The organism is Kineothrix alysoides (genome assembly GCF_000732725.1).
Lineage (GTDB): Bacteria > Bacillota > Clostridia > Lachnospirales > Lachnospiraceae > Kineothrix > Kineothrix alysoides.
The window spans coordinates 749,730-980,415 of sequence record NZ_JPNB01000002.1 but is presented as its reverse complement, the minus strand read 5'-3'; the positions used below and the strand labels follow the sequence as shown (position 1 = coordinate 980,415).

The window sequence follows — 230,686 nt, the reverse complement described above, 5'->3', positions numbered from 1 at the left end:
ATATTATTTCCTGCGGCTTCATCAGGAGCGCAGCTACGTAGTTGCGCTTAAAAATACAAAGCAGATGGATCATGTCTATATCGGCATCGACATGGAAGGATTCTCTTTTCGTAAAAGCGGAGATTATCTTCTATTAGGCGGCGGCGGACATAGAACCGGAGAGAATACAGGCGGAGGAAGCTACCAGAAACTGCGTAAGGCGGCAGAGAAATGGTTTCCCGAATGTAAGGAAATCACTCATTTTTCCGCGCAGGATTGCATGCCTCTCGACGATATTCCTTATATTGGGCAATTTTCGTCCTCCACTCCCGATTGGTTCGTGGCTACAGGATTTAGAAAGTGGGGCATGACAAGCTCTATGGTCTCGGCAATGCTGCTTAGCGATCTGATTGCGAAAGGGCAGAGCCCCTATGAGGAGCTTTTTACTCCCCAGAGATTTCATGTTCAGGCATCAGCGGCTAATCTCGCGCAGGATGGTGCCCAGTCGGTAAAAGGCCTGAGCAAAGGGGTTTTTACAGCAACGCCTAAGTGTACCCATATGGGCTGCGCGCTGGAATGGAACCCGGATGAGCTAAGCTGGGACTGTCCCTGCCATGGCTCCCGTTTTGACGGTGACGGCAAGGTAATAGATAATCCGGCAATCGAGGACTTGGCGAATGAATAATTTCCGCGGAGGACATAGAAAAAAGGCTTACTTTGAGGGCTGGTATTTAAAGCATCAAAAGGATAATACTTCCATCGCCTTTATTCCGGCATTCCATGTGAGCGAGAATGGAAAGCGTACTGCCTCTGTCCAAGTAGTAACGGAGGAAGGTGCTTATTGCTTTTCTTTTGAAGAGAAAGAATTCTATGCTTCAAAAAAGCAATTTTATGTTAAAATAAATCATAATGTATTTTCTGAAGGTGGAATTAGCGTAAATTTAAGAAATGAGAATGTAACGATAACGGGAACCTTGTATTACTCGCCGTTTACCGGGCTTTTGTCGGATATTATGGGTCCTTTCCGCTTTCTGCCCTTCATGCAGTGCCGCCACGGGATTCTGAGCATGCTTCACAGCATAAGCGGAAGGATTTTAATAAACGGCAGGGAATATGATTTTTCCAATGGAACGGGATATGTGGAGAAGGATTGCGGCAGCTCTTTCCCTCGATTTTATACGTGGATTCAGTGCAGCGGATGGACCGGAAAGAGAGATTGCTCCCTGGTAGTCTCCGCAGCGCATATTCCGTTTGGCTGCTTTACATTTACCGGTTGCATCTGTGCCATCTTGTATCAGGGGAGAGAGTACCGCCTGGCCACATATACGGGCGCACGTATTGCAAAAAATACGGAAAATACACTAATCATAAATCAGGGAAAATATAAACTGGAAATATATAAGGTATGGGAAGAAGCCAAAGAGAATGGGAAAAGCGCTGGAGCCAAAGAAAAAAGGCTTTTGTTATATGCTCCTCAAAAAGGCAGTATGTGCAGAAAAATAGAGGAAAATATTGCTTGTGCGGTGCGCTGCCGCTTTACTGCTTCCGGCAAGAAGATCTTTGACTTTACCGACGATAGAGCGAGCTTCGAATATGTGGGGAAGCAGGACGGATATTAGAAAGGGAGTACGGACACGAAATGATAAAGGTGCAAATGAAGGATTTCGATTTGGAGAAGATAAGCAAATCGGGACAATGCTTTCGGATGAATGCCTTGGCAGGACAAGAAAATAAATATGCTCTCATTGCCTACGGAGAGTATTTGGAGATGGAAGAGACGGAGGATGGCGTTTGTTTTTCCTGCACGCAGGAGGAATGGGATAAGCTGTGGACAAACTATTTCGATTGTGGAAGAGATTACCGGAAAATATACAAGTCGGTGGATAAAACGGACGAGTATATGCTGCGGGCAGTAAGCTGCGGAAGCGGCATCCGCATATTGAGACAGGAAATCTTTGAAACTGTTATCAGCTTCATTATTTCCCAGCAGAACAATATCCGGCGGATTAAGAAGTGCGTGGAATCGCTGTGCAGCAGCTTCGGTGAAGAGAAATATAATATCCGGGGAGAGAAATACTATGCCTTTCCCACGCCGGAGAGGCTGGCTGGGCTGACCTTAGAGGATTTGCAGGGATGCAATCTGGGCTATAGAAGCCGATACATATTGAAATCTTCCAGAATGATTGTGGAAGGAGAGATAGATTTTGCCGGGATTGCGGATATGGCCTATGAGGAAGCGAAGGCGGAACTGATGAAACTATGCGGCGTTGGTATCAAGGTAGCGGAATGCATCTGTCTGTTCGCACTTCGCCATGTGGAGGCATTCCCTGTGGACACTCATATTAAAACAGTGCTCTTAAAATATTATCCTGAGGGTTTTCCCTTTGAAAAATATGAGGGATATGCAGGAATTTTGCAGCAATATGCATTTTATTATGATATTTACGGAGAAATATGATAGAATTTGATTAAATATAATTTAGTTGGAAATTTATGGAAGGGTGTGGTTTATTTTATGGATAAAGAACTGAAGTTTGCGGTACTAATCGATGCGGATAATATTTCGGATAAGTATGTAAAGATTATTTTGGATGAAACGGCGAAAAACGGAATAGCGACATATAAGCGAATATACGGCGACTGGACCAATACGAGGCTGGTATCGTGGAAGAATGTGCTGCTTGACAACTCCATTACGCCAATTCAGCAATATGGTTATACTACGGGAAAAAATGCCACTGATTCGGCGATGATCATCGATGCCATGGATATTCTTTATTCCGGCACTGTTGGAGGCTTCTGCATCGTTTCTTCGGACAGCGACTTCACCAGACTGGCAATGCGTCTTCGGGAATCGGGCATGTATGTGGTAGGTATGGGAGAGAGCAAGACTCCCAAGCCTTTTATTTCGGCATGTAATCAGTTCAAATATTTGGATATTCTGCTTTCTAAGGAGCAGGGGGAGGAAAGTGCCTCCAAGAAGGAGGAACCTGCTGCGCTGAAAGCAGCCTCCAAAAATATCCGTTCGAAAAAGGCGGCAAAAGGAAATGATTCTAAAAAAGAAAAAGAAGAATTAAGGCCGCAGACCGACCTGATCATGATAAAAAAAGCGATTATTTCTTTGGTAGAGGAAGGATCCGACGATGACGAGTGGATCCATTCCTCCGAACTTAGAAACCAGTTGGGGAAACGGTTCCCGGATTTTGACGTGCGCAACTTCGGACATTCCAAATTCAGCTCCTTTGTCAACTCGCTGAATATTTTAGACTGCGAGCAGGAGAAGAACATCGTTCGGTTCAAAATGAAGAAATAGCAGGGAATCTACTTTTTAAAACGGCTGTTATCATAGTTATAAGGAATGCTGGAGCCCTCCACAACGTCCTCTATCTTTTCCAGAATGAGCCAATCGTCCATATTGCCCTGATGGTCAAAGGCAAGGGGTGCTATTTGCTGTAAGCTTTCAAATTCCACAAGGCAAAGGCACTTTTTATGCCAGCGTATCTTTTGCGACGGGGAAAGGCAAAGCTTATCCTGATTATCCGCCATGATATTCACGATATCTTCATCTGTCAGCTTTACATAGTTTTGTACATCTTTTACGGTCGCCATCGCACAGATGCTTGCGGTTCCTTTTTTCATTAAATATAGAGTTTCCCCAGGAAAGACGCGGCTATGGGGAATCTTTCTTCCGGCGGCTCCCCGGATTAGCATGCGCTGCTCTCCGGAAAGGATTTTTTCAAGCTCCATTTCTTTATCATTGCAGTAAACCAAATGAACCATTATAAATTCACCTTTTTCGTGACGGGTATCCATATTTCATACTTGGTATTTTCCGGATCGGAAGAAAGATAAACCTCGATATCCGGAGCATTGCCGTATTCGTATCCCGACGAAGGAAGCCACTCCGTAACAATTCTTTTTTCTAATTCCTGAATGGACAATGCCGGCCCTTCACCGCTGAATATGGCCCATGTTGCGGAGGGCACCGCATATTCCTCAAAGCCTTCCGGCGCAGGCAGGGTGCTTGCGGCCGCTATATAATATTTCCATTGCATAAGATCGTTGCAGGCGCTGACCCCCAATATGCCCATAAGCTGTGTGTTCATCAGGGAAGCGAGCTTAGGTATCATACCGTTTGCGGCAGCTTCCTGCCACATTTGCGGAACGATTGCAAAGTTTTCTTCCATATCCTGATGGAGTGGTTTAGAGATCCCTATAATTTTAAATGCGTCTTTCTTTTCAATTCTGTAATTCATTTCAGCTTCTCCTTTAATTGTTATTTTAAAGCTGATGGGAGGATAGGATTTTAGACTGATCCCTTCTGTTTTGGACTGAGAAGGTGCAATGCCGTGAATGCTTTGAAATGCGCGGTTAAATGCGGTGGGCGAATCATAGCCGTATTTAAGGGCAATATCGATAATCTTCTCTTCACCACCCTGTAGATCTGCCGCGGCAAGGGACATCCGTCTCCTGCGGATATATTCGGAAAGGGGCACTCCGGCCATATAAGAGAACATTCTTTGAAAGTGATAGGTGGAGCAGCAGGCTATTCTTGCCAGCTCGTCATAATCAATATCCTTTGTCAAATGTTCTTCCATATAATTTATTGCGCTGTTTAATCGTTCTATCCATTCCATCGTTTCGCTCCTTATGTGTCTATTTTATTTAATCCAAGTTATTTAGTCCTCTCTTTTTATGCACTAAAATGAGAGTGGAGATATATTAAGATAAACTTATCAGGAACCTAAAATGTTGTAAAGCAAAATCCGAGTATATAATGGCAGAAGAGGTAAATATCCATGCAGATTAACAGACTATTCGAAATCATATATATATTACTGGACAAGAAGACGGTTACGGCAGCGGAGCTTGCGGAACACTTTGAAGTGTCTCCCAGAACGATATTCAGGGATATCGATACTCTTTCACAGGCAGGAATTCCCATATATGCCATGAAGGGGAAGGGAGGAGGAATCCGGCTTACGGAGAACTATGTGCTGAATAAATCGGTGCTTACTCCGAAGGAGCAGCAAATGATTATGCAGGCCCTCCACGGAATGAATGCGGTGCGGGAAGAGGAGATACGGCCAGCACTTTCCAAGCTGTCAGCACTTTTTGGGGGAGAGCAGGAGGATTGGATAGAGATAGAATTTTCCTCATGGAACTCTGACGACGGAGTGAGCCGGAGGTTCGTTATATTGAAGGAAGCAATTTTCGCCCATAAGAGGGTAACCTTCATCTATAGCGGAGCGAATGGAACGAGCAGCCGGCGTTTTGCAGAGCCCTTGAAGCTCGTCTTCCGTGCCAGCTCGTGGTATCTCTATGCATGGTGCATGGACAAAGCGGACTTCCGCTTTTTTAAGCTGAGTCGTATGGAAGAGCCATGGGTATTGGAGGAATATTTTGAGAGAAGGAACCCTCCGATTGTTCGAGGCAATCCGGATTTAAAAGACACCCCGGACCTGCAAGGCGAATCAGCCTTACAATACACAGGATATTCTCAGAATAGTTCGAATGTAAACAGTGAAACGAGTGCTATAGGTACAAAAAATATATATGCGGATAAGATAATAACCGTAACAGCCATTATTTCCGCTAATAAAGCATACCGCATACTGGATGAAATGGATAAAAAGGACGTAGAAAAGCTTGCGAACGGTAATTATAAGGTACAGATGCTTATGCCGGAGAACGACTGGATGTACCAGCACCTTCTGACCTTCGGATCTGATATGAAGGTACTCAAGCCGGAAAGGGTAAGAGAGAAATTAATAAAAAAATTAAAAAATGCTATAAAACAATATGAAATATGACAGAATGATGTCATATTATCCATGCTATTATGAATCCATACAGAGCGAAGGGCGGGTTTCGGAGTTGCAGGCCGGATAAGCGCAGGAAGCTTGAAAAATAGCATAAGGAGAGAGTGAGAGTATGGATTATGAAATCGTAACATTGAAAGAAAAAAAGGTTATGGGATTAAATGCACGGACGAGCAACATGGATCCGGCAATGGGTGAAACGATAGGAGGGCTTTGGAAACGTCTTTTTGAGGAAGGGTTATTTGAAGCAATACCGGACAAGACAGGGGAAAGCTCCATTGGGCTTTATTCAGATTATGAGGAAGGTGCAGCCGGAAAATATGACATAACCGTAGGCTGTGAGGTTAACAGCTCGGACAATGTTCTAAAGGATATGGTACTTAAAGTAATTCCTGAAGGACGTTATGCGAAGTTCGTAATTGTCGGCGATATGTCTGCAGTAGGGAAAACATGGGGCGATATATGGTCGATAGACCTGAACAGGACATTTACCGGCGATTTTGAAGAATATGTGAGCGCCAGGGAAAATGGAGAATATGAAATTCATATTTATATTGCGGTAAAATAATTGATGGACCATTCTTAGGGGAGAAACAACTCTATAGCACCAGGTGAACCATAAATGGAATCTTTAGCCCCGTTTCGGTTCACACGGTGCATTTTAATTTTTCTCCTCGCCGGCCTTCCATTTTTTAATAGCCTCCAGCTTTCTTCCGGCCTCTGCCTCTGCCCCCTGCCCGGTAGGCCGGTAGTATGAACGGCTCTTCAAGGCATCCGGCAGACATTCCATACGGGCAACCTTTTCCTTCGTGTCGTGAGCATATTCATAGCCCTCTCCGTAATGCAGGTCCTCCATGAGCTTGGTAGGCGCATTGCACAGATGGAGAGGAACCGGCTGGGCAATCGTGTGAAGAGCGTCGTGGCGGCATTCCCCGTAGGCAATATAAAGGGCATTGGACTTAGGGGCAAGAGAGAGGTAGGTGACGGCGTGGGCGAGATTCACATTGCATTCGGGCATACCGATAAAATGGCATGCCTGATAAACGGAGACGGCAAGAGGCAAAGCCTGGCTGTCTGCGATTCCAACATCCTCACTGGCAAAGCGGATAAGTCTCCTCGCCACGTACAAAGGGTCTTCTCCTGCTTCCAGCATTCTCGAAAGCCAATAAATAGCGGCGTCGGGATCGCTGTTTCTCATGGACTTGTGAAGTGCAGAGATGAGGTTGTAATGCTCCTCACCATTTTTATCATATAATAAGGACTTCTTGCTGATACACTGCTCCAAGCCTTCCTTTGTTACCGTAATCTTCCCCGGTCCTATTTCTCCGTTGGTAACCGCCATCTCCAAAGTATTAAGCGCTGTTCTGGCATCCCCGTTTGCGAAGACGGCGATAGCCCTTAACAGCTCCTGTGAAATATCGATTTTTGTCTGTGCAAAGCCGGATGGGTTATGGATGGCATTTTTCAGCAGCTGCACAAGATTGTCGGCAGTAAGGCCCTGCAAAACAAATACTTTCAGGCGGGAAAGCAAAGCCGAATTGATTTCAAAGGAGGGGTTTTCTGTAGTAGCGCCGATTAACGTGATGCTTCCTTTTTCCACGAAGGGAAGAAATGCATCTTGCTGCGCCTTGTTGAATCTATGGATCTCATCCACGAACAAAACCGTCTTAAGCCCCATAGTCCGGCTGTTTTCCGCCTGAGCCATCACTTCCTTAATCTCTTTGATTCCGCTGGTCACTGCACTGAAATTAATAAATGAAGCACGGGTCTTCTTGGCTATAATATTAGCGAGGGTGGTCTTGCCTACTCCGGGAGGGCCCCAGAAGATCATGGAAGAAATTTGGTCGTGGTCGATGAGCTGGCGTAATAATTTGCCTTCGCCCAGAAGATGCTCCTGCCCGATAAAATCCTCCAGGGAATCGGGACGCAGACGGCTGGCCAGAGGCCCCGCCCCGCTGCGGTTGTCGAAAAGAGAAAGTTGTTCCATAATGTCACCTGAATTCCTGAATACAAACACTTGTTCTAATGAGATGATATCATGTTCTCGAAATGATTGCAATAAATTCCTGAAAATAAAAAAAGTACCAACCCCATGACGCTTTGGTCACAAAATCAGTACTTGGCATGCGCTGCCAGGGGCTCGAACCCTGGACACCCTGATTAAGAGTCAGGTGCTCTACCAACTGAGCTAGCAGCGCAAAATGAAAACATTATTTATGTCACGTTTACAACGCAAGTGTTATTATAGTATAATGTCTTTTAGTTTGCAAGCATTTTTTTAAAAAAGTTTTAAAATATAAGTATATGAAGGCAGGAGAACAAAAATGCTATTTGAAAGCCACGCCCATTATGATGATGAGGCGTTTGAAAACGACAGAGGGAAGCTGCTTGAAAGCTTCAAGGAAAACGATATCGAATACGTAATAAATATAGGGGCAAGCATACGGACCACGGAAAATACCATAGCTTTAACGAAGAAATATCCGTTTATATATGGTGCCGCAGGAGTACATCCCTCCGATACGGCAGAGCTTAACGAGGAAAAATTCGCATGGCTGAAGGAGCAATGCTCCCTTCCTAAAATTGTAGCTGTGGGAGAAATAGGGCTGGATTACTACTGGGACGAGCCGGATAGGGAGATTCAGAAAAAATGGTTTGACAGACAGCTTCAAATGGCACGGGAGGTAAAGCTTCCGATCATCATTCATTCCAGAGATGCCGCAAAGGATACGGTGGATATGATGAAAGCCGGGAGGGCGGAGGAAGCAGGCGGAGTTATTCACTGCTTTTCCTATACGAAGGAAACGGCGAGAGAATTCCTCGGCATGGGATTTTCCTTTGGAATCGGAGGGGTCATCACCTTCAACAATGCGAAGAAACTAAGGGAAGCGGTAGAATATATCCCTATGGAGAATATACTCCTGGAGACCGACAGCCCCTATCTGGCACCAATGCCCTACAGGGGAAAACGCAATTCCTCCCTGTACCTTCCTCTCATCGCTGAGAAAATAGCGGAGGTAAAGGGGATTTCTTATGAGGAGGTAGTAGAAATAACCTCACACAATGCGAAAAGGTTGTTTCAGATTTCATAAATGGCCCGGAAAAAATAAAACATGGAGAATGCATATGGCAACTTTGGGAACCCCCACCAATACAATAGAAGTCTTAAAAAAGTATAACTTTAATTTTCAAAAAAAATTCGGGCAGAATTTTCTTATTGATACCCATATACTTGAGAAAATCATAACAGCCTCCGGCGTTACAAAGGAAGACTGTGTGCTGGAAATAGGCCCCGGTATCGGAACGATGACCCAATATCTGGCGGAGAACGCGCGGGAAGTGGTTGCGGTGGAGATAGACAAGGCCTTGATTCCTATACTCTCTGACACCTTGTCCGAATATGACAACGTAACAATTATAAATGAAGATATCCTGAAGGTGGATGTAAACCGCATTGTACAGGAAAAAAATGGAGGAAAGGCCATAAAGGTGATCGCGAATCTTCCATATTATATTACTACTCCTATTATTATGGGATTATTTGAAAGTGATGTTCCGCTTGAGAGCATTACGATTATGGTACAGAAAGAGGTAGCGGATCGTATGCAGGTCGGTCCGGGAACGAAGGATTACGGAGCCCTGTCTCTTGCTGTGCAGTATTATGCGAAGCCGGAGGTAATGATCCAGGTGCCGCCCACTTGCTTTATGCCTAAGCCAAGTGTAGGCAGCACGGTCATCAAGCTGACCAGATATGAAAAGCCTCCGGTGGAGGCGGATGATGAAAAATTCATGTTTTCGCTTATACGCGCATCCTTTAACCAAAGGCGCAAGACATTAGTGAACGGCCTTACCAATGCGACGAACTTAAAAACAGGGAAAAAGGATGTGCTTAAAGCGCTGGAGGAGATGAAGCTGCCTTCTGCGATTCGCGGAGAAGCACTTACTTTGGCGCAATTTGCCGAGCTAAGTAATTTGCTTTCTTTAATAGGAAAGTAATCCTATTAAAGAAAGATAGATGCGCAGCTACGCGCGCGGAACAAAAGCTGTGCTGGCAAAGTATTTGGCCGCGAGAGAGTGTGAAGCACACTTTTGTTCTTTAATAGGAAAGTGATCCTATTAAAGAAAGATAGATGCGCAGCTACGCGCGCGGAACAAAAGCTGTGCTGGCAAAGTATTTGGCCGCGAGAGTGTACGAAGCACACTTTTGTTCTGCTAATTTTTGAATTATAGGGAAAATAGCACAAGATATATGGATGAGATTAGAAAAAAATCGCCATATATAGAGAAAAATCCTGATATTTTTTTGACATTAATTATCTCGTATGGTAAACTTAAAAAATGAAAATAGGGTTATTATGCTATCTTTTGACAGCTGGGAAAAATGAAATAATTATGAGGTGAGTACCTTGGATAAGTACGAATATAAAGTACGGGCGGAGGAAATAAAAGCACTGATTGCGGAGGGAGAATTCGCGGAGGCGGTAAAAATTGCCGATACGATTGACTGGAGGAGAGTCAAGAGTGTCATGATGCTTTGCACGATCAGCGATTTATACAAGATAAACCGCCGATTTCAGGAAAGCAAAGATATTTTGTTAATGGCATACGAGCGCCATCCGGGCGGTCGTCTTATTGTGTATTCTTTGTGTGAGCTGTCCGTGAAGATGGGGGAATATGTACAGGCAATCGAGTACTATAAAGAATTCGTACAGATTGCGCCCAAGGATACGGGAAGATATATATTGCAGTATAAGCTGTATGAAGCGCAGGATGTCAGCTTAGAAGAGCGCATCGCTGTACTGGAGGAATTCAAGAAGCGCGATTATCGGGAAAAATGGGCATACGAACTGGCTTATTTGTATCATAGAGTAGGACTAGAGACGAAATGCGTGGAAGAATGTGACGAGATGATTCTCTGGTTCGGAGAAGGCAGACATGTCATAAAAGCGTTGGAATTAAAGCAGCTTCACCATGCTCTGACGCCCGACCAGCAGGAAAAATACCTTCTTCTTAAGAGAGAGAGAGAGCTTCAGGAGGCTCAGGCGGCAGCCAGTGAGGAGCTGCAGGAACAGGAACAGGCAGAAAGCGCTAAGATTGCAGATTTCTCCGAATATACCGCCCAGAATGATGAGGACGATGAAGAGGAAGAAGAATTCCGCGTAAAGACGGTGGATGTGGGACAATACAACACCATTAATTTGCAGAAGGAACTAGCGAAGAGCATGAAAGAACTTTTGGGCGAAGACGTCAGGAGTGATACGGAGGAACCTTCCCGTACTTCTTCCGTTAATTTTGCGTCTTTTCAGGCAGAACCGGCTCCGGCCGTGCAGCCCGTTTCGAATGTACAGCCTATGCCGGCCATACCGGATACTGCGACTAAAATTCCCACTTTTGAGGAACAGGGTATTCCTGGGATAAGTCCTGTCTTAAGCGAACAGAATACTATGGCGGCACACGCCGTCGCAGAGAATCTTCAGCCGCAATTTACACAGCCTCAGCCTACGGAAGAACAGACGGCGCTGGAGGAAGTATTTTTTGAGGATATAAAGGACGTTCTGCTGGAGGACACGAAGGAAATAAATGTAAAAGAAGTGAACGCCGGCAATTTAAGCGATACGAAGGAGATTCATCCGGGGCGGAGAGTTATATACCCGGCAACAGTGTCTCCCTCATCCACAGTGTCTGCACCCGCATCCATGCCGACCATCCCCTCTCATCAGCTTAAGGCAACGATAAAGCCGTCGGGCTTTGAGAGGATGCTTTCCCAGGAATATGACGGACAAATCAGCCTCGCAGTGTCTGAGGGAGGCCAGCTTGAGAAGCAGATTACCGGTCAGATGAACATTACGGATATCATGACCGAGTGGGAAAAGATGAAGAAAGAGAACAAAGAAAAGCGCAGTGCAGACGTGCGCAGACGTGTGGAACAGCACACAGGCAATATGTTTTCAGAATTCGACGAGGCTACCAAAAAAGGTTTGTTAGAGCAGTTGGAAAAGGCCGTTGTGGAGGCTATTTTAAAGGAAGCCGGCAAGAAAGCCGTAAGCCCTGAGGAAATACCCGATGCGAGATTGTCGGATATTGTAGTGGCGGCGGAAAAATCGGCAATGCAGCCTGCAAGTGCCGGTGAGGAAGCCGGCAGCGAAAGCAATGAGGTTCAAGATCCTGCCGCTTCCGTGCAAGAGGAGATTCCGGCAGCTTCCCCGGCGGAAGATATTTTGACACCGCAGACGTTAGAGGAAAGCGGGACGCAAGAGCAAGAGACGGTCTCCTTGGAAGATAGGAAAGATGCGGAACAAATCATTGATTTAGAGACGGTTTCCTTCGAGATGGAGCCGGTAAATACGGCAGAGAAGGTTGTGGGCATGGTGGAAGACGCCAATAGGCTGCGTCCCCTGTCCAATGAAGAAAAAGAATTATTCGGAAGATTTATTTATAATAAGAAGGCGAAGGAACAGATCATACAGGCGGTAGATACCATGAGCATGGATGCATTTACCGACAACGTGATTATTACGGGAGAAGAAGGAACGGGAACCATCGAATTAGCCAAAAACCTTATCCGCATGATGCAGATGTCGGACAGCAATTTTTCCGGTAAAGTGGCTAAGATTTCAGGGGCTACCCTGAAAAAGAAAAATGTGGAGGAAACCCTTTCGCACTTGACCGACGGAGCGCTTATTATCGAACGCGCCACAGAAATGTCCAGCGCTACGGCAGCGGATTTGAAAAAGGCATTATCTCAGGAAAACAACGGCCTTCTCGTTATCATGGAGGGCAAAAAAGATGAAATGAATATTTTCCTGAGAAAGAATCATATACTGTCAGAGAATTTCAATGCCAGAATCGATATCGAAGCCCTCAATGACCATGCACTCGTAGAATATGCCAAACAGTACGCGCAGGAGATGGAATATTCCATCGATAACCTCGGAATACTCGCGCTCCATACGAGAATTGCGGACATGCAGACCAGCGACCACGAGGTGACGGTGGCTGAGGTGAAGGAGCTGGTGGACGATGCGATTTATTTCGCGGACAAGAAGAACCTGCGGCACTTATGCGATATTCTGGTAGGCAAGAGGTATGACGAAGAGGATATGATCGTTCTTCGGGAAAAGGACTTCATGCACTATTAAATGAAAGGTGGTTGCCTATGGCGGCGAAGAAGAAAGCGAAATATATAGAAGAGGAAGTTTTTATTTCCGAAGCGGATCAATATCTCTTTGCCCAGGGGACGCATTACGATATTTATAAGAAGCTGGGCGCGCACCCTTCCGTGGAAAATGGGGAGAAGGGTGTATTTTTCGGAGTATGGGCTCCTAATGCGGAGAAGGTATTTGTTATAGGCACCTTTAACGACTGGCAGGAGGACAAGCACGAGATGAAGCGGCTCGGTCCGGGTGGCATTCATGCTCTATTTATTCCCGGAGTGGGAGTGAACGAGCTGTATAAGTTTTTAATTTTGACGCCGGACGGCAGAAAGCTTTATAAAGCGGACCCTTTTGCAAATTATGCGGAATTCCGGCCGGGAAATGCATCGAGGACTACGGATTTGTCCGGCTTCGAATGGACGGACGATAGCTGGATAAAGGCAAGAGCAGGCAAGGACTATAAGAAGGAGCCCCTTGCCATTTATGAATGCCATATCGGTTCGTGGATGAAGCATCCAAGCGGCACTTCTGACGGCTTTTACAATTATAGGGAATTTGCGGACAGAATCGTGGAGTATCTGAAGGAGATGAAGTATACTCATATTGAACTTATGGGCATTGCGGAATATCCTTTCGACGGTTCGTGGGGCTATCAGGTGACGGGTTACTATGCGCCCACCTCCCGCTATGGAGAACCTGCGGATTTCATGTATTTGATCAATAAATTGCACAAGCATAAAGTAGGCGTGATTCTGGACTGGGTACCGGCGCACTTTGCCACCGATGCACATGGATTGGCTGAGTTCGACGGACAATGCATCTTCGAGCACCCCGACAAACGTCTGGGCGAACATCCCGACTGGGGAACGAAGATTTTTAACTACGGGAAGACGGAAGTGAAGAACTTCTTAATTGCCAACGCTTTATTCTGGCTTAAGGAATTTCATATAGATGGCATCCGGGTGGATGCGGTGGCCTCCATGCTGTATCTGGATTACGGCAAGAATGAGGGACAATGGCTCCCGAACAAATACGGCGGCAACAAGAATCTGGAAGCGATAGAATTTTTTAAACACCTCAATTCGGTAGTATTAGGAACATATCCGGGATTTCTAACGATTGCAGAAGAATCTACGGCATGGCCGAAGGTGACCGGCGAGGTGGAGGAAGACGGGCTTGGTTTCAGCTTTAAATGGAACATGGGCTGGATGCACGATTTTTGTGAATATATGAAGCTGGACCCGCTGTTTCGAAAGAATAACCACTATGCCATGACCTTTGCCATGAGCTACAACAGTGCTGAGAATTACATTCTGCCCCTCTCCCATGACGAAGTCGTACATTTAAAGTGCTCTATGGTAAATAAGATGCCGGGTTATCCGGCAGATAAATACGCAAACCTGCGCGTAGGCTATACATATATGTTCGGTCATGCCGGCAAGAAGCTGCTTTTCATGGGACAAGACTTTGCACAGGAAAGGGAATGGAGCGAGGAAAGAGAGCTGGACTGGGATCTTCTTAAAGAACCTTTGAATAAGGGAATATACGAGTACGTGAAGGAATTGCTTAAACTGTATAATAAATATCCGTGTTTGTATGAAATCGATAACGACTGGTCCGGCTTTGAGTGGCTGAATGCGGATGATGCCGAGCGGAGCACTTATAGCTTTTACCGGAAGGCCGCCAACGGAAAAAACAACCTTTTATTCGTGCTGAATATGACACCGGTTGTCAGGAACGGCTATCAGGTCGGTGTTCCGGAAAAGAAAAAATATAAGCTGCTTTTAAACAGCGATGAAGAGCGGTTCGGAGGCAACGGCAATTCCATACCTGCAGAGCTTCAGGCAACGGAAGAAAACGGACAGGTCAATTATAAGAACTACAGCATTGCCTTTGACTTGCCTGCTTACGGTGCGGCGGTATTTCTTTTTTAATCAGACATATTATTCATGCAGCAAAAGGTTAAGAAATTTATAATTTATGCCGAAATAAAGGATGAATGTTAGAATACATTCATCCTTTTTTGTTTGAACACTTGAATAACTTGAAGATAAGTGCAATTCATAAGGCATGTTGTTTATTGTTTATACAAATGAGAAGCATTACCTTAATCTGCATTCAGGATGGAATGAGAATATGAATATTAATTTTGAGAACAACGGGGTAAAGCCCCATTCTAATGTAGACAAGGCAACAACATCAACTTCATATAGTGGCTCCCATGTGAGAGAGACAAGCAGCAGGGGAGTATTTGCATTAGACATTTCTGGCACAGTTATGGATAACACTGCTTATGATGGTCAAGGAAAGACCGCAGAAGACGTTATGCAGGATGCGGGGCAAGTTGACGTTACCACGCAGAAAAACTATATGGCAGTAATGTCTAATACTATGTCCACGGAAGATTTTGCCAAGCTTCAGGAAGAGGGCTATCATCCGGGAAATACTGACATAGAGACGGTTGTTACCATTGTCGATGAAATCAAAGCGGCCCTCGCTAAGGGCGGCAAGAATATTACGGGCTATACGGATGATCTGGATGTGGAGACGCTGACACAGATTACCGGAAGCGCGGCTTTTGCCAAGGAATTGGTGAAACAGTTTGAAGAACATGACATACCCGTCACAAAAGAAAACGTGGAGGACGTCATGAATGCCTGCAAGACGGCGACACAGCTTGAGGATTTGAGCGACGGCATTAAGAAATATATGGTGCGCAACCATATGGAGCCAACTCTCGATAATATATATAAGGCGCAGTATAGTGCCACATCCGATGCGGGAAAGCAAGGCAGGGGCTATTATCAGGACGATACCGGTTATTATGCGAAAAAGGCGGAGACCTTCAACTGGCAGCAGCTTACGCCTCAGATGGAGAAGGTCATTGAAAATGCAGGGCTGGAGGTATCTGATGAAACGATGTCGGATGCCAAGTGGCTGGTCGAGAAAGGGATGCCCCTTACCGAGGAGTCGCTGAAATCGTATTACGATTTGGATAATTTGGAGATTCCTGACTCTATGGAAGAAGTAGTTAAGGCGGCAGTATCGGCCATAGCTAACGGGAAGAAGGCCGGCGGGGCCAATCTTGCCGATGACAGAACGAATCTGGAAAAAGCCCAAAGCTATATAGATGATGTGAATTCCATCAGCGATGAGGCCGTGGATAAAGTGGCGGCAGAAGGAAAGAAGCTTAATCTTCACAATTTAAAGGCGGCACAGCTTCAGATACGTACCGGGGCAGCAACTTCTAGTACAGAGCTGTATGAGGTAAACACGACAGGAAGAAGACAGCTTGAGGAAATAAGGCTGCAAATGACCGTACAGGCCAACTTGCATTTAATAAGAAGCGGACTTACCATCGATACTACGGAGTTAGAGCAGCTCGTGGATGAGCTCAAGGCAGCAGAGCAGCAAAGGCAGCAAATACTGTTTGGCGGCGATTCCCAGAACACATCTAAGCGTGCTCAATTATATGAAGATACTCTTGCGAAGGTAAAAGAGATTCCTCAGATGCCTGCGGCAGCAGTAGGGCGGTTAGCACTTCAGGCGCTCAGTTCATCGGGCAGTACCGGTGCTGTCACTGTGGATGGCTATTCGCTTGAAGCCGTATATTCCGAAGGAAGCGCACTGCGCGCTGCCTATGAAAAAGCGGGAGAAAGCTACGAAACGCTTATGACCGCCCCCCGGGCAGATATGGGAGATTCCATAAAAAAAGCATTCCGCAATGTGGACGATATTTTACAGAATATGAATAAGGGAACCTCTGAGGAAAACAGAAGAGCAGTCCGTATTCTCGGCTATAACCAAATGGAGATTACCGAGGAAAACATAGCCGCGGTAAAAGAAACAGATTTAACCATTCAGCGGATAGTAAATAAAATGACACCTGCGTCAACACTTGAAATGATCCGGGATGGCATGAACCCACTTTCCATGAATATGGAAGAGCTGGAGGCATATTTGGACAGCAAGGATCAAAGCCCGGCGCAGAGCATTGAAAAGTACAGTGAATTTTTATATAAATTGGATAAGAATAACGAGATTGCGCCGGAAGAAAGAGACGCTTACATCGGAATATACCGGCTGTTACGCCAATTGGATAAAACGGATGGCGCAGCGATAGGAACTCTCATCAATCAGGGAATGGAACCGACGGTAAAAAATCTTCTTTCCGCTATGAGAAGCAATAAAAAGCACGGAATGGATGTGACAGTAAACGATTCCTTCGGCGGTGTTTCCTCCGAGTATCGGGGCAAGAGCATTTCCGAGCAAATCGAAAACGGTTACAAAGAAAATGCGAACGAAACAAATTATTATAAAAAACTTTCCCATGATATTCTGGATAATCTGGCAGGCGGAAAGCTGCCTGCGCAAGCGATATCGGACGATATAACCCTGGAGGAATTCTCTGCGCTGCTTCAAAAGCAGGAGGCTGACCCGGCTGCAAAGAAAGAATATCAAAAGCAGCAGATGGGTATGCTTCGGGAAGCAGCCCTGACGGAGGAAGCGGTGGTAAAGGAGCTGCTTACCTTCGACCAAACGGTTACGGCGAACAACCTTATGGCGGCCGGACTCTTAATGAAGGAGAGGGGAAGGCTGGCAGGCAAGATGAAGGATACTGCATCTGATGCCGGGGAGACGGAGCAGTTCGAGGATGCCGTTAACAATCTTCAGGAAAGTATGACGGATGAAGTGTCGGCCAAAGAAGCTTACGAAAAGCTTGGACAGGTGTTTGCGGAGATTTTGGATAAGGTCGTTTACGAGCAGGATGCCGTGGAAGCAGTTAATATAGACATAAGGGAAATCAGCAATATGTATAAGCAGATATCTCTTGCAGGCAATCTGGCTAAAGAGGAGAACTACGAAGTACCGGTAAATATTGACGGACAGATGACCTCTATCAACCTAAGGATCATTCGGGGTGCGGACGAAAGCGGAAGAGTAACGGCTTCCATGCAGACGGAAAGCTACGGGAAAGTCTTGGCAAGGTTCTATCTTACCAAGCAGCCGGAATCAAGCGAAGCTTCTGCGGACTACCAGATGTCGGGCTATGTGGTATGCGACAGCAGGGAAGGCTTTAAGATGCTGGAGCAATCGGAGGAAAAGCTAAAGAATGCTTTCGAACAATCCGATATACATGTGAGCAGCTTGAACTTCATTTACAATTGGGAGCTGGATCTTACGGGAGCTTTACAGTCCGACGAGAGGGGCAGTAAGGAAACAGGTTCTGAGACGAAGGGGCAGAAGCAGGAAGTATCTACTAAGAAATTATATGAGACGGCGAAGCTGTTTATCAGCTATATACAGAAAGGTGAAGGGTTCCAGATATGAAAATTTGCTATAATACACAGGCGATGATTGCCAATAACGCGCTTACAAGAAATGACGACAGGCTTTCCCAGTCCTTACAGAAGCTATCTTCCGGTCTGAAGATCGTGGATGCAAAGGATAACCCGGCAGGTATGGCGATGGGTAAAAAGATGAACGCGCAGATCAAAGGCATCGGCGTTGCCTCCCAGAACAGCAGCGACGCGATTTCTGTAATCGAGACGGCGGACGGCGCTCTTGCTGAGGTTCACGATATTCTGCAGAGAATGAATGAGCTGGCGATAAAGGCCAGCACGGGAACGATGAGCGACATCGACAGATCTACCATTGAAGAAGAAATTGAACAGCTTAAGCAGGAAATTACGAGAATTGCGGAGGATACGCAGTTTAATGGGCAGACACTTTTGAATGGCAACTTCGATTTGAAGGGATATACCAATAAGATCGACGCGAAGGTGGGATATTATTCCGACGGAGTGACACCGGGGGAGTATACAATTGACAGCTTGACAGTTACTTTCTATTCCGATGGAAGTATCAATCCTGCATCGGTAGCTTGCGTCTGTAATACAACAGGAACTCCTGCATTTCCCGCGGGTTCATCAGTTAGCGAAGTGCAAGGAAATACGATTAAGATTACCTGTCCGGGAGATTTGTCTTTCGAAATTAACGTAAAAATACAACCGGATAGGGATGCGGCAGGTAATGTTATTATGACTGCACCAAGTAATCCTAAAACATTATCAAATGTAGAGCTGGACATTACCGGAATCGGTGCGATGACCATGCAAATCGGTTCCAACGAAGGGCAGACTTTGGACATCCGTGTTTCTACCATATCTCTGGATGAAATGGGAATCAAAGGCCTCAGCGTAGCGAATCAGGCCAGTGCAATAGATGGAATAGACGGCATTTCAGGCGCTATTCAGTATATATCTGCTGCAAGAAGCCGACTCGGCGCATACCAGAATCGTCTGGAGCACAGCATCAGCAGTTTGGATATCACAAGCGAAAATATGACGGCTGCGTATTCCAGAATCATGGATGTTGATATGGCGGAGGAAATGACGGAATATACGACCATTCAGGTAATTTCGCAGGCCAGCATGTCCATGCTCGCGCAGGCGAATGAAAGACCGGCACAGGTACTGCAGCTTTTGCAGTAAGGAGAGGGATGTATGACGAAAGAATTGAAACAGGAATATACCTTGAAAATAACGCAGGCGAACAAGACTCAACTCATTACGATTTTGTATGAAATGATTTTAGTTTATACCGGGGAAGGAAGAGCGGCGCATGCCAAAGAGGATAGACTGGGATTCAGGGAAGCTATCCGCAAGACAAGGGGATGTGTGAATGAGCTTTTAGCCTCTCTCAACTTCGACCAGAGCCTAGCGATGAACTTCTTACAGCTTTATTTATATGTGAACAGAGAATTGGCAAGAGCAGAGGTCCGGAATATCACGGAACCGCTCGATCACATTGAAAAAGTGATAGGGGGTCTTCACAAAGCTTACGTAAAGCTAGGCGAAATGGATACTTCCGGACCGGTTATGGAAAATGTTCAGACAGTTTATGCAGGATTGACCTACGGTAAAAATAATTTAAACGAGAATCTAACCGATCAAGGCTTTGATCGCGGGTTCCGGGTGTAGCTCTTCTTCAGGCAGCAAATTAATTTTTGCTGCCTGTTCTAATAAGAATTTATATCTTTTCAGAACAGAGTTCACCTCATATATATAGCAGTCGATTAAATCTGGATCGGTCACGTTGTCAAAACCGGCATAAGCATCCTCCAAGGCGCAGCGGGTTTTTTCGATATCCGCCAAAATACTGTTTCTTTGCATTTCTTTTTCGCTGATGTTCTGATTGTGATAAATAGCCTGACTAAAGCAGATTTTCATACAAACACCTCTTTTTCATAAAAAAACTTCTCCAATAATTTCCTCTTTTTCTAAGTATAGACACTATAAAAGCAAATATTCATGGAATAAGAAAAAAGTACAGGTCATATATTGTAAAGCAAAGGACCGAATTTGCGGGGCATAAGGCCGGAAGGAGCAAGGTTAAAAAATGGATAATTATATGGGCGCAATCATGATAGCTGCATCGTGCATTCTTGTGCTTCTCATAGGTGCATTTCGCAAAAAAAAGGAATGGATTATTAACTTTATCCTGCGGGCGGTGGTCGGTACGGCAGCGGCCTTTTTCGTAAACGGTTTCCTCGTTTCTCAAGGCCTTTCCATTGCGATCGGCATCAATCCAATTACAGTTTTGACATCCGGAATCCTCGGATTTCCGGGCCTCATTATGCTTTACGGGATAAATTTATATACTCTTTTGTGAAGAACTTACAAAGATTTATTTTTTTATAGAAAGCACTGGACAAGCTGTTTTTTAACAATTATAATTCATTTTACAGTTCAAGCAAAATTCTTTAAAGCAGTACTTCTGGGAACAAAGGCGAGGAAATGATTTTCACGAGTCCGATTCGTTCCAAATTTTCAAAACGATTATATATTACATGTATGCAAAAAAAGGAGTGATGTGTATTATTTTTGTGATTTTAGTATTGCTGATGGCAGCGGTGATTATGGATTTTTTCTTCGATAAAATCTATAATGAATGGATTCTTGTTTTATTTATGACAGGAATGCCATATACGGTCTGGATCGGAGGCTTCGAAGGGTTCATAAAGGCCCTTGTATCCATGACGATTCCCATCTTTTTATTATATCCGCTTTTTATGATAGGAGTCATAGGGGCTGGAGATGTGAAACTGCTATCTGTAATGGGAAGTTTTTTTACAGTAAGAGAGATTTTTATTTGTGTATTTATATCATTTCTGTTAGGAGCTGTTTTTTCATTGCTGAAAATGGCTGCAGAAAAAAACTTTTTGCAGCGGTTAAGGTATCTTTTGTCGTATGTCTGCGACGTTTTCAAGAACAAAGAATGGAAGTTATATGAAACTCATAAGAATGAGTTCGCTCAAAGTAATGAGCCGGAAAAAAGAAAAGAGAGAAATAAAGGAAAAATACATTTTGCATTGCCGATTATGCTCAGCGTAATGCTGTTAAAAGGAGGAATTATATTATTGTGACTCAAAAAGTTTTAGCGGTTTGCGACAAGGAAGAGAAGTATCTTTACCGGCTCGTGGAATATCTGGAAAACAGGGAACTTCTTCCCTTCTCAATTTGTGCCTTTACAAACGAAAGAGCGCTTAGAAAATTCAGCAGCAAGACACAAATAGAGCTTTTACTCATTGCAGAAGGTTCTTATGAAGAGGAAATAAAGGCGCTTCCGATTGCGCATATCCTTCTTTTGAACGAAAGCGGAAATGAGGCGGGCGAGGGAATTAAGAACATCAATAAATATCAGTCGGCAGAAGGAATTTTTCGGGAAATCATGGAAAACTACATGGGAAATGCGCAAGTGGCTCCCAGGCGGCTGCAATCGGGAAGTCCGATAAAGATTATCGGAAATTACACCCCCGTCAGACGGTGTCTGCAAACTACTTTTTCTCTCACCATGGGTCAGATATTGGCGAAGGAACATAAGGTTTTGTACATGAACTTCGAGAGTTATTCGGGGTTGAGCTATCTGCTGAACCGAGAATTCAGCGTAGATATTACCGATGTACTCTATTATTTCAACTGCGAAAGAGAAAAGCTGGCGTATCGGCTGGCGGGAATGGTACAGTCGATAAACGGTATGGACTTCATTCCCCCAGTAGTTTCCTATCAGGATTTATGCGGAGTAACAGGGGAACAATGGCTGCATTTATTTCGGGAAGTCGAAGCTTCTACCTCCTATGAGTATTTGATTCTGGATCTTTCAGAGCAGATGAATGGACTTTTTAATATACTGCGGCAATGCTTTAAAGTCTATACGATAACGAGGGAAGACGGATTTGCTGCAGCTAAAATAAAACAATATGAAGCGATGCTGTGCATGTCAGACTACGAAGATGTGGCGGCGAAGACAAAAAAGTGGAGCCTGCCCGTTTTCCACAGGCTTCCGGATGGCTTGGATCAGCTCACCCATGGAGAACTCGCAGGCTATGTGAAAAAAATTGTCGAGGAAGATATTTATGAACAGACAAGATGAAATAAAAAACAAACTAAAAGTGCTGGTTTTAGAAAGAATCGATTTTTCGAGAGAAATGCCGGATGAAGAGATTAAGGATGTGATCGACGAACTGATCATAGGGGAAAGCAAGCGGCGGCCGATTGGTTTGGAGGAAAGAAAGCATCTTAGAAAGGAACTTTTTTATTCCATAAGGAAACTGGATATTTTACAGGAACTCGTAGATGACGCAAGTATTACAGAAATTATGATCAATGGGCCGGATGAAATATTTATTGAGAGAAGAGGAAGCGTGTGCCGCTGTGAAATGAAATTCGAATCTACCGGGAAACTGGAGGATGTCATTCAGCAGATGGTAGCAGGTTGTAACCGGACGGTGAATGAAGCTTCACCCATCGTAGATGCCAGACTGGAAAATGGCTCCCGTGTCAATGTGGTGCTTAGTCCGGTAGCTCTAAACGGTCCAATTGTAACCATAAGAAAATTTCCCGACAATCCGATTATGATGAAGGATTTGCTCGCCTTCGGCACACTGACGGAAGAAGCAGCCGGGTTTTTGTCGAAGCTGGTTCAAGCGAAATACAATATTTTTATTAGCGGAGGGACCGGATCAGGAAAAACAACATTCTTAAACGCACTATCTTATTACATTCCACAAGAAGAAAGAATCATTACCATAGAGGACAACGCGGAGCTTCAGATAAAGAATATTCCCAACATAGTGAAAATGGAGACGAGAAATTCAAACGTAGAGGGCTGTAAGGAGATTACCATAAGGGATTTAATTAAAACCAGTCTTCGCATGAGGCCAAGCAGAATTATCGTAGGGGAAGTACGAGGAGGGGAAGCAATCGACATGATGCAGTGTCTAAATACAGGACATGATGGCTCCATGTCAACAGGACATGCTAATAGTTGTGCAGATATGCTGAGCAGGCTGGAAACCATGGTTCTGATGGGAATGGATTTGCCTATTTGCGCGATCAGACAGCAAATGGCCTCGGGTATAGATATTATTGTTCATTTAGGGCGGCTTAGAGATAAGAGCAGAAGAGTATTGGAAATCGTGGAAATAATAGGGTATGAAGACGACAAAATCCGTTTGTCGGTCTTATATTCCTTTGAAGAGGAAGGAGAGGATAAAGATGGAAGGGTAATCGGAATGCTAAAAAGAAAGGAGGAGCTGACGCATGTCGGAAAGCTTAAAGCAGCGGGCATATCTCGCGAATAAAAAAGGAATCGGCTTAGAAAACTTAAAAAGCATTGTAGAAGGGGCAGTACTCATATTCGCGCTTGCCATCTTCTTCTACCGTTCTCTATGGGCGGTAATCTTCCTCTCCCCCTTACTCCTCCTTTACGTGAGGGAAAAGAAAAAGTCTGCAGCCTCAAGGAAAAAGCGGGAAATACAGATGCAGTTTAAGGATGCGATACTATCCGTATCGGCAAACCAAAAGGCGGGCTACTCGATGGAGAATTCCTTTCGACAGGCATATGCGGATATGATTCTATTATACGGCAAGAATAGTCCCATTTGCAGAGAACTATATATCATAGGAACAGGTCTTGGAAATAACATGATTTTAGAAAAGCTCCTATATGATTTTGCAAAGAGGAGTCAGACAGAAGATGTACTGGAATTTGCTCAGGTTTTTGCTGCAGCAAAAAGAAGCGGAGGAAATATGACGGAAATTATAGAGAGGAGTGCTGCAATAATAACAGAAAAGGCGGAAACAGAAAAGGAAATTCAAGTATTGTTAGCGGCAAGGCAGATGGAGCAAAAGATTATGAATGTCATTCCGTTCGGAATCGTTCTATATATACAAGCTGCCTCAAAAGGCTTCTTTAATGTACTGTATCACAACTTGCCGGGGATAATTATAATGACCGCCTGCTTGGCGGCGTATATCACTGCTGTGATGATTTCGAGGAAAATCGTCAATATCGAAATATAGAAATAGAGAACGGGAAGTATTTCCAGCATTGAAGGGAGAATAATAAAAATGGTGATCGTTTATATAATGGTACTGGTCCTTTATATTGTCTTATTCTTTATTTCTGCAAGACATAGAGAAAAGGAGCTTCATAATAGAAAAAAGCCTTTTGAAGAAATGGGGATGTACATATATAAGAAATGTTATGATAAAAAGCTTTTTTTCTCTGATAAAGCAGAAAGTCATTTGGAAATGCTGCATCCAAAAGAGGCGGTGGGAAGGAAAAAGAACCGTTCTTATAATAGCCTTGCGGATAGATATTTCATCCGTAAAATCAGTCTCGTACTCCTTTTAATTTTTATTGGGGATGTGTCTGCGATAGTCCTAAGTTTAAACAGCCAAAACGAAGGGGTATTGACGGACGGGAGGTATATACAGAGGAATACTTACGGGGCAGGAAGTATAGAGGCTGATTTACAGGCAAAAATCGCGGAGGGAGAGGAGGAAAGCAATCAGAAATTTCGTTTGACGATTCATGAGCGCAAGTATGAAAGGGAAGAAGTTCATAGGCTGGCAGAAGAAGCCTCAAAGCTTCTGCCGGACATCATGTTAAACGGCAACGCTTCTCAGGAAGAGATAAGGGGTAAGCTCAATCTGGCACGAAAAATAGAAGGGTATCCCTTCCGGATTTCTTGGGACAGTGACAACTATGAACTGGTATATACGGATGGCACCGTTATCAATGAACAGGTGGAGGAGAATGGAGAATTGGTAAATCTTACAGCCGTACTCACCTATGACGATTACAGGCAGGAGAATCTTTTTGCTGTCCGTATCCTTCCTCCGATTTATTCTGAGGAGGAAATAATAACAAAAAAGATTTACGAGGCATTAAAAGAGCGGGAAGAGCTATATGGTAAAGAGCAGCATATGGAACTGCCCGATGCGGTAGAAAATATAAAGCTGCGATGGACGGAAATAAAAAAAGACAGCAGTGGTTATTTATTCCTTCTTGTGTGCATAGGAGCCTTGGGAATTTATTTCCTTCAGGATAGGGATTTAAAAGAAAAAGCAGAGCAAAGAAACCGCCAGATGCTGTTGGATTATCCAGGCGTTATAAGTAAGCTTACCCTTTATATGGGAGCAGGGATGACGATACGCAACGCCTTTTGCAAGATTGCAAATGATTATGGGAAGGAAAATAATTTTCGTTATGTGTATGAAGAAATGCTTATTACCTGCTATGAATTAGATAACGGGATTTCCGAAGCATCCGCATATGAGAACTTCGGTAAGAGATGCCGTCTGTCGCAGTATACAAAGCTCAGCAATATTTTAATACAAAATCTAAGAAAGGGCAGCAATGGAATATTAACGGCCTTGCGTCAGGAAGCGGTAAATGCTTTTGAAGAGAGAAAAAACACGGCTAAAAAGCTGGGAGAGGAGGCGGGGACAAAGCTGCTGCTTCCGATGATGCTCATGCTTGGCATCGTGGTGGTGCTCATTATCGTGCCTGCTTACTTTTCCTTTTCTTTTTAGTAGAAGAATCAGGAAATTCAGAAGGGCTTTTAACTATTAATTTTGAGTAAGCCAAAGAGGGCAAGAGGTGTAAAAGTAAAGGATAAAAGCAGAAATTGAAACAAATAAAAATGTAGAAATATGGGAGAGACAAGAATATGGAAAGAAAATTAAAAAATTTTAAGAATTTTATTTGGGAAGAAGACGGATTGGGGACGGTAGAAATTATATTGATCTTGGTAGTTCTAATAGGCCTTGTAATCATTTTTAAAAGGCAGCTTCAAACGCTAGTAACAAATGTCTTTCATAAGATTACCGAAGATAGTAATACGATTATCACATGAAATATGAGAAACGTACAAAAAATGGTTATCTCACAGTATATCTTTCTCTGTCCCTTGCGCTTCTCCTGTCGCTGCTGCTGACATTGGTAGAAGGCGCAAGAATCAATACGATCAGGATGGAAAGTGAATGCGCAGCAGATATAGGGATGAACAGCGTACTGGCGGAGTTTCACAGAGAGCTTTTGGAACAATATGATTTACTCTTTGTGGACAGCTCATATGGAACGGCATCGCCTTCTGCGGAAAAGTCCGCACAGCACATTAGGAATTATATGCAGAAAAATTTCACGGTCGGGGAACGAGGACCTGATAATGTACGGGACTGGCTGGCTTTGTCTGTGGATAAGGCGGTACTTTCGGAATACTCCATCGCTTCGGACAATAATGGTGATGTGATGAAAGGACAAGCACTAGCCTATATGAAAGAAAGTACCGCAGAAGGAATGCTTGCAGAATTAATCGGCCATGTATCGGCGAATATTCCTTCGTTCGAAAGTCTCGGATTGGATACAAGGGATATAGAAGGAGAAAGGAACGACATTCAGGCGCAGATAGATGCCATAGAGCTTCCGAAAAAAATGAATGAAAATGATGAGGAAATAGAAATACCGCTTAACAATCCTGCGGATAAAGTAAATGCGTTTAGAGCAGGCAGTATTCTTTCACTGGTATTAAAAGATACCTCTTTTCTATCAGGTTCCGCCATTCATACAGAGGACTACATATCCCATAGAGCCTTATACAGAGGAATAGGACCTTCGCCGGAATCAAGTACGGATGGTGCTGTCGAAAATATTTTATTTGATGAGTATTTAATCGAAAAATGCAGCAGGTATGGGGAAGAATTGGATAAATCTCTGCTGAAATATCAGATTGAATATATCCTTGAAGGAAGAAGCTCCGATAAAGAGAATTTGGAAAGAGTAGCAAAGAGGCTTTTGACTTGGAGGGAGGTCTCCAATGTAATTTATATTTTGTCTGATTCTGAAAAGTGTGCGCAAGCGAGAGCCCTGGCTCTTAGTCTTACGGCTGTCCTGCAGGTTCCGGCATTAACTGAGCCGGTTAAATACTCCATTTTATTCGCATGGGCATATATGGAGAGCCTATACGATGTGAGATGTCTTTTAAACGGCGGTAAGGTTCCGATACTAAAAACCAGAGCGGATTGGAAAACAGATATCGATAGTGTGGCGAATTTCAGCGGAGACATACCCGATGAGGATAATGGGAAAAGCGGACTTTCCTACGTGGAATACTTAAGAATTATGTTATTTCTGGAAAAGGATAACACGAAAAAGCTGCGTACCATGGACGTTATGGAAATGGATATACGCATAACACCCGGCAACATTTATTTTCGAATGGATGCTTGCTTTGATAGCTTCCTGGCTGATATTTCGGTTTCCAGCGGATTCGGCTATCACTTCGACATAAGAAAAAGGTATGGCTACGACTGATTGCCTGCAAACCAATTATGCGATAAGGAGGGGAAAAACGGTGTCCTTTTTTTGGATAAAGAAAGCAAAAAACTATAATCATATCAAAAATCAAGCAATTCTCCGGGCAATGTTCTCATGTACAATTCTAATTAACAAACTCTCGCTATTCAAAATGAAGTCCGAAAAAAGGACATCGTTCTTCCCCTTCTTAAACTGTAAGGCCAGTATGACGGTGGAGGCAGCGCTCGCAGTCCCCTTCTTTCTATTTTTTATAATGAATATTCTGGTCATTTTTGATATGCTCCGACTCCATGGGAATATTGAGGAAGCAATACATCAGACCGGCAACCAAATGGCTTTTTGCGGATATGCTTATAAGAATGTAGAAGAATTGGGGTTCTCACTTCCCGATGAAATGAGCTCTATCGCTATGTCGGAGGTGTATGCGAGAGGCAGGGTAATCCGTATACTCGGAACGGACTATCTGAACAATACTTGTCTTTCCTCCGGAGCGGCGGGATTGCATTTTGTTAAATCTTCCGTCATGAAGGAGGACGATGTCATTGACTTCATCGTTTCTTACAAAGTAAAGCCGCTCATCGGAATTATCGGATTCGCTGATTTTCCTATGGAAAACAGATATTATGGACGGGCTTGGACAGGATATGATGTGGAAAACGGACAAGGGGGACAGGAAGATGACCCGATTGTGTTCATTGCTGAGAATGGTGTAGTGTATCATACATCGAGAAACTGTACGTATTTGTGTCCCTCCATAAATATGATTTCTGCTTTTCAAAAGGATAATATACGAAATGAACAAGGAGAAAAGTATCACGCGTGCGAAAGATGTGGCAGAGCCGGGATTCAGGGAGTTTTATACATTACCTCGCAGGGAAACCGATACCATAATTCTCTGAAGTGTTCTGGACTAAAGCGGACGATTTATGCCGTTCACTTATCCGAAACAGGCGGAAAGGGCAAGTGCTCCAAATGCGGATAAGGAAGGACTGATAAAGGCATCTGCGAGGATATGAAATGGTCTATAAAACTAACGGAGGCTACAAGCTTTGCAATTGTCAAAATAAGGTGAAGGAAAAGGAGTGTAATACAAGCGAAAATGGACATGAGATATATGGCGGCAGCCTTTATAATGATGTGCTGTATTTTTGATATAAGAAAAAAAGAAATACCGGTTCTTCTCATGGCGGCATTTGGGCTTTTGTCCTTAATTGCTGCGGCAGTTATTCAGAAACCTGAACTATATTCATTTTTGTATTCTCTGATTCCCGGGGCGGCGATGTTGGGACTCAGTCTTTGTACGAGAGAAAGCATAGGGTATGGTGACGGCGTTGTAGTCCTCGTATTAGGAGTATTTCTGGGGTTTGGAGAATGTGCCTTTGCTGTTTTGGCAGGACTATTTCTGTTGGCAATTGTCGGACTGGTTTTGCTTATGTTTAAAAAGGTAAGAGGGAAAAGCAGGATGCCTTTTATGCCATTCCTTGCTGCGGGATTGGGGGTTGTATTTTTTGTCTGATTTTTATAAAAAAAAGATGCGGGGATATTTAACGGTGGAGGCTGCTATGCTCATACCCACGATTATTCTTTTGATAGCACTTTTAATATATCTTTCTTTTTTTCTTTATAACAGATGTATCCTTTCTCAGGATGCCTATCTTCTTGCATTCAGGGGTAGTATCCGAAAGCAGGAGGATGAAAGCGCAGTAAGAGGATATATAGAGCAATTGGGTAAGGAACAGTTCGGCAATAAATATATAGGAATGAGGCAACTTGAAAAAAGTTTAGAGATAAGCGATAAAAAGGTTGTTGTAAAGTTAAAAGGAAAAACTGCAAACGGATGGGTGCTAACGGCTGTAGGACAGGCGGATCGAAACGATCCCGTAAAATATATACGTAGAATCCGCCTTATAAAAAAGGCAGGAGAGGGGCTGCGAGGTATGGGGGAGGATTAGTTGGGTGATGGATGCTAAATATTATAAGGATTTAAGTCATAATTATTTGATTTTGAGAAGTACCGGTAATCTTTCAACTATTGATTCCCCGTTCACCAAAGAGGATATGGGGTATAAAAATGAATATCAAAACAAAATGATTACGGGAAACAAGATGAAATATCTTCTTCCATGCAGCATCAGGAATATAAACGATGAGATTTATTTTTACTATGAAATAAGCTCCAAGCAAAGTATAAAGAACCTTTATGAGAGGGGGGGAATGAAGTATGAGCAGATGTTTCAATTGTTTGAATACCTTCTCGAGGCTTCAAGGGAAGTAGGGAAATATCTGCTGGAGGATAATCGTCTTTTGTTTTCCCCGGAATATATTTATGCAGATCCTGAAGGAGAGGAGTTTTTTTTCGTGTATTATCCGGGAGATGGAGATACGCCGATAATGCCGCTTGCGGAATTTCTGCTGGAAAAGGCAGATAGGGAAAATGAGAGAACGGTACAGATAATCTATAAAATATATGAACATATGCAGGATGAAAACTTTATATTGCCGGAGATTATGAAATTATTTCATGAGCCCGCCGGTCATAGTGCCGCGGATGGGAAAGATGAAGATGGCCGGGGAACAGACGATGCTGAGGAAGCAAAGGGCATCAGAACGGAAAGAATTGCAAATGAACAGAAGGAATTAGTATGTCGGGCTTGGCCAGGTGCAGAGATAGAGGAAGAGGATACCAAGGATGAGAATGAAGAAGAAAGAACCTTGGAAAAGGGCAATATGATCATTTCAGGAGTACTATTACTCCTTTGTATAGGTACAATGGTGAGCGTTTTTTGTATCAGATATTTTTGTATATTATCAATAGAAGAATCAGTATTGACGGTAGCCGGAATAATAACGCTCGTTATTGTTTCTTCATTTTTGCTGCTATCGCTTATTATGGCACCTGTCAGAGGAAGGAGGTATGGAAAGAGAGGCGATGAAAAGAGAAAAATTATAGAGGAAGAAGACGAAGAACCGCAGCAATATATGGCGGTGAATGCGTATTTCCAGCCGAAGAAAGAAAGGGAGGATTCTCTGCAGAGAGGAAGAGAGAAGGAAGACGTTTATGGAAGCACTGTTTTTATAGAGACATCTTTATACAGCATAGAAAATAAATTATATGGAACAAATAAAGGAAATAAGTATCATATTGACCTAAATAAGCTACCCTGCACGATAGGAAAGATGGTGGGAGGTGTGGATTTTGTTATTAAGGACAGTTCGATGAGCAGAATACATGCGCGGTTCACGAAGGATGGAGAGAATATATACGTGACGGATCTCAATTCAACAAACGGCACTTTCAAGAACGGGCTGCGTCTGGAACCGAATGAAACGGCAGGAATAGAAGCGGGAGATGAGTTGAGATTTGGAAAGATGGCATTTTGTTACCGGTAGACCAGATTCACCGGATTAAATTCATTGACACAAATATTTGAAAATGTTACCCTTTACCATAGTATCATATCAAAATGAGGGAAGGCACCCGTTTTGATAAGTAGCATCATTCATTATTTAAGAAGTGTGATTTTTTGCTTCCTAAAGGTAATAATAGTCGGGAGACATTATGGTAAAAGAACAGCTGGAGCATTTTCTTACTGGAGAAGGCTATAATAAAATTCCATCCAATCTGCCGGAATTTACAATCTATTTTCATATGGAAAATAATTATGTGAATGTTTTTCATATTATTGATTATAGAAATGAGTTATATATTTCGGAGGATCAATATACTCATATAAAGAAAAAGATACATGAACTTTTTGGAGAAAAAGGGATTACGAACATTCATATTTTATCTTTAATTTTATGTGCGGATTATGAGAAGGCGAAGAAATTGTGCAAAGAGGATTCCTTATGCTGGCTGATTGACCCTCTTCAAGAACGTCTTATTGTATATGAAAACCAAGTCAGCGACTTTTATGGAATGCGCAGTAAGCTGGAATACTGGCTGTTGCACCTTTCTGAAACTGTCTGGCAAGAGCCGCAGGCTCAGGCGCCGCGAATGCGGGACTATCAAAAGCTTCCCTTTATCACGATTTCCTTAGTGGCTATCAATATCGTTATTTTTCTAATATGTACATTCACCGGTGATTTGTTATATAATATAGGAGCATTCAGTGTTGCCGGCTTTTTTTCCGACAAAGAGTATTATCGTATCTTTTCCTGCATATTTTTGCACTGGGATATAAATCATCTGGTAAGCAATATGCTGGTGCTCTATTATTTGGGAGAAGTGGTTGAGAAGCATTTTGGACATGTGAAATATATAGTCATATATTTCGTGTCAGGAATCTTCGGAAATCTATTGTCTATGAGTTATGAGCTATATACGAGTAATTATGCAATGTCGGCAGGTGCCAGCGGCGCCATATTCGGTGTGATAGGCGCGCTGTTATTTTTGGTACTCATCCACAAAGGACATTTGGAACAGATTACACTAAGCAGATTATTATTTATGATTTTTTATTCCTTATACAGCGGATTTGTGGGGACAAATATAAATAATGCGGCGCATATCGGCGGATTTTTAAGCGGTGTTGGGACTGCATTTATAATATGGCTTTTATTTTCGGGCAAATCTCGGACAAAGAGTAACGAAGATGCGGCTTGAGCGAAGCTTTAAGGAAAGGAAAATTTTTATATGAAAATCAATATTTATTACGGCGGCAGAGGACTGATCGATGATCCTACCTTATTTGTGATTAATAAAATACAGCAGGTATTGGAGGAGCTTAGAGTTAAGGTAGAGCGCTTTAATTTATTTGAGCTTAAAAACAGCATTACGACTTTGCCCCAGACGTTAAAGGGAGCGGACGGCATTATTCTCGCAACTACTGTGGAATGGTACGGGATAGGCGGGTATATGCAGCAATTCTTGGATTCCTGCTGGTTGTATGGCGATAAGGAGAAGATAAGCGGTATATATATGTGTCCGATCGTAATGTCTACCACATATGGAGAGAGAGAAGGAAAGCTTAATTTGGCCTCCGCATGGGAGATTCTTGGAGGACTCCCCTGCAGCGGCATCTGCGGTTATATAGCAGATACCTCCCTGCTGGAGACGAATGCGGAATATGCTAGTTTAATAGAAAAAAAAGCGGAAAATATGTACCGGACAATAAACCAGAAAATGGCCAGCCTCCCCGCCAGCAATCAGGCGATTAAGTAGGCGGTATCGCGGGTTCAGATGGATTTGACTCCGCAGGAAACGGAGCAGCTTTCTCAATACGCCTCCGACGACAGATATGTGCAGCGGCAGAAGGAGGATATCCAGGAGCTTACCAGTATTTTCAGAAACTTGATAGATAACGCGGACGGAGAAGAAAGCGTAGAGGTCATTGAAAAATTCAAGCAGAGTTTCAGCCCTCAGCCCGGCTTCCGAGCAGTATATAGAATCATTATCGAAGGACGGAAAAAACATCTGATTATTAAAGTGGAAAATGCGGATTTGCAATGTTCTTATGGTACCGTGGATCATGCGGATGTGGAATTGCAGTTAAACTCTCAGATATTGGATGATATTATTTATGCGAGGATGACATTCCAAAGGGCATTTATGTCCGGTGTGACGAAGCTGAAAGGCGATTTCAAGGTGCTTCGTACCTTGGACCATATTTTTGTATTTTAATTTTCTGTTCCCGCCGTTTTAACGGTGCAGGCAATAGTTCAAAGGAGTGCGACTATATATATGAGAGACGACAACTGTATTTTTTGTAAAATAGCGAACGGAGACATTCCGTCGAAAGAAATCTATGAAGATGAAGAATTCAAGGTGATTTTGGATTTGGGACCGGCTACTAAGGGCCATGCGCTCATTTTGCCGAAGAATCATTACCGCGATTTATATGAATTACCGGATGAAGCGGCAACAAAAGTTATGCTGCTCGCTAAAAAGTTAGCGTCGGGTATGACCCAGAAGCTAAACTGTGATGGCTTTAACCTGGTACAGAACAATGGAGAAGCTGCCGGACAGACGGTATTCCATTTTCATTTGCATCTGATTCCCCGCTACGAGGATGACGGACAGACGTTAGGATGGAAAGCGATGAAACCTTCGGGAGAAGAGCTTGACGAAGTGCGAAAGATAATCGTTGAATGATTGAAGGGTTGATTTATGCGAACGATACAAGTGTCCGTTATTGCGGATAATATAAAAGAAATGTGTATAGAGGCCAATCATTATTTGTCGGAGGATATGAAGACAGTAATGAATAAGGCTGCGTCGACGGAAAAGGCACCTTTGGGAAGGCAGGTTTTATGCCAGTTACAAGAAAACCTTGAGATTGCAGCAAAGGATATGATTCCCATTTGTCAGGATACCGGAATGGCGGTCATCTTCATGGAAATCGGTCAAGAGGTTCATTTCGAAGGCGGTGCTTTAGAGGATGCGGTCAATGAAGGTGTGAGGGCAGGATATAAAGAAGGCTACCTAAGGAAATCGGTAGTAAAAGACCCTCTGATTCGTGAAAATACAAAGGATAATACTCCGGCTGTGGTTCATTATGAAATTATGCCGGGGGACAAGGTGAAAATTACCGTAGCCCCGAAGGGCTTTGGCAGCGAGAACATGAGCCGAGTGTTCATGTTAAAGCCTTCCGACGGTATAGAGGGAGTAAAAGAAGCGATATTGACTGCTGTAAAAGACGCAGGCCCGAACGCATGCCCGCCCATGGTAGTGGGTGTGGGAATCGGAGGTACGTTTGAAAAGTGCGCCCTGATGGCGAAGAAGGCGCTTACCAGACCGGTGAGCAAACGTTCGGATATTTCTTATATAATGGAAATGGAAGAGGAGTTGCTTGAGAAAATTAACAAGACGGGAATCGGTCCCGGAGGACTTGGAGGAAGTACCACTGCGTTTGCGGTCAATATAGATACCTATCCTACACATATAGCCGGACTTCCGGTAGCTGTAAATATTTGCTGCCATGTAAACAGGCATGCGGTAAGGATTATTTAGAAGCTGTTGACTATCTCTTGTTAGAGTGAGAGGATTGTGGATAAAATGGATAAGTATATAAATGCACCCATAAGCAGTGAAGAGGCAAGGGAGTTAAGAGCCGGAGATTATGTTTATATTACCGGAACTATTTATACGGCCCGGGATGCTGCCCATAAGAGAATGTATGAAGCTCTGGAAGAAGGGAAGGAACTTCCTATAAACCTTACGAATAATATCATATACTATATGGGGCCTTCACCTGCGCGTGAGGGCAGACCCATCGGTTCCGCAGGGCCTACTACCGCAAGCCGTATGGATAAGTATACCCCGGATTTTCTTGACAGGGGCCTAAAAGGAATGATTGGAAAAGGCAAACGGACGGAAGCAGTCAGGGAAGCAATCTTACGTAATGGAGCAGTGTATTTTGCAGCTGTAGGAGGTGCGGGAGCTCTTCTGTCGCGTTCTATTAAAAGTTCGAATGTAATCGCATACGAAGACCTCGGCACGGAAGCGATTCGTGAATTGCAGGTAGAGAATTTTCCCGTTATTGTTGTGATTGATTCGCAAGGAAGCAACTTGTACGAGACGGCATTGGAAAAGTATAGACAAATATAATCTTTTAAGTATAAAAGGCAGGAAGAAGATAGCATGTATAGAATTATGATGATGGTCTTAAGATTATTTTTGAAAGTGCCTTATTATCTTTTTCAAATATGGTGGTATGGAAAAAGCAGTAAGAAAACTTATGAAGAGGCATATGCTGTTGTTAAAAGGGCAACCATAGCAGCTAATAGAGCCGGAAAAGTCAGGATAGAATCCTTTGGACTGGAAAATATCCCCAAGGAGAACGGGTTCATATTCTTTCCTAATCACCAGGGGCTGTATGATGTGCTGGCTTTTTTGGAATCCAGTCCGGTACCTTTCGCTTTTGTTATTAAGAAGGAAGCACAGAATGTCATATTACTCAAGCAGGTAATGAAGGCTCTCGGTTCCATTTCCATGGACAGGGACGATATCCGTCAGTCGATGGAAGTGATACAACAGGTTACGGAAGAAGTAAAGACTGGAAGGAACTTTCTTATCTTTGCGGAAGGTACCAGAAGTCGCGAGGGTAACAATCTGCTGAATTTGAAGGGTGGAAGTTTTAAAAGTGCTCAAAAGGCAAAGTGCCCGATAGTTCCATGTGCATTGATAGATGCATTCAAGCCGTTTGATGAGAAATCAATAAAGCCGTTAACCGTCAAGATCATATACTTGCCCCCTATATATTATGAAGAATATAAGGATATGAAGACAGTGCAGATAGCAGCGGAAGTGAAACGCCGCATAGAAGAGGCAATAGTTGAACACATGTAGATAATATAAAAAAGAAATGGAATTATATTATTGACAAACAAAATCCCCTTAGGTATAATAACACTTGCGTTATCATTCAACGCAGAATTTAATATCCGATAAGCGTGAATAGCTTTGATAAAAAGATTTCACGTGATTTGGTTCAGGCTATGGAGAAATACTCAAGAGGCTGAAGAGGCGCCCCTGCTAAGGGTGTAGGTCGTTTACGCGGCGCGAGGGTTCAAATCCCTCTTTCTCCGTCACAGAAACAGACAAATTTCGATAAGGAAATTTGTCTGTTTCTTTTTGCTTTTCGATAAACTATAATTAAAAAAAGCTGATCATTTATTAAACATATAGTAAAAAGGATGTTGTAGAGGTGAAGGAAAAAATGAAGCATATTAAAATCAGAAATGAAAAAGAAAATGAATATAGGAAGGTAGAAGAAATCCATCGCAGGGCATTTTGGAATCTCAATGTGCCGGGATGCAACGAGCACTATCTGTCTCACATTTTGAGAGGGCATGAAGATTTTATTCATGAATTGGACTATGTAGCGGAGCTCGATGGACAAGTAGTTGCAAATGTTATGTATACAAAATCAAAACTCATTGATGAAACAGGGCGTGTGACAAATATTATTACCTTTGGGCCTGTCAGCGTAGAACCTGAATGTCAGCGTTTAGGTATTGGGAAAGACTTGCTGGAAAAAACATTTCTTAAAGCGTTTGAAATGGGTTATAAAGCTATAATTATTTTTGGTAACCCTGATAATTATGTGGCAAGAGGCTTTAAAAGCTGTAAAAAATATAATGTTTGTCTAGAGGGAGATATTTTTCCTGCGGCATTACTTGTAAAAGAATTACAACCAGGATTTTTTGATGGAACAAAGTATTATTTCCATGAGTCACCTGCCTTTGAAATCAATGACAAAGAAGCAGAAGAATTCGATAAAACTTTTGAATACACAGAAAAAAAGTTTCAACCGAGTCAGGAAGAATTTTATATTCACAGTCATTCTGTCGTTCGATAACTTCCAAATTTATCGCCTATCTGGTCCGTATCGTTTGAACTAACTGTAAAATCTTTTTCCCGCTATTACTAAAAGAGGGACGCTCAGATGCGCATGCGGAACAAAAGTTGTGCTGCCAAAGTATTTGACCGGGAAGCACTTCTGTTCTAACCACGGCTGCAGCTATTTACATTAGCCGGAACGAGCAATAAATATCATGAAGATATGAAGTAGTTATTTTATACTCTTAAATAGACAGGAGGTGAAAGGATGGAGACGATAAACTGTATTCAAAGGGCAATCGACTTTGTGGAAGACAATATTTGCGATGAATTGAACCCTGAAGTTATTGCAGGTCAGGCGTATATGTCAAGCTTTCATTTTCAACGCTTGTTTTCAATTGTGTGCGGCGTATCTCTTGGTGAATATATTCGCAGCCGTCGCCTGACACTTGCAGGAATTGATATAATAGAAGCTTCAGATACAAAAGTTATTGATATCGCATTCAAATACGGCTATGAGTCGCCGGAAAGCTTTTCCCGTGCGTTTACTCGTTTTCATGGCATATCTCCTATGGCGGCGCGCAGCCATAGGGATAAACTCCATTCATTTGCCTCAATATCTGTCCAATCTATTTTAGGAGGAAAACAAATGATACAGGGATTGAAAGAAAGAGGATATACTGTCAGAGAAAACGGTCCGGTCTACTATACCAAAGACATGGATAGAACGGCGAGTTGGTTTGAGAGTGTGTTAGGGTGGTATGCAGGAATTGATCAACGAAACGATAACGGTGATGGGACATATGGGTGTGTTTTGCCTTTGCCGGGTGAAATAAGTAATATGACACTCGTTCCATTTAATGGATTCCACATGTTTTACGGTGAACCTGCGAAACAAACAGTTGCTTTTATGCGTGTAGACAATATTGATAACCTTTATTCTTTTGTAAGAAAAAGTGGCTGGACGCAAATCGGTGAGATTACAATACAGCCTTGGGGTGGAAGAGAATGCGACATCGTGACAATCGACGGAGGTGTAATGAGATTCTTCCAATTGGATTAAATGAATAAATAAATCAAGTTAATCTCAAGTTATTACACCTCGGCAGGCATCAGATCAAAAAAGATATAACTTTATATCTTTTTTGATCTGATTTTATATTATTAATCTGTATCATACATTTATGCCGTAAATATGAGTAGTATCTATTTGGCCTTAATGCTGGGGATTTAAATGGTTGTTATTCACAGCCACTATTCCGCGAAATATTTTGTGCTGCTTCCGCACAAAATCCCAAGGGTAGTTAGAACCAGATTGCATGTTCCTTGCGATTTGTATGCATATTGTTGGGACGAACAGCAAAACTGTGAATAGTAATTTTAAATGGTCATAATAGCTTCAATTTTAAAAATAATAATTATATGTAAAAAAGATATTGACTTTTGACAATATTTTGGGTAAACTAACGAAGCACTGCAAGGAAGAACTAAAGATTCGGTTAGATTAAAGCGGGTTTTTGTTTGGAACTTCTCCAGTCTTATAGATATAATCAGATTTGTATGAAAAATTGATGAAATTGATTGAAAATACAGGTTGACATTTATAAGCATGCAATGCTATAATAAAAATCCACCGTTGAGAGACGGAGGACAAGTTCATAAAAAATAATTAAAAAAAGTATTGACTTAGCGAAACGCATATGATATTATAATAAAGTTGCGTCTGAGCAAAAGACAAAACAAGATTAGAAATTATGAACCGATGAACCTTGACAAGTAAACAGTAATACAACCCTGAAAATTCTGAAATACCTGCATGGCTCGAAAGAGCAAAAAGCAGGAAATGAATGAAAATTCAGAGAACGGCATCCGAAAGGATGCAACCTAAAAAAACAGTAAAGAGTCGCATCAAAGCACCGCAAGGAGCAGAGATGATGACTACGGGAAAAGATTAGCCAATGTTAATCTTGGATCGGAGAGAACTTTTCAACATGAGAGTTTGATCCTGGCTCAGGATGAACGCTGGCGGCGTGCCTAACACATGCAAGTCGAACGGAGTAATTAAGCGGAAGTCTTCGGATGGAAGCTTAGCTACTTAGTGGCGGACGGGTGAGTAACGCGTGGGCAACCTGCCCTGTACCGGGGGATAACACTTAGAAATAGGTGCTAATACCGCATAAGCGCACGGTCTCGCATGAGACAGTGTGAAAAACTCCGGTGGTACAGGATGGACCCGCGTCTGATTAGCTAGTTGGTGGGGTAGAGGCCTACCAAGGCGACGATCAGTAGCCGGCCTGAGAGGGTGACCGGCCACATTGGGACTGAGACACGGCCCAAACTCCTACGGGAGGCAGCAGTGGGGAATATTGCACAATGGGGGAAACCCTGATGCAGCGACGCCGCGTGAGTGAAGAAGTATTTCGGTATGTAAAGCTCTATCAGCAGGGAAGAAAATGACGGTACCTGACTAAGAAGCCCCGGCTAACTACGTGCCAGCAGCCGCGGTAATACGTAGGGGGCAAGCGTTATCCGGATTTACTGGGTGTAAAGGGAGCGTAGACGGCAGGGCAAGTCTGAAGTGAAAGCCCGGGGCTCAACCCCGGGACTGCTTTGGAAACTGTCCAGCTGGAGTGCAGGAGAGGTAAGTGGAATTCCTAGTGTAGCGGTGAAATGCGTAGATATTAGGAGGAACACCAGTGGCGAAGGCGGCTTACTGGACTGTAACTGACGTTGAGGCTCGAAAGCGTGGGGAGCAAACAGGATTAGATACCCTGGTAGTCCACGCCGTAAACGATGATTACTAGGTGTCGGGGGCTATTAGACCTTCGGTGCCGCAGCAAACGCAATAAGTAATCCACCTGGGGAGTACGTTCGCAAGAATGAAACTCAAAGGAATTGACGGGGACCCGCACAAGCGGTGGAGCATGTGGTTTAATTCGAAGCAACGCGAAGAACCTTACCAAGTCTTGACATCCCAATGACAGCATATGTAATGTATGTTCCCTTCGGGGCATTGGAGACAGGTGGTGCATGGTTGTCGTCAGCTCGTGTCGTGAGATGTTGGGTTAAGTCCCGCAACGAGCGCAACCCTTATCTTTAGTAGCCAGCAGTAAGATGGGAACTCTAGAGAGACTGCCGGGGATAACCCGGAGGAAGGTGGGGATGACGTCAAATCATCATGCCCCTTATGATTTGGGCTACACACGTGCTACAATGGCGTGAACAGAGGGAAGCGAAGGGGTGACCTGGAGCAAATCCCAAAAAACACGTCTCAGTTCGGATTGTAGTCTGCAACTCGACTACATGAAGCTGGAATCGCTAGTAATCGCGAATCAGAATGTCGCGGTGAATACGTTCCCGGGTCTTGTACACACCGCCCGTCACACCATGGGAGTCGGAAATGCCCGAAGTCTGTGACCTAACCCGCAAGGGGAGGAGCAGCCGAAGGCAGGTCTGATAACTGGGGTGAAGTCGTAACAAGGTAGCCGTATCGGAAGGTGCGGCTGGATCACCTCCTTTCTAAGGAAGAAGAAGTAAGGGTTGTATTACTGTTTAGCTGTTAAGGAAGTGGAATGAGGAACGAGTGAAAGACACTCGTAACGAGTAGAGAACACTCGTAATGAGTAAAAAATACTCATAGAACACTCAGGACACTTAAGAAAGATGATATCCTGGAGGGCGAGAGCTTAAGGGAAGAAGTCAAGGAAGCTAAGAAAAGATTCTGGTGGCGATGCGCTTAGGGGAGACACCCGTTCTCATCCCGAACACGAAGGTTAAGACTTAAGCGGCCGATGGTACTATGCTGGAGACGGCATGGGAGAGCAGGTGGCTGCCAGATTCATTATGTAAACAAAGCCGAGAGGCTTTCATAATATAAGCAAAATGTGAAAACATTTTGCAGCTGGTTTTACCAGTGATTAAAGATTAAAATACTATTATTTTGGTTTTTAATGACTGATAAAACAGTCAAATGTCGTAATAGACAAGTTTGTACCTTGAAAACCGAATACCGAAAAACAATCAAGTATCAAAGACATCCGAGGTCCATCCGAAAGGATGACCAACAAGTGTATTACACTTGTATTTATAAATGTTAGAGACAACAAGCCTGACGAAAGTCAGGCGCTGAACGAGTAAAGAACACTCGTAAGAGTGGGACTGCTCGCAGACAGCAGACCAGCCTGCGTTCCTCACGCTAGAGGGACGAGAAGAGGTTAAGCAAGAAAGAGCACAGGGTGGATGCCTTGGCACTGAGAGCCGAAGAAAGACGTGATAAGCTGCGAAAAGCTGCGGGGAGGAGCAAATATCCTACGATCCGCAGATATCTGAATGGGGAGACCCACATAAGAAGACCTTATGTATCCCTGCATGAATCCATAGTGTAGGGAAGGGAACCCGGTGAACTGAAACATCTAAGTAGCCGGAGGAGAAGAAAACAACAGTGATTTCCGAAGTAGCGGCGAGCGAACCGGAAGGAGCCCAAACCGGAGTGCGTGCACTCCGGGGTTCGGACCGCATCAACTGATTCAGGAAGGGTAACGGAATGGTCCTGGAAAGACCAGCCAGAGAGGGTGAGAGCCCCGTACGTGAAACCAGACCTGACAGAGCGGTATCCAGAGTACCACGAGACACGAGAAACCTTGTGGGAATATGCGGGGACCACCCCGTAAGGCTAAATACTACTCAGTGACCGATAGCGCATAGTACTGTGAAGGAAAGGTGAAAAGGACCCCGGGAGGGGAGTGAAAGAGAACCTGAAACCCTGTGTTTACAAGCTGTGGGACCACGTTAAGGTGGGACCGCGTACTTTTTGTAGAACGGTCCGGCGAGTTGTGCATACTGGCAAGGTTAAGCACTTAAGGTGTGGAGCCGAAGGGAAACCGAGCCTTAATAGGGCGCAAGTTAACTAAGTTAACTTTTAGTCAGTATGTGCAGACCCGAAACCGGGTGATCTATCCATGTCCAGGTTGAAGTTGCCGTAAAAGGCAATGGAGGACCGAACGCACATCCGTTGAAAAGGGTGGCGATGAGGTGTGGATAGGGGAGAAATTCCAATCGAACCCGGAGATAGCTGGTTCTCCTCGAAATAGCTTTAGGGCTAGCCTCATAAAAAGTCTTGCGGAGGTAGAGCACTGAATACCCTAGGGGGCGTCAAAGCTTACCGAAGGTTATCAAACTCCGAATGCCGTGAAGATGTTATATGGGAGTCAGACTGCACGAGATAAGTTGGGCAGTCAAAAGGGAAAGAGCCCAGACCTACAGCTAAGGTCCCAAAGTGCGTGTTAAGTGGAAAAGGATGTGGGATTTCAAAGACAACTAGGATGTTGGCTCAGAAGCAGCCACACATTCAAAGAGTGCGTAATAGCTCACTAGTCGAGAGGTCCTGCGCCGAAAATGTCCGGGGCTGAAACACGACACCGAAGCTTAGGAATCATACTTTACGTATGATTGGTAGAGGAGCATTGCTGATGCAGGGAAGCGGTACCGTAAGGAGCCGTGGAGCGTCAGGAAGAGAGAATGCCGGAATGAGTAGCGAGAAAGAGGTGAGAATCCTCTTGGCCGAATATCCAAGGATTCCAGAGTAAAGCTGATCTGCTCTGGGTAAGTCGGGGCCTAAGGCGAGGCAGAAATGCGTAGCCGATGGACAACAGGTGGAGATTCCTGTACTGCATAATGACAGAACTGTAGGGACGCATGTGGAGCGCATGAGCCGGGAAAGGAAAAACCGGTGCAAGCGAGGTAGGAGAGGAAGAGGCAAATCCCTTCCTCAATCCAAAGGCGTGATGCGGAGCGAAATAAAGTAGCGAAGCATGCAAGCCATGTGCCAAGAAAAGCTGCTATTGTTCATTATGTACCCGTACCGTAAACCGACACAGGTGGATGAGGAGAGAATCCTAAGGCCGGCGGGAGAAGCATTGTCAAGGAACTCGGCAAAATGACCCCGTAACTTCGGGAGAAGGGGTGCCCCAGAAATGGGGCCGCAGAGAATAGGCTCAAGCAACTGTTTAGCAAAAACACAGGTCTATGCAAAACCGAAAGGTGAAGTATATGGGCTGACGCCTGCCCGGTGCTGGAAGGTTAAGAGGAGAGGTTAACACGAACTTGTTCGTGTGAAGCCTTGAATTTAAGCCCCAGTAAACGGCGGCCGTAACTATAACGGTCCTAAGGTAGCGAAATTCCTTGTCGGGTAAGTTCCGACCCGCACGAAAGGCGTAATGATTTGAGCGCTGTCTCGACAATGCACCCGGTGAAATTGAAGTACCAGTGAAGATGCTGGTTACCTGCGCCAGGACGGAAAGACCCCATGGAGCTTTACTCCAGCTTGATACTGGGATTCGATGCTGTATGTACAGGATAGGTGGGAGGCAATGAAGTGGAGACGCCAGTTTCCATGGAGCCAATGTTGGGATACCACCCTTGCAGTATTGGATTTCTAACCGAGGGCCATGAATCTGGCCCCGGGACAATGTCTGGCGGGGAGTTTGACTGGGGCGGTCGCCTCCGAAAGGGTATCGGAGGCGCTCAAAGGTTCCCTCAGAATGGTCGGAAACCATTCGCAGAGTGCAAAGGCATAAGGGAGCTTGACTGCGACACCGACGGGTGGAGCAGGTAGGAAACTAGGACTTAGTGATCCGGTGGTATAAAGTGGGATTGCCATCGCTCAACGGATAAAAGCTACCCTGGGGATAACAGGCTTATCACTCCCAAGAGTTCACATCGACGGAGTGGTTTGGCACCTCGATGTCGGCTCATCGCATCCTGGGGCTGTAGTAGGTCCCAAGGGTTGGGCTGTTCGCCCATTAAAGCGGTACGCGAGCTGGGTTCAGAACGTCGTGAGACAGTTCGGTCCCTATCCGGCGCAGGCGTAGGATATCTGAGAGGAGCTGTCCTTAGTACGAGAGGACCGGGATGGACGGACCGCTGGTGTATCTGTTAGGTACCAGACCTATGGCAGAGTAGCCAAGTCCGGCAGGGATAAACGCTGAAGGCATCTAAGCGTGAAGCCCCCCTCAAGATGAGATATCCCCACGAGCAATCGTGTTAAGACCCCTTGGAGAGTACGAGGTAGATAGGCTTAAGGTGGAAGCGCAGCAATGCGTGTAGCTGATAAGTACTAATCGGTCGAGGGCTTATCCTTGTAAGGCTGGTAATGAGTAATGAGTAAAAGACACTCATAATGAGTAGAAAACACTCATAGAATACTCCTAGTGAGTAGAGAGCACTCATAAGAGACAAGAAAGAAACGGATGAAAGAGATATGAGAAAGTAAGGGTGGATTCCTGAGAGGGAAGAAGCTCGTTGGTATTCGGTTTTGAGGGTACAAATATTTATGTTTGTACTATTGTGGCCCGGTGGCTCAGTTGGTTAGAGCGCCGCCCTGTCACGGCGGAGGTCGTGGGTTCGAGTCCCATCCGGGTCGTTTAAATTTGTATATTGTTTTGCGGGATCTTAGCTCAGCTGGGAGAGCATCTGCCTTACAAGCAGAGGGTCATAGGTTCGAGCCCTATAGGTCCCATTTTGCCGATGTGGCTCAATTGGCAGAGCAGCTGATTTGTAATCAGCAGGTTATCGGTTCGAGTCCGATCATCGGCTTTTGATAGGAACTTGAAGAGAGGCTTCTGTCAAAGCAATAAATGTTTAATATGGATGGATTCCCGAGTGGCCAAAGGGGACAGACTGTAAATCTGCTGCAAATTGCTTCGGTGGTTCGAATCCACCTCCATCCATTTGGTATAAAAATACCAAGTGATTGCATATAATTATACAATCAATGATTAATTGAATAACGCGGGGTGGAGCAGTCTGGAAGCTCGTCGGGCTCATAACCCGAAGGTCATAGGTTCAAATCCTGTCCCCGCTATTTAGTGCCCAGATAGCTCAGTTGGTAGAGCAGAGGACTGAAAATCCTCGTGTCGCTGGTTCGATTCCGGCTCTGGGCATCATTTTTTCCGGTTAAGGACAAGTTTATAACCATTGTTTAGCTTGCATTCAAAATATAGAAATGGGATATTAGCTCAGTTGGTAGAGCACTTGACTTTTAATCAAGTTGTCCGGGGTTCGAATCCCCGATGTCTCACGTTAGAAGGCTGTTTCGAACAAAAGAAGTTCGGATACAGTCTTTTTAATTTATACTTTATTATCATAAAAGCCTCTATATTCTTTTGGCAAAAGCTCAGCAATTCTCGTCATAATATAATCTAACCGATTAGCTTCCCAGTTCTCCTTGGTCTCATCATTATTTTTCTTAGGCAGGTGGAAGGCTTTACCTATTCTAATATTTATATCAGCATCATGGAATACTTCTTTACCCATATCTTCTTTTATAGGCATAAACTTCTCTGTACCCCAAATACCTATTGGTACTATCGGAGCATCGGTAAGCTTGGCAAAGAGTAAAGCTCCTTTTTTTCCTGCAAGCATCTTTCCTGTCCTACTTCGTGTTCCTTCAGGAAATATTAAAATGCTGTTACCTTCTTTTATCACACTAATGACCTTCTTGATTGCTTCTTTATCGGGTGAATTTGGTAATAGTGGTATTGATCTGACAATTTTAAATCCTAAATTGGTCAGAGAATTAGATTCTAATTTCTTTCCGGCTACAAAGGTAATATTTTCTTTTTCCAACACTTTATTTAATAATAATCCATCAGAGTTACTTAAATGATTGCATATAAACAAATACGGCCTTTTAAAATCACAGTTTAAATTTTCAAGACCTTTTACATCTAACCTTGCATGTTTTTTTATTTGAAAGTCGACATAAAACTTAACAAACTCAATTACTAAAGGTTCAGGTAACAAATTAGTAAATAGAAATAATAAGTTATTCATTTACACCTTAATCCTTTCATATGCTTTTTTCATATTTTGTACATTATCTTCGAATCTTTATCAAGAATGGGTCATATTTTAATAGGGTGTTTATTAATGACATGCTGAACTGTTATGTTTGTTGAGATTTATAGGATTACTAAATCAATATGGCCATGTGTGCTTATGCATGCAGTCGAGGATGCGGTTCCAACTCTTTTAGTAATAAGTGGATTTGTCACTTTTACAAAGAGCGAGGATATTTGGCGGAACCCGATCTTAGGTGTTGCAGCAACGATGTTGTTCCTCGGAATCGGACTGTTTCTTAGACATATTAGAATAAAAAGACAGCATGATAATCCTGCGGGGTAATTTTCCGGATTTTCTCTGCAGGAGGAAAATCAGTGCTATACCTATCATAAATACTTTAAAGTTAATGTAGACGAACGGTCATTTTGTGAGACTCATTCAAATGCTTTTAAGATGATCTGCGGAAACAGATTGTACCTTACGAATTTACGATAGTCTATTTCTTCTTTTGTTCGACCACTAATTAAAGACTTGTTGACCACTGTATTATCAGATACGCTAAAAATAGCGGCTATCGGTATATTTGCTATTTTTGCAGCACTAAAAGCCGCAGCGGTCTCCATTTCAATAACATTACAGTTCATACTTAATATCTCATCAATGTGAGCGAATTGTGCAACTATTGTATCTATACTAAAGTTTCTGCCAAGATGCCATTTGACATTATTTTGCTCACAAATATTTTTTGTTATTTCCTTTACATTTCTTGTTAAGTCAGAATGGGGATATACTTTTTTGCCCCAGCAATCACCATTAGATAAGTCGTCAGCTACTATATATCTGCTTGCACCATCGCCGCATATGCTGTATTCAGGAATAACAATATCTCCAATACCTATTTTATGATTAAGTGACCCAACAGAACCAATAAATATAACTTTGTTGCATTTTGTTATGCCCAGCGATAGCAAGACATCTATTAAGACAGGTGCCCCTATACCTGTCTTAATATAAGTTATCTTCATTTTACCAACGATAATATTCCATACTTTGACCGCTGAGAAATCGGATTCGCTTAAATATTCTGCTTTTCCTAAGTTAGGCAGAGAAGAGGGCTCCCACCAAGGGGCAATAATCACATTTTCATTAACTTGTTCAGGCAGTATTCCAATTCCATGAATGCAAATATCCTTCTCTGTTGAACCAAATCTTTTCATACCTTTTATTATCGTTTCATAAGTCATTATTTAAATCCCCCATACACAAAATACAAATCATTACTGTATTTTGTTTGATCTTGATGAAAAGATGATAACATATTTTTGGAAACCTTTCCAGATTACTTGGGGACATTATCATGAGTACTCATTATGGGTCCTATAATCTCTATAAGAGATTAAATACCCAATTAAAAAGAAGTATGATAAAATACCGATAAGGGAACATGAGCAAGCAAAATAGATTTCCTATTATATTGAAATGAACGGAATACTTAAAATGAGCGAGGTATATTATATGAGTGCAATACATAAAATTAGCGGCGGAAATGTAAATTGCTATATCATATTTAATGGTAATAATGCGATACTGGTAGATACCGGTCGTGAGAAATACAAGAGAAGGGTGTTAGAGGCTTGCCGGCGATTTAATATCCGGCTTATTGTTCTTACACACGGTCATATGGACCATTGCCAAAATGCGGTATATTTGGCAGAAGCCTTGCATGCACCAATTGCAATCAGTAAAAAAGACATGAATTTGATACCGGACAATATGAAGCAGCCGTTAACGGCTCGGGGATTTTTAGGGAAAATTATTCTGAGAATCTCAGCAAAGAGCTTTGAATCGGATACTCTATCAGAATTTAAACCTACCATTTACTTGAAAGAAGGATATGACCTGAGCGAATATGGTATAAATGCAAAAGTTGTAGAACTAGCCGGACATACGGAGGGATCTATCGGGGTGGATGTAGATGGAGATAAATTGATTGTTGGCGACGCATTGATGAATATGTTTTATCCAACAGTATCTATGCTTTATACCAACAGAGAACAGATGCTTCAAAGTGCAAAGCGCATCGGTGAGTTGGGAAAAAGAAAAATATATTTTGGACATGGACGGCCAATAGAAAACCGTATATGGATAAAGGCGGAGAATTTATTTTCAGGAAGTCATTTATCCGGGAAAGTTTAACAATTCACTTTTTGGATCAGGTATTAGAGGAATACGATTCGTTGCCGCAGGGCGAGGTTATTCTATTTACCGAAAACAGGGCCGATTATTAAAGAAAAAGTACAAAAGTTAAACAGTAGTATATTAAAAATTGAATAGGGAGGCACCATGTATTATATTTCAGATAAAAAAGAAAATCTTCAGCTTGATAATATAAAACGGCTCTTACTGCAGACTTATTGGGCAAATATGCGGAGCCATGAAACAATTGAAAAATCAGTGGCAAATTCCCTATGCTTTGGGGCATATTTAGATAAAAATAATTCTCAGATTGCTTTTGCAAGAGTTATAACGGATTACGCCACAAGCTATTATTTATGTGATGTAGTAGTCGATGAAGAATATCGCGGATTGGGTGTGGGAAAGGCATTGGTAGAAAAGATTGCTTCAGATGCCAGGCTTATCCGCCTCCGAGGAATTCTGGCGACTGAGGATGCCCATGGCTTATATGAAAAATACGGATTTTATAAAGCTGAGAATAGATTTATGGTGAGCCGGCACAAAGTGGATGATAGCGACCATGATTCGTAATTTGTCAGGTTTTAAAAGTGCAATTTGTATGGTAGTCGATCTTTCTGTTTATGATATAATGGTTTTTAATAATGGCTAATGAATAGGGGTGCTGTATATATGAAAATATTAAGTGGAAAATTGGAGCAACTATTACTCCGGGCTGTGGATAATGAGGAAATTGCCGGAGCAAATATACTGGTACTGAAAGAGGGAAAAGAAATTGCATATGCGCAGGCAGGATATGCGGACAGGGCAGAGAAAAAGTCATATGAGCGGGATACGATCGCAAGACTTTATTCTATGACAAAGCCGGTGACTGCGGCAGCAGCAATGCTTTTGATGGAGCGTGGGCTTTTGGATCCGGGGGCTTTTGTGGAGGACTTTCTGCCGGGCTTTCACGATATGTCTGTTGCAGGAGGAAAAGGAAGAACTCCGGCAAGGCGTCCGATGCGAATTTGCGAGCTGTTGAACATGACTTCAGGGCTGGTCTATGGCGGAGATACTACGAGTATCAGCTCCATAGAAACAGAGAAGCTGTTTCATAAAGTCGATGAAAGGTTGCCGGGAAAGGACGCTCTTACCACGGTGGAAATCGCTAATTCTCTGGGGCTCCTTCCATTGGCATTCCATCCGGGGGATTCGTGGCAGTATGGAACCTCTGCAGATGTGCTTGGCGCTGTAATCGAGGTAATATGTGGAGTGCCCTTCGGGGAATTCTTAAAGGAAGAATTCTTTAATCCTCTTGGAATGCAGGACACCGGATTTTATGTGCCGCAGGAAAAGCAGGGGAGGCTGGCTAAGGTATATGAAAGAACCGCGGACGGACTGGTTTTGTACACGGGAAGCCACCTGGGGATTTCCAATGTTATGAAACAGCCGCCGGCATTTGAGTCGGGCGGTGCGGGTCTCGCATCTACGCTGGATGATTATGAAAAATTTGCTTCGATGTTATTGGCCGGGGGAAGCTATGCAGGCGGGCAGCTTATGAAGCCGCAGACTGTACGATATATGACACAGGCCAAATTGCTGCCGTGGCAGCAGGATGTACTGGAACGGGGCTGGGATGGCTTAGGCGGGCATACTTATGCAAATCTTCTGCGCATTGTGACGCAGCCCGGAAAAACTTGTATGATGACAACAGAAGGGGAGTATGGCTGGGACGGATGGCTGGGTGCATATTTTGCTAATAGCCCGAAGGATAAGCTGACGATGTTGCTTACCTTCCAGCTTAAAGACGCAGGAACCACATCTTTGACGAGGCGGTTGAAAAATGCTGTTTGGAGCGAGCTTTGCTAAATATTTTATATGCTTGTCCGGAAAGCATATAGGCAGACAGGTAATCGTGTTAAAGGCAGTTCTCAAAAAGGAGATATCCTTACGGGAATTGCTTTATTTTTTCCTTCCCTGAAAGTACATATTCCAATAAAGTGCGTATTCCAACATTGATTAATTACCCCATTAATGATACAATAAAGTGAATTTTGAGGTGATTTTCATTGGAAAAAGATAAAGGAACATCTTGTATACAATATGCATTCAAGCAATCGATACCGGTTATGCTCGGTTATATATTTTTAGGCATTGCGTTCGGCTTGATGCTGCAGGATGCAGGATATCATTTTTTGTGGGCATTTGCGATCAGTACGGTCGTTTATGCGGGAAGTATGCAGTTTGTAATGGTTACGCTGCTTTCCGGCGGCGCAAGCCTTTTTTATACGGCAATTATGACGTTATTTATTAACGGCAGACATATCTTTTATGGTTTTTCTTTTATCGAAAAATACCGTAACATGGGGAAAGTGTACCCCTATATGGTATTCTCTTTGACGGATGAAACATATTCCGTGCTGTGCAGGACCAAGATTCCCCCCGAAATGGATGAAAAGAAAGTGATGTTTGGCATTTCTTTCTTCAATCAATGCTATTGGATTACGGGCTCGGTAATCGGCGGACTGGCAGGTCAGCTTATCACCTTTGACTCTACAGGAATAGACTTTTCCATGACTGCTTTGTTCGTGGCGATCGTGGTGGAGCAGTGGCAGGAAAGCAAGTCCCATGTTCCGGCAATCATAGGCTTTTTAATGTCCTTGTTGTTTTTGCTCGCATTTGGGGCTGACAGGTTTATTCTTCCGTCCCTGCTTACGTCCGTTATCATTTTAATTGCAGCAAGAAAGAATCTGGATGGTAAAGAGGCGAAGATACAGGACGAATCCGGTATTTCAGCGGAAGAATAGAGAGAAAGACGAGGTTATGTATATGAACATCATGCATTCGATTGCGATTATTGCGGTAGTATCGGTCTGCACGATTTTAATACGCGCGGTTCCGTTTCTTATGTTCGGCGGCAGCAGGCAGGTGCCCGGAACAATACATTATTTAGGAAAGTTTCTTCCGGAGGCGATCATGGCTACTCTGGTCGTATATTGTCTGCGAAATGTCAGGATTATGGAGGGAACTCATGGGCTTCCTGAACTGATTTCCGTTGTACTTGTAGCAATTTTACATTTGTGGAAAAAGAACATACTGATTTCGGTAGGTTTGGGAACAATATGTTATATGGTGCTTATTCAAATGATATTCACATAAAATAGAGAGACAAATGATAGGGGAACAGGAACATGGAAAAGAGAAAAAAATCATTATGGAAGAAAGTCGCAGTCACTGTGGCCATTGTGAGTGTTTTGCTGACAGCGGTTACGTATGCCGGTTTTTCTCTGTTTTTCGAAGATCATTATTATTATCAAACAAAAATAAATGGAGACGATTACAGCTATAAGACACCGGTGGAGGCGGAGGCCATCATGTACCGGGAGTTTCAGGAATATTCTCTTGAGATTCAAGGGAGAGAGGGAATGTACGATACGATTTTGCCGGCTGATATAGATATGGAATACATAGTTGATGATTCGTTCATAAACGTGAAGAAGGAGCAGAGTCCTCTGCTATGGATTTTAGGATTTTTTAAGGAATATTCCTATGACATACCGCAATTAGTAGAATATAATGAAGATATACTGGATGAGAAAATAGACGGACTTACTTTCTTTAAAAAGGAGAATATCAGGGCGCCCAGCGATGCTTATCTCACCTATTCCTCCGAAGGAAAATGCTATCTCGTTGCTGATAGCAGCCCGGGAACGGATATATTACGGAAGAAGGCAGTACAGGTGATCAAAGAAGCGATAGGCAGCATGGAGCGGTCAGTAAATCTCGATGAAAAGGATTGTTACCGCTATGCAAAAGTGAATGCCGACGATGAGACGTTAAATGAACTGGCGGATCAGGCCAATAAATACATTTCAGCCAAGATTGTCTATAATTGGAATGGAAGCGATGTAGTGGTGGACTCAGATGTAATAAGCGGCTGGGTTGTCATAACGAAGGATTCGGTAGCGTTGGATGATGAGAAAATAAGGGAATTTGTGACGGAGCAGGCTAAACTGTATGATACTTACGGGAAAAACCGCATATTCCATACCACCGACGGCAGAGAAATCGAATTGAAAAGCGGTGCCTATGGGTGGAAGACCAACAAGGAGACCGAGATAGAAGCACTGACCACGGCTATAAAAAACGCAGAAACTCAGATCAGGGAGCCTGCATACATCTACACGGCAGCAGTTCAGGGACAGCAGGACATTGGAAACAGCTATGTGGAGATTGATTTGAGCAGCCAGCATCTATATTTATATGTAGAAGGCGTTATGACCTTAGAAAGCGATTTCGTTTCAGGAAACGCGTCCAGGGGCTGGAACACGCCGGCGGGAGTATTTGGTCTGACCTATAAGTCTAAAAATGCGGTGCTTCGGGGAGAAGGCTATGAGACACCTGTGAACTATTGGATGCCTTTTAATGGAAATATCGGAATGCACGACGCCACATGGCGCGGCTCTTTCGGCGGACAGATATATGAGACCAGCGGTTCTCATGGCTGTATTAATCTTCCATTGGAAAATGCAAAAATAATTTATGAATATATATATACCGGATTCCCCGTTGTGTGTTATTATTAATTAGTAATTCGGTAAAAAGGCTTGTATAATCAAGAAAGCTGGGATTGAATACGAGATGAAAGATACAGTGAAAAAGAGTGAAAAGAAGAGGGAAAGGCTGAGAGAAGCTTTCCATAAGCAAAAGGAATTGAACATCCTGCTGAAGGAGCATGGAGGAGATATCCTGGATTCCGACAACTTCAAGAAGACAAACGAGCATATCCAGCACGGAAATATGACTGTAAATAATCATTGCGTCAATGTTGCCAAATACAGCTTAGCCATCAGCAGAAAGCTCAGGATCAGCTGCAGCCAAAGAGAGCTGGTGCGTGGGGCGTTGCTTCACGACTATTTTCTTTATGACTGGCACGATAAGCAGCGGGAGGACAGAAAGCGGCTGCATGGCTTTTACCACCCGGGGATAGCGCTTAGAAACGCTTCCAAGGAATATAAGCTTACCCCCAGAGAAAGGGACATCATCAAGAAGCATATGTGGCCTCTTACAGTAGTTCCGCCACAGTGCCGTGAGGCGTGGATAGTAACTACCGCAGATAAATACTGCTCCCTTTTGGAGACGATACGTTTGCACCGGGGAGACGGGAAGCGGTATCTTGCCAGAAGAGAGCCAAAGCTGGGTATTAAAGTGAAAGTGCAGTATGAATGAGTAAGGAACAAGAAACACTCAAAAGGGTAAAAGATTGAGCGATTTATTTGAACAACTGGAAAAATACGCAGATTCCGACTACTATCCGTTTCACATGCCGGGGCATAAGAGAAACGTTGCGGGTAAGTGCGGCAGCGCTCTGGAGGCGGCATACGGAATCGATATTACAGAAATAGACGGATTCGACAACCTGCATCAGGCGCAGGGAATTTTGCAAAGGGCGCAGCAGGATGCGGCGAAGCTTTATGGCGCGGAGGAGACATTCTTCCTTGTAAACGGAAGCACCTGCGGGATACTCAGCGCGATTTTCGCAGTTACACAAAGGGGAGACCGGCTTTTAGCGGCGAGGAACTGCCATAGGTCGGTGTATTATGCTGTTTATCTGCAGGAGCTTCAGGTATCCTATTTATATCCTGACGTAGTAAAGGAGTATGGTATCGCGGATGCGGTAACTCCCGGGGAAGTGGAATTGCTCTTGAAGGAACAGCCGGATATAGCGGCGGTAATCATTACCTCTCCTACCTATGAAGGAGTGATATCTGATATCGGAAAAATTGCCGATATAACACATAGATATGGAAAGCCCCTCATTGTGGACGAGGCACACGGAGCGCATTTCGGTTTTCATGAAGCCTTTCCGGAGAATGCGGTGAGGCAGGGCGCGGATATAGTAATACACAGCGTTCACAAGACATTGCCCGCCATGACACAGACATCTCTTTTGCATGTAAGCGGAAAGTTGGTGAACAGAGAACGCCTTAAGAGGTACCTTAAGGTCTTCCAGACCAGCAGCCCCTCATACGTCCTTATGGCATCCATCGATTCCTGCATGAATCTGATGAAAAGGGAGGGAAGGCAGCTTTTAGAGCAGCTGTTGAATCACCGGAGCAGCTTCGCAAAAGAAGTTGCAGAATGCAGATATCTGGAGATCATGGACAAGAAGTCAGCTTTCGGCTGCTGTATGCGGGCCATGGATCCCATAAAAGTAGTAATTTCCATAAAGAACGGGGAATTGACGGGGCAGCAGCTCTACGATATTCTAAGAGAGAGATACCACCTCCAGCTTGAAATGGCGGCAGGAAGCTATGTGTTGGCAATGCTTTCCCCGATGGACGGGCCGGATGGATTGGAACGGCTTGCCGGGGCTTTACTGGAAATTGATGGTGAAATAACGGCGGCTGCAACGGACGAGCAGGAGGAAAGCACCTTGATGCCTCTGGAAACAATGATGCCTATTGCAAAAGCGATTGCGTTATCGGACGAAAAAGGGTATGATTATATACCGGTTCGGGAAGCGCAGGGCAGGACGTCCGCCGAATTTATTAACTTATATCCCCCGGGAATTCCGATTACGGTACCCGGAGAAAAAATAGACGGCAGTACGGTGAAAGCAATCGATTTCTATCTTCGCACAGGATTGTGCGTACAAGGTGTGCAGGACGGAATGCTTAAGGTACTGGGAAGTGTTAACGAATCAAAGAAAAATGTTGAATAAAAAGGAGATATATGTAACATGAGAAAAACTAAAATAATCTGCACGATAGGACCTTCCAGTGAGAGCGAAGAAAAATTGAGAGAGTTGATGTTAGCAGGCATGAACGTTGCCCGTTTTAACTTTTCCCATGGAACACATAAGCAGCATAAAGAGAAATTAGCCAGAGTAATAAGGTTGAGCGAGGAGCTGAAGCTTCCCGTAGCCACACTTTTGGATACGAAAGGACCGGAAATCCGTCTCTGCGATTTTAAGGACGGCAGAACGGAACTGGTGACCGGGCAGTTCTTTGCCCTGACTACTGAGGATGTATTAGGAGATTCCAAGAGAGCCTCCATTACATACAAGAACTTAAAAAATGACATTTCTGTCGGAATGTCTATCTTAATCGACGATGGTCTGATTGAAATGACAGTAACCGATATTAAGGGAGAGGATATAATTTGTACCGTAGTAAATGGCGGTCCGGTATCCAACCATAAGGGTGTCAATGTGCCCAACGCTATTTTATCCATGCCTTATATAAGCGATACCGACAGGGCTGATATTATTTTCGGCTGTGAAGTAGGCTATGATTTTATTGCGGCTTCCTTTGTCAGAACAAAAGAAGACGTTTTGGAAATAAGAAAGATTTTGGATGAGTACCACAGCACGATGAAGGTTATTTCCAAAATCGAAAATATGCAGGGAATCCAGAACCTGGAAGAGATACTCTCCGTGTCTGACGGCATTATGGTAGCCAGAGGCGACATGGGTGTTGAGGTACCTCTCGAAGAGGTTCCCGTATTGCAGAAGCAGATGATTAAAATGGCTGTGGCGCAGGGTAAGCACGTAATTACGGCGACGCAGATGTTAGAATCTATGATAAAGAATCCGAGACCGACCCGTGCGGAGACCACGGATATCGCCAACGCTATTTATGACGGAACTACGGCAATCATGCTTTCCGGGGAAACTGCGGCAGGCTTATACCCGGTAGAAGCGGTAAAGACCATGGCAAAAATCGCGGAGCGTACGGAAAACGACATCGATTATGATTCTCGCATGAAGAGAAACAGGTGCGAGGACCCGGATATCACCACAGCGATTTCTCACGCTACATGCACCACAGCTTCCGATTTGAACGCATCGGCTATTATCACGGTAACGATGTCAGGTTTTACGGCAGGGATGATTTCCAGATATAAACCGACATGCCCGGTTATCGCATGCGCGGTAAATCCGAGAGTGTGCAGACAGCTCAATTTATCATGGGGCGTAGTTCCTGTATTGATTCAAAAGGAAGAAAAAGCGGACGACTTGTTCGAAGAAGCTACCCATGCGGTAGAAAGAGCAGGCTATGTAAAGAGGGGAGACATTGTCGTACTGACTGCAGGAGTGCCGCTGGGCATTTCAGGCAGGACAAATATGATTCGCGTTATCGAGGTATAAAATTTCAATGGGTAAATTTATCTGTTTTATGGGGAAAAGTTCCACGGGGAAGGATACCATTTTTCAAAAGCTTCTGGAGGATAAGGAACTGGGCCTTAAAACCCTTGTTCCTTATACTACCAGACCTATTCGCGGAGGAGAAGTGAACGGTGTGGAATACTTTTTCACCGATGAGGAGGGCTACCGCAAGCTATTGGAAAGCGGGAAGATCATAGAGGAGAGAACCTATGATACGTATTACGGTCCATGGCGTTATTTTACAGTGGATGACGGAAACATTGACCTAAAACATCAAAGCTATGCAGTAATAGGAACCCTGGAGGCTTATAACAAGCTATGTGAGTTTTTCGGGAAGGACAATATCGTACCGGTGCTCATAGAGGTGGATGATGGCATCAGGCTTACGAGAGCGCTGGAGCGGGAGAAAAAACAGGAAAATCCCGGTTATGAGGAGCTGTGCCGCAGGTATCTCGCGGATTGCGAGGATTTCGGCGAAGAGAAGATAAAGGAAGCGGATATAGGCAGGCGTTTCTATAACGATGATTTGGACCACTGCTTAAAAGAGATTAAAGAGTACATAGTGGAAATATTATAGGCAAAAGCTTGCAGAAGGAGGCAGATATGGATATAAAAGTAAATCAGGTTACGAATCCGGTTCCGGCAGAGCCGGTGGAAAAGCAGCAGCCTGCAGACGGTACATTTAAGTTTACTCTTATCAGCCATATCGAAGAGAAGGAGCTGCAGGCAAGACTTACTTCCCTCATGGAGGAAATTACCATGCAGGGCGATAAGCTTTCCAAGCGCCGCGATGTAAAGGATATGAAGAAGTACCGAGGCTTGATCAAAGAGTTCATGAACGAGGTGGTCAGCCATTCCCATTCTTTTACAAGAGAGAACTTCCTGGACAAGCGAGGACGCCATCGCGTATACGGCATCGTACGTTTGATCGATGAGAAGCTGGATGAGTTGGCGCAGGAGCTGGTAAAAGAAGAAAAGGATAATCTGAGTATACTGAATAAAATCGGGGAAATCAGGGGATTGCTTCTGGATATATTTACTTGATGCAGTATTGTTAAAAAAAGCTATAATGGAAATAGACATTGTGATAAAGCGGGAGGTTCGGCATGGCGAGATTTACGGATATTATCGGGCAGGAACAGCTAAAGGAGCATTTACAGAATGCTCTTAAATTAAATAAAATATCTCATGCATATATCATCAATGGGGAGAGAAGTTCCGGAAAGGAATTTATTGCCGGAATATTTGCTTCGGCTTTGCAGTGTGAAAAAGTACAGCTTCAGGATGAGGATATTCCTTCAGGGAATGTGGAGCCTTGCGGCGAGTGCCGTTCCTGCAAGCAGATGGCTACGGGAAATCAGCCGGATGTCATCTATGTGACGCACGAGAAGCCCGGAACAATAGGGGTGGAGGACATCCGCGGGCAAATTAACGGAAGTGTTGCGATTAAACCCTATAGCAGTCCCCGTAAAGTATATATCATAAACGAAGGCGAGAAGATGACGGTTCAGGCGCAGAATGCCCTGTTAAAGACCTTGGAAGAACCGCCGGAGTATACGGTAATTCTTATTTTGACAACAAATATGGAATCGCTGCTTTCTACGATTCTGAGCCGGTGCGTAGTGCTGAATATGAAGCCGGTGAAGGATATGCAGGTTAAGCGCTTTTTGATGGAGACGATGCAGGTGCCGGATTATAAAGCGGATATTTGCGTGGCTTTCGCCAGAGGAAATATCGGAAAGGCGAAGCTGCTAGCTTCCAGCGAAGACTTTGAGCACGTAAAGGAAGAAGCGATTACACTTTTAAAATATATTAATGATATGGAAATAAACGAAATAGTCGCGGCGATTAAAAAAATCGGCGAATATAAGCTGGACGTGAACGATTATATGGACATTCTGGCGATTTGGTACAGAGATGTCCTCATGTTCAAGGCGACAAACGATGCAAATCACTTGATTTTCAGGGAGGAAATACAGTATATTAGAAAGGTAGCGGACAGAAGCACTTATGAAGGAATCGAACTGGTAATAAGCGCGCTTGAAAAAGCGAAGAACCGCTTGAATGCAAATGTAAACTTCGATTTGACCATGGAGCTTTTGTTCCTGACGGTCAAGGAGAATTCCTGATATTAATGAGTGAAAAGCACTCATAAGAGTGAAAAGCACTCATAAGAGTAAAAGCCACTCAAATGGGTAAAGAACGCTCATAGGAAAAGGAGGATAGTTATTAAATGGTAAAAGTAATAGGTGTACGTTTTAGAACGGCAGGAAAGATTTATTTTTTTGATCCCGGTCGTTTGAGTATAAAAAGAGGCGAGCATGTTATAGTGGAAACCGCCAGAGGAATCGAATACGGAACGGTGGTAGGAGATCCCAGAGAGGTAGAAGAGGAGAAGGTAATCCAGCCCTTGAAGCCGGTGCTGCGCGTTGCTACGGCAAAAGACGGCGAGCAGGAGGAAGCGAATAAGCTCAAGGAAAAAGAGGCCTTTAAGATATGCCTGGAGAAGATAAGAAAACATGAACTGGATATGAAGCTTATCGACGCAGAATATACCTTCGATAACAACAAGGTATTGTTTTATTTTACAGCGGACGGCCGCATCGATTTCCGCGAGCTGGTGAAAGATCTGGCGGCGGTGTTCAAGACGAGAATCGAACTGCGGCAGATCGGTGTCAGAGACGAGACGAAAATCGTGGGAGGCGTGGGCATATGCGGGCGTGCGCTTTGCTGCCATTCCTATCTGTCCGAGTTCGTGCCGGTATCTATCAAGATGGCGAAGGAGCAGAACCTTTCTCTGAATCCTACTAAAATATCAGGTGTCTGCGGACGTCTGATGTGCTGCCTGAAAAATGAGGAAGAGACTTATGAGGATTTGAACCGCAGACTTCCTAATGTAGGTGATTATGTGACCACTGAGGATGGATATAAGGGTGAGGTACAAAGCGTAAATGTCTTAAGGCAGCTTGTGAAGGTAATTATAGAGAAAGACGATGAGAAAGAAATTCAGGAATATAAAGTGGATCAGCTCAGGTTCAAGAAGAAGCATAAGAACATGAAGGTAGAAGTAAGCGACGAGCAGCTTAAAGAATTGGAGAAATTGGAAAAGCAGGAAGGAAAATCTAAACTGGATGACAATTAATCTAAAAGAGAAGGAACGGCTGGATGAACTGCAAAGAAACGGCTATAAGATCATTCAGAACCCCGAAAAGTTCTGCTTTGGAATGGACGCTGTTCTTTTATCCGGATTCGCCCGGGCAGGGGAAGGGGATAAGGTTCTCGATCTCGGTACGGGAACCGGGATTATACCTATACTCATGGAGGCGAAGACGAAGGCAGCCCATTTAACGGGGTTGGAGATTCAGGAAGATAGTGCTGATATGGCGATGCGGAGCGTGGCGCTTAATAATCTTCAGGATAAGATTGCCATCGTGCAGGGAGATTTGAGAGAGGCAGGGACGTTATTCGGAGCTGCTTCTTTTGACGTTATTACATGCAATCCTCCTTACATGACCTCTAATCATGGATTGCAGAACCTTAAGGCGCCCAAGGCGATTGCCCGCCATGAAATATTGTGTACCTTAGAAGACGTGGTGTCGCAGGCAGCAGGGCTTCTTAAGCCCGGCGGGAATTTTTTCATGGTACACAGACCCTTTCGGCTGGCGGAAATTATGGTACTCCTTCATGAATATAGGCTGGAGCCGAAGCGTATGCAGCTTGTATACCCATATGTGGATAAGGAGCCGAATATGGTGCTCATAGAAGCGAACCGGGGCGGCAAGCCGAGGATTACGGTGGAGAAACCTTTGATTGTATATAAAGAACCGGGAGTTTATATGCCGGAAATATATGATATTTACGGATATTAGGAGGCAATATGGCGGGAATATTATATTTGTGTGCGACGCCGATCGGAAATCTGGATGATATGACGCTTCGGGTAATTGATACCCTTAAGAGTGTGGACCTGATTGCGGCGGAGGATACGAGGAACAGCATTAAGCTGTTAAATCATTTCGATATAAAAACGCCGATGACCAGTTATCATGAATATAACCGGGTGGAAAAGGCGCATTATCTAATTGGGCAGATACAGGGAGGAAAGGCGGTAGCGCTCATTACTGACGCAGGGACGCCTGCGATTTCCGATCCGGGTGAAACCCTGGTAGCGCTCTGTCAGGAAGCGGGAATCGTTGTAACCTCTCTTCCGGGAGCTGCAGCGTGTATTACGGCGCTTACTCTATCGGGTTTAAGCACAAGACGGTTTTGTTTCGAAGGCTTTCTGCCCGACAACAAGAAGGAGAAAAAAGCCGTGCTGGAGGAGCTGTCAGGAGAGAGCAGGACGATGATTATCTATGAAGCGCCTCACCATTTAAGAAAGACGCTGGAAGAGCTTTTTGAAGCGTTGGGTGAACGTAAAATCACGATATGCAGGGAGCTTACGAAGAAATTCGAGACGGTATTACCTACGACCATCGAAAAGGCACTTGCCTTTTATGAGGAGAACGAGCCCCGGGGTGAATATGTGCTGGTCATTCAGGGAAAGAGTCTGGAGGAAAAGAAAGAGGAAGCCGCCCTTTCCTGGAAGGAAATGCCTATAGAAGAGCATATGAGATATTATGAAGAGCAGGGAATAGAAAGAAAAGAAGCTATGAAGCTTGCGGCGAAGGACAGAGGAATCGGAAAGCGTGATGTATACCATATGCTTTTAGAAAAAACAGAATAAGGATTCGGCTATTACTGTTCACACAGTAGCTTAACACTTGCTGTTAAGCTACGTAAGAATGTGATGCAAGAGATGATTTCTGCTTCGCGTAGCGAATCTACATGCAGAAATCATGCGTTACTGTGAACGGAGTGAACAGTAACTTCGGCTTATAAACTGGAAACAGATACGGCAGGAGCAGGAGGGAACGCTATGGGAATATTGGATAGTGTCAGTACGGGAATGAAGGGCTTCGACAAGGCGATAGATATGCTTCGTCTGGGAGATAACGTTGTATGGCAGGTGGATTCTATCGAGGATTACTGTTATGTGGTTGCGCCCTATATCGAACAGGCGAGAAAGGATAACCGTAATATTATCTATTTCCGTTTTGGAACGCATAGGCAAGTGGTGGAGGACCTGACCGGTATCAAGATCTATGAGCCCGATCCGGCCATGGGCTTCGAAGGCTTTGCTACGATGATTCACCGTATTATCGGGGAAGAGGGAGTGAAAGCCTTTTATGTTTTTGACTGTCTGACAGAGCTGTTAGCATTCTGGTATTCTGATTTGATGACGGGCAACTTTTTCAGGGTAACCTGCCCTTATCTGTATGAGCTGGATACTATCGCTTATTTTGCCATAAAGCGAAATGTGCATACTTATGATACGATTGCGACCATTCGTGAAACGACGCAGCTTCTGTTAGATGTTTATAAGATAAACGATCGATTTTATATTCATCCTCTGAAGGTATGGCAGAGGTATTCTCCCACTATGTTTTTCCCCCATTACATCGACGGCGACGAGGTGGAGCCGATTACCGCCAGCACCGAGGCTGCGGAGCTTTTTTCAAACTTCAACTGGACGGAGGAACGACTGGATTACTGGCACGTGACCATTAATCGCGCAAGAGAGGCTCTGGAGGGAGAAGAGAAAGAAAAAGAAGAGATGAAGGGGCTTCTCATCGACTTGCTCATCGGAAGGGAATCACGCATGCGGGATATGTGCATGAGCTTTTTTAAGCTATCCGATATTGTAAAGATTGCCGGGAGGGAAATAGGAACGGGATTTATCGGAGGAAAAAGTGTAGGCATGCTTTTAGCGAGGAGGATCATTACGAGGAGCGACGAAGATAAGGCATATTTTAAGCCTCTTCTGGAATCTCATGATTCGTTTTATCTCGGCTCGGATATCTATTATACCTACATAGTGGAAAATGGATGGTGGCAGCTTCGGACGAAACAGAAGACCGAGGAAGGATATTTCACATATGCTCCGGAGCTTAAAGAAAAGCTGCGCGGGGGAAGGTTTCCAAGAATTGTAAAGGATGAATTCATGCAAATGTTGGAATATTATGGACAGTCTCCCATTATTGTGCGTTCCAGCTCACTGTTAGAGGATAATTTCGGCAATGCCTTTGCGGGAAAGTATGAGAGCGTGTTCTGTGTAAATCAAGGAGACCCTGAGAAGCGTCTGGACGATTTTATGGATGCGGTACGAGTGGTTTATGCCAGTACTATGAATGAGGATGCCCTGCATTATAGAAAAAATAGAGGACTGGCCGACAGAGACGAGCAGATGGCGATTCTTGTGCAAAGGGTTTCGGGAGACTATTATGGTGACTATTTCTTTCCCCATATAGCGGGAGTGGGTAACTCCTCGAATCTATATGTATGGGATAAAGAGGTGGACATGGAAGCGGGGATGCTTCGCCTTGTATTCGGCCTTGGAACCCGGGCAGTGGACAGGGTAATCGGGGATTATGTGAAGATTGTAACCTTGGATGACCCTATGAGGCTGCCGCTCATAGGCTATGGGGAAGCTCAGAAATATTCCCAGCACAATATGGATGTGCTGAACCTGAAGGAAAATACACAGGAATCCATAAGCGTGAATATGGTTATAAACTCCGATATTAAGGCGGATAAAAATCTGTTCTGGGTACGGGACTTCGAGACGGAGAGAAGGCTTAGCGAAATCGGAAGAGATGTTTCCGGCGTTCCTCCCATCCTGAATTTTATAAAATTATTAAAGGAAACTGAATTTCCGGAGATAATGAAACGAATGCTTGCGCTTCTGGCTGATAAGTACAATTATCCGGTAGATATAGAGTTTACGGCAAATTACAACAGAGAAGGGGAATTGCACATCAACCTTTTGCAGTGCCGGCCGCTCCAGACGCGGGGACTGGGAAAGACAGTAGATATACCGGAGGAGGTGGATGAGAAAAAGTGTTTGTTCTACTCTCACGGTAATTTCATGGGCGGTAATGTGAGACTTCCCGTCGATTACATTGTCTATGTAAGCGTAAAGGAATATTTAGAGCTGAAGGAGCAGGACAAATATGATATTGCAAGGCAGGTCGGTTTACTTAATCGGGCTCTTAAGGGGAAGAATGCCATGCTGATGGGGCCTGGAAGATGGGGAACGACAACGCCCTCGCTGGGAGTGCCGGTGCATTTTACGGAGCTCATGAATATGTCGGCAGTCTGTGAAATAGCCTATAGTGAAAAAGGAATTATGCCTGAATTATCTTATGGAAGCCATTTCTTCCAGGATTTGGTGGAATCGGGAATCTTCTATGTGGCTCTTTTTGACGGCAGGAAAAATGTCGTTCTGAATGAGGAAAAAGTATTAGAAGCCGAGAACATCGCCTGCGAGATAATCGGAGAAGGATGTGCTGTGAATGCCGATGTGATCCATGTAGTAAGGACTGAGGGAATGGAGCTGTATTCAGATATTGTGAGCCAGAGGGTTCTTTGTTCGGAGCAGTGCGCCGGTAAAATGTTCTGAGACGGACTTTAAAAAACCAGTTGACAAATTGATATAGAGACAATATACTTTGAATATCAAACTAATTTTAAAAAGATAAGTATTATAAAAGGAGATATTAAAATGTTAGAAAGAGTAAAAGAAATTATCCAGGAACAATTGAGCTTAGACGGTGTTGAAATTACGGAAGAATCCTCCTTTAAAGATGATTTGGGAGCGGATTCCCTCGATTTATTCGAATTGGTTATGGCTTTTGAAGAAGAATACGGTATCGAGATTCCTTCTGAGGATCTGGAGCAGATTACGACGGTTGGAGCTGTAATAGAATATATGAAGAACAAAGGCGTAGAAGCATAAGATGGAGACGAGAATAACCAAATTACTGGGAATCGAATATCCGATCATACAAGGCGGCATGGCGTGGGTTGCAGAGTATCACCTTGCGGCGGCGGTATCCGAAGCCGGAGGTCTGGGACTGATAGGAGCGGCCAGCGCTCCTGCGGATATTGTGAGACAGCAGATTCGCGAGGCGAAGAAGCTGACAGATAAACCGGTGGGCGTGAATATCATGCTGTTGAATCCAAATGCCGAAGAAGTGGCAAGGCTCATCGTGGAGGAAGACGTGAAGGTAGTGACCACAGGCGCCGGCAATCCGGGCAAATTCATGGAGCTATGGAAAAATGCAGGAGTAAAAGTGATTCCTGTAGTTGCCAGCGTGGCCATGGCTAAAATGATGGAGCGTGCAGGTGCGGATGCGGTGGTTGCAGAAGGAACCGAAGCCGGAGGCCATATAGGCGAGGCCACCACTATGTCTTTACTTCCTCAGGTAGCGGACGCTGTAAATATCCCGGTGGTAGGAGCAGGCGGAATTGCCGACGGAAGAGGTTTCGCAGCAGCTATAATGCTGGGAGCGGAAGCTGTGCAGATGGGTACGGTATTCGCAACTGCGAAGGAATCCATCGTACATGACAACTTTAAGCAGAAAATCTTTGCTGCCAAGGATATCGATTCGGAGGTGACAGGAAGGAGCACAGGTCATCCGGTGCGTTCCCTTAGAAATAAAATGACGAGGGAATACCTGAAGCTGGAAGAAGAAGGCGCTTCCTTCGAGGAGTTGGAATATCTGACGCTGGGTTCACTGAGAAAGGCCGTGGTAGACGGCGATGTAGTAAACGGAACAATTATGGCAGGACAGATAGCCGGCCTGATAAAAGAAGAAAAGAGCTGCAGTGAAATCATTCGGAAAATCATGTTGCAGGCAGAAAAGTTATTGAAGTTGTAAGACACGAGGTCCGTATGGGCGGAGATTACTGTTCACTTTGTTTTCAGTAACGCATGATTTCTGCAATGCAAAACTTTGCATTTTAATTCGCTCCGCGAAGCAGAAATCATCTCCTGAATCACATTCTTACGCAGCTTAACACCAAGTGTTAAGCTGCTAGTGAACAGTACGGGCAGATTTCTTTTTTTTAATATAATATTTTGATATTCAAAGTAAAATGGTGAATGGAGAGGTAAGATTTTATTATGGGTAAAACAGCATTTATTTTTCCTGGTCAGGGAGCGCAATATGTTGGGATGGGAAAAGACTTTTATGAAGGGTTTACTGTGAGCAGGGAAATGTTCGAACTGGCAGAAAAAGCAGTCGGCCTGGATGTAGCTTCTCTCTGCTTCGAGGAAAATGAAAGAATTCATATTACGGAGTATACACAGATAGCGATGCTTGCGACTGAGGTCGCTATTTTAAAAGCGATAGAGGAAAAAGGATATAAGCCTGATGTGACGGCAGGTTTAAGTCTGGGAGAATACGGTGCGCTTGCAGCAGCAGGAATCATGAGCCCGGAGGATATATTCAGGATAGTGAGAAAAAGAGGCATTTACATGCAGGAGGCCGTGCCCCAGGGGGGAGCCATGACAGCAGTACTCGGCCTTCCGGCAGATATAATAGAAAAGATATGTGAAAAGATAGAAGGTTCTGTAAGTATAGCCAATTATAATTGCCCGGGACAAATCGTAATTACGGGAGAGGCACATGCAGTAGAAAAAGCAGGTTCACAGTTACTGGAGGAGGGAGCGAAAAGATGTATTCCTCTGAATGTGAGCGGGCCGTTCCATTCTCCCCTTCTTGCAGGGGCCGGAGAAAAGCTGGGAGAGGAGCTGCAAAGTGCTGAGGTGAACGATATAGGGGTTCCTTATCTTTCCAACGTAACAGGAGATTACGTAACGGATAAGGAGCAGGTGAAGCCGCTCTTAGTACGTCAGGTATCCTCGTCCGTGAAATGGCAGCAGAGCGTGGAGCGCATGTTGGAGGACGGAGTTGATACATTTATAGAAATAGGGCCGGGCAAGACGCTCAGCGGATTCATACGGAAAATTAACAAGGACGTAAAAGCAATTAATATTGAAAAAGTAGAAGATTTGGAGAAGCTTGAACAGATATAGTCTCCGATAGAAGAACGTAACTATGAAGGTACAAAGAAGGTAAATAATGGTTACAAATAAAGGTAAAGGAGTATGAAAATGTTAGAGGGAAAAGTAGCGCTTATAACTGGTGCCAGCCGGGGAATCGGCCGTGAAATAGCACTTACGCTGGCAAGCTATGGAGCAGATATCATTGTAAACTACAACGGCAGTGCAGACAAGGCGAACGAGGTGGTAAAGGAAATTGAGGCTATTGGAAGAAGAGCAGTGTCGGTACAATGCTCAGTTTCCGAGTATGAAGCTTGCGGAAGAATGATAACGGATATGCTGGAGGCGTTCGGACATATCGATATTCTTGTAAACAACGCAGGAATTACAAAAGATAACCTTATGATCAAGATGACTGAAGAGGATTTTGATGGGGTAATAGATACGAACCTAAAAGGGACCTTTAACACGATAAAGCATATGTATCGGCCATTTATTAAGCAAAGGAGCGGAAGGATCATAAACCTATCCTCCGTATCCGGAGTGCTGGGCAATCCCGGTCAGGCGAATTATGCAGCCTCCAAAGCCGGAGTGATCGGGCTTACCAAAAGTATGGCGAAGGAGCTTGCAAGCAGAAATATTACGGTGAACGCAGTTGCGCCGGGATATATCGATACGGATATGACACAGGCTATGAGTGAAGCTGCAAGGGAAGCGGTTATTGCACAGATACCGCTTAAGCGTGCCGGGCAGCCGAAGGACATTGCGGAAATGGTGGCATTTTTGGCCAGCGACAAGGCTGGGTATATTACAGGTCAGGTAATTTCGGTAGATGGTGGTATGGCCTAGGCGGCAGAGATGATAAATGGCAGAAGGAGATTTGAGCTTAAGGTGTGCAAGGACACCCGCACAAAGTCTCCAGATTTTGAAAGGAGCATAAGTATAAAAATGAGCAGGAGAGTAGTTGTTACCGGTTTAGGGGCTATTACGCCCATAGGGCTTAGTGTGGATGAATTTTGGACCAGTGTGAAAGCAGGAAAAGTAGGATTTGATAAAATTACAAAGTTCGACACTTCCGAATACAAGTGTAAGCTGGCGGCGGAGGTAAAGGGCTTTGAGGCGAAGGATTTCATGGATGTCAAGGCGGGCAAGAGAATGGAGCTGTTCAGTCAGTATGCGGTAGCGGCTACCAAAGAGGCGCTTGAGGATGCCGGAATCGATATGGAAAAGGAAGACGGATTTAGAGTAGGAGTTTCCATGGGTTCAGGTATCGGTTCCCTGCAAGCCATGGAAAGAGAGCATACCAAGCTTTTGGAAAAAGGGCCTGGGCGCGTTAATCCCTTGCTTGTACCCCTTATGATATGTAATATGGCGGCGGGTAATGTGTCAATTCAGTTCGGGTTGAAGGGAAAAAATATTAATGTTGTTACAGCATGCGCCACAGGGACCAATTCTATCGGAGAGGCATTCCGCTCCATTCAGTACGGAGAGGCGGATGTAATGGTAGCCGGAGGAACGGAAAGCAGTATTACACCGGTAGGTGTTGCCGGGTTTACAGCGTTGACGGCACTCACTTCTTCGGAAGATAAAAACAGATGCTCCATTCCTTTCGATAAGGAAAGAAGCGGGTTCGTCATGGGAGAAGGCTCGGCAGCGGTAATCTTAGAGGAATTGGAGCATGCAAAAAAGAGAGGCGCTAAGATTTACGCAGAGGTAGTAGGCTATGGCTGTACGGCGGACGCTTATCACATCACCTCCCCGGCGGAGGATGGGGAAGGTGCGGCGAAGGCCATGGAATTTGCCATCGGGGATGCGGGAATCCGGCCCGAGGACATTACCTATATCAACGCCCACGGAACGAGCACTCATCACAACGATTTATTCGAAACGAGAGCGATTAAGAAAGCCTTTGGCGATCATGCCCGGAATGTAAAAATTAATTCAACAAAATCTATGGTAGGTCATTTGCTCGGTGCAGCAGGAGCTCTTGAATTCGTGACTTGTGTAAAGGAATTGGAAGAGGGTTATATTCACCGCACAGTGGGTTATCAGATCCCGGATGAAGAGTGTGACTTGGATTATTGCAAGGAAGCTGTAGAAGAAGCATTTACTTACGCACTTTCTAATTCGCTGGGATTCGGCGGACACAATTCCACTATAATTGCAAAGAAATACACGGAATAAAAAGACAAAATAAATGAAGAGTGAGTAAAGAACACTCATTAGGAGATAGAGATGTCCGTTTTGACAACAAAGGAAATTATGGAAATCATCCCTCACAGACACCCGTTCCTGCTCGTGGATACCATAGAGGAGCTGGAACCGGGCGTAAGGGCGAAGGGAAAAAAATGCGTGACCTATAACGAGCCGTTTTTTGCGGGGCATTTCCCGTCAGAGCCGGTTATGCCGGGAGTGCTTGTAGTGGAGGCACTGGCGCAGGTAGGTGCCGTAGCATTGCTCAGTCAGCCCGGTTTCAAAGGAAAGACTGCATATTTCGGAGCAATCAATTCGGCAAAATTCAAGAAAAAAATTGTGCCCGGAGATGTACTTATGCTGGAAACAGAAATTATTAAAATAAAAGGCCCTATCGGCATAGGAAGCGCAAAGGCATATGTGGATGGAAAGCTGGCAGTGCAGGCAGAGCTTACTTTTGCCATAGGCAGCCTGGAGGAATCATGAGCGATAGTTTATTAAAACCCTTAAAAATCGGAGACCTGACAGCGAAGATTCCGGTGGTCCAGGGCGGAATGGGCGTAGGTATCAGTCTGTCCGGACTGGCGGGAGCAGTAGCGGCTCAGGGCGGTGTAGGCGTAATCTCCACCGCGCAAATCGGTTACAAAAGCGAAAACTTTGGCAGAGACCCGATAGGGTGTAATCTCCGTGCTATAAAAGAGGAAATAGATAAAGCAAGAAAAATTGCCGGAAGCGGAATTATCGGCGTTAATATTATGGTGGCGACAAAACGATATGAGGAATACGTAAAGGCAGCAATAGCTGCAGGCGTGGACATTATCATATCGGGGGCAGGGCTGCCGATGACTCTGCCTGAGCTGGTAGGAAAGGCCAAGACAAAGATTGCGCCTATCGTTTCAAGCCTTAAGTCGGCGCAGATTATCTTAAAATATTGGATGAAGAAGTATGACAGATTACCGGATATGGTCGTTATAGAAGGTCCTTTGGCCGGAGGACATCTCGGCTTTAAGGGGGAGCAGCTCAGCCATATAGAGGAGCTGAATTATGACGAAGAAATCCGCAGGATTATCGGGCATGTAACAGAATGCGCAAGTGAGCATGGCAGAGAAATTCCGGTAGTGATTGCGGGAGGAATCTATACGAGAGAAGATGCGGAGCACGCTTTTTCACTTGGAGCCTCCGGCGTCCAGGTAGCGACCCGATTTGTAACGACTTATGAATGCGACGCTTCTGAGGCATACAAACAGGCATACATAGATGCCTCTGAGGAAGACATTATAATCGTAAAAAGTCCGGTAGGAATGCCGGCACGTGCCATTGCTAACGAGTTTACGAGAAGAACTGCAGAAGGAAGAATACCTCCCAGGAAGTGCTTCGATTGTATCATAACCTGCAACCCGGCAGAAACGCCGTATTGCATCACGCAGGCTCTCATAAATGCAGTAAATGGAAATGTAAAGGACGGACTTCTTTTCTGCGGGTCAAATGCTTGCAGGGCCAAGAAGCTGGAACATGTAAAGGATATTATGAAAGAATTTGAAATAGACGGAGAATAGTGTTAGAAAGGCAAGGTTATTATTATGATGAGAATAATAGGGACGGGAAGCTGTCTCCCCTTAAGTGTGGTAACCAACGATGATTTATCAAAAATCATGGATACCTCCGATGAATGGATTTCCAGCCGTACGGGTATAAAAGAGAGAAGGCTGGCAAAGGAAGAGACCACAGCCTCCATGGCTGCGGAAGCTTCGCAAAGAGCGCTTAAAAATGCAGGAATCGGTGTGGAGGATATCGATTTAATTATTGTGGGGACAATTACCGGAGACTATGTAACTCCATCTACCTCCTGCGAGGTGCAGGCAAAGCTAGGTGCGGCAAGCGCAGTAGCTTTCGATATAAACGCTGCTTGCTCCGGCTTTATGTTCGCCCTTCATACTGCTTACGTTTATTTGCAGTCAGGAATTTATAAAACGGCGCTGGTGGTCGGGGCGGAGACGCTGTCCAAAATTATGGACTGGAACGATAGAAGCACCTGTGTTCTTTTTGGAGACGGAGCGGGGGCAGCCGTAGTGCGGGCATATACGGACGAAGAATCGGGAGAGCACGAAATAGGAAGAAGCGGCGCGAGGGGCCTGCTTGCCTTCTCTCAGGGATCTGATGGAGCAAAGGGAAGTGTTCTTGCGTGCAGGGACCGTGTAAATAATAACCCGTTGATTCAAAATCCCTTTGAAATGGGTTATGTATCCATGGATGGTCAGGAAGTGTATAAGTTCGCAGTGAGTACTGTGCCTTCATCTATTATAAAGGTGCTTGAAACGTCGCAGCTGAAAACAGAGGATATTAAATATTTTGTACTTCATCAGGCGAACATCCGAATCATTCAGTCCGTAGCAAAGCGTCTGAAAGTAAGCGAAGATAAGTTCCCTTTAAGTCTGGATCATTGCGGGAACATATCTGCGGCAAGCGTACCCATTCTTCTGGATGAGATGAATCAGAAGGGAATGCTTAGCCCGGGAGATAAGATAGTTATGTCCGGCTTTGGCGCCGGGCTCACGTGGGGAACTGCCGTAATCGAATGGTAGGGAAAATCGTCGATTGCATTATTTTTCTTTAACGGATATACTGAGGATAATAGGAAGTATTATATCATGTATTTCAAGAAAAAGGAGAATAGTGCGATGAAAAATGTTTGTGTTGTTACAGGCGGCGGAAGCGGCATGGGACTGGCAACTGCTGAAATTATGGGAAAAGACCATTATATTGTGCTGGTAGGACGTACTCCCGGCAAGCTTGAGAATGCGCTTGCTAAGCTGCACAGTATGGGTGTGGAAGCGGAGAGTTTCCCCTGTGATGTAAGCAGCAGGGAATCCGTTCAGACTTTGGCGGAGCACGTGCAGTCATTAGGCCAAGTGAAGGCCGTGATTCATGCAGCAGGAATGTCTCCCCACATGGGCGGCGGAGATATTATTTTCAATGTCAATGCCATGGGAACTATTTATATGAACGAAGAGTTGGCTAAAATAATGCCGGCAGGAAGCTGCATTCTAAATGTTTCTTCCATGTCTGCGTACATGGTGCCTGCGGATAAGGTTCCCTCGGAAGTATATAAATTGAGTCTAAGCGATTCTTCCGTTTTTCAGGAAAAAATGCTCGGCATCGTTTCCTCCGTTCCGGGAGAAATGAGCTCGAATATGGCATATACGCTGTCGAAAAATTTCGTGGTATGGTATTCGGAAAAAGCTGCTTGTATTCATGGAAAAAATGGAATCCGCATACTCTCCGTTTCTCCTGGGACCTTTAAAACTCCTATGGGCGAACTGGAAGGAGAACAGGCGGCATCCTTCGCGCTGGCGAGTGCGCTTGGACGGCTTGGAGAACCGGAAGAAATCGGTGAGCTGATGGCGTTCCTGGCGAGTGAAAAATGCAGTTATCTGACAGGTGTTGACATACTGTGCGATGGCGGTACCATTGCAGCTATGCGTTCCAGAAGCTAGTACCTAACACTAATAATTAATGAAAATAATAAGTATCTTAGCAAGAAGCCGCTGCAAATATTTTGCAGCGGCTTCCTACTTCTATACATCGCCATGAATTTTTTTCATATAAACGCTTGGCGACAATCCTGTACTTTTCTTAAAAATCTGATTAAAATACGGCGGATTATTTCCGCAACCGACAAGCTCTGCAATTTCCTGAATTTTTATGGGATTTTGTTCTGCCAGAAGCTCCTTGGCTTTCTTAACCTTCTCATCAGTTAAATATTTAGAAAAGGTTTCCCCTGTTTCCTTAATAAATTTTTTACTTACATAATCCACATTCATATAAAGATAATTGTCGGCAATCCACTTTAAGGAAAGATCCGGATCGGATAAATGTTCCTGTACATAAGTCTGTATCTTGGCGCTAATAGTGCCGGCAGCAGTATAAGAATGATATTTATGATAGAGGGTTTCCAATAATTGTCTAAGAGAGCTTGTAATTTCCTGGCAATTGGAGGAAGACCCTACTCCCGCTAGAAATTCTGCGGCAAAAAGAGCGTGATAGGATATATTTTTGGAGGAAGATATAACGATAACGGAAGAAACCAGCTGCTTTAAAAAATTAATATCCGTTATGGTTTGCAAAACGCTGAGCAATGAATGAATAGCCTTTGCGGATTCCTCTCTGTCGTCTACGTAAATTTGCGCAGTATAGTTTTGAACTTCGCGGATAATATTTTGATAATTGCTTATTCTCGTTACTATTGTGCCATCGGTATATATAATTTGTTCATAAAGGCGTATATGATAAATAATCTTATTTAAAGCCAACTCAAAGTTGTCAAAAGAATTTCTCTGATATAGAATCCCGGTACTTTGATTAGAAAAATTGAGCTTAGACATAAATACATCCATTTCTTCATACGAAGTACCAAAAGAAGGAAAAAAAAGTACAAGAGTATTATGCACATAGAGATAATTAAAAGAAATACCGGGAGAATTATTTTCACGATAATGTTCAATTAAATCAATAAGATTTTGCATATTCTCTTCTATAAGATAATAGAAATAACAAACCTCGTAGAGAGTGGTATAAAAATCCAGGTATTTACTGTAATCTTTATGGAACGGAACATAACTGTCCTTGGATAAAGAATTTTGAGAAGTAAGGCCATCGTTAATTAAATTGATAAGCAGGTTTTGCCGGAATTGGTTAAGGAGCGGTAAATTATCCTGCACATTTCTTCTGGTCGCAAGCTTATCATAGTAGTCATGTATTACATCTTTTAAACTGGATATAATCTGTTCCTCATTGCAGGGCTTAAGCAGATAATAGCGCACGCCATACTGCATCGCTTTTTTCGCATATTCGAAATCGCTGTATCCGGTTAAAATGATAAATTGAGTATCTTTGTTGACTGCATAAATTTTCTGAATCAGCTCCAATCCCGATAGACCGGGCATTTTGATATCTGTGAGTACAATGTCCGGATATTCGTCGAGAATCATATTATATGCTTCTATCCCGTCCTTAGCGGTTCCCATCAATGAAATACCCAGGCTTTTCCAATCAATTAATTCGGAGATGGTTTCGCGTATTATCTTTTCGTCGTCTGCAATTAATAATTTCAACATGTAAGCATACACTCCTATTTTTTATATTTTATTTACCGGAATGGTTACTTGGGCGACAGCGGTATCCTCGTCCTTATTGTATAGATTCAGCCCATAGGAGGAGCCGTAGGTAAGCTGGATGCGCTGATGAATATTCAAAAGTCCAATTCCAAAGCCATGTGGGATTACCTCTTGCTTATTTAACTTTTCCAAAAGGTGTTCCTCGAATTGGGAACCGCTGTTTATGATGTTTATAAATACCGTTTCATTGCAAATATGCCCTTCTATTTCGATATGGCACACATCGATACTTTCTTCCATGCCATAGTTAATGGAATTTTCTACCAAGGGCTGTAAAATAAGCAGCGGAATTTCGACTTGGAGAATGGAAGGATCCACATTTTCTATAAAGGATAAGCGGTCAGGGAAACGTATTTTCTGAATATTCATATAGCATTTTACAATATCCAAATCATCAGCAACGGTATGCTGGGTATCCTTATTGCTAAGTGTAACCCGCAGCAAGGAGCCAAGTGATTCGATCATAAGTGAAATATCCTTTTCCCCAATTGCTTTTGCCCGCCAGTTTACGGATTCCAAAGTATTATATAGAAAATGCGGATTGATTTGACTTTCCAAAGCTTTTATTTTAGCATCTTTTCTAAGAATTTCGTTTACATAGTTTTCTTGAATCAGAAGCTGAAGCTTGATGGCCATTTGATCGAATTGATTATGGAGCATTCCGACTTCGTCCTTACGGTGATCATAATGCCCTCCTATATCGGGTAATTTCGATTCATCTTTTCCAAAGGCATCCATTTTCTGTATAAGAAGATAAAAATCTTTCATAATGGAGCGAATCAACAATCTGGAAAGAATCAAAGACATTATTACACAGAAAAGTATAACGCTCAAGGAAAGAAGCATGGACATATTAATGGTGTCTGAAATATAATCATATGGAATTAAACAAATATAATTCCATGAAGGATTGGAAATAGTTCCCCGTACGCAAAAGTACTTGCTTTTTCCGATCTTAAGCACATCGTAATTTTCAGAGAGAGAGGATTGAATCGATGCCACAGTAGAGGCGTCTAAGGATTTGGAATGGAAGATTTCATGTGTTCCGTCATATATAATGTACTGGGCAAAGTCCGTATCCAATAACGACCGGGTCGAGGATTTGATCATTTTTTCCATGTCGATGGAAACAACTAAGGTACCGATCGTTTCATATTTCAAGTTATTAATTTTCCTTGAATCTCTTCCGAGAAAAAGGCCATAGGTATTACAGTAATCGGTTACCCAGCACGGATAGCCCGAATTTTGATTGGCTTTTTGGATAACTGCCTGATGAATGTCATCCGGAGTGGAAGTACTTTTACTCTCATAGCTATAAGTAACAAAGCGGGGATTATATAAATTAATATAGCTGATATTATTTAGTTTATATGTCTGGTAGTAATCGCTGATTAAATATTTTAAAGTGTTCTTAATATTTCGTATTCCGATTTCAGAAGTTTCTTCATCTAATGCAATTAGATTTTTGCGTATATTTTGGTTTGATAGAATAGAGCTTGACATGGATTCTATATTGGATAATTTAAAAGAAATATTCTCCGCAGTGTAATTTAAGGAGCCTTGTAATGATTCATACAGTAAACGATTACTGGATTTTTGAACCATATCGATGCTTACGAGTGAAGCAGCTACATTAATAAATAAGACTACTAGAATAATAAAAATAATTTTAGTATTAAGCGAAAAACAACTTAATTTATATTCCAAATACTGTAATGCCTTCCTCATAATCCCAATCCTCTCACTAGATATAATACGTTATAATACGCAGTATGGACAGATTATAATCTATCCTATTTCTTATTACAAGGTTATTTCCAAAGATGAAAAAACAGGTCGGAAATTTGAAAAACGACAACGGATAATTGGATAGGAAAAACAGAAGAATTCCATATAATATACTTATAAAGCAAAGCTTACAACAAGGAGGAAAATGAAATGAAAAAGATGATGGCAATGCTCATGTGCATGACAATGTTCGCATCTATGTTAGCAGGATGCGGAAGCAGTAACCAACCGGCAGCTGCAGACAGTGCAGCCACAGATAATGCGGCGGCGGAGACAGAGGCCGAAACCGAAGATACAACAGAAGCATCGGCAGAGGCAGTGGATAAATCAGCAGATCCGGCAGACTACAAAGTTGTTATGGTAGTAAAACAAAGTGATTCCTGGTTTGATGACATGGTAACAGGTGTTGAGCAGCTCCAAAAGGATACGGGACTCAACGTATCGGTTCAGGTACCTGAGACAGGTGATGCTGCCAGCCAGATTGCTATTATGGAAGATTTAATAGCTCAAGGAGTAGATGCGATATGTGTTGTACCCAATGATCCGGAGGCCTTGGTACCGACGATTGAAAAAGCGAGAGAAGCCGGAATCGTAGTAGTAACTCATGAAGCACCGGGTACGGCAGACAAAGTAGATCTGGATGTAGAAGCTTTTATTAATGAAGAATTCGGACAGTTATTCGGTAAAAGTTTGGCAGAGGCCATGGGTGGTAAGGGAAAATATGCCGGATTTGTCGGCGGCCTTACGATGGAAACACATATGGCATGGTATAAAGCGGCAGTAGAATACATTGAAGCAAATTATCCGGATATGGAATGTGTTACGGAGGAACCCTATGAAGATGGAAACAGTGTAGAGGGAGCTCATGATAAGACCCTTGAAATTTTAAAGGCTTATCCGGATATTAACGGATTCTTCGATTGTTCTGCACAGGGCGGCGGAATATGTGAAGCATTGCTGGAAAAAGATAAAGCGACGACAATTCCTGTTGTTTCTCTGGCACTGCCTTCTATGTCCTCGACTTATTTAAAGGATGGCTCCATGGCGCATGGATTAGCGTGGAGACCGGCAGATGCAGGATACGCAACCTGCTATGCGGCTTATCTGTTAGCTTCCGGTCAGGGAGTAGAGACAGGAACAGACTTAAAGATTACAGGCTATGAAAGTGTTAACGTTGAGAACAATATTGCTTATGGCTTTGCACCGTTAGAATTTACTGCAGAGAATGTAGATGATTATAATTTCTAAACACACCATATGACAGGTTGCTATCACATGATAAGGTAGAAATGGAGAACGGCGTGGTAACCGTTCTCCATTTTTTTGTAAAAGAAAAGAAGAGATGGAGGTAAAAGAATGGAACAAATACTGTGCGTGAAAAATCTAAGCAAATCCTTTATCGGCGTAAAAGCGCTCAAAGAAATAAACCTATCCATAAACAAAGGAGAGATTCACTGTCTTGCGGGCGAAAACGGATGCGGAAAATCGACGCTGGTAAAAAATATTTCAGGAGTTCATACCCCGGATGAAGGAGAAATTATATTAAATGGAAACGTTTACCATAGCCTGACTCCTTATCAGGCAATGAAGGAAGGGGTACAGGTTATTTATCAGGATTTATCCTTGTTTCAACATATGACCGTTGCTGAAAACATAGCGATAAGCAAGCTAAGCTTTGAGAAGAAAAAGATCGTAAACTGGAAAGAAATAAAGAAAATTGCAAAAGAACAATTGGATAGGATCGGTGTATCGATTGATATGGATCAGACAGTCGGAGAGCTTTCTATGGCGAACAGACAGTTGACAGCGATCTGCAGGGCGCTGGCACAGGATGCCAAAATCCTCTTTATGGATGAGCCGACCACGGCATTAACGAAAAAGGAAGTAGAAAGACTGCTGAAAATTATTGTTGAGCTGAAGAAAAAAGGATTGGCAATTGTATTCATTAGCCATAAACTGGATGAAATATTTTCGGTAGCGGATACGATCACGATTTTTAGGAACGGAGAAAAGATCGGTGATTTTAACAGTAAGGACCTGGACGAAAAGAGTCTGTCACATTATATGACGGGACGCGAGGTAGAATATCCGAGATATCATAGGAAGTGCAAAGATAATCAGCCGATTATGGAAATTGAACATTTAACACGTAAGGACCAATATGAAGATATTAACATCTCAATAAGAAAAGGAGATATTATCGGACTTACCGGTTTGTTAGGTTCCGGCAGGACTGAGCTGGCTATGTCGTTATTCGGACTGAACAAAACCCAAAGTGGTTGTATTAAGGTGGAGGGAAAAGAGGTCAAGATCAATTCTCCGATGAAAGCGAAGGAATTCGGCATTGCATTGCTTCCGGAAGACCGTTTCCATCAAGGATTGTTTATCGAAAGAAAAATTAAGGAAAATGTGTCTTCCGCCCTGGTAAATGCCTTATCGAACAGGGGAATCCTGAACAGAAAAAAAGAAGAAAAGTTAGCGGAGGAATGTGTAAAGGAATTAAAGGTCAGAACTCCTTCTATCGACACTATAATAGGAACACTTTCCGGAGGAAATCAGCAGAAAGTGGTAATCGGAAAATGGATTGCGACCAAGCCGAAGGTATTCATTATGGATACGCCTACCGTAGGTATTGATATCGGTTCGAAAGCAGAAATTTATGAACAGATACATAAGTTTGCCGATGACGGCATGGCGATTATTTTTATTTCCGATGAGATTCAGGAGCTCATGGCAAATTGCAATAAAATTGTTGTACTGGCGGAAGGAAAATGTGTTGTGACATTGAACGAAGATGATTTGAACCAAGAGGATGCAGCACAGAAGATAAGCAATCTGATCAGCAGCGGAGAAAATACGGAAATAAAGGAGGCAATGTAATGAAGATCAAAAAAGTGGATCAATTTCAGAAAATACTTCTCTTAATTATTATTATATACAGTATATTGGTCAGTATTAAAAATCCGGCGTTTCTTCATTTTGAAACGATATTTGACATTATAAGAACTTCTTCCACAACAATGATTGTTGCCATCGGTTTGTTGGTAGTGATGATATCCGGAGGAATCGATGTTTCCTTTATGGCAATTGCACTGTTTGGCAGTTATACGACGATTAATGTCATGATTGCATTGGGAATTGATAATTTGGGAATTGCTTTTCTTTTTTCAGGAATGATCGGAATAGGGTTGGGCTTGATAAACGCTCTTTTGATTAACTGGCTGAAGCTGCCGCCTTTTATTATTACATTAGGTACACAAAATTTATACCATGGGGTTATGACGACTTTTATCAGCGATAAATCATTTGGTGCCGGAGTCTTGCCGGAGTGCTTGCATGAATTCGGACAAGGAACCATATTTAAGATCGTAACAGAGGATGGAGCGGTAGGATTGACAATATCTCTTGTTCCTGTTTTGTTAATAGGAATTGCAACATGGCTGATTCTCTATAAGACGATGATAGGAAGAGGTATCGTTGCTATTGGAAATGATGAGGAGTCTGCAAGGAGAGCAGGATTTAATCCTTTTAAAATCCGATTGTTTGTATATGCGTATTCGGGCTTCTTAGCAGGCATTATGGGCATTATCTATGTAGCGCAGATCAATGCGTTATATCCGAATAAGCTGGTTGGCAATGAGCTTATGGTCGTAGCGGCGGTGGTAATTGGAGGAACTAAGATAACGGGCGGACAGGGTAAAATATTCGGCACAATTTTGGGAGTTACCATTATTTATCTTTTAAACTCTACGCTAATATTGATTGGTTTGTCTTCCTCATGGAACAATCTGTTTGTAGGAGCGATATTAGTAGTTTCCGTTGCGATAACTTCCTATCAGGAAAGAATCAAGAACAGAAGCCATTTGATATTTACGGAATAGGAGGCATATGATGAAAAAAATAAGAGAATATATGAATCGTGATTTGAACTTGAGTATTTTAGTGACATTGACATTTGCAATATTTATTACGCTTCGGATAATTATCGGCCCGTCGTTGCTATCGCTGAACAATATCCAGTCCATGCTGTTTCAAGTGCCGGAATTCGGCTTTTTAGCATTGGCCATGATGTTATCGAATATGGTGGGTGGTATTGACTTGTCTATTATAGCGAATGCCAATACCGTAGCAATTTTTACGGCTTATGTGTTAAACGGGCAATTATCGTTTGGAACCGACGGAGCGGCAAGAATCATTTTAGCACTTATCTTCGCGATAGTATGCAGCCTTTTATTCGGGTCGTTCAACGGGATATTGATATCGAAAACCTCTGCACCGCCGCTGATAGCAACGCTGGGAACGATGACTTTATTTCAGGGTATAGGAATGGCAGTAACCGGCGGCGCGAGCGTTGGCGATTTAATACCGGAATTTTCTATGATAGCAAAAGCTAAATTGTTAGAGCTTCCTGTTATTTTCTGGATATTCCTTGGAGCTGCGGTTATCGTGGGATTGGTGCTTACCTATACATCCTTTGGCAGGAATTTTTATCTATACGGAGGAAATCCGGTAGCGGCCAGATTCAGTGGAATTCATAATGAAAAAATGTGTATCAGCACCTTCTTATTGACGGGACTGCTTGCCGGTATTGCCGGTATTATTATATTGAGCCGCGTAAATTCAGCGAAAGTGGGATATGGGGATTCTTATTTATTGCAGACCATGATTGTGTGCGTAGTAGGAGGAATTGATCCGAACGGCGGAAAAGGAAAGGTTCAGGGAGTTGTAATTGCTATTTTGTTGATGCAGGTGATGTCCAGTGCATTTACGATCATGTCTTTATCGCCGTATACAAAGAAATTAATTTGGGGAATTATGTTAGTCTGCGTACTCGGATTGAACCACATTATCGGTAATTACAGTGAATATAAAAAACTTAAGATGAGTATGAAGGCGAAAGCATGATAAATATTAAATGTAATATACAATATATTTTGTGCGAACAGAGAAAGGAGAAAAATACATGGACACGGCAGTACGATATGAAGAATTAAGCAAAGCCATATTAGAAGAGCATAGGCTGGCATTTGAAAAGCAGGACTTGAAGGAAGCAGTTGATTTGATGAATGCAATTGAAAGGGCAAACCGCATTTTTGTAATGGGAGTAGGACGGGAAGGCATAGCCAGCAGGGCTTTCGCAATGCGATTAATGCATCTGGGCAAAGAAGTACATTGGATATGGGATGATACAACGCCAGGAATGACGAAAGGTGATTTATTTATAGCGACTAACGGCTCAGGTAAAATAGGACATATCCATTATGTTGTGGAACAAGCGAAAAAAACGGGAGCAGAAATTGCAGTGGTAACGGGCTCTCCGAATGAAATAACTCCACGTTTGGCAGATTATGTCCTTTTTGTTCCCGCGAGCGTATTTAACGGAACGGACGACAGGGCAGTTCCTTCCATTCAGCCGATGGGTAATCTTTTTGAACAACATTTATTTATGCTGTTCGATATTATTGTTATGCTATTGGAAGAAAAGCTTCAGATTTCCCATGAAGATATGGAAGACAGACATAGAAATGTAGAATAAAATATGGCAAGAAAATGAGCTGACGCATTATACTAGTGCGCAGCTCTTTTTTTGTTCCATAGGAGTAACGTGCTAAATTAAGGAATTCAGAACGAAACAAGAACGTGCATAAAGAAGCGGATATATAATCTTTGCCGGAATATATGAATGGGAACGCGAATATAGTTTAGTCAAACAAATAGATGGTGATTCATATGTTAAATTATATTTGGGCGATTATGATTATTATAGGGGTCATTTACGGAGCGCTTACAGGAAATATAAAGGCTGTGAGCAACGCAGCCTTAAACTCCGCAGGCGAGGCGGTGTCGTTATGTATTACGATGATGGGCGTTATGTCCTTGTGGGTCGGTCTGATGCAGATTGCTCAAACCTCCGGGCTGATTCGGAAAATGACCGATGGTATTCAGCCGTTCATGTCATTTATGTTTCCGCGCATACCTAAGGAACATGCGGCGAGGGAATATATATCCACCAATATTATTGCAAATATATTAGGGCTTGGCTGGGCCTGCACTCCGGCAGGGCTCAAGGCTATGGAAGCATTAGCGCAGCTGGAAAGAGAGAGGGGGAACCCGGAATATACCGGAGATAAAAAAATACGGACGGCCAGCAAAGAAATGTGTACCTTTCTCATATTGAATATTTCTTCCCTGCAATTGATACCGGTCAACATGATTGTATACAGAAGCCAATATGGAAGTGCAAACCCCACCGCAGTAATTGCGCCGGCGCTTGTGGCTACTTGCTTAAGCACGGTGGCGGCGGTAATTTATTGTAAGGTTATGGATAAAAAATAAGTGTGCTGCAATGGCGTTCCACTGGCTAAAATGGTAGTGTTAAGAATTATACGCAAAAAGATTATATTTAACTGTTTAAATATAGTAAAATTTGTAAAAATATGATATTATATTACAAATATAAAAGGGGAATTTCATAATGAAAAGTTTTCTAGTTTTTTATCAGAACTCCATATAACGTTATCCATATGTGATAGCGCATCCGAAGAAACCCCCCAGCTAAAAAACGGATATCTGTTTGAGTAATTTTGTCGGGCGACTACTATGTTTAATGAAAGTTTCAGTAGCTTTTAATAACAATGACAAAGTTGCAGCACTGTAATATCTGCCTAATCAACATCAAAAGATGAGTTAACGATTATAATCAAGCAATTCTTAATAGTGCAAAAAAGGAGTTAGTTTCTGTATTGCACATAGCGTTTCGAGAAAGTACAGTTGCAGAGCCTATTTGACAACGAGGTGATTGAATACAATAAAATGAATTAAGTAATAGTGGATTGCATAATTGTTTTAATAGAATGAGGTTGTAAAAATGTAATCTATGATAGATATTATAGCAATAATGGGAAGCTACTCTATGTTCTGATTATGGCTATAATGCGAAGACTAGTTGATAAGATTGTAGATAACTAAAAAGTTTGACCAAAAATGTTGTCGGAGATTGAAATTATATGTGGCTGTTGAAAAACGAAGAATATTTTGAAGGGATTGCATTTCCTGACAAAAATTGTTGAAATACCTGCTAAATAATAATCTATATATTTGTGCTACATCTAATAAGAATATATTATACATTCTGAACCGACGAATTTGTTCACATGATGAAAGCAAGATATTTGCCATATTTTAAAGAATTGATATTACAATGAATATGGCTTCATATTGCTCCTTGGATAGAATAACTGTTATCATTTATGCAATTGTTGGTAACTTTCTACATAATGAATATTGTTAAATTAAAGGAGATTTAGTCATGCTAAAAATAATGCTTTGTGGAGCATCTGATGTAAGCGCTATTGAAATACCTTTCAATGATGTTGTGGAAGGCTTTGCTGGTGAACCTATGTGGTATCAATCTGGAACCATCTTATATTGGAACTCAACAAAATCTTCTTGGATAAAAAATTCAACTGATTCAGTTCAACATGCAGATATTTGTGTTTTTGTTATTATGGAAGAGATTGGTCGCATAACTTGGGACGATGAATTGGAAGCTGCTTTGCTGAGCGAAAAACCATTTTTGCTTTTGTGTTTGAGTACTACGTATCAAAAATATCGTACATTAAGGAAGTATACAAACATAGAGGCGATAAATGATTCAGAAATGCAGCAGTCTGTAAAGTTACTTTCTTCACTTGAAAGTAGGCAATTAACTATAATCTCATTTGATATTTCGTGTTTTCACTCTGTGCTAAAGCAACAGTTAGCAAAAATCTTCATACATTGCCTTAAAAACCTCTCTTTATCTCACAATAGTTGCACATCGAATCATTTTCAGGCTCTTGGATTAGAAAACTATTTTACTTCGGCAAACCCAGAAGAAAGGCAATTGGATAAAAGAGAAGCACTCGAAAGTAGCAATTCTATTAAATTGTTAGCTCGTAGTGGAAGTTCTTTTATAGGTAGTATTGGTGGGCGGTTTAGGGATATATTAACAAGGAAAGTTAGACAGCAAGGTACAACAATTCAAGTCTTGTTAGTCAATCCTTGGTCGTATTACGCTGTTCTCACTGCATTTAGCGAAGATGAAAATAATAAAAACTACACATCATTGATTGCAGGGACAATGTCAGCTGAAGATATCATTTCTGCCTATATTAAATCAAAATGGTATTCGATAAAATTGCAAGATGCGTTATCAAGTTACGAACAACTTGTCTTAAAATACCCGGATTTACTTGTGAGGTTTATAGACTTTGAAATAACTGCGTCTGTGCTTTTAACAGATACAAAGTGTTACTACGAACCATATTCTAACTTTATGCAAGACACACGTTACGCAAAGAATATGTCAACATTTGAGATTGCTGTTTCCACTAATACTGCATTTTATGAAAAAGCTATCGCTAATTTTGATATGCTTTGGAATTTTTCTACTGCATATGATTCATGGAAGGAAAATGAAGAAGCACATCGAAATAGGCTTCTGGAGTTGTTGAATGCTAGAGAGACTCACCAACCGCGTCGATATGTAGGAGTGCATGCAATCATTCAGGCATCAGGGACTATTCTCGTGTTGAAACGCTCAAAAGACAATCTTTATCAGCCCGAACTGTGGGATTTCCCAGGAGGAGGTATTGAAAGTGGGGAGACAATTGAAGAAGCCTTGCTTAGAGAAGTGAGAGAGGAAACCCAATTAGAGATAGAAGTAAGGCGAGTTTTATCAGTATACTCAAATAATGATCAATTACCTTTTAGACAAACAACACAAATTGTTTTTATGGCAAAGACAAATAATTTGGACGTAGTATTGAATTCAAAAGAGCATAGTGACTATAATTGGATGCACCCTTCCCAACTCCAAAATTATACATTGATGCCGTATATGCAGGAGGCTATTGATGTTTACTTGTCACAAAATCAGCAGGATATCGTTTAATTTTAGGGGATCCTGTAATTCCACTTGCCCTTTTTGCTATATACCTTTTGTCGATGCAAATAATGGCGATATTGTAATATGGAAAAAAGTTGTCGATGCAATATTAACCTTCCAACCCGATGTGATAACAATTGGAGGCGGAGAGCCTTTTTGCAACGAGGGATTTACTGAGCTTCTCAAATACATAAGCCAAAAAGGCTGTGCAATTCATGTTGATAGTAATGCTTCACATTTATCATATGAAGCATATTCAGCAATTGACAAATATATTGACATAATTGCCTTACCATTAGATGGTATTGGGGTAGTACATGATAAGTTTAGAAATTGGCAGGGGCATTATGAATTAGTCTTACAAAAAATCGGGGAACTTAGCAAGCTTAATGTAAAAGTTAGAATAAATACTATAGTTCATAAACATAATTATCACCAGCTCATAGAAATAGCCAAACTTATTAGATTTCAAAATATAGCACAATGGCAGTTGTATGAATACTGGTTCTTTCCTGAAGTAAATGTTCCACCCACACGTTTTGACAATAAAGAAATCAACAAACTTTTACCTCTATTAAGTAAAGAATCACAAAAAACCGTTGAATATTCACCTGTTTCACAGCGCGAAAAAACATACTTTTTTGTTTCATCTATTGGAAAAATGTATGGAATTGTAAACGGAAACAAATATATCGAGTATGGAGATATTTGGGATGAGTCTGCACTAGATAATGCCATAAAAAATACTAATTTTACAGAAAACGAATTGAGAGCTCAAAAAAAAATATTGTTATAATACATTGAACAAGAATGCGAATGATCGTAATTTTTGCAAGGAAGATTCGACACACACATTTTATGTGGGATATATCTTAAGATATTGTCCTTCGTGTTATCCATATTTGGAGTGCCCTTTATAAGGGGCCAAACTTTCTATATATGTTTAGAATTAGATTTTTGGGAGAATATAGTAGTAAGATAAATGCAAAAATAATAAAAAAATACAACAAAAAAGGAAGTAAACGTAGGAATATGTACACTGCTTCTTTGTTTTTAAAAGCAATATAGTAATAAATATTATAAACTAATTTAGCAAAGTGGTACAATATTGTCTACCCAATATGCCTCCGGAGCATACGAAGAGTATGTTTTGGAGGCTGATTTTTTACAGAGGCAGATAGCGCAGGAAGTATTACCTGACTCAGGTAGTCCTGCTAAAGCGGTTTGGAAACCGGAGTTTGGAATATGGGGATAAGATTTCCTTCCACAACATTCCAGTTGCGAATAAGACTTTTTGAATTTACAAATATCACAAAAGGTAATAATTTAGTGTATAATAACATCATTGACAAACAACCGCTAAAAATTGCAAAATTCGAGGTAAACACAGCAGCATGAAAGAATACATAGAAGGTTTTTTTGGAAGGAAATCTAGCATACAAAGGAAGGTTATCATCGTATATCTGCTTATGGCAGTGCTCCCCATCATCATCATAACCTTTTCGGCAAGCATCATATACTACAACAGTATTTTAAAAGGCGCCTACAGCCTTGTGGAGCAGAATACAGGACAGCATGGGGTCGTAGTTCAGGAAAGAATGGATGCCTTGAAGGGTGTGATGTATGAACTCCTCATCAACAACGAATGCATAAAGCTGGCTGACAGCATTAATAAAGGAGATGAAGAGACTCTTTTAGTAGATGGAGCAGCCATGGAGACCCTGCTTCGAAGGAGCGTTTACACCTACCAAAGCATCCGAAGTGCCGCTTTCATAGCAGATAACGGACAGTACGTGACTTATTCGAAATGGTATGGCAGCATGAATGAGAGCATTTGGTCGGATCCGGAGCAAAGAGAAGAAATTTACGACAAAATCAATAAAGAGCAGAAACTATCATTTATAGCCTCCGTTAATTTAAGCAATACGGAAGGAAGAGATGATTATGTTATAATGATGGGATATCCGGTAAAGCATCTCAAGACAAAAGAGCAAAAAGGTGTATTGGTTATGGCGCTGGATAATGATGTACTTTTGTTTGATGAAGGTGACGAGAATCAAAGAAACGGGAAAGAGGAAAGCGGAATTACCACGGTAATATTAAATGATGAGGACAGGATCATAGCAGGGGTTCCCAATGCCTACTTAAATAAGAATTATAACGCTTACCTGGACGATGAATTCGGCAATATCAAAAGAATATCGGAAAACAGAAAAAAGATAGAGGGAACCGATTGGACAATTGTAAACATTATTGATACTGCCGTATACAGAAGAGATATTTATCATCTGGTAAGCGTGGTCTTTATTCTCATGATAACGGTTACCTGTTTCTTCTTTCTGATCGTGTTTTTTACATCCAGAAAATATATAGGAACTATCCAGAAGATAGCACAGGGTATCCATGATTATGAAGGAATAGGCGAAGATAAGATTAATGTGGATGTGAATGAAAAAGATGAGCTGTATGTAATTGTCAGACAGTTCAATAAGATGACGGAAAGGGTTAATTCCCTTGTAGAAATGCTCCGTCAGAGAAATGAGGAAATTAAGGCGGCGGCAATCAGCCAAAAGCATGCGGAGATAAAGGCCCTCGAAGCTCAGATTAATCCCCATTTTCTTTTTAATACGTTAGATTCCATTAACTGGAGAGCCATCGAACATGATGAGGAGGAAATCAGCGATATGCTGGGAACCTTAGGGAGCCTTTTGAGATACAGCGTTTCCAACATCGATATGGAAGTGGTTCTGGAGGCGGAGATCAGCTGGTTGAAAAAGTATATATTTCTCCAAAGAGACCGTTTTCATAATTCCTTTGACTGCAGCTATGATATTACAGAGGAAGCAATGGAATTTCCCATTTATAAAATGCTTTTGCAGCCGATCATTGAAAATACGATATTGCACGCTTTTGAAGAGGTAAAGGAAGGCGGAATGATCTATGTTAAAGCTTTTGTGCGCCCGGATAAAAAACTCGAAATTCGTATTAAGGACAATGGCTGCGGTATGGATAACGAGGTGATTGCGGAGATTAAGCAAGAAATAGAGGAAAAAGGACCTCTTAACAGCAAGCGCATAGGAATCAGTAATGTCATTCACAGGCTTAGGATATATTATCAGGAAGAAGCGGAGATTATTGTTAACAGTAAGCTTAGTGAAGGCAGCGAATTTATTCTGATCATACCGAACAGACAAAAAGAAAGGAAGAGATAGGTGATGAAAACGATTGTTATCGTAGAAGATGAATTCAGAATCAGACAGGGCCTCGGAAGCCTTATTAATAAAGTAGATATGGGATGTAAGGTAATTGGAGAAGCTGAGAACGGATATGAGGGTCTCAAGATGATTCAGGATTTGGAGCCCGATATTGTGATTACTGATATTCAGATGCCTAAGATTGACGGTCTGCAAATGATCGAAAAGGCAAAAGAAATGGGCGCTGCTTGTACGTTTGTAATACTGAGCGGTTATGCCGATTTCGAATATGCGAGAAGGGGAATGCGTCTTGGCGTAAAAGAGTATCTGTTAAAGCCGGCTACGATATCCAGCGTCAAGGAATTACTGCTTAAGCTGGCAGGAAACGGGGAAGAAGCCTATCGTCCGGGAGAGGAAGAATATTCGGAGATGGTGAAGGAAATGATTGCGATTATGGAGAAGAGTTACGGCATGCGTCTGGGCCTGGATACTTTTGCCGAGAAATTCAGGCTGACACCTGAATATATAAGTAATCTATTTGCCAAAGAAACAAAAATGACATTTTCCAACTATCTAAAAAAAGTCCGGATAGAAAAAGCTAAGGAGCTTATTTTATCTACGGATATGAAAATTTATGAAGTGGCATGCAGTGTGGGATATTCGGATCAGAAATATTTTTCCAAAGTATTTAAAGAATATACGGGGGTTTCGGCCAAGCAGTTTGCAATAGATGTACAGAAAAACACAAGAAAATAGAAGGGTTTTATACACTTTTTTTAAAATATTGGAATTTTTTGTTTGTACTCTAGCGATTATACTAAAATTATAAAGAAACGAAGGAGGGTAACAAATGAAAAAGAGTATAGCACTATTAACAGCGCTGGCAATGGTCGCAGGAACGCTTATGGCATGCGGAAGCAGCACAGCTTCGACTTCCGGAGAGAAGGCAACAGAGGCAGCAGGCAATACGGCGGCGGAAAACGAAAATGCCGCAAGTACCGACTCCGGTTCCGGCACGACATCCGCAGACGGAAGGACAGAGATTACTTTCTGGCACTATATGTCGGAAGACAAAGAAGGAAAATATGTGAACCAGGCAGTGGAAGAATTCAACAATGCACAGGATGAAATTTATGTAACAGCTCAATATTTACCGAGAGATGAGCTCATGAAGCAATATACGATCGGTGTTGTATCAGGAGAGTTACCCGATTGCGGCATGGTGGATAATCCGGATCATAACTCTTATGCGTCCATGGGTGTTTTCGAAGATATCACAGATCTTTACAATTCATGGGAAGATGCAAGTTTTATGGAGGGTTCTATTAACTCCTGCTATTATGAAGGTAAATTATACGGACTTCCGTGGGGAAATAACTGCCTGGGCCTTTTCTACAACAAGGAAATGCTGGATGCGGCAGGGATAGCGGTACCTACCACATGGTCTGAGCTGGAAGCAGCTTGTGAAAAGCTGACAACGGATACATGCAAAGGATTGGCTATTTCCGCAATCGGCAATGAAGAAGGCACTTTCCAGTATATGCCCTGGTTATTATCTTCAGGAGGAAGTGTAACCGATTTAACTTCCGAAGGCTCTAAAGAATCTATGTCATATTTATATGGCTTAATTGAAAAAGGTTATATCAGCAGAGAGTGCGTAAACTGGACACAGGCAGATGCTGAAAAACAATTTGCAGCTGGACAGGCGGCCATGATGATCAACGGCCCTTGGCAGTTCTCGGGACTTGCAGACGATGCTCCGGACCTTGCTTACGGCGTTGCAAAAGTTCCGAAGGCGGATAACGGAGAATATGCTTCCGTACTCGGAGGTGAGAATGTTGCTATCTGTACCGGCGCTAATGTAGAAGCATCATGGAAATTCTTAACCTGGATTACAAGTAAAGAAAAGTCACAGGATATTTGCAAATCCATCGGACGTTTTTCTCCGAGAGCCGATGTAAATGTTCAGGAAATGTTTGCGGACGATCCTCTCAGTTCCGTATTTGCGGAAGTAATGCCGAGTGCACAATCCAGAGGCCCTTCACCTGATTGGCCGGAAATCTCCGCAGCAATTTACACCGCACAGCAGGAAGTATTTACAGGACAAAAAGATGTGGATACCGCAATGACGGATGCTCAGGCGAAGATAGACGCTATAGGTTCAAAATAAAAGATAAATGAGTGAAGGAACGCTCGAATGAGTAAAGAACACTCGAATGAGTAAAGAAGCACTCGAATGAGTAAAGAGCACTCATAGAAAAGTCCCATCGCATGTACAATATTAAATTGTGATGTGATGGGGCTTTTTGTACCAAAAATTAGAACACCCATAGGAAAGGAAGGTTGGATATGCAGTCAAATAAGCGGGAGAAAAGAGAACAGATACTCGGATATTTTTTTATTGTACCGGCGGTTATTTATATGCTGACATTTATAGGATACCCGATTGCATATAACTGGATGATCAGTTTTCAGGACGTGACTGCAAAAACATTGGGCAGCGCAGCAAGAGACTTTGTAGGATTTGATAATTATAAATTAATTTTTATGGATTTAACCTTTAGAAAAGCGTTATTACACACATTTGTTTATACGGTAGGATGCCTGATAATTCAATTTTCGCTGGGATTTTTATTTGCGATGTTCTTTGCGAAGAAATTTACACTTTCCAAAGCAATCAGAGGATTTATTGTTATCAGTTGGATGCTTCCGGTTACAGTAACCGCACTTGTATTTAAGTTTATGTTTGCAGAAAGTAATGGTATCATCAACGCAATTTTGATGAATTTACATATAATCGAGCAGCCGATTGGATGGCTTCTGCAAGGAAATACGGCAATGCTCGGACTCATTATCGCTAATTCATGGGTAGGAATCCCTTTCAATATGCTGCTGCTTACTACGGGACTGAATAACATTCCGGGAGACATATACGAAGCAGCTTCCATCGACGGAGCGAGCGGAACACAGAAGTTTTTTAAAATTACGATTCCTCTTCTGAAACCGACAATTATGTCCGTATTGGTACTTGGCTTTGTTCTTACCTTCAAAGTATTTGATTTGGTATACGTAATGACAGGAGGAGGACCGGTAGATGCGACGGAAGTGTTATCGACGTATTCTTATAAGCTGTCTTTCCAACTGTTCCATTTCGGCGAAGGAGCAGCAGCTGCCAATGTATTGTTTGTCTGCTTGTTCCTGGTAGCGTTAGTTTACTTAAAAACAATTTCAAAGGATGAAGTGATATAAGCGAAGCACAGGAAGAAAGGAGCACATCTATCATATGAAAAATATACATCTTACTTATAGACATAAAAATATTTTACTCAGTGCGGCAGCCGTAATCATCGCTTGTATTTTCCTATTTCCGCTATACTGGATTGTTGTTAATTCCTTTAAGCTGGACAGCGAAATTTTTGCCAAGACGCCGACGTTGTGGCCTGAGAATTTTACTTTAAAGGCATATAAGGATCAATTGGGGAGCTTGTCTGTCACAATGAAGAATTCAGTAATCATAGCAGTCGGTTCGATGCTCTTGTCCTTATGCCTGTCGGTGCCGGCGGCATATGGCCTGGCAAGATACAAAGTGAGAGGAATGAAATTATTCGTATTGATTTTCCTCATTACGCAGATGCTTCCGGCCTCTCTTGTGCTGACACCGTTGTTTTTGATTTTTTCGAAACTGGGAATATTGAATTCCTATTGGGCGCCTATTTTGTCCACAGCCACCATATCCATACCGTTTATTGTCCTGATGCTCCGCCCGGGCTTTCTCAGTATGCCGAAAGAACTGGAAGACGCCGCGAAGATAGACGGCTGTAATGCGCTTACGTCCTTTTTCCGCATTGCGATTCCTATTTCAAAGCCTACGGTAATTACCGCGGCATGTTTCAGCTTCGTATTTGCATGGAATGATCTGGCATACTCCATGACCTTTAACACAAAAGAAGTGATGCGTCCTATGACATCGGCCATCTATACATTTATGAATCAATACGGTACAAAGTGGAACAGCATTATGGCATACGGAGTCTTATTGATTCTTCCGAGCTGCATCATCTTTGTCACCATGCAGAAACATATCGTGGAAGGTATGACGAGCGGTTCCGTAAAGGGATAGCAGATATCGGGTTTATTAAATACTCACAATGAAATAGTCGAAAGGAGATTTTATAAAATGAATGTATTCAGACAGGAAGAAAACTGCCTAAAATTTCATTATGATGCGGAAGAACTTTGGATTCAGCCATGGGGGGCCAACAGCTTCCGTGTCCGTGCTTCTAAAATGGCTCAGATGCCTGGTGAGGACTGGGTGCTTGAGACAGAGCCGGAAAAGACAGTATCTGAAATAAAAATAGAAAAGGATTATGCGACGATTAAAAACGGTAAGATAGAGGCCAGGATTTCCCATTATGGAAAGCTCACATTTTATAACCAGAAAGGTGAAGTGCTCTTAGATGAATATTTGAGGAACAGGCTGGATGTATTTGCAGATTACTGCAGCGCACTTGAAGTTGAAGCCAGAGAATTCAAGCCGATTCCGGGAGGGGATTATCATCTGTCCATGCGCTTCGTTTCCAATCCTGAGGAAAAAATATATGGAATGGGACAGTATCAGCAGCCTTACCTGAATCTGAAGGGCGCGGATCTCGAACTGGCGCAGAGAAATTCACAGGCCAGCGTACCGTTTGCAATTTCCTCTCTGGGATACGGGTTTCTTTGGAATAATCCTGCGGTTGGAAGAACTATATTCGGCAAGAATATTACAACTTGGGAAGCATATTCCACAAAAGCACTGGATTATTGGATTACGGCGGAGGACACCCCTGCCAAAATAGAAGAGGCATATGCCAAGGTCGCGGGTACGGTGCCTATGATGCCGGATTATGCTATGGGATTCTGGCAGTGTAAGCTTCGTTATCAGACGCAGGAGGAACTTTTGGAGGTTGCAAGGGAATACAAAAGAAGGGAACTTCCTATCTCTGTCATAGTTATTGATTATTTCCACTGGCCGCTGCAGGGCGACTGGAGGTTTGATCCTAAGTATTGGCCGGATCCGGATGCCATGATTAAAGAATTGAAAGATATGGGCATCGAGTTGATGGTTTCCATATGGCCGACTGTGGATTACCGCAGTGAGAATTTTAACGAGATGAAGAAGAAGGGATATCTGATTCGTACCGACAGAGGCTTTCGCATGGTTATGGATTTTCAGGGAAATACGGTTCACTTCGATGCGACTAATCCTGAGGCTAGGAAATACGTATGGCAGAAAGCGAAGAAGAATTATTACGATAAAGGCATAAAAGTGTTCTGGCTGGATGAAGCAGAGCCGGAATACAGCATTTATGATTTCGATAACTATCGTTACCATATGGGACCCAACGTGCAAATAGGAAATATTTATCCTGCCATGTATGCAAAAACCTTTTTCGACGGCATGAAGGAGCAGGGACAGGAGAATATTATCAACCTGCTCCGCTGTGCATGGGCAGGCTCCCAGAAATACGGAGCGCTCGTATGGTCGGGGGATATTCATTCCAGCTTTGGAAGCCTGCGCAATCAGCTGGCGGCAGGGCTGAATATGGGAATTGCAGGAATTCCATGGTGGACCACCGATATCGGAGGATTCCACGGAGGAGACCCCAAAGACCCTGCGTTTCAGGAGCTCTTGATAAGATGGTTTGAATATGGAACGTTCTGTCCGGTTATGCGTTTGCACGGCTATAGGGAGCCGTTGAAAGAGCCCATGGGAACAGAGGGAGGGGCGGCATGCGTTTCCGGTGCGGATAATGAGGTGTGGTCGTTCGGAGACGAAGCCTATGAGATTTGTAAAACATATTTACAGCTCCGGGAAAATATGAAGCCTTATATTACACAATTGATGGAAGAGGCTCATGAAAAAGGAACGCCGGTTATGAGACCGTTATTCTATGATTTCTCTGAAGATGCAAAAGCATGGGAAATTGAAGATGAATATATGTTTGGCCCGGATTATCTTGTTGCGCCAATCCTGTATGCGGATATGAGAAAAAGAGAGGTCTATCTGCCAAGCGGCAGCAAATGGAAAAATTATTGGACTGAAGAAATCTTTGATGGCGGAAGGGTTATCGAAGTGGATGCTCCTCTTGCGCAGCTTCCGGTATTTACAAGGTGTGATTAAGTTAAGAAACAATTTTAACTGTTGATTTTGAGTCCGCCAATGCGGACATGAGGTATAAAATGATGAAAGCTGCTGTGTTTTACGGTAAGAAAGATTTAAGGATAGAAGAAGTGAAAAAACCTGTGCCCGGATATGGTGAGATACTCATCAAGGTGCATGCCTGCGGGGTATGCGGAACGGATGTACATATTTACGAAGGAGACGAAGGTGCCGCGAAAAGCCCCGCGGGAACTGTTTTGGGACATGAGTTCGCAGGTGAAGTGACAGAAATAGGAAAAGGCGTAAAGCGGATAAGGGTTGGAGACAGAGTCTGTGTGGACCCCAATAAGCTATGCGGTAAATGTGAATATTGCAGAAATGGCATTGGCCATTTCTGTGAAAACATGATTGGTATCGGGACGACGGTAAACGGGGGCTTTGCAGAATATTGTGCGGTACCTGAGGAACAGGCATATCTTATTTCCGAGGCGCTTACCTTTGAAGAAGCTGCGATGGCGGAGCCGGTAGCGTGCTGTCTGCATGGAATCGATATGTGTGAGATACACCCCGGGGATACGGTGGCGGTATTCGGCATGGGAATGATCGGGCTTCTTATGCTGCAGCTTGCGCGCATCAGCGGAGCGGCGAAAATTATTGCCATAGAGCCCGTGGAGATCAAGCGGGGGCAGGCGGTAAGATTAGGGGCGGACCTTGTGATAGACCCGGTAAAGCAGGACATAAAGCAAGTGCTGTCAGAGAATCATATTACCCGCATTCATACAGTGATTGAATGCGTCGGAAGGATTGACAGCATGAAACAGGCGTTGGAAATTGCGGGAAAGAAATCGGTAGTCATGCTGTTTGGACTTACAAGGCCGGAGGAAGAGCTTGCAATCAAGCCCTTTGAGCTTTTTAAAAAGGAGATTACATTAAAAGCATCCTTCATTAATCCTTATACGCAGCAGCGTGCTATTTCCTTGATAGAATCGGAAAAAATTGATGTCAGATCCATGATTTATAAAAGGATGTCTATGGAAGAACTGAGTAAGGTATTGGAAGATGGAGCTATGCGCAGTCAGGGCAAGATCATTATAGGCTGATAAGAAGGTCACAGAAGCTTCAATAAAAACTTTATATATGGGAAATTGAGTATAAAACACTCATTAGGAGATGAATTATGAAATTTACAAATGGGTATTGGCGTATCAGGGAGGAAATAGAACCGGTTTATGCTGTTGAATATTACGACTGCGAAGTAAAAGACAATAAACTGACTGTGTATGCGGCAACCAAGCATATGGTGGATCGCGGAGATACGCTGAATCAGCCGATGCTTACGGTAACCTTTTCCAGTCCCATGGAAGATGTGATCAAAGTTTCTGCGGTACACTTCAAAGGTGCCTTAAATAAAGGCCCTAACTACGAAGTAAATGAGCAAAGCGGCGATTTTATTTCCATTTCGGAAGAGGAAGAAAAAATTATATATACCTCGGGAAAAACCAGTGCGGTCATTTATAAAGCGGCAAATGCCTGGAAGGTGGAATTCAAAGATGGAAACAGACTTCTCACCGAAAGCAGTTACCGTAACCTTGCTTACATGAAGAATAAAGAAACAAAGCAAAACTATATGGCGGAGCAGCTCCTTTTGGACGTGGGTGAATATGTATACGGCATGGGAGAGCGTTATACGCCTTTTATAAAAAATGGACAGGTTGTGGAAATCTGGAATGAGGACGGAGGAACAGCTTCTGAACAGACATACAAAAATATTCCCTTTTATGTTACCAATAAAGGTTATGGAGTATTCGTAGCACATGCCGGAGATGTTCATTTTGAAGTAGGCAGTGAAAAGGTAGAAAGAGTACAGTTCAGTGTGCGGACCGAACAGATGGAATATTATATTTTAAACGGCCATACGCCGAAAGGAACGGTACAGTTATATACGCAGCTCATGGGAAAGCCGGCGCTTCCGCCTTCTTGGTCTTTTGGGCTGTGGCTGACTACATCCTTTACGACAAACTATGACGAGAAGACGACATCAAGCTTTATTCAGGGCATGGCCGATAGAGATATTCCTCTGCATACTTTTCACTTTGACTGCTTTTGGATGAAGGGTTATGAATGGTGTAATTTTGAATGGGACAAGGACACTTTCCCGGATCCGGAAGGAATGCTGAGACGTTATAAAGAAAGAGGACTTCATATCTGCGTATGGATTAACAGCTATATTGGGCAGAAATCGACGTTATTTGACGAGGGGATGGAGCATGGATACTTCGTTAAGAATGTTGACGGATCGGTATGGCAGTGCGACAGATGGCAGGCAGGAATGGCTCTGGTGGACTTTACGAACCCGCAGGCCTGCAAGTGGTATGAGGATAAACTGGAAAGACTTATCGATATGGGGGTAGATTGCTTCAAGACAGACTTCGGAGAAAGAATCCCGGTGACCGGAGTTCAGTATTACGACGGCTCAGATACGGTGAAAATGCACAATTATTATAGCTACCTTTATAATAAGGTGGTCTTTGAACTGTTGGAAAGAAAGCTCGGAAAGGACAAGGCACTTGTGTTTGCAAGATCTACGGCAGCAGGCGGGCAGAAATATCCCGTCCACTGGGGCGGTGACTGTACGGCTACTTATCCGTCCATGGCGGAAGATCTTAGAGGCGGGCTGTCCTTAGCTCTTGGAGGCTATGGCTTCTGGAGCCATGACATAGGAGGCTTTGAACAAACCGCTTCAGCCGATGTGTATAAACGTTGGTGCGCATTCGGACTGTTAAGTTCACACAGCAGGCTGCATGGCTCTACTTCCTATCGTGTGCCATGGCTGTTCGATGAGGAAGCATGTGATATCTTAAGAAAGTTTGTGAAGCTAAAATGTTCCCTCATGCCTTATATCTATGCACAAGCAGTAAAAGCACATAAAGAAGGAATTCCGATGATGCGTCCCATGTTCCTGGAATTTCCGGAAGATTTGACGTGCGAGACCTTAGACAAGCAGTATATGTTGGGAGATTCCTTGCTGGTAGCACCTGTTTTCAAGGAAACAGGAGAAGTTTCCTATTATCTGCCGGAAGGGAAATGGACCAATTATCTTACCGGAGATGTGAAAGAAGGAGGTAAGTGGTATAAGGAAGTTTTTGACTATTTCCACCTTCCGTTAATGGTTAGGGAAAATACTGTTCTGGCAGTAGGAAGTAATGATGAAAGGCCGGATTATGATTATACAGAGGGTACCACATTAAAGCTGTTCCAGATTCAGGACGGGGCGCAGGTTTATACAACGGTACCGGATATTGCCGGCAAGGAAGCAATGAAGGTTTCTGTTTCGGCGAAAAAAGAAAAAATCTCCTTGAGTGTTCTTTATTCATTGCAATCCGAGGGCGATAAGCATTTCTTTGTGGAAGCGGTAGGACATCCGGAAGCAGAAGTGACGATAACAGAAAACCGAGCGGAGATCGTGCTATAATAATATAAAAAAAGCATATAAGGAAGGCGGCTCACCTATGGAATACGAAAGTCAGAAAATTAGAAAAACAGCTCCAGAAATGGATCCGCTTAGAATGGGAATGGGATGGACGGCAGAGGACTTGGAAAAGCCCCAGATTTTGATAGAAAGCACCTTCGGAGACAGTCATCCCGGCAGCGCCCATTTGCTCGCGCTCGTGGAGGAAGCGAGAAGGGGTGCGAATGAGACCGGAGGAAAGGCAGCGAGGTATTTCGCTACCGATATCTGTGACGGTATGGCGCAGGGACATGACGGTATGAATTATTCCCTGCCTTCCAGAGATGTTATCGCTAATTTGATCGAAGTCCATGCAAAGGCTACAGTATTCGACGCAGGCGTATTCATTGCAAGCTGTGATAAGGCGGTGCCTGCACACCTTATGGCGATAGGAAGAATAAACATACCCGCCATTGTGGTCACCGGAGGGGTCATGGATGCAGGGCCGGACCTTCTTACATTGGAACAGATCGGCGCCTACAGCGCCATGTATAAAAGAGGAGAAATATCCGAGGAGGAGCTTACTTACTATAAACGGCATGCTTGCCCTTCCTGCGGAGCTTGTTCCTTCATGGGAACGGCCTCTACTATGCAGGTCATGGCGGAAGCATTAGGTCTTATGATTCCGGGAAGTGCGCTCATGCCTGCAACCGATGCAGAACTTAAGAAAATGGCCTATAAAGCGGGAATTCAGGCGGTAGAGATAGCGAAAAAAGGAAGAAAGGCTTCGGATATCGTGACGATGAAGTCCTTTGAAAACGCGATAATGGTTCATGCCGCAATATCGGGCTCCAGCAATTCGCTGCTGCATATTCCGGCTATCGCTCATGAATTTGGCTATGAAATAGATGCGGACCTATTCGACAGATTGCACCGGGGAGCACACTATTTGTTAGATATCCGACCCTCAGGGCAATGGCCGGCTCAGTATTTCTATTATGCCGGAGGCGTGCCGAGGATAATGGAGGAGATTAAGGGCAGACTTCATTTGGATGTGATGACGGTAACAGGGAAAACTTTGGGAGAAAATCTGGAGGAGCTAAAGCAGAACGGCTTCTATGACAAATGTGAGGAGCATCTTCACAAAGTGGGAAGAAAGAGGACGGATATCATAAGAGAATTCTCCTCACCCATAGGAACGGACGGCACCATAGCAGTCTTAAGGGGAAATCTTGCTCCTGACGGCGCGGTAGTAAAGCATTCCGCAGTGCCTGAGGAAATGTTTCATGCGGTGCTTCGGGCAAGACCCTTCGATAGTGAAGAAGAAGCTATAGAAGCTGTGCTCGCCCGCAGGATAGTACCGGGAGATGCTGTAATTATCCGCTACGAAGGACCGAAAGGCAGCGGCATGCCGGAGATGTTCTACACGACGGAAGCGATAGCCTCTGATGAGAAACTGGGAAAGACTATCGCTCTGATTACAGACGGAAGATTTTCCGGTGCCTCCAAGGGACCTGCAATCGGACACGTTTCCCCTGAGGCCGCACAGGGAGGCCCTATTGCATTGGTGGAGGAGAACGACGTCATACTGGTTGATATTCCGGGCAGAAAGCTGGAGATAATAGGAATAGACGGAGTGGAGATGCAGGAAGAGGAAATAAAGGAGGTTCTCGAGAACAGGAGAAAGTCTTGGAAGCAGAAGGCGAAGAAGGCGGATTCCAAAGTACTTGAGTTATTTAAAGAAAAAGCTGTATCCCCTATGAAAGGCGGATACATGGAATAATATAAGGTTAAGCAATTCGGCAAGGGATTGCTTAACCTTTTTTATATTTGACCAAACGATAAGTCGCGGTCTGTGCGGAACAAAAGCTGTGCTACCAAAGTATTTGGCCGCGGCGGTGTGCGAGGCACACTTTTGCGATGTGGAAAATGCTACTATTTTATAGGTATTGTTTCGGTAGAGTCCCCCAGAATAATTGCCTGTATCTGACTCATATCCAAGACATCCCCGAACTTTCCTACAGCAGTATATTCCCCGCTTTCCTCCTGAAAGCCTTCACTCATTAAAAGGACCTCCTGCGGCAGGACGGTGCCGTCCGTATATTGTATACCCGTTATAATAAGAGGGTAGGTAATATCCAGCTCATTGAAGTTAATGCCGTTAGCTTTCTGCAATGCCTGCACATCATCTCCATCGCAGTAAATGGAATAGGAAAGCGGAGATAATCGGAGGCTGCGAACTTTTACATTACAGTCAGCCAGCGTTATCGTGCGGTTTATGTCGTAGGAAACGGAGTCGTTGGCAGATAAATCGATGGAGAAGTTCCATTCTCCCTTTGCCAGCTCTTTTGCGGTTCCTGCTTTTTCTCCATATTCCTGAAGGGCTGAAAAATTGCAGGATAAGCTGGCGCCATTAAAGTCATAATCCGTATTTTTCTGTATCCATATTTCATACTCTCTGCTTCCGCTCGTTTCAGGCTGCTGAAATGAGTCTGTAAAACTTGAGGAAATGCTCGCATAGGCATCCATTCCGTTAGAAAAGTTCAGTTCATAGTCCATAGCACTGTTTGCTGTAATATCTCCCTGCTCGGCGGTAATCCGGAATAAAATATAAATCAGGTTTTCATCCTGAATGGTCTGTTCCAAGGTGATCGTTATCCCGCTGTCCGAGACGGATTGTACACTCTGGTCGGAATACCCGCTTTCCGATAAGCTTTGCTGGAGGTTCTCATCTGCCCCAAATCTTTCTATTGCCCGCTGGTTCCATTTTAAAGCGGCGAATACCGTTAAAGAACTGAAGAGCATGACGGCGGCTGCAACAAATATTATATATTTTTTTCTGGACAATCTGCAGATTCTTTTTTCCTGCGGAAGGGAGTCCAGAGCCTTGCATATCTTGTTGTGAAACTGTGCGGGCACTTCCGGCAGTACGTTTTCCCAATCATATATTTTACTCATAATATTTCCTCGCTTTCTAATAAGTCCTTAAGCATTCTGCGTCCCTTTGAAAGCCTGCTTTTGACAGTGCCGGAGGGTATCTTTAAGGTTCCGGCAATTTCCTCCACGGAATAGCCTTCAATGTAATACAAAACAATAGGAAGCTTATGCTTCTCATCCAACTTCCGAATCGCATCGTAAAGCTCGGTATAATGCTTCTCCTCGGCAGGTTCCTGCGACATATAATCGTCGTAAGATACCTCCTGTTTTTTTGTACGCAAAAACTGATAACATTCATTGATTAAAATCCGGGTCAGCCATGTCTTGAAAAATTTCACCTCCCTCAAGGAATCGCGTTTCAGGTAAGCCTTTAAAATTGCTTCCTGAACGACATCCTCACAATCTGATTCATGGAAGAGCAATACCTTCGATACATGGTATAAGCTTTGCTCCGCTTCCAGTACCCTCTTAGAAAATTCTATCTTATCCATTCTTATAACCCAGCTCCTTTCAAAGTCCGGAGACTTAGACCCGCCCCTCCAAAGGAGGAGGCCCAGGGCGGGTCCAAGGCTTATAGCCTCGTGTCTTTCATTTCCGATAAAAGTTGCAACTCCTTATCTTTACATCTCTTTGATGATATTTACTCCTATACGGTTCATTATATATATATATTGTTTAACAATTTTGAGATTTGCGCAATGTTTTAGTTATTTTTATTCATTTTGTAATATTATATCTATGTGTTTAACATGGAAACTGGTATAATAATACAAAAGGGGGGATATTATGAAAACCAGAAACCATGAAATAACAACGGCTCAGAAGCTGCTCGGTGCTGATGGCTCCATCGCGGAAAGAGGCTGGTCCAGAAGGCTGTTCCAGGATTATCGCCGCGAGGATATTAAGGCTCCTAAATTCCGTATAAAAGAATGGGATTATTATCTGGTAATGAATGAAGACTATGGTGCTGCCTTTACCATATCCGATGACGGTTATATCGGTTTGCAGTCCGTCTCCTTGCTTGACTTTAAGAAGAAATGGGAGCATACGGAGACCATTTTAAACCTTCTGCCTATGGGTAGGCTGCATATGCCGTCAAGCTCCTGTGAAGGGGACGTCAGATATGAGGACAAACGCCTTAAGATGTCATTTTGCTTGGAAGAGGAAAAGAGAATCATAGACTGCCTCTTCCATAATTTTCATGAAGGCAGAGATTTCACGTGTCATATTGAATTGGAGCAGCCGGACATGGATACGATAACAATAGCGACTCCGTGGAAGGAAAAGAAGAACGCCTTCTATTATAATCAGAAAATCAATTGCATGCGTGCCAGAGGCTGGATGGAACTTGAAGGTGTAAGATACGAATTCTATCCGGATACTGACTTTGGTACGCTGGATTGGGGACGAGGTGTGTGGACTTATAATAATGTGTGGTTTTGGGGAAGCGGGAACTGCGATTTGGATGGGCATGCCTTCGGCTTTAATATAGGCTACGGCTTCGGAGATACCGGTTCAGCCTCTGAAAACGTTATATTTTATGATTATAGAGCCCACAAGCTGGAGGATGTTACTTTTCATATTCCGCAGGACGATTATCTGAAGCCATGGAAATTCACCTCAAGTGACGGTAGGTTCGAGATGGATTTCGTACCGGTCATCGATAGGGCGGCGAAGCTGAATGCACTTGTTATCGCCTCCGATCAGCATCAGGTATTCGGGCGAATGACGGGGAGAGCAGTGTTGGATGATGGAACCGTGCTTACTGTGAAGAATATGATGTGCTTTGCGGAAAAGGTTCATAACAGATATTAAGCAATTATATGCTGATATATTTCGAGGCGGAGCAAGGCTGAAAGGAGCATAGTCATAAACATGGACAGAGATATTACTAAGATAATGAAAATGCAGAGAACGTTTTACGAAACCGGAGTGACGAAGCAGTACAAGTTTCGTATGAGAGCACTTGAAAGGCTTGAGAAAGCGCTTGAAGAATATGAAGAGGAGTTGAAGCTGGCGCTGAAGGCCGACTTGAACAAATCCTCTTCTGAAAGCTACATGGCAGAAATTGGATTGACCAAATCCGAGCTTTCCTATGTGAAAAAGCATCTGCGCCTGTGGATGGAACCCAAGAAGGTTCCGACCCCTATTGCGCAGTTTCCGGCGGATAGCTTCATCCTTCCGGAGCCTTACGGCGTGGTGCTCATTATGGCACCATGGAACTATCCCGTGCTTCTTTGCCTGGAGCCTCTTATCGATGCGATAGCAGCGGGGAACTGTGCGGTGTTAAAGCCCTCGGCTTATGCTCCGGCGGTTTCGGCTGCCTTGAAAAAGATGCTGAAGGGTATATATCCGGATAAATTTGTAGCTGTAGTGGAAGGAGGGAGGGAAGAAAACGCGGAGCTTTTAGAGCAGCGGTTCGATTATATTTTCTTTACCGGAGGAGTAGCGGTTGGAAGGACAGTTTTAGAGAAAGCGGCGAAGTATTTGACTCCGGTTACTTTGGAACTGGGAGGAAAAAGCCCATGTATCGTAGATAAGACGGCGAATGTGGAAATGGCGGCAAAAAGAATCGCCTTCGGTAAAATTCTGAATGCAGGACAGACTTGTGTGGCTCCTGATTACCTTTTGGTTCATAAAGATATAAAGGAAGAGCTGTTAAAAGGCATCTGTGCTGAATGGGAGAAGATGCTTGGAGAAAAGCCCCTCGAAAATCCCAATTATCCGAAGATAATTAATCAGAAGCATTTCGAGCGTCTTCTGCATCTGACGGAGGGAGAAAAAATAATAACCGGCGGGATATATAAAACGCAGACAAGGCAAATTGCCCCGACTATATTGGACGGGGTAACGCCGGACAGTGTTGTCATGAAAGAAGAAATTTTCGGCCCGATACTGCCGGTACTCGCATTTGAAACGAAGGATGAAATAAAGGACATTGTGTTATCCTTCGAGAAGCCTTTGGCATTTTACCTATTTACTGAGGATAAGGACATGGTGCAATGGGCGCTTGGGACGTTTTCCTTTGGAGGCGGATGTATCAACGATACGATGGTTCACCTGGCATCCTCTCATCTTCCCTTCGGTGGGGTGGGATTCAGCGGTATGGGAAGCTATCATGGAAAGGTGGGATTTGAAACCTTCAGCCATAGAAAAAGTGTACTGAAAAGCGGTTATCATCCGGATGTGCCGCTTCGTTACCATCCGTATTCCGATGTGAAGGATAAAGCGATACGGCTGTTTTTAAAGTGAGAGTGTAATACGATAATGAAAGTGTGACGATAATAATATTATAGAAAATACATGAGGGATAAAGGAGAGGTATACATATGAAGTTAAGGAATTTTAAAGTGAGAACGAAAATGCTCGCGTTGGGACTTATGGTAGTTATTGCTATGACGGGCATATGTTTCGGCTTTCTTAGCAGCATAAGCAAAATAAGCAAGGAATCCTTAGATCAGATGGAAGAAGTCATGGTGACGGATTATGACAGTAAGATCAAAGAGCAGGTAGAAAACGCCATATCCATGCTGGAAGCGGTCTATGCTAAGTATGAGGCCGGTGAATATACGTTAGATGAAGCAAAGACTCTGGGCGCAGACCTTCTCAGAGAAATACGCTATGGAGAAAGCGGATATTTCTGGGCGGATACCTATGAAGGCGACAATGTCGTACTGTTAGGCAATGAGACCGAAGGAAAGAACCGAATGGAAGCTACGGATGCAAACGGTTTCCAGATGGTAAAAGAAATCATCCGTGTGGGGCAGGAACCGGAAGGTGGATATACCGATTATTATTTCCCGAGAGAGGGAGGAACGGAAGCATTTCCGAAACGCTCTTACAGTAAAGCTTTCGAACCCTTTGGCTGGGTAATCGGAACGGGAAATTATATCGATGAAATAAATGCGGCGCTGGAAACGACACAGCAGGAGCAGATGGCTTTCGCTACGGAAAGCCTTGCAACGCTGTTTTCCATCACTGCTGTAATTCTTATTATTGTAGCCTTATTTACCTTTATCATAGCATTGGAAATCATTAAAGCACTGAAAACAGCTCTGGCCTATAACGAGGTCTTGGGAGATGGAGACTTTACCGTCGCACTGCCGGATAGCTTCCTTTCGAGGAAGGATGATTTCGGCCTTCTGTCAAGGGTTATGGATAGGATGAAGAACAACCTGAAAGAGTTAATCGTTGAGATCCACGGAGATATCCATGTAATCAAGGAAATGACTGCCAATGTCAACGACAAGGTATTGGAGGTAAATCAGGAGATGGAGACAGTATCCGCCACGACTCAGGAACTGGCGGCGAGCATGGAAGAGACTGCGGCCTCGGCACAGGAGATTTCCGCAATGTCGCAGGAAATAGAAGCCTCTGCGAAAAATATTGCAGGAAGGTCGGAGGATGGCGCGCAAAGGGTAGCTGATATCCGTATGAGAGCCGAGAATGCTATGAAGGATACAAAGCAGGACCACGAGGCGGCAAGAAAAATGAACAATCAAATGAAAGAGGAGCTTGGACAAGCGCTGGAGAATATAAAAGTGGTGGAGGAAATAAGCGTTCTAAGCGATTCCATCATGGGAATTACTTCGCAGACGAATATGCTCGCCCTGAACGCGTCGATAGAAGCTGCGAGGGCAGGAGAAGCAGGAAAAGGATTTGCTGTGGTTGCAGATCAGATCAGAGTACTGGCAGAGCAGTCCAGACAAGCGGTGGCCAATATACAGTCGATAACCGGACAGGTAAGGGAAGCGGTTTCGGACCTTTCGCTATATGCGAAGCAATTACTGGATTTTGTATCTACGGATGTTTCGAAGAGCTACAACAGTTTCGAGGAAACGGCGCAGGCATACGAAGACGACGCTAAGTTCGTGGACGGCCTGGTAACTGAATTCAGTAAGGAAGCGTTACATTTATTGGATTCTATTACCGGTATTATGGAAGCTATTGAAGAGGTAGGCAACGCATCAGGTGAAGGAGCCGAAGGAACTACAGATATTGCCGGAAGAGTCAGTTCAGTGGTAATACAGACTGAGCAGATGACGAAAGCGGTGCAGGAGGCTAATGACAGGGTACAAAAAGTAAACGGTGAAATCAGAAAATTCAAGACAGAGTAAGAGGGTGAAGTATGGGAAGAGATGAAGAACTCCGAATGACATATTCAGGATTGCTTATGAAGGATGGCGAGAAGATGGTACGCGTCAGTTTTGAGCGCGGTAAGGGTACCTATGCGGAAGGTATCGTACCAAGAGGGGTGATCGAAAAATCTTCCGGCTTTACAAAAGAAGAAGTTGACATGCTTACCGTCTACTTGAAGGATAATGCTACGGATATTATCAATAGGGCAAAGGGTGTCAATTTCCTGAACGATTGGATGGGTAAAAAGTAACCGCAGAGCTTTGTAAAGGTATTATAAATTAACAAAAAAACTCCAAATCCTGTATTGCAGGCATTTGGAGTTTCTTTCGTCTATTCCGTCTACTTTAAATTTTTATTGACATAATCACGGATACTCATGTTATCCTCCGGCATACGGCAGCCTATGGTGTATTTGCCGTCCTGCTCGGAAACACGAAGAACATGGCCGGTTAGTTCACGTCCATCCTGTAACGGGAAATCAGGAGCGGATACGGCAACTTTCAGTCCCTTGATGTGAGCGGCCTCACGGTCTTCTGTGAAGAAGGCAAAGCCTCCGGCACTAATATTTATAAGGTGTCCGGAAAAGCTCCGGGCTGCACTTGCGGACTTTATGGTGCACTTGTTATTGACGGGCAGACGTGGATACTTTCGGCGGTTTACGATATCGGGATTGGAACTGATAGTAAGGATAAAGCAATTGGTATCCCTTCCCTTTGCGTGAGCGAGTTTTACTCCATTCCAATTATACAGAATACCGTTCACCACTATTTTCAAGTGATAATTATGAGCCTTGGATTTGCCGGAAATAATTTCCTGATTATTTATGTGCAGAGACACTACCAGTTCATTCTCGTGCTGTTCCAACACTTCGCCTTTATATTCATAAGAAGTGCTGTTTTCCGCAGAATCGGACAAAACAATCTTCATTCCGGCCTTGATATCCTTAAGTCCCATGAAGCCTCCGGTGCCCAGCTTCTCCATCAGGTCGCCCACAACTTTTTCAATGATTTCCACGTTGTTGGATGTTTCTTCGTACTTGTTTAACATGGCACGGGTAGTGGTATCTGCATTCGTTATGCTCTGAATCATAAGCTCCATAACGTCACAGATTTGCTGCATGTTATCCACCATGCTGCTATTGGAGCCCTCCACTTCTTTTATCGCGGAGTCGATCATCTGAATATTGTCGCCAAGCTGCATGGAATCGGAAGTAATACTGGATACACTCTGGTTAACATGCTCCATCTTGTCCTGTGTCGCATTGATCAGCTCAAGAGTTCTGGTGATGGACCATGTCATCTTGTCGGAAGTTTCCTCCAAATGTCCTAATGCGGACAGAATGCGGCTGGAAGAATTCTGTGTACCCATACTTAAATTTCTGATTTCATCCGCCACCACTGCAAACCCTTTTCCGGCCTCTCCGGCTCTGGCAGCTTCAATGGAAGCGTTTAAAGCGAGCAGATTGGTCTGGGAAGTGATGGTCTCAATAGTACCGGTCTCCTCTTTTACCATGTTAAATTCTTTTTTGAACTCTTCCAATACGCCTTCTATCTCTTTGGAAAGATCCGCCATGATATTGGTGGATTGCACCACGCCATTGAGTTCTTCGGAACTGGTGTTAGAGTGGCCGATGGACTCTTTCATCAGAAGAACCATCTGCTCGATCATTCCGGCTACGTTTTGTACCTGAGTATTAATATGTGAGGTCATATCCATGGAGGACATGGTCTTTTCATAAAGGGTGTTGTTATTGTGCGACAATTCGGTCATGCTATCGACAACGGAAACAGCACCCTGATAATTTTCATCGGTTAATTCCCGTACTACGGTAACTCCGTCCACTACGGCGTTGCTCGCACCCTTTACCTGTTCTACTGTGGTGGTTACGCGTTCCAGATTGCCCTTAACAGAATCCATCAAGGCACCGTCGGATTGAGTCATATGATTGATTGCCAGGACATAACCGAGATAACAAAGCAGGATACAGGCGAGCTGTATTTCATAGGAGGTGAGGTCGCTGGGGGAAGTCATGCCCGACAAGTAGTTCTTGACAATAACGATTATCATGACGATGACATTATAAAAGCCACAGCGCATCATAAAGTTTCTGTCCTTAAACAATATCAGCATACTTGTGAGGGGTAATATAAATACGAAGGAAATAATAGAGGTAGTGGTTAAAAGCACAAAAAGATAGAAAAAGCCATAACCAAAGGCCACTATATGCTTATAAGCAGAGGTTTCCATGCCTTTCAGCTTAAGTATAAGCAGCCCGAATAAAAAAGTGGACCAACCGATTGCCAGAAATGTCAGGTAATATTGTACGGTGCGAAGTCCCTTTATAACTTCGCCGGCGTAAGCCGCGGTGAGTACAAGACATAAAATCATCCAGATAATCATCGCTTGAAAATTCGCCTTTTTCTTGAACACTGATGCATCATATTCCATCAGAGTCACCATCCTTTCTCTTTTGTATTATTAAAAATATAAGTATTATCACTATACCATAAATATTTGTTTTACTCCATATCTTTCCGGCACTTAAATGATTTAAAATAAAGGGTCCAGGACACCGGATGGAAAGGAAATAAACAGGCCATAGCAGAAGGTGTACGGGAGTCATAGGAAGGCGATTTACTGAATAGAATGATTTAACAAAGTTAACTTCGTTAACGAGGTAAAATGGGGAATAGGCCATCTTAAACGCATTATCCAATATTTCAAATATCATTATTCCGGTGGTAATATTTTATATCGTTGCCTATGGTATCATAAATAAGCAGAACGTTTATGAGGAATTTATCAAGGGAGCAAAGGACGGCTTTCATACGGTAATAGACATCATGCCTACCCTGGTGGGTTTAATGGTGGCAGTGGGAGTTCTGCGCGCCTCCGGGTTTCTTAGTTTTATCGGAAGGCTTTTTAAGGGAGTGACGGACATGATCGGATTCCCCTCGGAGCTCGTTCCGCTGATTTTTATCAAGATGTTCTCTTCGTCGGCAGCTACCGGCTTGGTGCTGGATATTTTCAAGACTTACGGACCCGACTCCTACATCGGCATGATAACGTCTATTATGATGAGCTGCACGGAGACCATTTTCTACACGATGTCGGTGTATTATATGGCAGCGAAGGTAACAAAGACGAGATATACCCTCTCCGGTGCGCTTATCAGTACATTAGTGGGAGTAATTCTCAGCGTTATACTGGCGGGGATAATGAAATGAATGTATACGGGGGATTTGGGAGGATGGCAAAGAACTTCTTGAAAAAATAACTTTCTTTACCTATGGAAAAGAAATGAAAATGAGAGTATAAAGAGGAAATAAAAAGTAGATTTCAAATGCTGCACATGCAAACAGAAGGTGCAGCATTTGAATTTTATTTGAATTATTTTCTTCATACAGACCCAAGTAATACTATCTTACGAAGTTTTCGTTTATTCCCAACTAAAGTTTTCGGTTCCGGCACCGATTTCAAAGTGCTTTTTTACTATCCCCAAATCGACCTTGGAATAAAAGCCGCCGGTAGATTTGGCGGATACCCGGTTTTCTGAAAATGTAATCAGAAATTTTTGCTGATTGGTAGCAGTGGGAGCTAAAATCGCGGCATCCATACCTTTTTTAAACCAACCGGGCATTTCGCCCTCTGCTTTACATAGCTCGAGTAAGGACTTGCTTTTGTGAGGAACGCCTTGGGTCCTGCCATATCCGAGGGACAGAACGCAGACGAGCTTTTCTCCCTTATTTATTTCACAGCGGCTTTTTCCCTTGCTGAAGGTCAAGGCTACCCAGCAGGTATTCAGGCCGAGCTGCTGCGCCTTTAAGGCCAGTGCTTCGCCATAATATCCGATTTTTTCTTCTAATTCGGGACCCTTTTTTCCTATGAGAGCGATGTAGTTTTTCACATTGTTAAATTTGCCGTAGTGGGCCATAATACCGCCGAAAGCTTCCGGCTCGTCGGTAACCAATTGTATGTGCAGTTTGCCCTCGTCATTGCAGAGGTTAATTTCCTTCTGAAGCTCTGAAACAATATCCTTATCAATTTTTTTGTCGGTATAGTCGCGTACCGAATGACGGTTTTCTATTGCCTGCATAAAATCCATAATATTAATCCTGCCTTTCTTATTCCCTATTAATTATATTCCATGTCATCGTATTCATTGCTGCATGACGGAGAGCCGTCATAAATTACCTTCTTCGTTATCCCGTAAACCCCGTTGATCAGTTCCGTAAACCTTCTCCGCTCGATATCATTTGCATCCATATAGCAGAGATTCATGGTATTTATCCGGCGTATGGAAATGATCTTTGAGTCTTTTAGTATTTTCAGAGATGTGCCACCGCAAGGGGAAAAGAAGGGTAGTTTTATTTTTGGTTTATTTGTTTGAACCATTATACCATAAAGAATTGAGATTTGTTCAATGGGAAAGAAAAACGAGACAAAACGTAATTTTTACTCCTGATTCGGGATATTTTGTACTAGACGCCCTGGGGTCTGAGAATTTACGGTTTTCATTTACGCCAAAAAGTTATATGATAAGTTATGAATAAAGCTTTGATTCCATAATCGGATTAAAAGTAAATGAAATTAAAATATAAGAAATAATATAAACTAGAAGAGGTACAAAAAATGAAGGCATCGGCAGACCTGCAGAATATTCTTAAAGCGATCGACAGAAAAGGCTATCCGGCCTATAAGGACACGCGGGGGAGTTATTCCTTTGGCCAATACGAGCTGTCCATAGACCATGTACAGGGTGACCCTTTCGCATCCCCCTCCAAGGTGAGCATACACGTAGAGGGCAAGGCGGCAGGCTTCCCGAAGGAATGCTATGAGAGGAAGGAACGCAGGATTGCCATGCAGGACTATCTGCTTCGTCTGTTTGGCAGTGAGGCGGATAAATATAATTTTAAAGCGAAGGGCTCCGGTAAAAGCGGCCTTTTGTCGGTAAGCCGCTGCGGGCAGGAGGTGCTTGAGAGAACAGCATGTGTCATCGTGCCTGAAAGCGGGGCTATTGTCTTGCGTCTGGAAATTGGCTTTCCTGCCAACGGCAGAACGATTTGTGCGCCGGAGCTGGAAAAGATATTATTTGACTTCCTCCCCAGATGTATACAAGGGGTTCTGTTTTATTCTATGTTAAATAAAGAGGAAGTGAAACATACCCTTTTTCTTGCGGATGACAGATACTACATCAGAGAGCATTTGGCAGAAATGGGGCTCGCTGCGTTCGTCGCCAACGGCTCCGTACTTCCAAGGGAGTCCGGCATTTCGGACAGGCCCATGAAAAACAGTGTGCTTTTCGCTTCTCCCAAGTCCATGGAAGTGACAATGAAGCTTCCTCATAAGGGTGAAATATCCGGTATGGGAATCAAAAAAGGCATAACCCTCATCGTAGGAGGCGGCTATCATGGAAAGTCCACCCTTTTAAAGGCCCTGGAACTCGGGGTGTACGATCATATCGCAGGAGACGGCAGGGAATATGTCATTACAGAGTCCGATGCGGTAAAAATACGTGCGGAGGATGGGCGCAGCGTGACGGGAGATGATATTTCACTATTCGTAAATAATCTTCCCGGCGGAAAGGATACCAAACGTTTTCATACGGAAGATGCCAGTGGAAGCACCTCTCAGGCGGCGAACGTGGTGGAAGCTATAGAAAGCGGTTCTACACTTTTACTGATAGATGAGGATACTTGTGCGACGAACTTCATGGTAAGGGACGAACTGATGCAGCGCGTCGTCCACAGAGACAAGGAGCCCATTACCCCTTTTATAGAGAGGGCAAGGTTTTTGTATGAAGAGAACGGCATATCCTGCATCATTGTGGCGGGGAGCTCGGGTTCCTATTTCAACATTGCGGACTGCATTATCCAGATGGACCACTACAGGCCGGAAGAAATTACGGACTTCGCAAAGGAAGAGGCGAAAGCTTTCCCTGCGGTATCTCTTCCCGGGGACATCCCGGCCATGCCGGACTATGAGAGAATCCCCGTCCGCGCTGTCAAGGCGATAGAGGAGCGCAAAGGAAACAATTATTATGCACAGAAGTATGGTCGCGGAGGAAAGAATAGAAACGGGGAAAACGCTGAAGGCAATGTAAGAGAGCCAGAGCACACAAAAATAAAAGGAATGGGAAAAGAAAGTGTCGTTCTGGGAAAAGAAACGATTCATCTCCACTATGTAGAGCAGCTCGTCGATGCAGAACAAGCCATGGCGTTAGGCTATATACTCGCCTATGCGGAGCATAATATGTTCAATGGACAAGAGAATCTCAGGGAGATAGTAAATAAACTAATGGAACTGGTGGAGAAAAAAGGCCTTGCTGCTGTAGTGCAAGGAAGTTACCTGCCGTCAGGACTGGCACTTCCCAGAAAGCAGGAGGTATTCGCCTGCTTTAACCGTTATAGAAGCCTGAAAATAGGAAAATAACTGCGCATCATTCGCCCGAAGGGCAGCACAAATGTTTATACCATAAGAAGGAACACCTTCACGCATTAAAGCGGCAAGGTCCCTCCTATGATATAAAAAAGTCCCTTAGGGACTTAGTACTTGTTAATATACGCCGCGTGAATTAAGATATTTGCACAAGTCCCGGTCCTCCACTAAAATGTGATTAAACAGGAAAGTCTGCAAATACTCTTTTAACTGAATAAGCGTCTTTTTAGGATTCTTGCTCAGTTCCTTCATATCTATGGTTAAAACATTATTTTTGAAATCGTTGATAGATTTTTTATTTTTGGAAGAATCGGGATAGTTGTACTTATCCATGAGATTCTCCTCCGTATAGAGTTGATATGAGGCATAATCCCGCAGAGCACAAACGATATCCAAAAGCTGTTGGTTGGAAACGTTCCGACAGTTGTTCATAATTAGCTGCTCTATATCTCTGCCAATACGAAATAGCTCGCGGTGCTGCGCGTCGATAATCTCAACGCCGCATTCCATTTCCTTGCACCAATCAAATTTAAAATCGAACATAATTACCTCCGGTAAGATGAGAATGATTAAGAGTGTTAATCATGATATGCAAGCGAATATTATTATAATATACTACCAAAGTACTATCTGCAACCGTAAATTAGAAATTAATGATAAATTTTATTCAATTTCGGGCGACAGAGGGTATAAATCGGCTTGTGGAATTTTTTAGGGAGTTTTAAGGAGACTGTACAATGGTACTGATAAGTGCGATCGCCGCCATTTTTTTGGCGGCAGTTATTACATTAATATATATTAAGAAGCGAAAGTCCGGGAGCCCTTCCGCAATCGATGAAATGGAGGGCCGGGATTTTGAACAGTTTTGTGCAGAGCTTTTGAAGGAAAGAGGCTTCGTCGATGTAGAAGTAACGAAAGGCAGCGGCGACTACGGCATTGACATATTGGCGGAGAAGGACGGAGTAACCTACGCCATCCAATGTAAGCGTTACGATTCTCCGGTAGGAGTGAAGGCTATCCAGGAAGCATATGCGGGCAAGGACTACTACGATCGTATGGTAGGCGCAGTACTTACTAATCACTATTTTACAGCGCCTGCCGTGGAGGCAGCAAAAAAGCTGAAAATATTATTGTGGGACAGAGGGTATCTGGACAGCATGATGCAGGAATAGATAATTGTGAACCCTGTATCACGCCAGGGGCCCGGGAGTTAATCGTTAGAACTCGGAGTGGACTGATTCATCAGTTCACTTTTTTCATATCAAAAAACAGAAGTTGTATTAATATAATAAATACAACTTTTTTAAATTTGTATTATAAACATGCATTTGTATATTGACAAGTGAAAGGGAAAAATATAATATTATCTTATAAAGATTTACTGAGAAACTGTAAATATTTGTATATGTTATATAGATACAATTGAAATATGCGTTTGGCAGAACACATACAAAACAATACAACTGCTATAAATAAGTACAACTTTGCCGATGTGCCGACTGATACCGCCGTCATATCGGTATAACAACCACAAACAATAAGCTTATAGGAGGATTGAAGAATGAAAACAGGAAAGAATTACAAGTTTTGGTTTTGCACAGGCTCTCAGGATTTATATGGAGATGAATGTCTCGCTCAGGTTGCGGAGCATTCTAAGATAATCGTAGAGAATTTGAATAAGTCCGGCATACTGCCTTTTGAAATTGTATGGAAGCCTACTCTGATTACCAACGAGCTCATCAGAAGGACCTTCAACGAGGCTAATGCGGATGAAGAATGCGCAGGTGTTATTACATGGATGCACACCTTTTCCCCTGCGAAGTCATGGATACTCGGACTTCAGGAATACAGAAAGCCGCTGATGCATCTTCATACCCAGTTTAACGAAGAGATTCCTTATGACACCATCGATATGGATTTCATGAACGAGAACCAGTCCGCTCACGGAGATAGGGAATACGGACATATCGTAAGCCGTATGGGAATCGAGAGAAAGATCGTAGTCGGACATTGGAGTGATAAAGAAGTACAGAAGACGCTTGCTGACTGGATGAGAACGGCAATCGGTATTATGGAATCCTCCCATATCCGCGTATGCCGTATTGCGGATAACATGAGAAATGTAGCCGTAACAGAAGGCGATAAAGTAGAAGCACAGATTAAATTCGGCTGGGAAATAGATGCTTATCCTGTTAACGAAATCATAGAGTATGTAAAAGATGTAAAAGAAGGAGAGATTAATTCTCTTGTTGATGAATATTACACAAAATATGATATAATCTTAGAAGGAAAAGATGCGGCTGAATTCAGAAGACATGTAGCTGTTCAGGCAGGCATTGAAATCGGCTTCGAGAAATTCCTGGAAGAGAAGAACTATCAGGCTATCGTTACTCATTTCGGAGATTTGGGAGAGCTTAAGCAGCTTCCGGGACTGGCTATCCAGAGACTTATGGAAAAAGGCTACGGCTTCGGAGGAGAAGGCGACTGGAAGACAGCAGCTATGGTCCGTTTGATGAAGATTATGGCTTCCGGAATTAAAGATGCTAAGGGAACTTCCTTTATGGAAGACTATACTTATAATCTTGTGCCCGGCAAGGAAGGTATTCTTCAGGCCCACATGCTTGAGGTATGTCCTACCGTTGCGGACGGAAAAGCAAGCATCAAAGTAAATCCGCTTTCCATGGGTAACAGAGAAGAGCCTGCTCGCCTCGTATTTACCTCCAAGACTGGCGCGGGTGTAGCTACTTCCCTGATCGATTTAGGAACGAGATTCCGCCTGATTATCAATGCGGTAGACTGTAAGAAGATAGAAAAACCGATGCCGAAGCTTCCGGTTGCGGCAGCATTCTGGACACCTCAGCCTAACCTTAAGGTAGGAGCGGAGGCTTGGATTCTCGCAGGCGGTGCACACCATACGGCATTCTCTTATGACCTTACGGTAGACCAGATGGTAGACTGGGCGGCAGCTATGGGAATTGAAAGTGTTGTTATCGATAATGATACAACGATCAGAAACTTCAAGAATGAACTCAGATGGAATGAGGTTGCATTCAGATAATACCATATAGACTGGATAACATTTTAAGGGAAGGGGTATCAGATGAGCAATATAAAAGAAATGATTCTTAGCGGAAAGACGGCGCTCGGTATTGAGCTCGGTTCAACGAGAATAAAGGCGGTTTTAATAGGGGAAGATAATTTCCCTATCGCTTCCGGTGGCTATGGATGGGAGAATCAATACAAAGATGGTGTTTGGACATATAGTATTGAGGATGTATGGAAGGGCCTTCAAGGCAGCTATAGCAAACTGGCTGAGGAAGTGAAGAGTAAATATGATGTTTCGCTTCAGACAATAGGAAGCATCGGTTTCAGTGCGATGATGCACGGTTATATGGCATTTGATAAGGAAGGCGAGATTCTCGTTCCATTCCGTACATGGAGAAATACCACGACAGGGCAGGCAGCAGCGGAGCTGACTGAATTATTTAATTACAATATTCCCTTAAGATGGAGTATTTCCCATTTAAGACAGGCGATTCTGGACAAGGAAGAGCATGTGAAGGATATTGATTTCTTCACTACGCTTGCCGGATATGTACATTGGAAGCTTACAGGAGAAAGAGTGCTCGGCGTGGGCGATGCATCCGGTATGTTCCCCATCGATATCGATTCGAAAGACTATAATAAGCAGATGATAGAGCGGTTCGACAAACTGGTAGCGGAAGGTAATTGCCCATGGAAGTTAACGGATATACTTCCCAAGGTTCTTCTTGCCGGTGAAAATGCAGGAACTCTTACGGAAGAAGGAGCGAAGCTTTTGGATCCTACCGGTGAGCTGAAGGCCGGAATTCCGATCTGTCCTCCGGAAGGCGATGCGGGAACCGGCATGACCGCGACTAACAGCGTGGCAGTGAAAACTGGTAATGTTTCTGCCGGAACGAGCGTTTTTGCTATGATCGTGTTGGAGAAAGACCTTTCTAAGGTATATCCGGAAATCGACTTAGTGACCACGCCGGATGGAAATCTGGTAGCTATGGTTCATTGTAATAACTGTACTTCGGATTTAAATGCATGGGTAAATATTTTCAAAGAATTTATGGAGACGATTGGCTTGGAAGTGAATATGCCTAAGCTCTATGATGATTTGTACTTTAAGGCGTTAGAAGGAGATGCCGATTGCGGCGGTCTGCTTTCCTATTGCTATTTCTCGGGAGAACCGGTAACCGGCTTCGATGAGGGACGCCCTCTGTTCGCGCGCGAGATGAACTGCAATTTCACCCTTGCTAACTTTATGAGGTCTCATCTTTATTCTTCCTTGGCAGCTTTGAAGATAGGGCTGGATATCCTGTTTAAAGAGGAGAAGGTTCAGGCGGATGAAATCTTCGGTCATGGCGGTTTGTTCAAGACGGAAGGTGTTGGTCAGGGCTTTTTGGCAGCGGCTATGGATACTCCGGTATCTGTTATGGAGACTGCGGGAGAAGGCGGAGCGTGGGGAATCGCCGTACTTGCCTCCTATATGGACAACAAAGAAGATGATGAGACACTTTCTCATTATCTTAATGAAAAGGTATTTGCAGGAAATAAAGGAATTAAGATGGCTCCTGATCCGAAGGATGTGGAAGGATTTGATGCATTCATCAGTCGCTATAAAGCAGGATTGCCGATAGAAAAGGCCGCAGTACAAAGCATGAAATAAGCCTGCTGCCCGGAAATGCCGCCAAGTGAATTGTGTGCGTGCTAAAACATGCAGATGGGAGTCAAATATGTTAGAAGAACTGAAAAAACAAGTATATGGAGCCAATATGCTGTTGCCTAAATACGGTCTTGTTACCTTCACATGGGGAAATGTGAGCGGAATTGACCGGGAGAAACAGCTTTTCGTCATTAAGCCCAGCGGTGTGGAATACGACAAGCTGACGGCTGATGATATGGTTATTATGGATATGGAGGGTAATAAGGTAGAAGGGAAATATAACCCTTCCTCCGACACGGCAACACATCTTGAGTTATATAAAGCATTTCCGAAGGTGGGAGGTATCGTGCATACTCACTCTTCGTGGGCGACGAGCTGGGCCCAGGCCGGCAGGGGAATTCCGTGCTACGGTACGACTCATGCAGATTACATGTATGGAGAAATCCCATGTGTCAGATGTCTGACTAAGGAAGAAATCGAAGGTGCTTATGAGAAGAATACCGGTCTTCTGATTGCCGATTATTTTATGGATAAAGATTATGAAGCGGTTCCGGCAGTTCTTTGCAAGAACCATGGACCGTTTTCCTGGGGAAAAGATGCCAATGAAGCAGTACACAATGCAGTAGTGCTGGAAGAAGTGGCTAAGATGGCTGCTCGCTGTGAGCGGATTAACAGCGAGGTAGCTCCTGCACCTGCGGAACTGCAGGATAAGCACTATTATAGGAAGCACGGTGCAAATGCATATTATGGACAGAAGTAGGAAGTAAAAGTATATCTGCACATATTTTCTATAGAAAAACAATGAATAGCTGCAAACGAGAGGTAGAATCGTTTGCAGCTATTTACTATTTATAAAAAATGCCGATACATATAGCAAAGGTTATTATAGTAAATATTATTATAGGGGGATATATCGTATGCTGATTGGAGAAATCAATACATCACAGACCAATTATTATCATATGGCAATAAGGACGGAAAGCCGGCCGGAATTTGCAAATAACACTGCGGAGGGGGAGGCAGCGGAAAGCATTGCCCGGCAGATGAAAGACAAGCTGGTGAATGATAAAGACAAGGCTCAGGCGATTCCCGAGAAGGGAAAAGGAGCACCGTATTCTTATCTTGCGGATGAAAACGGTATTGTGGAATATAAAGGAGTTATTTTCCGCTGTGATAACGAAAAAAGAGAACTTTGTCTCGGAGATATGAGCAATCGGAAAAATGTAATCCGGATTCCTTTGTCGGGAGGCGGATGTCTTATGGTGAATCGGGATAATATCGATCAGCTGGGGAAAGCGATAGACATGTTTTCTCCGGAGGATATCAATAACATTTTGCGTGCGCTGAAATTGGATGCGAAGATTCAGGAGATGAAGAAGGAAATGGAAGAAATGGAAGACGGCATCGGCAAGAGCAGTGCGGAGCAGAATGCGGACAGTGCAAAAGAGGCAGCTGAGGCATCGGAAGACGGGCAAAAGGCGAGGGGCTTTCATGGATATGAAGAAAAAGAGGATGGGGAACTTTTTGTATTGGAGGAATGGCAGTTTGATACATTGACAAAGGAGATTCTTTGATTAATAATAAATAGGAAGTGGAATAAGCGGATAATAGAATAAATAGAAACACAGTGGAAAAGGTAGGCGGGATGAAGCAAAAAAAGGGATGGACCGGTATGATAATCATACTTATAGCCATTGGGGTAATCGGATTCTCGGCATGGAAGCTGGCAGGAATGAAAGGGCAATACGACCAAGCTGAGAACGAATATGAACAGCTCCTTGAAACAGTAAAGCAGCAGGATGAGGCGGAAACGGATAAAGAAACTGACAGAGAAGAAAGAACAGATGCGAAAGCGGAGAGCAGCATCGCACAGGATGACGGTGGAAAATTATCCATTGACTTTCAGGCGCTGCTCGATAAGAATGCGGATACAGTAGGCTGGGTGGAATTCGGAGCTGTACCGATCAGTTATCCCATTGTTCAAGGAGAGGATAATGCTGCTTACTTAGGCCGTACTTTTGAAGGGCAGACGAACCAGGCGGGTTGCATTTTTATGGCAACAGAGAACCAGGGAGATTTCTCGGATTGGAATACCATTGTCTATGGACATAATCGGAAGGATGCCTCTATGTTCGGCAGGCTGCGTCAATACCTTCGGCAAGAGACGGTGAATAACAATCCTTATGTATGGATTTATACTCCTGAGGGAAGCTGCCGATATGAGATTTTTGCTGCTTATATGACGGAGGCGGAGGGGGACACCTATCAGGTATTTCCGCAAGGGGCAGAAGGCTTTGATGCCTATTTAGAGAAGGCTGTGGCCTCTTCGGAAATAGAGACAGATATCCTGCCGGAGGAAGGAAAGAAGGTAATTACCTTCTCTACCTGCACGAGTAATGAAGACCATAGATTGGTAGTTCAGGCGGTAGAAAGTGAACAAAATAAATAATAGAATTGTGGTGATTTATTGAATTAACATATAATTTGACGAAAAATTGAGGTGAAAACAATATAAAATAAGCAAAAGTATAAAAACCATACCTTACAATAAAAATGGATACTTTTTTAGCCCCTCTTTTTTGCTATGATGCAAAAAGGAGGGGTGTTTTCTTTTTTTATGTAATCATGGAAATTGCCCTTATGAAAACTTATAAGGAGGAATCGTAATGAGAAGGAAGGCAAACAGATGTGGTAAGCGCGTATTTGCAGCCCTGTTAGCCGCTACATTGGCTATGCAGCCGGTGGCAGTGGTGCATGGCAGTGAGCCGGTAAGTGCGAATACGGCAGCGCAGGAAACAGAAGCTGCCGAAGGGGGAGCAGCACCGGAAAGCGATAATGGAGAAGCAGGGAAAAACGGTGAGAGTGAGACTGTTCCTGTAGAGGTACAGCCGGGAGATAACGGTATGTCGGGAGAACAGCCGGAAAATACTGACACGCCGGAGACACAGCCAGAAAAGAGCGAAGCACTGGGTACAGCACTGCAAGAGAACGAAACATCGAAGGATACCAATGCATCCGTCGAGGCCTTTGCAGGACTTCTGTCATCAGGGAAGGGGATAAATCTTGAAACGACGGCTACAGAGCTATATGTAGGAAGTGATTGGGCAGGAGCAAATGCAACCTATATCGAGGAAGGGCAGAAGGTGACGATTCAGGCGGCCTGCTACGGTAAGGAGGGTGAATGGGGATCGCAATATAATGAATGGGGCCTGCAATATATGGTTAAGGAGCTGCCTGTAAAGAATAATACTACTTATAAAATAGAGTTCGATATTATATCTTCCATTGATAAGAAGATAGTAGTAAAGCTGGATGATGGGGGATTCATTGTAGAGACTATTGATCTAAAAGCAAATGAGTCCTACCATTATAGCAAAGAAGTAGCAGCAGAGGAGTTTGCGAATAAGACATTGTACTTTGCTATGGGAGCAATGGGAGGGGCGGAAGCAAACCTTGCCGGTACCATGGAAATTGCGGATATTACACTGACTGAGAAGCTGGTATCTGTCCCGGCGGTAGAAATAGCTGTGAACCGGGAAGGAACCCGGATATGCTTCCAACAGGATGTTTCGGCCGAGCGTCAGTTTGCCAAAGTATTCTATGGAATATTCGACAGTAAAGCGGCAGCAGAGGAGGCGGCGAGTGACCCGGACAAGGGTGCGCCCAATACCCTGGATATGGACAAGCTGACTAATGATAATTGGGAGGCAGTAGCAGAGGGGCTCAGCCTGAAGGGTGGACAAGCCATTGCCTACTATTTCCGGAATACTGATACAAGCAGTGCGGTGACAGACACTGTACGGAAGATTTATGAGTTTAATCCTTTTGTAGCGAAGGACTATACCATAGACAAATTAAACCGTGCTGATGAGGGATATAAGCTGATCTGGAATGATGAATTCGATGGTACGCAGTTGGATATGTCCAAGTGGTCTTTCCAAATTGGAACGAAAGATCCCAATGGCGGTCCGGATAACTGGGGAAATCAGGAGAAGCAATATTATACGGATTCCAATCATGAACTGTCGGATGGTAAGTTGAAGATTACCGCTAAGAAGGAGGGGAAGGAGGGAATGTCCTATACCTCCACTCGTATTCGTACCAAGACGGATGAGGGAGAGACCCTTTTTGCTGCCAAGTACGGAAGGGTAGAGGCGAGGATGAAACTGCCCTTGGGAGAAGGTTTGTGGCCGGCATTCTGGATGCTTCCGGAGGATACTTCAATTTATGGTACATGGGCTGCTTCGGGAGAAATCGATATTATGGAAGCGAGAGGCCGTTTGCCTGGAGAAGTCGGCGGAGCCATACATTATGGATCGCAGTGGCCGAACAATATATTCTCGGGCAAGAGTTATTCTTTCGATACGGCAGAAACGGATATCAGCGGTTATCACCTCTACAGTTTGGAATGGGAACCGGGGAAGATTACCTGGCTTGTGGATGATGTGCCATACTATACTACTTCCAACTTCTGGAGCAAAGGTGAGGGAAATGCCGAAAATTATACTTACGGAGCACCCTTTGATGTTCCATTTTATGTTATTTTCAATTTGGCGGTAGGAGGAACCTTCGATCAGGAGGCTGATCTTAGTAAGGCAAGTTTCCCTTCCAGTATGGAGGTTGATTATGTAAGAGTCTATCAGAAAGAAGCAGGCTATCAAGAGGACGGACTGGAGCAGCCTGATATGGATAAGGATACAGAAGCCTTCAAAAGTGCCGCCTATCAGCCGAGAGGCGAAGCCGGCGATTACCTTGGGGATAACCAAATGGCCACCCTTAAGACGGTAACGGAAGTGAATCCCGCGGATACCGACTGGCAGTTTTTCGTAGGAAAGGACTTCGGAGGAGAGGCGACCTGTGCCGTAGAGACAGTAAACGGCAGTAAGATGGCCAAGATAGATATTGCCAAGGGAGGAAATCAGAATTATGCCATACAATTAATCAAACACTTCCCGGCAGCGAGAGGCTATACCTATGAGATTAGCTTTGACGCAAAGGCATCTGCGGCAAGGAGCATTATCGCCAAGGCAGCAGGAGATGCTGATAACGGATGGTCTGCTTATGGAACAAACTACGATGCAGCATTGACCACACAGACACAGCACTTTTCCCATCGTTTTACCATGGATAAGGATTCTGATCCTACAGCACGTCTGGAATTCAATCTTGGACTGAATACAGGAACGGTATGGATCGGTAATGTAACGATTAAGCAGGTAGAAGAAGAGGTAAAGGATACCACGGATATCCCTAAGACACCGCTTGCCGATGGGAATCAGATTTACAACGGAAGCTTTGATCAGGGAGCAGACCGATTGGGTTATTGGTATCTGCAGGATGTGACGGCCCGCGTGGTATCCTTGGGAGATAATAAGGATTATAACCGAAAAGCAATTATTACTGCCACGGGAGAGAATCCTAGGCTGTATCAGACGGGAATGGAGCTTTTGCAGTCCGATCAATATCATTTTGAGATAGAACTTAGCAGTGAGAAGGATACAGGATTCCAAGTAGCCTTTGTCAGCAAGGATGAAAGCAAAGTTTATATGAAGGAAAGCCTCGGCTATAAAGCGGCAGAGGGCATTAAGAAATATGAAGTAAACTTTGCCATTCCCAAGGGAGTGACAGACAAGGAAGGAAAGTTCCTCCTGATCTTGGAAAAGGGCAGTGTAGTTACTGTGGACAATATCCGCCTTACCCGTACGACTAAAAATAATGTAATTATCGACTATACCGGAGTGGATATGAAGCCGGTCACATGGCCCTCTGCGGAATGGAAGGGACATGATCAGAGTAATGGAGATCCTAAGTTCACCAATCAGGATGGGCTGCTTACTATTCAGGCGGCAACGGCCGATATTAATTATCAGAGAATGCTGTTCCACCCGGTATCCATTACTAAGGGGATTGATTATAAGCTTAAGTTCCAGGCCAAGTCCGATCTGGGAGATACTTATGAAATGTCGGTGCAGGAGGACAATACCTGGGCAGAGGCACTTCATGAGACCATCGCTACCACGAAGGAATGGAAGGACTATGAATTTACCTTTACCTCGAATATGACGAATGGAGGTAATCCGATTATGCTGAAATACCTTTTGTCCGGAAGGAAAGTGGGCGAAGGTAACTTCTATCTGAGGAATGCCACGATGGAGGTTTTGGCAACGGATAGCGGATGCAAGGAGGTTCCGGCAGATGCAGTAAGTGCCGGAGGGCAACTGATAAAGGGGAAAGATTTCTCTATAAGGCTGGGGGAAGGAGCGTGGAAGGACGCATTCCTAAAGGCCATCGCAGATGGGAAAGCAGTAGTTATGATAAATGAGACCTCTTTAAATGCGCGTATCGGCCTGGATAAGTGCTTGAGTGCGGATAAGTGTACCTTTACCATACCTGCGGAATATCTGAGCCAAGCGGATAATTATCGTATAGAGATTGCAGTGGAAGGCTATACTAATCTGGTAATACTGATTAAGGCATCGGCAGCAGGAGCGGTGGTGGAAGTAGGAGCAGGCGCGCCGAAGACAGAGCTGGATAGCAGCGTAATTGACAGCCTCTTAACTGAGGCGGATCGCAAAGCTTTAGAGTCTGGTGAGGATGTTCGTATCACACTGAATGTTGGGCTGCTGAATAACCCTTCGGCAGCAGATGTGGGAGCAATTTCCAGCATTTTGAAGGGCAGGACATTGGGACTTTATTTAAACATGGAGCTGTTCAAGGCAGCAGGTTCTGCACAGCCGGAGCAGTTAACGGAACTGAGCGATAAAATTCGCGTAGTAGTTACTATACCGGAGGCACTTCGCAAGGCTGATCGTACTTTCTGGATTGTACGGGTTCATAACGGACAGGCAGTATTGCTTGAAGATTTGGATCAGAACCCGGATACCATACAGTTTGAGACGGATCGATTCTCGACTTATGCCATCGTCTATATGGACTCGGACAATAGTAATAGCGGAAAGAATGACAACGGCAATAAAGGCGCAGATAATAGCGGCACAAACTCTGAAGGAAATGCTGATAACAGTCAGGCAAATGAATCTGCGGCTAAGGCAACCGCCTTGACGGTAGGCAGTGTTAAGACCGGAGATGATTCGCCGGTAATGCTCTATGTCATACTTCTTATTGCAGCAGTTGGCGTAGTATTGGCAGTGGGCTATCCTCGTATAAAGAGATCCTTAGCAAATAAGGCGGGCGCCGAGGGAACCGAGAGTACAGAAAATACAGAAAATTAATGAATGTAAAATACCCCGGTATTGCTGTAAAAGCAGCACCGGGGTATTAAGAACCTTAGCTTTTGGATTTGATTTTCTTAGTTTCCGTGCTTCGTCAGAAAGATTTGACCATCTAAGAAAATTCGTGCTATACTTATTTTATTATTAGTTACGGAGAGTGATACGGTGGAAATCAAACGGACACTGAATGATGTACTCGTGAAGCTGTTTCGCAATATCAACAATATAGAGGAACGGGCGATTCAGACAGAGGAATATAAAGGCGTTACTACAAATGACATGCACGTCATCGAAGCGATCGGTTTGGGCAGTCCCAAGAATATGACTGCCGTCGCAAAGTCCCTTGGCGTTACTACGGGCACGCTCACTATAGCAGTGAACAGTCTGGTAAAAAAGGGATTTGTGAACCGGGAAAGAAGCGAAGAGGACAGGCGTGTTGTTTTAGTATCCTTATCTTCCAAAGGCCAACGGGCCTACGAGCATCATAAGCGTTTCCATGAGGAGATGATAGACGCCGTACTCTCCCGTCTTACTGAAGAAGAGAAGATTGCTTTGGAGAAAGCACTCCTGAATTTAAATGACTTTTTTATAGGCAAGGATAAGTAAGAACAAAATTGGCGAAGGCCAAGCTGCCGCTTTGCGGAAAGAGGTTAGTAGGAAAACAAAGTCAGCAGGTATTGAAAAGAAATGGAGAACGATATGAAATTTAAGGATATGCCCTATGAAAGGGTCAAATACGAAGATGTGGAGAAGGAATTCCGTCAGATCATCGAGGAATTTAAAAATGCAGAAAGCGGTGAGGAACAGTTTGCGGTACATCAAAAGTTCTATACCTTTTCTAATAAAGTGGAAACGACAATGACCATTGCCGGTATCCGCTACGATATCGATACTGCCAATGAGTTTTATGAAAAGGAAAAGGAATACTATGACGAAATGGAACCGAAGCTTGCAAACCTGATGGTGGAATATAGGCAAGCGATGTATGATTCCCCGTATCGTTCTTATTTAGAAGGTAAGATAGGAAAAGTGGCCTTTAAAAATATTGAGCTGGAGATCAAGTCCTTTGACGAGAAGCTGATTCCCCTCATGCAGGAGGAAAACGCCCTTGCTACCAGATACAACAAATTGATCGCGTCTGCTGAAATAGAATGGGAGGGAGAGAAACTCAATCTTTCTTTGATGCGTCCCCACCTTACAAACAGCGACAGAAATATACGCAGGAAAGCCTATGAGAAATACAGTGCCTTTTTCCTCTCTGTGGAAGACGAGCTGGATGAGATATACGACAAGCTCGTGAAGAACAGAACGGAGCAGGCAAGGCAGATGGGCTATGAGAATTACGTGGAGCTGGGCTATTACCGGATGAGACGTAACAGCTACGACAAGACCATGGTGGAGAACTACAGAAATCAGATCAAAAAGTACTTCGTTCCTTTCGCGGAGAAGATGCACGAGAGAAGGAGAGAACGTCTCGGGCTTAATAAGCTTTCCTACATCGACACGGCAGTTTATTTTTTGGATGGCAACCCTGCGCCGGAAGGTACGCCGGAAGAAATTATGAGCGCCGGACAGAAGATGTACTCGGAGATGTCTCAGGAGACGAAAGAATTCTTCGATTTTATGATGAAAAATGAACTGTTCGACGTGCTCGGCAGAAAGACAAAAAAGGCGGGCGGTTACATGACTTACCTCCCGGTCTACGGTGCTCCGTTCATTTTTGCGAACTTTAACGGAACCAGCGGAGATGTGGACGTAATTACCCATGAATGCGGACACGCGTTTCAAGGCTATCTGTCAGGTAAAGATCCGATTCAGGAGCACAGGGACATTACTATGGAGACGGCGGAGATCCACTCCATGTCCATGGAATTCTTTGCGGAAGGGTGGACGGAGCTTTTCTTCGGCGGCAGAGCACAGGATTACAAGAGCATGCACTTGGAGGATGCGGCGGCATTCATTCCTTATGGCTGCATGGTGGATGAATTCCAGCATATCGCTTATGCGAATCCCGATATGACTCCGAAGGAGAGACGGGCTGCATGGCTTGAACTGGAAAAAGAGTACAGACCACATATGGATTATGAGGACGATCTGTTCTTTAGCAAAGGAGGCTTCTGGCAGAAGCAGCAGCATATTTATAATTGGCCTTTTTATTATATCGATTACTGCCTGGCTCAGACTTGCGCCTTCCAATACAAGGCTAAAATGGACGGGAATTACGAAGAAGCATGGAAGAGTTACCTGAAACTCTGCGAGCTGTCTGCAAAGGATTTCTATACGGATATGGTGAAAGAGGTCGGATTGGAAAGTCCCTTCGAGGATGGCTGCATCCGCAGCGTGATAGAGAAATTGGAAAGCAAAATGGTATAAAGTATGAAGAAATACCACAAAGATTATGTCTTTGAGATTGGAACCGGGAAGGATGGTAAGGAAGAAAAAAGGTATCGGTATGCAGGAGATTATTACCTGTTTCCTGATGCTGAAGCCGAAAAAAAGAAAATTTTTATAAAAAATTCTGCTTTTGTGCTTCTTTACTTTTTGCTCATTATTACTGCAGGAATGCTGGATAATGAAGGAAGTCGTAATTTTTTTATAGCGGTTCCGTATGTATTTTTATTCCTCCCTGCCGTATATTTATCATTAGGGACGGCCGCATTCCTTAAGCTGAATGAAAAAATGGAGCGGCCGGTCTATGATAGGGCATTCGGGAGGATGTATCGGAACTGTATAGGAATTATGTCGGTTTCATTATATCTTTGTGCCGCAGATTCCGTCTTTATTTTCCTGAGATTTCATGGAGGAGAAGACTTTTCAGTTGTACGCGAAGTTGTATTTTTATTCGAAAATATTGCCATTTTTTGCTTGTCGTTTATACAGAAGAAGTACTTGCAAAATCTGAAAAAAGGGGTTATGATAGGCGAGTATAACAGCGAGGTTCCGTAAATAAACGGGACTTCTTTGTGTTTTTGGTATGATTTGCAAATTGTATACAAGTTGTAATCGTGCTAAGATAAAGGCAGCTGTATTGCTGCATACAATAATACAAATAAAACCAAAAAGGAGGAAAAATTTATGAAAAAGAGAATCATTTCTCTTATGCTTGCGTCTGTAATGGTAATCAGTACTTTAGCAGCATGCGGTTCCGGCAATACATCAACAACCGAAACACCCGCTGCAGAGAAGGAAGCCACAGATGAAAGCGCTGCGCAGACAGGAAGCGATACGCCCCTGGTTGTAGGCTACAAGGATTTCAGCGAGAAATTCAGTATGTTCTTTAGTGAGACGGAATATGACAAAGACGTAGCAGCAATGACACAGGTAATGCTGACGGATGTAGATCGCTCGGGTGCGGTCGTAATGAATGGAATCGAGGGAGAGACCAACAATTACGCTGGAACAGATTATACCTATACGGGAATTGCGGATACCACGGTAACACAGAACGATGATGATACGACGACTTATGACTTTAAGCTGCGCGATGATATTACCTTCAGCGATGGAGAGCCTCTCACGGCAGATGATGTTATTTTTAACTTATATGTATATTTAGATCCTGCTTATGACGGATTTACTGTATTGAACACACTCCCTATCGTGGGCCTTAAGAATTATCAGGCAAACTCCACGGCAGCGGACAGCGTAACGGCTGATGATGTGGCTGCTTATATGGAGGAAATGCCGGAAGCGCTTCAGACAGCTATTTCTGAAAACATAATCGCACCGACCTTGACAGCAGAAAAAGATTGGTGTACGGAAAACTATGAAGCACAGGGGGCGGCTTCTGCGGAAGAATTCTTCGTAGCTTGCTACAGCACGGATGACTCCTATGATATGGCAGGAAAAGATTATGACACTATCGTAAGCGATGTTATCGCTATGTACGGCGGAGATTATAAAACTCTCGGAAGCAATTATGCGGGAGATGAAGCTTATTTTGACGCAGATGCTACTTCACTGGCAGAGAAGCTGCTGATCGAAGAAAAGGTGGCTGCGGGCGAAGGCGAAGAAGTTCCCAATATCGAAGGCGTTAAAAAGCTTGGCGATTATGAAGTGTCAGTTACGATAAAAGGATTTGACGCTGCAGCGATTTACAAGTTTGTTGAACTTGGTATTGCACCGCTTCATTACTACGGCGATAAAACGCAGTATGATTACGATAACAATCAGTTCGGCTTCCCAAGAGGCGACCTGAGCATTGTAAAAGATAAAACAACTAAGCCTATGGGCGCAGGTCCTTATAAATTTATCAAATTCGATAACAGAGTCGTTTATTATGAAGCAAATGATTCTTACTTCAAAGGTGCTCCGAAGATTAAAAACGTGCAGTTTAAGGAATCTGATGAATCTGATTTGATTCCTGCTGTACAGCAGGGTACCGCTGATTTATCAAATCCTGATGGAAGTAAAAAGGCATTTGAGCAGATTGCCGAAATCAATGGCAACGGAGAGCTCAACGGAGATGCTATCATGACGGACCGTGTGGATAATCTGGGCTACGGCTATATCGGTATCAATGCGGACACAGTTAATGTGGGCGGAGAGGCATCCTCTGAGCAATCGAAAGATTTAAGAAAAGCAATCGCTACGATTCTTTCCGTATACCGTGACGTATCTATCGACTCTTACTACGGCGATGCGGCAAGCGTAATTAACTATCCTATTTCCAATACATCCTGGGCAGCTCCCCAGAAATCCGATGAAGGATATCAGGTAGCTTATTCTGTGGATGTGGAAGGCAATCCGATTTATACGGATTCCATGAGTGCGGAAGAGAAATATGCAGCAGCACTTGAAACAGCGCTGGGATATTTCGAAGCGGCTGGTTATACCGTAGCAGACGGCAAGCTGACAGCAGCTCCGGCAGGCGCGAAGCTGACTTATGAAGTTATCATCGGCGGTGACGGTAAAGGCGACCATCCGAGCTTTGCAATCCTTACAGATGCGAAAGCAGCATTCGAGACGATTGGATTTACGTTGGAAATCAACGATCCTACCGATACGAATATTTTGTGGGACAAAACAAATGCACGTACACAGGAACTTTGGGTAGCGGCATGGCAGGCAGAGCCCGATCCGGATATGTATCAGACATACCATAGTGCGAGCACTGCAAGCAATTACTATCAGATCGCAGACCCGGATTTGGATGCTTATATCATGGATGCGAGAACGAGCGCAGATCAGAGCTACCGTAAATCCATTTATAAAGAGTGCTTAAACATCATTATGGATTGGGCGGTTGAGATTCCGGTTTACCAGAGACAGAACTGCATTATCTACAGTCCTGAACGTATTAATGCGGATACCTTTACACCGGGCGTGACCACATATTACAAATGGTGGAAAGAGATTGAAAATTTAGAAATGAAATAAAATAATATGAAATAAGATGTATTGATTCTGAGCCCGCTGGGTATTGGCGGGCTCAGTTTATGAATAGGGTTTTTGATTTGTTAGTTTATCGAATTAAAGTGATGTAGCGAAATTGTTGTTACAAATAATTAAAACAGAATTGAAATTGAAATTTAAACATTTTATAAATAAAGATTTAAAATGTTTTTATATAAAGATTTGAATTATGAGATGGATAAAAAGAAAGCTGGAGGTTTGGAATGAAGAAATTTTTAATAAGAAGACTTTTACTCAGTATTGTTATACTGTTTTTTGTTTCTTTCATCATTTATTCCATAGAACGCTGCCTGCCTACTTCCTATGTGGAAGGGAAAGCAAGGCAGATGTCGCAAAAGGCAGGTGCAAAACCCTATGATGAGCTGTTGGAGCAGCTAACTAATTCTTACGGATTGGAAGGAAATATACTGCAGGGATATGCAAAATGGCTTTCCAACGCTGTGAAAGGAGAATTCGGGGATTCCTGGGTTTGGAGCAAGCCGGTTACCGAGAAATTTAAAGAAGTGATATGGTATTCTTTTGCTATGTCCGGTATATCATTTGTTTTCCAGGTAATAATAGCTATTCCTCTCGGTATTTTGTCTGCGAGAAAGCAATACAGCAGGACGGATTATGCCGTCACCGTATTTGCGCTTATCGGTATATCTCTTCCTACCTTCTTCATAGCTACTTTATTGAAATGGGTATTTTCCATCAATCTGGGATGGTTTGACTTGTATGGAATTGTAGGCCGTATGCACGAACAGCTTCCTCCCATAGGACAAGTTCTGGATATGGGCAAACATTTAATATTGCCTGTCGTTACACTTACAGTTGTCAGCGTAGGTAATTTGATGCGTTACACCCGTACTAATATGCTGGAAGTACTTAATTCCGATTATATTCGTACGGCAAGGGCAAAAGGGCTTTCTGAGAATAAAGTAATTAATTACCATGCGTTCCGCAACATTCTTATTCCTATTGTAACCTTGCTCGGAAGCACGATTCCTACCTTGTTCGGAGGAGCTATGATTACGGAAACTTTATTTCAGATTCCCGGAATCGGATATATTTCTTATATGAGCCTGACACAAGGAGATGTACCGTTTACCATGTTCTATATGGTATTCCTTGCAATATTAACGCTGGCAGGAACACTGATTGCAGATATCCTGTATGCGATAGTTGACCCCCGGGTCAGAGTAAATTAGGAGGAAGGCTGAGATGGGCGCAGATAATAACATGCAGGATAAAGATGATCAGATAGATTTGAATCAGAACCAGAGTGATCACGTCAGCACTTCTGGAACATTGGATGATGAGCAGAGAGTAAAGGTATTGTCCCCGGGAATGCTGGTAGCGAAGCGTTTTTTTAGAAATAAGCTCGCTATGGTGGGTCTCGTTATACTTGTGACGATGTTTTTGTTCTCTTTTGTAGGCGGTATGCTCACTCCTTACGGGGAATCGGAAGTATTCAGGAAAAAAGATGTTATTTTAAAAGATTATGCTATGATGTCTGAAAATAAGGATTTTCTCTATACGAATGAGGAAGGAAAGGATTTCCCTTCCATCGCAGGCGCGAAGATGATTTTGGCGGTAAATAACGGGAACAGCACTTTTGAAGCTAAAGATGTGACATATTCTCTCATAAAAGAGGATGAGAACTTATATCAAATTACACAACTTACCCCGGTGGCGAATGTGCTTACACTAAAAGGGAAGAGCAGCTTCACTTCAGCAGAAGAAGGCGGCACAGTGTCCAATGCGGTAAAAAGTGGGTATGAAGCGGCTGTCTCCGAAGGAGCAGACAATTTTGAAGCGGATGGCATTTTTTATTATATCGTAAAGGAAGGAAAACAGAGTGCAATTTCTATCATGGACAGGACAGCACTCGCAAGTAAGAAAGTATTCAGTGCAGCAGGGGGAGCGGAGCTTTCTTATGACTTCAAACTGAATGCGGAGAAAGCATTTAATCACCAGTTATCGTCCTTTGAGGCGGATGGAAATACGTATGAAATGGAAGTAGAAGAAAGCACCGGATTCATAAGCTTAAACGGTGAAGACTATGCAATCATGTCTTCTTATGCGGTACGTCCGGTGGGCAGCGAAGCGCTTTCGTTACAGTTTATCAGAGCTGTGCAGGAGGCAGTATTAGGGGATGAGGGATCCGTGGAATATACAGGAAAAGACGGCAGCAGCATTCATTATAAGATAGAAATGAAAGGAAACGAGTTTAAGATTCGCTCCGAACAGAAGACACAGTTGAATGATGATTTTGCATCTCCCGGAAATACACATCTGCTGGGAACGGACGGACATGGTATGGACGTGCTTACAAGGCTGATGTACGGCGGACGAATTTCCTTGATGATCGGTTTCGTAGCGATTGCGATCGAGACTTTGCTCGGTATAATCATTGGTGGTGTGGCAGGATATTTCGGAAAATGGATGGACACCATTCTCATGCGTATCGTGGATGTTGTTATTTGCATTCCGGCGATGCCCCTGTATATTATTGTAGGTTCTATCATGGATTATTACCAAATAGACCCGAGAGTCCGTATTTATCTGCTCTGTGCGATTTTGGGCCTGATCAACTGGCCTCCGATTGCCAGAATGGTGCGAGGACAGATACTTTCCTTCAGGGAACAGGAGTTTATGACGGCGACGGAAGCCACCGGCATCCGTGTATCCAGAAGAATATTCAAACATTTGATTCCTAATGTGATTCCGAATCTCATTGTTATTGCGACGATGGGCCTTGGAGAGATCATTATTATGGAAGCGACATTGAGCTTCTTAGGAATCGGAGTAAAATTCCCCTATGCGTCATGGGGTAATATCATTAATTCTGTAAATGATGTATTTGTTATGACCAACTACTGGTTCGTGTGGATTCCGGCAGGATTTCTCATATTGATCACGGTGCTTGGATTTAACTTTGTTGGTGATGGACTTCGCGACGCGTTTGATCCGAAGATGAAAAGGTAGGTGAGGCAGATGAACTTTTTTAAAAAAGAGAGTACAAAAGATGCAAACTATATCTCTGCCAAAGAATCCAGAGCGATATCGAAAGAAAATAAAAGAATAACCGATGAAATAGAAAAGAAACGCAAACGTAAGAATATTCCTGAAGAAGAGTATGTGACGAAGATGAAGAATTCCAATAATGTTGTGGAGTTTGACAATGTTCATACTTATTTCTTTACTGACATCGGAACGGTTAAGTCTGTTGACGGCGTTTCCTTCGACGTGCCGCAGGGCAAGACGGTAGGTATCGTAGGAGAATCCGGCTGCGGAAAGTCTGTGACCAGCCTTTCCCTGATGCAGCTCGTACAGAGACCGCAGGGACAGACTGTGAAGGGAGAGATTCGCTTCAATACCGGGGAACAGGCGATTAACGTGGTGAATGCACCTATGGAGACGATGCAGAAGCTTCGCGGTAATTATATGTCCATGATATTTCAGGAACCGATGACGAGCCTCAATCCGGTATTTCGTATCGGATCGCAGGTGGATGAGGTCATCGCACTTCACAATCCCCAGATGAGTAAGGAGGAAGTGAAGAACCGTACGATAGAGATGCTGGAGCTGGTAGGTATTGCCAACTGTGAGGGCGTGTATAAGATGTATCCGCACGAGTTGTCCGGCGGTATGCGGCAGAGAATTTGTATTGCCATGGGATTGGCATGTAATCCCAGACTCATCATAGCGGATGAGCCGACTACGGCCTTGGATGTGACGATTCAGGCGCAGATTCTCGATCTTCTGCGCGGCTTAAAGGATAAGATTAATTCCAGCATCATGCTGATTACTCATGATTTAGGCGTAATTGCGGAGATGGCGGACTACGTCGTAGTCATGTATGCCGGCCGCGTGGTTGAGCAGGGAACCGTTCAAGAAATTTTCAAAACACCCAAGCACCCTTATACCATAGGACTTATGGCGTCCAAGCCGGTGGTGGGGAAAGACGTGGACCGTCTCTACAGTATTCCCGGCAAGGTGCCCAATCCGGTCAATATGCCCGATTACTGCTACTTCAGGGATAGGTGTGAGATGTGCGTGGAAGCCTGCAAGGGCAAGTACCCCGGGCAGACATCCCTTAGCCCGACCCATGTGGTGAACTGCTACCTCTATGCGGAAGGTGCGGGCAGCAACGAAAAGAACGAAATGAAGGAGGGACAATAAGAATGAATACAGCTTCAAAAGAAACAGCTTATGAACCTCTGAAATACAACGAAGATAATGTTAAGAATGATAGCAAGGATGACGTCATTCTGGAAGTTTCCCACCTGAAGAAATATTTTCCCATAAAGGGAGGTGTTTTTTCCAAGACGGCAGGGCAGGTAAAAGCAGTGGACGACGTGTCCTTTTCCATTAAGAAGGGGACTACCATGGGATTAGTAGGAGAGTCTGGCTGCGGCAAGTCCACCACGGGAAGAACGCTCCTTCGCCTTATCGATAAGACGGATGGAGAAGTTCGGTTTGGCGGGACGGACATCTATGCCCTTAGCAAGAAGGAGATGCGTGCCCTCCGCCCGAAGATGCAGATTATTTTTCAGGATCCTTACTCCAGTCTTTCTCCAAGGCTTCCCGTAGGTGAGATCATCGGAGAAGCGGTAAGAGAGCACAAGCTCGTGCCTAAGAACGAGCTGGATGATTATATAACGAAGATTATGGCTTCCTGTGGATTGCAGTCTTATCATAAGGATCGTTATCCTCATGAATTCTCGGGCGGACAAAGGCAGAGGATCTGTATCGCCAGGGCACTGGCATTGAATCCTGAATTCATTGTATGCGATGAACCGGTATCCGCATTGGATGTATCCATTCAGGCCCAGATTATTAACTTATTAAAGGATTTACAGGAAGAGTTCGGCCTGACATATCTGTTTATCTCCCACGATTTATCGGTGGTGGAGCATATATCGGATACCGTGGGCGTTATGTATCTCGGCAGTATTGTAGAGACCGGAGCTACGGAGGATATTTTTGCAAATCCGCTGCATCCCTATACGAAAGCACTTTTCAGCGCTATTCCCATACCCGACCCGGATACGAAAGGGAACCGCATTATCTTAGAGGGAAGTATTCCTTCGCCGGCCAATCCTCCGGCGGGCTGCAAGTTCCATACGAGATGCAAGGACTGCATGGAAATTTGCAAGACACAGGAGCCGGTGTCCAAGGACATGGGAAACGGCCATGTGGTAAAATGTCATTTATATGATTGATCGATTTATTCGATGAAAATGGTGAATATTATAAATTATGAGTAAAAAGAGAAGAGACGAGAAAAGAGACGAGCTAAAACAGTATGAAGATATTACTGTGGCAAACATGAATATAGAGGGTATGCCATGGTACGTGAAGAAACCGGAAGACCTCAGGTCTTCCGGCGCTTCTGCTGCCAATTCGGGAAAAACCGCCAACTCCGGTCTTTCCCAAGTTACAGACGAGGAAATCCTCACGCCTAAGGAAACGAGGCAGCTTATTGTTAATTCCGTGCTCGCGGCGCTTTTCATAGGAGGAATATTTCTTTTTGCTATTTTTCTTTTTTTATTGTTTTGTGTCTATGTATGGTTTTAGGATTTTTTTGTGTCCTTACTTTTTTCCAACTGCAATTTCAGGTTGGTGAAATCCGCCGGGCCGTTTTCCAGATAAAATTTATGGAAGCGGTATTCGCTATAATCATTTCCCCATAGCCCTTGGGCTTCTTTTTTTAATTCCAAAACCTCCAAATATCCCAAATAATATTTTAAATAGGTACCCGGTTCCTCTACGATATACTCGTAGATCGCCCTTGTGGTAGAGGCATTTGAGATTCCGATGGTGGATAATATTTTATGCACCTGCTTATAATTTGCACCCTCGTAATGAATGGCAATGTCCAATAAGGAATAGAGACAAAGCTGTATCTGTCGGTCCAGTTTATAGGATTCGTAAAGTGCCTCCGCGTCCGGATTCGTGTCCTTCGTAAGCTCCTTCGCATAATCGTAGGCCATAAGCTCCACATACATCGCCCATCCTTCCGCATATCCACTGTAGGACAGCAGGGAGCGTATTGGGTTCATGCCGGTCTTATTGAAGTATAATTGAGAGTAAACTGTCTGATACAAATGGCCCGGGTAGCCTTCGTGAGCGAGTGTAGTATACAGTTCAACCCCCCTGGGATTATTTTTCCGATTGATATATATAACATTCTCCCTTATATCGTCTAACGGAGGAGTGAGGTAGAAGGCAGGACTGCTATATTCTTCCAGGTTTTTGGAAATTGACTTTATTGTACATACGGGGAGCTCTCCGCCTTGCGTGGCTTCGGATAAAGCAGGAAAGTCTTTCTGCATCATTTGCTGAAGGTTTTTGAGCATGTCGGAAGGCTCGTCATAAGGAAACGTGATGCTGGACGCCTCATGCGAAGTCAAGATGGAAGGATTGCTTTGCAAAAGGCCGTACATGGAATCGAAATTCTCGTTAAAATCCTGAAAAAGCATCTCTTTGATACTGCTGATATCGCGATAAGAGGCAGTGTGGGAGCGCAGGAGATATTGATAATATTCACGTCCGTCCGGATAATAATACAGTCCGTTTTCGTTCTTTCCGCTGCCCTTTAACAGGATGAGCTCATCCCCCAGCTTCTGATAGGCAGGGAGCATGACGGTAGTGAGCAGTCTGTTATTTTCCGATAAATAATACTGTTTCTCCTTCTCTGATATTACACTCGAGGACAGCAGTGGATCCAGCCTTTCTTCGAAGGTTGTATTTAAGAAATGGGTGTCCTGTGAAAGGGAGGCTTCGTCCATGATCGTATTGCACTGCTCCATGACTTTATCTACGGAATAATCGGGCATAAAAAGCCCCTCTGCCGACTGCTCCTTAAGGTACTGTGCGATGCCTTCGAAATATGTATCGGTCTGATCCAAGAGGGCCAGATAGTCCTCCACATCCCTTTTGTTTCTAAAAGTATATTCTGCAAGCAAAATAGGAAGCTGTGACTGCATTCCAGAGGAAGGAGATAAGGGGGCGGAATAATAATAGAGAGAAATACCTTTTTTCTCATTTTCCAGATAGGGCACCAGCAACTGGTATGTATAAGCATCCTGTTCATTTAATTTGGAAACATCCAGAGAATACAGTTGCCGCAGGGACGTAACGATTTCCTGAAGGGATTCCTCTTTATCCTCTTTGGAATAAAAGGGAAGAACGGACTCGTAGGAGTCTATGCCGTAAGAGGAAGGGGCTGCTACTGTATAGTGCATATTCAAAGTATTTGCCGTCAGTTCTGAGACGAAGAAGTCCTCGGCAAAATGTTGAAAGGACCGGGAATCCTTCGTGGAAAAGAAGGAAAATGAGCCTGCGAGAAGCAGCAATGCCAAGGAGGAAAAAATTGCCGCCTTGCGTTTATTGGAAAGATGAAGGTTCATGAACTTTTTCAAAGAAGATACCTGATGCCGTTTTTTAGAATATATGACGTATTAGAAGGAAAGATGTATTTATGTTACGTATGAGTATTCTCCGCGAACAAGTAATAATACAACTTTTGATATACAACTTATCAAATAGGTACATATATTAAATCCTCTGATTTCAAAAATAATTGACAACAAGTATAATGTATCTTATGATATACATGAAATATGACGATGAAATTAAAAATTAATCCATATAAAATAATAGAATTGTACAAATAATAAAAAAAGATGTATGAGAATATAAACCAGAGCTTATAACGGAGACGGAGGAATAAGGCGGATGAACGACGGAAATGAAAACAGAGATATAAGAGAGAATAAAAAAGGGTATGAGGAGAAAAAGAAAGCGTATTTGCCTACAAAGCTTTCTTTAATGATTCGTTTATTTGTTGCTGCCTATTTGGTTTATATCGTATATTCTCTTAAAGATGTGACCGAAAAGTATGCGGGAACAGAACTGGTTTTTTTCATTATAGCAATGATCGCATTCAGCATTATTGCTGTATTTTTAATTGTACATTCACTCCGTGCCTTGTCTGCCGGAAAGTACGTGGGCGGAACTATGGATGTGGACAATTTAAATGACGACGTTACAGATATTGATGACGCTGAAGATACTGATAAATTAAGATAAGACTAGTATAAGGAGGCGGATGGCGTAGCACGCCGTCCGGGAAGACTGTGGGAAGAAGTCAATCAAAGTATATGGAGCTTGTAAACTGGATAAAAGAACAGATTGCGGCCAAAACCTTTCTTCCGGGGCAGAAAATGTACTCGGAGAACGAACTGAAAGATATGTTCCATGTCAGCAGGCAGACAGTGCGCCATGCAATCGGTGTCTTGGAGGGTGAGGGCGTTCTCATCAGAATACAAGGCAGCGGAACGTATATTAACGATAAAAGGCAGGCGAATCTGGAAAACCGGACACGAATCTCCGTTGTAACGACCTATGTGGACGGATATATTTTTCCCAAGACGATACAAGGAATAGAGAACGTGCTGTTTGAAAATGGTTATTCTGTCCAGATAGCCTTTACCAACAACCAAAACAGCAGAGAGAAGACCATTTTGGAGGATATCCTAAGCCGGGATGAAGTAGCCGGTGTCATTATGGAGACTACCAAAAGCGGCATTCCCAATTCCAGCTTATACCTATATGCTGAGCTGCAGAAACGGGGTATCCCCATAATTTTTATAAACAGCTACTATCCATTGCTTTCCATACCTCACGTTTCGCTCAATGATAAAATGGCGGGAAGGAAGGTCACGGAGTATCTGCTTGAAATGGGGCACCGGAAGATCGGAGGCATCTTCAAGCTGGACGACGGGCAGGGCCACATGCGCTATGCCGGTTATCTGGAAGCTATGCAAAGTGCAGGTATGGCAGTGGAGGATGCTCACGTCGTCTGGATAGATACGGAGGATATCAAGCATCTGGAGAAGAAGAAAGGAACCATTCTGGAGCGCCTGGGCGATTGCAGTGCGGCTGTCTGTTATAATGATCAGGTAGCCTTCGAGCTGCTGGGGATGCTGGCAGATGCAGGGCGGAGGGTTCCGGAGGATATTTCCGTAGTGAGCATCGATGATTCGGAGCTGGCCGTTTTGGGGGACGTGGCTCTTACTTCGGTTCCTCATCCCATGGATAAGTTAGGAGAAAAAGCGGCTAATAATCTGCTGCGGATGATAGAAAATCCCTCCTACGACGGTACATACGAATTCAATGCAGAAATTGTGTGCCGGGATTCGGTAAAGAAGTTGATTTAAGAATATAAAAATAGTGTAAAAATCCTTGGGGCAGGTGACGGTTTGTTACCTGCCGTTTTTCTCAAAAAAATCAACTTTTTACCTAAAAAAGTACACTGCATTTCGACAAACATTTGATATAATTTTATTGTGGGTATTTATTCGGCAAAAAACCAAAAATTGCATCCTATGCAGAAGGGAAGGGTTATTTTATGAAAAAGATAAGTACGAAGTTTATGGCAGTTATTATGATAGTGGCGGCAATTGGACTTGCAGGAATGGGAATACTGGTTAATAATATAAATGGAATACGAGTGGTATCGGAGCGTATTCTTTCAGGAGAATTGCAGGACTATAGGGAAGTCTCCGAAATTTCGGCAGACTTCGAAATTATACACAAGTCCGTGCTGAAGCATGTTATGACCGCCAAGGAAACGAAGGCGGCCCTTGCGGAAAATGAGATCAAGGCAAAGCGCAAGAATGTGGATGCTCTATTGGCATCTTATGCGACGAGGCTGAACGGAGAAAAGCAGGAAATTTACGATGAGCTTATGGCAACCTATACAATCTATCTGACGGATCTCGACAATATTCTTGAGGTCAGCAAGAGCGGAGATAAAACCAAAGCTCAGACCTTAGTGTTCAGCAACATTACCAATTATGAAAGTCAGATGGAGACTTGCCTGGGACAGCTCCAAAGCCTGTCCTTAGAGAAAATGGAGGCAGGAAAGCAGAGCGTATACGCCTATACGGAGCAAGTACCTCTCGTCAGCACTTTGTCCGTGAGTATCGTGATATTTGCTGTTATCGTAGCTTATCTCATCGCCAAATGGACGATTATTACGCCAGTCAAGCGAACGACCGGAGAACTCAACCGGATCATAAAGAGCATCGAGGAGGAACGGGGGGATCTCAGCCTTCGCGTATCGGAGAAATCTAAGGATGAAATCGGCGTGCTGGCTAAGGGCATTAATCGTTTCCTCGGAATTCTTGAGAGTATGATTGACAATATGATAGATTCCTGTGAACAGATGGGAGAGGCGCAGGAGAAAGTAAGGGAGAATATAGATACAACAAACTTCAGCGCACAGAACACCTCGGCGACGACAGAGGAGCTGGCAGCGGGGATGAAATGTGTTACGGACAACGTAGCGATGGTCGGAGAAGAGACCAGAAAAGTGCGCTTGTCCGCGGAAGCTATGGCGAATCAGGCGAAGGAAGGCACCGGCTACGCAGGAGAAATCAGACAGCGTGCCAAAGGTCTTCAGGATAAGGCGATAGAGAGCAAGGAAGAGGCGAAGAACATTCTTACCCAGATAGGCAGTGCGGTGAACGATTCTATAGACGATACCAAGCAGATAGGGAAGATCACGGAGTTGACCGGGGATATTCTGGGCGTAGCCAGCCAGACCAATCTTCTGGCATTGAACGCCTCCATCGAGGCCGCAAGGGCGGGAGAAGCCGGCAAGGGCTTTGCGGTAGTGGCTGAAGAAATAAGGATATTAGCTGATAATTCCAAGCAGACGGCGAACAAGATACAGAACATCAGCGAAAAGGTGGTAACGAGCGTGGCGCGGCTTTCGCAGGAGGCTTCTAAGCTGCTTCAGTTTGTCAGCGGCAAGGTAATGGAAGACTACGAGGTGTTGGAACACACGGGAGAGCAATATTTTACCGATGCGGCGACCCTTCATGAAATCATGGAAAATATAGAACAGGCTTCGGATGTGCTCAAGCAGGCTATGGAGCGGGTTGCGGAAACTAACGAGGGCATCACTCTGACGGTAAACGAAAGCGCAGAAGGAATAAATAACGTAGTATATAATACGCTGGGAGTAGCGGACGGAATGAAGGAAATTGACCGTGCTCTTGAAGGAATGGTCAATGCCGTAAGCATACTGGAAAGCGAAATAAAGGTATTTGAAAGAAAAAAGATTGAATAGAGATAGGAGCTTGAAGCATGTTAAAGGTTTTTCTTGTAGAGGATGAAATCGTAATGAGAGAGGGGATCAAGAACAATATTCCCTGGGAGGAGGAAGGCTTCGATTTCGTGGGCGAGGCCAGCGATGGAGAGCTGGCATACCCTATGATCAGGAAGCTTTGCCCGGATATTATCATTACGGATATTAAGATGCCCTTTATGGACGGATTGGAGCTAAGCCGTCTGGTGAAGAAGGACCTTCCGGATGTGAGTATAATCATCTTAAGCGGTTACGACGAATTCGAATACGCGAAAGAGGCTATAAGAATAGGAGTTACGGAATATTTAGTAAAACCGGTTTCCTCGGCGAAGCTTTTAGAAGCGGTGAAAGAAATCGGCAGCCGTATCGAGAAGGAGAACGAGAAGAAAAAATATTTGGAGCAGTTCAAAAAGGAAATGAAGGAAATGGAGCTGCATGAAAAGGAGAAATTCCTGCATGAGATATTGTCCGGAAGGATTCCGATGACGGAGCTTCTGGAAAAGGGTAAAAAGCTGAATATACATTTGGCGGCGGGAGTTTATGATGTGGTGCTTTTCATGATGCGTCAAGCGGAAGATATGGACGGTACATGCTCCAAGGAGCTTCCGGCAGCCTGGGACACCGTTATGGAGCTGGCGGAGCAGACGGAAAACATTTACATGTTCAACAGAGGGATAGACGGCGTGGAGTTCCTGCTTCTGGACGAGAACGAAAAGAGGATGGAGCAAAAAAGGGATGATTTTCTGAAGGAGCTGACAGACATCGCCTCGAAGTCCGGAGAGCTTCAGTATTTCATAGGTGTGGGCAATGTGGTCAACAGACTCAGAGAGGTGCATGAGTCCTATGAGAGCGCCAGCAAGGCCTTTTCTTACCGCTATCTGATTTCCTCTAACCGTATCGTATATGCGGAGCATATGGAGGAAATGCGCGCGGGAATCGGGGGAAGCGATGATGCGGATATCGATTTGAAGGAGCTGGACTTCGGCAAGATCGATCGGAAAATCATAAAGAACTTTCTTACCAAAGGACTTTTGGAAGAGGTCTCCCACTTCATCGAGGACTATTTTTCCAGTTTGGGAAGCGGCAACGTGGAATCCATACTGTTTCGCCAATATATAACCACCGACATGTACTTCGGAACGGTGGCTTTCGTAGAGGAACTGGGGTATGACGCCGATAGTATTATAGCTGTATTCGGGGATTTCAAGGCAATTTCGGAAGTATTCCCTTCTGTAGAGAAGACGAAGGAATATTTAAAGAATATGATAAGGGAGGCCATGAACCTGAGAGATCGGATATCCGTGAAGAAATATGGCAGTCTCATCGACGATGCCAAGGCGTATATCGAGCATAATTTTGATTCCGAGGATATCTCCCTTAACAGCGTGGCGGCCCATGTAAATATCAGCGCCAGCCATTTCAGCAGCATATTCAGCGGAGAGGAGGGTCAGACCTTCATCGAACATCTGACGGCGCTTCGTATGGACAAGGCGAAACAGCTTCTTATGTGCTCCAGCTTGAAAAGCTCGGAAATCGGCTATGCGGTAGGGTATAAGGATCCTCATTATTTCAGCTATCTTTTTAAGAAAACACAGAATTGTACACCGAAGGAATACCGTATGAGAGGTAAGGCAGTCAATGCCGAAAGTACGAGGAATGCTTATAATACAGGCAATGCCTATAGAGCAGGCATGGAGGAAGTATGAAGAAGCTATTGAGGTTAATGAAGGCATTTCAGTTGAACGGGAAGCTGAACAGAAAACTGAACGTGATGATTGCAGTCATTATGGTTCCCTTTATCATTCTTGTGATTTATTTGCTGGCATCCATGATAAACTACTGTAACTCTTATAATCAAATCGTAAGAAACGTGTCTTTGGCAAACAGCTACAACATTGACTTTAAAAAGGAAATTGACGCCGGAATGTATCAGATTGCCATAGGTTCGGCAGTTCCTGAAAATATTCAGGAGAAAAAGGACATACGTAATCCCTATGAGGTGCTGGAGGAGGCGAGAACGGACTTTGCCAAACTGCAGAAGTCCACACTGGCGCCTGGTAACGAGAGGAGGGTGAAGAGGCTTCTTAAGACCTTCGACACTTTGGAGAAACGCATGCAGGAAATCTCAGCGGATGCGGGCGTAAGCGGACATTATGAAGAGAATCTGGTGCGCCTTGATAACAATATCAGGATATTGACAGAGGTTCTGCAGGAGGGGATTCAGGAATACATCCATTACGAAACAGACCATCTGGAATCCGTAAGATATGAACTGGAGCAGAAGGAACAGGATGCGGTAGAAATCAGCGTTATCTGTCTGATAGTTGTCATTGCAGGTGCGGTAATGGTGGGCTTCGCTATTTCCAGAAGCGTGGTAAAGCCAATCGTGGGTATGTGCAAGACCACCGAGGAGGTTGCCCTTGGCAACTTCGATGTAAGGGTAGAGGTGAATTCTTCGGACGAGACGGCTATTCTGGCGGAAAGCTTCAACAGGATGATTGCGGATATGGGTGAGCTTGTGGAACGGATCAAGCAGGAGCAGCTTAATCTTCGGGATGCGGAGCTGAAGCTTTTGCAGGCCCAGATCAATCCCCATTTTTTATACAACACCTTGGACACTATTATATGGATGGCAGAAGCGGGAAAGAAGGAGGAAGTGGTTTCCCTCGTTTCCTCCCTGTCAGGCTTTTTCAGGACGACGCTCAGCAAGGGGCGGGATTATATAACGGTTCGTGAAGAAGTATCTCATATAAGCAGCTATCTGGAAATACAAAAGTTCAGGTATCGGGATATTATGGATTATGAAATCAATATTCCCGACAGCATGAGTGAATATCCGATTTTGAAGCTTACCTTGCAGCCCCTGGTGGAAAATGCTCTCTATCATGGAATTAAGAATAAAAGGGGCAAGGGAAAGATTGAGGTTCAGGGAGCAATTAAGAATAATCTCCTGATATTTACCGTGAAGGATGACGGCATAGGAATGATGCCCGAACAGCTTCATATGCTTTATGAAACCATAGAAAAGGAGCACAGTGACAGCGAGGATAACGCGGGCTTCGGGCTGGCTAATGTAAACGAGAGAATCCGCCTGAACTATGGAAAGGAATACGGTCTTACCTTCAGCAGCGTGTATGGAGAGGGGACTGCGGTAAGCGTTACGATACCTATATGAGAGAATTTTAATATAAGTGTCCTTTACTCATTAAGAACAAAAAGAATAAAGAACGTAAAAAAATGAACTTTTTTCATAAAATAATTAAAAAAGTTCATTTTTTGTTCACAGATTAGTAAAAAATACCACTTTCCAAATAAAATATTCCCTTTCATTGCAAACAGAAATTGATAGAATAATACATATAAACGAGAGGCACTTCGGCAACAATGAGTAGAGAACACTCATAATGAGTAGAAAACACTTGTGCTGAATGTACCAAAACACTATAAGGAGGGTATTTAATGAAAAAGAAACTTTTAAGCGTTATTCTTGCAACGGCAATGGTAGCAACTATGGTAGGTTGCGGCAGCGCTACTTCCGAACCGGCAGCAGCTCCTGCAGCTGAAGAAGCAGCACCTGCTAAAGAAGCAGCTCCTGCAGAAGAAGTAGCAGAAGAACCGGCGGCAGAGGAAGCTTCCGACGATTTGATCGTTGTAGGTTACGCACAGGTTGGTGCAGAATCCGACTGGAGAACAGCTAACACGGAATCCTTTAAGACGACCTTTACGGAAGAAAACGGATATCAGTTGATTTTCGACGATGCACAGCAGAAACAAGAGAACCAGATTAAGGCAATTCGTTCCTTTATTCAGCAGGAAGTTGATTATATCGTAGTAGCTCCCGTAGTTGAAACCGGATGGGAAACCGTTTTGGAAGAAGCTAAAGAAGCAGGCATTCCGGTAATCCTTTCCGACAGAATGATGGACGTTTCCGATGATTCCTTATATGAGTGCTGGGTAGGCGGTAACTTCGTAAAAGAAGGCTCTGATGCAGCAGCTTGGTTGAAAACATACTTAGAAGGTCAGGGAAAAGGAGAAGAGGAAATCAATATCGTTACTCTTCAGGGAACAATCGGTGCTTCTGCTCAGGTTGGACGTACAGACGGTTTCGCAAGCGGAATGCAGGACAACTGGGTTATGTTAGACAAACAGACCGGGGAATTCACACAGTCCAAGGGTCAGGAAGTTATGGAGTCCTTCTTAAAGAAGTATCCTGATATTGACGTAGTTGTTTGTGAAAACGATAACATGGCATTCGGTGCAATCGATGCTATCAAAGCAGCAGGTAAGACATGCGGACCGGAAGGCGATATCACGATTATTTCCTTCGATGCAGTTGCAGCAGCTTTTGACTCTATGATTGCAGGCGATATGAATGCAGACTTCGAGTGTAACCCTCTTCACGGCCCTCGTGTAGCTGAAATCATTCAGAAGCTGCAAGCCGGCGAAAGCGTTGAGAAGATTCAGTATGTAGATGAAGCTTACTTCGATACATCCATGGACGTTGCAGCAATCAAAGAGACACGTGCATATTAATATTAATGGTTGACATTAACTAAGAAATGCAAGGGCGGCGGGTGGAGAGTCTGGAATGGATTCTTCCCCGCCGTATTCTATAATAAGGAAAGCGATCCTGTTACATAAAGAATAGATGCGCAGATATGCAAGGTAGTGGCAAAGATATAATATGAGATGATGAAAAGGTATGGCAGATTTTTTAAGGAAGGAATGAAGCCCAAATGGAAAACAGCCGTAAGGAAAATAAAATCGTATTGACGATGCGCCATATTAATAAGAATTTCCCTGGAGTCGTTGCTTTGGAAAACGTGGACTTTACCTTAAGGGCAGGAGAAATACACGCTCTAATGGGGGAAAACGGTGCGGGAAAATCCACATTAATCAAGGTGCTCACCGGAGTAGAGGAATTCGAAACGGGAGAAATAAAAATAGATGAAAGCTCCCATCCGATTATCAACAAATCGCCGCAGGAGGCACAGGTAAATGGTATCAGTACCGTGTATCAGGAGGTCAATCTTTGTCCGAATCTTTCCGTGGCAGAGAATTTGTTTATCGGCAGGGAACCGAAGAAATTCGGGGCAATTGACTGGAAAACCATGAACAAAAAGTCTAAAGAAGTTTTAGGCGGTCTGGATATAGATATAGATGTAACGAAGACGGTGGACAATTATTCCATAGCCTTGCAGCAGATGATAGCTATTGCCAGAGCGGTAGATATGTCCGCGAAGGTTCTCATTTTGGATGAGCCTACCTCATCTCTGGATGACGGAGAAGTGGAGAAGCTTTTTGCCTTGATGAGAAAGTTAAAGGCGCAAGGAGTAGGAATTATATTCGTTACCCACTTTTTGGAGCAGGTATACGAAGTGTGCGACCGCATAACGGTGCTTAGAAACGGAGCTCTGGTAGGAGAATTCGAAGTGGAGAAGCTGCCGAGAGTCCGTCTCGTTGCGGAAATGATGGGTAAGGATTTTGACGATCTCGCAGCCATCAAGAAGAGCGGAGAGGGAACAGGCAAGGTTGGCGAAGAAGTGGTAATCGATGCGAAGAAACTTCAGCATACGGGCACGATTAAGCCATTTGACATTCAGATACACAGGGGTGAGGTAATCGGGCTTACGGGTCTTTTGGGTTCAGGGCGCAGCGAGCTGGCTCGGACGATTTACGGGGCAGATAAGGCTGACGGCGGAGACCTTTTTGTAAAAGGACAGAAGCTTCTGGTAGGCGCGCCTATTGATGCGATGCAGGCAGGAATGGCTTATTTGCCGGAGAACAGAAAGGAAGAGGGTATTATTGCGGACCTTTCTGTAAGAGAGAACATCATTATCGCGCTGCAGGCGAAAAAGGGTATATTTAAGCTGCTCAGTAAGAAAGAGCAGGAAGAATTTACCGATAAGTACATAGACCTTTTACAGATTAAGACGGCAAATAGAGAGGTTCCGATCAGACAGCTTTCAGGAGGTAATCAGCAGAAGGTAATCTTGGGAAGATGGCTGCTTACCAACCCCGACTTCATCATTTTGGATGAGCCTACCAGAGGTATCGATATCGGTACGAAGACAGAGATTCAGAAGCTTGTACTTAAGCTGGCAGGAGAAGGTATGGCGGTTATGTTCATTTCCTCCGAAATCGAAGAGATGCTTCGTACTTGTTCAAGAATGGCAGTTCTGAGAGACGGCTGGAAAGTAGGGGAGCTCGGAGACAGCGAGCTTTCTCAGGAAGGCGTCATGAAAGCGATAGCGGGAGGTGGAAGTGATGAATAATGCGAAAAATACATTGAAGAGGCTGACGGGATATAAGCTTTTCCTGCCGTTTCTATGCTTGGCACTGGTGCTTCTTATTAACGTCATCAAGACGCCCACCTTTTTTGCGATAACGATTAATAACGGAGTATTTTACGGATATATTATCGACGTTATAAACCGCGCCAGCGAGCTGGTAATCCTCGCTGTAGGCATGACATTGGTAGTCGCAGCTTCCGGTGGTACGGATATCTCCGTAGGTGCGGTCAGCGCCCTGGCAGGGGCCCTCTGCTGCTTCGTTCTTTCGGGCGGTCAGCAGACGGTAAACGAATACCATGCGCCCTATATACTTGGAGTGCTGGCAGCGATGGCGGTAGGTATTATATGCGGTGCGTGGAACGGATTTTTAGTGGCTAAGATGAAGATTCAGCCCATGGTTGCCACTCTGATTTTATTTACAGCCGGCCGCGGTATCGCGCAGCTTATTACGGAAGGACAAATGATTTACGTGCGCGTAGATCATTTCAAGAAGCTCGGAGGCTTCATAGACGGAGTTCCCCTTCCGACACCGGTATTCGCCGCGGTTCTCGTAGTAATACTGACGATGTTCTTATTGAAGAAAACGGCACTGGGACTTTATATTGAGACGGTAGGTATCAATGCCAAGGCAGCAAGGCTGGTGGGACTTAATTCCACGATGATACAGTTCCTGACTTATGCTTACTGCGGTTTGTGTGCCGGCATTGCGGGACTCATCATCACCTCCAGAGTATATTCTATCGATGCGAATAACGCAGGACTGAATATGGAACTGGATGCGATTCTGGCAGTAGCGCTGGGAGGGAACAGTCTCGGAGGCGGTAAATTCTCCTTGGCAGGAAGCGTAATTGGAGCTTACACGATTCAGGCGCTTACCACCACGTTGTACGCTATGGGAGTATCGGCGGACCAGATTCCTGTATACAAAGCTATCGTAGTTGTGATTATCGTATCTTTGCAGTCTCCCGAACTTTCAAAGATTTGGAAGAACGCAAAGAAGAAAATCGGCGGCGGCGCTAGAAAGAAGGTGGCATAATGAAGAAATTCAAACTGGAAGGCAATCAATTCCTGCTTCTCATTACGATTTTGCTGTTTTTTATCATGTATGCCATCGGATTGATTGTATTTAGAGATAATAATTTCGGAAGACTTCAGGTATTTTTAAACCTTTTCGTTTCCAACGCAGGTCTGATCGTCATCGCGGTATCCATGACGATGGTGCTCATTACCGGGGGTATCGATATTTCAGTAGGCTCCGTAGTGGCCATGACTTGTATGCTCCTGGCATGGATGATGGAAAAGCAGGGCATCGGAGCAGTACCTGCCGTTATCATCGTGCTTTTGGTGGGAATCGTCTTCGGTCTGGTTCAAGGCTTCCTCATCGCCTATTTGAAAATTCAGCCGTTTATCGTTACCTTGGCGGGAATGTTCTTCGCAAGAGGTATGACGGCCATTATAAGTACGGAGATGATAAGCATCAAAAACGAACTGTTCCTAAGCTGGGCACAGGAGAAAATATATTTTCCCTTCGGCGGATATGTGAATAAGAAGGGTGTTACCATAAATCCGTATATTTATCCGAGTGTTGTACTGGCACTGTTGGTACTGGTTATTGTATTTATTATGTTAAAATATACGAAGTTCGGACGCTCCATCTACGCAGTAGGCGGCAACGAGCAATCCGCCCTCTTAATGGGACTTAACGTAAGGAGAACGAAGCTGAAGGTGTATATTATCGATGGTTTTTTGGCGGCCTTCGGCGGATTCTTATTCTGCCTGAACACCTGCTCCGGTTTCGTAGAGCAGGCCAAAGGCTTTGAAATGGAAGCGATTGCCGGCGCCGTAATAGGCGGAACGCTTCTTACCGGCGGCGTAGGTAACGTCATCGGCAGTTTGTTCGGCGTATTGATCAAAGGAACGATAGAGACGTTCATTACCTTCCAGGGGACCTTGTCCTCTTGGTGGACCAAAATCACGATAGCAGCATTGCTAGCCTTTTTCATCATACTCCAGAGCCTATTTGCCAAGGCGAAGGAGAAACGTAAGTAGGTCCGGTACGCCGGAACTGCGTAAGGGGAGTCCTTAGGATTCCCCTTGTTATTTAGTGCAATAGGAAAGCACTCCTATCACTCCTATTGCGTTGAAATGGAATTTTTATTGCCATTTAAGGTAAAACTGCTGAAAGAAGTCCGTGAATTGGCAGAATTTATTTCATGTTACAATATAGACGGAAAATTTAATATGTGGTAGAGTAGTTTAGTAAAGTGTTTTAGTAAATGCGGTTTATTTTTGGAGGAAGAAGATGGAAAATTTAGAATTGCAAAAAAAAGCCAATGAAGTGCGAAAAGGAATCGTTACAGCGGTTCATAGTGCAAAAGCAGGACATCCGGGCGGCTCGTTGTCGGCGGCAGATGTATTTACCTATCTGTACTACGAAGAAATGAACGTAGACCCGCAGAACCCTAAGATGGAAAATAGAGACAGATTCGTATTGTCCAAGGGACATACCGCGCCGGGTTTATATTCCACATTAGCCCATAAGGGTTATTTTCCCGTGGAGGATTTGAAGACACTGCGTAAGCTTGGTTCTTATTTGCAGGGACATCCCGATATGAAGCATATTCCGGGAGTGGACATGTCCAGTGGTTCTTTGGGACAAGGAATATCGGCAGCGGTAGGAATGGCGCTTGGAGCAAAATTGGACGGAAAAGATTTCCGCGTATATACACTTCTGGGAGACGGAGAACTTCAGGAGGGACAGGTATGGGAAGCAGCTATGCTCGCCGGACACAGAAAGCTGGATAACCTGGTAGCGATCATAGATAACAACGGCTTACAGATTGACGGTAAGGTAGACGATATATGCTCTCCTTATCCGATAGATAAGAAATTCGAGGCATTTAATTTCCATGTAATCAATGCAGATGCTCATGACTTTGATGATCTCAGAAGAGCGTTCAAAGAGGCCCGCGAAACGAAAGGAATGCCTACGGCAATCGTTGTACACAGCGTAAAGGGCAAGGGCGTTTCCTTTATGGAAAATAAGGCGGCATGGCATGGTACAGCGCCTAACGACGAGCAGTTCGCGGTAGCGATGGCAGACTTGGAAAGGATTGGTGAAGAATTATGTCAGAAATAAAGAAGATTGCAACGAGAGAAAGCTATGGCAACGCGCTTGCGGAGCTTGGAGCGCAGTTTCCTAATCTGGTAGTTTTGGATGCCGATTTGGCGGCGGCTACAAAGACCAGCGTTTTTCAAAAAGCTTTCCCCGAAAGACATATAGACTGCGGAATAGCAGAATGTAATATGGTAGGCATCGGAGCAGGACTCTCCACAGTAGGAAAGATTCCTTTTGTGAGTACCTTCGCAATGTTTGCAGCAGGACGTGCTTTTGAGCAGGTGCGCAACTCACTGGGTTACCCTCATTTGAACGTAAAAATCGGAGCGACTCATGCGGGCGTTACCGTAGGCGAGGACGGAGCTTCCCACCAGTGTAACGAGGACATCGCGTTGATGAGAACGATTCCGGGCATGGTAGTTATGAACCCTGCGGATGACGTGGAAGCGAAGGCGGCGGTAAGAGCTGCGATTGAGCACGACGGACCGGTATATCTGCGTTTCGGAAGAGCAGCATGCCCGGTTATTAACGACGGACCGGATTATAAATTTGAGATAGGAAAAGGTACTGTGCTCAAAGAGGGTACTGACGTAACCATCGTGGCTACGGGAATCTGTGTAAGCAGCGCTTTGGAAGCAGCTGAGAAGCTTGCGGAGGAAGGTGTCAGCGCAGAGGTTATCAATATATGCACGATCAAGCCTTTGGATGAGGAACTTATTATAGCATCCGCGAAGAAGACGGGTAAGGTAGTTACCGCCGAGGAGCATTCCGTAATCGGAGGACTTGGAAGTGCAGTATGTGACGTATTATCCGCAGCAGCTCCCACACCGGTTAAAAAGGTCGGTATGCAGGACGTATTCGGCGAATCCGGCCCGGCTATGGCACTGTTAGAAAAATACGGCTTAGATGGCACAGGCGTATATAAATCGGTAAAAGAGTTCATCGGAAAGTGAGAGAGAAAATGCTGATATTATCACCGTCTATTCTGGCAGCAGATTTTTCTGTATTAGGAAAGCAAATAAAGGAAGTTCAGGAGGCAGGAGCACAGTATCTTCACGTGGATGTTATGGACGGAAGCTTTGTGCCTTCCATATCTTTCGGAATGCCGCTCATCAGCTCCATAAGGGGAACGTCGGACATTATTTTCGATGTACACCTAATGATTGCATCACCGGAGCGCTATATAGAGGAATTTGCGAAATGCGGAGCGGATATTATCACCTTTCATTTGGAAGCGGTACGGGACCCCGGAGTGGTAATCGACAAGATACACGCCCTCGGAAAGAAGGCGGGTATATCTATAAAGCCTGCAACTCCTATAGAAGCAGTTCTTCCATACTTGGGCGAGCTGGATATGCTGTTGGTAATGACTGTGGAACCGGGCTTCGGCGGACAAGCCTACATTCCTGAATCCACAGAGCGCATCAGGCAGGCTCGTAAATTTGTGGAGGAAAGAGGCCTTAGTACGGATATCCAAGTGGACGGAGGCATCACTGCAGACAACGTACACGTCGTACTGGAGGCAGGAGCAAACGTGATTGTCGCGGGTTCGGCGATTTTCAGGGGTGATATAGGGCAGAATGTGAAGGATATGCTGAAATCATTTGAGGCATTTCAAAAATAGATATATTAAGATAATTCTTTAAATGAATCAGGTAAATTGAGTTAGATATTAGAAATCTTCGCCTTTCTGTTTCGAGTTTTGGGAAAGGCGGAGATTTTTTGTGAATAGGTATCGCCGGACTTACAAGCTATGTGGAAATATATCAAAAAACGTGATATGATTTTTATAAATTTAGAGGAGGATAAGAAATGATTCTTTGTATTGCTTCAGCTCCATGCAAGGTCTATTAGGACTGACTCGCATGGAGATAAAATAAGTCCCATAGACTTTGCATCCGGAACTAATAACTTAAATCAAAAGGAGCAAAGTCAAAATGAATTCATTAAAAATATTTATAAAAGATTTACGGGATTTTCTTATTCTATGGCTGTCACAGTCGTTTTCGTCATTGGGAAGTGCAATGACAAATTTCGCGCTGGTCATATGGTCATATCAGCAATATGGTTCTGCCTTGCAGACGGCATTGCTTGCCATCTGTTCCTATGCACCTTATGTATTAATGAGCATTTTTGCAGGTGCATTGAGCGATAGATGGAACAAAAAGCTTACCATGCTTTTATGCGATAGTTTTGCGGCAGGATGTACCGTTATTGTTTTAATTTTGTTACAGTCGGATAAATTGGAATTATGGCATCTGTACTGCTTAAATGCACTTAACGGACTAATGAATACGGTCCAGCAGCCGTCTGCGGATGTTACGACAAGCTTGCTGACGCCAAAGAAATATTATCAGAAGGTAAGCGGAATGCGGTCATTTTCCAATTCGCTTGTGAGTGTAATAACACCTGTCTTGGCAACTGCACTGCTTTCTTTGTTCAGTGTTCAGATAGTCATTGCGTTTGACCTATTTAGCTTTGGTGTAGCATTTATCTCTCTTTTGTTTTTTATAAAAATACCTGAGCTGAAAAGAGAAGACTCGGTAAAGGAACCAATCTTAAAGGCGGCAAAGGCAGGGCTTGTTTATTTAAGACAAAATCGTGGGATTTTGGATTTGATCTTATTCCTGGCAGCCATCAATCTCATTGCCTCTGTGTATAATGCGGCGTTTCCTGCCATGGTTTTATCGAGGCAGGGAGGCGGTGAAGTGGCCTTAGGGATAGTGAATGCCGCAGTGGGGATTGCAACGCTGGCAGGAAGTGTGATCGTGTCTTTATTGCCGGCTCCCAAGAGCAGAGTGAGAGTGATTTGTGATACTCTTTTGATCTCTATGAGTACGGAAAATTTCTTTTTGGCATTCGGACAGTCTATCCCCTTGTGGTGTATAGGCGCAGTGTTAGGTTGGATTACAATACCTGTTATGGGAGCGAATATGGACGTACTTTTCAGAAGTCGCATACCCATAGAAATGCAGGGCAGGGTTTACTCCGCCAGAAATACACTGCAATTTTTCACGATTCCAATAGGATATTTTCTCGGTGGAATTTTAGTTGATAAGGTGTTTGAGCCTTTTATGGAGACACAAGGCGCCGACAGCTTTTTAACGGTAGTGTTCGGAAGCGGTAAGGGCTCGGGTGCGGCGCTGTTGTTTTTGATTCTTGCTTTTGCGGGAATTTTTGTCTGTTTATTTTTCCGAAAGGATAAATACATTTGGCAACTGGAAGAGTAATATAGTATTTATGCGGGTTTGTGATGCATTTTGCATTGCAGCCCGCTTATTATTGTACTGAACCTAATGTTCGATTTTGCGATATACGGCGTTGTAATGAAAGTATTAGACAATACTGCATAAAATATATGAGAAATTATCTCATGAAATATATGAAAAATACCGTATGTAATTTATAAAAAGTGTTTTATAATATTTTAGGACACTTATAGTGAGTTCAAATATTTTGAGAAAAAGAAGGAAAAGCTATGTTCAAGAAATTGGAGAGAAACGAGCCCTGCTGGTGCGGGAGCGGAAGAAAATATAAAGCCTGTCATGAAGCTTTCGACGATAAGGTCCTGCGCTGCCAAAGGGAAGGCCACATGATTCCCGATAGGGATATGATAAAGACAAAAGAACAGATAGACGGTATCCGGGAGAGCGGAAAAATCAATATAGCGCTGCTCGATTATGTAGAAGCTAATATACGGGAAGGTATGTCCACGGAGGAAATAGACCGTATGGTATACGAAAAGACTATAAAGCTCGGCGCTGTTCCGGCTCCTCTCCACTATGACGGATATCCGAAGAGCGTATGTACCTCTATCAACAGTCAGGTATGTCACGGCATTCCTGCGAAAGATGTAATCCTGAAAAGCGGAGATATTGTCAATGTGGATGTATCCACGATTTATAAAGGTTATTTTTCCGACTCTTCCCGTATGTTCTGCATCGGCGAAGTGGAAGAGCAGAACGCTAAGCTCGTCCGTGTGGCGAAAGAGTGCATGGAAAAAGGAATCGAGCAGGTAAAGCCCTGGAACTTCCTCGGAGATATGGGAGAAGCTGTTCAAAGTCATGCGCTTCAAAACGGCTACAGCATAGTCCGTGAAATCGGTGGGCATGGAGTAGGAATAGAGTTCCACGAGGACCCTTTTGTAAGCTATGTGACCAAAAAAGGGACAGAAACCCTTATGGTGCCCGGTATGGTGTTTACCATAGAGCCCATGGTCAACATGGGGGCCAATGAAATCTACATCGATGACGGCAACGGCTGGACCGCCTACACCGAAGACGGAAAGCCGTCGGCTCAGTGGGAAGTTACCATAGCGGTTACAGAAGATGGGTATGAAATATTGGCATACTAAAGAGTTACGCAATTTTGGCTTCACGGTATGAAAGGCTGGATAGTAACTGAATGACCGGATTGTTAGTGTTCACACAGTAGCTTAACACTTGCTGTTAAGATACGTAAGAACGTGATTGACAGTATAAATTCTTTGTGCTAGTCTAACAATATCAATAAAATGAAGTAAAAAGCAGTGACGAAGAGAGTAGATATGCGAGAGCTTTCCAGAGAAGGTTCCATTTCGTGCGGTAAGATAGTTAACGGAATGCTGAGAGGAATCGGGTGAAAACATATTGAAAATGGCTTCCGAGCAGCGCACCGAACCGGCGACGGCAAGGCTGCGACAGGTCCGCCTGTTATAGCGGCAGGGTATAAAGCAATTCGTGCTCAGGCTCATAAATGAGCAGCGCATAAATCGGCAGTACCCACAGAGGTTCGCTTTGTGAGAAGCGGACAAAAGGAAGTGGTAACACGGCTTTTCGCTCGTCTTCTAGTCAAACTAAGAAGACGGGCTTTTCTTATTTTATTATTTATAATTATTAAAAAGGAGAAAAAAGTATGAGTAAAGGAAAATATTATATCACTACCGCCATTGCCTACACCTCTGGCAAACCCCACATTGGCAACAGTTATGAAATCGTGCTTGCCGACAGCATCGCAAGGTTCAAGAGAAAAGACGGCTATGACGTATTCTTCCAGACGGGAACCGACGAGCACGGACAGAAAATTGAAATAAAAGCGCAGGAAGCCGGTGTTACCCCAAAACAATATGTGGATAACGTTGCGGGAACGATCAAAGACCTGTGGAATCTTATGGATACCTCTTACGACAAATTTATCCGGACAACGGATACCTACCACGAGAAGCAGGTACAGAAAATATTCAAGCGCCTATACGAGCAGGGTGACATCTATAAGGGCGCATACGAAGGGATGTACTGCACTCCCTGCGAATCCTTCTGGACAGAATCCCAGCTTGCGGACGGCAAATGCCCGGACTGCGGAAGGGATGTAAAGCCTGCGAAGGAAGAGGCGTATTTCTTCAAAATGAGCAAATATGCGGATAGGCTCATTGCGCATATCAATGAACACCCGGAATTCATACAGCCCGTATCCCGGAAAAATGAAATGATGAACAATTTTCTGCTTCCCGGACTTCAGGACCTATGCGTATCCAGAACTTCTTTTAAATGGGGTATTCCCGTAGACTTTGACGAAGGCCACGTTGTCTACGTATGGCTGGATGCACTTACCAACTATATTACCGGAATCGGTTATGACTGTGACGGAAACAATACGGAACAGTATAAAAAGCTCTGGCCTGCTGATCTGCATCTGATTGGGAAAGATATCATTCGTTTCCATACGATTTACTGGCCGATTTTCCTTATGGCTCTCGGCGAGGAGCTGCCTAAGCAGATATTCGGCCACCCATGGCTGCTCCAGGGAGACGGCAAGATGAGCAAATCCAAAGGAAATGTCTTGTATGCGGACGATTTGGCGGACTTTTTCGGTGTGGACGCGGTGCGCTATTTTGTGCTTCATGAGATGCCTTTTGAAAACGACGGAGTGATTTCGTGGGAACTTATGGTGGAAAGGCTTAATTCCGATTTGGCGAACACCCTCGGCAATCTTGTGAACAGAACCATTTCGATGAGCAATAAATATTTCGATGGAATTGTCGCGGATAAGGCGGCTGCTTCCGAAGCGGATAAGGCTCTGGACGATGACTTGAAGGCAATCGCTGCAGGAACCTATGAAAGAGTGAGAAAAAAGATGGAGGATTTGAGAGTGGCGGATGCCATATCGGAAATCTTCGTACTTTTCAAACGATGTAATAAGTATATCGACGAGACGGAGCCGTGGGTGCTGGCGAAAGACGAGGCTAAGGCGGATAGGCTGTCTGAGGTGCTCTATCATCTGGTGGAGAGTATTGTCATCGGCGCTTCTTTACTGGAGCCCTTTATGCCTGCCACTGCTGAGAAAATTGCTGCACAGCTAAATACCTCCCTGCGGGGCTTTGAGGAACTTACAGCCTTCGGTCAATATCCTTCCGGGAATAAGGTGACCGAGAAACCGGAAATATTGTTCGCGCGGCTGGATGTAAAGGAAGTGCTGGAAAAAGCAGAAGCCTTGTTCGAAAGCAAAAAGCCGGAGACGGCCGAAGAGACGCAGAAGGAAGCAGCACTTGAAGATGTGATAGACATCGAAGCGAAGCCGGAAATCAGTTACGACGACTTTGCTAAGCTGCAATTTCAGGTAGGTGAAATCATCGCCTGTGAAGAAGTTCCAAAGTCCAAAAAGCTGCTTTGCTCCAAGGTGCGCATCGGCAGTCAGGTGAAACAAATCGTATCCGGTATTAAGCAGTATTATTCTTCGGAGGAAATGGTTGGCAAGAAAGTAATGGTGCTGGTGAATCTTAAGCCGGCAACTTTAGCGGGAGTCGTATCCGAAGGAATGCTTTTATGTGCGGAAGATAAGGACGGCAATCTGGCCCTTATGACTCCGGAAAAGGCGATGCCTGCAGGCGCGGAGATCTGCTAATTTAAGGAATTTTTTATTATAAACTTAAAATATTATATATTATGGTGTATAATGGGTTCACAAGGGGATTTTTTTCCTTTGTGAACTCATTTCCATATCAGGGAGTATTTTTTGATGAGCTTCGCTACACAAAAGAATGGAGGGAATTTTATGGTAAGACGAGACAAACTGTATTTTGACTCCAGAGATAACGTCAGCAAGATTTATTCAAAGCAGTGGATACCCGATACGGATAAGCCTATATGTATTTTGCAGATCATACACGGGATGGCGGAGCATATAAAACGCTACGATGACTTTGCAAAGGCTATGGCAGAGAAAGGAATCATGGTGGTGGGCGAGGACCACTTGGGTCATGGAGAAACGGTCGGAGAGAGCGGGACGAAAGGATATTTTTGTGAGCAGGACCCGGCCACGGTAGTGGTGAGGGATTCGCACAGGCTCAAGAAACATATCCAGGAAAAATATCCGGGTGTGCCCTATATCATTCTTGGACATAGCATGGGCTCTTTCATACTTCGCAATTATTTATGCCGCTATGGGACGGGAATACAAGGTGCCATTATCGTAGGAACCGCAACTCAGCCAGGGGCTGTTATCGCTTGCGGAAAGGCGGTGGCCGCCTTGCAGAAGTTTACCCGCGCCTCTAAAAAGGAGAGTAAGATTTTAAACTACCTGTCTTTTTTAGGCTACAATAAGAGAACAAAAGGAGAGACGTCGGAATTTAGTTGGCTCACTAAGGATAAAGAAGTTGTAAAGGCATATGAGAAGGACAAGTTTTGCGGATTTATTTTTACCGGAAACGGGTTCGAGACTCTCTTCGAGTTGCTGGCAAGACTGAATAAGAAAGAAAATTTGAAAAATATGCCTCCTGAACTGCCGGTTATGTTCGCATCGGGCGCAGAGGACCCTGTAGGTAATTATGGAAAAGGAGTAAAAGCGGCATACCAGTCGTTCCTGGATTTAGGAATGGAGAATGTGCAGCTTAAGCTTTACGAGAACGACAGACACGAAATATTGAATGAAACGGATAAACTAATAGTATATAAAGATATATACTCATGGATATTATCCATCTTATAGGCGGGAAAATAGACAATATTTGCAGGTATCGAAAACATGGAGGATTATTATGAAAAAGTGGTTGGCACTAATAGGCGTTTTATTTTTGGCAGGTTTATTCGGTATGAGCGCGTCCGCGCAGGAGGAAGGCAAGATAGTAGTAGCTCTCGGCGCGGACCTTACGGAAGGGCAAAAGACTTCGGTACTGGAGCTGATGGGGATAACGAAGGACCAGCTTGCCGGATACGATGTGATTTATGTGACGAATGCGCAGGAGCATCAATATCTGGATGAGTACTTAAGTTCCTCTGTCATCGGCAGCAAGTCCTTATCCAGCGTGATGCTGAAAAAGCTGGCACCGGGCAGCGGGGTTACGGTAACGACGAAAAATATCAATTACTGTACCACCGGCATGTACCGCAATGCCTTGCTTACGGCAGGGGTGGAGGATACGGAAGTAATCGTTGCGGCGCCCTCGCAGATTTCGGGAACGGCCGCTTTGATAGGGGCGGTAAAGGCTTATGAGAAGATGGAAGGAACGACAATTTCCGATGCCTCTCTTTCCAGCGCACTGGATGAGCTCATTACTACCGGAGAGCTTGCAAAAGCAGCTCAAAATGTGAATAGTGACGATATAGAGAAATTGATTGCTTATATTAAGGAGAAAGTGGCGAACGGAGAGCTGGAGACGGATGAAGATATCCGGGCGGCTGTAGAAGAAGGAGAAGAGCGTTTCGGAGTGAGCCTGACGAAGGAAGAAATACAGAGAATCGTGGATTTGATGAACAAGCTCGAGGGTATGGGCCTTAACAGCGATTATTTGATCAGTCAGGCGGAGAAGCTGTACAGTAAATACGGCGCCGATATCGTGAACCATGCGGACGAGGCAATCAGTGAAGCAGTGAGCGATGCTGTTGCTAATGCAGCGGGAGGATTTTTCCAAAGCCTTAAGAATTCTGTAAAGGATTTCTTCAGCAGCCTTTTCAATTAGTACATCGTTCTGCAAAACCCGAATTTTCTGGCGAGTGTTCTTTACTCGCCAGATACTTTCGTTTACAAAAGACACCTCACGGTGTTATTGAAGGCCTAATAATAATGATAATAGTACTTTAGGACTAAAAGAAATTACAATTTGCATATAATTTCTTGTAAAATACAATAGGATTCGTTATAATTACATGTAATTAGACCGTTGAAAGGACAAAAACAATGACAGAGGGTGAATTCTCTTACGAGATTCGTATAGCTTATGAGGATGAGTGGGATGAATCGATAGCACTGGCATGGAAGACTTTTCTTCAATTTGAAGCCGAGGATTATGAACCTGAAGGAGTCAGAAGTTTTGAGAATTTCATAACCGACAATGCGCTGCACCGCATGTTTATTATGGGCGCTTATCAGATGTTCGTTGCGCTTAAGGACAGCAAAATAGTCGGTATGATTACAGTAAGAAGCAATTCTCACATATCGCTTTTGTTCGTGGATGAGAAGCACCATAGAAAAGGGGTAGGGCGGGCGCTGATGTATCGTCTGTGTGAATATCTCAAGTCTGAATTAGGAATCGAAAGAGTTACGGTAAACTCCTCTCCCTTCGGAGTGGGGTTTTACCATAAATTGGGCTTTAGGGATTTACAGACGGAGCAGACAGCCGACGGCATCCGTTATACGCCTATGGAGCTAAGGATATAAAATAATTAGAATAAGAGAAAAGGAAAGTTAATATGGGTAAGTTTTTTGATATGGACAGCCCGGTTATGCGTTTTTTAACCGTTATGGCGGACTTGATGATTTTGAATATTTTAACAATAATATGTTGTATTCCGATTTTTACGGCAGGAGCGTCTCTGACTGCGTTGAACTACGTATTGCTCAAGATGGTACGCAACGAGGAGGGCTATATCGTAAAGTCATTTTTTAAGTCCTTCAGGCAGAACTTTAAGCAGGCGACTATCATATGGCTGATTATCTTGGCATTTATTTTGGTTTTTGCCGGAGACATTCTGATTTTCAACTATGCGTCAATGGAATTTCCCAAGGCGCTTAAAATCTTTTTGTTCGTGCTGGGATTGTTCATGATGATGATTGTTATTTATGTATTCCCGGTGCTTTCCAGATTTGAAAATACGGTATTGAATACGATTAAGAATTCTTTGTTCATGTCGATTCTGAGTTTTCCGAAGACGATTCTTATGCTGCTTGTATATGCGGCACCAATCGTACTGTTTTATATTACTCCTATGGCGATTCCTCTCATTTTTATGTTTGGAATCTCAGTGCCGGCTTATTTTTCCGCGAAGCTTTACAGCGGAACCTTTAAAAAATTTGAACCCAAAGAGGAACCTATTGAGGATAGATTTGAAACCATTGGTCAAGATGATGAGGTAGAGTGATTTCAGGGAGATGGCAATGAAAGACGGGCAAACAAGAGCGGCTGTTACACAATGGCTGATTCCAGCCATGGTACTAATAGTAGTTGTTATCGTAATGTTATTTAACTTTTCAGCCAAGAGCAGCCAGGCCGCTGCAGAACAAGTGGAAAACAGTATGATGGACGTAGCCGAGAAGTACGCCGCGAAGATTAATTTTGAGCTGGCATCCATGGTAAGCGCGGGCAAACCCATCGGTCACCTTATGGGAGAGCATATTGACTTCAATAAGGTGTTCTCTGCCAATATGGCGGATGTTCTTAGAAACAATTCAAAAGCCTATGCGGTAATTTACAGCGATGCCAATGGTAATGGGATGGAACAGAACACCTCCAAAATAAATCTTAAGGATTTAAGTTATTATGGGGAGATATTCGGAGGAACCGTAAGCTCGGATCTTTCAGCTGCAGATGAAAAAATTGCCGTGGCCGAAGGCGAGGTGCGGTATCTTTCTGTGAAAACAGACGAAATCGGCACGAATAAAAAAGCGATTATTGCAGCCATTCCTTTGGGAACAGAGACCGACTCGGATAAGCTGCTTATGTATTATCCTGTAGAGAATCTGAGAGGCCTGTTTAAAAAATCAGAATTTGATGCCGATACTTTTTATGTTCTTATCGCTCCCGACGGAATGATTATAGAAAATACCGATTATGACAGCCAATTCCTAAAGGGTGACAACATTTGGACGACAATTAAGGAAAGCGGAGACTATGGCGATGAGGTTGCCAAGGCGATCATCCGTATGAAGAACAAGACTGCGGGAAGTTTCAGCGCCGTAGTGAACGGAGAGGCGAGGCGGCTTGTATATGCGCCGGTTGGAATCAATAAATGGACGCTGGTAGTCGGAGTGAACCAGAGCTATGTGGACGGCCTTCAGGAAAGAGGCTGGAGTAATGCCAAGCAAATGATATACCAGTTGGTGGTGGCGATATGGGTATTTTTAGGCCTGCTCGTCGTTATCAACATCATCGATAAGATAAAGAGCAGCGAGAAGAGCAAGGAACTTGGAGAAAAAGCGGATACCGATCTTCTCACCAGCCTGAACAACAAACTGGCCACTGAGCGCAAGATTAAGGAATGGATGGAAAAGAATCCCGGGGAGCAGGGATTGATGTTCGTCCTCGATATCGATAATTTCAAGAAGATCAACGACACTCTCGGCCATGCTTTTGGCGATGAGGTGCTGCGTTCTCTCGGATATCAAATCGGCTCTACATTCCGGGCTACGGATGTCATCGGAAGAACGGGAGGAGACGAATTCACCATATTTCTAAAGCATCTGAATGACGATGCCCTATTGGAAAGGGAAGCCGGAAAGCTTTGCAATTTCTTCAAGAATTTTCAAGCGGGCGAATATGTAAAATATATGGCTACCGCCAGCATAGGGGCCGCAATATTCCCCAGAGACGGCAAGGATTTTGACAGTTTGTACAAGGCGGCGGATAACGCTCTCTACATAGCTAAGAGGCGCGGCAAGAACCAACTGGCTTTCTACGGGGAAGAGGAGCAGGACGAAGCGGGTATATAATACGTTTGTACAATGTGTATAGGATGAAAAAAAAATATTGTTCAAATTGACGCTGTTAATAAAAATATATAGGTAATATAAGCAATTTCTACAACGTGCTCGAAAATCTTTGTGGAATGTTGGTATAGCGTAAAGAGGCAGGATTCGATATACTTAGTGCATAGTTAATGAGTAAAGGACACTCATAATGAGTAATGAGCACTCATAATAAGCGATTCCGGTTCGAATGCGGAATCACGAAACAAAGTTGATTAGGAGGCAAATAAAATGGCAAGTTTATCATTGAAGAATATCTGTAAGGTATATCCTAACGGATTTGAAGCGGTAAAAGATTTCAGTCTTGAGATTTCAGATCAGGAATTTATTATTTTCGTAGGTCCTTCGGGATGCGGTAAATCTACGACTCTTCGTATGATCGCAGGTTTGGAGGATATTTCTTCCGGCGAATTGAAAATCAGCGACAGAATAGTTAACGACGTTGAACCTAAGGACAGAGATATCGCGATGGTATTTCAGAACTACGCTCTGTACCCTCATATGTCAGTTTATGACAATATGGCTTTCGGTCTTAAATTAAGAAAAGTTCCGAAGGATGAAATCGATAAAATGGTTAAAGAAGCTGCTAAGATTCTTGATTTAACACCCCTTCTCGACCGTAAGCCGAAGGCTCTTTCCGGTGGTCAGAGACAGCGTGTTGCTATGGGTCGTGCTATCGTTCGTAATCCTAAGGTATTCCTTATGGATGAGCCTCTTTCCAATTTGGATGCAAAGCTTCGTGTACAAATGCGTATCGAGATCGCGAAACTTCATCAGAGACTGGGCACAACCATCATCTACGTTACACATGACCAGACAGAGGCTATGACGCTCGGTACGAGAATCGTAGTTATGAAAGACGGTCTTATTCAGCAGGTAGACACACCTCAGAATTTATATGAGAACCCCCAGAATCTTTTCGTAGCTGGTTTCATGGGTTCCCCTCAGATGAACTTCCTGGATGCAGAAGTTGAAGTAAAGGGTGATGTAGCTAACCTTAAGGTTGCGGGCAACAGCATTCCTCTTCCTCCGGCAAAATCTAAGAAATTAATCGAAGGCGGTTACGCAGGAAAGAACGTTACTTTCGGTATTCGTCCGGAAGACGTATATGATTCTGAAATGTTCATTGAGACATCGAAATGTGTATTCGAGTCTACCATTAAGGTATATGAATTGCTCGGTGCAGAAGTTTACTTATACTTCGATTTGGCTGAGTTCCCGATTACTGCAAGAGTAGATTCCCGTACGACAGCGAGACCTGGTGACACAGTTAAATTTGCATTTGACGTTGAGAAGATTCACGTATTTGATAAAGAAACAGAGCAGGTTATCACGAACTAGTGAAACGGTTCGGGGGATGCGGTCGCATCCCCCTTTTTTTCGTATAATTGGAGTTACTGTTCACACAGTAGCTTAACACTTGCTGTTAAGCTGCGTAAGAACGTGATGCAAGAGATGATTTCTGCTTCGCGAAGCGAATTAAAATGCAGAAATCATTAGTTACTGAGAACGGAGTGAACAGTAACTAATTGGAAAAAGTAGATATATATTTTGACTTGCACAACACTTCAAAATAATTTATCATAAGGGTATAATCATTAAGAGGAATTTTATTTCGGAAAGGCTGGTTTGTAAACATATGGTATCAAGTCAGATAATCAGGACAAGCATTGAAGAATTGCACGCTATCACGAAGGTGGACTTGGGCGTGTTCGATTTGAACGGAGTAGAAGTGGCATCCACATTTGAGGTGGAAAGCCGGAACTCCGGTCTGATAACAGATTTTGCGGCATCTCCGGCGGATAGTCAGGTCATCGGAAGCGAGCATTTATTAAAAATCAGGGATGAAGGGGAACTGATGTACGTTCTGGTAGCCAGAGGCAGCGGCGATGAGGCATATATGATAGGCAAGATTGCCGTAAGCCAGATACAGAATTTAATCGTGGCATATAAAGAGCGTTTTGACCGGAATAACTTCTTCCAGAACCTTCTGTTGGACAATCTGTTGCTGGTAGATATTTATAATCGTGCAAAGAAGCTCCATGTGGAGGTTGCCGTACCCAGAGCCGTGCTGTTGGTAGAGACGAGGACGGAGAGAGATGCAACGGCATCGGAACTATTAAGCGGAATGTTTTCCAGTCAATCGGGAGATTACATCACCGCTGTTGATGAGAGCAGCGTGATTCTCATTAAGTCGCTGAAAAATGGAGAAGGCTACGAAGAAATAGAGCAGATGGCCCATACGATAGTGGATATGATGAACATGGAAGCTATGCTGAATGTGAGGGTAGCATATGGAACGATCGTAAGCGAGCTCAAGGATGTTTCGAAGTCCTACAAGGAAGCAAAAATGGCGCTGGATGTAGGTAAGATTTTCTACGTAGAAAAGAAGGTGGATGCATATAACACGCTGGGAATAGGAAGATTGATCTATCAGCTTCCGGTAAATCTGTGCAAGATTTTTATCGAAGAAATATTCAAGGATAAGACTGCTCTGGATTTCGATGATGAGACGCTTACCACCATCAACAAGTTTTTGGAGAATAATCTGAATGTATCCGAGACTTCCAGACAGCTATTTGTTCACCGCAATACGCTGGTGTATCGCATCGAGAAGCTGGAGAAGAGCACAGGTCTGGATATCCGCACCTTTGATGATGCGCTTACTTTTAAGATTGCGCTTATGGTAGTAAATTATATGAAATATTTGGATACGCTGCAATATTAATATTAATCGATAATCATGATTTCAATAAATGGACCGCATTGCGGGGGATAAAGCCTCGCAATGCGGTCATTTTGTCTTTTCAGGATAAAGCCATCCTGCATATTCTAAAATCGACTGCTTCTCCGGCTTAGCATTCGTAAGCTTCATCTGCTTGAGATATTCTCTCGAAGACACTTGGAAAACCCGATAAAAGTATTTGTTAAAGCTGGATACGGAATGGAAACCGGTATTCTCTAAAATACTGAGAATAGATTCCTCCGTATATCGAAGCAAGTTACACGCCTTCATACTACGGGCATTATTCAGGTATTCCAGAGGCGAAGCAGCCATGATTCGCGGGAAATCCCCTGACGTTCACTCTCCCTTATGGTCTACATTATTCTTCATATTCATCAATACCTTAACTAAAAAACCCGGTAAGGCAACTCCCATGCGATTAGCATTTTCAAGGATTGACAGAAGCTCATTGATAATGAACCATATGGAGACCAACAGGCCGAACAAGGTCTGGCTGTCAAATCTCAGGCCCAACTCGACGGCAAATTTATGTATTAAATAATCAGTGCTTACCGCAACTAAAATCGTTAAAATATAACCGATTTTTTTGTAAATGCCGATAATGCTCTTTTTGCTGCTCCATCTATATTGAGGCTTGTCCGGATATTCAAGGGCTTCCTTTTTTGCGGCAAGCATTCCGGAAATGTAGTCAATTACCATCAAAATAGTTAAGAGCATCAGCGTTGGAATAAGTAACTCCATCGTATTGCTGATCCATGCGCCGAGAACGGCAATAATACTTTTTTCCAAGCTAAAGTTTGTTTTCATTTAGATAATCATCCCTTTCTTTGCAGATATCTGGAACAGAATTATGCGATATATTCATTTTTTATTTCTTCCTATTTTTAAAGCCTGTTTTGTACATATACATAAAGAAAAGAGGAGTATGGGGGGATAATGTAAACTTAATTTTTCTATTTTATTTATTAAATAATTTAAAAATGAATGTCATGGTTTTACAATTGTTTATAGAGGATGTCTGAAAATGGATTGAATGCAGTATTTTTCGAATATACGGTTTATCTATCTGATGAATGGTCTATAGGGCTAATATCTTTTGACGACACTGGCAGCACAAGGCACGCAGGAATGTCGTTTAATGTGTTCCAATGCTATGGAGTAGAGTCATCACAAGCTTTACTGAAACTCCGCTTTGAAAAGGTTATTCATTACAATCTATACCTATTCGAAAAGCAAGTGACAGTAATATTCGAATTAGGTATAATGAAAATCAGAAACAATCTGGATTATTATTTGTGGAGGACATTTATGGGCTATGCTATTGCAGGATATTTTGATAAAGATGCAGATAATAGAATAAAAACATTATGGGAGGGAATGGCAAGGTCAGGGGTTGATGATTATTTAATCAATTCGGAGAATAATCCTCATATAAAGTTTGTTATGTATGAACAGTTGGATTTAGATAAGGTTAAAACAATGCTTGCGGAATTGGCAAGAAATTTGAAAACAATTCCTGTTCAATTTAAGACATATAGCTTCTATCCAAATAAAAAGCCATTTATATGCATAGACGCAGCAGTTTCTTTTGAAATCCTTGATTTACAAAGAAAAATTAGAAGCAGCTGCGACATATATGCGAAGCAATACAATATAAACTTCTTCGAACAAGGCATATGGAAGCCGGATTGCCAATTAACCATTGAATTTGAGAGAGAAAAACTTACGAATGCAATGCAATATCTTTCAAATACGGAATTACCCTTTGAAGGAGAAATTAACAGGATAGGAATTATTGAATTTCATCCGGCCCGGCAGTTATTTTCATATGATTTGATGACCGATAGAAAATAAACTTTACACTTCAGTTTGTGTTGCTGGAAAATATTAACTTAAGGGAGACTTATTTTATGTGGAATGCAGATGTTTATAATCAATACGGAAAAGAAAGAATGCAGCCATCCATTGATTTGGCGAATCGAATGAATGATAAAAACTTCAAGAGGATTCTGGACGTAGGTTGTGGTACAGGAATGAGTACAGTTTCACTTCTCAGCATTTGGAAAGACGCTGAAATAGTTGGTGTTGATTTGTCAGAAGAAATGCTGCAAAAGGCAAGAGAGTATATGCCTTCCATATCTTTTGTGCAAAGAGATTGTGGTAAACCATTATCTGATATGGAAACCTTTGACTTAATATTCTCCAATGCATTTTTACAGTGGATTCCCAATCAAGAAGAATTCATATTAAATTCATTTGATATGCTTAACAGAGAAGGGGTGTTTGCTGCTCAGATACCTCTGTTTGAAGAGATGCCGGCTAACCAGTGTATTATAAACGCGGAAAGCATATTACCTGATAAATTCGGCGATATGGATAATAGTAAATATGTGATATATTCAGCAGCAGAATATTACGATATACTATCAAAAGCCACCAGTAAGATTTCTATATGGATAACGGACTATTTTCATGAAATGGATAACCATCAAAAAATTCTTGATTTCTTAAAGGGCGCGGCATTGCGTCCATATATTGATAGATTGAAGGAAGATGAACAAAAGATATTTATGAAGGAAGTATTGAAAAATATAGAAAGAGAATATACTTGTCAAAAAAATGGTAAGATCCTATTTCCGTTTAAAAGATTGTTTATGATTGGAGAAAAATAATCTTTAATAAGGATGTAAATCCTAATCTGCCTTGCGGATTGAAATAATGGATTGTTTACATAATGTAACATGAATTAAATTTGTAAGGAGGCTGGGTAAATTGGAAAAAATAACACTGTGCGGGGATGATTGCCTTCAATGCCCCAGATACCTGGCTAAAAATGCGGAAGAATTATCAAAAGCCGCAGAATTATGGTTCCGGGTAGGTTGGAGAGATAGGATTATTTCTAATGATGAAATAATGTGTACGGGTTGTACATCACATAAGCAGTGTACATATCAATTAGTTGATTGCACAAAAGCAAATAATGTTAGGAAATGTAACCAATGCAAGAAATTCCCCTGCGAAAAGATAACAAATATGTTGATACGTTCCGATGAATATAAGCAAAAGTGTAAAGCCGTTTGTACCCAAGAGGAATATCGCATGTTAGAGGCCGCATTTTTTAATAAAGAAAATAATCTGAAAAAGTGACAAATTAAAAATTAACTCACTGCTTACATAAAGCTTATAAATGAGTTATATATGGCAAATATTTTTACTCTTTATTGATGTGCGCGATATATGGAGCTTATTTTTTCTTAACAGAATGTAGGATGGAACCTGAAATTGCTACTCAACGATTCTGTTACATGGTATTATGAATATTTTTTGGGAGATAAATATTTCATTTCAATTCAATAAAATGCTTAAAAGTATTTACAAATAATAGGAGGCATCAAGTATGTATAAAGGATTTAAAATGAAGTTATTTGCAGGACAAGAAGCAGAATATGAGAAACGCCATAATGAATTATGGCCTAAAATGCAGGAAATGATTCATGAACACGGAGGAAAGAATTATTCGATTTTTCTGGATAGGGAGACATTGACCCTTTTCGGCTATATTGAAATAGAGGATGAAGCTCTCTGGGCAAAGGGCGCAGATACGGAAATCAATCGAAAGTGGTGGGATTTCATGGCGGACATCATGGAGACCAATCCCGACAATAGCCCTGTAGCAATAGATTTGCATCCCGTCTTTCACTTAGACTGAGCCATTAGCAGCATAGCTAAAACCTAATGGTTCACAAAGCTTTATGCAAATAATTCGATAATCAAGCAACTCAATATTTCACAAAAAGGAGATCACACATGATAATACAATCCCATTTCCTTACAGTCCCCGGTCAGAAGACTGGACCTGCCGAGCTGACCGTATACCGCATCGATAACATCAGTGTTGCACCGGAGAAAAAGCGTCCGATGGTAATAGTTTGCGGAGGAGGCGGGTATAGCATGATTTCCGACAGAGAGAAGGAACCTCTCGTTCTCCAATTCCTTTCCATGGGTTATGATGCCTGCCTGATTGAATACAGCGTGGAGCCTAGTGTATTTCCTGTGGCTGTTATGGAACTTGCCAGTGCGGTGGCATTTATCAGAGACCATGCGGAAGACTGGAATGTGGATGCAGATAAGATAGTTACCTGCGGCTGCTCAGCCGGAGGACATCTGGCGGCCAGCCTTGGCGTATTTTGGAACCGTGAATTTGTTTTTGGCCCCATAGGAAGAAAAGCGGAGGAAATAAGACCTGACGGACAGATTCTATGCTACCCGGTCATTACCTCCGGCGAATATGCTCATAGGGAATCTTTTGAGAAGCTGCTGGGTGAAAGGAGCAATGAAGAAGAGTCTTTGAAGCTCGTGTCCTTGGAAACGCAGGTGAAAGGGGATACTCCCGTTACCTTTCTGTGGCACACGTCTCCCGATCAGGCGGTGCCTGTGGAAAACAGCATGAAATTCGCACAGGCCCTCCATTCCCAAGGAGTGAGTTTTGAAATGCACATTTATCCGGTGGGAGGTCATGGCCTTTCTCTGGCAAATGAAGAAACCAGCGGCGAAGAAGGAATAGAATTGGTGCCTTACTGCTCCGGCTGGATGGGGCTGGCAGGGGCATGGATGAAGCTTAATTTCCCCATCGGCTCATAGGAATAAATAACAATCCTTCAGAATAAAATTAGGTGACAGGGCATAGTTGTCCGCCGACAGAATGAAGGAGGATTGGAATTGGCTTATTACGATAAGAAAATAGTGTATTTATCCTATATGAGCAATGGAAGTAAGATAAAAAATGCAGGCTTTGTCCGCGCGGAATGTCGTGGAAAGGACTACACACTGGACATGCGCGTAAACGGAATTCAGGAATGGATGGAGAAGCAATACGACATCCTTGCCGTTACGCCCTCAGGGAAGGAGTATGCGGTAGGCAGAATCTTTCTTCAAAAGGGTGCCGGGCAGTGGCAGGCGGGGCCCCTTAAGAGCGCAAACGCCGGAAATACACTTTCCTATGAAGAAATCGAAAGTCTCCGTATTGATCTAACTGACGGGAATACGATAGAGGGTGTATTCCGAAAGGCAGATACAAGCCTGGCGGCCATACAGAGCGAACCAAATTCGCAAAAAGGGGAAAAGCAGGGCTTTGGAAAGATTATTTGGCGGGAACCTGAAAAAAAAGAAAAGCAAGGCAGTGATAAAGTTGCTTGGAGCGAGCCCGGAATAAAAGAAAAGCAAGGCAGTGATAAAAGTGCCTGGGGCCAGCCCGGAATAAAGGAAAAGCAAGGAAATGATAAAAGTGCCTGGAGTGAGCCCGGAATAAAGGAAAAGCAAGGCAGTGATAAAAGTGTCTGGAGTGAGCCCGGAATAAAGGAAAAGCAAGGCAGCGGAAAAAGTGCCTGGTATGAGCCGGAAAAAAAGGAGAAGCAAGGCGGCGAGAAGGTTACCTGGTTCGATTTGGATAAAAAAATAAAGCAAAGCATCGAGAAGGCTGCCCGGATGGAACCGGAAAAAGATGAAAAACGAAGCGCAGAGAAGATTACCAGATTGGAACAGGAAAGAGACGAAAAGCGCGGGCCGGATGCAGCTTTTTCAGAAAAAAAAGAAGGGGAACAGCCTGAGCTTAAGGCCGGAAGTATGGAGGCCGCAGAAGCAATACATATGGACAGCGCTATTCTAAGCGACAAGTGGCAGCAACTCATGCAAGTCTATCCCGTAGTGCATCCTTATGAGGATGAGAGGCAATATGTTAGCATTGAACCCAAGGACTTTGTAATTATGAGCGGTGATTACCAGCATCTGGCTAACAACAGCTTTCTGCTTCATGGCTTTTATAATTACAGGCATATTATTCTCGGGAAAGAAAAAGATGCGGCGGACGCGTCAGGCAGCTTTTATCTGGGCGTGCCGGGCGTATATTATGAGCGGGAAAAAATGGTAGCCCTGATGTTCGGCTTCGAAGCTTTCGAATGCAGCGGGGGCAGGGCGGAGCCTGGGAAATTCGGGTATTATTTGCGAAAGGTAAAGATTTGATAATAAATATTAACCTCAAAAAGTTAAAAGTGATGGGTGAAAGCTGCGCACTTAAATTCCGTCGCAGTTAAACGGCGGAATGAAGCTTTCCAAGCAGGTGTTCCCTTCTTGGATAAATCCGTTTTCGATGCCCAGTGTGATGGCATAATCCACCACTTTATCATAATCCTTAGGGGAAAGCGTGTGGTTCAGCTCGGGAAAACGTTCCGCATCCAGGAATTCCGGAAGGGGAGTATACTGATTCATAATGCTGACATATATGTCATTTCCATATGTTTCATATAAAAAGCGCAGAATGGCTTTAGAGTCCTTCATGCATCCCGGCAGCGCCAAATGGCGGACAATGACGCCTTTTGTTATCAAGTCCCCGCAGAATCCGGGGCTTCCGGCCTGGCGTACCATTTCCGATATGGCTGGTTTGGCATAGGAAAAATAATCTTCGGCGTAAGAATATTTTTTACTAAGAACGGGAGAAAAGTACTTTAAGTCGGGCAGATATATATCCACCAAGCCCTCCAGATACTTCAAAGTTTCTACCTTTTCATAAGAACTGGTATTATAGACCACGGGAATGGAAAGGCCTATATCCTTTGCCTTTATCAAAGCTTTTACTATCTGAGGAACGAAGTGGGAAGGCGTAACCAGATTGATATTGCATGCGCCTTGCTCCTGGAGATTAAGGAAAATCTCTGAAAGCCTCAGGACGGATATGCCTTTTCCAGTAATCCCTTTTGATATCGTGTGGTTCTGGCAGAACACACAGCCCATATTGCAGCCTGAAAAAAAGACAGTACCTGAACCGGTCTGTCCTGAAATGCAGGGCTCCTCCCACATGTGAAGAGCGGCCCTCGCAGCCTTTATTTCGTTTGTCTGTCCGCAGTATCCTATCTGCCCGGCAATTCTGTCCACATGACAGTTTCTGGGACAAATCGTACAATCTCGCAAATCCATTCCGTTATCCCGTTATCATTTATGATCTGATCAATATTTTTAAAACCGTGCGTTCTGCGTTGAATAAGGCCAATACACGTTACCTTTACAGTTAGCTCGGCTCAGGCACCCTCACGGCACATGAGAGATTCCGCTTAGTGCTGCTTTGTTCCCAACCTGACACGATTCGCAGATTCCCATTGCGTAAGACCCAAACTTCAACGCCACTTATAAAGGGCAGCTATACCAGCTTAAACCCGCGGCAGAACATCACCCCTACTAGAGCGGATTGTAGGTACAGGGCACCGCTAACGCCCCGGCTGCACGGTTTTTTAAGTATACTGTTTTTTTAGGTATTTGTCAATAAAGCTAGCGCATTAACTATTGTAAATTAGCGGTAAATTGTTTCTGTTCACACAGTAGCTTAACACTTGCTGTTAAGCTACGTAAGAACGTGATGCAAGAGATGATTTTTGCTTCGAGGAGCGAATTTAAATGCAGTAATCATGCGTTACTGAGAACGGAGTGAACAGTAACGGTAAATTATTGAATTGTTGCGTAAGGATTTCAAGATTCGCAGCGGCGCATAAGCTTTTCTTCTCTATTGCGTACCCGCAGTTCCTTAAAAAAAGCAGTCAGCATATCGCTGCATTCCTTTTCCAGGACGCCCCTGGTTACCGCTGCCTGATGGTTGAACTGGGGAGTTTCCAGGATATTCAAAATGGAACCGCCACAGCCCGCCTTAGGATTCATACTTCCCATGACCACATCGGGGATGCGAGCCTGAACGATAGCGCCGGAGCACATCTGGCAAGGCTCCAGAGTGACATAGAGCGTACATTCCTCCAGCCTCCAGTCGCCGATCTTCTTACTGGCTTTTTTGATAGCGGTAATTTCCGCGTGAGCAAGAGCCGATTTATCCGTATTGCGCCTATTATATCCCCGCCCAATGACCTTACCTTCATGAACAATGACACAGCCGATGGGAACTTCCCCCAGCGCATATGCCTTTTTCGCTTCTTTCAGCGCTTCTTTCATGTATTTTTCATGTATATTCATAGTAATACCCGTACCCATCCAATACCTGCAAACTTATTTTTCACATCAAACTCTGATTCCGGCTTTTTAAATCCCGCCTCATCCAGTATAATATAAACATGTAAAAAATAGCAACCCATACTGTTTGGCAATCATAGCTTGTTACTGTTCATGCCGTTTACAGTAACGCATGATTTCTGCAATGCAAAAATTTTGCATACAGATTCGCTACGCGAAACAGAAATCATCTCTTGAATCACGTTCTTACGCAGCTATGCGCTCGAAACAAAAGCTGTGCTGACGAAGTACTTGGCTGCGAGAGTGTGTGAAACACACTTTTGTTCACGTTTGTATCTCCAGTAGCGGCATATATGAAAGGAGCAGAGTTATAATAATGATACGAATTCACGGTTTAAATAAAACGACTCTTTTAGACTACCCGGGGCATGTGGCAGCGACGATATTCCTTGGAAGATGCAATTTCAGGTGCCCCTTTTGCCATAACGGAGGCTTGGTTCTCAATCCTGACAGCCAGCCGCTTATACCCGAAGAGGAAGTACTCACCTTTCTGAAAAAACGAATCGGCATATTGACCGGCGTATGCATCACCGGCGGCGAGCCTACACTGGAGCCTGAGCTTTTACAGTTCATACGCAAGATCAAGGAGTTCGGCTACCTTGTAAAGCTGGATACCAACGGTTACAAGCCCGAAGTCATCGAGAAACTTTTGGCAGAAAACCTCCTCGACTATATCGCTATGGACGTAAAAAACAGTTTGGAGAAATATGGACAGACTGCAGGTGCAGAGCATATGGACACAGAAAAAATAAAAAGCTCCATTCAAATCATCATGAACAGCCGGATTCCATATGAACTGCGAACAACCGTAGTAAAGGAATTCCACACAAGACAGGATCTTCTCGACCTAGCAGAAGAAATAAAAGGAGCGAAAGCCTACTTCCTTCAAGGCTACAAAGACAGCGAGCAAGCCATTCAGCAAGGCTTCCACTCCTATGAAAAAGAAGAACTGGAAGAAATTGTGAAGATACTGCGTCCAATCATTCCCAATATACAACTCAGAGGAATAGACTGATAACATTACCATCCATTGACAAGGCTGCATACGGCTTAGGGCGTGCAAGACCTTGTCAATCGCTGTTCAATAATACTTTCGCCTGATTCGCCCCGTAAACCCATAGTCGATAATGACAGGCCGTCCATCAATAACTCCCCAGTTAACAGGCCTGCACAAATCGCTTATCAGCAAATTATATTTACGGGGAATATAGCTCAAATTATTCAACTGAAACAAATCCTTATTACTTTCCACGTGATAATAAGAGCGGATGGAAGCGAAGTTATAGACCGGCCCGGCCTTCTCCATAACCAGACACCGCCCATCCCGTGCCACATACAGAACCTTTGCAAAAGTATCCGACTCATCCATTTCGGAAATCATACATTCCACTTCATTCTGCGCATATCCCTTCACATTCCGGGCCACCTTAACCACAGTATCATTCCCTAAATCAAAAACTCTCCTCGCCGAACCCATTCCAAGCACCGGATAATCACCCATTCTTAAATGTTCATCTATTTCATCGAATTCAATCAACCCATTCATAAAAATGATTTCTCCACTATGCAAAATTTGTAATAAAAGCACTTATATTACTATAATATGCCCCCTCACCCCCAAAGCCACACCCTACCTCCACTGTACCCTCATATCAACTTAACCCCACTCTACGCCCATCTACTTCCACCAACTCCCACCTTCCTACTACTCCGCCATTCCCATAACCTCCCGCCCGCAACCTACCCTCACCCCTTTGCATTTCGGGGTAAACCCTTCTTTCCCCTCACAACCTCCCCATTCATCCCCCACCCCCAAATCCAAAAATAATCCACCTTTTTGAAAATCTGTTATCTGGAATAAGTAGTCTCCTGGTAATATACTTAAATCAGTCAATAAGATCACATAAAACAAAGGGAGGATTACAATGAAAAGAAAATTACTGGTAACGCTACTCACGACAGCCATGACGATCAGCATGCTCGCAGGCTGCGGCAGCACCGCATCTACGGAAGCTACGACTCCTGCAGCTGACACTGCAGCAGAAGAAACGGCAGCCCCCGCAGAAGAAACAGCAGATGCGGCGGACAGCACAGCATCTACAGATCCCGTCACACTGAAAGTTTTCTCCAACCTTCCTGACAGAAAGAACGGTCAGGGATTGATAGAACAAATGGTCATCGACGAGTACCTGGCTGCTAACCCCAATGTGACCATCGAAGTGGAAGCTCTCGATGAAGAAGCTTACAAGACGAAATTCAAAGCATATGCCATGGACGGTATGCCGGATGTAGTAAGCATCTGGGGACAGCCCTCCTTCTTGGATGATGTACTTAACGCAGGCGTTCTTGCAGAGCTGAATGAAGCAGATTATGCGGATTACGGATTTGTTTCCGGTTCCTTGGATGGCTTCAAGAAAGACGGAAAGCTTTACGGACTTCCGAGAAACACAGATATTATGGCCTTTTATTACAACCAGAAAATGTTTGAGGATAACGGTTGGAAAGTACCTGCTACCTATGACGAGTTGCTGGCGTTAGCGGATGATATCAACGCAGCAGGCATCGTGCCGGTAGCTATGGACGGAGGAGACGGATGGCCGATGGCGATTTACCTCACGGACCTGATCGTGAAAATTAACGGTACACATGGCGACATCGTTTCCGAAGCGATTGCAAACGCTGATTTTGCCAATCCGGTATTCAAACAAGCGACAGAACTTTTTGCACAGTCCGCTCAGGCAGGATTATTCCAGACAGGATATGATTCTCAGGATTACGCGACTGCGATGAATCTTTTTACCAACGGTCAGGCGGCGATGTTCTACATGGGAAGCTGGGAATCTTCCATGGCTCTCAATCAGGACATCAGCGAGGACATCCGCACCAATATCAGAGCTTTCACCATGCCTGTAGTTGACGGCGGAAAAGGTAAGGCTACGGATATCGCAGCATGGAACGGCGGCGGCTACGCAGTTTCCGCAAGCTCCGAGGTGAAGGAAGAAGCGATTAAATTCTTAAATTACTTATATCAGCCGGATAAATTATCCAAGTATGGCTGGGAAAATGGTGTTGGTATGTCCGCTCAGGACCAGACCGCTTACATGAGCGGCAGCGAGACCGAGCTGCAGAAGCAGTTCATGGATATCCTGAACAATGCTACCAGCGTTTCCGGAACACCTATTAATGACTGCGGACCTTCCGTATTCAAGACAGTGATGGAAAGCGAGATCCAGAATGCTTCCAACGGAACTACAAGCGCAGAAGATTTCCTCACTTCTATCGGAAATGCCTGCAAATAAAATAAACAAACAGTAAATGCCGGGTTGGCACATAAAGAATGATTTCTCTTCATGTGCCAACCCTGTTTAATAAAAAATGAATTTAAATGTTCAGCTAAAGACCGGAGGAATAGGAATGCAAAAACTATATAGCAATAAATTGGTAATATTTTCTTTGGTATTGCCCGGATTGCTGGTATTTCTCTTTGCGATACTGGCTCCCATATGCTTAAGCGTATACTATGGCTTTACATCGTATTCGGGGATGGGGCAGGCGGAGTGGATCGGATGGGAAAATTATAAGACACTGTTACGCGATGCGAATTTCGGGCGTTCCCTCACGAACTCCCTTCTTCTTGCCATAGGTTTTATTTTTATCCAGCATCCCATTGCTATAATAGTTGCGGCTGTTCTGGATAAGCTGCAGGGAAAGGCGGAAGGTGTATTTCGGTGCATTTATTTCATACCTAATGTTATTTCTGTAGCCGTTATCGCTTATCTATGGAAATTTATTTACAACCCGGATTTCGGTTTGCTAAATAATGCGCTAAGGGCATTGGGCTATCAGGGTAAAATTAACTGGTTCAGCAACGACACGGCTATTTGGTCCGTGTTAGTAGTACTCATCTGGCACGGCTTCGGCTGGGGCATGCTGATTTACTATACCGGAATCAAGAATATCGACCCCGTTCTATATGAGGCAGCCTCCATTGACGGAGCAGATCAGGTATCTACCTTTTTAAGAATCACCCTGCCTCTCATGAAGCCTGTCATTCAGGTAAATGTGACTATGGCCATTATCTCCGCCTTAAAACAGATGGAGACCGTATATCTGCTTACCAACGGAGGACCCGGCAACAGCACGCAGTTTGCGGCGAACTACTTATACCAGCAGGCATTCAAGGCCTTCCGCTATGGCTACGGAAACGCCATCGGTGTGGTGTTCATCATCATTTGCCTATTGGTAACAGTATTTTTGAATAAAATATTCGCAGACAGACAACCGGCATAGAAAGGGGCTGATACATAATGAAAGAAAAAAAGACGATAGGAAGTGCAGTAAAAAGAACTTTCTTATGGGTTATCCTCATTGCGGTGGCAGTCGTGCAGGTATTCCCGCTCATTTGGCTTTTGGATTTCTCTCTCGCCAGCAGCAATGAAATGTTTACCACCGGACTTTTGATCATACCAAAGAAAATCCAATGGGGCAATTACGTGAAAGCCTTTGTGGACGGACATTTTCTTTTGTATTTGAAAAATAGTATATTGATTAACGGCCTTGCTGTTTTATTGGTTATTTTCATCTCTATCATGGCGGCCTTTGCCTGCAAAAGAATGAAATGGAAGCTTGCCGGAGCAGTAAAGACTCTGCTGCTTATAGGCATGATGATTCCAATCCATGCAACACTTCTTCCTAACTACAAGATATACAACGCAATAGACTTGACGGATACTATCTGGGCTCTGCTCATTCCTTATGTGGCTTTTTCACTGCCGCAAGGATTATTCCTTATGACCAGCTTCTTAGAAGCGGTACCCGTAGAGTTGGAAGAAGCGGCGGTAGTGGATGGCTGCGGTATCTACCGCATCGTATTTGGGATTGTGACGCCCCTTCTTAAGCCATCTATCGCAACGGTAGCTATTATGACCTTCTTGAACAATTGGAACGAGTTCATAATGGCCAGCACCTATTTAAGCTCGCCCAAGTGGAAGACGCTTCCCTTCTCAGTATTGGAATTTACCGGACAGTATTCCTCCAATTATGCGGTGCAGTTCGCAGTCATGTCACTGACGGCGGCACCTGCAGTCATTGTTTACATCCTTTTGAACAAACATATCACAAAAGGGGTAGCCATGGGAGCGGTAAAAGGATAAACTAAAAGAAAGGAAAACGAAATGTATTCCTTACATTCGGCGGCAGGATGACGGAAGCCGCCGGGCATTGAAAGGACAATGGCAAGCATCATGATTAGGATAATAGAGACTGCGATGAAAAAAGTCGGTCGCCTGACGGTATATTTCAATATAAGGCAGAAAATTATTTTCTATGTGTATCTGGTAATCAGCCCGATACTTATATTAATTACTACCTTTATTCTGATCAGCAATTATAAAGATACGAAGAACCAGCAGATAGAAGCCGATAGCAACGTGGTAAGAAGTCTGGATAAGAGCATTACTGTTATCCAGACAGAATTATCCGATTTGTCGGTTTATATTTGTATTAACAGCGATATCGGTGCGATTCTCACAAGCAGTCATCCGGAGGAGCTCAACGAGGATTCCAGACTGTGGTATAACAGAGCGCCAATGAAAATTATTCTGGATATCATCGCCCTGAAGGGTTATATCAAGACGATGGCCATTTATCCGGAGAACGGTGTGAACGCTTACCTTCGCGGCATCGATTCCAGCGTACACCTTTCGGACATCGGGACGGTAAGGCAGACAGATACCTATAAAAAGGCAGTGGAAATGAGGGGAGATATCGTCTGGAAACGTGTAAGTCAGGGAACCGGCAGCATCTATCGGGCCAACTATACGGATAAAATCGTGATGTGCAGAGAAATATTCGATATGTCCAAAAAAGAAAAGCTAGGCTATCTGGTACTCGGAGTCAACGAGGAAAAGTATACTGATTTATGTAAAAATGCCATTCAGCAGGAAAATGAAGGTATCGTTATCCTAAGCAGCGAGGGCAGCGAGCTGACCCGTTACGGCACGGTGGATGAGAAAATCCTTTCTTATATATCCGGCGAGGAATATCTGAAGCAGGACCATAAGAAAAGAGCTGTTTACTTCGAGCACGACTCCTACAACGTATTTTGCAGCCAAGAGCAGAAAAAGGGAGTCATCGTCTGCAAGATGGTGCCTAAGAGCAACAGCGACAAGCAGCTTAACAACATTATCATAGCTCCCGTTTTAATGCTTATAGGAATGCTCGTAGGCCTCTGGCCGCTTCTGAAGCTGATTTCCAACATTATTTCCAGCCCCCTGCAGCGCCTCTGTGTGGCTATGGACAAATTTCAGGGAGGCGATTTCAATCAGCAGGTGGCAGTAGAATCCCAGGACGAAATTGGGGAAGTGACCGCTTGCTTCAATCAGATGGTTTTATCCATCAAGGAATTGATCGACCGCAATTATGTCATGGCACTGAGAGAGAAGGAGAGCGAGCTCAGCGCCCTTCAGGCTCAGATTAATCCCCACTTTTTATATAACACGCTGGATTCCCTTTACTGGCGTACCCAAAGTGAGGGAAATGAAGAGCTGGCAGAGGATATTCTGGCTCTTTCCCAGCTTTTCCGCCTTGTACTGGGGCAGGGGAAGGGTATCATATCTGTAGGAATGGAAAAAGAGCTTATCGCCAACTACCTTCATATACAGAAAATGCGTTTCAATAAACGTTTGGAATACGAAATTGATATAGACGAGGACATTATGGAGGAATCTATTCCTAAGCTTATTCTCCAGCCCTTCGTGGAAAATGCTATTATCCATGGCTTCGAGCATTCAGAAAAAGGAGGCTTTCTTAAAATAACCGGAAAGCGTCAAGAGAATAATTTAATCTTTTCCATCAGGGATAACGGAATCGGAATGACAGAGGAACAAATTGCCGCTATTTGGAATGTAGAGGATTCGAAACGTTATGTCGGGCAGAGGATCGGGCGATATGCGATCAAAAATGTAAGAGAGAGACTGGAACTGAAATATCGGGAGAATTTCAGTCTGACGATTACCAGCCGACCTTCGGAAGGCACCGAGGTCACTATTATCCTGATGAGTCCGGTACCTACATAAACAAAAGGAGAAAGTTATGGGTATAAAATTACTGGTCGTAGATGATGAAGATAACATCCGAAACGGAATTTCCAATTACATAAGGCTTCACAGCGACCGAATCGACCGTATATATACCGCATGCAACGGACAGGAAGCCATCGACTTGATTCTGCGTTATCGTCCGGAGCTGATGCTTCTGGACGTTCAGATGCCCGGAAAGAATGGACTGGAAGTCATGAAGGAGGCAAGTGAGCTGGAGATTCTTCCAGTTACCATTATTTTAAGCGGTTACGACGAATTCAGATACGCTCAGACCGCTTTGAAATATGGGGTAAAGGAGTATGTGCTTAAACCCTGCCGTTCTACAGAGATACTTCGTCTTGTCAACGAAGCGGTAGATTTGGTCCTCGGGAAGGAGAAGAAGGAAAGTGCCAGAGAGGATGTGACCGACAACTATCTCGTCAACCGGGCGGCGGAATACATCAAGGAGCACTATAACGAGAATCTCACCCTCGTCGGAGTAGCGAATCAGGTGGATATTACGGCGAGCTATCTTTCTGCGCTCTTTTCCGGAAGTATGGACTGCTGCTTCATAGATTATCTGAACGGAATAAGGGTAGAGCACGCCTGCTTTTATTTAAAGCAGAACCGGCTGAAAATATATGAAATTGCTTTTAAGGTAGGTTTTCACGATGAGAAATATTTTTCCAAGGTATTCAAGAAGATAAAAGGGGTGTCCCCTGCTCAGTTCAGAAAAGATGGAGCAATAGAGGAAATCATATGAAGGAAGTTCTTAATATGTTACAGTTCAACTTTTATCTGGAGGGTAACCATAAAACATATTAATTGTAAAAAGTGCACAAAGGTATAAACGCAAACATCTATATTTTGGATAAAAAAATTTGTTAGTATTGACGATGTTGTTAATATTGACAGCCAAATCTTTGAATGGTACAATAGGTTTAACGTTAAACTAATAAAAACTAATTACATTAAATATAGAATAGGCTTAAAAAGGGCGTTTATCAAAAATATGATGTAAGAAAATGTAAAAATATATAAATATTTGAAGTTTAACGTTAAACTATAAATGTAATTAAAGAAGGGAGAGCAAAAAATGAAGAAGAAAGCAGTAAAAAGAATTTTGGGCATTGTATGCTGTATGACATTAACGATGTCTATGCTTGCCGGATGCGGAAGCACCAGCGAAACGGCAGCTACGGAAGCGACGCAGGAAACCACGACGGCAGATGAAACGAAGACTGAAGCATCAGGTGAAGCAGAGGTGCAGGAACCTGCGGAAGCGGAACCGGTGGAAGTAACCCTTGGAATCTGGCCGGAGGATACTTTGGCGGATGATATCGCGATGCACGAAGGCTTTGTTGAGACGATGAAAACGAAGAATCCGAATGCTACATACACCCCGGCATATTACAAATATGCTACGGACACGTTCATGCCTATGGTAGAATCCGGCAACTGCCCTACCGTATTTGAGTCATGGTTCACAGAGCCCCAGAAGTTGATTGCCAGCAAGGCAGTTGCTAATATAACCTCCGAATTGGATGGAAAAGGATGGCTGAATTCCATGAATCCTTCCATCAAGGAATTATTGTCCGACAAGGACGGCAACATTTACGGAATTCCACGTGACGGCTATGCGCTGGGACTTATGTTGAATGTAGAGCTTTTCGAGGAAGCCGGTCTGGTGGATGCGGATGGTTATCCTCTTTATCCTAAGACGATGGAAGAGCTTGCACAGACAGCTAAGACCATCAAAGACAAGACCGGAGCAGCAGGTTTTGTATTGTTAGCAAAGGACGGAGCAGGCGGATGGCATTTTTCCAATATAGCATGGAATTTCGGTGCTACGCTCTGTATTGATAACGGTGACGGAACCTTTACCTCTAACTTGAACTCCCCGGAAGCCATCGAAGCGATGGAATTCGTGAAGTCTTTGAAATGGGATTATGACGTGCTTACCGCAGATCCTACCAACGAAGATTGGGGAACGGGCTTTACACAGCTTGGAACGGGCAATGCGGCTATGTATATTGCAGCTAACGATGCGGTAAACCAGCCTACACAGGTGAACGGACTTCCTGTAGACAAACTGGCGATGTGCGCGATTCCGGAAGGCCCCGGCGGTCAGTATTCCCTATTCGGCGGTACTCCTTATATGTTCTCTAAAGACGCGACTCCGGAACAGATCAACGCTGCTTTGGATTATATCGAAGTAATGGGCAAAGGCCCCTCTGTATCGGAAGATGCGATAGCCGGTATGCAGGCGGATGCTGAGAACAAATCGGCAGCAGGAGTTCCGGTTATTCCCAGATTCCCTTGCTGGACCGATCAGGCTATCCTGGATGCGGAAGCAAAAATCATCGAAGATTATGGCAATGTAGATACAAAGATGTTCCAGCCTTACTTTGATGCTACCTCTTCCGAAGGCCTTCGTTCCGAAGAGCCGGGCTTAACACAGGATATGTACAGTGAGCTCACCAAGGTGTTACAGTCTGTTATTACGGATAAGAATGCCGATGTAACGGCACTTATGAACACAGCGAACGACAACTATCAGAAGCTGCTTGATGATGCTAATTCGGCAAACTAAAGGAAATATAAAGGGAAGGTATTAACATAAAGCATAAAAACATGGAGAAAACCGCGAAAAACGGTTTTCTCCGGTTTCTATGATGGGAGCTTCCCACAAAAAGCGAGGAGGTGTTTCGCATAATGCGCAAACGTAAATCATTTAAAAAAAGAGACTTACTGGGCTGGCTTGTAATGCTTCCTACATTGCTGTTATTTGCTTTTTATGTATGGGAGCCGCTGTTAGAGAACGTCAGACTGTCCATGTTCAGCGCAGTCAGATACGAGCTGCAGGAATTTGTAGCCTTCGATAATTACATAAAGGTAATCAACAACCCGGATTTCATAGCGGCATTTAAGAATACGTTCAGCTATACGCTATGGTCCTTAGTCATAGGATTTTTGGTGCCCATCGCATTGGGCATATTAATTTCGGAGACCGTGAGATTTAAAGGTCTTTTCAGAGTAGGAATTTACTTTCCCAATATTGTCCCCGGCCTGGCGACCGTATGGATTTGGAGCTTTTTCTTCAATCCGGGCAAGACGGGAGTTTTGAATATAATTTTATCGAAGTTTGGAATTGATCCTCAGCTTTGGCTTACCAATCCTCATTGGACGATTCCTCTCATCATCATTACCCTGACGTGGAAAAGTGCCGGAGCCACAGCTCTCATCTATATGGCGAATATAAGCAGTATCAGCCCGGATCTGTACGAGGCGGCCACTATAGACGGAGCGGGTATCAGGCAGAGAATCAGGCATATTACCCTTCCCAGCGTTTTTTCGTTGGCGAAGACGCTGCTGCTGTTGCAGATTATATCGGTGTTCCAGATTTTGTACGAGCCTATGGTTATGACTAATGGCGGACCGAACAACGCGAGCATTTCGCTGATGATGCTCATGTATCGCTATGCATTCCGCGACTTTGACTTCCCGTCAGGTGCAGCGCTGTCCGTTATGATTTGTATTGTACTCATCATACTCAGCGGTATTTATACGGTTGCAACGAGAAAAAAAGAAGATTAGGAGGGAGAGGATATGTTGTTTCAAAGCTATACGGATAAAAAAGACGGTGCCATCAGAGGCTATGATATCAAATCTCCCAAGGTAAAAGTCCTTGCGGCTGTTATATTGCTGATGTGCTTTTTGATTGTTCTCATCTGCGTGTTTCCTGCAATATGGGTTATGCTGGCAGGGTTTAAGGACATTAAGGAATTTACAAGAAACGCTACTATTTGGCCTACTGCCTTCGATTTTGAAAAATTCCGGGTTACGTGGAAGGCTTTTAAATTCGGAAAGTATTATTTCAATTCAGCAATTGCTGTAGGCGGAAGTACCATATGTGCAGTTATTTTCAACGGACTTCTGGCTTATGGATTCGCCGTGCTGAAGCCCAAGGGCTATAAGGTCGCATGGGCGTTGGTCATGTGGAGCCTGCTCATTCCGGCTACCACCAGTATCGTAGCTGTAATAAGAAATATAAGCCTGATAGGACTTAAGGGAAGTTTTATTCCGATTTGGCTGGCTTTCGGTGCGAATGCGTTCTATGTAGTATTGTTCAAGGAATTTTTCGAGGGGCTTCCATCGGAACTTTTGGAGGCTGCGAGGCTGGACGGCTGCGGCGTGCTGCAGGTGTTCATAAGAATAATGCTCCCTCTTAGTAAGCCCATTATCATGGTAGTTGCTATATTTGCGGTTACAGCGGCTTGGTCGGATTTCCTTTTCCCATATCTGGTGTTGAACGGCTCGGGAAAAGAAACGGTTATGGTGAAGCTCTTCGCCTTCAAAGATACGCCGACAGATGCGGTAAGCGTTTTGCGGGCAGTAGTATTTTCCATCATACCTCCCACTGTATTGTTTGCGATTTTCCAGAAGCAGATTACTGACAGCGCGGCGGCTGGCGCCGTAAAGGGATAGGAGACGGGTGAATATATGGCTAAATTTGCAGATAAATATTTTCTTGCTGACGCATGGAAAATTATAGAGGATGGTTTTGACCCGGAGTACGGTGAGGTGGCGGAGTCGGTATTCTCCCAGGCGAACGAATATATGGGAGTGCGCGGCTATTTTGAGGAGGGCTATACCGGCGCGCATATGCAGGGAAGCTATTTTAACGGCATATACGAAGAGAAAAAGCAGGGAAGCCAAGGCTATAAGGGTGTGGTCGATACTACGGAATTCATGGTGAACGCTGTGGACTTCCTCTATACGAGAATCAACTTGGATGGGGAAACACTGGATATCGGGACATGTAATATAAGTTCTTTTAAAAGAACGCTGGACATGAAATCCGGCCTTCTCACCCGTTCCTTCTTATGGGAGACGAAAAGCGGAAGGAAGCTGGAACTGGTATTTGAAAGACTTCTTTCCATGAAGAAAAATAAAATAGCGGTGCAGAGAATAACAGCAAAGGCATTGAATTTTGACGGAGATGTGACAGTTGTGTCAGGTTTGGATTTTGACACCGTCCATCAATCGGCAAAGGAATCTCTTTGGAAGTGCAGAGGTCAGAAGGCTGAAGACTCCCGTTTGGCGATTCTGGGTGAGACGGTGAGAACCGGACAGCATGTATATTCTTCCTGCTACATAGATACGGAAAGCGGTGAAAAACCTGCCGTCTCGTCAATCATCGGGGAAAAGAGGGTTGCCATAGAGCTGGTAATAAGGCTTGATCGAAAAAAAGCAGTTACTGTAACAAAAAAAATATATAACGCAGTACATAAGAACGGGAGCATAGAATCTTTTTTATCCCTGTGCGATAACGGGAGAAAAGAGCTGGAAGACGTAAGCTTCGAGGGAGTGCTTCAAGATAACATCTGCTGGTGGAAAAATGTATGGAGGAAAGCAGACATTACCATCGAAGGAGATGAGTGGAACCAGCAGGGCATCCGCTTTTGCATCTTTCAAATGTTCCAGACCTATCACGGAGCAGCGGCGGGCACGAACATTGGAGCTAAGGGGCTGACCGGAGAGGCTTACAACGGGAATGCCTTCTGGGATACGGAAACGTATTGCCTTCCGTTTTTCCTGTTCAATGATGTGCAGGCAGCTAAAAATCTGCTTATGTTCCGTTATCTGACGTTAAAGGAGGCGAAGGAGAGGGCAGCAGATCTGGATTGCAGAGGCGCCTTTTATCCGGTAGCCACCATCAGCGGAAAGGAATGCTGCAATCTCTGGCAGCACGCCAGCTTACAGCTTCAGGCTTCCACTGCGGTGGCATACGGCATATGGTTCTACGAGAAGCTCACCCAGGACATAGAATTTCTCATGGAGTACGGCATGGAAATGCTCATAGAAATATGCAGGATGCTGGCGGATAGGGGGGGCTTTACCGAAGATAGGAAGAAGTTCGGATATTATGGAGTTATGGGGCCTGACGAGTTCCAGATGATGGTAAATAACAATTGTTATACCAACTATATGGCGAAGTTCACGTTCTCCTATACTTTGTCCGTCTGCCGGAGGCTAAAGGAGGAGAAACCGAAGGAGATGGAAGCTCTCTGCCTGAAAAGGAATCTGACTGAGGAGGAATGCCGGGAATGGAAAGAGATGGAAGAGAATATGTTCCTTCCCTTCGATGAGAAGACGGGAATTTACGAACAACACGAGGGGTATTTCAAGCTTCCGCACGTGGATGTGGATCATATACCGGTTGAAGATTTCCCGCTTTATAATCATTGGTCGTATGACAGAATCTATCGCAATGACATGATCAAACAGCCGGATGTGCTGATGTTCATGCTTCTGCTCAATTCCGCCTTCGGGGAGGATATCCTTCGGGCTAACTATGAGTTCTACGAGCCCCGATGCATTCACGAGAGCTCCTTGTCGCCGTCGGTGCATTCCATTTTAGCATCGCAGCTCAAGAAGCACGAGGAGGCTTACCGTTTCTTCCAGTTCGCGACGAGGATGGATCTGGATAATTATAACCGAAACAGCAGCGAAGGGCTTCACACTACCTCCATTGCAGCAGCATGGATGAATATCGTCTACGGCTTCGGAGGGCTTCGCTCGGACGGAGAAAATATAAGCCTTTGTCCTTCGATGCCGAAGCAGTGGAGGAGCTATTCTTTCCGCATCGGCTATAGGGAAGATGTCCTCTTGGTGGAAGTGGATGGGGAAAAGGTATGCTTATCCACCTTAGAGGGAAAGGCCATCGATATCGATTTATATGGGGAATTGGTTGCGGTAGGCAAAGAACCGAAGGAAATTACAGTTCCCGCCGCATGGAGAGGATAGAGGAGATGGATTGGAATATAAGGAAAAAAGGATATGATCCGGAGGAAATTACGTGGTCCGGCAATCGATTTTTGATAGGCAATGGATATATGGGAATCCGGGGAACCCTGGAGGAATACCGAAAGGAGCAGCTTACTGCGGTGAATCTGGCCGGAATCTACGATAAGGTAGGAGATGGATGGAGAGAGCCTTTGAATGCTCCAAACGGCCTGTATACCTACTTGAAGGTAGATGGGACCATGTATAGACTGCCCGAAAAGGAGCCGCAAAAGCATGAGTGCGAGCTGGATTACCGCCATGGTATCTTCAGACGGGAGACGCTCTTTCGAACGCCCAGAGGGAATGTGGCGGTAAGGAGTGAGAAATTTGCGGATGCTGTGAACGTACATAGAATCGGACTGCGCTATACCGTTACGGCAGATTTTCACGCGGATGTGGAAATTGTAACGGGAATTGATGGTGACGTATGGGACATTCATGGTCCCCATTACGATGCTGTAGAATTTCAGGAAAAAGACGGGATATTAAGCGCCGAAGCAATTACCCATGAGAAGGGGGAAAGGGTATGGGTATCCGAACGCTGCGCGTGGAATTTTCCGGCGGAGGTGAAGCTTAAGCAGGAGGAGAATGAGATCCTGAGAAGAATTATCTTCGTGACAGACTGTAATACAGACTATACCGTGGAAAAATGGGTGAGTGTTTATACGAGTGCGGATATCGGCGGATGTGAAAAAGGCATTGATAAGGAGAACCCTATTTGTAAGGATGAAGCCTTTTATAGGGACGAGGCTTTTTATAAAGCAGCAACAGGCTGTCTTATGCAAGACTACGAAGAAGCAAAAAAGAAACATACTGACTGTTGGGAAAAGAGATGGGATCACTGCGAAGTGTACATTGAAGGGGACGATGCCGCCATGGAGGCGCTGAATTATTCGCTGTACCATCTGCACTGCATTGCGCCGCGCCACAAAGAGGGCTTATCCATAGCTGCGAGGGGGCTTTCAGGACAGACGTATAAGGGGGCGGTATTCTGGGATACGGAAATGTTTATGCTGGACTTTTTCCTGAATACCGAGCCGGAGGTTGCCAAAAGTCTTATGAAATACCGCATCGATACTCTGCCCGGAGCGAGAAAAAAGGCGAAGCAATACGGATATGAAGGAGCCTTCTACGCTTGGGAGAGCCAAGAAGGCGGATTTGATGCATGCAGCGACTATAATGTGACAGACGTGTTTACCGGCCGTCCCATGCGCACTTTTTTCCGGGATAAGCAGTATCATATTTCCTCGGCAGTAGTATACGGAATCATGCGGTATACAGAAATGACCGGAGATTATTCGCTGTTAAGAGAAGGCGGCGCCGAAACTGTACTGGAATGTGCTAAGTTTTACTACAGTCTGTTATACAAGAGGGTAGGCGGGGATCGGTATGAGATTCTCGATTGCATCGGCCCCGACGAGTATCATGAGAGAATTAACAACAACGGATATACCAACCGCATGGCGAAATACACCTTCGAAAGTGCGGTGAAGACGGTAAGCCTGTTTATGGAAGGGACTATTGGCGCGGGTAAGACAAACGAAGCAGATCTTTCTTCTTTGGAAACGAAGTATAAGGACGCAGCGGAGAAAATATATATTCCGCAGCCGGATGAAAACGGAATCATAGAACAGTTTGAGGGATATTCCCAACTCGAAGATGTAACGGTCAAAGAGGTGGAGGAACGGCTGCTTCATGAAAAAGAATATTGGGGCGGGGCTTACGGAGTAGCATCTCATACGAAAGTAATCAAGCAGGCGGATGTGGTGACGTGGCTGAATTTGTTCCCGGAGGATTTTCCGGAAGATACTTTGAAGAAGAACTGGGATTATTATGAGCCCCGCACGGAGCATGGCTCTTCCTTAAGCGCCTGCATGTATGCCATACTGGCATGTCGCCTCGGAATGCCGGAGAAGGCTTACCCTTTCTTTTTGAAATCCGCTTCCGCAGATTTGGCGGGAGGAGGCAAAGAATGGGCCGGCTTGGTCTACATAGGAGGCACCCATCCGGCAGCGGCGGGAGGCGCCTATATGACGGCAGTCAAAGGATTTGCCGGAATGTATATCGAGAATGGAGCAATAAAAATAAATCCTCACCTTCCTGATACATGGAAGAAGATGAGGTTTCAGATTCATTATTCAGGAAAGGAATACCGGATAGAGATTACGAAGGACGAAGCGGTAATCCTCCCTATGTGAGCAGAGAACGTACGCTCTCGCGCTCAACTAATGAGGTGGGCAGAATGAGGTGGTCCTCTTCTGCCTCATTTCCTTCTAAGAGCTGGAGCATCATATTTACGGCAAGGCGACCCTTCAAATTGATGTCCTGATGGACCGTAGTGAGAGGCGGTGTTACCATCTGGCATAGACTGATGTCGTCGAAGCCAACGACAGAAATGTCATCAGGAATTCGTTTTCCCCGTTCCCGCAGACCGGTCATGATTCCGGCAGCCATAACGTCGGCAGTGGCGACCACAGCGGTAATATCCGGGTGACGGCAAATATCCTCGCTCACTAAGCGGCAGGAGGCCACATCCATTTCCTGAACGAAGACGAGAGATTTGTCGAAGGGAATATTTGCCTCGGTCAAGGCTGCTTTATAGCCGAGGAAACGCTCCTGAAGAACTCCGCCGTCTTTGATATCGGGAGAAGCGAAGGCAATCCTTCTATGACCGCGCCCGGTCAAATATTTAGTAATGTTATAGCTGCCCTTAAAGTCCTCCAGGCCGACATTGCATAAGGAGCTCTGGTTCGTATAGCTGTCGATAAGGACGATGGGAATGTGAAGATTTGAAAGGACGTCGAAAAAGTGATCCTTGAATATGCCGGTAAAAAACAGCCCGTCCACATTCCAGTTGCGCAGAAATGCCAACAGCTCTTCGGAGGTCTCGATGGTGCGCAGCATTAAATAATATCCGTTTTCTCGAAGCGCCTGCTCAATGGCACCGATAGATGCGGAATGAAAAGGGTCTTCCATAAAATTGGAATCCTTGCGGGTGATGACGTGATTCACGAACCCTATCACCTTGGAGGAGTTGGATACGAGGGAACGTGCCGACATATTCGGAATATATCCCAGTTCCTTGATTGCAGTATTTATTTTTTCTATGGTGTCCGCGGATACCCGGTTATCTTTGCCGTGTATCACATTGGAAACGGTGGTGCAGCTCACCCCGGTAACGCGGGCAATATCTCTTATTGTAGCCATATACGACGACCCTTCTATATTTCTTAGGTTTATTAGTTAAGGTTTAACCTTAAACTAATTCGATTCTAACATAAAAACAATAAAAAAACAAACGGTAAGAAAGGCATGGTTATTCATATGATTAAAGGAGTTATTTTTGACCTGGACGGAGTGCTGGTATCTACGGATGAACTGCATTATAAGGCGTGGAAGAAGCTGGCACAGGAAATCGGTATCGCTGATTTTAAAAGAGAGGATAACGAGAAGCAGCGGGGGGTGAGCAGAATGGAATCCCTGCAGATCGTTCTCGATAAAGGAAATAAAAGCTATGCGGAAGAAGAGAAAGAGGAACTTGCGGAACGCAAGAATAATTATTATAAGGAAATGCTTGAGGAACTAAATGACAGTGCCGTTTTGCCGGGGGCGCTTGAGACCATAAGGCTGTTAAAGGAAAAGGGCATTATGACTGCAGTAGGCTCGGCGAGCAAGAATGCGCCCGATATCTTGAAGAGAATCGGCTTGCTGACCTATATGGATAAGATAAGCAGCGGCTTGGATACTACCCGTTCCAAACCGGATCCGGAGGTGTTTCTCGTGGCAGCGGATAAGCTGGGACTTCCTCCGCAAGACTGTCTCGTAGTAGAGGATTCCGCGGCTGGGGTTCAGGCGGCGAAAGCTGCAGGCATGAAGGCACTCGGTGTAGGGCCCTATTATCTGAGCCTGGGTGCAGATTATATGGCTGAGAACCTGACAGCATCCATTAACTGGGAGAGCGTGCTTGGTAAGATGTGAAAAGAAATACTAAGTCAGCATAGCACAAGGGCTGAGAAGTTTGAAGTTTCATAGTGGAGATTGAATGAGGAGGGAAGGTATGAAAAATAAAAAACGGGTTTGGGCAGTTGTGCAAATCGTTGTGGGGGCGGTATTTGTGGTTGGAATTTTGGGGACTGCTGCGGATATCGGATTTAAGAAGAAAGAAAGTGCGGAGGAGAAAATGTTGAAAGAATCTGCTTTGGTTTTGTATGAGGGGCCTAAGTCCTTGAAGGATGCTTCGGAGGAGGATTTGAAGAATACCTCGGAAGAAGGGCGGGATATGGCGCTTATGCATTGTACGGATACAAAAGTGCGCGTAAACGGATATGAGTGCTATGTATATGACACTAATGTCAATCACACGAGACAGTGGGTGGAAAATTACCTGCCTCCCTTGTCGAGGACACCGGTAGCTTATTTCGATTTCGAAGGTGCAGCTAAGATAGAAGTCGAAGTACCGGGCAGAGAAATTGATTCGGTGAAAATAAGTCCGCTTTCTTCCGGCATAGAAGCCGAAATCGATAAAGAGGCGCATACGGTAAGCTTTTTGGTGACAAAGCCGGATAATTATACGGTTACTTTCAACGATGCGCCGGAACGCGCAGTGCATATATTTGCAGGAAGTATAGAAACGGATAAGCCGGATATTGACGATGAAAAGGTCATCTACATAGGACCCGGCGAATGGAATATAGAATCCATCGTACCGGAAGACGGACAGACGATTTATTTAGCCGGCGGTGCAGTAGTACATGGAGTGATAAACGCCAACTATGGAAAGGATATCACGATTACGGGAAGGGGTATCATCGACTGTTCGAACTTAAGCGGCTGGAAGGGAAAGGAAGCGTATATCCCTCTGAAATTCGACCACTGCAGCAATATTAAAATTAAAGATGTCATCGTCTTAAATCCCAATGCGTGGGTATGTCAGGCTTTTGATTCCCGGGGCGGGGAAATTGACGGAGTGAAAATCATCTCAGCAAGGCCAAACGGCGACGGAATCAGCCTGCAGTCCTGCAAGGATTATACGGTGACCAACTGTTTCATACGTTCATGGGACGATTCCCTCGTAGTAAAAAATTATGATGAAAACACAGAAAATATCCGGTTCGAGAATATCCAGCTATGGACCGATCTGGCGCAGTCCATGGAAATAGGATATGAAACCAACAAGGGACAAAAGGAAAATGCAGAAATAAGGAATGTAACATTTCAAAATATTACGGTGCTGAACAATTTCCATAAGCCTGTGATATCCATTCACAATGCGGATGATGCGCTGGTGACCGAAGTGCTTTTTGAGAATATCGTGGTGGAGAATGCCCAGATGGGAAGCGGAGATGGGGATGAGATGCCCTACCTAATCGATATACACATCGCTCAAAATGGAAACTGGTCCAGTACCAGGGAACGGGGAACCATCGAAGATGTGGTCATAAATAATGTGACAGTGTTGTCAGGAAAAGAAAGTCCTTCCAGAATCAAAGGCTTTGACGGCGAACATAAAATCAAAAATGTTCAAATCTCCAATATTGAGATTCTTGGTAAGAAAATTAACAGCTTCGAGCAAGGCGGCTTCCAATTAGACGAGTCGACCACGGAAAATATAAGTATATCAGAGGGGGAGTGACGGTATGAAAAAAGGAGGAATAATAGCACTCACCCTTATGCTGGTATCATGGGCTGTTCTCTTCATTTACGATATGCGTATAGGTGAAAAAGAAGCGGTGAAGATGCCTGAAACGAACGTGACAATAGTGGAGGCTCCGGAGCAATCGGCGCCTATGGAGCATGAAGCCTTTCTGAAAGAAGAATATATTTCACAGGTGCCGGAGGGAGATAACCTTGCACTGGAGGGAAAAATCGAAGCAAGCGGATTTGCGGACGTTTACGTACCGAAGAAGGCCATTGACGGCAAGACTGCCGGCCCCTCCTATTGGGAGGGAGACGGAAACAGCTACCCGGATATCCTCACCTTGGAGCTGGCTCAGACGGCGGGTATCCATGCGGTAAGGGTAAGTTTGTGCCCGCAGAAGATATGGGGAAAGCGCACACAGGAATTCGCGGTGAGAATAAGTGAAGATGGAATAAACTACGAAGAGCTGATTCCGCTTCAGGCATATGACTTCGATCCTGACAGGGGAAATGAAGCAATACTGAACTTTGAAGAGACGGATGCCAAATATATAGAACTGGAATTTACCTCTAATACAGGGGGAGCAGGAGCGCAAGTGGCGGAATTTGAGGTATATGGATCATATTGATAAAATGTTAATTTTTTTTAATTTTTACTTTATAAATGCTTGGGAAAGTTTATATCTTTTTTAAGAACTATACACATGGAAGACACATTTATCCTTTAAGATGTACTTAGATGGTTGAAGAACTCACTATTTGAATTCACTATCTCCCCCTCATAAGAAAATAAAGAAAAAAGCTCCGTGCAAACGGAGCTTTTTTCTTGTAATAGGAAAGTGCTCCTATTACAAGAAAAAATGGATGCGCAGCTACGCACGCGGAACAAAAGCTGTGCTGCCGAAGTAATTGGCCGCGAGAGTGCGTGAAGCACACTTTTGTTTTTGTCATTTTCATTTTTTACAACATGTGAGCTGTAAAATGTGGTAAATTAATTATGTAAAAGTGCGCGTTCCACGCTCCAGTAAAAGTTCTCTTTACCCACCATTTCATAAATGCCGGAGCGATGGAGCATAGTCATGGTCTTATTGGGAACACCGCATAGGATGATTTTCTTCCCTTGATTTTGCAGGGAGGTCAGCACGTGCATGAATGCTATGGCCCCCGAAATATCCATATAGGAAACTCCTCTCATGGACAGAAGCACCGTATTGTAGTCCTCTGCATGATGTTCCATATCTTCGATATGCTGGGTGTTAGCAAAGAGCACGGAGCCGGTGAGATAAGCAACAATGGCATTCTCATACCTTTTCGCAAGAGTGGCGTCGGTGTTGTGGACGCGGTTCATATCCACTTCTTCGTAGTTAATTTCGATATTGGACAGACGGTTTACCAGGAGAATCAAAGCGGTAATAATGCCTATCATAATAGCAGTTGTAAGGTCGAAGACGATAGTAGCCCCCATGGTGACCGTGTATTTCATAGAAGCGCCTTTAAATTTGTGGGTGATAATGTATTTGATTTCTTCCCAGTCATTCATGCGGAAAGCGGTGACCATAAGCACTCCTGCGAGAGCCGGCAAAGGTATCTTAGCCATGATGGGACCGAGCACGAGCATGAAGGCGAGAAGCCCCAGCGCATGAAAGATTCCGGTAAGGCGCGTGCGTGCACCTGATTTCAAGGCGACACTGGTGCGGGCGATGGCAGCCGTGGCCGGGATGCCGCCGAAAAAAGGAAGGATTATATTGCCGATACCCTGGGCTACCAGTTCCTGGTCGCTGTTTAAACGCACATTAGCCATTTTGCCTGCACTTGCGCCGCACAGAAGACTTTCGATCATGCCCAGCATGGTGATGCTGACGGCGGGTCCGAGCAGGCCTTTGATATTTTCCATATTCAAGGAGCTCAAGGTAAAGCGGGTTTCCAGAAAAAGAGTCTTAGGGATAGCGCCCACCGTTGCCACATCCATATGCAGTGTGATAGACAGGACGGTAGCGAGTATAATACTAAGGAAGGAAGCCGGAATTACAGCGTTCCATTTCTTAGGAAAGAAAATCATGAACACAATGACAAGCAGCCCGAGTAGGGCGGATTCCATATGAATGGGAAAGCCCAGACGCCCATAGCTTAGCAGCTTGGAAATCGTACCCGTACCCTTGGAGGTCACACCGAAGAAGTTATCGATTTGCCCGAGAGCGATGATTACCGAGATGCCCGAGGTGAAACCGGTAATGACGGGAGCAGGAATCAGGCTGGTCAACCTGCCTATATGGAAGATTCCGCAGAGTACAAGGAGGATACCGGAAATAAAAGCGGCGATAAAGACTCCTTGTATGCCGTATCTGGCAATGATGGATATCAGTATGGCAGCCATAGCTCCGGTAGGTCCTGATATTTGGTAGAAGCCGCCGGAAAGAGCCCCGATGACCAAACCGGCAACGATAGCAGTTACCAGACCGGCTGCCGCAGTGGAACCGCTGCTGACACCGAAGGCGAGGGCAAGGGGAAGCGCCACGGCAGCAACAGTTAAGCCGGCCATCAGATCCTGCATGAGAGCAGTCCCGTTGTATCCTTTGAATTCGTTCTTTAATTGTGCAGTATAATTTTTGATTAACATTTCATCCTCCGTAAGGAAAATATTAAGGTAAATGATTGCTATTCACAATTGCTATGAACAGCAATGCTGTAAATAGTAACGATAAAAGTGACAGATAAAGAAAGCTATAGTTAGCTCACGAAAAATCATTATAGTAGTTTTATTATATTTCGTCAAGAAACAAAAATTGGTTTTTATACTATCAAAAATTGTTTTTTTATTATTTTTAAAATAACTGACCTCAAAAAGAATCAACTTTTATTATAAAAAGCGCTATGAAAAAAGGAGTTTTCCATGAATACACAATTTTTCAGTTATGCAATAGAAATAGAAAGAACCGGTTCCATTACCAAGGCAGCGCATAATCTTTTTATGGCCCAGCCCAATCTTTCCAAGGCCATAAAGGAGCTGGAAAAGCAACTGGGGTACGAGATATTCGAGCGTGCGCAGGCTGGAATCATACCTACTGAGAAAGGGCGCAATTTCCTCGTTCATGCGAAAAGCATTATGGAGCATATGGAGGAGATGGAGGCGTTAGGCTTAGGGGAGAGGGCGGATAGCCAGAGGCTTCGTATATCCATACCGAGAGGCAGCTATATCGCCGAAGGTTTTACGGAATTTGTGGCACAACTGGATACAGCGCAGGGAATGGAGATTACCATTCAGGAAACCAATTCCATGCAGGCGATCAGTAACGTCGCCTATGAAAAATTTGATTTAGGAATTATACGCTATCAGAGCATTTATGAAAATTATTTTTTGGATTTTGTAAGGAGCAACGGACTGAGCCATGAGCTGGTATGGGAGTTCGAATATTTGGCGGTGATGTCCAGAGAGCATCCGCTGGCAGCGGTGCCGTCTGTGAGGGCCGAGGATTTGTTTCACCATATCGAGCTGTCCCATGCAGATTTGATTATTCCTTATGTGGATAGGAGAAGCGTGGAGCCGCAGGAGCAGACGAAGGCCGGAAAGCATATTTACGTTTATGACAGGGGATGCCAGTTTGACCTGCTGACGAGGGTTCCCACCACCTTTATGTGGGTGTCTCCTCTTCCCGAAGTATATTTGGAACAGTATGGGCTGGTGCAAAGAAAATGTGCGATTCCAAATAACAGCTACAAGGATGTCCTCATATATAGAAATGAATACGAACTCGGTGAATTGGATGAACAATTTAAGAAACGGTTGTACTTGGCCAGAGACGAAGTGGCATACAAAGAGTATAAATAATAACGAGATGGCATATCAATATGTAAAAAATGATATACTTGCATGCTTTTTTTATATTGTTCAAACAACGAAAAATTTGGTACACTTCTCATGTTACTGAAAATGGGTCCAAAAATGGGAAGGTAGTCAAAATGCAGGAAAATTTGTATACTCCGAAGGAGATATTGCAAAAATATATAAAGTTATGTATGAATAAGGTTTCTTATCCGGTTTGGAAGGTACTTCTTATGGGTGTGGTAGCGGGTGCGTTCATCAGCATAGGTGCAGCAGCCAGCAGCGTTTCCATGTATGGAATAGAGAGCACAGGGGTTGCCAGAACAATCGGCGGAGCGGTGTTCCCTATCGGCCTCATGCTCATCGTTTTGATTGGCGGAGAACTGTTTACCGGTAACTGTCTCGTTATTTTTGGAATATTGGATAAGAAATATCCGTGGCCTGTGATGGCCAAAAATCTTACGCTTGTGTTTGTCAGCAATTTAGCAGGAGCTGTTCTCATGGCAGTCCTCGTCACATACAGCGGTCAGTTCGAATTTTCGCACGGTGCATTAGGTGCATATGTTATAAAGGTAGCCCTTGCCAAATCGACGATCAATCCCGTTACAGCCTTTATTTCCGGCATCCTTTGCAACATCGTCGTTTGTGCTGCAGTATTCATGGCTGCGGGAGCGAAAGATTTGGCGGGTAAGATTTGGGCAATTTTCTTCCCTATCTTCGTATTCGTCATTTGCGGTTTCGAGCATTGCGTTGCCAATATGTATTACATTTCTGCGGGTATTCTCGCGTTAGCAAATAAAAATTATGCAGCAAAAGCGATGGAGCTGTACGGCTATACCGAAGCACAGCTTTCTGCGCTGAACTGGGGCAATATGTTTGTGGTAAATCTTCTTCCCGTAACGATTGGTAATATCGTGGGCGGCTCGCTGTTTTTCGCAGTTCCGATATATTTAGCTTATAGGGAAAAGGCGCATAACGAGCAGGAAGAATCCGACAAGGCCCTCATTTCTTTAAAAGAGGCGGAACATGAATTTTCAGCTTAATCAGAGCGCTTTATTTTCTAATATGAGTGATGAAGAAATTCAGAATTGCTTAACGTGCAGCCGGTCTGAAATCATTTCCTATGAAAAAGACCAAATCATCTTTTCGCAGCACGATAAGCCGAACAAACTCCATGTATTGCTGGACGGCTCGGTAGTCATCTGTAACGACTCTGTTTCCGGCAAACGAAATATCGTCGCGACGATTGGCGGAGCAGGAGATTTGTTTGGAGAAGTTTTTCTGTTTCTCAGTAAGGGGGAATATGACCATTATGCGCAGGCTGCAGCCGATACATCGGTATTACTGATTCCGAAGGAATTTTTGTATCACACCTGCGGGGAGAACTGTGATTATCATACGAAGCTGATTTCCAACCTGATGGGGATTCTGGCGCAGAAAGCGTATTATTTGAATCAAAAGCTTCAGATCATGTCGGCCGGTACTTTGCGGCAGAAGATTGCCAGAGTGTTGTTTATGAATTCTTCTGAGGACGGAAACGTAGAGCTTTCTATGAACCGTGAGGAGCTGGCAGATTTCCTTAATGCGGCAAGACCTTCACTATCCAGGGAATTGATGAGGATGCAGGAAGAAGGATTGCTTCTTATTAAGAAAAAGAAGATTATAATTACAGATAAAAATCAATTTCAAGATATTTTATAGAATTTTCAATCCGTAACAAATGTTACGGATTTTTTTATACACTCTTGCTATGATAGACATAAAGAAGAAGCATGTAAATTGCAAATATAAATTTTTTTATGCAAATCATAAAGGAGGAACGAAGTATGGAAAATAAAATGTTTTGTTACCAGTGTCAGGAGGCTGCCGGATGTACAGGGTGTACCCAGGTCGGTGTTTGCGGAAAGAGCCCGGAGGTAGCGGGTATTCAGGATTTGCTCATCTATGTCACTAAGGGACTGTCTGCTGTTACTACGCAGCTGCGCGCTGAGGGCAAGGAAATTGATGCAAATGTGAATCATATGGTAACACGCAACTTATTTATAACAATCACTAATGCGAACTTTGATGAGGAGGCAATCGTTGCCCGCATCTTGGAAACCTTGGAAGTGAAGAAAAATCTGTTAAATCAGGTTGAAAAAATAAATAGCCTTCCCGCAGCAGCTCTTTGGGAGTCTTCTGACAGGGGAGAATTTGCAGCAAAGGCAGCACAGGTAGGCGTGCTGTCCACAGAAAACGAAGATATCCGCAGCCTGCGCGAGCTGATCACATACGGCTTAAAGGGTCTTTCTGCATACAGCAAGCATGCTAATGCTTTGCTTCAGGACGATGTAGAGTTAGATGCATTTTTGCAAAGTGCTCTTGCTAAGACTCTGGATGATAGTCTGAGCGTGGAAGATTTGATCGCGCTGACTTTGGAAACCGGTAAATACGGAGTAAACGGCATGGCTCTTTTGGATAACGCCAACACCTCCGCTTACGGTAATCCCGAAATTACCAAGGTCAATATTGGCGTGGGAACCCGCCCCGGTATTCTTATTTCCGGTCATGACCTGCGCGATATGGAAATGCTGCTGGAGCAGACGCAAGGAACCGGTGTAGATGTATATACCCATTCCGAAATGCTTCCTGCCCATTATTATCCGGCATTCAAGAAATATTCCCATTTCGTAGGAAACTACGGAAATGCTTGGTGGAAGCAGAAAGAAGAGTTCGAAAGCTTTAACGGGCCGATTCTCATGACTACGAACTGTATTGTTCCTCCGAAGGATAGCTATAAGGATCGCCTTTACACCACCGGCGCAGCGGGCTTCCCGGGTTGCAAGCACATTCCCGGAGAGATAGGAGAGAAAAAGGACTTCTCCGAGATTATTGCTCAGGCGAAAACCTGCCAGCCGCCTACGGAAATCGAGAGAGGCGAAATTGTTGGAGGATTTGCTCATCATCAGGTGTTCCAGTTGGCAGATAAGGTAGTAGATGCCGTAAAATCCGGAGCGATCAAGAAATTCGTTGTTATGGCAGGATGTGACGGAAGGGCAAAATCGAGAAATTATTACACCGACTTTGCTAAGGAATTACCTAAAGATGCCGTAATTCTCACAGCAGGCTGTGCAAAATATAAATATAACAAATTGGATTTGGGAGATATCGGAGGAATTCCTCGTGTTCTGGACGCAGGACAGTGCAACGACTCTTACTCCCTGGCAGTAATCGCCTTAAAGCTTAAAGAAGTATTCGGGCTTGCTGACATCAACGAGCTGCCCATAGCATACAACATCGCATGGTATGAACAAAAAGCCGTTATCGTACTTTTGGCGCTGCTCTACCTGGGCGTGAAGAACATCCATTTAGGACCCACACTCCCCGCATTCCTTTCCCCCAATGTGGCTAAGGTGCTGGTAGAAAACTTTGGGATTGCAGGAATCGGTACGGTAGAGGACGATATTAAGCTTTTTTTCTAAGATGAGTTATTGATTTATGCCATAAGATTATTCACTCCCCCTTTCATATGATAGATAAAGGCGCCGCGTATAACTGATTAAGTTTACGCGGCGCCGCTTTTATAATACTGATAAGACTTTTTCCTATGAATTACTCTACTTTGATGACTGCTACCGGACATCCGTCCTGCGCTTCTACGGCGCTTGCCTCTAATTCTGCCGGAACATCCTCTACATATACTTCTGCAATACCATCATCAGCCATCCGAAAAACTTCAGGACAAATGCTGGTACACAATCCGCAGGAAATACATCCGCTTCTATCTAGTTCAGCTTTCATGTCAATTCCTCCTTTCTTTTAATTGTATTTACTTTTGCAGTAGTCTCTGTTTTTGCAGTTCCTTTGCTTTTGCAGTAGCGTCTGCTTTTGCAGTAGCTGCAGTTTTTCCAATGACTTCTATTTTCTCAGACGTCCCCATTTCATTTAAGTGCTTCAAAGTGAGTCCTTCCCCAGTTTAATTTTGCGGGAAGACTACCGTAAGCTGCATCTTGAATCTCTTTTCTGCTGCTACCGCATGAGGAATACCCGCAGGCATCACAATAGTTTCCCCTGAACTCAAGGAATATACCTCTCCTCCAATAGTAATTTTTGCCGTTCCGTCCAAAACGCTCAGCATTGCATCCCCGGTGGAGGAGTGGGAACTGATTTCCTCTCCTTCATCAAAAGCGAACAAGGTAATACTCACTGCGGAATTTTGCGCCAACGTACGGCTTACGACCTGCCCTTCCGAGTATTCTACCAAAGCGCAAAGGTCCAGTATTTTTTCGTGTTCAATATTTTTTAAATAGGGTGTGCTCATCATTGAATCTCCCTTCATCTGAAACCAATCTTTTTTCTCCTTCAATTGCCTGAAGCGGACGGATATTCTGTGTTACTTCCAGGACGCCCATGTATTCTCCTGCCTCATCTCTTACGGCAAAGTAGCGTATCAGGATGAATTTTTCACCCATATTGATCCAGAAATCTTCATAATCCTTTCTTCCGTCTTTGAAGTCCTCCACCAGTTTCTCCACGATATGAACGCTTGCCGGGGGATGGCAGTTGGATACTTTCCGTCCGATAATAGCCTTTGTGCGTGGGAATACCCTCTCTGCGCCCTGGGAGAAGTATTTGACAGTGTCATCCTTGCCGACAAATGTAATGTCGATGGGTAGAGTGTCCAGCATTCGACTAAGCTCTTCCACCTTTAACACTCCGGTAGGAAGGTTGATCGTGCCGGATACGGCAGTAGGCTCCTGGGCCAAAGGTTCGGGAGCATTGCCCGCAACGGGCGTCCATACAGGAACATTATCGATGAGGCAATAGCCAAGTTCTACGCTTTCGTCCGCCACAGTCTTCCATTCATCCTGTGTCAGATTTTCCAACAGCATGGGGAGCATAATGTTCTCTTCCTTGAAAATCATCTCCCCGGCTTTATCCAGGAATGCTTCAATTTCCGCTGCCAGAGAAGAAAGCTCTTCGCTGTCGAGCTTTGCTGACACAGCCTTGAGCTGCGCGCGGATTTCATCGTCTACACCCCACATAACCTTAGGCGGAGCAGTAATTCCATATTGCTCCATATAAGGAAAGAAGAGGTTTTCTTTTTTTAGATAATGCCGGTCAATTTCTATAAGTCTTCTTAAGCCTGCTTTCACCTTGTCTTTTGCGTCCGGGTCGGGAAGCAGAGCAAGCTGTGTACGCACCTCGTCTATTTCTTTTTCAATGGCGCGATTTTCCCGTTTAAGCGTATCTACCGGATGACCCGGAACCTCTGAGGAAACGGGGATGCGATGGATATCCTCGATGGAGCCCTTGAACACCGAAGCGTGAACGTCGCAAAGACGCTGTACTTCCGTAACGGGAAGACCGCCTGCAATCAGGCCCTGTTCTGCCTGAGCGATTTCTTCTGCCGACACGTTTCCGAATACCTCGGCGAATTTTTCTTTCACTTCATCCACGCTTTTACCATCGTGAAGCTCAGAAATCAATTCCTTCAAAACCTGCTGGCGATACTCTCTGTTGTTAATTTCCGCACTCATTTCTTCTCCTCCTTTACTATATATCCATGTCTTGCAAAAATAAGTTTTATGTTTTCCAGATCCAGCTTTTTAAGAGCCGCACCTTTGGGGATTGTCATGAACCGCCCCGCCGTGGCCAGCATACCGGGCTTTGTAATATCTGTAAAACCTGCTTCGGCCAATATGGGAATTATTCCCGAATCCGAGGTACATAATTCATAAACCGTTAAATTGAGGTCGAGAATTTTATCTGACATTTTCTGCTCCTTTCTGCGCGAGTTTTTCGCGCATGTCAAGTCCGTAGCATCAGTGTAGCAGGTCGGAGAGTATATATCTGTGATTATAATCAAATTTTGGAAATTTAGTATTCATTCTGTTCACATTTTAGCATTTTATGTATCTTTTCCGGTCATGGTCTTTAAAGCTTCGCCATCCAGAAGAAGAATATTCTTGTTGCCGACGGGGCGGATGACCCCATCGATCTCCAGTTGTCCGAGCTTTCTGCTCACAGTTTCGCGGGCAACGCCAAGGAAATTGGCAATGCCTTCACGGCTCAGCGGCAGGCGGATGAGAATTCCCTCCGGTACTACCTCCCCATATTTATCGGCAAAGTCCAGAAGAAGCCCTCCGATTCGTCCATCCAGGCTGCGTACTCCCATGCTTTGCATTGTGCTTTCCATGCGTGCAATCCGCTCTTCCAGTGTTTCGATGATTTTTATGGCAATGCCCGGATAAGCAAAGAGGATTTTATGGAAATCATCTTTTGTAAAAGAACAAGTTTTCGTAGGTTCCAATGCTTCTGCTGTATAGGCAGATTTTTGGCCGCCAAATAAGTTACGTTCTCCGAAAAAATCCCCTACGGAAAAAACATGAAGAATTTGTTCTCTGCCTTCAGGAGTAATCTTAAAACCTTTTACACTGCCCTCGTTTATGATTATAAGAGAACGAAGGCTATCCTCTTCCGAAAACAGAATTTCACCCTTCTGATAATTATTATGATTTATTATAGAGGAAATATGGCTCATTTCCTCTTGGCTCAAGGAAGAAAATATTGGAACCTTGTGCATGCAAAGATTATGCGGACATTCTCCGGCGTAGCAATTACATTTCATCGCTAAACCTCCTTATCGAATTCATATATTGGTGAGCATATCGTATAATTTGCTCACTGTTTTCCAGTTACGCACGGTAGCTGATTCGAATTCTTTAGAAATACGGATGGCGAGCTTTGAATTCCGGACGCTTTGGCTGCAGAGAAAATATATTTCTTTCTGTCCCGCCCGTATCTTGTCTGTTCCGATATAGTCTTTTTGTATTGTATCGATAGTTGTTTGTTCCGGAAAATCATTCAAAAAATAGACGTAGAGATGTTCGACTTGCGGATCAGCGGCCTCCGCTTCCTTTACTTCCTCGTTCGTGAACGGGAGCTGTTCAATAAGGTATTTCCATTCTTCTGCATTTCTCATGATGACATTGCTTTTAAAGCCGAAGCGGTCTTCGAAGCCGGCTTTTATCTTTTCCGGCAAAACCGTCTCTGAAAGGCTGGTTTCAAAGACGACATTACCGCTTTGAATGTAAGTTTTTACCGTATATATGCCTAAGTCGAAGAATAATTGTTCCAGTGCGGCCATTTTTACTATATTTTTACCGCCTACATTAATTCCTCTAAAAAGAGCTGCGTATTTCATTTATTTATCCTCATTTCTCATCCTATATTTTATAAGTCCATACATTTCTGTTTACAGCTGTGCTGCCAGAACATCTGGTCGCGAGAGTTTACAAAGCACACTTTCTAAACCTGATGAAACAGCTATTATGCTTATTATATAGTCTGGCTTCCCGGGAAACAAGTATGCTATGAGGACAATCAATAATCTTTTTATAAATAATTTTCTATTTGAAATAACAGAAGCGTTAAATCCTTTTCATACAATTCTCCTAAAGATATGTTTCCTATGCATTTCGCAGCGAGGGGAGCTCCATAAAGAAGTGTTAGGAGCATAGTGCATAAATCATCATTTTTACCTGTAAAAGTAGTCTCACATACATAGTGAGACATAACTTCCATAATATTCATAGGCCTTATTTTCTGCTGATAGGCTTTTGAATGAAAGAGGCTGTATTCGTATCCCGTAATTGCGATTTGTAAATTAAAACACTCTGTCTTTGATAAGAACTGAGTGAGGGAAAGCATCAAATTTTGAGCAAATACTTCTTGACTGATACTTTTAAAAATATGTTCAATTCCTTGCCGGCCATGAAACAATCCGTTTATGGCTTCATAACTTCTGGCATATTCCCATCCCAGTATGAAATAATGAACAATTTCTTCTTTAGAATGAAAATAATGAAAAAAGGTAACTTTGGATATTCCGACCGCCTTGCATACGTCCTCCACATAAATATCGTTGATGGACTGCGTTGTTAATCGTGTTAGAAATTCTTTCATAATTTTGTGCCGGTTATTGCCAAAATTCAGTTCGCGAAGGGAAAAATCATTTGTTTCCATATTTCTGTTTTCTCCTTTGTATGATCCATCCGGTGAAATACCATAAGGATACAATGATAAGCAATCCCATGCACAACATGCTAGAAACAGCCTTAAGCCAGGTAATAGAAGAAGATACGGAAGGCAGGAATAAAGGAAGAGGCTTTACGGTCAGCATGGAAATAACCAGTATGTTCTCCAGATAGTCAAATATCATCGGGATAAATCCGATCAGAGGCCAGCGGCTTTTTTCTTTGCTGAGAAGGCAAAAGGCCATAACAAAGCTGAAAGAAATAAGCAGTGGATAGAGAATATCAAGCGGCTCCTGAAAGAAGAGATATACAGTTCTTCCGTTTAAAGTAAGTTCGTTAATAAAGCTATCCGCATATTGGTAATCATATCCTGATATCCCGGTCATATCAAAAGGGATAAGACCGGATCCGTCTTTCATAATGGCCGGAAAGGTTAAGGTATTCATACATAAGAATATGATTTGGGCTGTAATAAAAATTAGTGCTGTCTTTTTCCATGAAGCTTGTTGACGTATCCATTTATACATAATAAACCTCCAAATTAGAATTGTAGTTTTGTGTAACATTATATTTATATTAACTCGAGTTAATATAATTTGCAACAGTAAAGTTTAAATTTTAGCTTGGATAAGAAATTTATGAAAAAAGTAGTTGCTATATATATCAATATGATATATGATATTATATATCAAACTGATACATGGAGGAGTTTTATGAAGCGACAGAATATTAGGAAACTATTTCTTATAATAGCCTTGCTTTTGTTTCCCATTACCCTATATTATTTTTCTCCGGTGCTCATTATTAATGCCGGATTGAATGGAATTATCAACGGGAGCTTTATTATGTTCCTGCTGATGTTCTTACTTTCGATTCCTTTTGGAAGAATTTTCTGTGCCTATGCCTGTCCTGCGGGCGGACTTCAGGAATGCGCCTTTATGATTAACGACAGAAGACCGAAGCAAGGCGTTAGAAACTATATCAAATACGTTATCTGGTTTCTGTGGATCGGAGCAGTTGCCTTCTGCTATTTTTATAAAGGGGAAATTACCGGAGTAGATTTTTTCTTTCAAACGGATCACGGGATTTCCGTGGCAAACATTTATACATACATCATTTATTACGGGATCATAGTGCTCATATTCATCCCATCTATTCTAGGGGGAAAAAGAGTATTCTGCCATTATTTTTGCTGGATGGCTCCTTTTATGGTAATTGGAACGAAACTGCGCGACTTGCTGCATTTGCCGGGACTCCATGTATCAGCTAATAAAGAAAAATGTATTTCCTGCGGAAAGTGTGATCGAAGCTGCCCTATGGGATTAGAGGTAAAAGAGATGGTGAAAGCAGGAAAAATAACCAGTATAGAATGTATCCAATGCGGCGCATGTATTGATTTATGTCCGCAAAATGTATTATATTATAAAATGAGACCTGAAAATAAAAACGGGGAGCGAGATAGAAATCAAGAAGTAAGAGCGAGATAGAAATCAAGAAGTAAGAGCGAGATAGAAATCAAGAAGTAAGAGCGAGATAGAAGGCAAGAAGTAAAAGCGAGATAGGAAGTAAGAAGCAAGAGTGAATGGAAAGCAAGAAGCAAGAGTGAAATAAAAGTAGAAAGCAAGAGTGAAAGAAGAGAAGAAATGGCATCGGAAAAGAAACTGGATTGTGTAATTTTAGGATTGCTCAGCCACGACGAGCTAACCGGATACGAAATAAAGAAGAGAATGGATACCTCACTTAAATATTTCTGGGGTGCAAGCTACGGAAGTATATACCCGACCTTGAGCGGCCTGGTGGAGCGAGGGCTCGCCACAAAGCGGGAGGACGGAGACAGCAGCAGAGGCAAACTGATTTACACTATTACGGATGCAGGACACGCTTATTTGGGAAAATGGCTCACTCTTCCGGTGGAAAAGGATGAGCTTCGTTATGAGACGCTGCTCAAACTGTTTTTTGGCAGTGAAGCAGGAGCGGAGCAGACGCTGAACCATATCAAAGAGTTTAGAAAAAAAATAGAGCAGGAGCTTCCCTATCTTATGGCCTCGGAGGAAATACTGGAAAAGGTGAAGGATATGGAAGCAGCTCACGAATATTATCTTCTTACCGTCAGATTCGGAATACGGACATATCGTGCTTATCTGGAGTGGTGCGGGGAAGCGGAAGAAATATTGAAAAATAAGGAGGAGAAATAGAAAGATGAAGACATTAGTGGTATATTATTCGATGAGCGGGAATGCAAAATTTGCTGCCGAACTGATTGCCAGGAAGATGGATGCTGATATTATGGCTCTTGAACCAATAAAAGAATATCCCCGCAGTACCATAGGCAAGTACATCTTTTGCGGTAAAGCGGCCACTTTTGGAGAAAGGCCCAGGCTAAAACCATACCTATATAATCCGGCAGATTATGACAGGGTTGTTATTGGAATGCCTATCTGGAACAGCAGACCGGCATCGCCCATCAATACCTTTCTGGAAAATAATGATATGAGAAACAAAGTGACGGCTGCTTTTATCTGCAGTGCGGGCGGTGACGCAGAGAAATGTATCGTTAAGCTGAACGAGAAGTTAGGGCGTATGGACGGAACCTTGAGCTTAATCAATGCAAAGAAGAATGAAGAACTTACACAGGAGAAAGTCAGCGAGTTCGTAGAACAAATGTGTGCGTCGCCCACCTTCGCAGCTAAAAACACCGACAGCACAGCATTTGTTCCGCGCGCGTAGCTGCGCATACACTTTTCTTTAAAAGGATCACTTTCCTTTTAAAGAACAAATAAATGCTTGCCGTTACTTATGGCAAGCATTTCTGTTTTCCTCATTATTTTGTCGGTTCGTTCGATGGTTCTGATACATGTGTCATAACAAATTTATCCACCGGCATCGTAAAGCAGATACTGTTGCACGGAGTGCCGAGACCCGCTTTTTGCCTTACGGCATGAATGATTTTCTCGCTCATTTCCTCATCTACTACGCTGAGAATGATTTCCTTCTCAGTATCAATAGTGATTCCTAAAATGGATTTTGGCATAGGACCTGAACCGCGGGCATTCATGATCGTTGCTCCGCCTGCACCTTCCTTGCGCATGATTTCCGCAATTTCATCGGCGAAGCCAATGTTTACTATAATATATAATGCTTTTTTAGGATTAGATTCTGTCACCGTTAATTCCTCCAAAATTAAAAAGTAATGTTAATGGGTACGGTAAATGCGATACCCGTGTTCGGTTTGTCGAAATGAAACTTGCTGACCAGCATATCCATTACTGTGTCAACCTTTTTACAAGGAAGAAGGCAGGTTATTACGACCTTATTCTCCTCTGGCACCAGCCCGAACATATCCCGAAGATAATCGGTTTTGACTGAGCCCTTTCCATACATGACGGTTATCAGCCGTCCGCCCTCTGCCGACAACGATTCAATAAGAGAAGCCTTCAGCTTTCTTCCGGCGATTATAGTTAAAAATTCCAGACAAGACGGAACATCATCGTGTATCACTTCTTCTATCCTCCATGGGGGAACCCCTATGCTTAAATTTTCTATTTTTACGGCGCCTGCCGATTTTCTTAGATGAAGAACCGGCGTCAGAATCTGCAGATGTAGCTTGCAAGACGAGTGATTCCAATTCATGAATTTCTGCCAACTCGTTTTCTTCGATAAGTTTTTGTGTTTTTCTAAGTCTTATATCGTAAATAATGCCCAAAGCCTGAACAGCAATTAATGGTGTTACGGAAATAAAGGCAATAATTCCGAATCCGTTTGTCAAAATCGACTGTGCACCTGCACCTTCCAAATCAGCAACAGCCTGAGCTGCGCCTAAGGTAAGGGGAGTTAAAAATGCCGATGTCAGGGCACCACCGGTAACTCCGCCTGAATCGAAGGCCAATCCCACAAAGAGATTCGAAGTGAATTTCATCATAATAAGAGCTATAGCGTAAAGCGGAACCAAAAACCAGAGTATATTTATCTGTGTTAATATCTTTACCATGGAAAATAGCGCAGCAAACCCAATACCGATAGCAAGTGTAGAGCGTATCGTTATTTTCTTAATATGACCGTTGGTAATTTCCTCGAGCTGTTCACCGAGTACCGTAACGGCAGGTTCGGAAAGCGTAATGGCGACTCCGAGTACGAAGCCCACCAAGAGCAGCAACCATTTGAACCATCCCGGACGCGAGGCATCCAAAAACACTTCACCGATATATTTGCCCGCAAACGCAAAGCCGAAATCAATTCCTGACAAGAAAATGAGAAGGCCCACGTAGGTGGAAATGGAGCCGAGCAATATTTGAATCAGTTCCTTTTTAGGAAGCTTTATCAGCAGAAATTGAAACGGTAAATATACGATTACAATTGGAAAGAGGGCCAGGGCGACGCCGGATATATTCGACTGGATAATCGCTCCTAAGCTTTCTGCCGCGCCCGGATCATATACTCCGGCCGGCGGAAGGACTCCTCCATGTACGGCATTTAAAATGATACCGTAGAAAAACAGCGCTAAAATAGGACCTACCGATGCAAGCCCAATGATTCCGAATGTGTCCTCGTTAGCCTTGTGCTTTGACATAGTACCGGAAACACCTAAGCCCAGAGCCAGTATAAAGGGAACGGAAATATCACCGGTGGTTGCACCGCTTCCGTCAAAAGCCAATGCGATAAATTCTTCAGGTACAAAAAAGACGACAACAAAAATTGCAATGTAAAGTATAGCAAATACAATCTTGATATTCAGATCCTTCATGATTCGATACAAAGCAAACCCGACCAGCACACCGATGCCAGAACCCATAATCCATATGAACAGTGTCTCATCGATAATGTTCATAATCATATGTGTCTGACGGGCGAGAACTGCCAAAGCAGGTTCAGCAACCGTAGCGAGCAAACCGAATACAAAGCCGAAGAAAATGATAAATATGGCTTTTTTCAGCTTCACGAGGGAGCTTCCCACCAGCTTGCCGATAGGCAGAATACTGATGCTCAAACCATCCAAAAACAGCGACTGTCCCAGAACAACACTCATATAACCAACTATTAACTTGACATAATCGAATGCGTTCTCCATGGGAGCCACAAAAACACAAACGATAATGATTACTGCCGCTAGGGGCAGTGATGATATAAAAACCTCTTTTAGTGTATTAAAAAATCTCATAGTATTACTATAACAGTTAATGCCGGAAGATGCAACCGCTTTGAGCCTATTTGTACCGAAAAACGGCAGTTCCCATTATTCCAGGTAATCGAGAACACCCTTCCAAAGAAGCTGCTCGGCGGCAGAATACTCCTGTACATTCTGATCTTTTCCTGGGTCAGGAGCCTTACTCATAGCCTTTAAGTCGAAGCCCTCCTTTAATACGAAAAATTTGAGTATTCCCGGAGAAAGGGCTTTTTGAGGGCAGGCATAAATACACCTTAAGCATAGCATACAATGGAAGCCGAAGGCGGGCTTTCCCTCTTTCATTCGGATATTCCTCTTTGGACAGCTTTTAATACATAGTCCGCACTGATTACAATGGCTTGACGTGCGGATGAAGGCCCCGAAAAACTTTGCGCCCAGATGCTCCGCTTTCCCGATTGAGGCAAAGAGCCTATCCTGAAACTTAGGGTGTGTGTTATTTTTTTTCCCGGATAAAATATCATCAATCATCTGTGCGGCCTTTTTAGGTAAAGAATCGATTAGCTGTTTGTTTAGCTGTGCTCCGGCATGGGATGCGAAGTTGGAGGGCATTACCAGCATATTTTCATACACAAAGTGGTAACCCTTTCTTATTAAAATGCGTTTACAAAGGGTCCGACAAGCAGTATTGGGCGAAATCTCTCCGCCTCCGGAAACAGATATGATGGCGGCGTATGTATTTTGGGCATCAGGCAGCCGTTTTACCCAGTCTTCGACGATGGAAGTCAGGCGGAATGCATATACCGGAGAAAAAACAATCAGCAAATCCGAGGTTCCGACACTGCCGGAGCTATCGGAGGAGATGCAGATTGTGCTGGTGTGGATTCCAAGTCCGGCAAGCCGGCTTTCAAAGCAGGAAACGGCGGCTTTCGTACAGCCTGTTCCCGAAAAGTAGGCTAAGGTTATATCTTGAAACGGTATATTCCGGTTGCTCATAGTATGCCCCTTCTTTTTCTATGATTTTTTGAGATTTTTCTTTTCTGATTAATTAGACTTATTGTACAACACTTTTCGCTTATTGCGAATATCTTATTTGTTTTATAGAAAATTATTTTATGAAGAAATTTTATGAGAAAACTCAGGCAGTAAAAAAGCCCGGGAGAATTAGAAAATATCTCCCGGGCTTTTATCCCATTGTGTATATGGTCTATGAACCGTGTTTTTTTCTCAAACCTGACCATGTGCTCAATTGAGGAACTGTAAAAATTTATTTATTAATTTTTATGACTTTAAGACGATAAAAGGAAAAAGGGGCGTCAATAGGTATTTTTATTCACATATCAAGGAGTAATCCATACAAATCGGATAACCCTTATCCTTATTTTCCATAAGCACCGCCTCAATTTCATAGAGCTTTCTTAGATTTTCTACGTGAATCACTTCCTTGGGAGTACCCTCGAACAGGATATGTCCCTGTTTCATGCCGATGATATGGTCAGCAAATTTGGAAGCGTGATTTAACTCGTGAATGACCATGACAATGGTGGTCTTCTCTTCGTGGTTCAATTTGCGCAGCAGCTCCAGAATCTCTAATTGGTGGGCCATATCCAGATAAGTGGTGGGCTCGTCCAGGAGCAGAACTCCGGTTTTCTGAGCCAGCGCCAGAGAAATCCAGACGCGCTGCCTTTGACCGCCTGATAATTCTTCTACCCTTCGCTCCTCAAGCTCCAGAACTCCCGTTTTTTCCATAGCCCAGCGAATTATTTCGTGATCCGCCCTTTTCAGGCCGGACAATGGCTTTTGATAGGGAAATCGCCCGTATGCCACCAGCTCCTTTACTTGTATTCCTTCGGGAACCAAGGGACTCTGGGGCAGTACTGCCATTTTCTTGGCGAGGCTTTTGGGCGGCATTCTCCGGATGTCTTCTCCGTGAAGATAAATACTGCCTCTTTTTGCAGGAATCGTTCTTGCGATTGACTTTAGCAGCGTAGACTTGCCGCAGCCGTTAGGACCGATTAGCATCGTTACTTTTCCCTTCGGTATGACGAGGCTGGCGTCCGGAATGATGATTCTGTCCTCGTATGCTGCCTGTAGATTTTTAATTTCAATTCCCATTCCCGTAACCTCCTATCTTTCCTTTATCATCAAGTAAATAAAATACGGAACCCCCACTATGGATACGACGATTCCGACCGGAATCTCCAGAGGGGAAAACAGATTTTTTGCTATAACATCGGCTCCTACTAAAAGAATGCTGCTGATCAAAGCTGCCATGGGAAGCATTTTGCCATGTACCGGGCCTGTGAGTCTTTTGGCGATTTGCGGCCCTAAAAGTCCCAAAAATGCTATGCTTCCGGCAACAGAGGTGGCAAGTGCCGCCAAAAAAGTGGCAAGAAGCAGAAAGAGCAAACGTTCCTTTGGTACGGATAACCCTACTCCTGCCGCCAGTTCATCACCCAGAGCCAGCACATCCAGGTTCTTACTGCGAAATAGCACTGCCCCGATTAGGAGAATGACTAGAGGTGCTGTCAGGAGGATATAGTTCCAGTTGCTGCCCCAGAGGCTTCCGTTAGTCCAAGTCAGTACCTGATTGTAATCCCCTTTGGACATGCTTAGCTGATAAAAGGAAATCACAGCTAAAATGCCGCCGTTTACTCCGATTCCCGTAAGAATAAAGCGAACAGGACGGATGCCACTCTTGGAGGAAAGAAGGTAAATAAGCCCTACGGAAAGCAAGGATCCTGTCATCGCCAGCAGAGGCATTCCCAGAATAGTAAGAACCGGAAGGGTGGAGTAATAGTCGGTAGTTCCTGCCGAAATCCAGAGTACCACGAATAATGCGGCTCCTGCATTAATTCCGATCATCCCCGGTTCTGCCAGGGGATTTCTTGTAATGCCCTGAAGGATTCCTCCCGAAACGCCGAGTGCTGACGCTACGATGACAGCCAGAACAATTCTTGGCAGGCGTATCTGAAAAACGGTGAAATTCTGCAGCTTGCTCCCGCTTCCTAATAGGGTTTGTACTATCTGAAAAGGAGATATGTGATAGCTACCCACCATAAGAGCTATGAGGACAACTGTTAAAAGGAGAGACAGACAAACCGCTGCTCTAAAACCGTATTTTTTCTCTTTCATCTATCTTTTCTCCTTTCTTACCAGCATTAAAAATACGGGAACACCCATGCAGGCGGTAAAAAGTCCCACAGGAAGCTCATAAGGAGCCGAGATAGTCCGGGCGGCAATGTCCGCCAGTACGAGGATAGTGCTTCCATATAAAAAGGAAAGGGGCATTAGCCTGCGGTAGTCATTTCCTATCAGCTTGCGTATAATATGAGGTACGAACAACCCCAGATATCCAATGTTGCCCGCAGCCGCCACACAGACGCCGCAAATCGGGACGAGGTACAATATAATAAGAAGCTTTATCCTTTCCGGAGAAATCCCCAGCCCGGCAGCAGCATCATCACCGAGGCTGATAATGTTGATTTTTCCGGCGTAAGAAAATGCGAGTATGGAAAAAAAGCCGCCGGCTGCAGCGACGACAGCTACTTGAACCCAGCCGGCCTGACGCAAGCCGCCCGCTACCCAGAAGGCCAGTTCCTGTGAGCGGTTTCCCAATAAGGCCACCACGGAGGCTAGGGAAAGAAAGAAGGTACTTAGGGCCGTTCCGGCCAGCAGGATTCTGGAAATGCTCTGATTAGAGGCTTTTCCCATGGTAAATACGAGTATCAGGATGCCGCTCCCGGCAGCGCCCAGCAAGCCCATGAAAAAATTGCCGTATATGCCGCCCGCAAAGGAGGACACTGCGGCAATGGATACTGCCAGCGTAGCCCCTTGGGTTACACCCATGACGGAAGGCTCCGCGATAGGATTGCGCATAATGCCCTGCATCATAGTCCCCGCCAAAGAAAGCATCCCGCCTACCAGTACGGCCAAGAGCATTCGAGGCAGGCGCACCTCGCGTACGAGTTTGGCATTTAGAGAATCATCATAATGAAAAAAAGCCCGGTAAATTTCTGAAACGGGGATATTTTTCGCACCGATATGAACGGACATAATCATGCCCGCAAATAACAGCAGCACACCGGCTGCTGTTAAAATGATCGTATTTCTTTTCATACTATTTATTGCTCCATTAAACCGGTAAATTCCGCTAAAAAGACTTCCCTTCCAATACAGCTATAACCCATATTGAAGTAAGGGCTGGAAGGAAGCTCTACTACATTTCCGTCTTCTACAGCGCGCATACTGTTATAGATGCTGCTTTGCTTTAAACTCTCCATATCCGCTTCGGTAGCCGCTACAAATATGTAATCGGGATCCAACTCGGCAAGTCCCTCATAGCTTATTACGGGCAGACTGATGTTATCCTGCGCGGGCATATTGGCAGGCTTGGCAAGTCCCATATCCTCGTACATTACGCTTCCGATTCCTGCAGCATCAAAGACATAGAGCTGCCCGCCGCTGGCAAGAAATGCCAGATAGGTTGTTTCTTCACCGTAAGCTGCTTTGATTTCTGTGCCCTTGTCGCTTGCCTTCTTATCATAATCCGCCAGCCACTGTGAGGCTACATCTTCCTTTCCCATAATTTTTGCAAAGGCATTGATGTCATCCCGCCAGTTAATTTGTGCCAGTTCGATCATGACGGTAGGAGCAATTTCCTGAAGCTGCTCATACATTTTTTCCTGAACACTGGAAATGATGATCAAATCCGGCTCTAACTCCAAGATACCCTCGATATCCATAGTGTCCTGCATGCTGTAGCCAAGAATTTTAGCATCCTTTAGAGTGTCTTCTAGATAGGAGGGGAATTTGGTATAATCATAAGCGTCAGAGTTCGCAGTACCTATGACCGTGTATCCGTACACACTTAAAATATCGCTGTTTCCGCTTAAGTCAACGATACGTTCAGGATTTGCAGGGATTACAACCTCGCCTCTGGCGTCAGTAACGGTAATCGTATCCGCTTCGGCAGTGTCTGTCTCACCGGTGCTTGGACTTTCGTCTTGTTTCTCATTTGGATCATTACTTGGATTTGTACTTTCTGCTGTATTTACATTACCTTGTGTTTCTGCTGCTGAACTGCCGCAGCCCGCTAAGACACCAAAACTCATCACGGCGGTTGTCAATAATATTATAAATTTTTTCTTCATTTTTTCATTTCTCCTCGTACCTGCGCAAATTTTTCTTATGTTGCGAGCTTACGGCGCAGACAAAAGCTCGCAGAAATAGAAGAACATCTTTTTCGAAAAAGTTAGTTTCAACTAACGACCTTTGCATTATAGCAAAGCGGTTAGTCGTATGCAACTATTTTATCTTTTCTCATTATTTTATTATCTGATTGAATTATTTTTACAATCCAATATAATAAAGGTTATGAACAATGCAAGAATTATGAAGAGAGGAGGTCTATATGTATCATTCAGAAAATCCTAATGAATTTCGCCGGATTATGTTGCGCGAGCTGGACTTTCAGGCTATAGAAAAAGAAAATTATACTTTATATGAAAATCCGAAAAACGGCTATTTTCACCTTTATACAAAGCCGGGCTTTTATGATTTTGGAATTGCCGATTATACCATTCCCCGTTCTTTTGTGGTTCAGTTCAACACGCCGGAGCCTTTTTTGCGCTTTGGAATCGTTTATGAAGGTAAGACGAGATTTCAATTGGAACGTCAGCCTGTTTCCTCCTTTGAGTCTTCCGCTTTTCTTGTACTGGAGAGAAATTTGAAAGGGAGGCAGGCGTGGAAGCCCGGCGACCATTTTTATGGAGCAGAATTTACGATTTATCCGGCATTCCTCCAGGAAATCGCCATTCGTTTTCCTGACTTTAACCCCTTGGAGCAATTTTCGGAAAATCATACCAAGCGTTATCTCCCTGCGGAAATTATGGTTATTTTACAGCGCTTGTTAATAAGGGACGAAGAAGACTGCTTGAACGGTCTTTTATTGGAGGCTGCAATCTTAGAGTGCATGGGAATTCTTTTGGAGAGCAAAAGGTATCAGGCGCGTACCTCATTTTCCTATCAGAAGGATTTTCAGAGCATTCAGCGCGCCCATAATATACTAACGGAGGAGTTCACTCATCCTCCAACCATCGAGGCACTCAGCCGGACGCTGCTTATTAATTCCCAGAAGTTGAAAGCGGGATTTTTCGAATATTACCATATGACTATCGGAGAATATACTGCTTCTCTAAGAATGTCCCATGCCGCAAACCTACTTGTAACGACGGAGAAGAGCATAGCTGAAATTGCCAGGGATGCGGGGTATGGTTATCCCTCCAATTTTATTAAGAAGTTCCAGAAGACATATGGCTGTACTCCGCTGAAATATCGGATGAGACGTTATCAGGCGGATTCGGGATTTTATCATAATACGTAGAGTATAGGGGCTGCATAACAAAAAATCGGGCACATACAGGGTTTTTAGGTATCCCGTGCCAATTCGCCCAATGGTGATGGCAAGCCATGTTTTTTGCTTATATATTGTTATTATTCTGATGTCCGCATATAATATTGCTTGAAACCGAAAGGGCTGGTGATTACGGATTATATTTCCGTGCAGCAAACTGCTAAAAAATAAGAAAATCTTAATAATATCTTATTCTAAAAATTACAAATTATTTATGACTATTTGCTAAAATAAGACGTTATTTACAATGCAAAGGAAAGGAGCATTATATTTATATTGGAAAAAATACTTGTTGTAGACGATGAACATGAAATTGGAGATTTAATTGAATTATATTTAACAAATGAAGGCTACACTGTTTTTAAATTTTATTCAGCAAGGGATGCTCTTGCCTATATTGTGACGAACGAACTTGACCTTGCAATATTGGACGTTATGCTTCCGGATATGAATGGGTTTAAATTATGTCAAAAAATCCGGGAGAAATATACTTACCCGATTATTATGCTGACAGCAAAAGATGAAGAAATTGATAAAATTACAGGCTTAACATTAGGTGCAGATGATTATATTACAAAGCCTTTTCGACCTCTTGAAATGGTAGCAAGAGTAAAAGCGCAGCTACGGCGGTATAAAAAATACAATCTGTCACGTTCCGAGGATACGGAAGATACTGTCATCGTCCATTCAGGTTTGGTAATGGATATTAAAACACATGAATGCCTTTTGAACGAAAGGCCGCTTGCACTCACTCCTACTGAATTTTCTATACTCCGTATTCTTTTAGAGCAGAAAGGCAGTGTCGTAAGTGCAGAAGAATTGTTTCATAGAATTTGGAAAGACGAATATTACAACAAGAGCAACAACACGATAACCGTTCATATTCGTCATTTGCGTGAAAAAATGGATGATACTGTGGACAATCCGAAGTACATCAAAACGATATGGGGAGTGGGGTATAAAATTGAAACACAAATATAGAAAAGTTAACAAAGCTGATTATGCGCAACTGAAATCAAAGATGTTCTTTCGCCTTCTTGGTATGGTAATTATTGCTTTCATAGTTATTTCTGTTCTATATACATTTTTATGGCGGAATAACGGCGGTGATTGGATTGTTTCTATATTCCGGCGGAGTCTCAGAATAGATTATTATGGTGCTCTTAGCCTGTATCAGCAAATATTTCGTAACAATAGGAATATAATTTGGATGGCGGCTATTGCTATTATTTTTTTTGTACTGCTTCGCTTTTTCCTTAATTGGTTTACTCAATATTTTAATATAATAAATCAAGGCATTGATGCTTTGCTAAATGAAGATGAATCAGAAATCCAACTATTACCCGAAATGTCGGCTATAGAAAAAAAGTTGAATACAGTAAAACAAACGCTTGAAAAACGCAAACTGGAAGTGCAGTTGGCAGAACAGAGAAAAAATGATTTAGTCATGTATCTTGCGCATGATATAAAGACACCCCTTACATCTGTAATCGGGTATTTAAGTTTATTGGAAGAGGCGCCCGATATGCCAATGGAACAGAAAACTAAATATCTGCATATAACCCTAGATAAAGCATATCGTTTAGAAAAGATGATAAATGAGTTTTTTGAAATCACGCGCTATAATCTGCAGCAGATCAAAATAGAAAAAGGAAATGTAGACCTTTATTATATGCTCGTACAATTAACAGATGAGCTTACGCCTATTCTCTCTTTAAATGGAAATAACGCAATACTGAAAGCTGACGAAAATCTTACTGCTTATGCCGACCCTGGAATATTAGCAAGGGTCTTTAATAATATATTGAAAAATGCGGTGGCTTACAGCTATCCGAATACAGAAATTATTATCTCTGCCGAGGAGCAGAATGACAAAGTAGTAATCTCATTTCAGAACCAAGGACAAACGATTCCGAGGGAAGAGCTATCTGCAATTTTTGAGAAGTTTTACCGGATGGACGAAGCCCGAACTTCAAATACAGGAGGCGCTGGCCTTGGTTTAGCGATAGCAAAGGAGATTGTATCTTTACATGGCGGAAACATTGAAGCACAAAGCGAAAACAATACGATTATATTTACTGTTATTTTGCCGCAGCCGGTTTAGGAAAATATCAATCGGATATTAGGATTTTCTTAGGAATTAAATAACTGAATATTAAAATCAATGTAGCTTCTGTTTGGTAAGATAATTACTGGACAGGAGCTTTTTATATCTGCATTTATCCAAATGGCAAAGAAGGGTTATTATGAATGAAAGAATATTCAAGCAATGATGATATTAATAGACATAAACATAAACCGCGCAAGAAATTAAGACGCAAAGCCCGGCTCCTCAGACGCATACGTTTATTTTTATTAGCTTTATTGGTGTGTTACTGTCTTGCTGCAACAATGTTGGGTTTTGGTCTGTTATCAAACAATGATCCGGTTGGCGAAGATAAACAGCCTAAAATTCTTAATTCTGCCGTTGAGACAAATGATACCGATTTTCATGCCGATTCAATAGCCAATGAGGAAAACAATCTTGATAAAACCGATGCTGAAGAAACCGCATGGTGTTTGATTTTAGTAAATAAATGGAACCGCATTCCGGATGGATACGAGGTAGAATTAACAGAATTTGCAGACGGACAATGCATAGATAAACGGATATATCCGGCATTGCGGGAAATGTTTGATGCCGCAGGAAGCGATAACATTTATCCTGTTGTAGCGTCTGGGTACAGAACCACACAAAAACAGCAGAATTTAATGGACGAAAAAATTGCTGAATACCAAGCCGAGGGCTATGCATTCGAAGAGGCAACGACTAAAGCCGAAGAGTGGGTAGCAATTCCCGGAACAAGTGAACACCAGTTGGGGCTTGGAGTGGACATCAATGCGGATGGTATTCATTCCACCGGAAAAGAAGTATATGAATGGCTCAGTCAAAATAGCTATAAATTCGGGTTTATCCGTCGTTATCCGGCTCATAAAACAGATATAACGGGAGTAATTAATGAGCCTTGGCATTATCGTTATGTCGGAATGGAAGCTGCTGAAGATATATACAATCAAGATATTTGTCTGGAAGAATATCTCAATAAAACAAACTGAAAGAGGGCTGTTCAATGAACTTGGAAAATAATTTTAGAAAAGAAACTGAAACTGCGTTACAAAAGGCAGCGGAAGATATTGCAACTTCAAAAGATTTCAAGGAAAGCGTGAATAAAAAACTTCTAAAGCGTTGTCCGCAATTACGCCAAAATATTGCAGTTATTTTTGGCGGTTGTTCATCAGAATACAGCGTGTCGCTTGAATCTGCTTATGCGGTAATCAGCCACATGAATAAGGAAAAATACACTCCCATATTGATAGGTATTTCATCAAAAGGGAATTGGTTTAAGTTTGATGGTGATATTGAAAAAATAACAGCAGATACATGGTGTAATACTTTTGATTGCACCCCCGTAATGGTATCGCTTAATAGAGCTGAACATGATTTGCTTATGTTTGAAAATAACAAAATTGAAAAAGTTCATATTGATGTGGCTTTTCCCGTCTTGCATGGAAAAAACGGTGAGGACGGAACGGTGCAGGGGGTGTTTGAACTTGCGGGTATTCCCATTGCAGGCTGCGGTACTCTTTCTTCTGCGTTGTGCATGGACAAGGATATAGCACATAAGCTCGTTCGTGCGGCGGGAATATCTGTTCCAATTTCTTTTGTTCTTGAAAAGAATATGGACGAAGAAGAGGCCTTTATACAAGCAGAACGGATAGGATATCCCCAGTTTGTAAAGCCGGTAAGGGCAGGATCATCTTACGGCATTACGAAAGTAACAAACCGCCATGACTTTCCGGCGGCTATAAAGTTAGCCTTTGAGTATGATGAAAGGGTCATTATTGAAGAGTGCATTTCTGGTTTTGAGGTAGGCTGCGCCGTTTTAGAAAACAAAGATAATAACCTGATTATTGGTGAAGTAGATGAAATAGAACTTGCAGACGGATTCTTCAGCTTTACTGAAAAATATACGCTGAAAACGTCTGCTATTCATGTTCCCGCACGAATAGACGCTGTGACAGCAGAAAAGATGAAGAGAACGGCAAAAACAATTTTCAAGGCATTAGGTTGCCAGGGATTTGGGCGAGTTGATATGTTTTTGTCTGCTTCCGGAACAATTGTATTTAACGAGGTAAATACAATCCCCGGATTTACAGTTCATAGTCGTTTTCCTAATATGCTGAAAGCTGCCGGTATGTCACTTGAGCAGATTATCTCAACAGCGATTGAACGGGCAGTGAATAAATGAAGACTGTAGTTTTACCGCAGCATCGTTTTTATACTGGAAATCTTATTTCAGCAAATGCCCAGTATCCTTATCGAGAGGGACGCGCATGGATTGAACTTAATTCCCAAAACCTGCGCCATAACGTCAACGAACTATACAATTTGTTACCGTCCGGCTGCCAGCTGATGGCGGCAGTAAAAGCTGACGCTTACGGCCACGGTGCTGTTTTAGTATCAAAGGAATTAAATTCTTTAGGTGTTCACTGTTTTTGCGTGGCTACTGTTTTAGAGGGGGTAGAACTCCGGCGTAATGGTATAAAAGGGAAAATTTTAATTTTAGGATATACCTGCCCCCAACAGTTTTTTTTATTGAGAAAATATCGCTTAATTCAGACTGTAATTGATTATGCATATGCAAAGATACTAAATGCTTATGGTAAAAAAATCAAAGTACATTTAAAAATTGATACAGGCATGCACCGTTTAGGCGAACGCAGCGAAAAAATGGATGATATTTGTAATATCTTTCACTGTAAAAATCTTATTGTAGAAGGTGCTTATACTCATTTATGCGCTGCTGATAATACCATGACGCAGCAAAAGGCCTTTACTATGAAACAGGGAACGATTTTTCTTGAAGTGATTTCCAGGCTAAAAGAGCGTGGCTATAGTTGTCCTAAAATACACTTGCAAGCAAGCTATGGATTGTTAAATTATCCTGAATTATCGGGAGATTATGCGAGAATTGGAATTGCGCTTTATGGGGTGCTTAGTAATCGTGAAGATATGCTTAATAGTACTATAGATTTACGCCCTGTACTTTCTGTTAAAGCAAGAGTGGCGTCGGTAAAAGATTTATTCAAGGGAGAAAACGCCGGATATGGTTTACAGTATACTGCCAACCGGGATAAAAAAATCGCTGTCCTTGCAATCGGATATGCTGATGGCTTACCTCGTTCATTGTCCTGCGGAAATGGAAAAGTCTTAATAAACGGTTGTGAAGCACCAATTGTAGGCCGTATCTGTATGGACCAAACATTAGTTGATATATCTGATATTCCTAATGTCACGAGTGGGGATATTGCCGTTGTAATTGGAAAATCCGGCAACTCTGAAATAACAGCCTATGACCTGGCGGAACAAACAAAAACAATCACGAATGAGCTGTTAAGCCGTTTAGGGGCACGGTTAGAAAGAATGATGATTTAATAAAATAGCGAAAATGCAGAGGGGATCATGTCAATTTCATGAGTATAATAAATTCCCCAAGGCACATCCGCTCCGTTATCTCCGTGATAGACACCATGTGTAGGTAATGCTTTTATGCCAAACCAATTATCTGCAATTGTATTCCATTGCTGCTTCCTGTACCTAAATCCCTACAGCAGCCATCTGTGCGAGTACCTTTTCGGTTTTTGCCTCCATATCCTTCCCGTTGAATTTTTGCAGCAGGAGCTCGGAGACGATATTTCCGTCTTTCGTAAACAAAATTCTGTCGGCGTGGGCTGCAATCTTCGCGTCGTGGGTTACCAGCAGAATCGAGGTGCCTTCCCTGTTGATGCCTACCAGCAACCCCATGATTTCCTCGGCCGATTTGGAATTAAGCGCACCTGTCGGTTCGTCGGCAAAAAGGATTTCCGGCGAGTTTATCAGTGCGCGGCAGATACCGGCCCGCTGAAGCTGCCCACCTGAAACTTCGGTGATATCCCTTTTTTCAAGCCCATCAATTCCTGTTTTACGCATCAGTGCCTTTGCCCTTTGCCCCAGGGACACAGTATCCTTTTTGCCGTCCCCAACGGCGGGGAGGATGATGTTATCCAAGAGGTTCAGATTTTTCAGCATAGTGGGCTGCTGAAAGATAAAGCCCATTTTCGTACGGCGTACATCCGCAAGTTCATTTTCCCGGAGTTTAGAAAGCTCAGTATCGCCGAACTTCACCGACCCGTCCGATATATTATCCATACCGGAAAGCGCGAACAACAGGGTGGATTTTCCAGAGCCTGACGGGCCCATAACGGCGACAAATTCACCTTTTGTAATTTCAACATTTACCATATCGAGCGCCTTTGCCTGTTCAACGCCTTTTCCAAAGATTTTTATGATGTTTTTTCCGGTAACGATGTTTTCCATGACTTATGCCTCCTTAATGTGTTCGGAAATTTTGAGCGGGCGGATGTCTGATACGCCCAGTAATGTGGCGATATACACACATGTCGCAATCAACAGCGGGGAAACCATGTAGGCGAAGAACGGGTTGACCACAAAGTTGAAAGCGGTCGCGCCGAATGCGGATACAATCGCAACGCCAACGTACTCGCCGAGCGTGTTAGCCATAATCGTTCCGATGATAACGCCCAGCGCTAACACAATTACGGAGCGTGTCAGATATTGCCTGCGAATACCCTCGCTTGTGAAGCCCATTGATTTCAGAATTGCGATGGAATAGCGGTCTTTGGCCACCAGCATCTTCATAAACAGCACCGTGACCAGTACGGTGAGAAGAACTGTTACCCCTATCGCGGCATATGAAGCCATCTTAACCGAACTTATCATTGGGCCGAACATCTGGCTGATATTTTCCTCAACGCCGTAGACTTTAGCGAAAGGGAATTGCCCTTTATACTGCGCTATGATTGCTTCAGAGTCTGCACCCGTTCGGAATGTGATTGGGATACCGACCGACAACATATCCCCGGAGCTGGTCTCAAAAATGGCTTGCGCCGTCCTGCCGCCGCTGGTAATGTCGGAGTAAACCCCGCTGACCGTCAGCCGCTTATCAGCACCGTCAACTGTTAAGACGATTTCATCACCAATGGTTTTTGCGAGGTCGTCTGCGTACAAGGTTGAAATGGCGATCTCCGATGCTGTTTGTGGAACCGTTCCCTGCGTATAGGTAATGGGATAGGCCGTATGGTCGCCCAAGCTCACCCTCAGCTTCTGCGTAGAGCCGTCGTCCACTTTCATATCAAACATTTTGGTAGTTATCATGGTGTACTTTTCCACATTTTCGTCTGTTGCCAGTGAATTTGCCGCTTCCGTGCCCTTTTGGGTGACGTCCTCCGCCTGTGTGGGTTTAATATACAAAGTAGCGTCACATATCCCCATGCCCATGTAGGTGATGAAGCTCTTTGCCGAAATTGTATTATAGATGTTCTGCGGCACAACCATAATAAAAGATGAGATAATCAGCACCGTCAGCATTGTCACATAGAGCTTCTTGCGGGTAAGAATATCCTTGATTCCGAGAAAAACATTCCGGGGAAAAATCCGGTTGTTACTCAGCAGGAAGCCTCTCGCCGATTTTGATTTTTCCCGGGGTGAGCCGAACCTGACCGCTTGCGCTGCAGATATTTTCCGAAAGCGCCGCAGCACACCGTTTACATACATCAAAACTACGCCGTAAATCGCCGCTGCGCCGACAAAGCCGCAAAGTAAGCCCAACAGGAATGTCTGACGATCGCTTTCGCCCATGTATAGGCGGATGTTTTGCTTGAATGGCTCTGAGAGCGGAACGGAGAGCAGGAATCCGAGCATGCAGGCTATTCCGGCGATGACGCTGTATTTTGCGAGGTAGAGTTTTTTGATGCTGCTCACCCGCATTCCAACGGCCTTTAACACGCCGATTTCCCTGTAATCCTCCTCAATTTTCGCTAGCAGCGTAAAGCGGATGCACAAAAACGCCACGATAATTACCAGTATGACAATCAGTGCCAGTACGCCGATCATGATGCCGTCCGTGAGGCCGTTCACCAGCCTTATTTGCGCATATGTGATGGCGGGCGGGCCGTTTGCCGGAAGTCCCGCATCGAGATAGGCGGTCTCAAAATCCGCGTAGGAAACGCCGTCACATAACCGAAACTCTATGAGCTGTTCCAGTTGCCCGAACTCCAGGATTCTTTCAAAGTCAGCTTCGCTCACAAGGAATCGTTTGGAGGACACAAGCGCTGCGTTCATTGTGGAATCCCGCAAGAATCCCGCCACGGTAAAATCCACGCCATGAATAGTAACCTTGTCGCCGAGCTTTGCATTACCTTCCTGCATATAGTAAATGGGGAAATAAATTTCGCCGTTTGAGGGGCTGATGATTTTGTTGTCTAAGCCGAGCAGGAAATCGAATTTCTCGCTCTGTATGGAAAAGCCGTTGTCCTGTACACTGTCAGCAAGGGAGTTGTCTCCAATCACAATTTCGGCACCGTCGATGTTAAGAAACGGCAGTACCTGATAATCCTCCACAGACTCTTGGTCGGCGGCGAAGTTCCGAAGTTGTTCCATATCCACATCGCCGGTGTGCATCTGTATAAAATGGATTGCCTTTGCCGAGAGCAGTATATTATCAACAGCGCCTGATAAATTTACGGTTAGCGAAGCTGCCAAAGCGGTGAGCATAGCCGCAATCAGGATAAATGCTGTGATTGTTGCGGTAATCAGCTTGCTTTTGCGTATGTCGTTCTTAATGAAATTACTATACATTTCTACCTCCGCTTTTCTTATTTTTGGGCAAGCGTAAAACAAACATCTTTGTGTAGGGTGCGATAGTGTCCGACACAAAGACCTCGCCGGAATGCTGCTCCGCCACCTTTTTCACAATGGCAAGCCCCAGTCCCGTTCCGCTGCCCGAGCTTCTTGAATCGCTGCCGGAAATAAAGGGTTCGAACAAATTTCCGGCAATTGCTTCAGGGATAATCACGCCGCTGTCCGCAATTTGAATGATGATATGTTCATATTCTTCCGTCAGGCTCACAGACAGCAGAGTGCCCGCCGGGTTATGACGAATCGCATTTGTCAGGAGATTGCCGATGGCGCGGCTCATTTCCAGTGAATCTATTTTGAGAAATACAGGTTCTTCGGGCAGCAGCAGGTTAAGTTCCATCTGCTTATTCTCTATTTCGCCGAAGAGAGAGGCGCAAGCCACGCGAAGCAGTTCTGCTATATCGGCGGAAGCCAGTTTCATTTGATACTGCGGCGCGCCCAGTTTGGAATAAGAAAGCAGTTGGTCAACCAATGCGTTCATTTGGTCTGATTTTGCTTTGATTGCCATGTGGTACTCCCGTTGCTTATCCGCATCATCCACCATGCCGCTTGCCAGAGCGCCGGCATATCCGGTAATTGTCGTCATTGGAGTTTTCAAATCATGGGCGATATGCGAGAAAAGTCGCATCCGCTCGTTTTCCATAGCCATGCGTTTTTCTTCGTAGTCTTTGAGTTTACGTGTCATGTGGTTGAAGGCATCTCGCATTTCTTTGAACTCGGTTTCTGTTTCAAAATCCAGCAAGATGTTTAAATTGCCATTTGAAACCTCACTAAAGCCCTCTGCCATGCGCCCGGCAGGATAAGAAACTTTGCGGCTTATACTACGCGCAAAAAGGGCAATTCCCACACAGTATACTGCCAATTGCACCAGCCCCCATAAAATAACCAGTGCGATTTGGCGCGGTTCCATACCGGCTGCTATACCGGGGATTCCGTCATATGGGAAATCAATTTCAGCGCCATACACAAGAGCATTAAATATATCTTCAAATATAGATATGACAATCTCAATTCCGAGGAAATAGCCGATAAACCGAAGCACAACGGTTCTCAGTATGCTGTGTCTTCGCTTCATCTTTGCGCCTCCAACCGATACCCCAGCCCACGAACTGTCCCGATGGACACCCCGCAATCGCCGGTAAGCTTGCCGCGTAGCTTGCTGATGGCGACCATCACCGTATTGTCGTCAACGGCGGCCGCTTCCTGCCATGCGGCATCATATATCTGCTGTTTGGTAAATACGCGGCCGGGGCTCTGCATAAACAGCTTCATCATGTTAAATTCTGTGGCGGTGAGCTGTATACTTTCATTGTCGGAGTGCAGGCTGCAAGCAGAGGTATCCAGCGTCAACCCGCCCACTGTCAGCAAAGCCGCGCTGGAATCCGCCGTCTGTGCGCCATGGCGGCGCAGTCTTGCTCTGATTCGGGCAATCACTTCCAGAGGGTCAAAAGGTTTTGTTACATAATCATCGGCTCCGAGATCAAGCCCCAAGATTTTTTCGTGGTTTTCCGTTTTCGCACTCAAGACGATAATGGGAAGATTCCCACGTTCCCGCAAGGCTTTGATAAGCTGGTAGCCGTCAAGCTCCGGCATCATAATGTCGATGATGGCCAGATCAATTTGCGCGGAGTCGGCCTGTTTAAGCGCCTCTAATCCGTTCTCGGCCTGTACCGTAGAATACCCGTCCTTTTCAATATACAGCCGCAGAAGCTCACGGATTTCTTTTTCGTCATCCACAATAAGAATGGTTTGGTTCACGGTTTATCCCTCCTTGTTTATTTTTCATCTCCGGGCTGTAAAGCTATCATAACAGCCGAACCTTTCAGTTTATCCAATCGAACTTTAATATTGGCTTAACATTACCTTTCAGTTACCTTAAACTTTATAAAATTCAATCAGGTTGTTTTTTAAGTCTGCCGTCCGCTGGCTTTTCCGCGTTCTCCGGAATAGCCCATGTCCAGCCCAGCCGGTACACGCCCTCAATGCGGCCTTGCTTACACAGAAGCTGTATGCGTCGGTCGGAGATTCCCCATTTCTCACCGGCTTCTTTTGGCGTGATGTATTTCATAACCTCATCTCCTTTGCATAAGTTATTACTACATATTATATACGATAGAACGAATAATATCGAGTCATGTGTTTATGCATTACTTATGTCCGTGGAAGATGGCAAACAAAAAGGCCCCGCCGCCTTCCGGAGTGAAACGGATGGCGGCAGGGCAAATCTGTTGCGGGTGCATTTCTCAAATTTAAATCGCAACACCTTGTTCTAGTTTTCGTATAAGGCAGCTATATCATGTATCCTGCGCTTCATTTCTGTGCGGATATGTAACGGCTCTAAACACTCGCATTTATCTCCGAAACTGAAAAGAATATTGTAGTAGTATTCGTTCTCTATGAAAGGAAAACTAACAATGTAATGCTCATCACCGTCTGGTGAAAAGTGTTCATAAGTACAATAATCAAGTACCCTGTCCATGGCAGACTTATGAATACGAATTTTGATTTGTATTTGCATAGTTGCCAAAATATTAGCAAAATCTAACTGCGGTTTTTGATAATCCCGTGGCGTAAAAAATTCCTCTTGTATTTGCAGGTTTGATATGCGGGATAGTCTGAATAAGCGGAAATCATTTCTTTTATGGCAATATCCTTGCAAATACCAATGACTGCTTTTCAATACAAGCTGATACGGCTCGGCTGTTCGTGCAGTTCTATTTCCGTGGCGGTCTGCATATTCAAACGAAAGCAGCTTGCTTTCCTGTAAAGCTGTTTTGATAATCTCTAAATATGGTTGTATGTTCCTGTTGCCCATCCACGGACTTAAATCTATATATATTTGATTTGCTTTTAATTCAATGTCTTTCGCTTTGTCGGCGGGGATAAAACTTTTGACTTTCGCAAGGGCATTTACCAGTTCATCACCTCGTATCATGCTGGAAAGACCGGAAAGCCCCATCAAGATAGCGGAAAGGTCGGCAGTCGAAAAAACCTTTCTATCAATCTTGTAGTTCTGCATAATTTCAAAGCCACCGCCCACTCCCGATGCCCCGCGAACAGGAATACCCGCCATGTTGATAGTGTCTATGTCGCGGTAGATTGTGCGGGGTGAAACTTCAAACATATCTGCTAACTCCTGTGCTCCTATACGCTTTTTATCAAGGAGTATCATAATAATGCTAACAAGCCTGTCGACTTTCATCTGATAGCCGCCTTTCAAAATTTCTTTTTTTCATCATAGATTGTTGCCATAATGATGTCAACAATTGAATGGTACAATAAAAAAGCAAACAAATCAATCTGTTACTGTTCACTCCGTTCACAGTAACATTCATCTACCGGTCAGGAGGAGACAATATGCAGAAAAAAGCCTTAGTAATAATTGATATTCAAAATGACATAACAAAGAATTACAAGAATATTATTGACAATATCAATAAAGCTATTGATTGGGCAGTCAATAATAATATTCATGTTATTTATATAAGGCATGAAAATTTATCAGATGGCACGAGGACTTTTAAACCCAATACACATGGGTCGGAATTAGCTTCAGACTTGAAAATAGTATCAGAAAATGTTTTTACAAAATGCAAAGGAAACGTATTAACCAGTGAAGAATTTACAGACTTTATTAGTAAAAATGAAATATGTGATTTCTATATAGCAGGAGCAGATGCTGTCGCTTGTGTTAAATCAACCTGTTACAACTTACGTAAAGCAAATTATGGTGTTAATGTTCTATCAGATTGCGTTACCAGTTATGATAAAAGGAAAATTGACGAAATGCTGCGTTATTATGAAAGTAAAGGCAGTAAAATCATTAGTTTAAATGACTTGTTACCTAATCACATCTTTGAAGCATAGAAACATTACTGAACTCAGTCGATAGGCCAACATACCCGCTGCACAAGCGGAAAAGAAAAAATCGTTGTTCGGCGTGGTATTGCTTTGCCCTAAAACACAAAAAAGCCCGGTAACACTGGACTTTTTTGTGCGTTAACATTGTAACAATATTGACGTCTCCTTATGGAATAATAGTGGAAAAAAGATTTTTCAGTTAGGTTAAATAGTACCGGGCAGACAGGCAATAAATCCGAATTTGTCGTTTTCGTATTATAGCTTTCTTGCCTTAAAGCATAGCGAAATAGGTACCATTTTTGCTTTCTTTGTCTTATCGCTTATATCTTCCGTTGATTCCATTGTTGCGCTGTCGTTTTGTTCAATCATCTGTTCAATAACAAATCCAGCCTTAGCCAAAGCATTAACATATGTTGATATTTTACGATTACATAAAATTATTTCACTATTATCAACAGGCATTGTAAAATACGATTCATCAAAATAGCTTTTACTGAAAACTAATTTATCATTTTCAATAATATCTTTGCGTTCAGAACAAGACCACGCTACACAATAATTCAATGTATGATGCCAACTAAAAATAAAAATCCCGTCTTTCCTTAAGTAAGAAGCTATATTATCAAAAGTACCCTGTAAATCAGTTGTCCAACCTATTCCATAAATCGAATATACATAATCAAAATAGTTCTTAGGGACATCAAGTTCTGCTTCCATAGGGGAACATATAAGATTTGCTGTGTATCCGTTTTCAGATAAAAACTTTTTCGCATTATTGAGCTGTTTTGGGGATAAATCTACACCCCAAAGTTCGCCTGCATTTCTATCTGCATGATACTTTAATGAATGTCCACTACCACAACATATTTCTAACATCTTCTTGCCAGAGACATCTCCAAACAAATGTAAATCATCTTCTGTTACAAATTTCACTCCATATTCTGGAAGCGCGGTTGTTCCAAACCAAAAATCAGCATTTGCATCCCAATAGGATTTGTTATTTTCAATAATTTTACTGTTATTCATCAAAACCTCCATTTCAAATTCAAACAAAATTACTGCTTATATATACGCGCAATAAATAATCAGCTTTTCCCAATTTTGATTTTCCAGAACACCTTTCATATTTTACATATATTTCGACCCCCTTCATGCTGCACATCAGGATAAAAACAAATGCCCTCAATTTATTGTTGCTCTTTCAGCCATATTCCGTCTGACTTTTCAAACAGATGCAGATAGGGAGCGATATACAATATAGTTGTTTACTGTGAAATACTAAGCTTTTGGGCATATTTATATGACTGACCTAATAAATAGGACAACAAAATAAAACTAATAATAGTTCCCTCGCGAATATAAAACGGAACATGTGTGAATACAACCAAAATTAATATGATGCCAAAAAAAAATGCATCAAGTGAAAATCGAACTGTAGTAAGCTTCGTGTGAAATAGATTACTTAATGTGATACAAAAGCCTTCCAACGGAAAATTTATAATACCAATTGCAAGTAGTATCCCTAATGTGGTTGACGAAAGAAATAGACCGATCACAAATGTGCCTATTTTTGCAGCTGATACATCTGTTAGCGTAAGAGCTAAAGCATTGAGCATGCTTTGGCCAATATTCGACTTAATCTGTAATGAAATACCAAATCCAAACAATATAAACATGATAAGAGACACTGATATCTTTTTTATTTTTATAGACATTTTTTCACCTCCAAATATATAATACAAGAAAGCAAATTAAAAGAATATGATAAATTTCACAAAGAAGGGGGCATATTATGATTGAATTACTTCCTCAACTATATACTTTAGGGCAACCCAAAGTTTTCCCTAAAGGTACACATATTTATCATACGCACCTGCCGGTTAATCAATGTTATTACATTATTAGCGGTATCGTTAAGGTATAATATTTTAACAATATTATACTGCGCCGAGCAGAGCGAGTGTGCATAAACATACTTTGTCCGCTTGCGGACAAGGTATATATTGATCACCATAACGGAAAGAGGTCTGTATTGGACTTTTTTAACAGCGGTGATTGGCTGGGAGAGATTTCGATTTTTACTCATGAAGATACCATAAAAGAAAATCAAGTTTTAGAAGAAGTTCATTGTCTGGAGTTTGATTTGGATATGCTGCAAAAGCATTGTAATTCATCGGCCGAAACATCATTCTATTTTGCTCAATATCTGGCAAACAAATTGATAGCCAGAAGCTACAGAATGAGTGAATACATGAATTATTCTTTGGTTGAGAAACTGGCTCAATTTATAATACAATATGAAGAAAACGGAATTTACTCAATTTCTCATACAGATGCATCTGAGTATTTAAATGTTAGCTATAGACATGTTTTATATATAATTAAAAAATTTTGCGATCAAGGAATACTCAAGAAGGAAAAAATTATAAGATTACAGACTATATCCAACTCGAAAAGTATGTATCCAGTCACGGTAACGGACAATAATCTATCATTCGAACTTGCTGATTTTGTGGCAAATCGTCTGCTCGTCAATTGTCTGCTGGATGGAGGAAAGCTCCTTTCCGCGCGAATCAGTATAGATCCCCAGGAGGGTTTTCTGTGTCTTAAATCCGTGGGCGGCAAAGATATTGGCAGGCGAGGTATTCCCCCTAAGAAAGCCTTATGCCATGCAGCTTTGACCGCATGGCATTTTTTTTGACTAAAATTATGACGGAGATGAAGGGATTTGAACCCTTGCGCCGGCGAACCGACCTACCGGATTTCGAATCCGGACCCTTCAGCCACTTGGGTACATCTCCAGTTTGTAATTCAACAGATTTTATTCTATATTATATTTTCTATTTTAGCAAGATGCTTAGTAAATTTTTTGACAAAATAGAAAGTTTACTATAAAATGCGTAATATACGGAACTGTTTAATGGCCCGGAAAAATCAAGACATTTTTAATGGAGGAAGACCGATGAAAAGAATTGGAATGCTAACAAGCGGCGGAGATTGTCAGGCTCTTAACGCGGCAATGCGCGGAGTGGGGAAATGTCTTTTTAATAGTGGAGAACAAGTAGAGATTTACGGATTTTTAGAA

The 230,686-nt window shown here is 43.6% G+C and carries 203 protein-coding genes, 10 tRNA genes, 3 rRNA genes and 1 other RNA gene (2 of these 217 only partly in view); 167 read left to right on the top strand and 50 right to left on the bottom strand.

Annotated features, from left to right (window positions below; translation table 11 throughout):
- The 4 genes in view from CC90_RS0115470 to CC90_RS0115455 are tightly spaced (at most 57 nt apart) and all read left to right on the top strand, a layout consistent with a single transcriptional unit that may run on beyond the window.
- Positions 1-664: the final stretch of an FAD-dependent oxidoreductase gene (locus CC90_RS0115470; protein WP_031391646.1), read on the top strand. Its footprint begins 680 nt before the window's first position; only the last 664 of its 1,344 coding nucleotides appear in the window; its start codon lies beyond the left edge, outside the window; its stop codon occupies positions 662-664.
- Positions 657-1,598 carry a tocopherol cyclase family protein gene (locus CC90_RS0115465; RefSeq protein WP_031391645.1) on the top strand — a complete coding sequence of 314 codons (942 nt, stop codon included), beginning with the start codon at positions 657-659 and terminating at the stop codon, positions 1,596-1,598. Before CC90_RS0115470 ends, CC90_RS0115465 begins: the two co-directional genes overlap by 8 nt.
- Positions 1,599-1,618: 20 nt before the next feature.
- Positions 1,619-2,437 carry a DNA-3-methyladenine glycosylase family protein gene (locus CC90_RS0115460; protein ID WP_031391644.1) on the top strand — a complete coding sequence of 273 codons (819 nt, stop codon included), beginning with the start codon at positions 1,619-1,621 and terminating at the stop codon, positions 2,435-2,437.
- 57 nt (positions 2,438-2,494) lie between these two features.
- Positions 2,495-3,292, top strand: coding sequence for an NYN domain-containing protein (locus CC90_RS0115455; protein ID WP_031391643.1), 798 nt, complete (start codon positions 2,495-2,497; stop codon positions 3,290-3,292).
- Positions 3,293-3,300: 8 nt separating this feature from the next.
- Here the strand turns inward: CC90_RS0115455 and CC90_RS0115450 are convergent, their stop codons facing one another.
- Together CC90_RS0115450 and CC90_RS0115445 are read right to left on the bottom strand one after the other, a co-directional pair.
- The gene (locus tag CC90_RS0115450) at positions 3,301-3,759 is read right to left on the bottom strand and encodes a hypothetical protein (protein WP_031391642.1); all 459 of its coding nucleotides are present in this window, start codon (positions 3,757-3,759) and stop codon (positions 3,301-3,303) included.
- Positions 3,759-4,616 (bottom strand): AraC family transcriptional regulator, encoded by an 858-nt coding sequence (locus CC90_RS0115445; RefSeq protein WP_031391641.1) that lies wholly within the window; start codon positions 4,614-4,616, stop codon positions 3,759-3,761. The genes CC90_RS0115450 and CC90_RS0115445 overlap by 1 nt, the downstream gene beginning before the upstream one ends.
- 162 nt (positions 4,617-4,778) lie before the next feature.
- Between CC90_RS0115445 and CC90_RS0115440 the strand changes: the two genes are divergently transcribed.
- Both CC90_RS0115440 and CC90_RS0115435 read left to right on the top strand, forming a co-directional pair.
- Entirely contained in the window at positions 4,779-5,792 is a 1,014-nt protein-coding gene (locus CC90_RS0115440) for a helix-turn-helix transcriptional regulator (RefSeq protein ID WP_031391640.1), read from the top strand.
- 121 nt (positions 5,793-5,913) lie between these two features.
- Positions 5,914-6,369 (top strand): GyrI-like domain-containing protein, encoded by a 456-nt coding sequence (locus CC90_RS0115435; protein WP_031391639.1) that lies wholly within the window; start codon positions 5,914-5,916, stop codon positions 6,367-6,369.
- Positions 6,370-6,462: 93 nt separating this feature from the next.
- On the opposite strand, the gene CC90_RS0115430 is transcribed toward CC90_RS0115435, so the two are convergent.
- Both CC90_RS0115430 and CC90_RS0115425 read right to left on the bottom strand, forming a co-directional pair.
- Positions 6,463-7,788, bottom strand: coding sequence for a replication-associated recombination protein A (locus CC90_RS0115430; RefSeq protein WP_031391638.1), 1,326 nt, complete (start codon positions 7,786-7,788; stop codon positions 6,463-6,465).
- Positions 7,789-7,926: 138 nt separating this feature from the next.
- A tRNA-Lys gene (locus CC90_RS0115425) sits at positions 7,927-7,999 on the bottom strand.
- A 126-nt stretch (positions 8,000-8,125) separates the two neighbouring features.
- Here CC90_RS0115425 and CC90_RS0115420 point away from each other — a divergent pair.
- The 7 genes from CC90_RS0115420 (at position 8,126) to CC90_RS0115390 (ending at position 19,938) form a co-directional block, all read left to right on the top strand.
- Positions 8,126-8,893 (top strand): TatD family hydrolase, encoded by a 768-nt coding sequence (locus CC90_RS0115420; RefSeq protein ID WP_031391637.1) that lies wholly within the window; start codon positions 8,126-8,128, stop codon positions 8,891-8,893.
- A gap of 34 nt (positions 8,894-8,927) precedes the next feature.
- Positions 8,928-9,797: a 16S rRNA (adenine(1518)-N(6)/adenine(1519)-N(6))-dimethyltransferase RsmA gene (gene rsmA / locus CC90_RS0115415; RefSeq protein ID WP_031391636.1), complete on the top strand. Its 870-nt coding sequence runs from the start codon at positions 8,928-8,930 to the stop codon at positions 9,795-9,797.
- Between the two features lie 410 nt (positions 9,798-10,207).
- On the top strand, positions 10,208-12,940 hold the full coding sequence (locus tag CC90_RS0115410; protein ID WP_031391635.1) for a tetratricopeptide repeat protein: 2,733 nt from the start codon (positions 10,208-10,210) through the stop codon (positions 12,938-12,940).
- 17 nt (positions 12,941-12,957) lie between these two features.
- Complete coding sequence (gene glgB / locus CC90_RS0115405; RefSeq protein ID WP_051869647.1) at positions 12,958-14,889, top strand: 1,4-alpha-glucan branching protein GlgB; 1,932 nt, start codon at positions 12,958-12,960, stop codon at positions 14,887-14,889.
- 202 nt (positions 14,890-15,091) lie between these two features.
- Positions 15,092-18,286 (top strand): DUF6240 domain-containing protein, encoded by a 3,195-nt coding sequence (locus CC90_RS0115400; protein ID WP_031391633.1) that lies wholly within the window; start codon positions 15,092-15,094, stop codon positions 18,284-18,286.
- Positions 18,283-19,449 (top strand): flagellin N-terminal helical domain-containing protein, encoded by a 1,167-nt coding sequence (locus CC90_RS0115395; RefSeq protein WP_031391632.1) that lies wholly within the window; start codon positions 18,283-18,285, stop codon positions 19,447-19,449. Before CC90_RS0115400 ends, CC90_RS0115395 begins: the two co-directional genes overlap by 4 nt.
- Positions 19,450-19,461: 12 nt before the next feature.
- The gene (locus CC90_RS0115390; RefSeq protein ID WP_031391631.1) at positions 19,462-19,938 is read left to right on the top strand and encodes a flagellar export chaperone FliS; all 477 of its coding nucleotides are present in this window, start codon (positions 19,462-19,464) and stop codon (positions 19,936-19,938) included.
- On the opposite strand, the gene CC90_RS22490 is transcribed toward CC90_RS0115390, so the two are convergent.
- Positions 19,900-20,187 carry a DUF2508 family protein gene (locus CC90_RS22490; protein WP_035315766.1) on the bottom strand — a complete coding sequence of 96 codons (288 nt, stop codon included), beginning with the start codon at positions 20,185-20,187 and terminating at the stop codon, positions 19,900-19,902. The genes CC90_RS0115390 and CC90_RS22490 overlap by 39 nt on opposite strands.
- A 169-nt stretch (positions 20,188-20,356) precedes the next feature.
- Here CC90_RS22490 and CC90_RS0115380 point away from each other — a divergent pair, with 169 nt between their 5' ends.
- The 32 genes from CC90_RS0115380 to CC90_RS0115220 all read left to right on the top strand — a co-directional run bounded on the left by CC90_RS0115380 (position 20,357) and on the right by CC90_RS0115220 (position 44,982).
- A complete protein-coding gene (locus CC90_RS0115380) occupies positions 20,357-20,629 on the top strand; it encodes a pro-sigmaK processing inhibitor BofA family protein (protein WP_081906025.1) in 273 nt (90 codons plus the stop codon).
- A gap of 199 nt (positions 20,630-20,828) precedes the next feature.
- Positions 20,829-21,383: an A24 family peptidase gene (locus tag CC90_RS0115375; protein ID WP_051869645.1), complete on the top strand. Its 555-nt coding sequence runs from the start codon at positions 20,829-20,831 to the stop codon at positions 21,381-21,383.
- On the top strand, positions 21,380-22,390 hold the full coding sequence (locus CC90_RS0115370) for a P-loop NTPase family protein (protein WP_031391627.1): 1,011 nt from the start codon (positions 21,380-21,382) through the stop codon (positions 22,388-22,390). Before CC90_RS0115375 ends, CC90_RS0115370 begins: the two co-directional genes overlap by 4 nt.
- On the top strand, positions 22,374-23,600 hold the full coding sequence (locus CC90_RS0115365; RefSeq protein WP_031391626.1) for a CpaF family protein: 1,227 nt from the start codon (positions 22,374-22,376) through the stop codon (positions 23,598-23,600). Before CC90_RS0115370 ends, CC90_RS0115365 begins: the two co-directional genes overlap by 17 nt.
- Positions 23,560-24,321: a type II secretion system F family protein gene (locus CC90_RS0115360; RefSeq protein ID WP_035315764.1), complete on the top strand. Its 762-nt coding sequence runs from the start codon at positions 23,560-23,562 to the stop codon at positions 24,319-24,321. The genes CC90_RS0115365 and CC90_RS0115360 overlap by 41 nt, the downstream gene beginning before the upstream one ends.
- Before the next feature lie 48 nt (positions 24,322-24,369).
- On the top strand, positions 24,370-25,839 hold the full coding sequence (locus tag CC90_RS0115355) for an immunoglobulin-like domain-containing protein (RefSeq protein ID WP_051869644.1): 1,470 nt from the start codon (positions 24,370-24,372) through the stop codon (positions 25,837-25,839).
- A gap of 137 nt (positions 25,840-25,976) precedes the next feature.
- On the top strand, positions 25,977-26,162 hold the full coding sequence (locus CC90_RS0115350) for a Flp1 family type IVb pilin (RefSeq protein WP_031391623.1): 186 nt from the start codon (positions 25,977-25,979) through the stop codon (positions 26,160-26,162).
- A complete protein-coding gene (locus tag CC90_RS0115345) occupies positions 26,159-27,619 on the top strand; it encodes a DUF5702 domain-containing protein (RefSeq protein ID WP_031391622.1) in 1,461 nt (486 codons plus the stop codon). Before CC90_RS0115350 ends, CC90_RS0115345 begins: the two co-directional genes overlap by 4 nt.
- A 208-nt stretch (positions 27,620-27,827) precedes the next feature.
- The gene (locus tag CC90_RS0115340; RefSeq protein WP_132038569.1) at positions 27,828-28,604 is read left to right on the top strand and encodes a hypothetical protein; all 777 of its coding nucleotides are present in this window, start codon (positions 27,828-27,830) and stop codon (positions 28,602-28,604) included.
- A gap of 123 nt (positions 28,605-28,727) precedes the next feature.
- Entirely contained in the window at positions 28,728-29,138 is a 411-nt protein-coding gene (locus tag CC90_RS0115330) for a prepilin peptidase (RefSeq protein WP_157837556.1), read from the top strand.
- Positions 29,131-29,574 (top strand): pilus assembly protein, encoded by a 444-nt coding sequence (locus CC90_RS0115325; protein WP_031391619.1) that lies wholly within the window; start codon positions 29,131-29,133, stop codon positions 29,572-29,574. The genes CC90_RS0115330 and CC90_RS0115325 overlap by 8 nt, the downstream gene beginning before the upstream one ends.
- Positions 29,575-29,581: 7 nt before the next feature.
- Positions 29,582-31,012 (top strand): DUF6382 domain-containing protein, encoded by a 1,431-nt coding sequence (locus CC90_RS0115320; protein ID WP_031391618.1) that lies wholly within the window; start codon positions 29,582-29,584, stop codon positions 31,010-31,012.
- A gap of 169 nt (positions 31,013-31,181) precedes the next feature.
- The gene (locus CC90_RS23270) at positions 31,182-32,228 is read left to right on the top strand and encodes a rhomboid family intramembrane serine protease (RefSeq protein WP_051869639.1); all 1,047 of its coding nucleotides are present in this window, start codon (positions 31,182-31,184) and stop codon (positions 32,226-32,228) included.
- A 30-nt stretch (positions 32,229-32,258) separates the two neighbouring features.
- Positions 32,259-32,786, top strand: coding sequence for a hypothetical protein (locus CC90_RS25380; RefSeq protein ID WP_330373241.1), 528 nt, complete (start codon positions 32,259-32,261; stop codon positions 32,784-32,786).
- Positions 32,787-32,804: 18 nt separating this feature from the next.
- Positions 32,805-33,245: an SCP2 sterol-binding domain-containing protein gene (locus CC90_RS25375; RefSeq protein ID WP_330373240.1), complete on the top strand. Its 441-nt coding sequence runs from the start codon at positions 32,805-32,807 to the stop codon at positions 33,243-33,245.
- 60 nt (positions 33,246-33,305) lie between these two features.
- Positions 33,306-33,716, top strand: coding sequence for an HIT family protein (locus CC90_RS0115305; RefSeq protein ID WP_031391616.1), 411 nt, complete (start codon positions 33,306-33,308; stop codon positions 33,714-33,716).
- A gap of 15 nt (positions 33,717-33,731) precedes the next feature.
- On the top strand, positions 33,732-34,574 hold the full coding sequence (locus CC90_RS0115300) for a fumarate hydratase (protein ID WP_031391615.1): 843 nt from the start codon (positions 33,732-33,734) through the stop codon (positions 34,572-34,574).
- 45 nt (positions 34,575-34,619) lie between these two features.
- On the top strand, positions 34,620-35,171 hold the full coding sequence (locus CC90_RS0115295) for a Fe-S-containing hydro-lyase (protein ID WP_031391614.1): 552 nt from the start codon (positions 34,620-34,622) through the stop codon (positions 35,169-35,171).
- A gap of 33 nt (positions 35,172-35,204) precedes the next feature.
- The gene (locus tag CC90_RS0115290; RefSeq protein ID WP_031391613.1) at positions 35,205-35,912 is read left to right on the top strand and encodes a lysophospholipid acyltransferase family protein; all 708 of its coding nucleotides are present in this window, start codon (positions 35,205-35,207) and stop codon (positions 35,910-35,912) included.
- A 151-nt stretch (positions 35,913-36,063) separates the two neighbouring features.
- A tRNA-Ser gene (locus tag CC90_RS0115285) sits at positions 36,064-36,151 on the top strand.
- A gap of 131 nt (positions 36,152-36,282) precedes the next feature.
- Positions 36,283-36,924 (top strand): GNAT family N-acetyltransferase, encoded by a 642-nt coding sequence (locus tag CC90_RS0115280; RefSeq protein ID WP_031391612.1) that lies wholly within the window; start codon positions 36,283-36,285, stop codon positions 36,922-36,924.
- Between the two features lie 249 nt (positions 36,925-37,173).
- Positions 37,174-37,968: a helix-turn-helix domain-containing protein gene (locus tag CC90_RS22480; RefSeq protein ID WP_035315762.1), complete on the top strand. Its 795-nt coding sequence runs from the start codon at positions 37,174-37,176 to the stop codon at positions 37,966-37,968.
- A gap of 924 nt (positions 37,969-38,892) precedes the next feature.
- Positions 38,893-40,424, top strand: a 16S ribosomal RNA gene (locus tag CC90_RS0115265).
- 201 nt (positions 40,425-40,625) lie between these two features.
- A 5S ribosomal RNA gene (rrf, locus tag CC90_RS0115260) occupies positions 40,626-40,743 on the top strand.
- A 374-nt stretch (positions 40,744-41,117) separates the two neighbouring features.
- A 23S ribosomal RNA gene (locus CC90_RS0115255) occupies positions 41,118-44,043 on the top strand.
- Together the 16S, 23S and 5S rRNA genes with 7 tRNA genes alongside form the textbook arrangement of a ribosomal RNA operon.
- A gap of 208 nt (positions 44,044-44,251) precedes the next feature.
- Positions 44,252-44,325: transfer RNA gene (locus tag CC90_RS0115250), tRNA-Asp, on the top strand.
- A 23-nt stretch (positions 44,326-44,348) separates the two neighbouring features.
- Positions 44,349-44,421: transfer RNA gene (locus CC90_RS0115245), tRNA-Val, on the top strand.
- A 4-nt stretch (positions 44,422-44,425) separates the two neighbouring features.
- Positions 44,426-44,498, top strand: a tRNA-Thr gene (locus CC90_RS0115240).
- Positions 44,499-44,550: 52 nt separating this feature from the next.
- Positions 44,551-44,632: transfer RNA gene (locus CC90_RS0115235), tRNA-Tyr, on the top strand.
- A gap of 60 nt (positions 44,633-44,692) precedes the next feature.
- Positions 44,693-44,766: transfer RNA gene (locus CC90_RS0115230), tRNA-Met, on the top strand.
- Positions 44,767-44,772: 6 nt separating this feature from the next.
- A tRNA-Phe gene (locus tag CC90_RS0115225) sits at positions 44,773-44,845 on the top strand.
- Positions 44,846-44,909: 64 nt separating this feature from the next.
- Positions 44,910-44,982 (top strand) — tRNA-Lys (locus CC90_RS0115220).
- A gap of 50 nt (positions 44,983-45,032) precedes the next feature.
- Here CC90_RS0115220 and CC90_RS0115215 read toward each other — a convergent pair.
- Positions 45,033-45,737, bottom strand: coding sequence for a lysophospholipid acyltransferase family protein (locus CC90_RS0115215; RefSeq protein ID WP_035315761.1), 705 nt, complete (start codon positions 45,735-45,737; stop codon positions 45,033-45,035).
- A gap of 443 nt (positions 45,738-46,180) precedes the next feature.
- A complete protein-coding gene (locus tag CC90_RS0115205) occupies positions 46,181-46,990 on the bottom strand; it encodes a phosphorylase family protein (protein WP_031391608.1) in 810 nt (269 codons plus the stop codon).
- A gap of 271 nt (positions 46,991-47,261) precedes the next feature.
- Here CC90_RS0115205 and CC90_RS0115200 point away from each other — a divergent pair, with 271 nt between their 5' ends.
- The 25 genes from CC90_RS0115200 (at position 47,262) to CC90_RS0115075 (ending at position 71,667) form a co-directional block, all read left to right on the top strand.
- Positions 47,262-47,942 carry an MBL fold metallo-hydrolase gene (locus CC90_RS0115200; protein ID WP_051869841.1) on the top strand — a complete coding sequence of 227 codons (681 nt, stop codon included), beginning with the start codon at positions 47,262-47,264 and terminating at the stop codon, positions 47,940-47,942.
- A 147-nt stretch (positions 47,943-48,089) separates the two neighbouring features.
- On the top strand, positions 48,090-48,512 hold the full coding sequence (locus CC90_RS0115195) for a GNAT family N-acetyltransferase (RefSeq protein ID WP_035315760.1): 423 nt from the start codon (positions 48,090-48,092) through the stop codon (positions 48,510-48,512).
- A 99-nt stretch (positions 48,513-48,611) separates the two neighbouring features.
- Positions 48,612-49,790: a serine hydrolase domain-containing protein gene (locus CC90_RS0115190; protein WP_031391605.1), complete on the top strand. Its 1,179-nt coding sequence runs from the start codon at positions 48,612-48,614 to the stop codon at positions 49,788-49,790.
- 260 nt (positions 49,791-50,050) lie between these two features.
- The gene (locus CC90_RS0115180) at positions 50,051-50,728 is read left to right on the top strand and encodes an AzlC family ABC transporter permease (RefSeq protein WP_051869836.1); all 678 of its coding nucleotides are present in this window, start codon (positions 50,051-50,053) and stop codon (positions 50,726-50,728) included.
- Between the two features lie 22 nt (positions 50,729-50,750).
- Positions 50,751-51,080 carry a branched-chain amino acid transporter permease gene (locus CC90_RS0115175; protein ID WP_031391603.1) on the top strand — a complete coding sequence of 110 codons (330 nt, stop codon included), beginning with the start codon at positions 50,751-50,753 and terminating at the stop codon, positions 51,078-51,080.
- A gap of 32 nt (positions 51,081-51,112) precedes the next feature.
- Positions 51,113-52,507, top strand: a complete 1,395-nt coding sequence (locus tag CC90_RS0115170; RefSeq protein WP_031391602.1) for a L,D-transpeptidase family protein — start codon at positions 51,113-51,115, stop codon at positions 52,505-52,507.
- Between the two features lie 55 nt (positions 52,508-52,562).
- Positions 52,563-53,150 carry an HD domain-containing protein gene (locus CC90_RS0115165; protein ID WP_081906022.1) on the top strand — a complete coding sequence of 196 codons (588 nt, stop codon included), beginning with the start codon at positions 52,563-52,565 and terminating at the stop codon, positions 53,148-53,150.
- 34 nt (positions 53,151-53,184) lie between these two features.
- Positions 53,185-54,645: an aminotransferase class I/II-fold pyridoxal phosphate-dependent enzyme gene (locus tag CC90_RS0115160; protein WP_031391600.1), complete on the top strand. Its 1,461-nt coding sequence runs from the start codon at positions 53,185-53,187 to the stop codon at positions 54,643-54,645.
- An 18-nt stretch (positions 54,646-54,663) separates the two neighbouring features.
- The gene (pyk, locus tag CC90_RS0115155; RefSeq protein ID WP_031391599.1) at positions 54,664-56,073 is read left to right on the top strand and encodes a pyruvate kinase; all 1,410 of its coding nucleotides are present in this window, start codon (positions 54,664-54,666) and stop codon (positions 56,071-56,073) included.
- A 7-nt stretch (positions 56,074-56,080) separates the two neighbouring features.
- Complete coding sequence (locus CC90_RS0115150; protein WP_031391598.1) at positions 56,081-56,668, top strand: nucleoside/nucleotide kinase family protein; 588 nt, start codon at positions 56,081-56,083, stop codon at positions 56,666-56,668.
- 26 nt (positions 56,669-56,694) lie between these two features.
- The gene (locus tag CC90_RS0115145; protein WP_031391597.1) at positions 56,695-57,135 is read left to right on the top strand and encodes a YaaR family protein; all 441 of its coding nucleotides are present in this window, start codon (positions 56,695-56,697) and stop codon (positions 57,133-57,135) included.
- Positions 57,136-57,197: 62 nt separating this feature from the next.
- Complete coding sequence (locus CC90_RS0115140) at positions 57,198-58,220, top strand: DNA polymerase III subunit (RefSeq protein WP_031391596.1); 1,023 nt, start codon at positions 57,198-57,200, stop codon at positions 58,218-58,220.
- 104 nt (positions 58,221-58,324) lie between these two features.
- Positions 58,325-59,233, top strand: a complete 909-nt coding sequence (locus tag CC90_RS0115135; protein ID WP_031391595.1) for a PSP1 domain-containing protein — start codon at positions 58,325-58,327, stop codon at positions 59,231-59,233.
- Positions 59,223-59,960 (top strand): tRNA1(Val) (adenine(37)-N6)-methyltransferase, encoded by a 738-nt coding sequence (locus tag CC90_RS0115130; RefSeq protein WP_031391594.1) that lies wholly within the window; start codon positions 59,223-59,225, stop codon positions 59,958-59,960. Before CC90_RS0115135 ends, CC90_RS0115130 begins: the two co-directional genes overlap by 11 nt.
- A gap of 8 nt (positions 59,961-59,968) precedes the next feature.
- On the top strand, positions 59,969-60,817 hold the full coding sequence (rsmI, locus tag CC90_RS0115125) for a 16S rRNA (cytidine(1402)-2'-O)-methyltransferase (RefSeq protein WP_031391593.1): 849 nt from the start codon (positions 59,969-59,971) through the stop codon (positions 60,815-60,817).
- A 192-nt stretch (positions 60,818-61,009) separates the two neighbouring features.
- Positions 61,010-63,592, top strand: coding sequence for a PEP/pyruvate-binding domain-containing protein (locus CC90_RS0115120; protein WP_031391592.1), 2,583 nt, complete (start codon positions 61,010-61,012; stop codon positions 63,590-63,592).
- Positions 63,593-63,694: 102 nt separating this feature from the next.
- Complete coding sequence (acpP, locus tag CC90_RS0115115; RefSeq protein WP_031391591.1) at positions 63,695-63,928, top strand: acyl carrier protein; 234 nt, start codon at positions 63,695-63,697, stop codon at positions 63,926-63,928.
- 1 nt (position 63,929) lies between these two features.
- Positions 63,930-64,853 (top strand): enoyl-[acyl-carrier-protein] reductase FabK, encoded by a 924-nt coding sequence (gene fabK, locus CC90_RS0115110; RefSeq protein ID WP_031391590.1) that lies wholly within the window; start codon positions 63,930-63,932, stop codon positions 64,851-64,853.
- A gap of 245 nt (positions 64,854-65,098) precedes the next feature.
- Positions 65,099-66,013 (top strand): ACP S-malonyltransferase, encoded by a 915-nt coding sequence (gene fabD / locus CC90_RS0115105; RefSeq protein WP_031391589.1) that lies wholly within the window; start codon positions 65,099-65,101, stop codon positions 66,011-66,013.
- 78 nt (positions 66,014-66,091) lie between these two features.
- Positions 66,092-66,829 (top strand): 3-oxoacyl-[acyl-carrier-protein] reductase, encoded by a 738-nt coding sequence (gene fabG / locus CC90_RS0115100; protein WP_031391588.1) that lies wholly within the window; start codon positions 66,092-66,094, stop codon positions 66,827-66,829.
- 99 nt (positions 66,830-66,928) lie between these two features.
- Positions 66,929-68,164: a beta-ketoacyl-ACP synthase II gene (fabF, locus tag CC90_RS0115095; RefSeq protein ID WP_031391587.1), complete on the top strand. Its 1,236-nt coding sequence runs from the start codon at positions 66,929-66,931 to the stop codon at positions 68,162-68,164.
- A gap of 51 nt (positions 68,165-68,215) precedes the next feature.
- Complete coding sequence (gene fabZ / locus CC90_RS0115090; RefSeq protein ID WP_031391586.1) at positions 68,216-68,659, top strand: 3-hydroxyacyl-ACP dehydratase FabZ; 444 nt, start codon at positions 68,216-68,218, stop codon at positions 68,657-68,659.
- Positions 68,656-69,729, top strand: coding sequence for an NAD(P)H-dependent flavin oxidoreductase (locus CC90_RS0115085; protein WP_031391585.1), 1,074 nt, complete (start codon positions 68,656-68,658; stop codon positions 69,727-69,729). Before fabZ ends, CC90_RS0115085 begins: the two co-directional genes overlap by 4 nt.
- A gap of 21 nt (positions 69,730-69,750) precedes the next feature.
- Positions 69,751-70,755 (top strand): beta-ketoacyl-ACP synthase III, encoded by a 1,005-nt coding sequence (locus CC90_RS0115080; protein ID WP_108702645.1) that lies wholly within the window; start codon positions 69,751-69,753, stop codon positions 70,753-70,755.
- A gap of 96 nt (positions 70,756-70,851) precedes the next feature.
- Positions 70,852-71,667 carry an SDR family NAD(P)-dependent oxidoreductase gene (locus tag CC90_RS0115075; RefSeq protein ID WP_031391583.1) on the top strand — a complete coding sequence of 272 codons (816 nt, stop codon included), beginning with the start codon at positions 70,852-70,854 and terminating at the stop codon, positions 71,665-71,667.
- A gap of 81 nt (positions 71,668-71,748) precedes the next feature.
- Here the strand turns inward: CC90_RS0115075 and CC90_RS0115070 are convergent, their stop codons facing one another.
- On the bottom strand, positions 71,749-73,287 hold the full coding sequence (locus tag CC90_RS0115070) for a response regulator transcription factor (RefSeq protein ID WP_031391582.1): 1,539 nt from the start codon (positions 73,285-73,287) through the stop codon (positions 71,749-71,751).
- 21 nt (positions 73,288-73,308) lie between these two features.
- The gene (locus tag CC90_RS0115065) at positions 73,309-75,075 is read right to left on the bottom strand and encodes a cache domain-containing sensor histidine kinase (RefSeq protein ID WP_108702644.1); all 1,767 of its coding nucleotides are present in this window, start codon (positions 75,073-75,075) and stop codon (positions 73,309-73,311) included.
- 210 nt (positions 75,076-75,285) lie between these two features.
- On the opposite strand from CC90_RS0115065, the gene CC90_RS0115060 reads away from it, so the two are divergent.
- The 17 genes from CC90_RS0115060 (at position 75,286) to ilvD (ending at position 98,631) form a co-directional block, all read left to right on the top strand.
- Positions 75,286-76,383: a substrate-binding domain-containing protein gene (locus tag CC90_RS0115060; protein WP_031391580.1), complete on the top strand. Its 1,098-nt coding sequence runs from the start codon at positions 75,286-75,288 to the stop codon at positions 76,381-76,383.
- 108 nt (positions 76,384-76,491) lie between these two features.
- Positions 76,492-78,015: a sugar ABC transporter ATP-binding protein gene (locus CC90_RS0115055; RefSeq protein ID WP_031391579.1), complete on the top strand. Its 1,524-nt coding sequence runs from the start codon at positions 76,492-76,494 to the stop codon at positions 78,013-78,015.
- A complete protein-coding gene (locus CC90_RS0115050; protein ID WP_031391578.1) occupies positions 78,015-79,016 on the top strand; it encodes an ABC transporter permease in 1,002 nt (333 codons plus the stop codon). Before CC90_RS0115055 ends, CC90_RS0115050 begins: the two co-directional genes overlap by 1 nt.
- Positions 79,017-79,023: 7 nt before the next feature.
- On the top strand, positions 79,024-80,040 hold the full coding sequence (locus CC90_RS0115045) for an ABC transporter permease (RefSeq protein ID WP_242843318.1): 1,017 nt from the start codon (positions 79,024-79,026) through the stop codon (positions 80,038-80,040).
- A 58-nt stretch (positions 80,041-80,098) separates the two neighbouring features.
- Positions 80,099-80,671, top strand: coding sequence for a 6-phospho-3-hexuloisomerase (gene hxlB / locus CC90_RS0115040; protein WP_031391576.1), 573 nt, complete (start codon positions 80,099-80,101; stop codon positions 80,669-80,671).
- 194 nt (positions 80,672-80,865) lie between these two features.
- Positions 80,866-81,471 carry a nucleoside recognition protein gene (locus CC90_RS0115035; protein WP_031391575.1) on the top strand — a complete coding sequence of 202 codons (606 nt, stop codon included), beginning with the start codon at positions 80,866-80,868 and terminating at the stop codon, positions 81,469-81,471.
- A 973-nt stretch (positions 81,472-82,444) separates the two neighbouring features.
- Entirely contained in the window at positions 82,445-84,070 is a 1,626-nt protein-coding gene (locus CC90_RS23265; protein ID WP_051869637.1) for an NUDIX domain-containing protein, read from the top strand.
- Positions 84,033-84,860, top strand: a complete 828-nt coding sequence (locus tag CC90_RS0115020) for a radical SAM protein (protein WP_031391574.1) — start codon at positions 84,033-84,035, stop codon at positions 84,858-84,860. Before CC90_RS23265 ends, CC90_RS0115020 begins: the two co-directional genes overlap by 38 nt.
- A 598-nt stretch (positions 84,861-85,458) precedes the next feature.
- Positions 85,459-87,276: a sensor histidine kinase gene (locus tag CC90_RS0115010; RefSeq protein ID WP_031391573.1), complete on the top strand. Its 1,818-nt coding sequence runs from the start codon at positions 85,459-85,461 to the stop codon at positions 87,274-87,276.
- A gap of 3 nt (positions 87,277-87,279) precedes the next feature.
- Complete coding sequence (locus tag CC90_RS0115005; RefSeq protein WP_031391572.1) at positions 87,280-88,014, top strand: response regulator transcription factor; 735 nt, start codon at positions 87,280-87,282, stop codon at positions 88,012-88,014.
- Positions 88,015-88,108: 94 nt separating this feature from the next.
- Positions 88,109-89,428, top strand: coding sequence for an ABC transporter substrate-binding protein (locus tag CC90_RS0115000; protein WP_031391571.1), 1,320 nt, complete (start codon positions 88,109-88,111; stop codon positions 89,426-89,428).
- Positions 89,429-89,607: 179 nt separating this feature from the next.
- Positions 89,608-90,507 (top strand): carbohydrate ABC transporter permease, encoded by a 900-nt coding sequence (locus tag CC90_RS0114995; RefSeq protein WP_031391570.1) that lies wholly within the window; start codon positions 89,608-89,610, stop codon positions 90,505-90,507.
- A 34-nt stretch (positions 90,508-90,541) separates the two neighbouring features.
- Complete coding sequence (locus tag CC90_RS0114990) at positions 90,542-91,378, top strand: carbohydrate ABC transporter permease (protein ID WP_031391569.1); 837 nt, start codon at positions 90,542-90,544, stop codon at positions 91,376-91,378.
- Positions 91,379-91,435: 57 nt separating this feature from the next.
- Positions 91,436-93,421 (top strand): glycoside hydrolase family 31 protein, encoded by a 1,986-nt coding sequence (locus tag CC90_RS0114985; protein WP_031391568.1) that lies wholly within the window; start codon positions 91,436-91,438, stop codon positions 93,419-93,421.
- Between the two features lie 59 nt (positions 93,422-93,480).
- Entirely contained in the window at positions 93,481-94,500 is a 1,020-nt protein-coding gene (locus CC90_RS0114980) for a zinc-dependent alcohol dehydrogenase family protein (RefSeq protein WP_330373238.1), read from the top strand.
- A gap of 77 nt (positions 94,501-94,577) precedes the next feature.
- The gene (gene yicI / locus CC90_RS0114975; protein WP_051869636.1) at positions 94,578-96,872 is read left to right on the top strand and encodes an alpha-xylosidase; all 2,295 of its coding nucleotides are present in this window, start codon (positions 94,578-94,580) and stop codon (positions 96,870-96,872) included.
- 37 nt (positions 96,873-96,909) lie between these two features.
- A complete protein-coding gene (gene ilvD / locus CC90_RS0114970; protein WP_031391565.1) occupies positions 96,910-98,631 on the top strand; it encodes a dihydroxy-acid dehydratase in 1,722 nt (573 codons plus the stop codon).
- 152 nt (positions 98,632-98,783) lie between these two features.
- Here ilvD and CC90_RS0114965 read toward each other — a convergent pair whose 3' ends face one another.
- Both CC90_RS0114965 and CC90_RS0114960 read right to left on the bottom strand, forming a co-directional pair.
- On the bottom strand, positions 98,784-99,806 hold the full coding sequence (locus tag CC90_RS0114965) for a DUF4179 domain-containing protein (protein ID WP_031391564.1): 1,023 nt from the start codon (positions 99,804-99,806) through the stop codon (positions 98,784-98,786).
- Positions 99,803-100,276, bottom strand: coding sequence for an RNA polymerase sigma factor (locus CC90_RS0114960; RefSeq protein WP_031391563.1), 474 nt, complete (start codon positions 100,274-100,276; stop codon positions 99,803-99,805). Before CC90_RS0114960 ends, CC90_RS0114965 begins: the two co-directional genes overlap by 4 nt.
- 295 nt (positions 100,277-100,571) lie before the next feature.
- On the opposite strand from CC90_RS0114960, the gene CC90_RS0114955 reads away from it, so the two are divergent.
- From CC90_RS0114955 to CC90_RS0114940, 4 genes are all read left to right on the top strand, one after another.
- Positions 100,572-101,600, top strand: coding sequence for a DUF2804 domain-containing protein (locus CC90_RS0114955; RefSeq protein WP_031391562.1), 1,029 nt, complete (start codon positions 100,572-100,574; stop codon positions 101,598-101,600).
- 60 nt (positions 101,601-101,660) lie between these two features.
- The gene (locus CC90_RS0114950) at positions 101,661-103,037 is read left to right on the top strand and encodes an aldehyde dehydrogenase (RefSeq protein ID WP_031391561.1); all 1,377 of its coding nucleotides are present in this window, start codon (positions 101,661-101,663) and stop codon (positions 103,035-103,037) included.
- A gap of 77 nt (positions 103,038-103,114) precedes the next feature.
- Entirely contained in the window at positions 103,115-104,902 is a 1,788-nt protein-coding gene (locus tag CC90_RS0114945) for a methyl-accepting chemotaxis protein (protein WP_031391560.1), read from the top strand.
- An 11-nt stretch (positions 104,903-104,913) separates the two neighbouring features.
- On the top strand, positions 104,914-105,174 hold the full coding sequence (locus CC90_RS0114940; RefSeq protein WP_031391559.1) for a hypothetical protein: 261 nt from the start codon (positions 104,914-104,916) through the stop codon (positions 105,172-105,174).
- Between the two features lie 89 nt (positions 105,175-105,263).
- Here CC90_RS0114940 and CC90_RS0114935 read toward each other — a convergent pair whose 3' ends face one another.
- The gene (locus CC90_RS0114935; RefSeq protein ID WP_031391558.1) at positions 105,264-107,372 is read right to left on the bottom strand and encodes a methyl-accepting chemotaxis protein; all 2,109 of its coding nucleotides are present in this window, start codon (positions 107,370-107,372) and stop codon (positions 105,264-105,266) included.
- Positions 107,373-107,662: 290 nt separating this feature from the next.
- Here CC90_RS0114935 and CC90_RS0114925 point away from each other — a divergent pair, with 290 nt between their 5' ends.
- Positions 107,663-108,151: a spore maturation protein gene (locus CC90_RS0114925; protein WP_242843317.1), complete on the top strand. Its 489-nt coding sequence runs from the start codon at positions 107,663-107,665 to the stop codon at positions 108,149-108,151.
- 212 nt (positions 108,152-108,363) lie between these two features.
- Here the strand turns inward: CC90_RS0114925 and CC90_RS0114920 are convergent, their stop codons facing one another.
- Positions 108,364-109,029: a nitroreductase family protein gene (locus CC90_RS0114920; protein WP_031391555.1), complete on the bottom strand. Its 666-nt coding sequence runs from the start codon at positions 109,027-109,029 to the stop codon at positions 108,364-108,366.
- A gap of 29 nt (positions 109,030-109,058) precedes the next feature.
- Entirely contained in the window at positions 109,059-109,205 is a 147-nt protein-coding gene (locus CC90_RS24240) for a hypothetical protein (RefSeq protein WP_157837555.1), read from the bottom strand.
- A 351-nt stretch (positions 109,206-109,556) separates the two neighbouring features.
- Between CC90_RS24240 and CC90_RS0114905 the strand changes: the two genes are divergently transcribed.
- Positions 109,557-111,356 carry an ABC-ATPase domain-containing protein gene (locus CC90_RS0114905; RefSeq protein ID WP_031391554.1) on the top strand — a complete coding sequence of 600 codons (1,800 nt, stop codon included), beginning with the start codon at positions 109,557-109,559 and terminating at the stop codon, positions 111,354-111,356.
- A 123-nt stretch (positions 111,357-111,479) separates the two neighbouring features.
- Here the strand turns inward: CC90_RS0114905 and CC90_RS0114900 are convergent, their stop codons facing one another.
- Positions 111,480-111,905, bottom strand: a complete 426-nt coding sequence (locus CC90_RS0114900; protein ID WP_051869632.1) for a bacteriohemerythrin — start codon at positions 111,903-111,905, stop codon at positions 111,480-111,482.
- A 194-nt stretch (positions 111,906-112,099) separates the two neighbouring features.
- Between CC90_RS0114900 and CC90_RS0114895 the strand changes: the two genes are divergently transcribed.
- From CC90_RS0114895 to CC90_RS22465, 16 genes are all read left to right on the top strand, one after another.
- Complete coding sequence (locus CC90_RS0114895; RefSeq protein WP_031391552.1) at positions 112,100-112,534, top strand: restriction endonuclease; 435 nt, start codon at positions 112,100-112,102, stop codon at positions 112,532-112,534.
- 389 nt (positions 112,535-112,923) lie between these two features.
- Positions 112,924-114,420 (top strand): L-arabinose isomerase, encoded by a 1,497-nt coding sequence (gene araA, locus CC90_RS0114890; protein ID WP_031391551.1) that lies wholly within the window; start codon positions 112,924-112,926, stop codon positions 114,418-114,420.
- A 42-nt stretch (positions 114,421-114,462) separates the two neighbouring features.
- Positions 114,463-116,058: a xylulokinase gene (locus CC90_RS0114885; protein ID WP_031391550.1), complete on the top strand. Its 1,596-nt coding sequence runs from the start codon at positions 114,463-114,465 to the stop codon at positions 116,056-116,058.
- 67 nt (positions 116,059-116,125) lie between these two features.
- On the top strand, positions 116,126-116,815 hold the full coding sequence (locus CC90_RS0114880) for an L-ribulose-5-phosphate 4-epimerase (RefSeq protein ID WP_031391549.1): 690 nt from the start codon (positions 116,126-116,128) through the stop codon (positions 116,813-116,815).
- A gap of 157 nt (positions 116,816-116,972) precedes the next feature.
- The gene (locus CC90_RS0114875; RefSeq protein ID WP_031391548.1) at positions 116,973-117,629 is read left to right on the top strand and encodes a hypothetical protein; all 657 of its coding nucleotides are present in this window, start codon (positions 116,973-116,975) and stop codon (positions 117,627-117,629) included.
- Positions 117,630-117,700: 71 nt separating this feature from the next.
- The gene (gene srtB, locus CC90_RS22470) at positions 117,701-118,504 is read left to right on the top strand and encodes a class B sortase (protein WP_035315747.1); all 804 of its coding nucleotides are present in this window, start codon (positions 117,701-117,703) and stop codon (positions 118,502-118,504) included.
- A 217-nt stretch (positions 118,505-118,721) separates the two neighbouring features.
- The gene (locus tag CC90_RS0114860; RefSeq protein WP_031391546.1) at positions 118,722-123,287 is read left to right on the top strand and encodes a carbohydrate binding domain-containing protein; all 4,566 of its coding nucleotides are present in this window, start codon (positions 118,722-118,724) and stop codon (positions 123,285-123,287) included.
- A 165-nt stretch (positions 123,288-123,452) separates the two neighbouring features.
- A complete protein-coding gene (locus CC90_RS0114855) occupies positions 123,453-123,893 on the top strand; it encodes a MarR family winged helix-turn-helix transcriptional regulator (RefSeq protein ID WP_031391545.1) in 441 nt (146 codons plus the stop codon).
- Positions 123,894-123,986: 93 nt separating this feature from the next.
- On the top strand, positions 123,987-125,660 hold the full coding sequence (locus tag CC90_RS0114850) for a M3 family oligoendopeptidase (RefSeq protein WP_031391544.1): 1,674 nt from the start codon (positions 123,987-123,989) through the stop codon (positions 125,658-125,660).
- 3 nt (positions 125,661-125,663) lie between these two features.
- Positions 125,664-126,233 (top strand): hypothetical protein, encoded by a 570-nt coding sequence (locus tag CC90_RS0114845; RefSeq protein ID WP_031391543.1) that lies wholly within the window; start codon positions 125,664-125,666, stop codon positions 126,231-126,233.
- Between the two features lie 129 nt (positions 126,234-126,362).
- The gene (locus CC90_RS0114840; RefSeq protein ID WP_031391542.1) at positions 126,363-128,666 is read left to right on the top strand and encodes an ABC transporter substrate-binding protein; all 2,304 of its coding nucleotides are present in this window, start codon (positions 126,363-126,365) and stop codon (positions 128,664-128,666) included.
- Positions 128,667-128,905: 239 nt separating this feature from the next.
- Entirely contained in the window at positions 128,906-129,892 is a 987-nt protein-coding gene (locus tag CC90_RS0114835) for an ABC transporter permease (protein ID WP_031391541.1), read from the top strand.
- A 13-nt stretch (positions 129,893-129,905) separates the two neighbouring features.
- Positions 129,906-131,672: an ABC transporter permease gene (locus tag CC90_RS0114830; protein WP_031391540.1), complete on the top strand. Its 1,767-nt coding sequence runs from the start codon at positions 129,906-129,908 to the stop codon at positions 131,670-131,672.
- Positions 131,673-131,681: 9 nt separating this feature from the next.
- Positions 131,682-132,869, top strand: a complete 1,188-nt coding sequence (locus CC90_RS0114825; RefSeq protein WP_031391539.1) for an ABC transporter ATP-binding protein — start codon at positions 131,682-131,684, stop codon at positions 132,867-132,869.
- A 2-nt stretch (positions 132,870-132,871) separates the two neighbouring features.
- A complete protein-coding gene (locus tag CC90_RS0114820; protein WP_031391538.1) occupies positions 132,872-133,912 on the top strand; it encodes an ABC transporter ATP-binding protein in 1,041 nt (346 codons plus the stop codon).
- 37 nt (positions 133,913-133,949) lie between these two features.
- The gene (locus CC90_RS22465) at positions 133,950-134,267 is read left to right on the top strand and encodes a hypothetical protein (RefSeq protein ID WP_035315744.1); all 318 of its coding nucleotides are present in this window, start codon (positions 133,950-133,952) and stop codon (positions 134,265-134,267) included.
- Here CC90_RS22465 and CC90_RS0114810 read toward each other — a convergent pair.
- Positions 134,264-136,114, bottom strand: coding sequence for a DUF885 domain-containing protein (locus CC90_RS0114810; RefSeq protein ID WP_132038543.1), 1,851 nt, complete (start codon positions 136,112-136,114; stop codon positions 134,264-134,266). The genes CC90_RS22465 and CC90_RS0114810 overlap by 4 nt on opposite strands.
- Positions 136,115-136,430: 316 nt before the next feature.
- On the opposite strand from CC90_RS0114810, the gene CC90_RS0114800 reads away from it, so the two are divergent.
- From CC90_RS0114800 to CC90_RS0114690, 22 genes are all read left to right on the top strand, one after another.
- Positions 136,431-136,784 (top strand): hypothetical protein, encoded by a 354-nt coding sequence (locus CC90_RS0114800; RefSeq protein ID WP_031391536.1) that lies wholly within the window; start codon positions 136,431-136,433, stop codon positions 136,782-136,784.
- A gap of 71 nt (positions 136,785-136,855) precedes the next feature.
- Positions 136,856-137,914, top strand: coding sequence for a GntR family transcriptional regulator (locus tag CC90_RS0114795; protein WP_242843316.1), 1,059 nt, complete (start codon positions 136,856-136,858; stop codon positions 137,912-137,914).
- Between the two features lie 191 nt (positions 137,915-138,105).
- Positions 138,106-139,833: a methyl-accepting chemotaxis protein gene (locus CC90_RS0114790; protein WP_031391534.1), complete on the top strand. Its 1,728-nt coding sequence runs from the start codon at positions 138,106-138,108 to the stop codon at positions 139,831-139,833.
- Between the two features lie 17 nt (positions 139,834-139,850).
- Positions 139,851-141,557 (top strand): response regulator, encoded by a 1,707-nt coding sequence (locus CC90_RS0114785; RefSeq protein WP_051869630.1) that lies wholly within the window; start codon positions 139,851-139,853, stop codon positions 141,555-141,557.
- Positions 141,554-143,026, top strand: coding sequence for a sensor histidine kinase (locus tag CC90_RS0114780; RefSeq protein ID WP_051869627.1), 1,473 nt, complete (start codon positions 141,554-141,556; stop codon positions 143,024-143,026). Before CC90_RS0114785 ends, CC90_RS0114780 begins: the two co-directional genes overlap by 4 nt.
- A gap of 284 nt (positions 143,027-143,310) precedes the next feature.
- Positions 143,311-144,384, top strand: coding sequence for an ABC transporter substrate-binding protein (locus CC90_RS0114775; RefSeq protein ID WP_031391531.1), 1,074 nt, complete (start codon positions 143,311-143,313; stop codon positions 144,382-144,384).
- A gap of 203 nt (positions 144,385-144,587) precedes the next feature.
- Positions 144,588-146,126 carry a sugar ABC transporter ATP-binding protein gene (locus CC90_RS0114770; protein WP_031391530.1) on the top strand — a complete coding sequence of 513 codons (1,539 nt, stop codon included), beginning with the start codon at positions 144,588-144,590 and terminating at the stop codon, positions 146,124-146,126.
- A complete protein-coding gene (locus CC90_RS0114765; protein ID WP_031391529.1) occupies positions 146,119-147,180 on the top strand; it encodes an ABC transporter permease in 1,062 nt (353 codons plus the stop codon). The genes CC90_RS0114770 and CC90_RS0114765 overlap by 8 nt, the downstream gene beginning before the upstream one ends.
- Positions 147,180-148,193, top strand: coding sequence for an ABC transporter permease subunit (locus CC90_RS0114760; RefSeq protein ID WP_031391528.1), 1,014 nt, complete (start codon positions 147,180-147,182; stop codon positions 148,191-148,193). Before CC90_RS0114765 ends, CC90_RS0114760 begins: the two co-directional genes overlap by 1 nt.
- Positions 148,194-148,446: 253 nt before the next feature.
- Positions 148,447-149,283, top strand: a complete 837-nt coding sequence (locus CC90_RS0114750; RefSeq protein WP_031391527.1) for a transketolase — start codon at positions 148,447-148,449, stop codon at positions 149,281-149,283.
- Positions 149,271-150,215 carry a transketolase family protein gene (locus tag CC90_RS0114745; protein ID WP_031391526.1) on the top strand — a complete coding sequence of 315 codons (945 nt, stop codon included), beginning with the start codon at positions 149,271-149,273 and terminating at the stop codon, positions 150,213-150,215. Before CC90_RS0114750 ends, CC90_RS0114745 begins: the two co-directional genes overlap by 13 nt.
- An 8-nt stretch (positions 150,216-150,223) precedes the next feature.
- The gene (gene rpe, locus CC90_RS0114740; RefSeq protein WP_031391525.1) at positions 150,224-150,886 is read left to right on the top strand and encodes a ribulose-phosphate 3-epimerase; all 663 of its coding nucleotides are present in this window, start codon (positions 150,224-150,226) and stop codon (positions 150,884-150,886) included.
- 313 nt (positions 150,887-151,199) lie between these two features.
- Positions 151,200-152,492 (top strand): MFS transporter, encoded by a 1,293-nt coding sequence (locus tag CC90_RS0114735; protein WP_031391524.1) that lies wholly within the window; start codon positions 151,200-151,202, stop codon positions 152,490-152,492.
- A gap of 248 nt (positions 152,493-152,740) precedes the next feature.
- Complete coding sequence (locus CC90_RS0114730; protein ID WP_031391523.1) at positions 152,741-153,616, top strand: methionyl aminopeptidase; 876 nt, start codon at positions 152,741-152,743, stop codon at positions 153,614-153,616.
- 539 nt (positions 153,617-154,155) lie between these two features.
- The gene (gene metG, locus CC90_RS0114725) at positions 154,156-156,141 is read left to right on the top strand and encodes a methionine--tRNA ligase (protein ID WP_031391522.1); all 1,986 of its coding nucleotides are present in this window, start codon (positions 154,156-154,158) and stop codon (positions 156,139-156,141) included.
- A 150-nt stretch (positions 156,142-156,291) separates the two neighbouring features.
- The gene (locus CC90_RS0114720; RefSeq protein WP_031391521.1) at positions 156,292-157,224 is read left to right on the top strand and encodes an alpha/beta fold hydrolase; all 933 of its coding nucleotides are present in this window, start codon (positions 156,292-156,294) and stop codon (positions 157,222-157,224) included.
- A gap of 49 nt (positions 157,225-157,273) precedes the next feature.
- Positions 157,274-158,194: a DUF1002 domain-containing protein gene (locus tag CC90_RS0114715; protein ID WP_035315740.1), complete on the top strand. Its 921-nt coding sequence runs from the start codon at positions 157,274-157,276 to the stop codon at positions 158,192-158,194.
- Positions 158,195-158,412: 218 nt separating this feature from the next.
- Positions 158,413-158,892 (top strand): GNAT family N-acetyltransferase, encoded by a 480-nt coding sequence (locus CC90_RS0114710; RefSeq protein WP_031391519.1) that lies wholly within the window; start codon positions 158,413-158,415, stop codon positions 158,890-158,892.
- A 32-nt stretch (positions 158,893-158,924) separates the two neighbouring features.
- Entirely contained in the window at positions 158,925-159,593 is a 669-nt protein-coding gene (locus tag CC90_RS0114705; protein WP_035315738.1) for a YesL family protein, read from the top strand.
- A 16-nt stretch (positions 159,594-159,609) separates the two neighbouring features.
- A complete protein-coding gene (locus CC90_RS0114700) occupies positions 159,610-161,160 on the top strand; it encodes a sensor domain-containing diguanylate cyclase (protein WP_031391517.1) in 1,551 nt (516 codons plus the stop codon).
- A gap of 267 nt (positions 161,161-161,427) precedes the next feature.
- Entirely contained in the window at positions 161,428-162,537 is a 1,110-nt protein-coding gene (locus tag CC90_RS0114695; RefSeq protein ID WP_031391516.1) for an ABC transporter ATP-binding protein, read from the top strand.
- A gap of 298 nt (positions 162,538-162,835) precedes the next feature.
- A complete protein-coding gene (locus tag CC90_RS0114690; RefSeq protein WP_031391515.1) occupies positions 162,836-163,924 on the top strand; it encodes a PucR family transcriptional regulator in 1,089 nt (362 codons plus the stop codon).
- Positions 163,925-163,990: 66 nt separating this feature from the next.
- Here CC90_RS0114690 and CC90_RS0114685 read toward each other — a convergent pair whose 3' ends face one another.
- Both CC90_RS0114685 and CC90_RS0114680 read right to left on the bottom strand, forming a co-directional pair.
- Positions 163,991-164,254: a helix-turn-helix domain-containing protein gene (locus CC90_RS0114685; protein WP_031391514.1), complete on the bottom strand. Its 264-nt coding sequence runs from the start codon at positions 164,252-164,254 to the stop codon at positions 163,991-163,993.
- 24 nt (positions 164,255-164,278) lie between these two features.
- On the bottom strand, positions 164,279-164,749 hold the full coding sequence (locus CC90_RS0114680; RefSeq protein ID WP_031391513.1) for a phage holin family protein: 471 nt from the start codon (positions 164,747-164,749) through the stop codon (positions 164,279-164,281).
- A gap of 207 nt (positions 164,750-164,956) precedes the next feature.
- Between CC90_RS0114680 and CC90_RS0114675 the strand changes: the two genes are divergently transcribed.
- The 6 genes from CC90_RS0114675 to CC90_RS0114650 all read left to right on the top strand — a co-directional run bounded on the left by CC90_RS0114675 (position 164,957) and on the right by CC90_RS0114650 (position 169,960).
- The gene (locus CC90_RS0114675) at positions 164,957-165,796 is read left to right on the top strand and encodes a 2'-5' RNA ligase family protein (RefSeq protein ID WP_132038542.1); all 840 of its coding nucleotides are present in this window, start codon (positions 164,957-164,959) and stop codon (positions 165,794-165,796) included.
- A 56-nt stretch (positions 165,797-165,852) separates the two neighbouring features.
- Positions 165,853-166,614 (top strand): methyltransferase domain-containing protein, encoded by a 762-nt coding sequence (locus tag CC90_RS0114670; RefSeq protein ID WP_031391511.1) that lies wholly within the window; start codon positions 165,853-165,855, stop codon positions 166,612-166,614.
- 100 nt (positions 166,615-166,714) lie between these two features.
- Positions 166,715-167,089, top strand: coding sequence for a DUF3795 domain-containing protein (locus CC90_RS0114665; protein ID WP_031391510.1), 375 nt, complete (start codon positions 166,715-166,717; stop codon positions 167,087-167,089).
- A 250-nt stretch (positions 167,090-167,339) separates the two neighbouring features.
- Positions 167,340-167,651 (top strand): L-rhamnose mutarotase, encoded by a 312-nt coding sequence (rhaM, locus tag CC90_RS0114660; RefSeq protein WP_031391509.1) that lies wholly within the window; start codon positions 167,340-167,342, stop codon positions 167,649-167,651.
- Positions 167,652-167,749: 98 nt separating this feature from the next.
- A complete protein-coding gene (locus CC90_RS0114655; protein WP_031391508.1) occupies positions 167,750-168,583 on the top strand; it encodes an alpha/beta hydrolase in 834 nt (277 codons plus the stop codon).
- Positions 168,584-168,661: 78 nt separating this feature from the next.
- Positions 168,662-169,960, top strand: a complete 1,299-nt coding sequence (locus CC90_RS0114650) for a hypothetical protein (RefSeq protein ID WP_031391507.1) — start codon at positions 168,662-168,664, stop codon at positions 169,958-169,960.
- A gap of 51 nt (positions 169,961-170,011) precedes the next feature.
- On the opposite strand, the gene CC90_RS0114645 is transcribed toward CC90_RS0114650, so the two are convergent.
- The 3 genes from CC90_RS0114645 to tadA all read right to left on the bottom strand — a co-directional run bounded on the left by CC90_RS0114645 (position 170,012) and on the right by tadA (position 171,967).
- Entirely contained in the window at positions 170,012-170,911 is a 900-nt protein-coding gene (locus CC90_RS0114645) for a radical SAM protein (RefSeq protein WP_031391506.1), read from the bottom strand.
- Positions 170,912-170,956: 45 nt separating this feature from the next.
- Positions 170,957-171,218, bottom strand: an RNA gene (gene ffs, locus CC90_RS23770) — signal recognition particle sRNA large type.
- 239 nt (positions 171,219-171,457) lie between these two features.
- On the bottom strand, positions 171,458-171,967 hold the full coding sequence (gene tadA, locus CC90_RS0114640; RefSeq protein WP_031391505.1) for a tRNA adenosine(34) deaminase TadA: 510 nt from the start codon (positions 171,965-171,967) through the stop codon (positions 171,458-171,460).
- A 355-nt stretch (positions 171,968-172,322) separates the two neighbouring features.
- Between tadA and CC90_RS0114635 the strand changes: the two genes are divergently transcribed.
- On the top strand, positions 172,323-173,021 hold the full coding sequence (locus CC90_RS0114635; protein WP_330373236.1) for an anaerobic ribonucleoside-triphosphate reductase activating protein: 699 nt from the start codon (positions 172,323-172,325) through the stop codon (positions 173,019-173,021).
- 66 nt (positions 173,022-173,087) lie between these two features.
- Here CC90_RS0114635 and CC90_RS0114630 read toward each other — a convergent pair whose 3' ends face one another.
- Entirely contained in the window at positions 173,088-173,552 is a 465-nt protein-coding gene (locus CC90_RS0114630) for a hypothetical protein (protein WP_031391503.1), read from the bottom strand.
- 379 nt (positions 173,553-173,931) lie between these two features.
- On the opposite strand from CC90_RS0114630, the gene CC90_RS0114620 reads away from it, so the two are divergent.
- From CC90_RS0114620 to CC90_RS0114575, 10 genes are all read left to right on the top strand, one after another.
- Entirely contained in the window at positions 173,932-175,305 is a 1,374-nt protein-coding gene (locus tag CC90_RS0114620) for an ABC transporter substrate-binding protein (RefSeq protein ID WP_031391502.1), read from the top strand.
- 115 nt (positions 175,306-175,420) lie between these two features.
- Positions 175,421-176,296, top strand: coding sequence for a carbohydrate ABC transporter permease (locus CC90_RS0114615; RefSeq protein ID WP_031391501.1), 876 nt, complete (start codon positions 175,421-175,423; stop codon positions 176,294-176,296).
- A 17-nt stretch (positions 176,297-176,313) separates the two neighbouring features.
- Positions 176,314-177,159 (top strand): carbohydrate ABC transporter permease, encoded by an 846-nt coding sequence (locus tag CC90_RS0114610; protein WP_031391500.1) that lies wholly within the window; start codon positions 176,314-176,316, stop codon positions 177,157-177,159.
- A gap of 114 nt (positions 177,160-177,273) precedes the next feature.
- The gene (locus CC90_RS0114605) at positions 177,274-179,082 is read left to right on the top strand and encodes a sensor histidine kinase (protein WP_031391499.1); all 1,809 of its coding nucleotides are present in this window, start codon (positions 177,274-177,276) and stop codon (positions 179,080-179,082) included.
- Positions 179,083-179,098: 16 nt separating this feature from the next.
- Complete coding sequence (locus CC90_RS0114600; protein WP_031391498.1) at positions 179,099-179,848, top strand: response regulator transcription factor; 750 nt, start codon at positions 179,099-179,101, stop codon at positions 179,846-179,848.
- A 333-nt stretch (positions 179,849-180,181) separates the two neighbouring features.
- The gene (locus CC90_RS0114595; protein WP_035315730.1) at positions 180,182-181,678 is read left to right on the top strand and encodes an ABC transporter substrate-binding protein; all 1,497 of its coding nucleotides are present in this window, start codon (positions 180,182-180,184) and stop codon (positions 181,676-181,678) included.
- Between the two features lie 122 nt (positions 181,679-181,800).
- Positions 181,801-182,682 (top strand): carbohydrate ABC transporter permease, encoded by an 882-nt coding sequence (locus CC90_RS0114590; protein WP_031391496.1) that lies wholly within the window; start codon positions 181,801-181,803, stop codon positions 182,680-182,682.
- A gap of 12 nt (positions 182,683-182,694) precedes the next feature.
- Complete coding sequence (locus CC90_RS0114585) at positions 182,695-183,573, top strand: carbohydrate ABC transporter permease (RefSeq protein WP_031391495.1); 879 nt, start codon at positions 182,695-182,697, stop codon at positions 183,571-183,573.
- Positions 183,574-183,588: 15 nt separating this feature from the next.
- Positions 183,589-185,895 carry a glycoside hydrolase family 65 protein gene (locus CC90_RS0114580; RefSeq protein ID WP_031391494.1) on the top strand — a complete coding sequence of 769 codons (2,307 nt, stop codon included), beginning with the start codon at positions 183,589-183,591 and terminating at the stop codon, positions 185,893-185,895.
- A 5-nt stretch (positions 185,896-185,900) separates the two neighbouring features.
- A complete protein-coding gene (locus CC90_RS0114575) occupies positions 185,901-188,132 on the top strand; it encodes a glycosyl hydrolase family 65 protein (protein WP_031391493.1) in 2,232 nt (743 codons plus the stop codon).
- On the opposite strand, the gene CC90_RS0114570 is transcribed toward CC90_RS0114575, so the two are convergent.
- Positions 188,125-189,141, bottom strand: a complete 1,017-nt coding sequence (locus CC90_RS0114570; RefSeq protein ID WP_031391492.1) for a LacI family DNA-binding transcriptional regulator — start codon at positions 189,139-189,141, stop codon at positions 188,125-188,127. The genes CC90_RS0114575 and CC90_RS0114570 overlap by 8 nt on opposite strands.
- 117 nt (positions 189,142-189,258) lie before the next feature.
- Here CC90_RS0114570 and pgmB point away from each other — a divergent pair, with 117 nt between their 5' ends.
- The 3 genes from pgmB (at position 189,259) to CC90_RS0114555 (ending at position 192,200) form a co-directional block, all read left to right on the top strand.
- On the top strand, positions 189,259-189,912 hold the full coding sequence (gene pgmB / locus CC90_RS0114565; protein ID WP_031391491.1) for a beta-phosphoglucomutase: 654 nt from the start codon (positions 189,259-189,261) through the stop codon (positions 189,910-189,912).
- A gap of 79 nt (positions 189,913-189,991) precedes the next feature.
- Positions 189,992-191,566: a glycosyl hydrolase family 28 protein gene (locus CC90_RS0114560; protein ID WP_031391490.1), complete on the top strand. Its 1,575-nt coding sequence runs from the start codon at positions 189,992-189,994 to the stop codon at positions 191,564-191,566.
- Positions 191,567-191,570: 4 nt separating this feature from the next.
- Positions 191,571-192,200, top strand: coding sequence for a discoidin domain-containing protein (locus CC90_RS0114555; RefSeq protein ID WP_031391489.1), 630 nt, complete (start codon positions 191,571-191,573; stop codon positions 192,198-192,200).
- Between the two features lie 362 nt (positions 192,201-192,562).
- Here the strand turns inward: CC90_RS0114555 and CC90_RS0114550 are convergent, their stop codons facing one another.
- On the bottom strand, positions 192,563-194,188 hold the full coding sequence (locus CC90_RS0114550) for a SulP family inorganic anion transporter (protein ID WP_031391488.1): 1,626 nt from the start codon (positions 194,186-194,188) through the stop codon (positions 192,563-192,565).
- Between the two features lie 273 nt (positions 194,189-194,461).
- Between CC90_RS0114550 and CC90_RS0114545 the strand changes: the two genes are divergently transcribed.
- The 4 genes from CC90_RS0114545 to hcp all read left to right on the top strand — a co-directional run bounded on the left by CC90_RS0114545 (position 194,462) and on the right by hcp (position 198,852).
- Positions 194,462-195,397 (top strand): LysR family transcriptional regulator, encoded by a 936-nt coding sequence (locus tag CC90_RS0114545; protein WP_031391487.1) that lies wholly within the window; start codon positions 194,462-194,464, stop codon positions 195,395-195,397.
- A 131-nt stretch (positions 195,398-195,528) separates the two neighbouring features.
- On the top strand, positions 195,529-196,434 hold the full coding sequence (locus CC90_RS0114540; RefSeq protein WP_031391486.1) for a formate/nitrite transporter family protein: 906 nt from the start codon (positions 195,529-195,531) through the stop codon (positions 196,432-196,434).
- A complete protein-coding gene (locus CC90_RS0114535) occupies positions 196,418-197,092 on the top strand; it encodes a Crp/Fnr family transcriptional regulator (protein WP_031391485.1) in 675 nt (224 codons plus the stop codon). Before CC90_RS0114540 ends, CC90_RS0114535 begins: the two co-directional genes overlap by 17 nt.
- Positions 197,093-197,217: 125 nt before the next feature.
- Positions 197,218-198,852 (top strand): hydroxylamine reductase, encoded by a 1,635-nt coding sequence (gene hcp, locus CC90_RS0114530; RefSeq protein WP_031391484.1) that lies wholly within the window; start codon positions 197,218-197,220, stop codon positions 198,850-198,852.
- Between the two features lie 130 nt (positions 198,853-198,982).
- Here hcp and CC90_RS0114525 read toward each other — a convergent pair whose 3' ends face one another.
- The 9 genes from CC90_RS0114525 to CC90_RS0114485 form a co-directional block, all read right to left on the bottom strand.
- On the bottom strand, positions 198,983-199,171 hold the full coding sequence (locus CC90_RS0114525) for a ferredoxin (protein ID WP_031391483.1): 189 nt from the start codon (positions 199,169-199,171) through the stop codon (positions 198,983-198,985).
- Positions 199,172-199,199: 28 nt separating this feature from the next.
- Positions 199,200-199,328: a hypothetical protein gene (locus CC90_RS24845; RefSeq protein WP_278245480.1), complete on the bottom strand. Its 129-nt coding sequence runs from the start codon at positions 199,326-199,328 to the stop codon at positions 199,200-199,202.
- 18 nt (positions 199,329-199,346) lie between these two features.
- Positions 199,347-199,691, bottom strand: a complete 345-nt coding sequence (locus CC90_RS0114515; RefSeq protein ID WP_031391482.1) for a cupin domain-containing protein — start codon at positions 199,689-199,691, stop codon at positions 199,347-199,349.
- Positions 199,663-200,910 (bottom strand): DUF438 domain-containing protein, encoded by a 1,248-nt coding sequence (locus CC90_RS0114510; protein WP_031391481.1) that lies wholly within the window; start codon positions 200,908-200,910, stop codon positions 199,663-199,665. Before CC90_RS0114510 ends, CC90_RS0114515 begins: the two co-directional genes overlap by 29 nt.
- On the bottom strand, positions 200,907-201,146 hold the full coding sequence (locus CC90_RS0114505; protein WP_031391480.1) for a DUF1858 domain-containing protein: 240 nt from the start codon (positions 201,144-201,146) through the stop codon (positions 200,907-200,909). The genes CC90_RS0114510 and CC90_RS0114505 overlap by 4 nt, the downstream gene beginning before the upstream one ends.
- A gap of 135 nt (positions 201,147-201,281) precedes the next feature.
- A complete protein-coding gene (locus CC90_RS0114500; RefSeq protein ID WP_031391479.1) occupies positions 201,282-202,001 on the bottom strand; it encodes a Crp/Fnr family transcriptional regulator in 720 nt (239 codons plus the stop codon).
- A 21-nt stretch (positions 202,002-202,022) separates the two neighbouring features.
- A complete protein-coding gene (locus CC90_RS0114495) occupies positions 202,023-202,577 on the bottom strand; it encodes a DUF1697 domain-containing protein (protein WP_031391478.1) in 555 nt (184 codons plus the stop codon).
- Positions 202,578-202,768: 191 nt separating this feature from the next.
- Positions 202,769-203,398 carry a TetR/AcrR family transcriptional regulator gene (locus CC90_RS0114490; RefSeq protein ID WP_031391477.1) on the bottom strand — a complete coding sequence of 210 codons (630 nt, stop codon included), beginning with the start codon at positions 203,396-203,398 and terminating at the stop codon, positions 202,769-202,771.
- Positions 203,385-203,936 (bottom strand): hypothetical protein, encoded by a 552-nt coding sequence (locus CC90_RS0114485; RefSeq protein ID WP_031391476.1) that lies wholly within the window; start codon positions 203,934-203,936, stop codon positions 203,385-203,387. Before CC90_RS0114485 ends, CC90_RS0114490 begins: the two co-directional genes overlap by 14 nt.
- Before the next feature lie 186 nt (positions 203,937-204,122).
- Between CC90_RS0114485 and CC90_RS0114480 the strand changes: the two genes are divergently transcribed.
- From CC90_RS0114480 to CC90_RS0114470, 3 genes are all read left to right on the top strand, one after another.
- Positions 204,123-204,896 (top strand): 4Fe-4S binding protein, encoded by a 774-nt coding sequence (locus CC90_RS0114480; protein ID WP_051869833.1) that lies wholly within the window; start codon positions 204,123-204,125, stop codon positions 204,894-204,896.
- A 156-nt stretch (positions 204,897-205,052) separates the two neighbouring features.
- Entirely contained in the window at positions 205,053-205,604 is a 552-nt protein-coding gene (locus CC90_RS0114475; RefSeq protein WP_031391474.1) for a PadR family transcriptional regulator, read from the top strand.
- A 4-nt stretch (positions 205,605-205,608) separates the two neighbouring features.
- Positions 205,609-206,136, top strand: a complete 528-nt coding sequence (locus CC90_RS0114470) for a flavodoxin family protein (RefSeq protein WP_051869624.1) — start codon at positions 205,609-205,611, stop codon at positions 206,134-206,136.
- Positions 206,137-206,230: 94 nt separating this feature from the next.
- Here the strand turns inward: CC90_RS0114470 and CC90_RS0114465 are convergent, their stop codons facing one another.
- From CC90_RS0114465 to CC90_RS0114430, 8 genes are all read right to left on the bottom strand, one after another.
- Positions 206,231-206,572, bottom strand: coding sequence for a P-II family nitrogen regulator (locus tag CC90_RS0114465; protein ID WP_035315727.1), 342 nt, complete (start codon positions 206,570-206,572; stop codon positions 206,231-206,233).
- A gap of 17 nt (positions 206,573-206,589) precedes the next feature.
- Positions 206,590-206,907 (bottom strand): hypothetical protein, encoded by a 318-nt coding sequence (locus CC90_RS0114460; protein WP_242843315.1) that lies wholly within the window; start codon positions 206,905-206,907, stop codon positions 206,590-206,592.
- The gene (locus CC90_RS0114455) at positions 206,894-208,564 is read right to left on the bottom strand and encodes a DUF1538 domain-containing protein (protein ID WP_081906018.1); all 1,671 of its coding nucleotides are present in this window, start codon (positions 208,562-208,564) and stop codon (positions 206,894-206,896) included. Before CC90_RS0114455 ends, CC90_RS0114460 begins: the two co-directional genes overlap by 14 nt.
- A 75-nt stretch (positions 208,565-208,639) precedes the next feature.
- Positions 208,640-209,524, bottom strand: coding sequence for an EFR1 family ferrodoxin (locus tag CC90_RS0114450; RefSeq protein ID WP_031391469.1), 885 nt, complete (start codon positions 209,522-209,524; stop codon positions 208,640-208,642).
- Between the two features lie 333 nt (positions 209,525-209,857).
- Complete coding sequence (locus CC90_RS0114445) at positions 209,858-210,643, bottom strand: ABC transporter ATP-binding protein (protein WP_031391468.1); 786 nt, start codon at positions 210,641-210,643, stop codon at positions 209,858-209,860.
- A 12-nt stretch (positions 210,644-210,655) separates the two neighbouring features.
- Complete coding sequence (locus tag CC90_RS0114440; protein ID WP_051869623.1) at positions 210,656-211,663, bottom strand: FecCD family ABC transporter permease; 1,008 nt, start codon at positions 211,661-211,663, stop codon at positions 210,656-210,658.
- A complete protein-coding gene (locus tag CC90_RS0114435; protein ID WP_031391466.1) occupies positions 211,664-212,647 on the bottom strand; it encodes a FecCD family ABC transporter permease in 984 nt (327 codons plus the stop codon).
- Positions 212,648-212,652: 5 nt separating this feature from the next.
- Positions 212,653-213,681 carry an ABC transporter substrate-binding protein gene (locus tag CC90_RS0114430; RefSeq protein WP_031391465.1) on the bottom strand — a complete coding sequence of 343 codons (1,029 nt, stop codon included), beginning with the start codon at positions 213,679-213,681 and terminating at the stop codon, positions 212,653-212,655.
- A 260-nt stretch (positions 213,682-213,941) separates the two neighbouring features.
- On the opposite strand from CC90_RS0114430, the gene CC90_RS0114425 reads away from it, so the two are divergent.
- The 6 genes from CC90_RS0114425 to vanT all read left to right on the top strand — a co-directional run bounded on the left by CC90_RS0114425 (position 213,942) and on the right by vanT (position 220,419).
- Entirely contained in the window at positions 213,942-214,913 is a 972-nt protein-coding gene (locus CC90_RS0114425; RefSeq protein WP_051869621.1) for a helix-turn-helix transcriptional regulator, read from the top strand.
- Positions 214,914-215,216: 303 nt separating this feature from the next.
- Positions 215,217-215,924 (top strand): VanR-ABDEGLN family response regulator transcription factor, encoded by a 708-nt coding sequence (gene vanR, locus CC90_RS0114420; protein WP_031391463.1) that lies wholly within the window; start codon positions 215,217-215,219, stop codon positions 215,922-215,924.
- Complete coding sequence (vanS, locus tag CC90_RS0114415; protein WP_081906017.1) at positions 215,851-217,047, top strand: vancomycin resistance histidine kinase VanS; 1,197 nt, start codon at positions 215,851-215,853, stop codon at positions 217,045-217,047. Before vanR ends, vanS begins: the two co-directional genes overlap by 74 nt.
- Before the next feature lie 146 nt (positions 217,048-217,193).
- Positions 217,194-218,039, top strand: coding sequence for a M15 family metallopeptidase (locus tag CC90_RS0114410; protein WP_031391461.1), 846 nt, complete (start codon positions 217,194-217,196; stop codon positions 218,037-218,039).
- A 14-nt stretch (positions 218,040-218,053) separates the two neighbouring features.
- Positions 218,054-219,232, top strand: a complete 1,179-nt coding sequence (gene vanG / locus CC90_RS0114405; protein ID WP_081906016.1) for a D-alanine--D-serine ligase VanG — start codon at positions 218,054-218,056, stop codon at positions 219,230-219,232.
- On the top strand, positions 219,229-220,419 hold the full coding sequence (gene vanT / locus CC90_RS0114400; protein WP_081906015.1) for a serine racemase VanT catalytic subunit: 1,191 nt from the start codon (positions 219,229-219,231) through the stop codon (positions 220,417-220,419). Before vanG ends, vanT begins: the two co-directional genes overlap by 4 nt.
- Before the next feature lie 162 nt (positions 220,420-220,581).
- Here the strand turns inward: vanT and CC90_RS0114395 are convergent, their stop codons facing one another.
- The 6 genes from CC90_RS0114395 to CC90_RS0114370 all read right to left on the bottom strand — a co-directional run bounded on the left by CC90_RS0114395 (position 220,582) and on the right by CC90_RS0114370 (position 226,942).
- The gene (locus tag CC90_RS0114395) at positions 220,582-221,340 is read right to left on the bottom strand and encodes an ABC transporter ATP-binding protein (RefSeq protein ID WP_031391458.1); all 759 of its coding nucleotides are present in this window, start codon (positions 221,338-221,340) and stop codon (positions 220,582-220,584) included.
- Positions 221,341-221,343: 3 nt separating this feature from the next.
- Complete coding sequence (locus CC90_RS0114390; protein ID WP_242843312.1) at positions 221,344-223,722, bottom strand: ABC transporter permease; 2,379 nt, start codon at positions 223,720-223,722, stop codon at positions 221,344-221,346.
- Entirely contained in the window at positions 223,673-224,815 is a 1,143-nt protein-coding gene (locus tag CC90_RS0114385) for a HAMP domain-containing sensor histidine kinase (RefSeq protein WP_031391456.1), read from the bottom strand. Before CC90_RS0114385 ends, CC90_RS0114390 begins: the two co-directional genes overlap by 50 nt.
- Positions 224,812-225,498 carry a response regulator transcription factor gene (locus tag CC90_RS0114380; RefSeq protein ID WP_031391455.1) on the bottom strand — a complete coding sequence of 229 codons (687 nt, stop codon included), beginning with the start codon at positions 225,496-225,498 and terminating at the stop codon, positions 224,812-224,814. The genes CC90_RS0114385 and CC90_RS0114380 overlap by 4 nt, the downstream gene beginning before the upstream one ends.
- Positions 225,499-225,631: 133 nt before the next feature.
- Positions 225,632-225,808 carry a MerR family transcriptional regulator gene (locus CC90_RS23765; RefSeq protein WP_081906014.1) on the bottom strand — a complete coding sequence of 59 codons (177 nt, stop codon included), beginning with the start codon at positions 225,806-225,808 and terminating at the stop codon, positions 225,632-225,634.
- A gap of 201 nt (positions 225,809-226,009) precedes the next feature.
- Entirely contained in the window at positions 226,010-226,942 is a 933-nt protein-coding gene (locus tag CC90_RS0114370; protein ID WP_031391454.1) for a helix-turn-helix transcriptional regulator, read from the bottom strand.
- A 155-nt stretch (positions 226,943-227,097) separates the two neighbouring features.
- Between CC90_RS0114370 and CC90_RS0114365 the strand changes: the two genes are divergently transcribed.
- Positions 227,098-227,607, top strand: coding sequence for a cysteine hydrolase family protein (locus CC90_RS0114365; protein ID WP_031391453.1), 510 nt, complete (start codon positions 227,098-227,100; stop codon positions 227,605-227,607).
- Positions 227,608-227,856: 249 nt separating this feature from the next.
- On the opposite strand, the gene CC90_RS0114360 is transcribed toward CC90_RS0114365, so the two are convergent.
- Together CC90_RS0114360 and CC90_RS0114355 are read right to left on the bottom strand one after the other, a co-directional pair.
- Positions 227,857-228,627 carry a class I SAM-dependent methyltransferase gene (locus CC90_RS0114360; RefSeq protein WP_031391452.1) on the bottom strand — a complete coding sequence of 257 codons (771 nt, stop codon included), beginning with the start codon at positions 228,625-228,627 and terminating at the stop codon, positions 227,857-227,859.
- A gap of 239 nt (positions 228,628-228,866) precedes the next feature.
- The gene (locus tag CC90_RS0114355) at positions 228,867-229,316 is read right to left on the bottom strand and encodes a hypothetical protein (RefSeq protein ID WP_031391451.1); all 450 of its coding nucleotides are present in this window, start codon (positions 229,314-229,316) and stop codon (positions 228,867-228,869) included.
- 317 nt (positions 229,317-229,633) lie between these two features.
- On the opposite strand from CC90_RS0114355, the gene CC90_RS24660 reads away from it, so the two are divergent.
- Positions 229,634-230,302: a hypothetical protein gene (locus CC90_RS24660; RefSeq protein WP_132038541.1), complete on the top strand. Its 669-nt coding sequence runs from the start codon at positions 229,634-229,636 to the stop codon at positions 230,300-230,302.
- 12 nt (positions 230,303-230,314) lie between these two features.
- Here CC90_RS24660 and CC90_RS0114345 read toward each other — a convergent pair.
- Positions 230,315-230,402: transfer RNA gene (locus CC90_RS0114345), tRNA-Ser, on the bottom strand.
- Positions 230,403-230,563: 161 nt separating this feature from the next.
- Between CC90_RS0114345 and CC90_RS0114340 the strand changes: the two genes are divergently transcribed.
- Positions 230,564-230,686, top strand: partial view of a 6-phosphofructokinase gene (locus tag CC90_RS0114340; RefSeq protein ID WP_031391449.1) — the start only. Its footprint extends 951 nt past the window's final position; 123 of the gene's 1,074 nt are visible here — the first part of the coding sequence; its start codon is at positions 230,564-230,566; its stop codon lies off the right edge, out of view.

Excerpts from the sequence above, each read along its gene's own strand:
- CC90_RS0115465 (WP_031391645.1), top strand. The coding sequence starts at position 657 with ATGAATAATTTCCGCGGAGGACATAGAAAAAAGGCTTACTTTGAGGGC.
- CC90_RS0115460 (WP_031391644.1), top strand. The coding sequence starts at position 1,619 with ATGATAAAGGTGCAAATGAAGGATTTCGATTTGGAGAAGATAAGCAAA.
- CC90_RS0115455 (WP_031391643.1), top strand. The coding sequence starts at position 2,495 with ATGGATAAAGAACTGAAGTTTGCGGTACTAATCGATGCGGATAATATT.
- CC90_RS0115450 (WP_031391642.1), bottom strand. The coding sequence starts at position 3,759 with ATGGTTCATTTGGTTTACTGCAATGATAAAGAAATGGAGCTTGAAAAA.
- CC90_RS0115445 (WP_031391641.1), bottom strand. The coding sequence starts at position 4,616 with ATGGAATGGATAGAACGATTAAACAGCGCAATAAATTATATGGAAGAA.
- CC90_RS0115440 (WP_031391640.1), top strand. The coding sequence starts at position 4,779 with ATGCAGATTAACAGACTATTCGAAATCATATATATATTACTGGACAAG.
- CC90_RS0115435 (WP_031391639.1), top strand. The coding sequence starts at position 5,914 with ATGGATTATGAAATCGTAACATTGAAAGAAAAAAAGGTTATGGGATTA.
- CC90_RS0115430 (WP_031391638.1), bottom strand. The coding sequence starts at position 7,788 with ATGGAACAACTTTCTCTTTTCGACAACCGCAGCGGGGCGGGGCCTCTG.
- CC90_RS0115420 (WP_031391637.1), top strand. The coding sequence starts at position 8,126 with ATGCTATTTGAAAGCCACGCCCATTATGATGATGAGGCGTTTGAAAAC.
- rsmA (WP_031391636.1), top strand. The coding sequence starts at position 8,928 with ATGGCAACTTTGGGAACCCCCACCAATACAATAGAAGTCTTAAAAAAG.
- glgB (WP_051869647.1), top strand. The coding sequence starts at position 12,958 with ATGGCGGCGAAGAAGAAAGCGAAATATATAGAAGAGGAAGTTTTTATT.
- CC90_RS0115400 (WP_031391633.1), top strand. The coding sequence starts at position 15,092 with ATGAATATTAATTTTGAGAACAACGGGGTAAAGCCCCATTCTAATGTA.
- CC90_RS0115395 (WP_031391632.1), top strand. The coding sequence starts at position 18,283 with ATGAAAATTTGCTATAATACACAGGCGATGATTGCCAATAACGCGCTT.
- CC90_RS0115390 (WP_031391631.1), top strand. The coding sequence starts at position 19,462 with ATGACGAAAGAATTGAAACAGGAATATACCTTGAAAATAACGCAGGCG.
- CC90_RS22490 (WP_035315766.1), bottom strand. The coding sequence starts at position 20,187 with ATGAAAATCTGCTTTAGTCAGGCTATTTATCACAATCAGAACATCAGC.
- CC90_RS0115380 (WP_081906025.1), top strand. The coding sequence starts at position 20,357 with ATGGATAATTATATGGGCGCAATCATGATAGCTGCATCGTGCATTCTT.
- CC90_RS0115375 (WP_051869645.1), top strand. The coding sequence starts at position 20,829 with ATGTGTATTATTTTTGTGATTTTAGTATTGCTGATGGCAGCGGTGATT.
- CC90_RS0115365 (WP_031391626.1), top strand. The coding sequence starts at position 22,374 with ATGAACAGACAAGATGAAATAAAAAACAAACTAAAAGTGCTGGTTTTA.
- CC90_RS0115360 (WP_035315764.1), top strand. The coding sequence starts at position 23,560 with ATGTCGGAAAGCTTAAAGCAGCGGGCATATCTCGCGAATAAAAAAGGA.
- CC90_RS0115355 (WP_051869644.1), top strand. The coding sequence starts at position 24,370 with ATGGTGATCGTTTATATAATGGTACTGGTCCTTTATATTGTCTTATTC.
- CC90_RS0115350 (WP_031391623.1), top strand. The coding sequence starts at position 25,977 with ATGGAAAGAAAATTAAAAAATTTTAAGAATTTTATTTGGGAAGAAGAC.
- CC90_RS0115345 (WP_031391622.1), top strand. The coding sequence starts at position 26,159 with ATGAAATATGAGAAACGTACAAAAAATGGTTATCTCACAGTATATCTT.
- CC90_RS0115340 (WP_132038569.1), top strand. The coding sequence starts at position 27,828 with ATGACGGTGGAGGCAGCGCTCGCAGTCCCCTTCTTTCTATTTTTTATA.
- CC90_RS0115330 (WP_157837556.1), top strand. The coding sequence starts at position 28,728 with ATGAGATATATGGCGGCAGCCTTTATAATGATGTGCTGTATTTTTGAT.
- CC90_RS0115320 (WP_031391618.1), top strand. The coding sequence starts at position 29,582 with ATGGATGCTAAATATTATAAGGATTTAAGTCATAATTATTTGATTTTG.
- CC90_RS23270 (WP_051869639.1), top strand. The coding sequence starts at position 31,182 with ATGGTAAAAGAACAGCTGGAGCATTTTCTTACTGGAGAAGGCTATAAT.
- CC90_RS25380 (WP_330373241.1), top strand. The coding sequence starts at position 32,259 with ATGAAAATCAATATTTATTACGGCGGCAGAGGACTGATCGATGATCCT.
- CC90_RS25375 (WP_330373240.1), top strand. The coding sequence starts at position 32,805 with ATGGATTTGACTCCGCAGGAAACGGAGCAGCTTTCTCAATACGCCTCC.
- CC90_RS0115305 (WP_031391616.1), top strand. The coding sequence starts at position 33,306 with ATGAGAGACGACAACTGTATTTTTTGTAAAATAGCGAACGGAGACATT.
- CC90_RS0115300 (WP_031391615.1), top strand. The coding sequence starts at position 33,732 with ATGCGAACGATACAAGTGTCCGTTATTGCGGATAATATAAAAGAAATG.
- CC90_RS0115295 (WP_031391614.1), top strand. The coding sequence starts at position 34,620 with ATGGATAAGTATATAAATGCACCCATAAGCAGTGAAGAGGCAAGGGAG.
- CC90_RS0115290 (WP_031391613.1), top strand. The coding sequence starts at position 35,205 with ATGTATAGAATTATGATGATGGTCTTAAGATTATTTTTGAAAGTGCCT.
- CC90_RS0115280 (WP_031391612.1), top strand. The coding sequence starts at position 36,283 with ATGAAGCATATTAAAATCAGAAATGAAAAAGAAAATGAATATAGGAAG.
- CC90_RS22480 (WP_035315762.1), top strand. The coding sequence starts at position 37,174 with ATGGAGACGATAAACTGTATTCAAAGGGCAATCGACTTTGTGGAAGAC.
- CC90_RS0115215 (WP_035315761.1), bottom strand. The coding sequence starts at position 45,737 with ATGAATAACTTATTATTTCTATTTACTAATTTGTTACCTGAACCTTTA.
- CC90_RS0115205 (WP_031391608.1), bottom strand. The coding sequence starts at position 46,990 with ATGACTTATGAAACGATAATAAAAGGTATGAAAAGATTTGGTTCAACA.
- CC90_RS0115200 (WP_051869841.1), top strand. The coding sequence starts at position 47,262 with ATGAGTGCAATACATAAAATTAGCGGCGGAAATGTAAATTGCTATATC.
- CC90_RS0115195 (WP_035315760.1), top strand. The coding sequence starts at position 48,090 with ATGTATTATATTTCAGATAAAAAAGAAAATCTTCAGCTTGATAATATA.
- CC90_RS0115190 (WP_031391605.1), top strand. The coding sequence starts at position 48,612 with ATGAAAATATTAAGTGGAAAATTGGAGCAACTATTACTCCGGGCTGTG.
- CC90_RS0115180 (WP_051869836.1), top strand. The coding sequence starts at position 50,051 with ATGCTCGGTTATATATTTTTAGGCATTGCGTTCGGCTTGATGCTGCAG.
- CC90_RS0115175 (WP_031391603.1), top strand. The coding sequence starts at position 50,751 with ATGAACATCATGCATTCGATTGCGATTATTGCGGTAGTATCGGTCTGC.
- CC90_RS0115170 (WP_031391602.1), top strand. The coding sequence starts at position 51,113 with ATGGAAAAGAGAAAAAAATCATTATGGAAGAAAGTCGCAGTCACTGTG.
- CC90_RS0115165 (WP_081906022.1), top strand. The coding sequence starts at position 52,563 with ATGAAAGATACAGTGAAAAAGAGTGAAAAGAAGAGGGAAAGGCTGAGA.
- pyk (WP_031391599.1), top strand. The coding sequence starts at position 54,664 with ATGAGAAAAACTAAAATAATCTGCACGATAGGACCTTCCAGTGAGAGC.
- CC90_RS0115150 (WP_031391598.1), top strand. The coding sequence starts at position 56,081 with ATGGGTAAATTTATCTGTTTTATGGGGAAAAGTTCCACGGGGAAGGAT.
- CC90_RS0115145 (WP_031391597.1), top strand. The coding sequence starts at position 56,695 with ATGGATATAAAAGTAAATCAGGTTACGAATCCGGTTCCGGCAGAGCCG.
- CC90_RS0115140 (WP_031391596.1), top strand. The coding sequence starts at position 57,198 with ATGGCGAGATTTACGGATATTATCGGGCAGGAACAGCTAAAGGAGCAT.
- CC90_RS0115135 (WP_031391595.1), top strand. The coding sequence starts at position 58,325 with ATGGTAAAAGTAATAGGTGTACGTTTTAGAACGGCAGGAAAGATTTAT.
- CC90_RS0115130 (WP_031391594.1), top strand. The coding sequence starts at position 59,223 with ATGACAATTAATCTAAAAGAGAAGGAACGGCTGGATGAACTGCAAAGA.
- rsmI (WP_031391593.1), top strand. The coding sequence starts at position 59,969 with ATGGCGGGAATATTATATTTGTGTGCGACGCCGATCGGAAATCTGGAT.
- CC90_RS0115120 (WP_031391592.1), top strand. The coding sequence starts at position 61,010 with ATGGGAATATTGGATAGTGTCAGTACGGGAATGAAGGGCTTCGACAAG.
- acpP (WP_031391591.1), top strand. The coding sequence starts at position 63,695 with ATGTTAGAAAGAGTAAAAGAAATTATCCAGGAACAATTGAGCTTAGAC.
- fabK (WP_031391590.1), top strand. The coding sequence starts at position 63,930 with ATGGAGACGAGAATAACCAAATTACTGGGAATCGAATATCCGATCATA.
- fabD (WP_031391589.1), top strand. The coding sequence starts at position 65,099 with ATGGGTAAAACAGCATTTATTTTTCCTGGTCAGGGAGCGCAATATGTT.
- fabG (WP_031391588.1), top strand. The coding sequence starts at position 66,092 with ATGTTAGAGGGAAAAGTAGCGCTTATAACTGGTGCCAGCCGGGGAATC.
- fabF (WP_031391587.1), top strand. The coding sequence starts at position 66,929 with ATGAGCAGGAGAGTAGTTGTTACCGGTTTAGGGGCTATTACGCCCATA.
- fabZ (WP_031391586.1), top strand. The coding sequence starts at position 68,216 with ATGTCCGTTTTGACAACAAAGGAAATTATGGAAATCATCCCTCACAGA.
- CC90_RS0115085 (WP_031391585.1), top strand. The coding sequence starts at position 68,656 with ATGAGCGATAGTTTATTAAAACCCTTAAAAATCGGAGACCTGACAGCG.
- CC90_RS0115075 (WP_031391583.1), top strand. The coding sequence starts at position 70,852 with ATGAAAAATGTTTGTGTTGTTACAGGCGGCGGAAGCGGCATGGGACTG.
- CC90_RS0115070 (WP_031391582.1), bottom strand. The coding sequence starts at position 73,287 with ATGTTGAAATTATTAATTGCAGACGACGAAAAGATAATACGCGAAACC.
- CC90_RS0115065 (WP_108702644.1), bottom strand. The coding sequence starts at position 75,075 with ATGAGGAAGGCATTACAGTATTTGGAATATAAATTAAGTTGTTTTTCG.
- CC90_RS0115060 (WP_031391580.1), top strand. The coding sequence starts at position 75,286 with ATGAAAAAGATGATGGCAATGCTCATGTGCATGACAATGTTCGCATCT.
- CC90_RS0115055 (WP_031391579.1), top strand. The coding sequence starts at position 76,492 with ATGGAACAAATACTGTGCGTGAAAAATCTAAGCAAATCCTTTATCGGC.
- CC90_RS0115050 (WP_031391578.1), top strand. The coding sequence starts at position 78,015 with ATGAAGATCAAAAAAGTGGATCAATTTCAGAAAATACTTCTCTTAATT.
- CC90_RS0115045 (WP_242843318.1), top strand. The coding sequence starts at position 79,024 with ATGATGAAAAAAATAAGAGAATATATGAATCGTGATTTGAACTTGAGT.
- hxlB (WP_031391576.1), top strand. The coding sequence starts at position 80,099 with ATGGACACGGCAGTACGATATGAAGAATTAAGCAAAGCCATATTAGAA.
- CC90_RS0115035 (WP_031391575.1), top strand. The coding sequence starts at position 80,866 with ATGTTAAATTATATTTGGGCGATTATGATTATTATAGGGGTCATTTAC.
- CC90_RS23265 (WP_051869637.1), top strand. The coding sequence starts at position 82,445 with ATGCTAAAAATAATGCTTTGTGGAGCATCTGATGTAAGCGCTATTGAA.
- CC90_RS0115020 (WP_031391574.1), top strand. The coding sequence starts at position 84,033 with ATGTTTACTTGTCACAAAATCAGCAGGATATCGTTTAATTTTAGGGGA.
- CC90_RS0115010 (WP_031391573.1), top strand. The coding sequence starts at position 85,459 with ATGAAAGAATACATAGAAGGTTTTTTTGGAAGGAAATCTAGCATACAA.
- CC90_RS0115005 (WP_031391572.1), top strand. The coding sequence starts at position 87,280 with ATGAAAACGATTGTTATCGTAGAAGATGAATTCAGAATCAGACAGGGC.
- CC90_RS0115000 (WP_031391571.1), top strand. The coding sequence starts at position 88,109 with ATGAAAAAGAGTATAGCACTATTAACAGCGCTGGCAATGGTCGCAGGA.
- CC90_RS0114995 (WP_031391570.1), top strand. The coding sequence starts at position 89,608 with ATGCAGTCAAATAAGCGGGAGAAAAGAGAACAGATACTCGGATATTTT.
- CC90_RS0114990 (WP_031391569.1), top strand. The coding sequence starts at position 90,542 with ATGAAAAATATACATCTTACTTATAGACATAAAAATATTTTACTCAGT.
- CC90_RS0114985 (WP_031391568.1), top strand. The coding sequence starts at position 91,436 with ATGAATGTATTCAGACAGGAAGAAAACTGCCTAAAATTTCATTATGAT.
- CC90_RS0114980 (WP_330373238.1), top strand. The coding sequence starts at position 93,481 with ATGATGAAAGCTGCTGTGTTTTACGGTAAGAAAGATTTAAGGATAGAA.
- yicI (WP_051869636.1), top strand. The coding sequence starts at position 94,578 with ATGAAATTTACAAATGGGTATTGGCGTATCAGGGAGGAAATAGAACCG.
- ilvD (WP_031391565.1), top strand. The coding sequence starts at position 96,910 with ATGGAATACGAAAGTCAGAAAATTAGAAAAACAGCTCCAGAAATGGAT.
- CC90_RS0114965 (WP_031391564.1), bottom strand. The coding sequence starts at position 99,806 with ATGAGTAAAATATATGATTGGGAAAACGTACTGCCGGAAGTGCCCGCA.
- CC90_RS0114960 (WP_031391563.1), bottom strand. The coding sequence starts at position 100,276 with ATGGATAAGATAGAATTTTCTAAGAGGGTACTGGAAGCGGAGCAAAGC.
- CC90_RS0114955 (WP_031391562.1), top strand. The coding sequence starts at position 100,572 with ATGAAAACCAGAAACCATGAAATAACAACGGCTCAGAAGCTGCTCGGT.
- CC90_RS0114950 (WP_031391561.1), top strand. The coding sequence starts at position 101,661 with ATGGACAGAGATATTACTAAGATAATGAAAATGCAGAGAACGTTTTAC.
- CC90_RS0114945 (WP_031391560.1), top strand. The coding sequence starts at position 103,115 with ATGAAGTTAAGGAATTTTAAAGTGAGAACGAAAATGCTCGCGTTGGGA.
- CC90_RS0114940 (WP_031391559.1), top strand. The coding sequence starts at position 104,914 with ATGGGAAGAGATGAAGAACTCCGAATGACATATTCAGGATTGCTTATG.
- CC90_RS0114935 (WP_031391558.1), bottom strand. The coding sequence starts at position 107,372 with ATGGAATATGATGCATCAGTGTTCAAGAAAAAGGCGAATTTTCAAGCG.
- CC90_RS0114920 (WP_031391555.1), bottom strand. The coding sequence starts at position 109,029 with ATGGATTTTATGCAGGCAATAGAAAACCGTCATTCGGTACGCGACTAT.
- CC90_RS24240 (WP_157837555.1), bottom strand. The coding sequence starts at position 109,205 with ATGAATCTCTGCTATATGGATGCAAATGATATCGAGCGGAGAAGGTTT.
- CC90_RS0114905 (WP_031391554.1), top strand. The coding sequence starts at position 109,557 with ATGAAGGCATCGGCAGACCTGCAGAATATTCTTAAAGCGATCGACAGA.
- CC90_RS0114900 (WP_051869632.1), bottom strand. The coding sequence starts at position 111,905 with ATGTTCGATTTTAAATTTGATTGGTGCAAGGAAATGGAATGCGGCGTT.
- CC90_RS0114895 (WP_031391552.1), top strand. The coding sequence starts at position 112,100 with ATGGTACTGATAAGTGCGATCGCCGCCATTTTTTTGGCGGCAGTTATT.
- araA (WP_031391551.1), top strand. The coding sequence starts at position 112,924 with ATGAAAACAGGAAAGAATTACAAGTTTTGGTTTTGCACAGGCTCTCAG.
- CC90_RS0114885 (WP_031391550.1), top strand. The coding sequence starts at position 114,463 with ATGAGCAATATAAAAGAAATGATTCTTAGCGGAAAGACGGCGCTCGGT.
- CC90_RS0114880 (WP_031391549.1), top strand. The coding sequence starts at position 116,126 with ATGTTAGAAGAACTGAAAAAACAAGTATATGGAGCCAATATGCTGTTG.
- CC90_RS0114875 (WP_031391548.1), top strand. The coding sequence starts at position 116,973 with ATGCTGATTGGAGAAATCAATACATCACAGACCAATTATTATCATATG.
- srtB (WP_035315747.1), top strand. The coding sequence starts at position 117,701 with ATGAAGCAAAAAAAGGGATGGACCGGTATGATAATCATACTTATAGCC.
- CC90_RS0114860 (WP_031391546.1), top strand. The coding sequence starts at position 118,722 with ATGAGAAGGAAGGCAAACAGATGTGGTAAGCGCGTATTTGCAGCCCTG.
- CC90_RS0114850 (WP_031391544.1), top strand. The coding sequence starts at position 123,987 with ATGAAATTTAAGGATATGCCCTATGAAAGGGTCAAATACGAAGATGTG.
- CC90_RS0114845 (WP_031391543.1), top strand. The coding sequence starts at position 125,664 with ATGAAGAAATACCACAAAGATTATGTCTTTGAGATTGGAACCGGGAAG.
- CC90_RS0114840 (WP_031391542.1), top strand. The coding sequence starts at position 126,363 with ATGAAAAAGAGAATCATTTCTCTTATGCTTGCGTCTGTAATGGTAATC.
- CC90_RS0114835 (WP_031391541.1), top strand. The coding sequence starts at position 128,906 with ATGAAGAAATTTTTAATAAGAAGACTTTTACTCAGTATTGTTATACTG.
- CC90_RS0114830 (WP_031391540.1), top strand. The coding sequence starts at position 129,906 with ATGGGCGCAGATAATAACATGCAGGATAAAGATGATCAGATAGATTTG.
- CC90_RS0114825 (WP_031391539.1), top strand. The coding sequence starts at position 131,682 with ATGAACTTTTTTAAAAAAGAGAGTACAAAAGATGCAAACTATATCTCT.
- CC90_RS0114820 (WP_031391538.1), top strand. The coding sequence starts at position 132,872 with ATGAATACAGCTTCAAAAGAAACAGCTTATGAACCTCTGAAATACAAC.
- CC90_RS22465 (WP_035315744.1), top strand. The coding sequence starts at position 133,950 with ATGAGTAAAAAGAGAAGAGACGAGAAAAGAGACGAGCTAAAACAGTAT.
- CC90_RS0114800 (WP_031391536.1), top strand. The coding sequence starts at position 136,431 with ATGAACGACGGAAATGAAAACAGAGATATAAGAGAGAATAAAAAAGGG.
- CC90_RS0114795 (WP_242843316.1), top strand. The coding sequence starts at position 136,856 with ATGGAGCTTGTAAACTGGATAAAAGAACAGATTGCGGCCAAAACCTTT.
- CC90_RS0114790 (WP_031391534.1), top strand. The coding sequence starts at position 138,106 with ATGAAAAAGATAAGTACGAAGTTTATGGCAGTTATTATGATAGTGGCG.
- CC90_RS0114785 (WP_051869630.1), top strand. The coding sequence starts at position 139,851 with ATGTTAAAGGTTTTTCTTGTAGAGGATGAAATCGTAATGAGAGAGGGG.
- CC90_RS0114780 (WP_051869627.1), top strand. The coding sequence starts at position 141,554 with ATGAAGAAGCTATTGAGGTTAATGAAGGCATTTCAGTTGAACGGGAAG.
- CC90_RS0114775 (WP_031391531.1), top strand. The coding sequence starts at position 143,311 with ATGAAAAAGAAACTTTTAAGCGTTATTCTTGCAACGGCAATGGTAGCA.
- CC90_RS0114770 (WP_031391530.1), top strand. The coding sequence starts at position 144,588 with ATGGAAAACAGCCGTAAGGAAAATAAAATCGTATTGACGATGCGCCAT.
- CC90_RS0114765 (WP_031391529.1), top strand. The coding sequence starts at position 146,119 with ATGAATAATGCGAAAAATACATTGAAGAGGCTGACGGGATATAAGCTT.
- CC90_RS0114760 (WP_031391528.1), top strand. The coding sequence starts at position 147,180 with ATGAAGAAATTCAAACTGGAAGGCAATCAATTCCTGCTTCTCATTACG.
- CC90_RS0114750 (WP_031391527.1), top strand. The coding sequence starts at position 148,447 with ATGGAAAATTTAGAATTGCAAAAAAAAGCCAATGAAGTGCGAAAAGGA.
- CC90_RS0114745 (WP_031391526.1), top strand. The coding sequence starts at position 149,271 with ATGTCAGAAATAAAGAAGATTGCAACGAGAGAAAGCTATGGCAACGCG.
- rpe (WP_031391525.1), top strand. The coding sequence starts at position 150,224 with ATGCTGATATTATCACCGTCTATTCTGGCAGCAGATTTTTCTGTATTA.
- CC90_RS0114735 (WP_031391524.1), top strand. The coding sequence starts at position 151,200 with ATGAATTCATTAAAAATATTTATAAAAGATTTACGGGATTTTCTTATT.
- CC90_RS0114730 (WP_031391523.1), top strand. The coding sequence starts at position 152,741 with ATGTTCAAGAAATTGGAGAGAAACGAGCCCTGCTGGTGCGGGAGCGGA.
- metG (WP_031391522.1), top strand. The coding sequence starts at position 154,156 with ATGAGTAAAGGAAAATATTATATCACTACCGCCATTGCCTACACCTCT.
- CC90_RS0114720 (WP_031391521.1), top strand. The coding sequence starts at position 156,292 with ATGGTAAGACGAGACAAACTGTATTTTGACTCCAGAGATAACGTCAGC.
- CC90_RS0114715 (WP_035315740.1), top strand. The coding sequence starts at position 157,274 with ATGAAAAAGTGGTTGGCACTAATAGGCGTTTTATTTTTGGCAGGTTTA.
- CC90_RS0114710 (WP_031391519.1), top strand. The coding sequence starts at position 158,413 with ATGACAGAGGGTGAATTCTCTTACGAGATTCGTATAGCTTATGAGGAT.
- CC90_RS0114705 (WP_035315738.1), top strand. The coding sequence starts at position 158,925 with ATGGGTAAGTTTTTTGATATGGACAGCCCGGTTATGCGTTTTTTAACC.
- CC90_RS0114700 (WP_031391517.1), top strand. The coding sequence starts at position 159,610 with ATGAAAGACGGGCAAACAAGAGCGGCTGTTACACAATGGCTGATTCCA.
- CC90_RS0114695 (WP_031391516.1), top strand. The coding sequence starts at position 161,428 with ATGGCAAGTTTATCATTGAAGAATATCTGTAAGGTATATCCTAACGGA.
- CC90_RS0114690 (WP_031391515.1), top strand. The coding sequence starts at position 162,836 with ATGGTATCAAGTCAGATAATCAGGACAAGCATTGAAGAATTGCACGCT.
- CC90_RS0114685 (WP_031391514.1), bottom strand. The coding sequence starts at position 164,254 with ATGGCTGCTTCGCCTCTGGAATACCTGAATAATGCCCGTAGTATGAAG.
- CC90_RS0114680 (WP_031391513.1), bottom strand. The coding sequence starts at position 164,749 with ATGAAAACAAACTTTAGCTTGGAAAAAAGTATTATTGCCGTTCTCGGC.
- CC90_RS0114675 (WP_132038542.1), top strand. The coding sequence starts at position 164,957 with ATGTCTGAAAATGGATTGAATGCAGTATTTTTCGAATATACGGTTTAT.
- CC90_RS0114670 (WP_031391511.1), top strand. The coding sequence starts at position 165,853 with ATGTGGAATGCAGATGTTTATAATCAATACGGAAAAGAAAGAATGCAG.
- rhaM (WP_031391509.1), top strand. The coding sequence starts at position 167,340 with ATGTATAAAGGATTTAAAATGAAGTTATTTGCAGGACAAGAAGCAGAA.
- CC90_RS0114655 (WP_031391508.1), top strand. The coding sequence starts at position 167,750 with ATGATAATACAATCCCATTTCCTTACAGTCCCCGGTCAGAAGACTGGA.
- CC90_RS0114645 (WP_031391506.1), bottom strand. The coding sequence starts at position 170,911 with ATGGATTTGCGAGATTGTACGATTTGTCCCAGAAACTGTCATGTGGAC.
- tadA (WP_031391505.1), bottom strand. The coding sequence starts at position 171,967 with ATGGGTACGGGTATTACTATGAATATACATGAAAAATACATGAAAGAA.
- CC90_RS0114635 (WP_330373236.1), top strand. The coding sequence starts at position 172,323 with ATGATACGAATTCACGGTTTAAATAAAACGACTCTTTTAGACTACCCG.
- CC90_RS0114630 (WP_031391503.1), bottom strand. The coding sequence starts at position 173,552 with ATGAATGGGTTGATTGAATTCGATGAAATAGATGAACATTTAAGAATG.
- CC90_RS0114620 (WP_031391502.1), top strand. The coding sequence starts at position 173,932 with ATGAAAAGAAAATTACTGGTAACGCTACTCACGACAGCCATGACGATC.
- CC90_RS0114615 (WP_031391501.1), top strand. The coding sequence starts at position 175,421 with ATGCAAAAACTATATAGCAATAAATTGGTAATATTTTCTTTGGTATTG.
- CC90_RS0114610 (WP_031391500.1), top strand. The coding sequence starts at position 176,314 with ATGAAAGAAAAAAAGACGATAGGAAGTGCAGTAAAAAGAACTTTCTTA.
- CC90_RS0114605 (WP_031391499.1), top strand. The coding sequence starts at position 177,274 with ATGAAAAAAGTCGGTCGCCTGACGGTATATTTCAATATAAGGCAGAAA.
- CC90_RS0114600 (WP_031391498.1), top strand. The coding sequence starts at position 179,099 with ATGGGTATAAAATTACTGGTCGTAGATGATGAAGATAACATCCGAAAC.
- CC90_RS0114595 (WP_035315730.1), top strand. The coding sequence starts at position 180,182 with ATGAAGAAGAAAGCAGTAAAAAGAATTTTGGGCATTGTATGCTGTATG.
- CC90_RS0114590 (WP_031391496.1), top strand. The coding sequence starts at position 181,801 with ATGCGCAAACGTAAATCATTTAAAAAAAGAGACTTACTGGGCTGGCTT.
- CC90_RS0114585 (WP_031391495.1), top strand. The coding sequence starts at position 182,695 with ATGTTGTTTCAAAGCTATACGGATAAAAAAGACGGTGCCATCAGAGGC.
- CC90_RS0114580 (WP_031391494.1), top strand. The coding sequence starts at position 183,589 with ATGGCTAAATTTGCAGATAAATATTTTCTTGCTGACGCATGGAAAATT.
- CC90_RS0114575 (WP_031391493.1), top strand. The coding sequence starts at position 185,901 with ATGGATTGGAATATAAGGAAAAAAGGATATGATCCGGAGGAAATTACG.
- CC90_RS0114570 (WP_031391492.1), bottom strand. The coding sequence starts at position 189,141 with ATGGCTACAATAAGAGATATTGCCCGCGTTACCGGGGTGAGCTGCACC.
- pgmB (WP_031391491.1), top strand. The coding sequence starts at position 189,259 with ATGATTAAAGGAGTTATTTTTGACCTGGACGGAGTGCTGGTATCTACG.
- CC90_RS0114560 (WP_031391490.1), top strand. The coding sequence starts at position 189,992 with ATGAAAAATAAAAAACGGGTTTGGGCAGTTGTGCAAATCGTTGTGGGG.
- CC90_RS0114555 (WP_031391489.1), top strand. The coding sequence starts at position 191,571 with ATGAAAAAAGGAGGAATAATAGCACTCACCCTTATGCTGGTATCATGG.
- CC90_RS0114550 (WP_031391488.1), bottom strand. The coding sequence starts at position 194,188 with ATGTTAATCAAAAATTATACTGCACAATTAAAGAACGAATTCAAAGGA.
- CC90_RS0114545 (WP_031391487.1), top strand. The coding sequence starts at position 194,462 with ATGAATACACAATTTTTCAGTTATGCAATAGAAATAGAAAGAACCGGT.
- CC90_RS0114540 (WP_031391486.1), top strand. The coding sequence starts at position 195,529 with ATGCAGGAAAATTTGTATACTCCGAAGGAGATATTGCAAAAATATATA.
- CC90_RS0114535 (WP_031391485.1), top strand. The coding sequence starts at position 196,418 with ATGAATTTTCAGCTTAATCAGAGCGCTTTATTTTCTAATATGAGTGAT.
- hcp (WP_031391484.1), top strand. The coding sequence starts at position 197,218 with ATGGAAAATAAAATGTTTTGTTACCAGTGTCAGGAGGCTGCCGGATGT.
- CC90_RS0114525 (WP_031391483.1), bottom strand. The coding sequence starts at position 199,171 with ATGAAAGCTGAACTAGATAGAAGCGGATGTATTTCCTGCGGATTGTGT.
- CC90_RS0114515 (WP_031391482.1), bottom strand. The coding sequence starts at position 199,691 with ATGAGCACACCCTATTTAAAAAATATTGAACACGAAAAAATACTGGAC.
- CC90_RS0114510 (WP_031391481.1), bottom strand. The coding sequence starts at position 200,910 with ATGAGTGCGGAAATTAACAACAGAGAGTATCGCCAGCAGGTTTTGAAG.
- CC90_RS0114505 (WP_031391480.1), bottom strand. The coding sequence starts at position 201,146 with ATGTCAGATAAAATTCTCGACCTCAATTTAACGGTTTATGAATTATGT.
- CC90_RS0114500 (WP_031391479.1), bottom strand. The coding sequence starts at position 202,001 with ATGAAATGTAATTGCTACGCCGGAGAATGTCCGCATAATCTTTGCATG.
- CC90_RS0114495 (WP_031391478.1), bottom strand. The coding sequence starts at position 202,577 with ATGAAATACGCAGCTCTTTTTAGAGGAATTAATGTAGGCGGTAAAAAT.
- CC90_RS0114490 (WP_031391477.1), bottom strand. The coding sequence starts at position 203,398 with ATGGAAACAAATGATTTTTCCCTTCGCGAACTGAATTTTGGCAATAAC.
- CC90_RS0114485 (WP_031391476.1), bottom strand. The coding sequence starts at position 203,936 with ATGTATAAATGGATACGTCAACAAGCTTCATGGAAAAAGACAGCACTA.
- CC90_RS0114480 (WP_051869833.1), top strand. The coding sequence starts at position 204,123 with ATGAAGCGACAGAATATTAGGAAACTATTTCTTATAATAGCCTTGCTT.
- CC90_RS0114475 (WP_031391474.1), top strand. The coding sequence starts at position 205,053 with ATGGCATCGGAAAAGAAACTGGATTGTGTAATTTTAGGATTGCTCAGC.
- CC90_RS0114470 (WP_051869624.1), top strand. The coding sequence starts at position 205,609 with ATGAAGACATTAGTGGTATATTATTCGATGAGCGGGAATGCAAAATTT.
- CC90_RS0114455 (WP_081906018.1), bottom strand. The coding sequence starts at position 208,564 with ATGAGATTTTTTAATACACTAAAAGAGGTTTTTATATCATCACTGCCC.
- CC90_RS0114450 (WP_031391469.1), bottom strand. The coding sequence starts at position 209,524 with ATGAGCAACCGGAATATACCGTTTCAAGATATAACCTTAGCCTACTTT.
- CC90_RS0114445 (WP_031391468.1), bottom strand. The coding sequence starts at position 210,643 with ATGGGAATTGAAATTAAAAATCTACAGGCAGCATACGAGGACAGAATC.
- CC90_RS0114440 (WP_051869623.1), bottom strand. The coding sequence starts at position 211,663 with ATGAAAGAGAAAAAATACGGTTTTAGAGCAGCGGTTTGTCTGTCTCTC.
- CC90_RS0114435 (WP_031391466.1), bottom strand. The coding sequence starts at position 212,647 with ATGAAAAGAAATACGATCATTTTAACAGCAGCCGGTGTGCTGCTGTTA.
- CC90_RS0114430 (WP_031391465.1), bottom strand. The coding sequence starts at position 213,681 with ATGAAGAAAAAATTTATAATATTATTGACAACCGCCGTGATGAGTTTT.
- CC90_RS0114425 (WP_051869621.1), top strand. The coding sequence starts at position 213,942 with ATGTATCATTCAGAAAATCCTAATGAATTTCGCCGGATTATGTTGCGC.
- vanS (WP_081906017.1), top strand. The coding sequence starts at position 215,851 with ATGATACTGTGGACAATCCGAAGTACATCAAAACGATATGGGGAGTGG.
- CC90_RS0114410 (WP_031391461.1), top strand. The coding sequence starts at position 217,194 with ATGAAAGAATATTCAAGCAATGATGATATTAATAGACATAAACATAAA.
- vanG (WP_081906016.1), top strand. The coding sequence starts at position 218,054 with ATGAACTTGGAAAATAATTTTAGAAAAGAAACTGAAACTGCGTTACAA.
- vanT (WP_081906015.1), top strand. The coding sequence starts at position 219,229 with ATGAAGACTGTAGTTTTACCGCAGCATCGTTTTTATACTGGAAATCTT.
- CC90_RS0114395 (WP_031391458.1), bottom strand. The coding sequence starts at position 221,340 with ATGGAAAACATCGTTACCGGAAAAAACATCATAAAAATCTTTGGAAAA.
- CC90_RS0114385 (WP_031391456.1), bottom strand. The coding sequence starts at position 224,815 with ATGAAGCGAAGACACAGCATACTGAGAACCGTTGTGCTTCGGTTTATC.
- CC90_RS23765 (WP_081906014.1), bottom strand. The coding sequence starts at position 225,808 with ATGAAATACATCACGCCAAAAGAAGCCGGTGAGAAATGGGGAATCTCC.
- CC90_RS0114370 (WP_031391454.1), bottom strand. The coding sequence starts at position 226,942 with ATGAAAGTCGACAGGCTTGTTAGCATTATTATGATACTCCTTGATAAA.
- CC90_RS0114365 (WP_031391453.1), top strand. The coding sequence starts at position 227,098 with ATGCAGAAAAAAGCCTTAGTAATAATTGATATTCAAAATGACATAACA.
- CC90_RS0114360 (WP_031391452.1), bottom strand. The coding sequence starts at position 228,627 with ATGAATAACAGTAAAATTATTGAAAATAACAAATCCTATTGGGATGCA.
- CC90_RS0114355 (WP_031391451.1), bottom strand. The coding sequence starts at position 229,316 with ATGTCTATAAAAATAAAAAAGATATCAGTGTCTCTTATCATGTTTATA.